Annotated in this window: 200 protein-coding genes and 1 pseudogene (2 of these 201 only partly in view); 102 read left to right on the top strand and 99 right to left on the bottom strand. The window is 64.2% G+C overall.

The features are described 5' to 3' along the window. Positions 1-750 carry the 5' portion of an AAA family ATPase gene (locus tag C7416_RS03620; protein WP_111517490.1) on the bottom strand. Its footprint begins 279 nt before the window's first position, so 750 of the gene's 1,029 nt are visible here — the first part of the coding sequence; its start codon is at positions 748-750; its stop codon lies beyond the left edge, outside the window. Between the two features lie 48 nt (positions 751-798). Continuing rightward, complete coding sequence (locus C7416_RS03615) at positions 799-1,647, bottom strand: IclR family transcriptional regulator (protein WP_111517147.1); 849 nt, start codon at positions 1,645-1,647, stop codon at positions 799-801. Between the two features lie 334 nt (positions 1,648-1,981). On the opposite strand from C7416_RS03615, the gene C7416_RS03610 reads away from it, so the two are divergent. The 8 genes from C7416_RS03610 (at position 1,982) to pdeM (ending at position 13,721) form a co-directional block, all read left to right on the top strand. Further along, complete coding sequence (locus C7416_RS03610) at positions 1,982-3,418, top strand: amino acid permease (protein ID WP_111517146.1); 1,437 nt, start codon at positions 1,982-1,984, stop codon at positions 3,416-3,418. 131 nt (positions 3,419-3,549) lie between these two features. Beyond that, positions 3,550-5,112, top strand: a complete 1,563-nt coding sequence (pdxR, locus tag C7416_RS03605; RefSeq protein WP_111517145.1) for a MocR-like pyridoxine biosynthesis transcription factor PdxR — start codon at positions 3,550-3,552, stop codon at positions 5,110-5,112. A 139-nt stretch (positions 5,113-5,251) separates the two neighbouring features. After that, on the top strand, positions 5,252-5,653 hold the full coding sequence (locus tag C7416_RS03600) for a nuclear transport factor 2 family protein (RefSeq protein ID WP_018008487.1): 402 nt from the start codon (positions 5,252-5,254) through the stop codon (positions 5,651-5,653). Between the two features lie 16 nt (positions 5,654-5,669). Next, positions 5,670-7,115, top strand: coding sequence for an NAD(P)/FAD-dependent oxidoreductase (locus C7416_RS03595; RefSeq protein WP_111517144.1), 1,446 nt, complete (start codon positions 5,670-5,672; stop codon positions 7,113-7,115). A gap of 366 nt (positions 7,116-7,481) precedes the next feature. Further along, positions 7,482-8,633 carry a ligase-associated DNA damage response exonuclease gene (locus C7416_RS03590; protein WP_240988297.1) on the top strand — a complete coding sequence of 384 codons (1,152 nt, stop codon included), beginning with the start codon at positions 7,482-7,484 and terminating at the stop codon, positions 8,631-8,633. Further along, complete coding sequence (locus C7416_RS03585) at positions 8,630-10,303, top strand: ATP-dependent DNA ligase (RefSeq protein ID WP_111517142.1); 1,674 nt, start codon at positions 8,630-8,632, stop codon at positions 10,301-10,303. The genes C7416_RS03590 and C7416_RS03585 overlap by 4 nt, the downstream gene beginning before the upstream one ends. After that, complete coding sequence (locus C7416_RS03580; RefSeq protein WP_198035632.1) at positions 10,300-13,005, top strand: ligase-associated DNA damage response DEXH box helicase; 2,706 nt, start codon at positions 10,300-10,302, stop codon at positions 13,003-13,005. The genes C7416_RS03585 and C7416_RS03580 overlap by 4 nt, the downstream gene beginning before the upstream one ends. After that, positions 13,002-13,721, top strand: a complete 720-nt coding sequence (pdeM, locus tag C7416_RS03575) for a ligase-associated DNA damage response endonuclease PdeM (protein ID WP_111517141.1) — start codon at positions 13,002-13,004, stop codon at positions 13,719-13,721. The genes C7416_RS03580 and pdeM overlap by 4 nt, the downstream gene beginning before the upstream one ends. Here the strand turns inward: pdeM and C7416_RS03570 are convergent. Beyond that, positions 13,706-14,479 carry an SDR family NAD(P)-dependent oxidoreductase gene (locus tag C7416_RS03570; RefSeq protein ID WP_111517140.1) on the bottom strand — a complete coding sequence of 258 codons (774 nt, stop codon included), beginning with the start codon at positions 14,477-14,479 and terminating at the stop codon, positions 13,706-13,708. The genes pdeM and C7416_RS03570 overlap by 16 nt on opposite strands. A gap of 539 nt (positions 14,480-15,018) precedes the next feature. Continuing rightward, positions 15,019-15,975, bottom strand: a complete 957-nt coding sequence (locus C7416_RS03565) for a helix-turn-helix transcriptional regulator (protein ID WP_111517139.1) — start codon at positions 15,973-15,975, stop codon at positions 15,019-15,021. 397 nt (positions 15,976-16,372) lie between these two features. On the opposite strand from C7416_RS03565, the gene C7416_RS03560 reads away from it, so the two are divergent. The 10 genes from C7416_RS03560 (at position 16,373) to C7416_RS03515 (ending at position 26,611) form a co-directional block, all read left to right on the top strand. After that, a complete protein-coding gene (locus tag C7416_RS03560; RefSeq protein ID WP_111517138.1) occupies positions 16,373-16,906 on the top strand; it encodes a (2Fe-2S)-binding protein in 534 nt (177 codons plus the stop codon). Continuing rightward, positions 16,903-17,874 carry an FAD binding domain-containing protein gene (locus C7416_RS03555; protein ID WP_111517137.1) on the top strand — a complete coding sequence of 324 codons (972 nt, stop codon included), beginning with the start codon at positions 16,903-16,905 and terminating at the stop codon, positions 17,872-17,874. The genes C7416_RS03560 and C7416_RS03555 overlap by 4 nt, the downstream gene beginning before the upstream one ends. A gap of 2 nt (positions 17,875-17,876) precedes the next feature. After that, on the top strand, positions 17,877-19,988 hold the full coding sequence (locus C7416_RS03550; protein ID WP_111517136.1) for a xanthine dehydrogenase family protein molybdopterin-binding subunit: 2,112 nt from the start codon (positions 17,877-17,879) through the stop codon (positions 19,986-19,988). A gap of 69 nt (positions 19,989-20,057) precedes the next feature. Then, entirely contained in the window at positions 20,058-20,990 is a 933-nt protein-coding gene (locus tag C7416_RS03545; protein ID WP_111517135.1) for a LysR family transcriptional regulator, read from the top strand. 219 nt (positions 20,991-21,209) lie between these two features. After that, positions 21,210-21,563, top strand: coding sequence for a Zn-ribbon domain-containing OB-fold protein (locus C7416_RS03540; RefSeq protein ID WP_111517134.1), 354 nt, complete (start codon positions 21,210-21,212; stop codon positions 21,561-21,563). Between the two features lie 29 nt (positions 21,564-21,592). Beyond that, positions 21,593-22,738, top strand: a complete 1,146-nt coding sequence (locus C7416_RS03535; RefSeq protein ID WP_111517133.1) for a thiolase family protein — start codon at positions 21,593-21,595, stop codon at positions 22,736-22,738. Between the two features lies 1 nt (position 22,739). Next, positions 22,740-23,504: an SDR family oxidoreductase gene (locus tag C7416_RS03530; RefSeq protein ID WP_111517132.1), complete on the top strand. Its 765-nt coding sequence runs from the start codon at positions 22,740-22,742 to the stop codon at positions 23,502-23,504. 10 nt (positions 23,505-23,514) lie between these two features. Next, on the top strand, positions 23,515-24,318 hold the full coding sequence (locus tag C7416_RS03525) for an enoyl-CoA hydratase/isomerase family protein (protein WP_111517131.1): 804 nt from the start codon (positions 23,515-23,517) through the stop codon (positions 24,316-24,318). Between the two features lie 32 nt (positions 24,319-24,350). Next, entirely contained in the window at positions 24,351-25,334 is a 984-nt protein-coding gene (locus C7416_RS03520; RefSeq protein WP_111517130.1) for a tripartite tricarboxylate transporter substrate binding protein, read from the top strand. Between the two features lie 32 nt (positions 25,335-25,366). Beyond that, positions 25,367-26,611, top strand: a complete 1,245-nt coding sequence (locus C7416_RS03515; protein ID WP_111517129.1) for a CaiB/BaiF CoA transferase family protein — start codon at positions 25,367-25,369, stop codon at positions 26,609-26,611. Positions 26,612-26,636: 25 nt separating this feature from the next. Here C7416_RS03515 and gcvA read toward each other — a convergent pair whose 3' ends face one another. Further along, a complete protein-coding gene (gcvA, locus tag C7416_RS03510) occupies positions 26,637-27,533 on the bottom strand; it encodes a transcriptional regulator GcvA (protein ID WP_111517128.1) in 897 nt (298 codons plus the stop codon). 192 nt (positions 27,534-27,725) lie between these two features. On the opposite strand from gcvA, the gene C7416_RS03505 reads away from it, so the two are divergent. Together C7416_RS03505 and fusA are read left to right on the top strand one after the other, a co-directional pair. Next, complete coding sequence (locus tag C7416_RS03505; RefSeq protein WP_111517127.1) at positions 27,726-28,610, top strand: oxidoreductase; 885 nt, start codon at positions 27,726-27,728, stop codon at positions 28,608-28,610. 196 nt (positions 28,611-28,806) lie between these two features. Continuing rightward, positions 28,807-30,870: an elongation factor G gene (gene fusA, locus C7416_RS03500; RefSeq protein ID WP_111517126.1), complete on the top strand. Its 2,064-nt coding sequence runs from the start codon at positions 28,807-28,809 to the stop codon at positions 30,868-30,870. Positions 30,871-31,063: 193 nt separating this feature from the next. Here fusA and boxA read toward each other — a convergent pair whose 3' ends face one another. The 4 genes from boxA to C7416_RS03480 all read right to left on the bottom strand — a co-directional run bounded on the left by boxA (position 31,064) and on the right by C7416_RS03480 (position 36,805). After that, positions 31,064-32,344: a benzoyl-CoA 2,3-epoxidase subunit BoxA gene (gene boxA, locus C7416_RS03495; protein WP_111517125.1), complete on the bottom strand. Its 1,281-nt coding sequence runs from the start codon at positions 32,342-32,344 to the stop codon at positions 31,064-31,066. 200 nt (positions 32,345-32,544) lie between these two features. Continuing rightward, positions 32,545-33,972: a benzoyl-CoA 2,3-epoxidase subunit BoxB gene (gene boxB, locus C7416_RS03490; protein ID WP_111517124.1), complete on the bottom strand. Its 1,428-nt coding sequence runs from the start codon at positions 33,970-33,972 to the stop codon at positions 32,545-32,547. Positions 33,973-34,024: 52 nt separating this feature from the next. After that, entirely contained in the window at positions 34,025-35,683 is a 1,659-nt protein-coding gene (gene boxC, locus C7416_RS03485; protein WP_111517123.1) for a 2,3-epoxybenzoyl-CoA dihydrolase, read from the bottom strand. 159 nt (positions 35,684-35,842) lie between these two features. After that, a complete protein-coding gene (locus C7416_RS03480; protein ID WP_111517122.1) occupies positions 35,843-36,805 on the bottom strand; it encodes a helix-turn-helix transcriptional regulator in 963 nt (320 codons plus the stop codon). Positions 36,806-36,894: 89 nt separating this feature from the next. Here C7416_RS03480 and C7416_RS03475 point away from each other — a divergent pair, with 89 nt between their 5' ends. The 4 genes from C7416_RS03475 (at position 36,895) to C7416_RS03460 (ending at position 42,028) form a co-directional block, all read left to right on the top strand. Then, complete coding sequence (locus C7416_RS03475) at positions 36,895-37,359, top strand: DUF4863 family protein (protein WP_111517121.1); 465 nt, start codon at positions 36,895-36,897, stop codon at positions 37,357-37,359. Between the two features lie 8 nt (positions 37,360-37,367). Further along, positions 37,368-38,915: a 3,4-dehydroadipyl-CoA semialdehyde dehydrogenase gene (locus tag C7416_RS03470; RefSeq protein ID WP_111517120.1), complete on the top strand. Its 1,548-nt coding sequence runs from the start codon at positions 37,368-37,370 to the stop codon at positions 38,913-38,915. A 97-nt stretch (positions 38,916-39,012) separates the two neighbouring features. Further along, positions 39,013-40,626 (top strand): benzoate-CoA ligase family protein, encoded by a 1,614-nt coding sequence (locus C7416_RS03465; RefSeq protein ID WP_111517119.1) that lies wholly within the window; start codon positions 39,013-39,015, stop codon positions 40,624-40,626. Positions 40,627-40,672: 46 nt separating this feature from the next. Next, on the top strand, positions 40,673-42,028 hold the full coding sequence (locus C7416_RS03460; RefSeq protein WP_111517118.1) for an MFS transporter: 1,356 nt from the start codon (positions 40,673-40,675) through the stop codon (positions 42,026-42,028). Positions 42,029-42,132: 104 nt separating this feature from the next. Here the strand turns inward: C7416_RS03460 and ycaC are convergent, their stop codons facing one another. Then, on the bottom strand, positions 42,133-42,759 hold the full coding sequence (gene ycaC / locus C7416_RS03455; protein ID WP_111517117.1) for an isochorismate family cysteine hydrolase YcaC: 627 nt from the start codon (positions 42,757-42,759) through the stop codon (positions 42,133-42,135). Between the two features lie 86 nt (positions 42,760-42,845). Further along, the gene (locus C7416_RS03450) at positions 42,846-43,523 is read right to left on the bottom strand and encodes an isochorismatase family protein (protein WP_111517116.1); all 678 of its coding nucleotides are present in this window, start codon (positions 43,521-43,523) and stop codon (positions 42,846-42,848) included. 148 nt (positions 43,524-43,671) lie between these two features. On the opposite strand from C7416_RS03450, the gene C7416_RS03445 reads away from it, so the two are divergent. The 4 genes from C7416_RS03445 (at position 43,672) to C7416_RS03430 (ending at position 45,938) form a co-directional block, all read left to right on the top strand. Beyond that, entirely contained in the window at positions 43,672-44,580 is a 909-nt protein-coding gene (locus C7416_RS03445) for a LysR family transcriptional regulator (protein ID WP_111517115.1), read from the top strand. Between the two features lie 456 nt (positions 44,581-45,036). Then, on the top strand, positions 45,037-45,270 hold the full coding sequence (locus C7416_RS03440; RefSeq protein ID WP_111517114.1) for an isochorismatase: 234 nt from the start codon (positions 45,037-45,039) through the stop codon (positions 45,268-45,270). A 108-nt stretch (positions 45,271-45,378) separates the two neighbouring features. After that, a complete protein-coding gene (gene infA / locus C7416_RS03435) occupies positions 45,379-45,600 on the top strand; it encodes a translation initiation factor IF-1 (protein ID WP_008646230.1) in 222 nt (73 codons plus the stop codon). A gap of 83 nt (positions 45,601-45,683) precedes the next feature. Continuing rightward, positions 45,684-45,938: a hypothetical protein gene (locus tag C7416_RS03430; protein ID WP_018008446.1), complete on the top strand. Its 255-nt coding sequence runs from the start codon at positions 45,684-45,686 to the stop codon at positions 45,936-45,938. A gap of 51 nt (positions 45,939-45,989) precedes the next feature. Here C7416_RS03430 and C7416_RS03425 read toward each other — a convergent pair whose 3' ends face one another. From C7416_RS03425 to C7416_RS03410, 4 genes are all read right to left on the bottom strand, one after another. Beyond that, the gene (locus C7416_RS03425) at positions 45,990-46,364 is read right to left on the bottom strand and encodes a hypothetical protein (protein ID WP_018008445.1); all 375 of its coding nucleotides are present in this window, start codon (positions 46,362-46,364) and stop codon (positions 45,990-45,992) included. A 102-nt stretch (positions 46,365-46,466) separates the two neighbouring features. Then, entirely contained in the window at positions 46,467-46,793 is a 327-nt protein-coding gene (locus C7416_RS03420; RefSeq protein ID WP_111517113.1) for a hypothetical protein, read from the bottom strand. Between the two features lie 67 nt (positions 46,794-46,860). Next, complete coding sequence (locus tag C7416_RS03415; RefSeq protein ID WP_111517112.1) at positions 46,861-47,160, bottom strand: hypothetical protein; 300 nt, start codon at positions 47,158-47,160, stop codon at positions 46,861-46,863. Positions 47,161-47,338: 178 nt separating this feature from the next. Continuing rightward, complete coding sequence (locus C7416_RS03410) at positions 47,339-47,542, bottom strand: cold-shock protein (RefSeq protein WP_020202065.1); 204 nt, start codon at positions 47,540-47,542, stop codon at positions 47,339-47,341. A gap of 281 nt (positions 47,543-47,823) precedes the next feature. On the opposite strand from C7416_RS03410, the gene C7416_RS03405 reads away from it, so the two are divergent. Then, the gene (locus C7416_RS03405) at positions 47,824-48,042 is read left to right on the top strand and encodes a hypothetical protein (RefSeq protein ID WP_018008441.1); all 219 of its coding nucleotides are present in this window, start codon (positions 47,824-47,826) and stop codon (positions 48,040-48,042) included. 81 nt (positions 48,043-48,123) lie between these two features. Here C7416_RS03405 and C7416_RS03400 read toward each other — a convergent pair whose 3' ends face one another. Together C7416_RS03400 and C7416_RS03395 are read right to left on the bottom strand one after the other, a co-directional pair. After that, the gene (locus C7416_RS03400; RefSeq protein WP_111517111.1) at positions 48,124-50,361 is read right to left on the bottom strand and encodes an NADP-dependent isocitrate dehydrogenase; all 2,238 of its coding nucleotides are present in this window, start codon (positions 50,359-50,361) and stop codon (positions 48,124-48,126) included. A 346-nt stretch (positions 50,362-50,707) separates the two neighbouring features. Beyond that, positions 50,708-52,249 (bottom strand): methyl-accepting chemotaxis protein, encoded by a 1,542-nt coding sequence (locus C7416_RS03395; protein ID WP_111517110.1) that lies wholly within the window; start codon positions 52,247-52,249, stop codon positions 50,708-50,710. A 281-nt stretch (positions 52,250-52,530) separates the two neighbouring features. Between C7416_RS03395 and C7416_RS03390 the strand changes: the two genes are divergently transcribed. After that, positions 52,531-52,968, top strand: coding sequence for a phasin family protein (locus tag C7416_RS03390; protein WP_111517109.1), 438 nt, complete (start codon positions 52,531-52,533; stop codon positions 52,966-52,968). On the opposite strand, the gene C7416_RS03385 is transcribed toward C7416_RS03390, so the two are convergent. From C7416_RS03385 to C7416_RS03360, 6 genes are all read right to left on the bottom strand, one after another. Beyond that, positions 52,965-53,270, bottom strand: coding sequence for a DUF1272 domain-containing protein (locus C7416_RS03385; RefSeq protein ID WP_111517108.1), 306 nt, complete (start codon positions 53,268-53,270; stop codon positions 52,965-52,967). The genes C7416_RS03390 and C7416_RS03385 overlap by 4 nt on opposite strands. Before the next feature lie 91 nt (positions 53,271-53,361). Continuing rightward, a complete protein-coding gene (gdhA, locus tag C7416_RS03380; protein WP_111517107.1) occupies positions 53,362-54,705 on the bottom strand; it encodes an NADP-specific glutamate dehydrogenase in 1,344 nt (447 codons plus the stop codon). A gap of 286 nt (positions 54,706-54,991) precedes the next feature. After that, on the bottom strand, positions 54,992-55,747 hold the full coding sequence (locus tag C7416_RS03375) for a DeoR/GlpR family DNA-binding transcription regulator (protein WP_092310324.1): 756 nt from the start codon (positions 55,745-55,747) through the stop codon (positions 54,992-54,994). Between the two features lie 158 nt (positions 55,748-55,905). Next, on the bottom strand, positions 55,906-57,369 hold the full coding sequence (gene phnY / locus C7416_RS03370; protein WP_111517106.1) for a phosphonoacetaldehyde dehydrogenase: 1,464 nt from the start codon (positions 57,367-57,369) through the stop codon (positions 55,906-55,908). 30 nt (positions 57,370-57,399) lie between these two features. After that, the gene (gene phnA, locus C7416_RS03365; RefSeq protein ID WP_111517105.1) at positions 57,400-58,671 is read right to left on the bottom strand and encodes a phosphonoacetate hydrolase; all 1,272 of its coding nucleotides are present in this window, start codon (positions 58,669-58,671) and stop codon (positions 57,400-57,402) included. A 73-nt stretch (positions 58,672-58,744) separates the two neighbouring features. Continuing rightward, complete coding sequence (locus tag C7416_RS03360) at positions 58,745-59,461, bottom strand: phosphonate utilization associated transcriptional regulator (RefSeq protein ID WP_111517488.1); 717 nt, start codon at positions 59,459-59,461, stop codon at positions 58,745-58,747. Positions 59,462-59,725: 264 nt separating this feature from the next. Here C7416_RS03360 and C7416_RS03355 point away from each other — a divergent pair, with 264 nt between their 5' ends. From C7416_RS03355 to C7416_RS03300, 12 genes are all read left to right on the top strand, one after another. Continuing rightward, complete coding sequence (locus C7416_RS03355) at positions 59,726-60,760, top strand: putative 2-aminoethylphosphonate ABC transporter substrate-binding protein (protein ID WP_111517104.1); 1,035 nt, start codon at positions 59,726-59,728, stop codon at positions 60,758-60,760. A 71-nt stretch (positions 60,761-60,831) separates the two neighbouring features. Further along, entirely contained in the window at positions 60,832-61,974 is a 1,143-nt protein-coding gene (locus C7416_RS03350) for a putative 2-aminoethylphosphonate ABC transporter ATP-binding protein (RefSeq protein WP_111517103.1), read from the top strand. Further along, positions 61,965-63,803 carry a putative 2-aminoethylphosphonate ABC transporter permease subunit gene (locus tag C7416_RS03345; protein ID WP_111517102.1) on the top strand — a complete coding sequence of 613 codons (1,839 nt, stop codon included), beginning with the start codon at positions 61,965-61,967 and terminating at the stop codon, positions 63,801-63,803. The genes C7416_RS03350 and C7416_RS03345 overlap by 10 nt, the downstream gene beginning before the upstream one ends. A gap of 38 nt (positions 63,804-63,841) precedes the next feature. Continuing rightward, positions 63,842-64,975 (top strand): 2-aminoethylphosphonate--pyruvate transaminase, encoded by a 1,134-nt coding sequence (locus C7416_RS03340; RefSeq protein WP_111517101.1) that lies wholly within the window; start codon positions 63,842-63,844, stop codon positions 64,973-64,975. A 252-nt stretch (positions 64,976-65,227) separates the two neighbouring features. Next, the gene (locus C7416_RS03335; protein WP_111517100.1) at positions 65,228-66,079 is read left to right on the top strand and encodes an EamA family transporter; all 852 of its coding nucleotides are present in this window, start codon (positions 65,228-65,230) and stop codon (positions 66,077-66,079) included. Between the two features lie 99 nt (positions 66,080-66,178). After that, positions 66,179-68,665: a GcvT family protein gene (locus tag C7416_RS03330; protein ID WP_111517487.1), complete on the top strand. Its 2,487-nt coding sequence runs from the start codon at positions 66,179-66,181 to the stop codon at positions 68,663-68,665. Between the two features lie 328 nt (positions 68,666-68,993). After that, positions 68,994-71,828 carry a xanthine dehydrogenase family protein molybdopterin-binding subunit gene (locus tag C7416_RS03325; protein WP_111517099.1) on the top strand — a complete coding sequence of 945 codons (2,835 nt, stop codon included), beginning with the start codon at positions 68,994-68,996 and terminating at the stop codon, positions 71,826-71,828. Next, positions 71,825-72,385: a (2Fe-2S)-binding protein gene (locus tag C7416_RS03320; RefSeq protein WP_111517098.1), complete on the top strand. Its 561-nt coding sequence runs from the start codon at positions 71,825-71,827 to the stop codon at positions 72,383-72,385. The genes C7416_RS03325 and C7416_RS03320 overlap by 4 nt, the downstream gene beginning before the upstream one ends. Beyond that, positions 72,385-73,668, top strand: coding sequence for a c-type cytochrome (locus C7416_RS03315; protein ID WP_111517097.1), 1,284 nt, complete (start codon positions 72,385-72,387; stop codon positions 73,666-73,668). The genes C7416_RS03320 and C7416_RS03315 overlap by 1 nt, the downstream gene beginning before the upstream one ends. Positions 73,669-74,099: 431 nt before the next feature. After that, entirely contained in the window at positions 74,100-75,620 is a 1,521-nt protein-coding gene (gene adh / locus C7416_RS03310) for an aldehyde dehydrogenase (protein WP_111517096.1), read from the top strand. 2 nt (positions 75,621-75,622) lie between these two features. Then, positions 75,623-76,024 (top strand): DUF779 domain-containing protein, encoded by a 402-nt coding sequence (locus C7416_RS03305; protein ID WP_111517095.1) that lies wholly within the window; start codon positions 75,623-75,625, stop codon positions 76,022-76,024. Between the two features lie 394 nt (positions 76,025-76,418). After that, the gene (locus C7416_RS03300; protein WP_240988298.1) at positions 76,419-76,604 is read left to right on the top strand and encodes a DUF1484 family protein; all 186 of its coding nucleotides are present in this window, start codon (positions 76,419-76,421) and stop codon (positions 76,602-76,604) included. Between the two features lie 787 nt (positions 76,605-77,391). On the opposite strand, the gene C7416_RS03295 is transcribed toward C7416_RS03300, so the two are convergent. From C7416_RS03295 to C7416_RS03270, 6 genes are all read right to left on the bottom strand, one after another. Continuing rightward, positions 77,392-78,891, bottom strand: coding sequence for a tripartite tricarboxylate transporter permease (locus tag C7416_RS03295; RefSeq protein WP_111517093.1), 1,500 nt, complete (start codon positions 78,889-78,891; stop codon positions 77,392-77,394). Between the two features lie 12 nt (positions 78,892-78,903). Next, on the bottom strand, positions 78,904-79,410 hold the full coding sequence (locus tag C7416_RS03290; protein ID WP_111517092.1) for a tripartite tricarboxylate transporter TctB family protein: 507 nt from the start codon (positions 79,408-79,410) through the stop codon (positions 78,904-78,906). A 71-nt stretch (positions 79,411-79,481) separates the two neighbouring features. Beyond that, entirely contained in the window at positions 79,482-80,477 is a 996-nt protein-coding gene (locus C7416_RS03285) for a Bug family tripartite tricarboxylate transporter substrate binding protein (RefSeq protein WP_111517091.1), read from the bottom strand. Between the two features lie 73 nt (positions 80,478-80,550). Further along, complete coding sequence (locus C7416_RS03280) at positions 80,551-81,717, bottom strand: DSD1 family PLP-dependent enzyme (RefSeq protein ID WP_240988299.1); 1,167 nt, start codon at positions 81,715-81,717, stop codon at positions 80,551-80,553. Next, positions 81,710-84,763, bottom strand: a complete 3,054-nt coding sequence (locus C7416_RS03275) for an FAD-binding and (Fe-S)-binding domain-containing protein (RefSeq protein ID WP_111517089.1) — start codon at positions 84,761-84,763, stop codon at positions 81,710-81,712. The genes C7416_RS03280 and C7416_RS03275 overlap by 8 nt, the downstream gene beginning before the upstream one ends. 146 nt (positions 84,764-84,909) lie before the next feature. Next, positions 84,910-86,130 carry a pyridoxal-phosphate-dependent aminotransferase family protein gene (locus C7416_RS03270; protein WP_111517088.1) on the bottom strand — a complete coding sequence of 407 codons (1,221 nt, stop codon included), beginning with the start codon at positions 86,128-86,130 and terminating at the stop codon, positions 84,910-84,912. Between the two features lie 170 nt (positions 86,131-86,300). On the opposite strand from C7416_RS03270, the gene C7416_RS03265 reads away from it, so the two are divergent. From C7416_RS03265 to C7416_RS03245, 5 genes and pseudogenes are all read left to right on the top strand, one after another. Then, on the top strand, positions 86,301-87,056 hold the full coding sequence (locus C7416_RS03265; protein WP_111517087.1) for a GntR family transcriptional regulator: 756 nt from the start codon (positions 86,301-86,303) through the stop codon (positions 87,054-87,056). A gap of 104 nt (positions 87,057-87,160) precedes the next feature. Further along, positions 87,161-87,445 (top strand): CppA family protein, encoded by a 285-nt coding sequence (locus tag C7416_RS03260; RefSeq protein WP_111517086.1) that lies wholly within the window; start codon positions 87,161-87,163, stop codon positions 87,443-87,445. A 127-nt stretch (positions 87,446-87,572) separates the two neighbouring features. Continuing rightward, positions 87,573-88,676 carry a malate/lactate/ureidoglycolate dehydrogenase gene (locus C7416_RS03255; protein WP_111517085.1) on the top strand — a complete coding sequence of 368 codons (1,104 nt, stop codon included), beginning with the start codon at positions 87,573-87,575 and terminating at the stop codon, positions 88,674-88,676. 113 nt (positions 88,677-88,789) lie between these two features. Beyond that, a pseudogene (locus C7416_RS29280) lies at positions 88,790-88,915 on the top strand (MBL fold metallo-hydrolase); the annotation flags it as partial. Positions 88,916-89,151: 236 nt separating this feature from the next. Next, a complete protein-coding gene (locus C7416_RS03245) occupies positions 89,152-90,150 on the top strand; it encodes an NAD(P)H-quinone oxidoreductase (RefSeq protein ID WP_111517084.1) in 999 nt (332 codons plus the stop codon). A gap of 19 nt (positions 90,151-90,169) precedes the next feature. On the opposite strand, the gene C7416_RS29070 is transcribed toward C7416_RS03245, so the two are convergent. The 3 genes from C7416_RS29070 to C7416_RS03235 form a co-directional block, all read right to left on the bottom strand. Next, entirely contained in the window at positions 90,170-90,316 is a 147-nt protein-coding gene (locus C7416_RS29070; RefSeq protein WP_181461139.1) for a hypothetical protein, read from the bottom strand. 15 nt (positions 90,317-90,331) lie between these two features. Further along, the gene (locus C7416_RS03240) at positions 90,332-91,207 is read right to left on the bottom strand and encodes a LysR family transcriptional regulator (protein WP_111517083.1); all 876 of its coding nucleotides are present in this window, start codon (positions 91,205-91,207) and stop codon (positions 90,332-90,334) included. A gap of 118 nt (positions 91,208-91,325) precedes the next feature. Continuing rightward, positions 91,326-92,357, bottom strand: a complete 1,032-nt coding sequence (locus tag C7416_RS03235) for a LysR family transcriptional regulator (RefSeq protein ID WP_111517082.1) — start codon at positions 92,355-92,357, stop codon at positions 91,326-91,328. A 152-nt stretch (positions 92,358-92,509) separates the two neighbouring features. On the opposite strand from C7416_RS03235, the gene C7416_RS03230 reads away from it, so the two are divergent. Then, positions 92,510-93,589: a maleylacetate reductase gene (locus C7416_RS03230; RefSeq protein ID WP_111517081.1), complete on the top strand. Its 1,080-nt coding sequence runs from the start codon at positions 92,510-92,512 to the stop codon at positions 93,587-93,589. A gap of 33 nt (positions 93,590-93,622) precedes the next feature. Here C7416_RS03230 and C7416_RS03225 read toward each other — a convergent pair whose 3' ends face one another. Together C7416_RS03225 and C7416_RS03220 are read right to left on the bottom strand one after the other, a co-directional pair. Next, a complete protein-coding gene (locus C7416_RS03225; protein ID WP_111517080.1) occupies positions 93,623-95,086 on the bottom strand; it encodes an aldehyde dehydrogenase family protein in 1,464 nt (487 codons plus the stop codon). Positions 95,087-95,117: 31 nt separating this feature from the next. Next, complete coding sequence (locus tag C7416_RS03220; protein ID WP_181461149.1) at positions 95,118-96,110, bottom strand: tripartite tricarboxylate transporter substrate binding protein; 993 nt, start codon at positions 96,108-96,110, stop codon at positions 95,118-95,120. Positions 96,111-96,450: 340 nt separating this feature from the next. Between C7416_RS03220 and C7416_RS03215 the strand changes: the two genes are divergently transcribed. Beyond that, a complete protein-coding gene (locus C7416_RS03215; RefSeq protein WP_111517078.1) occupies positions 96,451-97,386 on the top strand; it encodes a 2-hydroxy-3-oxopropionate reductase in 936 nt (311 codons plus the stop codon). An 18-nt stretch (positions 97,387-97,404) separates the two neighbouring features. Next, entirely contained in the window at positions 97,405-98,274 is an 870-nt protein-coding gene (locus tag C7416_RS03210) for a DMT family transporter (protein ID WP_111517077.1), read from the top strand. On the opposite strand, the gene C7416_RS03205 is transcribed toward C7416_RS03210, so the two are convergent. Both C7416_RS03205 and C7416_RS03200 read right to left on the bottom strand, forming a co-directional pair. Next, a complete protein-coding gene (locus C7416_RS03205; protein WP_111517076.1) occupies positions 98,271-98,846 on the bottom strand; it encodes a flavin reductase family protein in 576 nt (191 codons plus the stop codon). The two genes, C7416_RS03210 and C7416_RS03205, sit on opposite strands and share 4 nt — an antisense overlap. Next, entirely contained in the window at positions 98,843-100,021 is a 1,179-nt protein-coding gene (locus tag C7416_RS03200) for an acyl-CoA dehydrogenase family protein (protein ID WP_111517075.1), read from the bottom strand. Before C7416_RS03200 ends, C7416_RS03205 begins: the two co-directional genes overlap by 4 nt. 147 nt (positions 100,022-100,168) lie before the next feature. Between C7416_RS03200 and C7416_RS03195 the strand changes: the two genes are divergently transcribed. Beyond that, entirely contained in the window at positions 100,169-101,155 is a 987-nt protein-coding gene (locus tag C7416_RS03195; protein WP_111517074.1) for an AraC family transcriptional regulator, read from the top strand. A gap of 62 nt (positions 101,156-101,217) precedes the next feature. On the opposite strand, the gene C7416_RS03190 is transcribed toward C7416_RS03195, so the two are convergent. Beyond that, positions 101,218-101,361, bottom strand: coding sequence for an entericidin A/B family lipoprotein (locus C7416_RS03190; protein ID WP_012355598.1), 144 nt, complete (start codon positions 101,359-101,361; stop codon positions 101,218-101,220). A gap of 314 nt (positions 101,362-101,675) precedes the next feature. Between C7416_RS03190 and C7416_RS03185 the strand changes: the two genes are divergently transcribed. The 4 genes from C7416_RS03185 to C7416_RS03170 all read left to right on the top strand — a co-directional run bounded on the left by C7416_RS03185 (position 101,676) and on the right by C7416_RS03170 (position 105,301). Further along, complete coding sequence (locus C7416_RS03185) at positions 101,676-101,948, top strand: DUF2188 domain-containing protein (protein WP_111517073.1); 273 nt, start codon at positions 101,676-101,678, stop codon at positions 101,946-101,948. Positions 101,949-102,158: 210 nt separating this feature from the next. Then, positions 102,159-102,356 (top strand): hypothetical protein, encoded by a 198-nt coding sequence (locus C7416_RS03180; RefSeq protein ID WP_111517072.1) that lies wholly within the window; start codon positions 102,159-102,161, stop codon positions 102,354-102,356. A gap of 154 nt (positions 102,357-102,510) precedes the next feature. After that, the gene (locus C7416_RS03175; protein WP_373377236.1) at positions 102,511-102,849 is read left to right on the top strand and encodes a hypothetical protein; all 339 of its coding nucleotides are present in this window, start codon (positions 102,511-102,513) and stop codon (positions 102,847-102,849) included. A 181-nt stretch (positions 102,850-103,030) separates the two neighbouring features. Next, a complete protein-coding gene (locus C7416_RS03170; protein ID WP_111517070.1) occupies positions 103,031-105,301 on the top strand; it encodes a VTT domain-containing protein in 2,271 nt (756 codons plus the stop codon). Positions 105,302-105,304: 3 nt separating this feature from the next. On the opposite strand, the gene C7416_RS03165 is transcribed toward C7416_RS03170, so the two are convergent. From C7416_RS03165 to C7416_RS03155, 3 genes are all read right to left on the bottom strand, one after another. Beyond that, complete coding sequence (locus C7416_RS03165; protein WP_111517069.1) at positions 105,305-105,787, bottom strand: DUF1579 domain-containing protein; 483 nt, start codon at positions 105,785-105,787, stop codon at positions 105,305-105,307. Positions 105,788-105,930: 143 nt separating this feature from the next. After that, positions 105,931-106,284: a DUF2880 domain-containing protein gene (locus C7416_RS03160; protein ID WP_111517486.1), complete on the bottom strand. Its 354-nt coding sequence runs from the start codon at positions 106,282-106,284 to the stop codon at positions 105,931-105,933. A gap of 113 nt (positions 106,285-106,397) precedes the next feature. Next, positions 106,398-107,135, bottom strand: a complete 738-nt coding sequence (locus C7416_RS03155) for a GntR family transcriptional regulator (RefSeq protein WP_111517068.1) — start codon at positions 107,133-107,135, stop codon at positions 106,398-106,400. 150 nt (positions 107,136-107,285) lie between these two features. On the opposite strand from C7416_RS03155, the gene C7416_RS03150 reads away from it, so the two are divergent. The 5 genes from C7416_RS03150 (at position 107,286) to C7416_RS03130 (ending at position 114,177) form a co-directional block, all read left to right on the top strand. Continuing rightward, positions 107,286-109,472, top strand: a complete 2,187-nt coding sequence (locus C7416_RS03150; protein ID WP_111517067.1) for an acetate--CoA ligase family protein — start codon at positions 107,286-107,288, stop codon at positions 109,470-109,472. After that, positions 109,469-110,782, top strand: coding sequence for a DUF1254 domain-containing protein (locus tag C7416_RS03145; protein WP_111517066.1), 1,314 nt, complete (start codon positions 109,469-109,471; stop codon positions 110,780-110,782). The genes C7416_RS03150 and C7416_RS03145 overlap by 4 nt, the downstream gene beginning before the upstream one ends. 12 nt (positions 110,783-110,794) lie before the next feature. Beyond that, positions 110,795-112,111, top strand: coding sequence for a DUF1254 domain-containing protein (locus C7416_RS03140; protein WP_111517065.1), 1,317 nt, complete (start codon positions 110,795-110,797; stop codon positions 112,109-112,111). Continuing rightward, complete coding sequence (locus tag C7416_RS03135) at positions 112,108-113,088, top strand: Bug family tripartite tricarboxylate transporter substrate binding protein (protein ID WP_111517064.1); 981 nt, start codon at positions 112,108-112,110, stop codon at positions 113,086-113,088. Before C7416_RS03140 ends, C7416_RS03135 begins: the two co-directional genes overlap by 4 nt. A gap of 66 nt (positions 113,089-113,154) precedes the next feature. Then, entirely contained in the window at positions 113,155-114,177 is a 1,023-nt protein-coding gene (locus C7416_RS03130; RefSeq protein WP_111517063.1) for a Bug family tripartite tricarboxylate transporter substrate binding protein, read from the top strand. A 16-nt stretch (positions 114,178-114,193) separates the two neighbouring features. On the opposite strand, the gene C7416_RS03125 is transcribed toward C7416_RS03130, so the two are convergent. The 3 genes from C7416_RS03125 to C7416_RS03115 all read right to left on the bottom strand — a co-directional run bounded on the left by C7416_RS03125 (position 114,194) and on the right by C7416_RS03115 (position 117,124). Further along, positions 114,194-115,384 carry a M24 family metallopeptidase gene (locus C7416_RS03125; protein WP_111517062.1) on the bottom strand — a complete coding sequence of 397 codons (1,191 nt, stop codon included), beginning with the start codon at positions 115,382-115,384 and terminating at the stop codon, positions 114,194-114,196. Between the two features lie 11 nt (positions 115,385-115,395). Then, complete coding sequence (locus C7416_RS03120; protein ID WP_111517061.1) at positions 115,396-116,364, bottom strand: Bug family tripartite tricarboxylate transporter substrate binding protein; 969 nt, start codon at positions 116,362-116,364, stop codon at positions 115,396-115,398. A gap of 154 nt (positions 116,365-116,518) precedes the next feature. Further along, positions 116,519-117,124 (bottom strand): TetR/AcrR family transcriptional regulator, encoded by a 606-nt coding sequence (locus C7416_RS03115; protein WP_111517060.1) that lies wholly within the window; start codon positions 117,122-117,124, stop codon positions 116,519-116,521. Between the two features lie 136 nt (positions 117,125-117,260). Between C7416_RS03115 and C7416_RS03110 the strand changes: the two genes are divergently transcribed. The 3 genes from C7416_RS03110 to C7416_RS03100 all read left to right on the top strand — a co-directional run bounded on the left by C7416_RS03110 (position 117,261) and on the right by C7416_RS03100 (position 119,009). Beyond that, positions 117,261-117,752, top strand: a complete 492-nt coding sequence (locus tag C7416_RS03110; RefSeq protein ID WP_111517059.1) for a flavodoxin family protein — start codon at positions 117,261-117,263, stop codon at positions 117,750-117,752. Between the two features lie 84 nt (positions 117,753-117,836). Continuing rightward, entirely contained in the window at positions 117,837-118,109 is a 273-nt protein-coding gene (locus tag C7416_RS03105; RefSeq protein ID WP_111517058.1) for a hypothetical protein, read from the top strand. Positions 118,110-118,169: 60 nt separating this feature from the next. Next, positions 118,170-119,009: an SDR family NAD(P)-dependent oxidoreductase gene (locus C7416_RS03100; RefSeq protein ID WP_111517057.1), complete on the top strand. Its 840-nt coding sequence runs from the start codon at positions 118,170-118,172 to the stop codon at positions 119,007-119,009. A gap of 5 nt (positions 119,010-119,014) precedes the next feature. Here the strand turns inward: C7416_RS03100 and C7416_RS03095 are convergent, their stop codons facing one another. Next, complete coding sequence (locus tag C7416_RS03095) at positions 119,015-119,857, bottom strand: BON domain-containing protein (RefSeq protein WP_111517056.1); 843 nt, start codon at positions 119,855-119,857, stop codon at positions 119,015-119,017. A gap of 195 nt (positions 119,858-120,052) precedes the next feature. Further along, complete coding sequence (locus C7416_RS03090) at positions 120,053-120,256, bottom strand: hypothetical protein (RefSeq protein WP_111517055.1); 204 nt, start codon at positions 120,254-120,256, stop codon at positions 120,053-120,055. A gap of 309 nt (positions 120,257-120,565) precedes the next feature. Here C7416_RS03090 and flhC point away from each other — a divergent pair, with 309 nt between their 5' ends. From flhC to C7416_RS03075, 3 genes are all read left to right on the top strand, one after another. Continuing rightward, positions 120,566-121,171: a flagellar transcriptional regulator FlhC gene (gene flhC / locus C7416_RS03085; RefSeq protein WP_373425127.1), complete on the top strand. Its 606-nt coding sequence runs from the start codon at positions 120,566-120,568 to the stop codon at positions 121,169-121,171. Between the two features lie 112 nt (positions 121,172-121,283). Next, the gene (locus C7416_RS03080) at positions 121,284-121,664 is read left to right on the top strand and encodes a hypothetical protein (RefSeq protein WP_111517053.1); all 381 of its coding nucleotides are present in this window, start codon (positions 121,284-121,286) and stop codon (positions 121,662-121,664) included. 356 nt (positions 121,665-122,020) lie between these two features. Continuing rightward, positions 122,021-122,899 (top strand): lipid A biosynthesis lauroyl acyltransferase, encoded by an 879-nt coding sequence (locus C7416_RS03075; RefSeq protein WP_111517052.1) that lies wholly within the window; start codon positions 122,021-122,023, stop codon positions 122,897-122,899. 5 nt (positions 122,900-122,904) lie between these two features. On the opposite strand, the gene C7416_RS03070 is transcribed toward C7416_RS03075, so the two are convergent. Then, positions 122,905-123,741: an IclR family transcriptional regulator gene (locus C7416_RS03070; RefSeq protein ID WP_111517051.1), complete on the bottom strand. Its 837-nt coding sequence runs from the start codon at positions 123,739-123,741 to the stop codon at positions 122,905-122,907. 106 nt (positions 123,742-123,847) lie between these two features. On the opposite strand from C7416_RS03070, the gene C7416_RS03065 reads away from it, so the two are divergent. The 4 genes from C7416_RS03065 (at position 123,848) to C7416_RS03050 (ending at position 128,072) form a co-directional block, all read left to right on the top strand. Next, the gene (locus C7416_RS03065) at positions 123,848-124,618 is read left to right on the top strand and encodes an enoyl-CoA hydratase/isomerase family protein (protein ID WP_111517050.1); all 771 of its coding nucleotides are present in this window, start codon (positions 123,848-123,850) and stop codon (positions 124,616-124,618) included. Between the two features lie 11 nt (positions 124,619-124,629). Continuing rightward, positions 124,630-125,823, top strand: coding sequence for a CaiB/BaiF CoA transferase family protein (locus C7416_RS03060; protein WP_111517049.1), 1,194 nt, complete (start codon positions 124,630-124,632; stop codon positions 125,821-125,823). Between the two features lie 18 nt (positions 125,824-125,841). Further along, positions 125,842-127,008, top strand: a complete 1,167-nt coding sequence (locus C7416_RS03055) for an acyl-CoA dehydrogenase family protein (protein ID WP_111517048.1) — start codon at positions 125,842-125,844, stop codon at positions 127,006-127,008. Positions 127,009-127,070: 62 nt separating this feature from the next. Next, positions 127,071-128,072, top strand: a complete 1,002-nt coding sequence (locus tag C7416_RS03050; RefSeq protein ID WP_111517047.1) for a tripartite tricarboxylate transporter substrate binding protein — start codon at positions 127,071-127,073, stop codon at positions 128,070-128,072. 10 nt (positions 128,073-128,082) lie between these two features. Here the strand turns inward: C7416_RS03050 and C7416_RS03045 are convergent, their stop codons facing one another. Beyond that, the gene (locus C7416_RS03045) at positions 128,083-128,976 is read right to left on the bottom strand and encodes a LysR family transcriptional regulator (protein WP_111517046.1); all 894 of its coding nucleotides are present in this window, start codon (positions 128,974-128,976) and stop codon (positions 128,083-128,085) included. A 134-nt stretch (positions 128,977-129,110) separates the two neighbouring features. Between C7416_RS03045 and C7416_RS03040 the strand changes: the two genes are divergently transcribed. The 4 genes from C7416_RS03040 to C7416_RS03025 all read left to right on the top strand — a co-directional run bounded on the left by C7416_RS03040 (position 129,111) and on the right by C7416_RS03025 (position 134,115). Next, complete coding sequence (locus C7416_RS03040) at positions 129,111-130,664, top strand: acyl-CoA synthetase (protein WP_111517045.1); 1,554 nt, start codon at positions 129,111-129,113, stop codon at positions 130,662-130,664. Between the two features lie 24 nt (positions 130,665-130,688). After that, positions 130,689-131,870 carry an acyl-CoA dehydrogenase family protein gene (locus C7416_RS03035; RefSeq protein ID WP_111517044.1) on the top strand — a complete coding sequence of 394 codons (1,182 nt, stop codon included), beginning with the start codon at positions 130,689-130,691 and terminating at the stop codon, positions 131,868-131,870. 77 nt (positions 131,871-131,947) lie between these two features. Next, positions 131,948-132,940, top strand: coding sequence for a tripartite tricarboxylate transporter substrate binding protein (locus tag C7416_RS03030; RefSeq protein ID WP_111517043.1), 993 nt, complete (start codon positions 131,948-131,950; stop codon positions 132,938-132,940). 80 nt (positions 132,941-133,020) lie between these two features. Then, the gene (locus C7416_RS03025) at positions 133,021-134,115 is read left to right on the top strand and encodes a CaiB/BaiF CoA transferase family protein (protein ID WP_111517042.1); all 1,095 of its coding nucleotides are present in this window, start codon (positions 133,021-133,023) and stop codon (positions 134,113-134,115) included. Positions 134,116-134,229: 114 nt separating this feature from the next. Here C7416_RS03025 and C7416_RS03020 read toward each other — a convergent pair whose 3' ends face one another. After that, a complete protein-coding gene (locus C7416_RS03020; protein ID WP_010812795.1) occupies positions 134,230-134,472 on the bottom strand; it encodes a hypothetical protein in 243 nt (80 codons plus the stop codon). 200 nt (positions 134,473-134,672) lie between these two features. Between C7416_RS03020 and C7416_RS03015 the strand changes: the two genes are divergently transcribed. Genes C7416_RS03015 through C7416_RS03005 form a run of 3 tightly spaced genes read left to right on the top strand, consistent with a single transcriptional unit; the run spans position 134,673 to position 139,067 of the window. Next, entirely contained in the window at positions 134,673-135,626 is a 954-nt protein-coding gene (locus C7416_RS03015; RefSeq protein ID WP_111517041.1) for an alpha/beta hydrolase, read from the top strand. A 44-nt stretch (positions 135,627-135,670) separates the two neighbouring features. Beyond that, positions 135,671-137,779, top strand: coding sequence for a penicillin-binding protein 1A (locus C7416_RS03010; RefSeq protein WP_111517485.1), 2,109 nt, complete (start codon positions 135,671-135,673; stop codon positions 137,777-137,779). A gap of 34 nt (positions 137,780-137,813) precedes the next feature. Beyond that, positions 137,814-139,067 carry an arsenic transporter gene (locus C7416_RS03005; protein ID WP_111517040.1) on the top strand — a complete coding sequence of 418 codons (1,254 nt, stop codon included), beginning with the start codon at positions 137,814-137,816 and terminating at the stop codon, positions 139,065-139,067. A 10-nt stretch (positions 139,068-139,077) separates the two neighbouring features. Here the strand turns inward: C7416_RS03005 and C7416_RS03000 are convergent, their stop codons facing one another. Continuing rightward, positions 139,078-139,269 (bottom strand): hypothetical protein, encoded by a 192-nt coding sequence (locus tag C7416_RS03000; protein WP_062803446.1) that lies wholly within the window; start codon positions 139,267-139,269, stop codon positions 139,078-139,080. Between the two features lie 296 nt (positions 139,270-139,565). On the opposite strand from C7416_RS03000, the gene folE reads away from it, so the two are divergent. Next, positions 139,566-140,324 (top strand): GTP cyclohydrolase I, encoded by a 759-nt coding sequence (gene folE / locus C7416_RS02995; RefSeq protein WP_111517039.1) that lies wholly within the window; start codon positions 139,566-139,568, stop codon positions 140,322-140,324. 64 nt (positions 140,325-140,388) lie between these two features. After that, the gene (locus C7416_RS02990; protein ID WP_018008408.1) at positions 140,389-140,832 is read left to right on the top strand and encodes a BLUF domain-containing protein; all 444 of its coding nucleotides are present in this window, start codon (positions 140,389-140,391) and stop codon (positions 140,830-140,832) included. Between the two features lie 17 nt (positions 140,833-140,849). Here C7416_RS02990 and C7416_RS02985 read toward each other — a convergent pair whose 3' ends face one another. Continuing rightward, the gene (locus C7416_RS02985) at positions 140,850-141,104 is read right to left on the bottom strand and encodes a hypothetical protein (protein WP_111517484.1); all 255 of its coding nucleotides are present in this window, start codon (positions 141,102-141,104) and stop codon (positions 140,850-140,852) included. A 144-nt stretch (positions 141,105-141,248) separates the two neighbouring features. Next, positions 141,249-141,413: an FmdB family zinc ribbon protein gene (locus C7416_RS02980; protein ID WP_018008406.1), complete on the bottom strand. Its 165-nt coding sequence runs from the start codon at positions 141,411-141,413 to the stop codon at positions 141,249-141,251. Positions 141,414-141,832: 419 nt separating this feature from the next. Between C7416_RS02980 and C7416_RS02975 the strand changes: the two genes are divergently transcribed. After that, positions 141,833-142,492, top strand: coding sequence for a response regulator (locus tag C7416_RS02975; RefSeq protein ID WP_240988302.1), 660 nt, complete (start codon positions 141,833-141,835; stop codon positions 142,490-142,492). A 376-nt stretch (positions 142,493-142,868) separates the two neighbouring features. Here the strand turns inward: C7416_RS02975 and C7416_RS28835 are convergent, their stop codons facing one another. The 6 genes from C7416_RS28835 to C7416_RS02955 form a co-directional block, all read right to left on the bottom strand. Beyond that, entirely contained in the window at positions 142,869-145,319 is a 2,451-nt protein-coding gene (locus C7416_RS28835; protein WP_146604244.1) for a transposase family protein, read from the bottom strand. After that, a complete protein-coding gene (locus tag C7416_RS28830; RefSeq protein WP_146604243.1) occupies positions 145,303-146,121 on the bottom strand; it encodes a hypothetical protein in 819 nt (272 codons plus the stop codon). The genes C7416_RS28835 and C7416_RS28830 overlap by 17 nt, the downstream gene beginning before the upstream one ends. A gap of 58 nt (positions 146,122-146,179) precedes the next feature. Continuing rightward, positions 146,180-147,370: a TnsD family Tn7-like transposition protein gene (locus C7416_RS29390; protein ID WP_404851320.1), complete on the bottom strand. Its 1,191-nt coding sequence runs from the start codon at positions 147,368-147,370 to the stop codon at positions 146,180-146,182. Between the two features lie 361 nt (positions 147,371-147,731). Further along, positions 147,732-149,003 carry a hypothetical protein gene (locus C7416_RS28825; protein ID WP_116328177.1) on the bottom strand — a complete coding sequence of 424 codons (1,272 nt, stop codon included), beginning with the start codon at positions 149,001-149,003 and terminating at the stop codon, positions 147,732-147,734. A gap of 2,591 nt (positions 149,004-151,594) precedes the next feature. After that, the gene (locus tag C7416_RS02960) at positions 151,595-153,622 is read right to left on the bottom strand and encodes a phage integrase family protein (protein WP_111517036.1); all 2,028 of its coding nucleotides are present in this window, start codon (positions 153,620-153,622) and stop codon (positions 151,595-151,597) included. A gap of 694 nt (positions 153,623-154,316) precedes the next feature. Next, the gene (locus tag C7416_RS02955; RefSeq protein ID WP_111517035.1) at positions 154,317-154,772 is read right to left on the bottom strand and encodes a helix-turn-helix domain-containing protein; all 456 of its coding nucleotides are present in this window, start codon (positions 154,770-154,772) and stop codon (positions 154,317-154,319) included. A gap of 677 nt (positions 154,773-155,449) precedes the next feature. Between C7416_RS02955 and C7416_RS02945 the strand changes: the two genes are divergently transcribed. The 3 genes from C7416_RS02945 (at position 155,450) to C7416_RS29385 (ending at position 157,072) form a co-directional block, all read left to right on the top strand. Further along, complete coding sequence (locus C7416_RS02945) at positions 155,450-156,016, top strand: transposase (RefSeq protein WP_240988303.1); 567 nt, start codon at positions 155,450-155,452, stop codon at positions 156,014-156,016. A gap of 33 nt (positions 156,017-156,049) precedes the next feature. Continuing rightward, positions 156,050-156,553, top strand: coding sequence for a hypothetical protein (locus C7416_RS02940; RefSeq protein WP_111517032.1), 504 nt, complete (start codon positions 156,050-156,052; stop codon positions 156,551-156,553). Between the two features lie 285 nt (positions 156,554-156,838). Next, positions 156,839-157,072, top strand: coding sequence for a BPSL0761 family protein (locus C7416_RS29385; protein WP_404851315.1), 234 nt, complete (start codon positions 156,839-156,841; stop codon positions 157,070-157,072). Between the two features lie 451 nt (positions 157,073-157,523). On the opposite strand, the gene C7416_RS02930 is transcribed toward C7416_RS29385, so the two are convergent. The 7 genes from C7416_RS02930 to C7416_RS29065 all read right to left on the bottom strand — a co-directional run bounded on the left by C7416_RS02930 (position 157,524) and on the right by C7416_RS29065 (position 162,990). After that, positions 157,524-158,027, bottom strand: a complete 504-nt coding sequence (locus tag C7416_RS02930; RefSeq protein WP_258400848.1) for a hypothetical protein — start codon at positions 158,025-158,027, stop codon at positions 157,524-157,526. A gap of 456 nt (positions 158,028-158,483) precedes the next feature. Further along, the gene (locus tag C7416_RS02925) at positions 158,484-159,950 is read right to left on the bottom strand and encodes an RES family NAD+ phosphorylase (protein ID WP_146604242.1); all 1,467 of its coding nucleotides are present in this window, start codon (positions 159,948-159,950) and stop codon (positions 158,484-158,486) included. 56 nt (positions 159,951-160,006) lie between these two features. Continuing rightward, on the bottom strand, positions 160,007-160,699 hold the full coding sequence (locus tag C7416_RS28820) for a hypothetical protein (RefSeq protein ID WP_146604241.1): 693 nt from the start codon (positions 160,697-160,699) through the stop codon (positions 160,007-160,009). Between the two features lie 39 nt (positions 160,700-160,738). Next, positions 160,739-161,827: a nucleotidyltransferase-like protein gene (locus tag C7416_RS02910; RefSeq protein ID WP_116328178.1), complete on the bottom strand. Its 1,089-nt coding sequence runs from the start codon at positions 161,825-161,827 to the stop codon at positions 160,739-160,741. Further along, on the bottom strand, positions 161,824-162,456 hold the full coding sequence (locus C7416_RS02905) for a Cap15 family cyclic dinucleotide receptor domain-containing protein (RefSeq protein ID WP_111517026.1): 633 nt from the start codon (positions 162,454-162,456) through the stop codon (positions 161,824-161,826). The genes C7416_RS02910 and C7416_RS02905 overlap by 4 nt, the downstream gene beginning before the upstream one ends. 30 nt (positions 162,457-162,486) lie before the next feature. Then, positions 162,487-162,804, bottom strand: a complete 318-nt coding sequence (locus C7416_RS02900) for a hypothetical protein (protein ID WP_111517025.1) — start codon at positions 162,802-162,804, stop codon at positions 162,487-162,489. Between the two features lie 18 nt (positions 162,805-162,822). Beyond that, positions 162,823-162,990 (bottom strand): hypothetical protein, encoded by a 168-nt coding sequence (locus C7416_RS29065; RefSeq protein ID WP_181461136.1) that lies wholly within the window; start codon positions 162,988-162,990, stop codon positions 162,823-162,825. Positions 162,991-163,093: 103 nt separating this feature from the next. Here C7416_RS29065 and C7416_RS02895 point away from each other — a divergent pair, with 103 nt between their 5' ends. Together C7416_RS02895 and C7416_RS02885 are read left to right on the top strand one after the other, a co-directional pair. Further along, positions 163,094-164,035: a WYL domain-containing protein gene (locus C7416_RS02895; protein ID WP_111517024.1), complete on the top strand. Its 942-nt coding sequence runs from the start codon at positions 163,094-163,096 to the stop codon at positions 164,033-164,035. Between the two features lie 803 nt (positions 164,036-164,838). Beyond that, positions 164,839-165,669 (top strand): LOTUS domain-containing protein, encoded by an 831-nt coding sequence (locus C7416_RS02885; protein WP_111517023.1) that lies wholly within the window; start codon positions 164,839-164,841, stop codon positions 165,667-165,669. 65 nt (positions 165,670-165,734) lie between these two features. On the opposite strand, the gene C7416_RS02880 is transcribed toward C7416_RS02885, so the two are convergent. Beyond that, complete coding sequence (locus tag C7416_RS02880) at positions 165,735-166,157, bottom strand: HU family DNA-binding protein (RefSeq protein WP_111517022.1); 423 nt, start codon at positions 166,155-166,157, stop codon at positions 165,735-165,737. A gap of 670 nt (positions 166,158-166,827) precedes the next feature. Between C7416_RS02880 and C7416_RS02870 the strand changes: the two genes are divergently transcribed. Next, positions 166,828-167,061: an H-NS family nucleoid-associated regulatory protein gene (locus C7416_RS02870; protein WP_240988341.1), complete on the top strand. Its 234-nt coding sequence runs from the start codon at positions 166,828-166,830 to the stop codon at positions 167,059-167,061. Positions 167,062-167,421: 360 nt separating this feature from the next. On the opposite strand, the gene C7416_RS02865 is transcribed toward C7416_RS02870, so the two are convergent. The 6 genes from C7416_RS02865 to C7416_RS02840 form a co-directional block, all read right to left on the bottom strand. Beyond that, positions 167,422-167,730, bottom strand: a complete 309-nt coding sequence (locus tag C7416_RS02865; RefSeq protein WP_111517021.1) for an H-NS histone family protein — start codon at positions 167,728-167,730, stop codon at positions 167,422-167,424. A gap of 106 nt (positions 167,731-167,836) precedes the next feature. Next, positions 167,837-168,115 (bottom strand): DUF1488 family protein, encoded by a 279-nt coding sequence (locus C7416_RS02860; protein WP_111517020.1) that lies wholly within the window; start codon positions 168,113-168,115, stop codon positions 167,837-167,839. An 88-nt stretch (positions 168,116-168,203) separates the two neighbouring features. After that, entirely contained in the window at positions 168,204-168,626 is a 423-nt protein-coding gene (locus C7416_RS02855) for an NUDIX domain-containing protein (RefSeq protein ID WP_111517019.1), read from the bottom strand. Between the two features lie 1,975 nt (positions 168,627-170,601). Beyond that, a complete protein-coding gene (dmpG, locus tag C7416_RS02850) occupies positions 170,602-171,612 on the bottom strand; it encodes a 4-hydroxy-2-oxovalerate aldolase (RefSeq protein ID WP_111517018.1) in 1,011 nt (336 codons plus the stop codon). Positions 171,613-171,621: 9 nt separating this feature from the next. After that, entirely contained in the window at positions 171,622-172,497 is an 876-nt protein-coding gene (locus tag C7416_RS02845; RefSeq protein ID WP_111517017.1) for an acetaldehyde dehydrogenase (acetylating), read from the bottom strand. 48 nt (positions 172,498-172,545) lie between these two features. After that, the gene (locus tag C7416_RS02840; RefSeq protein WP_146604240.1) at positions 172,546-172,776 is read right to left on the bottom strand and encodes a hypothetical protein; all 231 of its coding nucleotides are present in this window, start codon (positions 172,774-172,776) and stop codon (positions 172,546-172,548) included. A 475-nt stretch (positions 172,777-173,251) separates the two neighbouring features. On the opposite strand from C7416_RS02840, the gene C7416_RS02835 reads away from it, so the two are divergent. After that, positions 173,252-174,166: an IclR family transcriptional regulator gene (locus C7416_RS02835; RefSeq protein ID WP_111517015.1), complete on the top strand. Its 915-nt coding sequence runs from the start codon at positions 173,252-173,254 to the stop codon at positions 174,164-174,166. A 239-nt stretch (positions 174,167-174,405) separates the two neighbouring features. On the opposite strand, the gene C7416_RS02830 is transcribed toward C7416_RS02835, so the two are convergent. After that, entirely contained in the window at positions 174,406-175,305 is a 900-nt protein-coding gene (locus C7416_RS02830) for a LysR substrate-binding domain-containing protein (RefSeq protein ID WP_111517014.1), read from the bottom strand. 164 nt (positions 175,306-175,469) lie between these two features. On the opposite strand from C7416_RS02830, the gene C7416_RS02825 reads away from it, so the two are divergent. Both C7416_RS02825 and C7416_RS02820 read left to right on the top strand, forming a co-directional pair. Then, a complete protein-coding gene (locus C7416_RS02825) occupies positions 175,470-176,312 on the top strand; it encodes a class II aldolase/adducin family protein (protein WP_111517013.1) in 843 nt (280 codons plus the stop codon). 124 nt (positions 176,313-176,436) lie between these two features. Continuing rightward, complete coding sequence (locus tag C7416_RS02820) at positions 176,437-177,756, top strand: MFS transporter (protein WP_111517012.1); 1,320 nt, start codon at positions 176,437-176,439, stop codon at positions 177,754-177,756. A gap of 13 nt (positions 177,757-177,769) precedes the next feature. On the opposite strand, the gene C7416_RS02815 is transcribed toward C7416_RS02820, so the two are convergent. Beyond that, complete coding sequence (locus C7416_RS02815; RefSeq protein ID WP_111517480.1) at positions 177,770-178,453, bottom strand: GntR family transcriptional regulator; 684 nt, start codon at positions 178,451-178,453, stop codon at positions 177,770-177,772. 178 nt (positions 178,454-178,631) lie between these two features. Between C7416_RS02815 and ilvC the strand changes: the two genes are divergently transcribed. The 3 genes from ilvC (at position 178,632) to C7416_RS02800 (ending at position 182,404) form a co-directional block, all read left to right on the top strand. Further along, entirely contained in the window at positions 178,632-179,648 is a 1,017-nt protein-coding gene (gene ilvC, locus C7416_RS02810; protein ID WP_111517011.1) for a ketol-acid reductoisomerase, read from the top strand. Between the two features lie 131 nt (positions 179,649-179,779). Then, the gene (locus C7416_RS02805) at positions 179,780-181,339 is read left to right on the top strand and encodes a Rieske 2Fe-2S domain-containing protein (RefSeq protein ID WP_111517010.1); all 1,560 of its coding nucleotides are present in this window, start codon (positions 179,780-179,782) and stop codon (positions 181,337-181,339) included. Between the two features lie 72 nt (positions 181,340-181,411). Continuing rightward, positions 181,412-182,404, top strand: a complete 993-nt coding sequence (locus C7416_RS02800; RefSeq protein WP_111517009.1) for a PDR/VanB family oxidoreductase — start codon at positions 181,412-181,414, stop codon at positions 182,402-182,404. A gap of 449 nt (positions 182,405-182,853) precedes the next feature. Here the strand turns inward: C7416_RS02800 and C7416_RS02795 are convergent, their stop codons facing one another. The 3 genes from C7416_RS02795 to C7416_RS28815 form a co-directional block, all read right to left on the bottom strand. After that, positions 182,854-186,279, bottom strand: coding sequence for an adenylate/guanylate cyclase domain-containing protein (locus C7416_RS02795; protein WP_111517479.1), 3,426 nt, complete (start codon positions 186,277-186,279; stop codon positions 182,854-182,856). Positions 186,280-186,315: 36 nt separating this feature from the next. Next, positions 186,316-186,465, bottom strand: a complete 150-nt coding sequence (locus C7416_RS29060; protein ID WP_181461134.1) for a hypothetical protein — start codon at positions 186,463-186,465, stop codon at positions 186,316-186,318. Between the two features lie 129 nt (positions 186,466-186,594). Continuing rightward, positions 186,595-188,724: a DUF6351 family protein gene (locus C7416_RS28815; RefSeq protein WP_258400923.1), complete on the bottom strand. Its 2,130-nt coding sequence runs from the start codon at positions 188,722-188,724 to the stop codon at positions 186,595-186,597. A gap of 1,320 nt (positions 188,725-190,044) precedes the next feature. Between C7416_RS28815 and C7416_RS02790 the strand changes: the two genes are divergently transcribed. The 4 genes from C7416_RS02790 to C7416_RS02775 all read left to right on the top strand — a co-directional run bounded on the left by C7416_RS02790 (position 190,045) and on the right by C7416_RS02775 (position 195,776). Further along, positions 190,045-192,243 (top strand): DUF6351 family protein, encoded by a 2,199-nt coding sequence (locus C7416_RS02790; protein WP_111517008.1) that lies wholly within the window; start codon positions 190,045-190,047, stop codon positions 192,241-192,243. A 208-nt stretch (positions 192,244-192,451) separates the two neighbouring features. Next, positions 192,452-193,084 (top strand): Crp/Fnr family transcriptional regulator, encoded by a 633-nt coding sequence (locus C7416_RS02785; protein WP_181461132.1) that lies wholly within the window; start codon positions 192,452-192,454, stop codon positions 193,082-193,084. Positions 193,085-193,306: 222 nt separating this feature from the next. After that, on the top strand, positions 193,307-194,614 hold the full coding sequence (locus C7416_RS02780; protein WP_111517006.1) for a GDSL-type esterase/lipase family protein: 1,308 nt from the start codon (positions 193,307-193,309) through the stop codon (positions 194,612-194,614). 220 nt (positions 194,615-194,834) lie between these two features. Next, on the top strand, positions 194,835-195,776 hold the full coding sequence (locus C7416_RS02775) for a helix-turn-helix domain-containing protein (protein WP_111517005.1): 942 nt from the start codon (positions 194,835-194,837) through the stop codon (positions 195,774-195,776). 1,504 nt (positions 195,777-197,280) lie between these two features. Here C7416_RS02775 and C7416_RS02770 read toward each other — a convergent pair. From C7416_RS02770 to C7416_RS02730, 9 genes are all read right to left on the bottom strand, one after another. Continuing rightward, a complete protein-coding gene (locus C7416_RS02770) occupies positions 197,281-198,252 on the bottom strand; it encodes a Bug family tripartite tricarboxylate transporter substrate binding protein (RefSeq protein ID WP_240988306.1) in 972 nt (323 codons plus the stop codon). Between the two features lie 410 nt (positions 198,253-198,662). Then, positions 198,663-200,162, bottom strand: a complete 1,500-nt coding sequence (locus C7416_RS02765) for an amino acid permease (protein WP_111517004.1) — start codon at positions 200,160-200,162, stop codon at positions 198,663-198,665. Between the two features lie 619 nt (positions 200,163-200,781). After that, entirely contained in the window at positions 200,782-201,888 is a 1,107-nt protein-coding gene (locus C7416_RS02760; protein ID WP_111517003.1) for an alkene reductase, read from the bottom strand. A 73-nt stretch (positions 201,889-201,961) separates the two neighbouring features. Continuing rightward, the gene (locus tag C7416_RS02755; protein WP_111517002.1) at positions 201,962-202,516 is read right to left on the bottom strand and encodes an OsmC family protein; all 555 of its coding nucleotides are present in this window, start codon (positions 202,514-202,516) and stop codon (positions 201,962-201,964) included. 137 nt (positions 202,517-202,653) lie between these two features. Continuing rightward, positions 202,654-203,328 carry a DsbA family oxidoreductase gene (locus C7416_RS02750; protein WP_111517477.1) on the bottom strand — a complete coding sequence of 225 codons (675 nt, stop codon included), beginning with the start codon at positions 203,326-203,328 and terminating at the stop codon, positions 202,654-202,656. 113 nt (positions 203,329-203,441) lie between these two features. Then, a complete protein-coding gene (locus C7416_RS02745) occupies positions 203,442-204,002 on the bottom strand; it encodes a TetR/AcrR family transcriptional regulator (RefSeq protein WP_240988307.1) in 561 nt (186 codons plus the stop codon). A gap of 195 nt (positions 204,003-204,197) precedes the next feature. Beyond that, the gene (locus C7416_RS02740) at positions 204,198-204,767 is read right to left on the bottom strand and encodes a c-type cytochrome (RefSeq protein WP_111517000.1); all 570 of its coding nucleotides are present in this window, start codon (positions 204,765-204,767) and stop codon (positions 204,198-204,200) included. Next, positions 204,751-205,971: a sulfite dehydrogenase gene (soxC, locus tag C7416_RS02735; protein WP_371925273.1), complete on the bottom strand. Its 1,221-nt coding sequence runs from the start codon at positions 205,969-205,971 to the stop codon at positions 204,751-204,753. The genes C7416_RS02740 and soxC overlap by 17 nt, the downstream gene beginning before the upstream one ends. 270 nt (positions 205,972-206,241) lie before the next feature. Then, positions 206,242-206,820, bottom strand: a complete 579-nt coding sequence (locus C7416_RS02730; protein ID WP_111516998.1) for a TetR/AcrR family transcriptional regulator — start codon at positions 206,818-206,820, stop codon at positions 206,242-206,244. A gap of 377 nt (positions 206,821-207,197) precedes the next feature. On the opposite strand from C7416_RS02730, the gene C7416_RS02725 reads away from it, so the two are divergent. Next, complete coding sequence (locus tag C7416_RS02725; RefSeq protein ID WP_181461131.1) at positions 207,198-209,147, top strand: sigma-54-dependent Fis family transcriptional regulator; 1,950 nt, start codon at positions 207,198-207,200, stop codon at positions 209,145-209,147. Between the two features lie 75 nt (positions 209,148-209,222). Here C7416_RS02725 and C7416_RS02720 read toward each other — a convergent pair whose 3' ends face one another. The 6 genes from C7416_RS02720 to C7416_RS02695 all read right to left on the bottom strand — a co-directional run bounded on the left by C7416_RS02720 (position 209,223) and on the right by C7416_RS02695 (position 214,623). Further along, a complete protein-coding gene (locus tag C7416_RS02720) occupies positions 209,223-209,972 on the bottom strand; it encodes a TSUP family transporter (RefSeq protein WP_181461130.1) in 750 nt (249 codons plus the stop codon). A 116-nt stretch (positions 209,973-210,088) separates the two neighbouring features. Next, entirely contained in the window at positions 210,089-211,399 is a 1,311-nt protein-coding gene (locus C7416_RS02715; RefSeq protein WP_111516995.1) for an MFS transporter, read from the bottom strand. Positions 211,400-211,510: 111 nt separating this feature from the next. Further along, entirely contained in the window at positions 211,511-211,828 is a 318-nt protein-coding gene (locus C7416_RS02710; protein ID WP_111516994.1) for a Rieske 2Fe-2S domain-containing protein, read from the bottom strand. Between the two features lie 18 nt (positions 211,829-211,846). Then, the gene (locus C7416_RS02705) at positions 211,847-212,887 is read right to left on the bottom strand and encodes a 2Fe-2S iron-sulfur cluster-binding protein (RefSeq protein ID WP_111516993.1); all 1,041 of its coding nucleotides are present in this window, start codon (positions 212,885-212,887) and stop codon (positions 211,847-211,849) included. A gap of 12 nt (positions 212,888-212,899) precedes the next feature. Further along, complete coding sequence (locus C7416_RS02700) at positions 212,900-213,361, bottom strand: aromatic-ring-hydroxylating dioxygenase subunit beta (RefSeq protein ID WP_111516992.1); 462 nt, start codon at positions 213,359-213,361, stop codon at positions 212,900-212,902. A 44-nt stretch (positions 213,362-213,405) separates the two neighbouring features. After that, entirely contained in the window at positions 213,406-214,623 is a 1,218-nt protein-coding gene (locus tag C7416_RS02695) for an aromatic ring-hydroxylating oxygenase subunit alpha (protein WP_111516991.1), read from the bottom strand. Between the two features lie 462 nt (positions 214,624-215,085). On the opposite strand from C7416_RS02695, the gene aldA reads away from it, so the two are divergent. After that, positions 215,086-216,522: an aldehyde dehydrogenase gene (aldA, locus tag C7416_RS02690; RefSeq protein ID WP_111516990.1), complete on the top strand. Its 1,437-nt coding sequence runs from the start codon at positions 215,086-215,088 to the stop codon at positions 216,520-216,522. A 448-nt stretch (positions 216,523-216,970) separates the two neighbouring features. Here aldA and C7416_RS02685 read toward each other — a convergent pair whose 3' ends face one another. The 6 genes from C7416_RS02685 to C7416_RS02660 form a co-directional block, all read right to left on the bottom strand. Then, on the bottom strand, positions 216,971-217,651 hold the full coding sequence (locus tag C7416_RS02685) for a Crp/Fnr family transcriptional regulator (protein ID WP_111516989.1): 681 nt from the start codon (positions 217,649-217,651) through the stop codon (positions 216,971-216,973). A gap of 76 nt (positions 217,652-217,727) precedes the next feature. After that, a complete protein-coding gene (gene acs, locus C7416_RS02680; protein WP_111516988.1) occupies positions 217,728-219,710 on the bottom strand; it encodes an acetate--CoA ligase in 1,983 nt (660 codons plus the stop codon). A gap of 114 nt (positions 219,711-219,824) precedes the next feature. Further along, complete coding sequence (locus tag C7416_RS02675; protein WP_111516987.1) at positions 219,825-220,826, bottom strand: AraC family transcriptional regulator; 1,002 nt, start codon at positions 220,824-220,826, stop codon at positions 219,825-219,827. Then, the gene (locus tag C7416_RS02670; protein ID WP_111516986.1) at positions 220,826-221,815 is read right to left on the bottom strand and encodes a LysR substrate-binding domain-containing protein; all 990 of its coding nucleotides are present in this window, start codon (positions 221,813-221,815) and stop codon (positions 220,826-220,828) included. Before C7416_RS02670 ends, C7416_RS02675 begins: the two co-directional genes overlap by 1 nt. A 136-nt stretch (positions 221,816-221,951) precedes the next feature. Continuing rightward, a complete protein-coding gene (locus C7416_RS02665) occupies positions 221,952-222,746 on the bottom strand; it encodes an enoyl-CoA hydratase (protein ID WP_111516985.1) in 795 nt (264 codons plus the stop codon). Between the two features lie 245 nt (positions 222,747-222,991). Then, the gene (locus tag C7416_RS02660) at positions 222,992-224,317 is read right to left on the bottom strand and encodes a sigma-54 interaction domain-containing protein (protein WP_220085013.1); all 1,326 of its coding nucleotides are present in this window, start codon (positions 224,315-224,317) and stop codon (positions 222,992-222,994) included. A 270-nt stretch (positions 224,318-224,587) separates the two neighbouring features. Here C7416_RS02660 and C7416_RS02655 point away from each other — a divergent pair, with 270 nt between their 5' ends. The 3 genes from C7416_RS02655 (at position 224,588) to metC (ending at position 228,127) form a co-directional block, all read left to right on the top strand. After that, positions 224,588-225,487 (top strand): MBL fold metallo-hydrolase, encoded by a 900-nt coding sequence (locus tag C7416_RS02655; RefSeq protein WP_240988308.1) that lies wholly within the window; start codon positions 224,588-224,590, stop codon positions 225,485-225,487. Positions 225,488-225,564: 77 nt separating this feature from the next. Then, entirely contained in the window at positions 225,565-226,875 is a 1,311-nt protein-coding gene (locus C7416_RS02650) for an NAD(P)/FAD-dependent oxidoreductase (RefSeq protein ID WP_240988309.1), read from the top strand. Positions 226,876-226,951: 76 nt separating this feature from the next. After that, on the top strand, positions 226,952-228,127 hold the full coding sequence (metC, locus tag C7416_RS02645; protein WP_111516982.1) for a cystathionine beta-lyase: 1,176 nt from the start codon (positions 226,952-226,954) through the stop codon (positions 228,125-228,127). A gap of 50 nt (positions 228,128-228,177) precedes the next feature. On the opposite strand, the gene C7416_RS02640 is transcribed toward metC, so the two are convergent. Continuing rightward, complete coding sequence (locus tag C7416_RS02640; protein WP_240988310.1) at positions 228,178-229,803, bottom strand: 3-(methylthio)propionyl-CoA ligase; 1,626 nt, start codon at positions 229,801-229,803, stop codon at positions 228,178-228,180. Positions 229,804-230,052: 249 nt separating this feature from the next. On the opposite strand from C7416_RS02640, the gene C7416_RS02635 reads away from it, so the two are divergent. Next, complete coding sequence (locus C7416_RS02635) at positions 230,053-230,271, top strand: tautomerase family protein (protein WP_111516981.1); 219 nt, start codon at positions 230,053-230,055, stop codon at positions 230,269-230,271. A 259-nt stretch (positions 230,272-230,530) separates the two neighbouring features. Here the strand turns inward: C7416_RS02635 and C7416_RS02630 are convergent, their stop codons facing one another. Further along, a protein-coding gene (locus C7416_RS02630) for a DUF779 domain-containing protein (RefSeq protein ID WP_111517474.1) crosses the window boundary here: on the bottom strand, positions 230,531-230,686 show its end. The gene runs 234 nt beyond the window's last position; 156 of the gene's 390 nt are visible here — the last part of the coding sequence; the start codon falls outside the window, past its right edge; its stop codon occupies positions 230,531-230,533.

The following is a 230,686-nucleotide window of genomic DNA, read 5'->3' as shown; positions in this document are numbered from 1 at the left end:
GTCGGCGTCATCCAGCTCGGGCACGCGTGCCAGCACGATGCCGGCCTCTTCGTCGTGCGGCAGGTAGTCCAGCGTCGCCACCACGTTCCAGCGGTCGATCTGCGCGTGGTTGAGCAGCTGCGTGCCGTGATAGAGGCCGTTGACGTTGCCAAGCCCCACGGTGTTGGAGGTGGCAAAGAGACGGAACGAAGGATGGGGCCGGATCACGCGGTTCTGGTCCAGCAGCGTGAACTTGCCGTCGCGCTCCAGGATGCGCTGGATCACGAACATCACGTCGGGCCGGCCCGCGTCGTATTCGTCGAAGATCAGCGCCACCGGGCGCTGCAGCGCCCACGGCACGATGCCTTCCTGGAACTCGGTGACCTGGCGGCCGTCGCGCACCACGATGGCATCCTTGCCGACCAGGTCGAGCCGGCTGATATGGCCATCCAGGTTGACGCGCACGCAGGGCCAGTTCAGCCGCGCGGCCACCTGCTCGATATGGGTCGACTTGCCGCTGCCATGCAGGCCCTGCACCATCACGCGCCGATCGCGCATAAAGCCCGACAGGATCGCCAGCGTCACCTCGGGCTGGAAGCGGTAGGCCGGATCGATCTCCGGCACGTGGTCGTCGCGCTGGCTGAAGGCCGGCACCATCAGGCCGGAATCGATGCCGAACACGCTGCGCACCGGAATCACCCGGTCCGGCTTGCCAAACTGCTCTTGCGTCACCTTGTGCTCCTCGTTGCCTCGTGGCTTCTCGCCATCCATGCTCATCGGCACGGCGGCAAGCGGAGCAATTCCGCGTGACGCCGTGCGCTATTCGTCCTCTTCCGCGGCGTCCGTGGCCTCGGCGCCGCCCTGCCAGTGGCCGGCGCTGTCGGCCTCGATCTTCGCCAGCGCCGCCGCCGCCCGCTGCAGCGCGGGCAGCAGCTGCACTGCCTTGTCGCGCGACACGCGCATCACCGGGGCCTGCAGCGCCAGCCCCAGGTTGGACTTGCCGCCATCGGCAGCCGGCACCAGCACGCCGATGCAGACCAGCCCTGGCAGGAATTCCTCGTCGTCCATGGCGTAGCCGTCGCGCTTCACGCGCTCCAGTTCCGCTTCCAGCTGGCCATGGTCGGTCAGCGTGTTCTGCGTGTAGCGCTCCAGCTCCACGTTGGCCAGCAGCCGCTGCCGCTGCGCCGGCGCCAGCTGCGCCAGGAACAGCTTGCCTGTGGCCGAGCAGTGCGCCGGCACGCGCGAACCCGGATGCAGGTAGAAGCGCAGCGGCGCCGCGGTCTCGACGCGATCCAGGTACAGCACCTCGCCGCCGGAGAACGCGGTCAGGTTGCAGCTCTCGCCCACCTCTTCCACCAGCCGGCGCAGCACCATGTGGCGCGCGCCATGCGAGGTGCTGTTGAGCAACAGGTTCTCCGCCAGCCGGCGCAGCCGCAGTCCGGTGCCGTATTGCCGCCCGTCGCCGTTGCGCTGGATCAGTCCGGCCGCCTCAAGCTGCTGCAGCATGCGGTGCAGCGTGGGCTTGGGCAGGCCGGTTTCTTCCACCAGCGCCTGCAGGTTGAAGGACTGGTCCTTCTCCGCGATGACCTCGAGCAGGCCGAACAAGCGCAGCGCCGGCGTGTCTCCGTCCGGCCTGGCTTCACTTTTGGCGAGGCGCATATCGTTCATGCCTGGCTCCATCATAGTTAAGTTTCATTTTCAGAGTCAAATCATATCAATTATCGAAACTTCTGGTTGACCTTCCCGCTCGGACGGCCTACATTCCGGTTAAACAATAATTTTTCGGAACTTCTGGTTCCACTTTTTAAGCGAATACCGGAGACAAGTCGACATGTACGGATAGGCCATCCTCTCCCGGGATTGCAAACACTGAACGACCACGGCCCCAGGCTGGCATTTACTGCCCTGCCGCCTATACCGAAGAGAAGCCGTGGCGCCTGCCTTAATCGCTGGACTGGCTGCAACGCAGTACCGACAGCAAGCGCAGCACAGGAGACACAACATGATCCAACAATCACCGTCCGGCAACGGACTATCCCACGGCCTCAAGCAACGCCACATGACCATGATCGCGCTCGGTGGCGTGATCGGTGCCGGCCTCTTCGTCGGCAGCGGCGTCGTCATCAAGTCGGCCGGCCCGGCCGCGGTCCTTTCCTTCCTGATCACCGGCCTGCTGGTGGTGCTGGTGATGCGCATGCTGGGCGAGATGGCCTGCGCCATGCCCGGCGGCGGCGGCTTCTACGAGTATGCACGCGAAGCCTGGCGCGATCGCCCGGCGGTGGGCAACCTGGCCGGCTTCCTGACCGGCTGGATGTACTGGTACTTCTGGGTCATCGTGGTGGCGCTGGAAGCGGTGGCGGGCGCGGACCTGGTGCGCTACTGGCTGCCTGACGTGCCCAACTGGATCATCAGCCTGGTGCTGCTGGTGATGCTGACGCTGACCAACCTGGTCTCGGTCAAGTCCTTCGGCGAGTTCGAGTTCTGGTTCGCCTCGATCAAGGTGGCGGCGATCATGGTGTTCCTGTTCGTTGCCGGCGTCTACGTGCTGGGCCTGGCCCCCGGCGCGCATGGCATGGAGGTGGCCAACCTGACCGCCAACGGCGGCTTCATGCCCAACGGCATCGTGCCGGTGCTGACCGGCGCGGTGGCGGCCACCGGCTTCTACTTCGGCGCCGAGATCGTGACCATCGCCGCCGCCGAGACCGCCGAGCCGCAGAAGGCCGTGGCCAAGGCCACCAGCTCGGTGATCACGCGCGTGCTGGTGTTCTATGTCGGTTCGATCCTGCTGGTGGTGTGCCTGGTGCCGTGGAATTCCACCAGCATCGCCACCCCTTACGTCAGCGCGCTGAACGTGATGGGCGTGCCGGCGGCCGCGCAGATCATGAACGCGATCGTGCTGACCGCGGTGCTGTCGGCGCTCAACTCGGGCCTGTATGCGTCGTCGCGCATGCTGTTCGCGCTGACCCGCCGTGGCGACGCGCCGCAGTCGCTGGCCCGCGTCAGCCGCAACGGCGTGCCGGTGCGCGCGATCCTGGTGGCGACGCTGTTCGGCTACGGCGCGGTGGTGATGTCCTATGTCTCGCCCGAAACGGTGTTCGCCTTCCTGGTGAATTCGTACGGCACGGTGGCGATCTTCGTCTACATCCTGATCGCGATCTCGCAGCTGCGCCTGCGGTCGCGGCTGGAGCGCGAGGCGCCGGGCCAGCTGCGCGTGCGCATGTGGTGCTATCCGTACCTCACCTATGTGGCGATCCTCGGCATGCTCGGCATCGTGGTGGCGATGGCCTTCATTCCCGACCAGCGCACGCCCCTGGCGCTGGGCGTGGTGAGCCTGGCGCTGCTGCTGGTGGCCTACGCCGCGCGCCAGCTGTTTCGGCGTGGCGTGGAGCCTGTAGTGCCGCTGGCGGAACTGCCGCGCCGCGACCTGCGCAAGTATTGAGACGCGATTGAACCGCAAGGAGACGCCGACGGCTGGCGTCGACATGCCAGAAGCCACTGAACCATGACTGACGGGGCGCGCCGGTGCGGTATGCTGGCGCGCTTCGCCATTCGGGAAACGCCCCCTGCCCCATGAGCCTGAAGTCTCCCACCACCCTCTGGTCGCAGCTGTTCCAGCAGCATGTGCATTCGGGCCTGAGCCTGCAGGGCAAGATCCGGCAGATGCTGGTCTCGGCCATCCTCGACGAGCAGCTGCCACAAGGCGAGCCGCTGCCCAGCAGCCGCGAGCTGTCGGCGCAGTTGCGGGTGGCGCGCAACACGGTGGTGCTCGCCTACCAGCAGCTGGTCGACGAAGGCTACCTGGTCGCGCGCGAGCGCAGCGGCTACTTCGTCAACCCCGAGATCCTCGGCACCCGCGTCAGCGGCGTGGCCTCGCTGCGCGGCGAGCCGGTGCCGGCGCGCGGCGGCGAGCCCGACTGGGAGCGGCGCTTCGTGTTCCGTCCCACGCAGCAACGCAATATCGTCAAGCGCGCCAACTGGCGCGACTATCCCTACCCCTTCATCTACGGCCAGTACGACCCGGCGCTGTTCCCCACCGCGGACTGGCGCGAATGCTGCCTGAAGGCGCTGAGCGTGCTCGACATCCACGACTGGGCCCAGGACATGATCCTGCGCGACGACGAGTCGCTGGTGCAGCAGATCCGCACCCGCGTGCTGCCGCGCCGCGGGGTCTGGGCCGGCACCGACGAGATCGTGATCACCGTGGGCGCGCAGCAGGCGCTGTACCTGCTGGCCGACCTGCTGGTCAGCCCCGACACGCCGGTGGGCATCGAGGACCCCGGCTATCCGGACGCGCGCAATATCTTCGGCTCGCACACGTCGAACCTGGTGCCGCTGCCGGTCGATGACCACGGCCTGACGCTGTCCGACGTGCAGCGCGCCTGCGACTACGTCTACGTGACCCCGGGCCACCAGTGCCCGACCACCGTCACCATGCCGCTGGCGCGGCGCCAGGCGCTGCTGCGGCAGGCCGAGGAAGCCGACTTCGTGCTGATCGAGGACGACTACGAGGCCGAGAGCCGCTTCGAGGGCGACCCCACGCCCACGCTCAAGAGCCTGGACCGCAGCAACCGCGTGATCTACGTCGGCAGCCTGTCCAAGAGCCTGGCGCCGGGCCTGCGCATCGGCTACATCGTCGGCCCCGCCGCGCTGATCGCCGAACTGCGCGGCGCGCGCCGGCTGATGCTTCGGCATCCGTCGGCCTATATCCAGCGGGCGTTCTCGCTGTTCCTGTCGCTCGGCCACTATGACGCTCACCTGCGCCGGCTGGCCGCAGCGCACCGCGAGCGCGCCGAAGCCGTGCTGGCGGCGCTGGCCGCGCATATGCCGGATTTCCGCGCGGTGCCGATCGCCGGCGGCGCCTCCTGCTGGATCGAAGGGCCGTCCTGGCTCGACGCCGACGCGCTGGCGCGGCTGGCGGAGCTGCAGGGCGTGCTGATCGAGCCCGGCAGCGTCTTCTTCATGGCCGAGCCCGCGCCGCGCAACGGCTTCCGGCTGGGCTACTCGTCGATCTCGCTGGACCGCATCGAGCCCGGCATCCGCGTGCTGGCTGGCGTCGCGCGTGAATTGCAGGCCACCGCGGGCAGCGCGGCTGGCCCCGCTGCCGTCACTTCTCGGGCCCGCCCCGCGGCCTGAGCGGGGCCGGGGCCGCGCTGGCGCCGCTGGCCCAAGCGATAGTCCCGAACTGGCGCTACAGCGCCGCGGCCGGTTTCCCTATGCTCGAGTCATGGCCGGTTCCCACGGACCGGCCCACAACACTCACGGAGACCACGCCATGTCCAAGGACAACACCGCCGCCGGCATCGAACTGCTGCAAGCCTTCAACGACGCCTGGAACCGCCACGACATCGACGCGCTGATGGCCTGCATGGCCGACGACTGCGTGTTCCACGGCGTGGCCGGCCCCGACCTGCTGGGCCGCAGCTTCGTCGGCCGCGAGGCCGTGCGCGAAGGCTTCCAGCTGGCCTGGCAGACCTTCCCCGATGCGCAATGGGTCGATGGCGACCACTTCGTCGTGGGCGACCGCGGCGTCAGCGAATCCACCTTCCGCGGCACCCGCGCCGACGGCGCCCGCATCGAGGCGCGCATGGTCGACGTATTCACTTTCCGCGGCGGCAAGATCGCGGTGAAGAACGCCTACCGCAAGGACCGCCCGCCGGTGGTGGCCGCAGCCTGAAGCGAGGAGACGCGCCATGCAAGCCGTAGCTCCCCGCAGCAGCCTCCTGGCCGGCGAGCAGTCGACCGCCCCGACCCGGCCGTACGACCCCGCCTACGATCCGCTGCACACGCCCACGCCCGGCCATGGCCGGGAATACGCCCCGACCTACTGGATCGGCACCGCGGGCGAGCCGCCCGCCGACGACGGCCCGATCACCCACGATATCGACGTCGACGTGGCCATCATCGGCTCGGGCTTCACCGGCCTGACCTGCGCCATCTTCCTGGCGCAGGAATACGGCATCAAGGCCACCGTGCTCGAGGCCAACCGCGTCAGCTGGGGCTGCAGCACGCGCAACGGCGGCCAGGCGCAATGCGCGTCTGGGCGGCTCAAGCGCTCGCAGTGGATCCAGCGCTACGGCCTCGATACCGCGCTGCGGCTGCACCAGGAGGTCTGCGACGGCATGGAGACCTTCAAGGGGCTGATCAAGGACATCGACTGCGATCCGCAGCCGGGCGGCCACCTCTATATCGCGCACCGCGACAAGGTGATGCCCGCGCTGGAGAAGGAAGCGAAGATCCTGCGCGAGGTGTTCAACTACGATGCGCGCATGCTCGACGCCGACACCGTGCGGCGCGAATACGTCGACGACAAGGAAGCCGCGGGCGCCATGCACGAGCCCGAGGGCATCGGCATCCATGCCGGCAAGCTCGCCTTCGGCTACCTGCGCCGCGCGCGCGCACTGGGCGCCAAGGTGCATCCGTCGAGCCCCGTGACCGGCTGGGAAACGCGCAACGGCGTGCACTACCTGCGCACCCCCGGCGGCATCGTGCGCGCCCGCGCCGTGGGCGTGGCCACCGGCGGCTATACCTCGCAGTCGCTGCACCGCGAGCTGAAGAACCGGCTGTTCCCGATCCTGTCGAACTCCATCGTCACGCGCCCGCTCACTGCCGACGAACTGGCCGCGTGCAACTTCCGCACCACGCAGGTGATCACCGACACCCGCATCCTGCGCCACTACTACCGCCTGATGCCCGACGGCCGCCTGCAGATCGGCAGCCGCAGCGCCATCACCGGCAACGACGCGCCGCAGGACCAGTACAAGCAGAAGCTGATTGCCGACATGCACCGCAAATTTCCCGCGCTGCAGGGCATCCAGATCGATTATTCCTGGTGGGGCTGGGTCGACGTCAGCCACGACATGATGCCGCGCATCACCCAGCCCGACCCCGCGCAGTCGATCTACTACGCCATGGGCTACGGCGGCAACGGCGTGATGTATTCCGCCCAGGCCGGCAAGCGCCTGGCCGCGCTGATCGCCGGCAAGTCGTCGGCGCTGCCCGAACTGCCGATCTTCCGTTCGCCGCTGCCGTTCCCGAACGTGCGCGAGATGGTGGAATCGCAGATGTTCGCGCCGTTCCGGAGATTGGGGCAGCGGGTGCTGTATCACTGGTATCACTGGAAGGACGACGTGCTGTAAGCAGTATGGCGCTGGCGCTCGAAAGCGCACGCAGTCCCTGACGCCCGTCGCGATCGCTCCCCTCGCCCGCTTGCGGGAGAGGGGTGGGGGAGAGGGCCGGAGCCTCGACGAAGTACAGGGCGTCGGTCTGCCAGCGCCCGCCCTCTCCCCCGGCCCCTCTCCCGCGCGCGGGAGAGGGGAGCAAACAGTCTGCGCAGTTGCCCCGAAGCACACTCTCTCCGGCCCGCCGCTTGTCAGACCCCCACCGACACCCGAACCAGCCCCCACCGCCTCCACACCCGGCAGCGCCGCGCAGTATGATGCCCAGGTCTCCCTCCGCGGGAGCATCGCGGCCCAGCACTGGCCGCAGTGCATCAGGAGGCACGCTTGGACCCGACCCGGCCGCTACCCGATTCCAGCCGCCCCGGCGACCTCATCGTCGCCCGGCCGGAAGGCCTCTATTGCCCTCCCGGCGATTTCTACATCGATCCATGGCGCCCGGTCGAGCGCGCCGTCATCACGCACGCGCACTCCGACCACGCCCGCTTCGGCCATGCGCACTACCTGTGCGCCGCGCCCGGCCGCGGCGTGCTGCTGGCGCGGCTGCCCGGCATCCGGCTCGATACCCTGCGCTACGGCGAACGCATCACCCACCACGGCGTCACGCTGAGCCTGCATCCGGCTGGGCACGTGCTGGGCTCCGCGCAAGTCAGGCTCGAGTATGGCGGGCAGGTCTGGGTGGCCTCCGGTGACTACAAGCTGGAAGCCGATGGCACCTGCGACCCGTTCGAGCCGGTGCCCTGCGATACCTTCATCACCGAAAGCACCTTCGGCCTGCCGATCTACCGCTGGCCGCCGCAGGCGACGCTGATGGCCGAGATCTTCGACTGGTGGCAGGCCAATGCCCGTACCGGGCGCGCCAGCATCGTCTACGCCTATACCTTCGGCAAGGCGCAGCGCATCCTGCACGGCCTGCTGCGGCATGCCGGCGCCGATGGCATGCCCGGCCCCGTGATCGTGCATGGCGCGCTGACGCAGCTCAACGCCGCCTATGCCGAGGCCGGCGTCGACCTGCCACCGATGGCGCTGGCCACCGAACTGCCGGCACGCAGCCCGCTGCTGCGCCACGCGCTGGTGGTGGCGCCGCCATCGGCACAGCGTTCGCCGTGGCTGCGGCGTTTCGGAGATGCCTCCGACGCCTTCGCCAGCGGCTGGATGCAGCTGCGCGGCACGCGCCGGCGGCGCGGCGTCGACCGCGGCTTTGCGCTGTCAGACCATGCCGACTGGCCCGGACTGCTGCAGGCGATCAGCGCCACCGGCGCCGCACGCATCATCGTGACCCACGGCAACGTGCCGGTGATGGTGCGCTATCTGGGCGAGCGCGGCTGGCAGGCGCAGGCCTTCGACACCGAGTACGGCGACGACGATGAAGCCGCGCGCCCGGAGCCGGCGGTGCCAGCCGCAGCGGGCCAGGAAGAGGGCCACGAAGCGGGCCACGAAGCGGGCCATGATGCGGGTCACGAAGAGGCCGCGCCATGAAGGCCTTCGCCGACCTCTACGCCGCGCTCGACGGCACCACGTCGACCAAGGCCCGGCTGGCGGCGCTGGTCGAATACCTGCGCGTCGCGCCGCCCGGGGATGCCGCGTGGGCCGTCTACTTCCTCGCCGGCGGCAAGCCGCGCCAGATCGTGCCGGTATCGCTGCTGCGCGACCTCGCACGGCAGGCCGCCGACCTGCCCGACTGGCTGTTCGAGGAAAGCTACCAGGCGGTTGGCGATCTCGCCGAAACCATCGCGCTGCTGTTGCCGGACCCGCGCGATACCGACCACGCCGGCCTGGCCGAATGGGTCGAGCAACGGCTGCTGCCGCTGCGCGGGCTGCCGCCGGAAGCGCTGCTGCCGCGACTCGATGCGCTGTGGCGCCCGCTCGATGCGCATGGCCGGCTGGTGCTGTTCAAGCTGATCACGGGCGCCTTCCGCGTGGGCGTGTCGCGGCTGTTGGTGACGCGCGCGCTGGGCGAGGTGGCCGGCATCGACCCCAAGCGCGTGGCCGAGCGCATGGTCGGCTACACCGACCTGTCGGCGCGGCCCGACGCGGCGCGGTACCTGGCGCTGCTGGCGCCCGAGGACGAAGACGACCGCGCGCTGCGCGCCGGCGGCCAGCCGTATCCGTTTTTCCTGGCCCATCCACTGCAGGCCCCGGCCGAGCAGTTCGATGCCGTACTGGGTGTGCCCGGCGCGTGGCTGGTCGAATGGAAGTGGGACGGCATCCGCGCCCAGCTGGTGCGGCGCGGCGGCCAGACCTGGCTGTGGTCGCGCGGCGAGGAACTGATCACCGAACGCTTCCCGGAACTGCTGCAGGCCGCCGCGCCGCTGCCGGACGGCACCGTGCTCGACGGCGAGATCGTGATCTGGCAGCAGGGGCGCGTGCAGCCGTTCGCGCTGCTGCAGCAGCGCATCGGCCGCAAGACGCTGAGCGCCAGGCTGCTGCGCGAGGCGCCGGCGATCCTGATGGCGTACGACCTGCTCGAGTGGCAGGGCGAGGACTGGCGCAACCGCCCGCAAGCCGAGCGCCGTGCGCAGCTGGAACAGGTGGTGGCGGCGCACGTCCACCCCGCGCTGGAACTGAGCCCGCTGGTCGAGGCCGACAGCTGGGAACACTATGCCCGCCTGCGCGACGCCTCGCGCGAGCTAGGGGTGGAGGGTTTTATGCTGAAGGCCGCGAGCGCGGCCTATGGCGCGGGTCGCACCAAGGATGTGGGAGTCTGGTGGAAGTGGAAGATCGACCCGTACTCGGTCGATGCCGTGCTGGTCTACGCGCAGCGCGGCCACGGCCGCCGCGCCAGCCTCTATACCGATTTCACCTTCGCGGTCTGGAACGGCCCGCCCGGTACGCCGGGCCGCGCGCTGGTGCCGTTCGCCAAGGCCTATTCCGGGCTAACCGATGCCGAGATGCGCGCGGTCGACGCCATCGTCCGCCGCACCACGGTCGAGAAATTCGGCCCGGTGCGCAGCGTGGAGCCGACCCAGGTGTTCGAGCTCGGCTTCGAAGGCATTGCCCGCAGCGGCCGCCACAAGAGCGGCATCGCGGTGCGCTTTCCGCGCATGCTGCGCTGGCGCACCGACAAGCCGATCGACGAGGCCGACACACTGGCCACGCTCGAAGCAATGCTGCCGGTCCCCGGCGCGCCGCGGGAGGATGCGGCATGAACCCGCCGCGCGGCGCGCGCCAGCCCGCGATCGATCCGGCGCCCACCCCACCTCCATTGACCGTGGCCCAGGGCATGCAGGCGCTGTTCGACGCGCGCGGCTGGCAGCCCTTCGCCTTCCAGCGCGAGGTCTGGACCGCGATCGCGCGCGGCCAGAGCGGACTGCTGCATGCCACCACCGGCACCGGCAAGACCTATGCGGCATGGCTGGGGGCGCTGATGGCGTTCGCCACGCCGCGCACGGCCCCGTCGCACGACAAGCCCGCGCCGCCGCTGACCGTGCTGTGGCTGACGCCGATGCGCGCGCTGGCGGCCGACACCACGCGCGCACTGCAGGCGCCGCTGGCTGAGCTGGAACTGGACTGGACCGTTGCGCTGCGCACCGGCGATACCGGCAGCGCCGAGCGCGCGGCGCAGCAGCGGCGCCTGCCGACCGCACTGGTAACCACGCCCGAAAGCCTGACGCTGATGCTGACCCGCGCCGACGCGCACGACACCCTGCGGCGCGTGCGCATGGTCGTGGTCGACGAATGGCATGAGCTGCTCGGCAACAAGCGCGGCGTGCAGGTGCAGCTGGCACTGGCGCGGCTGCGGCAATGGCAGCCCGCGCTGATGGTGTGGGGGCTGTCGGCCACGCTCGGCAACCTGCCGCACGCGGCCGACGTGCTGCTGAGCGGCGTGCCCGGCGAGCGGCGCGTGCTGGTGCACGGCCATACCCCGAAGACCCTGGTGATCGACACCCTGCTGCCCGACAGTGCCAGCCGCTTCCCGTTTGCCGGCCACTTGGGCCTGTCGATGCTGCCGCACGTGGTCGAAGAACTGGCGCACGGCGGCACCACGCTGGTATTCCTCAATACGCGCTCGCAGGCCGAGCTGTGGTACCAGGCGCTGCTCGACGCGCGGCCGGACTGGGCCGGCGAGATTGCGCTGCACCACGGCTCGCTCGACCGCGCGGTGCGCGAATGGGTCGAGCTGAACTTGAAGAACGGCGCACTGCGCGCGGTGGTTTGCACCTCGAGCCTGGACCTCGGTGTCGACTTCCTGCCGGTGGAGCGCGTGCTGCAGGTCGGATCGCCCAAGGGTGTGGCACGCCTGCTGCAGCGCGCCGGGCGCTCCGGCCATGCGCCGGGCCGCGCCTCGCGCGTGACGGTGGTACCCACGCACAGCCTGGAACTGGTCGAGGCCGTAGCCGCGCGGCACGCGGTGCAGGCAGGCCGGATCGAGGCGCGCGAGTCGCCCGACAAGCCGCTCGACGTGCTGGTGCAGCACCTGGTGACGGTGGCACTGGGCGGCGGCTTCCGGCCCGAAGCGTTGCTGGCCGAGGTGCGCTCCGCCTTTGCCTACCGCGGCCTGACCGACGAGGAATGGCAGTGGTGCCTGGATTTCGTGCGCCAGGGTGGCGCCACGCTGTCGGCGTATCCCGATTTCCGCCGCGCGGTGCCGGACGACCAGGGCGTCTGGCGCGTGCCGGACGCGGGCCTGGCGCGGCGCCACCGCATGAGCGTGGGCACCATCGTCAGCGATGCCACCATGCAGGTGCGCTACTGGAGCCGCGCGGGCAGCGGCGGCGCCTCGCTGGGCTCGGTCGAAGAAGGCTTTATCGCGCGGCTCGCGCCCGGCGACTGCTTCCTGTTCGGCGGCCGGCTGCTGGAACTGGTGCGGGTGCAGGAGATGACCGCCTTCGTGCGCCGCGCGACCGGCCGGCGCCCGGTGGTGCCGCGCTGGAACGGCGGCAAGATGCCGATGTCGACCGAGCTGGCCGAGGCCGTGATCGACACGCTCGCCGCCGCCGCGGCGGGCCGGCTGGATCCGCGCGACACCCCCGAGCTGCCGCTGATCCAACCGCTGGTCGACCTGCAGGCGCAGTGGTCGGCGCTGCCCTCGCGCCATACCCTGCTGGCCGAGTCGCTGCATTCGCGCGAGGGCTGGCACCTGTTCCTCTATCCGTTCGCCGGCCGCTCGGTGCACCTTGGCCTGGGCAGCCTGCTGGCATGGCGGCTGGGACAACAGGTGCCGGCCACGTTCTCGGTGGCGGTCAACGACTACGGGCTGGAACTGCTGGCGTCGGCGCCAGTGGACTGGGCCCGCTGGCTGCCGCAGGTCCTGGCCGACGAGCGCCGGCGCGACCTCGCCGCCGACGTGCTGGGCAGCCTCAACGCCGGCGAGCTGTCGTTGCGGCGTTTTCGCGAGATTGCCCGCATCGCCGGGCTGATCTTCCAGGGCTACCCCGGCGCGCCCAAGAGCGCGCGCCAGCTGCAGGCGTCGTCCAGCCTGTTCTACGAGGTCTTCCGCAAGCACGACCCCGGCAACCTGCTGCTGGGCCAGGCCGAACGCGAAGTGCTGATGCAGGAGCTGGACGCGCACCGGCTCGCCGCGACGCTGGAGCGGCTGTCCGCGCTCAAGCTGGACCTGCACGCGCTGAAGCGGCCCACGCCGCTGTCGTTCCCGCTGGTGGTGGAATTCCTGCGCGAGAAGCTCAGCACCGAAAAGCTCGCCGACCGCATCGCACGGATGCTGGCCGACCTGGAGCTGGCGGCCGGGCCCGAGCCCGGCGAAGCCGCGGGCATGCCGGCCGAAGCGATGGCCGATGCCGTGGCCGAAGCCGCGCGCTTCGGCATGGCCGACCATGCCGGCCCGTCCGCCCGCACCGCGCGCCGGCCGCGTCGCCCGCGCAAGCCGTCGAAGCCGTTGCCGCTGCTATGAATCCCGACGCCCGCACTTTGGCGCAGGGTGGCGCGATGGCGGTGTCGGCCGCCGGCGAGACCCTGTGGCTGCTGCCCGAACATGCGCTGTGGTGGCCGGCGGCCGGCATGCTGATGGTGGCCGACGTCCACTTCGGCAAGGCCGCGGCGTTCCGCGCGCTGGGGCAGCCGGTGCCGCACGGCACCACCGGCGACAACCTGTCAGTGCTGACCCGGCTGGTGCGCCAGCTGCCGGTCGATGAACTGGTGTTCCTCGGCGACTTCCTGCACGCGCGCGCCTCGCGCACGCCAGCGGTGCTGCAGGCGTTGTACGACTGGCGCCAGGACCTGCCGGCGCCGTTGCGCTGCACGCTGGTGCGCGGCAACCACGACGCGCGCGCCGGCGACCCGCCCGCGTCGCTCGGCATTGCCGTGGTGTCCGAGCCCGCGGTGGCGGGCCCGTTCGCGCTTTGCCATATGCCCGGCACGTCGCCGCTGGGCTATGTGCTGGCGGGCCACCTGCACCCGGCCTGCCGGCTGCGCGGCAGCGGCGCCGACAGCCTGCGCCTGCCCTGCTTCCTGGTCGGGCCGCGCGGCGCCATCCTGCCCGCGTTCGGCGCCTTCACCGGCCATGCCACGGTGCGGCCGCAGGCTGATGAGCGGGCCTATGTGGTAGGCGGTGGCAGGGTATGGCCGGTGGGCCCCAGGCGTCAGAACGGCGGTCAGAACAGCGTATAGCCGCCGTCGATGACGAAGGTATCGCCGGTGTGGTAGGCCGAGGCCGGGCTCATCAGGTACACCGCGATGCCGGCGAAGTCGCTGCCCTCGCCCCAGCGGCGCATCGGCACGCGCTTGTGCAACATCTCCTGGAAGGCATCGTTGCCCTGCGCCGCGCTGGTCATCTCGGTCTTGATCCAGCCCGGCAGGATCGAATGGGCGCGGATGCCCTTGCGCGCATACTCGACGGCCAGCCCGCGCATCATCGAGATCACGCCGCCCTTGGTGGCGGCGTAGTGCTCGGCGCGCGGCGCGCCTTCGATGGCGGCAACCGACGCCGTGCTGCACAGCACGCCGCCCTCGCCCTGCACCAGCATCTGCCGCACCGCCGCACGCAGCGTGAAAAAGGCCCCGTCCAGGTTGACGCGCAGAGTCCGGCGCCAGGCCTCGGTGGCAATCTGGTCGAACGGTGCCTTGCTGCCGCTGCCGACGCCGGCGTTGGCAAAGCAGCCGTCGACGCGTCCCAGCGCCGCCACCGTGCGCACCATCGCGGCGTCGACCGCCTGCTCGTCGCCCACGTCGCAAAGCTCCATATGCACCTTGCGCCCGTGCCGTCCCAGCCGGTCCGCCGCGGCGGCGTTCTTGTCGGCGTTGGTGCCCCAGATCGCGATATCGGCACCGGCCGCGGCCAGCCCTTCGGCAATGCCCAGGCCGATGCCGCCATTGCCGCCGGTCACCAGGGCCACCTTGCCGGTCAGGTCGAACGGATGCTTGCTCATGTCTGTCTCCTCGGATGGTTTGTCGCTGTCTTGGCCGGACATTGTTGGCAGGACAGGCGCCAAAGCTCGTCGTCGGAACAGATGAAATTGCTCAGGGAAAAGGGAAACAGAGAAGCGGGCGTGGCGCTGCCACGCCGCACTGCAGCAAGGGCATCAGGCGATGCCCGCGGTACGCGCATGCCCCGACAGTCGTGCCGGTGGCGCTGCGCGGTACGCTACGCGATGTGGCCTAGCGCAAGCCGAAGAAGCTGAGTACCGCGAGAATGATGACCACGGCTCCAACAAGCCAGACGATATTCATGACAGCTCTCCTTGTCCCAAAGGTCCCGACGCGGCCTCAACCGACGCCTTGTGGCGGGTGGATGGTCGACCCGGTCACATGACTCTCGGGCCAGCGATATACCCCTCGCTGTTAGGACCTGCCGCAACATTCGTGCCTTGGTTTGCCGGTGCATCGGGCGGCGCACCAGCGACGGTTGCAGGCGCCAGCACGCGCCGCGCGCGCCCCGAATCCACGGATTACAAGGAAAGCCAGCGTCTTAATTACAAACGCGTGACATGGGGGCCTGCGGCACTTGTTGCAGCTGCGGCAAGGCATCGGCCGGCGGCGTTGCGCCGCGCCTGAGCAGCTCGCCGGGCGTACAGCCGAAATGCCGCTTGAAGCGCCGCCCCAGGTGAGACTGGTCGGAGAAGCCCACCAGCGTGGCCACCAGCGCCAGCGGATAGTCGCCGGAACGGATCATCTCGCGCGCGCGCAGCAGGCGCACGCGCTCGACATACGCCATCGGCGTTTCACCCATGCTGCGCTTGAACATGCGCGCGAAATGGAAGCGGCTGACGTTGGCAAGATCCGCCAGCGCCTGCAGCGTCACCCCCTCCGGGGTCCCGTGGATAAAGTCCAGGACCCTGCTCAGCGCATGCGGATGCAGGCCGCCGGGCGTTGGCGAGGCGCCCGGGTCGCCGACATTGAAGCGATGCACGAGATGGGCGCAGAGCGCGCAGGACAGCGATTCGGCAATCAGCAGTTGGGCCGGATGGGCGGCGAGCTGAAGTTCTCGCGCCAGCGTGAAGATCAGGGTCTCGGCAAAGCCGTCGCGCACGCCGAAGCAATTGCGCAGCTGCTGGGTCCCGCCCGGCAGGCGCATGGTCGCATCGGCGGCTTCGTCCAGCAGGGTGGGAGGAACCCTGGCAATGACGATGGAGCCCGGCCGGTCCCAGCTCCAGCTGGACTCGACTTGCCGCGGATGCAGGCTGAGATTGCCGGGAAAGACGATGCTGCGATGGATCTGGCCCAGGCGCCGCTGCTCCAGCGAGGCATGTCCGGCCAGCCGCATCGCCAGCATGTCGTGGTCCAGCGCCGGCGACGACACCGCCCCGCCCGAGCGCCAGTGGTGGACCTGTACGGTGATGCCCGCCCACGGCCGTCCGCGGCTGCTGACATCGGGACTAACCGGCAACTCCGCATCGATAACGCCATGTCTGGTCGACGCTCGCATAGGCACTCAACCCCGCAAGGCCCAGGTCGGTAGCGTCGGGGCCAGGGCCACGTCCCCGCTGCGCATGGAAGCATATGAAGTTAACGGGGCGAAGTAAACCGGCCTGCACATGTCCCGAGCATGCCGCGATCGAAGACGCACGAATCTTCTACCGCAGCGCAACGTCATTCTATTTCGTTGACCGCCAGTAGCGGTAGCGTTGCGACGACTGCCCGCCAGTCCGAAGTCGCCATGCACCCCTTCGCTAACCGCGGCGACGGGACGCACCCACCCTGCAGCAACTTGCAGAATGCGCCCCGGTCGTTGCCGCAGCGGATTGGTGAACGGGTGCAAGCCTGCAGAGCGTCCGTCCCCACCGGCTCAAATCCATTGGGCCCAGCAAAGAGGAATGTCAACCATGTCAAGTCCTGCTCGTTCCAACGGCACCCAGTCAGAGTCCGGCGATGCCGGCGGCTCGCCCCGCATGCCGCTGCGCATGACGATCAACGGCACGCCGCATCAGCTTGAAATCGATCCACGTGAATCGTTGCTCGACGTACTGCGCGAGCGCCTGGACCTCACCGGCGCGAAGAAGGGCTGCAACCAGGGCGCCTGCGGCGCCTGCACGGTGCTGGTGAACGGGCGCCGCATCAACAGCTGCCTGACCCTGGCCGCGCTGTGCCACGACGCGCAGGTCCGCACCATCGAAGGCCTGTCGGACCCCGGCGGCGCGTTGCATCCGCTGCAGGCCGCGTTCATCGCGCACGACGGCTTCCAGTGCGGGTTCTGCACCGCCGGCCAGATCATGTCGGGCGTGGCCTGCCTCGACGAGGGCCATGCCGGCTCGGCCGACGAGGTGCGCTTCTGGATGAGCGGCAACATCTGCCGGTGCGGGGCGTATCCGGGCATCGTCGCCGCGATCGCCGAACTCGGGCAAAGGAAGCTGCCATGATTCCCTTCACCCTGCACAAGGCCGGCTCGGAAGCCGAAGCCCTGGCGGCCGCCGCTGCCGGCGGCCGCTTTATCGCCGGCGGCACCACGCTGGTGGACCTGATGCGCGAGCACGTGGAACAGCCCGCGCGCCTGGTGGACATCAACGCGCTGCCGCTGAACCGCATCCGCGCCGAAGGCGACGAGCTGGTCATCGGCGCGCTGGCCCGCATGGCCGACGTGGCCGCGCATCCGGACGTGCTGCGGCTGCAGCCGGTGATTGCCGAAGCGCTGATCGAAGGCGCCTCGCCGCAATTGCGCAACATGGCCAGCATCGGCGGCAACCTGCTCCAGCGCGTGCGCTGTCCTTATTTCCGCATGCTCGACGCGGCCTGCAACAAGCGCGCGCCGGGCAGCGGCTGCGCCGCCGTCGACGGCCTGCACGCAGGCCATGCCATCCTGGGCACCAGCGCGCATTGCAGTGCCACGCACCCGTCCGACCTTGCGGTCGCGCTGGTGGCGCTGGATGCGGTGGTCCATGTACGCGGCCCGGACGGTGCGCGCCACATCGCCGTGGAAGACCTGTACCGGCTTCCCGGCACCACGCCGCATCTCGAGCACACCCTTGCGCCCGGCGAACTCATCGTCGAGGTCAGGGTTCCGGCGCTCTCGTGCGGGCGCACCGCGCGCTATCTGAAGGTGCGGGACCGGGCCTCTTATGAGTTTGCCCTGGTATCCGCAGCGGCGGCGTTCGAGCTCGGCGACGGCGTGATCCGCGCCGCGCGCCTTGCCTGCGGCGGGGTTGGCACGCGGCCATGGCGCATGCGCGCGGCGGAGCTGGCGCTGCAGGGCAAGCCGCCGACGCGCGCGAGCTTCGAGGCGGCGGCATTGACCACGGTGGCCGACGCCACGGCGCTGCCGGGCAACCGGTACAAGGTCGCGCTGCTGCAACGCACGGTGGTACGGGCCCTCGAACTGGCAGGAGAATGAAAATGAACACCAACCACATCGGCCAGCCACACGCCCGCGTCGACGGCCGCGCCAAGGTCAGCGGCAGCGCGCAATACGCCGCCGACTTCAACCAGCCCGGACAGGCCTATGCCGTCATCGTCGGCGCCTCGATCGGACTGGGACGGCTGACGGAACTCGACACCGAAGCCGCACAGCGCGTGCCCGGCGTGCTGGCGGTGCTGAGCCACCAAAACACGCCAAAGCTGGCTTACGCGCCGCACAAGGGCTTTATCGATCCGGCACACGGCGAGCGCCTGCACGTGCTGCAGGATGACCGCGTGCACTTCTACGGCCAGCCCGTCGCCGTGGTCGTGGCACAGACGCTGGACCAGGCCGAGCACGCCGCCACCCTGCTGCGGATCGGCTATGCCGCGCAAACCCCGGTCTGCGACCCGCTCGACCCGCGCGCCGAAGCCGTGGTGCCGGAGGCAGGACGCGAGCCGGGGCCGCACGCGGCGGACCGCGTGCGCGGCGACCCCGACGCGGCGCTTGCCGCCGCGGCCATCAGCATCGACGCGCACTACGATGCCGCGCGCGAGAACCACGTGCCGATCGAGCCGAACGCCACCGTTGCCGCCTGGGAAGGCGAGCGGCTGACGCTCTGGAGCAAGAGCCAGTTCGTGGTCAACGAGCAGGCCGAGATCGCGGCGATCCTGGGCCTCCCGTCCGCGAACGTCCGCGTGGTCTGCCCCTTCATCGGCGGCGCGTTCGGCACCAGCCTGCGCACCTGGCCGCACGTCACGCTCGCGGCCGTGGCCGCGCGCGTGGTGGGCAGGCCGGTCAAGCTGGTGCTGTCGCGTCGGCAGACGTTTCATCTGGCGGGGCATCGACCGCGCACGGTACAGCGCGTGGCGCTGTCGTCCACGCCCGACGGACGGCTGACCGCCATCGTGCATGAAGGCAGCGGCGAAACCAGCCGCTACGAGCAGTTCGCCGAGGCGCTGACAGCGGTCACGCCGTTCCTCTATAGCTGTCCCAACGTGCGCACCCGCTACCGGCTGGTGCCGCTGGACATCAGCACCCCCACGTATATGCGCGGCCCGGGCGAGGCCACCGGCATCTTTGCGCTGGAATGCGCGATGGACGAGCTGGCGCATGCGCTCGGGATGGATCCGCTCGAGTTGCGCCGGCGCAATGAGCCCGGGCTGGACGAGGGCCTGCAGCTGCCGTTCTCGAGCCGCTCCATGCTGGCCTGCTACGAGCGCGGCGCCGATGCGTTCGGCTGGTCGCGCCGCACGCTCGCGCCCGGCTCCATGCGCGACGGCCGCCTGCGCATCGGCTGGGGCATGGCCTGCGCGAGCTACCCGGTGTTCCATGGGCAGGCGAGCGCGCGGGTGCGCCTGCTCGCCGACGGCACGGCCGAAGTCGAGGCCGCCGCCAGCGACATGGGGCCGGGCACCTATACCTCGATCACCCAGATCGCCGCGGAAACGCTGATGCTGCCGCTGGAGCATGTGCGCTTCAGCCTGGGCAACTCTGACTTTCCGCCGACCCCGCCGCATGGGGGCTCGATGACGCTCGCGTCGGTGGGCTCCGCGGTGCGCGCCGCCTGCCTCGCCGCGCTGGACCGGCGCCGCGAGGCAGGCCATGGCAGCGGCATCATCGAGACCAGCGCCACCGCCGGACCGGATGCGGCGGTGCACGGCCGGTTCTCCATGCACGCCTTCGGTGCGGTGTTTGTCGAAGTCGCGATCGATCCCGATGTCGGCACCATCCGGGTCCGGCGGGTGGTCGGCGCCTATGGCGCGGGCCGCATTGTCAACCCGCGGCTGGCCGCCAGCCAGTGCACCGGCGGCATGGTCGGCGGCATCGGCATGGCGCTGATGGAGCGAACCGCGCTCGACCCGCGCGACGGCCGCCCGGTGAACGCGCACATGGCGGACTACCTGGTGCCCGTCAACCTCGATATCCAGGGACTGGAGGCGCATTTCGTCGACGAGGTCGATCCCCACGTCAACGAGCTGGGCGTCAAGGGACTCGGTGAAATCGCGCTGGTGGGGGTGGCCCCGGCGGTCGCCAATGCCGTCTTCCACGCCACCGGCAAGCGTGTGCGGGAGCTGCCGATCCGCATCGAGCACCTGGTCGAGCACTAGCGGCCTGCCCGCCTGCGCGGCCATGACTGGCGCTATGATGGGCGCATTCCCAACCTCAGGTTGCCAGTCATGGACAAGGCCCGGGTCCTCACCCTCTTCCTCGGCGTGGTGCGCGCCGGCAGCTTCCGGCGTGCCGCGGTCGAGGCCGGTGTCACGCCGCAGGCGGCGAGCAAGGCGGTGCGCACGCTCGAGGCCCACCTGGGCGTGCGCCTGCTGCACCGGACCACGCGCAAGCTCAGCCTGACCGAGGAAGGCGCGCGGCTGTTCGAGCTGACCGCCCCCGGCATGCGCCAGCTCGACGAAGCGCTCGAGCAGGTCCGTGCCAGCCGCGGCGACGATGACGGCCTGATCCGCCTGACCGCGCCGCCGTCGCTCGGCAGCCGCGTGCTGGTGCCGCTGGTCAAGGGTTTCCGCGACCAGCATCCCGGCATCGGCTTCGATGTAGTGCTGAGCGACCTCTTCACCGACCTGGTCGAAGCCAGGATCGACGTCGGCTTCCGCGTCGGCACCAGCCCCGGCCAGAACCTGGTGGCGCGGCGCCTGTGCGACTTGCCGCTGGTGATCTGCGCCGCGCCGGAGTACCTGGCGCGGCACGGCGAGCCGGCCACGCTCGATGAGCTGATGCGGCACCAGTGCACGGGCTTCCGCCGCCCCGCCACCGGACGCATGGTGCCGTGGGAACTGCAGGTGGACGGCAACCTGGTGTACCAGGAGCTGCCGGCGGTGGCCAGCTTCAACGATGTGGAAACCGAGGTCGAGGCGGTGCGCGCCGGCATCGGCATCGGCCAGCTGCCCGCCTACATGGTCCATGCCGACCTGGTCAGCGGACGGCTCAGGGCCATCCTGCCCGGATACAGCAGCAGCCAGGTCGGGCTGTACATGTACTACCCGCACCGCAGCCAGATGCCGGTGCGGGTCCGGCGCTTCATCGACTTCGTGGTGGCGGCCTCGCGCGGCGCGGAGCAATCGTTGTCGCGGCTGGTGGGAGTGGTGGCGGACTGAGGCGTCCGTCGCCGGCCCCTGGTGCCACGCCACCCTCCCGCATGCACCAGGGACCAGAAGCGCCCTCTCCTTCTCCCGGTCCTGACTCACGCTCCCTTCCATCGCCCTTGCCGTTGCCTTTCGCTTGATTTTTTCTCAAGCGAAAGCGCCTGAAATATCGTTTGTCGCAGGGCCCGCCGGCGACAACCATTACACCAGGCCCAACCGCAGGAGACAGCCATGTCAGACCAGCCCTATCCGCTCTGGAGCGCGGAACCCGTTCCCCATCTGCTTGCCTCGCGCGAGCGCGCCACCGGCGCCTGGATTTTCCCGGCGCTGCCCGCCGGCTCGCCGCTGGCCGAGGGCCATGAGGCCGCCGCCATCACCGGCACCGGCACGCTCTACAGCTATACCGTGATCCACCCCGCGCCCAAGACCGGGCAGCCGCCGTACGCGCTCGGCTATGTCGATTTCGTCGGTCCGGTGCGCATCTTCGGCCGCCTTCTGGGCGCGGCGCGCCCGGTCATCGGCGCCCGCTACGCGCCGCGGCATGACGCCGAGCTTGGCTATGTGTTCGAAGCCGTCCCGGCCTGAACGATCGAGAGAAGGAAAAGGTAAGCATCATGCAGGACATCTACATCCACGGCGGCGCGATGACGCCGTTCGGCCGCCATCCCGGCGTGCTGGCGCCGGAACTGGCGCAACAGGCCATCCTGAAGGCGCTGGCCGACGCCGACGTGCCGGCCGGCCGCATCCAGGCGGTCTACTGCGCCAACGTGCTCGGCGGCATGATCCTCGGCCAGCTCATCGTGCGCGACCTGGGGCTCAAGGGCATCCCGGTCTACAACGTCGAGAACGCCTGCGCCAGCGGCGCCACCGGCGTGCACCTGGCGCGGCACGCGCTGCTGGCCGGGCAATACGACACGGTGCTGGTGTTCGGCATCGAGCAGCTCACCGCGCTCGGCGGCGGCACCATCCCGCTGCAGCGCAACGACCACAAGACCGAGCTCTATGCCAGGTCCGGCATGGTGCTGCCCGCGGTCTATGCGATGCGCGGCACGCGCTTCCTGTACGAGCGCGACGCGCGGCCGGCCGACCTGGCCGAGGTTGCGGTCAAGAACCGCCACCACGGGTCGCTCAACCCGTACGCGCAGCAGCGCAACACCACCACGGTCGAAGAAGTGCTGGCCTCGCGCATGATCGCCGACCCGCTGACGCTGCTGCAATGCTGCCCGTCGCAGGTCGACGGCGCCGCCGCGCTGGTGCTAAGTACGCGGCGGCCGGCGCAGGCGCGGCCGGTAAAGGTGCTGTCGTCGGTGGTGGTGTCGGGCATGCGCGAAGAGGCCGACGACGACATCCTCGATGCCGAGATCACCGCGCGCGCCGCGCGCCAGGCCTACGTGCAGGCTGGGCTCGGGCCGCAGGACGTCGACGTGGTCGAGTTGCACGACGCCTTCACCATCGCCGAGCTGCTCTACTACGAAGCCCTCGGACTGGCGCCGCGCGGCGATGCCGTCGCGCTGCTCAAGTCCGGCGCGACGCGGCTGGGCGGGCGCGTGCCGGTCAACCCCAGCGGCGGGCTGCTGGCCAAGGGCCATCCGCTGGGCGCCACCGGCGTGGCGCAGATGGTCGAGATCCTGTGGCAGCTGCAGGGCCGGGCCGGCGCACGCCAGGTGGCGGAGGCCCGCATCGGCCTGACGCAATGCACCGGCGGCGGCATCGCGGGCGTGGACCACGCCGCCTCTTCCGTCCACCTGCTGGGAGTCTGAGATGAGCACGCAACGTTTCGATCCCGCGCACGTGGCGGTGGTGACCGGTGCCGCGCGCGGCATCGGCCTGGGCATCGCCACGCAGCTGGCGCGCCAGGGCCTGGCCGTGGCCCTGCTCGACCGCGACGCCGCCGCGCTCGATGCCGCCGTCGGCGCGCTGGTTGCCGAGGGCTTCGATGCCTTCGGCGCCAGTGCCGACCTGACCGACTCGGCCGCGGTCAACGACGCCTTCGCGCAGGTGCAGGCACGCACTGGCCGCGTCGACTACCTGGTCAACAACGCCGGCGCGGTGCGCGACATGCGCTTCCTGAAGATGAGCGACGAAGACTGGGACCTGGTCGTCGACACCAACCTGCGCTCGCAATTCCTGTGCTGCCGCGCGGCGCTGCCGGGCATGGTCGAGCGCGGCTACGGCCGCGTGGTCAATATCTCGTCGCGCGCGTGGCTGGGCGGCTTCGGGCAGGCCAACTACTCCGCGGCCAAGGGCGGCGTGGTCAGCCTGACGCGCTCGCTGGCGATCGAGTTCGCGGCCAAGGGCATCACCGTCAACGCGGTGGCGCCGGGCATCGTCGATACCCCGCTGTTCCGCGGCTTTGCGCCGGAGGTCCAGGCGCGGCTGCAGAAGTCGGTGCCGGTGCAGCGCATCGGCACCGCCGACGATATCGCCAATGCGGTCAGCTTCTTCCTCAACCCGCTCGCCTCGTATGTGACCGGTCAGGTGCTCTATGTCTGCGGCGGGCGCAGCCTGTCGTCGCCCAGCGTATAAGGAGGCCGCCATGACTGTACGACGCCATCTCGAAGGCGCGGTCGCGGTGCTGACCATCGACCGGCCCGAGGCGCTCAATGCGCTGGACGTGCCCACCCTGCGCGAACTGCGCGACCACCTGGCCGAAGTGCGCGATCGCGACGACCTGCGCGTGGCGGTGCTGACCGGCGCCGGCACGCGCGCCTTCTGCGCGGGCGCGGACCTGAAAGGCACGCGCCAGTCGCCCGCCAGCTATGCGCAGGCGCTGTTCCGCGCGCCCGAGCCGGCCGCCGACCTGGGGCTCTATATCCGGCTGATGGACCTGGCCGGCCTGGACCTGTGCAAGCCGCTGATCGCGGCGGTCAACGGCCACTGCCTCGGCGCGGGCCTGGAGCTGGCGCTGCAATGCGATATGCGCATCGCGTCGGCACAGGCGAGCTTCGGCCTGCCCGAAGCGGCGGTCGGTTCGATCCCCGCGGTCTCGGGACTGCACCGGCTGCTGAAGGCCGTGCCCGCGGCGCACGCGATGCAGATGGTGCTGACCGGCGAGCGGATCGATGCGGTACATGCGGCCCGCATCGGGCTGGTCAGCGAGACGGTGGCGCCGGACGTATTGCTCGACCGTGCGCTGGCGCTCGCCGCGCGCATCGCGGCCAATGCGCCGCTGGCGGTGCAGGCCGTCAAGCGGCTATCGCGCCAGACCAGCCACCTCAGTGAAGCCGACGCGCAACAGTTGACCGAACTCTACTGGGGCGTGCTGCGCGATACCGCGGACCGCACCGAAGGCCGACAGGCTTTCGCCGAGAAACGCCAGCCCCGTTACACCGGGCGTTGAGCGTTCGAAAACCCATCGAAAGGAGACAGACCATGACTGGCATGACCCGATTCGCACGCATGGCGCTGGCTGCCATGCTGTCGGCCACGGCGCTGGGCGCGGCGGCGCAGGCGCCCTTCCCCGCGCAGAAGCCGATCACGCTGGTGGTACCGTTCGCCCCCGGCGGCGGCAACGATATTTTGGCGCGGCTGATCGCGCCCAAAATGGGCAAGCTGCTGGGCCAGACCATCGTGATCGAGAACAAGCCCGGCGCCGGCGGCAACCTCGGCACCGATTTCGTCGCCCACGCGGCACCCGATGGCTATACGCTGGTGATTGCCTCCAGCCAGGTCACGATGAACCCCTTTCTCGGCACCAAGTTGCCCTTCAATATCGAGCGCGACTTCGCGCCGGTGGGGCGCATCGCCGCGGTGCCGATCATGCTGGTGGCCAATCCGGACCAGCCGTTCCGCACGCTGCAGGACTTCATCCAGTACAGCCGCGCCAACCCCGGCAAGCTCAGCTACAGCAGCCCGGGCAACGGCACGCCGCAGCACCTGGCCGGCGAAGTCTTTGCCAAGCTCAATCGCACCGAACTGCTGCACATCCCGTATCGCGGCACCGGGCCATCGATCACCGACCTGATGGGTGGCCAGGTGCAGGTGTCGTTTGCCACCATCGCCTCGGCGATCCAGTATGTGCGCGCCGGCAAGCTGCGCGCGCTGGGCATTGCCGGCAACAAGCGCACGGCGCTGATGCCCGAACTGCCCACCTTCGCCGAGGCCGGCGTGACCGGCTACGACGCCGAGCTGTGGTACAGCCTGCTGGCGCCGGCGCGCACGCCCGGCGCGGTGGTCGACAAGCTCAACGCCGCGCTGGTCGCCGCGCTGAAATCGCCCGACATCGCCGAGCAGATGGCCCGGCAAGGCTTCGAGCCGCAGGCCTCGTCGCCGGCCGAGCTGAAGGCCCATATCGCCAAGGACCTGGCGCGCTGGCAGCGGCTGATCCAGGACAACGGCATCAAGGTGGCGCTATGAGCGCGCCCGCCCTTGCCGCCACGGCGCAACCCATGCTGCGCAACGCCCTGGACGGCCTGACCGTGATCGATTTCACGCAGATCGGCGCCGGGCCGACCTGCACCATGCTGCTGGCTGACATGGGCGCCCGGGTCATCAAGGTGGAGCCGCCCGGCGGCGAACTCGGCCGCGGCCTGGGCCCCGCATGGATTGGCGACGACAGTGCGCTGTTCCACGGTTTCAACCGCAACAAGCTGGGCGTGGCGCTCGACCTGAAGTCCGCCGACGGCGTGGCGGTGGCGCGCCGCCTGGTCGCGACCGCCGACATCGTGGTCGAGAGCATGCGTCCCGGCGTGATGGCGCGCCTCGGCCTCGATCATGCGCAGCTGGCGGCCGACCATCCGCGGCTGATCTATTGCTCGATCTCGGCCTACGGCCAGCACGGACCCTATGCGCAGCGCGCCGGCGTCGACGGCATCCTGCAGGCCGATTCCGGCCTGATGAGCCTGACCGGCGCGCCCGACGGCGAACCCTGCAAGGTGCAGGCGCCGGTGGTCGACGTCATGACCGGCTATGTGGCCTGCATGGGCGTGCTGGCCAAGCTGGCGCGGCGCGCGCGCGACGGGCTCGGCGGACATCTCGACGTCAGCCTGTTCAATGCGGCGCTGGCGCTGCAGCAGTCGTCCCTTACCAGCTATGGCGCCGACGGGCAGCTGCCGCAGCGCATCGGCAGCGCCGCCCCCTACTCCGCGCCCAACCAGGCATTCCGGACCGCCGACGGCTGGATCATGGTGGCGGCCTACATGCCCGAGCGCTGGCGCCGGCTGTGCGATGTACTCGGGCAGCCAGGCCTGGCCGACGACCCGCGCTTTGCCACCCCCGCGCTGCGCGTGGCCAATCGCGCCGACATGGTAGCAGCGCTGACCGCCGCCTTCGTGAAGCACACCACCGACTGCTGGCTGGCGCTGCTGCAAGACGCCGACATCCTGTGCGCGCCGGTGGCGAACTACGAGCAGGTCCTGGCGCATCCGCAGGTGGCGGCCAACCGCATGATGCAAAGCGTGCAGCACGACACGCTGGGCGAGATCCGCATGCCGGGCTTCCCCATCAACAGCGCGCAGGAGAACGCGCTGCCGGCACGTCCGGCGCCGGCCCGCGGCCAGCATACCGAGGCCGTGCTGGCCGAGCTTGGCTACGGCCACGACGAGATTGCGGCCCTGTCGGCATCGGGCGCGGTCCACTGCGTCGTGCCGGCAGCGCGACCGCAGGCGGCCCCGCCGGTGACCGCCACCGCGTGAGCCTGCACCGCTTGAGTCCAGCGCTTCAACCCTGCGCTTCGAACTGCGCCAGCAGCCACTGCCGGAACACCGCCATGCTCGGGCTCTCCTTGCGGTCCGCCGGCGTCAGCAGGTAGTAGGTGAAATCGCCCATGTCGACGGTCTGGCGGAACGGCGCCACCAGCCGGCCCGCATCGAGGTCGGCCGCCACCAGGAAGCGCTGCGCCATCGCAAAGCCCTGGCCTTCGACCGCCGCTGCATAGGCCATGGCCGAGCTCTGGAAGGTCATGCCGCTGCGCGCGTCGACCGCCTTGTCGGCGCGCGCAGCTTTGAGCCAGTGGCTCCAGTCATCGGGCCGCGCGATCGAATGCAGCAAGGTCTGGTGCTGCAGGTCGGCGGCGCGCTTCACCTTCGGCCCCGCGTCCAGCAGCGCCGGGCTGCACACCGGCACCAGGATGTTCGACACCAGCCGGTAGGCGTTGACGCCATGCCACTTGCCGTCGCCCAACCGGATCGCGCCATCGATATCTTCCCTGCGGAAGTCGACCGGATCGAGCGAGGCGGTCAGCAGCACCTCGATGCCGGGATGGGCGGCATGGAAGCTCGACAGGCGCGGGATCAGCCAGCGCATGGCAAAGGTGGTATAGGCGCGCACCTTGAGCTGCCTGCGCCGGGCGCGCTTGCTCAGGCGGCGCGTGGCTTCGCGCAGCTCTTCCATCGCGCGGGTCACGGCGCGGTAGTAGTCCTCGCCGGCGCGGGTCAGCGAGATCTGGCGGTGGCCGCGATGCAGCAGCTGCACGCCCAAGCCCTGTTCCAGCGCGCGGATCTGCCGGCTGACGGCGCCGGGCGTGACGTGCAGCTCTTCGGCCGCAACGGTGATGCTGAGATGCCGCGCGGCCGCCTCGAAGGCGCGCAACGCGTTCAATGGGGGCAGTTTGTCCATGCCGGCGAGTCTGCCATACGGTTGAGGTTTTCTCAATCGAGGCAGACGCGGATTTATTGACAACCGGTGGTTTCCATTGAAACGCCATTGGGATGGCTAGTGTTGCGGGACCCGCCAGCCTAAATTTGTCTCCGTGGCCCCCGCCATCCAACATCGCAGTCCAACACCACGCAACCGCAAAGGAGATTCACCATGTCCGCCAGCCAAACCCAAGCCATCCCCGCCAACCTCTCCAGCGCCAAGGTCTGGTTCATTACCGGCGCCTCGCGCGGCTTCGGCCTCGAGCTGACCCGCGCCGCGCTGGCCCGCGGCGACCGCGTCGTCGCCACGGCGCGCAACCCGCAGGCCGTGACCGGCGCCGTGGGCCAGCATGAAAATCTGCTCGCCGTAGCGCTGGACGTGACTAGCGAAGCCCAGGCAGTCGCCGCCGCCGAGGCCGCGGTGGCGCGTTTTGGCCGCATCGACGTGCTGGTCAACAACGCCGGCTACGGCCTGCTGGGCGCGGTGGAAGAGGCCTCGGCCAGGGAAGTCGAGCAGCAGTTCGCCACCAACGTGTTCGGCGTGCTGGCGGTGACGCGCGCGGTGCTGCCGCAGATGCGACGCCAGCGCCGCGGCCATATCGTCAATATCTCGTCGATCGGCGGCTATGCGGCGTATCCGGGCTGGGGCGTGTACGGCGCCACCAAGTTCGCTGTCGAGGGCCTGACCGAAGCGCTGTCGGCCGAGCTGGCGCCGCTGGGCATCCACGCCACGGTGGTCGAACCGGGCTTCTTCCGCACCGATTTCCTCGATGCCAGCTCGCTGGTGCGCGTCGGCACGGAGATCGGCGAGTACGCCGAGACGGTCGGCGCGATGCGCGCGCACATGGCCTCGGCCAATCACCAGCAGCCCGGCGACCCGGCCCGGCTGGCCGCGGCCCTGCTCGCGCTTGCCGACAGCGACACGCCGCCGGTGCGGCTGCCGCTGGGTTCCGACACGGTCGCCCGCATCGCCGACAAGCACCGCAAGGTGGAAGGCGAGCTGGCCGCGTGGCATGCGCTGGCGGTGTCGACCGACCACGCCGACGTGCGCGGCTGAGCCTGCGCCAGGCACGGTTTGCTGCACTGCAGCCAAGCGCGTGCGTCTGCAGAACAGGCCGGCGGAGAGCCGGCCTCTTCACTTGAAGTCGCTCTTGCGGCGGGCATGGCACGGTATCGGCACGCATCTATGTCGCTTCCGCCGAATTTCGCCAATAATGCCCTGAGAGTCATTGCCGGACGAACCGAGAGCCACCATGCACGAGAGTCCCGATGCCATCCGCACTGTCGCCCTGCTCGGGCACGCAGGAAGCGGCAAGACCTCGCTGGTCGAGGCGCTGCTGCACAAGGGCGGTGCGGTGCACACGCCTGGCAGCGTCGAGCGCGGATCCACCGTGTGCGACAACGATCCGCTCGAGCGCAAGTACAAGCGCTCGCTCAGCGCCGCGGTCGCCCACCTGGACTACCGCGATACCCGCATCTACCTGATCGACACCCCCGGCTACCCGGACTTCTCCGGGCACGCCATCAGCGCGCTGGCCGCGGTGGAAACCGCGGCCATCGTCATCAATGCGCAGACCGGCATCGAGATGACCACGCGCCGCGCCATGGCGTGGGCGCAGGCGCGCCAGCTGTGCCGGATGATCATCATCAACGGCATCGACGGCGAGAAGGTCGACCTGCCCGCGCTGCTGGCGGAGATACAGGAGGCCTTCGGCAAGGAATGCCTGCCCATCAACCTGCCGGCCGACCACGGCGGCAAGGTGGTCGACTGCTTCTTCAATCCGGCCGGCGAGTCGGATTTTTTATCGGTCGCGTCCGCGCACGATGCGCTGATCGACCAGGTGATCGAGATCGACCCCGAGCTGATGGAGCTGTACCTGGAGCAAGGCGAGGCCATCACCCCGGAGCAACTGCACGCGCCGTTCGAGCGCGCGCTGCGCGAAGGACACCTGGTGCCGATCTGCTTTACCTCGGCCGTCACCGGCGCCGGCATCGAGGCGTTGCTGGACGTGTTCGTGCGGCTGCTGCCCAACCCGACCGAAGGCAACCCGCCGCTGTTCTACCGCTCCACCGGCGCGGATGCCGAGGGGACCGAACAGCGCCAGGCGGTGCGCGCCGAACCGGTGCCCGACAAGCATGTGCTGGCGCATGTGTTCAAGGTGGTGATCGACCCCTATGTCGGCAAGCTGGCGATTTTCCGCATCCACCAAGGCACGGTCACGCGCGACAGCCAGCTCTATATCGGCGAAGGACGCCAGCCGTTCAAGGTGGCGCACCTGCTGCGGCTGCAGGGCAAGGAAACCCAGGAAGTGCCGCGCGCCGGTCCCGGCGATATCTGCGCGGTGGCCAAGGTCGATGAACTGGGCTTCGACGCGGTGCTGCACGATGCCACCGAGGACGGCAACATCCACCTGACCCCGCTGGAATTTCCCACCCCCATCTATGGCCTGGCGATCGAGCCGGCGCGGCGCGGCAACGAGCAGCGCCTGGCCGAAGTGCTGCACAAGCTCAGCGCGGAAGACCCGTGCCTGCGCGTCGAGCATCCGGCGGGCACCAACGAGACCGTGGTGTTCGGCCTGGGTGAGTTCCACCTGCGCTGCGCGCTGGAGCGGCTGACCGAACAGTACAAGCTGGAAGTGGCGACGCGCCCGCCCAAAATTGCCTATCGCGAAACCATCGGCGCGAAAGCCGAAGGTCATCACCGGCACAAGAAGCAGACCGGCGGCGCCGGCCAGTTCGGCGAGGTGATGCTGCGCATCGAGCCGCTGGCGCGCGGCGCGGGCTTCGATTTCGTCGATGCGGTCAAGGGCGGCGCGATTCCCGGGCAGTTTATCCCGGCGGTCGAGAAAGGCATCCGCCAGGCGCTGGACAGCGGCCCGCTGGCGGGGTTTCCGATGCAGGACGTGCGCGTGACCGTGTACGACGGCAAGAGCCACCCGGTCGATTCCAAGGAAGTCGCGTTCGCCACCGCGGGGCGCAAGGCCTTTATCGATGCCGTGCTCAAGGCCAGGCCGAGCGTGCTCGAGCCGATCGTCGATATCGAGGTCACGGCGCCAGGCAGCGCCATGGGCGATATCATCGGCGACCTGTCGACCAAGCGCGGCCAGGTTCATGGCACCCGCACCGCGGCCGGCAACACGGTGATCGTTGCCGGCCAGGTGCCGCTGTCGGAGCTCAACGATTACCAGTCACGGCTGAACAGCATCACTGGCGGCCACGGCAGCTACACCATCCAGTTCAGCCACTACGACAACGTGCCGCCGGCGCAGCAGGAGAAGATGGCGGCGCGGCACAAGGCGCAATTGGATACGGATTGAGGGCGTAGCACCGAGGACATCGCGCACGCGATTGTGTACTCCCTCTCCCGCTTGCGGGAGAGGGTTGGGGTGAGGGCGGGAGTCTCTACGAAGCAAGGCCGGCGGTATGCCAGCGCCTGCCCTCACCCCCTGCTTCTCTTCCGCTCGCGGGAGAGGGGCGCAAACCGGCAGGTAGCCGAGGTCGGAGCAATTTTCAATACGTCTCCAGATGCAACCGCCCCTCCCGCTTCAACCGCTCAGCCACCGTCTCCCAGTTCAATCCCGCCTGCTGCGCCACATCGCGCAAGGCCAGCACCACTCCCTCCTCCATGCTCTTCAGCCCGCAGACATAGAAGTACGTATCCGCTGAAGCGAGCAGCGCCGCCAGGTCCGCCGCGCGTTCGCGCATCAGGTCCTGCACATAGCGCCTGGGCTGCCCCGGAGTGCGCGAGAACGCCAGGTTGATGTCGATGAAATCCCTCGGCAGCTTCTGCAGCGGACCGAAGTACGGCAGTTCCTCCTGCGTGCGCGCGCCGAAGAACAGCATCAGCTTGCCGCCGTCGAACTTGCCTGCCTTGCGCAGGCGCCGGCGCCATTCGGTCATGGCGCGCATCGGTGCACTGCCGGTGCCGGTGCAGATCATCACGATGTTCGAGCGCGGATGGTTGGGCATCAGGAAGCTGGCGCCGAACGGGCCTATCACCTCGACCTTGTCGCCCACCTTCAGGTCGCACATGTAGTTCGAGCCGACCCCGCGCACAGGATTGCCGTCGTGGTCCTGCAGCACGCGCTTGATGGTCAGCGACAGGTTGTTGTAGCCGGGGCGCTCGCCATTGCGCGGGCTGGCGATGGAGTACTGCCGGGCATGATGCGGGCGGCCGCCGGCATCGGTGCCCGGCGGCACGATGCCGATCGACTGGCCTTCCAGCACCGGGAACGGGGTGGTGCCGAAGTCCAGCACGATGTGGTGAGTGTCGTAGTCGCGGCCGACTTCGGTCACGCGCACGTTGCCGGTCACCGTGGCGGTAATGGTCTTGTTGGCAGACTTCGCGCCGTAGAGGTTGGTATAGGCATGCGCGGCGGACCACGGCGGCACGGTGGCGCCGTAGCGGACACTGTTGAAGGCTTCCTCGGCGGTGCCGGCCAGCGGCGATGCCGCGGGCAGCGCCGGCGCTGCCGCCTGCATGTCGGCACCAGGGGCCATGTCGGCGAGCTGCTCCGGCGACAGTTCGTCCGGCAGCGCGTCCCAGGTCAGCTGCTCGTCGACGCTATAGGCGCGCAGCTTCGGCACGTCGCGCCAGTTGTCTATCGATCCGGTCGGACACGGGGCAATGCAGGCCATGCACAGGTTGCACTTGTCGGCATCGACCACATAGTTGCGCGAGTCATGGGTGATCGCACCCACCGGGCAGGTGGCTTCGCAGGTATTGCAGCGGATGCAGATCTCGGGATCGATCAGGTGCTGCTTGATGACTTGAATTTCTGCCATGTCCATGGCGGTCTCCAGAAAATCAGAGGGCTTCCACGGCATATAGTCCGTGCCCGCGGTGTTCCCCTCTCCCCTCAGGGGAGAGGGCAGGGTGAGGGGTGGTTTAAGCACCGGCGCTTCGTGGAAGCTCCATGCCCTCACCCCCGGCCCCTCTCCCGCAACGCGGGAGAGGGGAGCAAACCCGCAGCGGGGTAACGCCCAGCGCCTCAGTTAAACCGCACGTACTCGAAATCCACTGGCTGCCGGTTGATACCCATCACCGGCGGCGCGATCCAGTTGGCGAACTTGCCGGGCTCGACCACGCGGCCCATCAGGCTGGCGACGAAGGCGCGGTCGCCGTCGGTGGGCAGCCACTGGTCGCGGAAGTCGCGCCATTCGGCATCGGAGATCACGCGGCCGTCGGGCGAGACCTTGACCCCGGCGAGCGCGCCGATATTGCGGTGGAACGCCTTGTGCGGCACCTTCAGGCGGAACGGGATGCCGGCCTTGTCGATGACCTTGTTCCAGCGCTCGATGCCGGCCATGCTGTCCTTGATGTAGTCGTCGCGCAGCACTTCGTTGAGCGCGTTCAGCATCGGCACCTCCTTCTCGGTCAGCTGGCCGTTCTGCGCCTGCAGCACGCGGTAGGTCTGCCCCTTCAGCACGTGGTCGTCCATGCGCTTGCCTTCCTCGTAGCGGCCCTTCAGGCCGGTGCTGTAGAAGGTGGCGGCGTTGCTGGACTCGTCGGCGCCGAACAGGTCGATGGTCACGCTGTAGTGGAAGTTCAGGTAGCGCTGCAGCGTCGGCAGGTCGATCACGCCGGCGGCGCGCAGCTTTGCAGGATCGTCGGTCTTCAGTTCGTTCATCACCTGGCACGTGCGCTGGATTACGCGCGACACGCCGCTCTCGCCGACGAACATATGGTGCGCTTCCTCGGTCAGCATGAACTTGGTGGTGCGTGCCAGCGGGTCGAACGCGCTTTCGGCCAGCGCGCACAGCTGGAACTTGCCGTCGCGGTCGGTGAAGTAGGTGAACATGAAGAACGACAGCCAGTCGGGCGTCTGTTCGTTGAACGCCTGCAGGATGCGCGGGTTGTCCTGCTGGCCGCTGCGGCGCTCGAGCAGCGCCTCGCCCTCTTCGCGGCCGTCGCGGCCGAAGTACTTGTGCAGCAGGTAGACCATGGCCCACAGGTGGCGGCCCTCTTCCACGTTCACCTGGAACAGGTTGCGCAGGTCGTACATGCTGGGCGCGGTCAGGCCAAGGTGGCGCTGCTGCTCGACCGACGCCGGCTCGGTGTCGCCCTGCGTCACGATGATGCGACGCAGGTTGGCGCGGTACTCGCCCGGCACGTCCTGCCACGCGTCCTCGCCCTTGTGGTCGCCGAAGTGGATCTTGCGGTTGGCCTCGGCCGGGTTCAGGAAGATGCCCCAGCGGTAGTCCGGCATCTTGACGTGGCCGAAGTGGGCCCAGCCCTGCGGATCGACGCTGATCGCGGTGCGCAGGTAGATGTCGTGCTGGTGCGAGCCTTCCGGGCCCATGTCGTTCCACCAGCTCAGGTAGTTGGGCTGCCATTGCTCGAGCGCGCGCTGCAGGGTGCGGTCTTCGCTCAGGTTGACGTTGTTGGGGATCTTGTCGCTGTAGTTGATGCCGGACATGGTGGTCTCCGTTTCCGTTATGCGGGCGATTCGGTATGCGTTCAGGGGCCGGTCAGACCCGGTTCCAGTCGAAGGCGGCCTTGTCGCCCTTGCCGTAGACCTTCAGCGCGCCCTTGTCGCCGACCGCGTTGGGGCGCTGGAAGATCCAGTTCTGCCACGCGGTCAGGCGGCCGAAGATGCGGGTGAACATGTTTTCCTGGCCGTTGAAGCGCAGGTTGGCTTCCATGCCGGTGAGCGCATCGGGCGACATCGCCACGCGCTCTTCCAGCGCGATGCGCACTTCGTCGGTCCAGTCGATGTCGTCGGGGTTGGCGGTGACCAGGCCCAGCGCCCAGGCGGCATCGGCATCGAGCGGCTGGCCGGCCCTGGCGCGCACCGCATCGAGCGCGGGCTGCTCGTCGTAGAAGCGGCGGCCCAGGCGACTCTGGCCGGTAGCCATCGGGTACAGGCCGAAATTGACGTCGGCCACAGTGATCTTCGGCGCGCGCGCCTCGTCGTCGGGCAGCGCCAGGTGGTAGCTGCGGTCGCACGCCAGCGCCAGTTCCAGGAAGGTGCCGGCAAAGCACGAACCCGGCTCGATCAGCGCGAACAGGCTGCGCGACGACACGTCGAGCCGGCTCAGCGTGCGGCGCAGCAGGCCGATGGTCTCGCGCACCAGCCAGTGGTCCTTGTGCGCCAGCAGCGTTGCGTCGTTGGCCAGCACCGCGGCGGCGTCGCCGCTGGTCTTGATCAGCCAGGTGCCGATGTCCAGCTCGTTGGTGCGCATCGACAGGATCGCGTCTTCCAGCTCGCGCGCCAGTTGCAGCGGGTACCAGCTGGCGCCGGCCTGCACGATCGCGTCGACGCTCTGCGGCTGCGCGCCCGTCGGCGCCTTCACCGTGAAGGTGGCGGTGCGCCCCGCCCGGTCGATCTCGACCGTGACGTGCGCATAGCGGAGCGCATCCGCTTCGATCACGCGCTCGATCGGCGCGAGCGCGACGCCTTGCGCATCGGCCGGGCGGTCGCTCTGCGCGGCCAGCGCCAGCGCGCGTTCCCGCACCTTCTGCGCAAACACCGCCGGCTTGGCGATATCGTCGACCAGGCGCCAGTCCTTGGCGCGCTGGCCGCGCACGCCTTCGGTGGTGGTGCAGAAGATGTCGGCGAGGTCATGGCGCACATGGCGCTTGTCGGTCACGCGGGTGAGGCCGCCGGTGCCCGGCAGCACGCCCAGCAGCGGCACTTCCGGCAGGCTCACCGCCGACGAGCGGTCGTCCACCAGCAGGATCTCGTCGCAGGCCAGCGCCAGTTCATAACCGCCCCCAGCGCAGGCGCCGTTGACCGCGGCCAGGAACTTCAGGCCGCTGTGCGCCGAGGAATCCTCGATGCCGTTGCGAGTCTCGTTGGTGAACTTGCAGAAATTGACCTTCCACGCATGGCTGCTGACGCCAAGCATGAAGATATTGGCGCCGGAGCAGAACACCTTGTCCTTGCCGCTGGTGATGACCACGGTGCGCACTTCCGGATGCTCGAAGCGGATGCGGTTGAGCGCGTCGTTCAGTTCGATGTCGACACCGAGGTCGTAGCTGTTGAGCTTGAGCTTGTAGCCGGGGCGCAGGCCGGCGTTCTCGTCGATATCCACCGCCAGCGTGGCAACGGGACCGTCGAAGGCCAGCTTCAGGTGCTTGTATTGGGAAGGATCGGTCTGGTAGTCGACGCGGGGGGCGGTGGTCACGGCGGGTCTCCTCTGCGAAACTGCACTATCGTGCATCAACGGGTATCTGGTTTGAACGAACTATAGTTCATTCATCAGATCTTTCGCAAGCACTATTGTGCAGATTCCCAGAGGTGTGACCGGGGATGCCCTACAGGTCGGCTTATTGAGGCAGCGCCGTCACACCGGCATGCGCAACGCCTCCCGCACCAGCCCGCGCAGGCCGGCAAAGGTGGCGTCGAGCGACTGCGCGCTGGTGTCCAGCGAGAATTCCGCCTTGGAATAGAAGGCGGCGCGGCCGGCCAGGATCTGGCGCAGGTCTTCCATGGCCTCCTTGCTGGCCGCCATCGGGCGGAAGTCGCCCTGCGCGCGCACCCGCTCCATATGGTGTTCCGGCTCGGCCTGCAGCCACACCGTGGTGCAATGGGCCAGCAGCAGGTTGAAGGTGGCCGGGTCTGACACCAGGCCGCCGGGCGTGGCGATCACGGCTTCGGGGTAGATCTGGATGGCCTCTTCCACCGCCCGGCGCTCGTAGCGGCGGTAGGCATTCATGCCGTACAGCCCCTGGATCTCGGCAATGCTGCAGCCGGCAAATTTCTCGATCTCGCGGCTCAGCTCCACGAACGGGAAATCCAGGTCCTCGGCCAGCATCGCGCCCAGCGTGGTCTTGCCTGCGCCGCGCAGGCCGATCAGCGCCACGCGCGGGCTGCGCGCAGCCTGGGCCGCATTTTCGCCGCCGGTACCCAGCATCTGGCCCACGGCAATGCGCACGCGCCGCAGCGTGGCATCGTCACGATGTTCCAGCAGTTCGCGCAACAGGACCCATTCCGGTGACGACGTGGTGACGTCGCCCAGCAGCCCGGCCAGCGAGCACTGCAGCGCCTCGGCCACGTGCTGCAGCACCAGGATGGAGGCGTTGCCGCTGCCGTATTCCAGGTTGGCGAGATGACGCTCGGAGACGCCGGCCGCCTGCGCGGCGGCCTTGCGGGTCAGGCCGCGGCAGGCCCGCTGCGCGCGCACGCGCTCGCCCAGGGACACCAGGAAGGGGTTCTTCTCCGTCACGTTGGCGGCCGCACCGCTAGAACCATGCTGCAGTTCCGCATCCGGGGTTAACCCAGATTCATGCAATATAGTGCTTGACATGATTTCCCTGCGGCTCTATTTTTCATGCATGCACAATAATGCATGACGCCGGTGAAGGCAACCGGCGCAGCAGACGGAGCCCCCTGCCTATGACCCCCACTGAATTCCGCAGCCAGATCGCCCGGCTCACCGCGCAATTGGCCGGCCGCCCTCTCGACGCGGCGCTCGATGACTGGCTCAACGCCGAGCACGGCGCGGGCAGCCACACCTACCAGCAACTGATGGCGTCATGCCAGGCCGGCGTGGCCGAAGGCTGGCTGTGCGACCGCGAAGGCGGCGGCATCCGCTACGGCCGCGTCTTCAAGCCCGCCGACGACCTGCACGGCTTTTCGGTCGACGTGGTCGACATGAACGACATCGCCGGCCCGCACCACACCCATCCCGAGGGCGAGATCGACCTGATCATGCCGCTCGACGGCGACGCGCGCTTCGACGGCCGCCCCGCCGGCTGGCTGGTGTGCCCGCCGGGCAGCGCCCATCGCCCCACCGTCAGCAACGGCCGCGCGCTGGTGCTTTACCTGCTGCCGCAAGGCCGCATCGACTTCACGCGCTGAGATCCGCAATGACCGAACTTCTTTCCAATTACCTCGGCGGCACCTGGCAGCCTGGCACCGGTGCCGGCACCGCGCTGTTCGACCCGGTACTCGGCAACGAACTGGCGCGCGTCGACGCCACTGGCCTGGACCTGGCGGCCGGCTTCGCCTTCGCCCGCGAGCAAGGCGGCGCCGCGCTGCGCGCGCTGAGCTACCGGCAACGCGCCGCGCTGCTGGGCGAGGTGGTCAAGGTGCTGCAGGCCAATCGCGACGCCTATTACGACATCGCCACCGCCAACAGCGGCACCGTGCGCAACGACTCCGCGGTCGACATCGACGGCGGCATCTTCACGCTGGGCACTTACGCCAGGCTGGGCGATACGCTCGGCGACCGGCATTTCCTTGCAGACGGCGAAGCGGCGCGGCTGGGCAAGGACCCGCTGTTCCAGTCGCAGCATGTGCTGGTGCCGACGCGCGGCGTGGCACTGTTCATCAACGCCTTCAACTTCCCCGCCTGGGGCCTGTGGGAGAAGGCCGCGCCTGCGCTGCTGGCGGGCGTCCCGGTGATCGTCAAACCCGCCACCGCGACTGCCTGGCTGACCCAGCGCATGGTGCGCGACGTGATCGAGGCCGGGGTCCTGCCGGCGGGCGCGCTGTCGGTGGTGTGCGGCAGCGCCGCGGGCCTGCTGGACGCGCTGCAGCCGTTCGACGTGGTCTCGTTCACCGGTTCGGCCGATACCGCCGCGGTGATCCGCTCGCATCCGGCCATCGCCCGGCGCTCGGTGCGCGTGAACATCGAAGCGGACAGCATCAATTCGGCCGTGCTGCTGCCGCAGGACGGCGCCGGCACTGCTGCCTTCGACCTGCTGGCGAAGGAAGTCGTGCGCGAGATGACGGTCAAGTCCGGCCAGAAATGCACCGCGATCCGGCGCGTGTTCGTGCCCGAGGCGCTGTACGCCCAGGCCGCCGAGGCCATCGGCGCGCGGCTGTCCAAGGTAACCGCGGGCAACCCGCGCCACGACTCGGTACGCATGGGCGCACTGGTCAGCCGCGCGCAGTTCGACGCCGTGCAGGCGGGGCTGGCCGAGTTGCGTACGCACGCGCAGGTGCTGCATGACGGCGCGCGCCAGCCGCTAGTCGATGTCGACCCGGCAGTGGCCTGCTGCCTCGGCCCGACGCTGCTGGGCGTGAGCGATGCCGACGCGGCCGCCGCGGTGCACGACACCGAAGTGTTCGGCCCGGTCGCCACGCTGCTGCCCTACCGGGATACCGCCCATGCCCTCGACCTGGTGCGCCGTGGCCAGGGCTCGCTGGTGGCCTCGCTCTATGGCAGCGACGCGGCCGCGCTCGGCGCCGCCGCGCTGGAGTTGGCGGACAGCCATGGCCGCGTGCATGTGATATCGCCCGACGTGGCGCAGCTGCACACCGGCCACGGCAACGTCATGCCGCAGTCGCTGCATGGCGGCCCGGGCCGCGCCGGCGGCGGCGAAGAGCTGGGCGGCCTGCGCGCCCTGCAGTTCTATCACCGCCGCAGCGCCATCCAGGCCAGCATCGCGGTGCTGGGCAGCCTGGCCTGACCTTGGCCTGAGCGAACCGCCCCACCCGCATTCTCGCGCCGCCACATCCGCATGGCGGCGCGCGGCACACCGTACACCAGCAACGGGGAGACAACCCATGAACGCCACGCCCGCAGCGCCACCGGTCCCGCCACCCGGCGCAACCTTCAATTTTGCCGCGCACCTGCTCGCCTGCAACGCCGGCCGACCCGGCAAGCTGGCTTATCTCGACGATGACGGCCAGCTCACCTATGGCGAACTCGGGCTGCAGGTGCGGCGCCTGGCCGCGGCCCTGCTCGCTGCCGGCATCCGCCGCGAAGAGCGCGTGCTGCTGCTGATGCACGACTGCACCGACTGGCCGGTGTGCTTTCTCGGCGCGATGTACGCCGGCATCGTCCCCGTTGCCGTCAACACCTTGCTGACCGCCGACGACTACGCCTACATGCTGCAGCACAGCCGCGCGCAGGCAGTGATGGTGTCGGCCGCGCTGCTGCCGGTGTTGCAGGACGCGCTGGCGCGGCCCGGGCATGAGGTGCGGCAGGTGCTGGTATCGCGTGTATCGCGTGCGCAAGCTGCATTGCCCGAGGGCATGGCGGCGCTGGAAACTGCGCTGGCCGCGCAGGCACCGCTGCTGGCGCCCGCCGCCACGGGTTGCGACGACCCCGGCTTCTGGCTCTACTCGTCGGGCTCGACCGGCCAGCCCAAGGGCGTGGTGCACAGCCACGGCAACCCGTACTGGACCGCGGCGCTCTACGCCGGGCCGGTGCTCGGCCTGACCGAGCAGGATGTGTGCTTCTCCGCGGCCAAGCTGTATTTCGCCTACGGGCTGGGCAACGGCCTCAGCTTTCCGCTCAGCGTCGGCGCCACGGTGGTGCTGATGGCCGAGCGGCCCACACCCGATGCCACCTTCCGCCGCTGGCTGCAGCACCAGCCGACGGTGTTCTTCGGCGCGCCGACCGGATACGCCGGCCTGCTGGCGTCGCCGGCGCTGCCGGCCCGCGCCGAGGTCGCGCTGCGGCTGTGCTCGTCGGCAGGCGAAGCGCTGCCGGCGGACCTCGGCGAGCGTTTCACCGCGCATTTCGGCTGCGAGATCATCGACGGCATCGGCTCGACCGAGATGCTGCATATCTTCCTGTCCAACCGTCCCGGCCAGGTGCGCTACGGCACCACCGGCTGGCCGGTGCCGGGCTACACCATCGAGCTGCGCGACGAGGACGGTCGCCCCGTGCCCGACGGCGAGATCGGCGACCTGTATATCCAGGGTCCCAGCGCCGCGATGATGTACTGGGCCAACCGCGAGAAGTCGCGCGAGACCTTCCGCGGCGGCTGGACCAAGAGCGGCGACAAGTACGTGCGCAACGCCGACGGCAGCTACAGCTACGCCGGGCGCAGCGACGACATGCTCAAGGTCAGCGGCATCTATGTGTCGCCGTTCGAGGTCGAGGCCACGCTGGTGCAACACCCCGCGGTGCTCGAAGCCGCGGTGATCGGCGTGCCCGACCGGGACGGGCTGGTCAAGACCAAGGCCTTCGTGGTGCTGAAGGCCGGCGCGCAACTGGGCGAGGACGAACTGAAGGCCTTCGTCAAGGAACGGCTGGCCGCCTTCAAGTACCCGCGCGCAATCGCCTTCGTCGAGGCGCTGCCCAAGACCGCCACCGGCAAGATCCAGCGCTTCATGCTGCGCGAACGAGAACTGCAGGCCGCCGCAGAGCGTGCCGCCGCGGTGGCGTGAGCGGCAACGCCGCCCTGCCGCCACCCCAACCATCCGGAGACAAACCATGCGTCAGATCGATGTCCACCAGCTGGCCGACACGGCTCGCTTCAACCGCTTCCATGCGCTGATCCTGTTCTGGTGCGCGCTGATCATCATCTTCGACGGCTATGACCTCGCCGTGGCCGGCATCGCGCTGCCATCGATCATGAAGGAGATGGGCGTGACCGCCACCAGCGCGGGCTTCATGGTCAGCTCGGCGCTGTTCGGCATGATGTTCGGCGCGATCTTTCTGGGCACCGTGGCGGACCGCATCGGGCGCCGCCGCGCCATCGCCATCTGCGTGGCGCTGTTCAGCGTGTTCACCGCCGCCGCGGGCCTGACCAGCGATCCGGTCAGCTTCAGCGTGACGCGCTTCCTGGCGGGGCTGGGCATCGGCGGGGTCATGCCCAACGTGGTGGCGCAGATGACCGAGTACTCGCCGCGCAAGCTGCGCGGCACGCTGGTGACGCTGATGTTCAGCGGCTATTCGGTCGGCGGCATGCTGGCCGCGCTGCTGGGCAAGGGACTGATCGAAAGCTACGGCTGGCAGTCGGTGTTCCTCGCCGCCGGCCTGCCGGTGCTGCTGATCCCGCTGGTGCTGCGCGCGCTGCCGGAGTCGATGCCCTATCTGATCCGCACCGGCCAGACCGATGCGCTGCAATCCGTGGTATCGCGCCTGGTGCCGTCGCATCGCCCGCAGCCCGGCGATGTCTTTACGCTGGCCACCGACGACAAGGCCGGCAGCACGCCGATCCGCCGCCTGTTCCAGGACGGCCGCGGCGTCAGCACGGTGATGTTCTGGGTCGCGTTCTTCATGTGCCTGTTCATGGTGTACGCGCTCAGCTCGTGGCTGGCCAAGCTGATGGCCGGCGCGGGCTACAGCCTGGGCTCGGCGTTGACCTTCGTGCTGGTGCTGAACTTCGGCGCGATGCTGGGCGCCATCGGCGGCGGCTGGCTGGCCGACCGCCTGCCGATCAAGCACGTGCTGATCGGCATGTATGCGCTGGCGGCGGTATCGATCACGCTGCTGGGCTATCCGATGCCGAGCGCTGCGCTGTTCGTGGTGGTGGGGCTGGCAGGCGCGTCCACCATCGGCACGCAGATCGTCACGTACGCCTACGCGGGCCAGTTCTACCCGATGGCGGTGCGCGGCACCGGCATCGGCTGGGCCTCGGGCGTGGGCCGCAGCGGCGCCATCCTGGCCCCGATCGTGATTGGCGTGCTGGTGGGGATGTCGCTGCCGCTGCAGCAGAACTTCATGGCGATGGCGATCCCGGCGGTGATCGCGGTCGGCGCGGTATCGATGATCAACCACCGGAGATCGGCCTCGGCGCAGGCGGAGGTCGCTGCGCCGGTGAGGGCGGCTGTGCAGGAGGCCTGAGGGAAATTGCTTGTGACTGGAGTCCTTCCGCATGCCATGGGTTGCTCCCTCTCCCGCAAGCGGGAGAGGGAAGCAAACCGGAGGTTTGACAAAGGGTGTTGTTCCTACTTCACGCCCTTCACCGTCGTATAGGCCGTGATCAGGTTGCGGTAGTCCGGGATATGGTTCGAGAACAGCGTGCCCAGGCCTTCGATGTCGTTGCGCCAGTCGCGGTGCAGCTCGCACGCCACGCCGAACCATGTCATCAGCTGCGCGCCGGCTTCCGACATCCGCCGCCAGGCGGAATCGCGCGTGAGTTCGTTGAAGGTGCCTGAGGCATCCGTGACGACGAACACGTCAAAGCCCTCTTCAAGCGCCGCCAGCGCCGGGAACGCCACGCATACTTCCGTGACCACGCCGGCGATCAGCAACTGCTTCTTGCCGGTGGCGCGCACCGCCGAGACGAAGTCTTCGTTGTCCCAGGCATTGATCTGGCCCGGGCGCGGGATGAACGGCGCATCCGGGAACATGGCCTTGAGCTCGGGCACCAGCGGCCCGTTGGGGCCGTCCTCGAAGCTGGTGGTCAGCACCGTCGGCAGCTTGAAGTACTTGGCCAGGTCGGCCAGCGCCAGCACGTTGTTCTTGAACCTGTCGGGCTCGATGTCCCGCACCAGCGACAGCAGGCCGGCCTGGTGATCGACCATCAGCACGGCGGCCTGGGTCTTGTCCAGGCGTTTGTAGGGCTTACTCATGGCACGCTCCTGTGGAGAAATTGCGGGCGCTGCAAAGGATCCCTTGCAGCGCCCGCGTTGAGAGGCAGTGCCTACAGGTTAGGACGTTAACGCTGGGAGTCCAGTACCTCGTTGTTCTTCTGGACTTCCTGCGCCTTCATGTAGCTTTCGATCAGCAGCTGGTAGGCCGGGAAGATCTTGGTATAGACCTCGGCCCATTGCTGCGCGTCCGGGCGGTTCCAGCTTTGCTGCAGCTCCGACGCCACCGCGGCGGTGTCCATCGGCACCACGCCGGCCTGGACGATGCGCGCCAGCGTGATTTCCTGTGCCATCTTGGAATAGGTTCCGGAAGCGTCGACCACCGCAAAGACCTTGTAGCCATCAGCGACCGCGCTGATCGACGGAAACGCCATGCACACGCTGGTAATGGTGCCGGCGATGATCAGGGTCTTCTTGCCGGTTTCACGCACGGCGGCGACGAAGTCGGGGTTGTCCCAGGCGTTGATCTCGCCCTTGCGCGCGACGTATTTGGCATGCGGGGCGTTTTCATGGATCTCGGGGATCAGCGGGCCGTTGGGGCCCTGCGGCACCGACGCGGTGGTAATCACCGGCAGCTTGCTCAGCGTCGCCATCCTGGCCAGTGCGGCGGCGCGCAGGCGCAGCTCTGGCATCGGCATGTCGCCCACGGTCTGGAACAGGCCACTCTGGTGGTCGATCAGCAGCATTGCCGTATCGGCGGGATCGATGGCCGGACGCTTGCCGTTGAAATTGGCGGGTGTGGTCATTGGGCATTCTCCTATGCAGTTGGCAAAACCGGCGGACCGGACCATCCGGCACCGACCGTGTTGCGGAAGCATAGGACTTGGCAAAAACGCCCGGTAGACCGGAAAATCTGCCCTCAGCGTCCTACTGGCAGGACGACAGGAGCGGCCTTTGCATCCGGACCTCAATGACCTGTACTACTTCGCGCAGGTGGTCGACCACCAGGGCTTTGCCCCGGCCGGCCGCGTGCTGGGCATCCCCAAGTCCAAGCTCAGCCGGCGCGTGGCCCTGCTGGAAGAGCGCCTGGGGGTACGCCTGATCCAGCGCTCGACGCGGCGCTTCTCGGTGACCGAGCTGGGACAGACCTATTACGCCCACTGCAAGGCCATGCTGGTCGAGGCCGAGGCCGCCGAGAGCGCGATCGAGCAAAGCCGCGCCGAGCCCAGCGGGCTGGTGCGCATGACCTGCCCGGTGGCCCTGCTGCATGCGCACGTGGGCGAGATGGTGGCCGACTTCATGGCGGCCAATCCCAAGGTGATCGTGCACCTGGAGGCCACCAACAGGCGCGTCGACGTGGTGGCCGAGGGCATCGACCTGGCCGTGCGCGTGCGCGTGCCGCCGCTGGAGGATAGCGACCTGGTGATGCGGGTGCTGGCGCAGCGCGCCTGGTGCTTTGTCGCCAGCCCGGCGCTGCTGGCCAAACACGGACCGCTGCTGGCGCCGGCCGACCTGAATGCCCTGCCCACGCTGGACCTGGGCCCGCCGCGCCCGTCGCACACCTGGTCGCTGTACGGACCCGGCGGCGCCAGCGCCGACCTGCATCACAAGCCCCGGCTGGTCACCGACGACATGATCATGCTGCGCACCGCGGCGATGGCCGGGGCGGGCGTCGTGCAACTGCCGGTGATGATGATGACCGACCAGCTGCGCGATGGCCGCCTGGTCAAGGTACTGCCGGAATGGTCGGTCAAGGGCGGCGTGATCCACGCCGTGTTTCCGTCCCGGCGCGGGCTGCTGCCGTCGGTGCGCGAGCTGATCGATTTCCTGACGCAGCGCTTCGCGCAGATCGACGAATCCTGAGCGGCGCGGCGCGCCCCCGCGACGGGCAGTGGCCGTCACGCGGGCGGCCTTGGCCCGAAAGTGGTATTATCGGCGTTCCCATGTACAGACCGGATCGGCAACGCCCACCTTCTGTGCATCTGCCGCAGACCTCTCTGCTGTAAGCACTTCAGTAGCGGCATATCAGGCGCAAACCCGGGCCGACACCCGCTGCGTCCTCGGGCCGACGGCCCATCACCCTTTGCCGACCAGCGGCTGGTCCGCTCCGCGACGATCGCCCGTACCCTGCCCCCGGTACGCCGGCGCTTCGGCTTGCGCAGGCATGGTCTACTTCACGCCAGATGCAACGCCCGTGCTGACATGCGGGCCCGATGCTGGCACATCGCAACGGCTGACGGCCGCCACCGCGCCACGCGCCACATCGGCATACCCATGCCCCCGCGCTGCCGACGGCCGCGCCCAATAACAGGTAACACATTGAATCGAGTCAACTCCATCCAGCACAGCCCTTATACCGTTTCCGTCTATCCGATCGAGCAGGAACCCGGCCTGTGGTTCGCGACCTACATGATTGCGGAATACCGCAACGGCGCCGAACACATCGTGGCCAACGTGGCCATGCGCCATGACACCCACCGCTCCGAAGCCCGCGCCAGGCAGGCAGCGCGCCGCGCCGGCGAACATGCCGCGGCGCGCCTGCGCCAGCAATAGGCCCCGCCGCAAGCCGCCTCGTCAGTCCCATCCCATCGGCCCGCCACTATCCGGCTGGCCGCCACCACGGCACGCGCACAAGCCGCGCGGCTACAGCAAGGAGCTCCCTTGGCAAAAGAAGAACTGGTCGAATTTGGCGGCAAGGTGTCGGAAGTGCTGCCCGACAACCGCTTTCGCGTGATCCTGGAAAACGGCTTCGAAGTCTGGGCGTATTCATCCGGGCGGCTGAAGAAGAACCGCATCCGCGTACTGGCGGGCGACCGTGTCACGCTGGAGATGTCGCCCTATGACCTGACCAAAGGCCGCATCAACTACCGGCACAAGTCCTAGCCGGCACCACTTCGCCATGGCATGCGCCGCGCCGGCGCGTGCCGTCCCGCAATGCTCTATCCCTCAATCAAGGAGAATCGATCATGTCCGTCATCGAAGAATGGGAAGCCCTGCACCTGACGCCGGAAGGCTGGCAGCCGGGCAGCTACCGACACGCGCCCTGGCAAGCCGTGGAAATCGCACCGCCCGCGGCGGGCGTGCTGACCGTCAGGCGCCACGTGACGGCGACCTATTGCGGTCCGTCACGCGCGGTGGAAGACCGTACTCCGGAGATCACGGACATGGCGCTGATCGAAGCACTGCTGGAGCGCCACGGCGACCCCGTGTTCCGGATCTGACGCCACGCGGCCCGCGCAGCCGCCTACCGTTGCCGCTGGCGCACTGACACGTCAGCCAAGCACGCGCACATGCGGCCGGGCCGTCCTGAGCCCGGCGCCGACCGTGCGCAACTCGCCGTCCCACGGGGCGGCGGCCAGGTCCAGCACATAATCGCCCTCGCGCGCCTTGTCGTGCAGCTGGTCACGCACCACCTGGCCGATGGCCAGGCGACACAGCGCCTCGCCATTGGTGGCAAGCTGGCCGCGCAATGCGGCCGGGTCGGTCAACACGCCAAACGAACGCCGCCCCACGCCGACGAAGCTGGTGAACAGCACGCCGGTGGGACGCTCGGCATCGATAAAGCAGATGGCCACGTGATAGGTGGTGCCTTTGCCCTCGCCGGGCAACGTGCACAGAAAACCGGATGATCCCGTACGTATGTCCATGAACGGACTCCTTGCAGTCTGACGGATGACGCCGCGCGCCTCCGGTTGCGCAACGGGCCGGATCGACCGGCACGCTGCAAACGCCGGCGCCCTATAGCGACCCTATAGCGACGCCACGGATTCGCCGGCAACCAGCCCGTTGATGATGTCTTCGCCGAACTGCAGCGCGCCGCGGCGCGCCGAGCCGATGTTCTCCCAACGCGACTGGCCCAGCGGGAACACGCGTGCATGGTCCTCGCCCGGGCGATAGCCTTCGCGGCAGATGACGATCGAAGCCTGGAAACTGTTGTCGGGCCGGGTGCGCGGCCAGGCCTGCTCGGGCCGGTTGCGATAGACCAGCGGGTACAGGTCAAAACCCTTGTAGCTGGCAAAGGGTGTGGTGCCGGGAATATTGTTGCCGGGACTGCGGCTGGGACTGCTGTCGCTCACGACGGCTCCATGCGGCATGATGCCGCGTCGATGGGAAGAGAAATGCAGGAACGGCGCCGGGGTTCGCTCAGGACGCCGGCATTCCCGACGAGGTCACCGACACCCCGGGCACTGCGCCGTTGATGATGGCTTCGGCATAGCGCAGCGCACCACGGCGGGCGCCGCCGACGTTGTCCCACGGCGTGGCATCCAGGCGGAACGTACGTGCCTGCGCGCCTTCCGGCGACTCACCCTGCAGGCAGATCACCACCGCCGCATCGAACGAGCGGTCGGGCCGCGGCTCTGGCCACACGCGCGTGATGGTGTGCTTGTACACCAGGGGATAGAGGTCATACCCCTTGTAAGTCGCAGCTGGATAGATATCCATGGCAGCCTCCGGCGGAATGGTGGTGTTGCCCCCACTCTACGCCTGTTGAGGGCCGCGCAGTGGCTTTATTTCGCCATCGGCCGGCATCATGCCGGGCAAAATGAAAAAGCTCCGCCGCAGCGGAGCTTTTCTTATCAAACTGGCGCCGGGGCGCTCAGCTCAAATCGGTTCGGCGCGCTCAGATCGGCTCGATCTTGGTCGCGGCCGGGCCCTTCTGGCCGACGCCGGCGACGTAACGCACCTTCTGGCCTTCTTGCAGCGACTTGAAACCGCTGCCCTGGATTTCGGAGAAGTGCGCGAACAGGTCGTTGCCGCCTGCATCAGGCGTAATGAAGCCAAAACCCTTCGAATCGTTGAACCACTTGACGGTACCGGTTTCCATGTTGGATTCCTCAAAAAGTATTTCTTGCCTGGCAAAAGCGCCGGCAAGGCATGACGATCAAGGAAGTAACTTGGAGAATAAGTGGCGCCGTGTGGGCAAGCACCTGGACTTCGAGATTGCTGCTTGAAAGACCTGCACCCACCCTTATACAGGTGCCTCCGCCCCGGGTCAATGCACTTCGGCAGATCGGCAGGAAATTGCCGCAATAAGCGTCGCATGCGCTGGCTGCGGGCCGTGCTGTCCGTGCGTGCTACAGTGCCACATCGAACGGACAAGAACGAATGACACTCTGCCCTGCCTGCCAGGCCATCGAACGCCACCGCCGCGGTGCCCCCGGGCACGCCGCGCTGCGCATCACCGACACCCAACGCATCAAGCCGCCCGGGTCGGCCGCGGTGACCATCAGCACCTTTGTGTGCCAGGACTGCGGCGCGCGCTGGACTTACCGTGACCAGAAAAAAGGCACCGAACAAGGCTGGGAAGTACAACCGGACACTTAGCCCGGCCCTGAAAAGAAAAAACCCCGGACCAGAGTCCGGGGTTTCTGCTCACGCGCGGCCCGCAACGCGGGCCGGCTGCGCTCAGGCTGCCACCGAGGCCAGCGCGGCGTTCAGCGTCTGGCTCGGGCGCATCGCGGCGCTGAGCTTGGCGGCGTCAGGCTGGTAGTAGCCGCCAATGTCCACCGGCTGGCCCTGCACCGCGGCGAGTTCGCCGACGATCTTCTGCTCGTTGTCGGTCAGCGTCTTGGCCAGCGGCGCGAACCTGGCGGCCAGTTCCGCATCGTCCGACTGCGCGGCCAGTTCCTGGGCCCAGTACATCGCCAGGTAGAACTGGCTGCCACGGTTGTCCAGCTCGCCGGTCTTGGGCGACGGGCTCTTGTTGTTGTCGAGCAGCTTGCCGGTGGCGGCATCCAGCGTCCTGGCCAGGATCTTGGCCTTGGCATTGCCGGTCTTGATGCCGACGTCTTCCAGCGACACCGCCAGCGCCAGGAACTCGCCCAGCGAATCCCAGCGCAGGTGGTTTTCTTCCACCAGCTGCTTGACGTGCTTGGGCGCCGAACCGCCTGCACCGGTTTCGTACATGCCGCCGCCGGCCATCAGCGGCACGATCGACAGCATCTTGGCGCTGGTGCCCAGCTCCATGATCGGGAACAGGTCGGTCAGGTAGTCGCGCAGGATGTTGCCGGTTACCGAGATGGTGTCCAGGCCGCGGATCACGCGTTCCAGCGTATAACGCATGGCGCGCACCTGCGACATGATCTGGATGTCCAGGCCGCTGGTGTCATGGTCCTTCAGGTAGGTTTCCACCTTCTTGATCAGCTCGGCCTCGTGCGGACGGTACGGGTCCAGCCAGAACACCGCCGGCATGCCCGAGTTGCGCGCGCGCGTGACGGCCAGCTTGACCCAGTCGCGGATCGGCGCGTCCTTGACCTGGCACATGCGCCAGATGTCGCCCTGCTCGACGTTCTGCGTCAGCAGCACTTCACCGGTGGCCAGGTCGACGATGTTGGCAACGCCGTCTTCGGCGATCTCGAAGGTCTTGTCGTGCGAGCCGTATTCCTCGGCCTTCTGCGCCATCAGGCCGACGTTGGGCACCGTGCCCATGGTGGTCGGATCGAAGTTGCCGTTGGTCTTGCAGAAGTTGATGATCTCCTGGTAGATGCGGGCGAAGGTGCTTTCCGGGATCACCGCCTTGGTGTCCTTCGGACGGCCGTCGGCGCCCCACATCTTGCCGCCGATGCGGATCATGGCCGGCATCGAGGCATCGACGATCACGTCGTTGGGCGCGTGCAGGTTCGAGATGCCCTTGGCCGAGTCCACCATCGCCAGTTCCGGGCGATGCTCGTGGCAGGCGTGCAGGTCGCGGATGATTTCTTCGCGCTTGGAGCTGGGCAGCGACTCGATCTTCTCGTACAGGTTGACCAGGCCGTTGTTGACGTTGACGCCCAGTTCGTCGAACAGCGCGCCGTGCTTGGCGAAGGCTTCCTTGTAGAAGATCTTGACGGCGTGGCCGAACACGATCGGGTGCGACACCTTCATCATGGTCGCCTTGACGTGCAGCGACAGCATCACGCCGGTCTTGCGCGCGTCTTCGAACTGCTCTTCATAGAAGGCGCACAGGGCCTTCTTGCTCATGAACATGCTGTCGATGATCTCGCCGTCCTGCAGCGACACCTTGGGCTTGAGCACGATGGTCTTGCCGCTCTTGGTGATCAGCTCCATCTTGACGTCGCGGGCGCGGTCCAGCGTCAGCGACTTTTCGCCGTGGTAGAAGTCGCCGTGCTTCATGTGCGCCACGTGCGTGCGCGAGGCCATGCTCCACTCGCCCATGCTGTGCGGGTGCTTGCGCGCGTAGTTCTTGACCGCGGCCGGGGCGCGGCGGTCGGAGTTGCCTTCGCGCAGGACCGGGTTCACGGCCGAGCCCAGGCACTTGGAATAGCGCTTCTGGATGGCCTTCTCTTCGTCGGTCTTGGGGTCTTCCGGATAGTCCGGCACCTTGTAGCCCTTGCCCTGCAGCTCGCGGATGGCGCTGACCAGCTGGTGCACCGAGGCGCTGATGTTGGGCAGCTTGATGATGTTGGTGTCCGGCAGCTGCGTCAGCTTGCCCAGCTCGGCCAGGTTGTCCGGCACGCGCTGCGCTTCGGTCAGGAATTCGGGGAACTCGCCCAGGATACGGCCGGCCACCGAGATATCGCTGGTGGTCACGTTGATGCCGGCCGGCTTGGTGAAGGTCTGGATGATCGGGAGGAACGCACTGGTCGCCAGCAGCGGGGCTTCGTCGGTCAGCGTGTAGATGATGGTGGGTTGCTGGGTACTCATTGCTTCTCTCAGATCCTCTATCGGTGGGTGGGACTTCTGCCTGCCGGGTCACGGTCAGGGCAACAAACTAGGCGAAAAGTAGAATTTTGCCTCAGTTTGCTTTCAGGAATCTGAAAACCACCGCATCCGGGGCGGCAATCGGGCAGAAATTTGGGCTGGACCCCGGCTGGCGGCGCCGGATGGCGTTCGTTGCACCTGAACGGTGCCGTCCAGGCGGCGGCTCTGCTACCTAGGGGCAGGCAAGCGCCCGCCGACTGGCCGCGAGTGCCACCGACGGATCACATCTATACCGAGGGGGCGCCAGCCCTCTCCCTCTTGGGGAGAGGCAAAACCGGCGGCTGGCCCGTCAGGCCGCCAGCCTGAACGTCGCCACGGCCTCCTTCAGCCGCTGCGCCTGTTCCTCCAGCGAACCCGCCGCCGCCGCGGCCTCTTCCACCAGCGCCGCGTTCTGCTGCGTCACGGTATCCATCTGCGTCACCGCCTGGTTCACCTGCTCGATGCCCGAGCTCTGCTCGGCCGACGCGGCGCTGATCTCGCCCATGATGTCGGTTACGCGCCTGACCGCGGCGACGATCTCTTCCATGGTCTGGCCCGACTGCGTCACCAGCATCGAGCCCTTCTCGACGCGATCGACCGAATCGCCGATCAGCGCCTTGATCTCCTTGGCCGCGGTCGCGCTGCGCTGCGCCAGCGTGCGCACCTCGCCCGCCACCACGGCAAAGCCGCGGCCCTGCTCGCCGGCGCGCGCGGCTTCCACCGCGGCGTTCAGCGCCAGGATATTGGTCTGAAACGCAATGCCCTCGATCACGGCGATGATGTCGACCACCTTCTTCGACGCGCCGTTGATCTCTTCCATGGTCTCGGCCACCTTGCCCGCGACTTCACCGCCCTTGGCGGCGATATCCGAGGCGTTGACCGCGAGCGTGCTGGCCTGGCGCGCGTTGTCGGCGTTCTGGCGCACGATGCTGGTCAGCTCTTCCATGCTGGCCGCGGTCTGCTGCAGCGACGAGGCCTGTTCCTCAGTGCGCTGCGACAGGTCGGTGTTGCCGGCCGCGATCTGGCTGGTGCCCGACACGATCGACTCGGTGCCGGCGCGCACCTGGCGCACGATGCGCAGGATATTGGCGTTCATGTCAGCCAGCGCCTGCAGCAGCTGGCCGGTTTCGTCGCGGCTGTCGACGTCGATGCGGCTGGTCAGGTCGCCCGAGGCCACGGTGCGTGCCACCGCCACGGCGCGATGCAGCGGACCCGTGATGCCACGGGTCAGCCAGAACGCGAACGCAATGCCGATCCCCAGCACCACCACGCCCAGCCCGATCAGGCTGGAGCGCGCATTGACGTAGATGGCGTTGATCTCGCGCGCGGTGGCGTCGATGCTGGCGCGCTGGATGTCGAGCAGCTTCTGGATCTCGGCCAGGTAGGCGTCGCCCGCCGGCACGAACTCCTGCTCCAGGACCTGATTGGCTTCCTCGGTCAGGCCTTCCTGCTTGAGCTTCGTGATCTTGTCGCGGCCGTTGTTGTACGGATCGCGCACGCTCAGGATCTTCTGGAACGCGGCCTTTTCCTGCTCGGAGCTGAGCATCGGCTGCAGCTTGTCGCGCAGCTGCGCAATGCCTTCGATCGAGGCCTTGGTCTCGGCGGCAAAGAACTGGCCCAGCGACGGGTCGGCGCTGCGCGCCACCGCGGTGGTACGGCGCACGCTGGTATGCATGAGGCGGTACCAGTCGCTGACCAGCCGCTCCTTGGTCAGCGGCTGCTGCATCATCGCGTGCGTGCGCTCGGCCACCTGCTGCAGCCGCAGCATGCCCAGGCCCGTCATCAGCGCCGCAAGCAGCAATACCACCCCAAAACCGATGCCGAGGCGAACCCCGATACCTAGATTCTTCATTTCTTCTACCTGATTAGCATTGGTCACGGCGAAGTGCTGCCGCGCACGGCATGGCTCGGCGCAACGCTCTTCGCTCTCATCGTCCGCGGGCGGGCCGGGTCGGGCCATACGCACAGGCGGGCTATGGATGCCAACGGCAGCGGCGACGGTAACTTTAGGGTCTTCCTCGATTGACGGCCAGAAGTGTGCGGATACCGGCTATAGTGGACAGGATCCCGGCCAAAGGGCGCGCCGTCCCCGCCGCCGGCCGACCTGCCAGTCCTTGCACCAGGAGACCCAGCATGGCCACCACGCCTCCCAATCCCTTTGCCGATTTCACCAGGATGATGGAACAGTTCCGCCTGCCGGGCGTGGACATGAGCGCGGTGGTCGAAGCACGCCGCAAGGACATCGAAGCCCTGGCCGAGGCCAACCGGCTGGCCTATGAAGGCATGCAGGCCATCGTGAGGAAGCAGCAGGAGATCTTCGCCCAGACCATGCAGCAGCTGCAGGCGGCCGCGCAGCAGTACGGCACGGCGGGCAACCCGGCCGAGGCCATGGCCAGGCACAGCGAGTTCGTGCAACAGCAGCTGCACCAGGCGCTGGAAAACATGCGCGCGCTCGCCGAGACTGCGCAGAAGGCGCAAGCCGAGGCGCTTGCCGTGATCAGCAAGCGCGCCGAACAGAACGTGAAGGAGGCTGGCGAAATGCTCCAGCCGAAAACCAAACCCCGCGGCTAGCGCCGCTCGGGCAAGACCTGGCCCACCGCCTCGACCAGGCGGGCATGCGCGGCCAGGTCCACCGGCCGGTGCTTGATCTTGTTACTGGCCGGGTTGTTGCCCAGGTAGTTGCCGTTCTTCCAGTCCTGCGCCGGCCGCACCGGCCGCGGCGCAAACCCGCCGCCGCAGTTCGGGCAGACATTGCCGAGCAGCTCGACGCAGCCCGCGCAAAAGGTGCATTCGAACGAGCAGATGCGCGCTTCGGTGGAATCCGGCGGCAGCGGCTTGTTGCAGTGTTCGCAGCCTGGTCTGAGTTCCAGCATGGTGCGTGGCTCCTTTGCGGGATGAGCGGTTCGGGACCGCCATCGTAGCCGGATTCCGCGCGGCCGGCATGGCGCCGGCCGCTGCTTCACGTCAGATCACGCCCTGCGCCAGCATGGCGTCGGCCACCTTGACGAAGCCGGCGATGTTCGCGCCTTCGACGTAGTTGATATAGCCATCCGCCTTCTGGCCATGGTGGATGCAGTTCTGGTGGATGTCCTTCATGATCGCGTGCAGCTTCTCGTCGACCTCGGCATGGTGCCAGGACAGGCGCATCGCGTTCTGCGACATTTCCAGGCCGGAGGTGGCCACGCCGCCTGCATTGCTGGCCTTGCCCGGCGCGTACAGGATTTTTGCGTCGACAAAGCGGTCCACCGCTTCCAGCGTCGACGGCATGTTGGCGCCTTCGGCCACGCAGATCACGCCGTTGCCGAGCAGGGTCTCGGCGTCGTTGCCGTCGAGTTCGTTCTGCGTCGCGCACGGCAGCGCCACGTCGGCGGGCACATGCCACGGGGTGCGGCCGGCTTCGAAGGTCATGCCGTGGCGGGCGGCAAAGTCCGACAGGCGGCCGCGCTCTTCATTCTTGAAGGCCATCACTTCGGCCAGCTGCTCGGTAGTCATGCCCTGCGGGTAGTGCAGGACGCCGCCGGAGTCGGACAGCGTCAGCACCTTGGCGCCCAGCTCGATGGCCTTCTCGGCCGCGTACTGCGCCACATTGCCCGAGCCGGAGATCAGCACGCGCAGCCCGTCGAAGCCGCGCCCGCGGCGGTGCAGCATTTCCTGGGCGAAGTAGACGGTGCCGTAGCCGGTCGCCTCCGGGCGCATCAGGCTGCCGCCGTAGGCCAGGCCCTTGCCGGTGAACACGCAGGCCGACTGGTTCGACAGCTTCTTCATCATGCCGGCCATGAAGCCGACCTCGCGCGCGCCCACGCCGATGTCGCCGGCCGGGATGTCGGTATCCGGGCCCAGGTGGCGGTACAGCTCGGTCACCAGCGCCTGGCAGAAGCGCATCACTTCAGCGTCGGACTTGCCCTTGGGATCGAAGTCCGAGCCGCCCTTGCCGCCGCCCATGGGCAGCGTGGTCAGCGCGTTCTTGAAAGTCTGCTCGAAGCCCAGGAATTTCAGCACCGACAGGTTCACGGTCGGGTGGAAGCGCATGCCGCCCTTGAACGGGCCGATGGCCGAGCTGTGCTGCACGCGGAAGGCGCGGTTGACCTGCACGCGGTTCTGGTCGTCGGTCCATGCCACGCGGAACTGGATCACGCGCTCGGGCTCCACCAGCCGCTCGAGCAGGGCCTGGTCGGCGTAGCGCGGATTGCGCTCGACGAACGGCCACAGCGTCATCATGACTTCCTTCACGGCCTGGAGGAATTCGGGTTGATTGGGGTCGCGGCGGGCAACCCCCGCCAGAAATGCTTCAAGGGAAGGAGAATTCACGGATGTCTCTTGCTGTGCTGGAGTGGCAGGATCCGGCAGCCTTGCCGGCTGGATGCCGGTCTGCGGTGCCGTCTGGCGTTGCGCCGATGGAAGGTGGGTCGCCTCCGGTTTATCGGACGGGCACGGCTGACCGTGCCGGTCCGACAACCCCGCACTTTAGCACCGCCATGGGGCACACGACAGTCAAAACACCTGTGACAGCGGCGTCAAAGCCGCAATTTGGTGCGAGTACTGGCGGATTTGCGTGCGATCAGCGGACAGGCCCTGCCCTGGCCAGGCGAGTCCGTCAGGCAATCAGCAGCTTGTTGCCCCGTTCCTTCAGCGCCGCGCCCAGCTCCGGCTCCGGCGCCATGTCGGTAATCACCCAGGCCGCCAGCTCGGCATGCTTGATGGTGACGCCGGTGTTGCGGCCGAACTTGGTGTGGTCGGCGACCACGCAGGCCACGTCGGCCGCCAGCAGCATGCGGCTGCGCAACTCCGCCGCGGCGCGCGAGAAGTCGCAGATCTCGCCGCGCGGCGTGATGCCGCCGATGCCGATAAAGGCGAAGTCGGTGTGGTAGCGCGACAGCTGCTCGATGGTGTCCCAGCCATGGGTGGCGTCTTCGTTGTCCTGCAGCTCGCCGCCCAGCACGATCACGCGGTTGCCGTTGCGCCGGCCCAGCAGCTGGGCGATGGCCAGGTCGTTGGTGTAGACCAGCAGGTTGTGGTGCCCGTGCAGCGCCTGCGCCACCGCATGCGTGGTGGTGCCGTAGTCCAGGATCAGCGAGGCGCCGTCGCGCACCAGCTCGGCCGCGCGCACGCCGATGGCGCGCTTGCCCTCGGCATTGACCTGCGCGCGGGTCTGGGTATCGGGCTCGGTCCGGTCCGGCGCCAGCGCGCCGCCATGGGTCAGCACCAGCAGCCCGCGCGTGGCCAGCGCGTTGAGGTCGCGCCGGATGGTCTCGCGCGACACGTCGAGCTCGCTCACCAGCTCGCTGATGGCCAGCGCGCCGGTCGCGGACAGCTGATCGAGGATGTATTTCTGCCGTTGTTCGGCGAGCACGGGGACTCCGGGTGGGTCGGGGACTTGGGGGCTGATTCTAGCGCAGCCTATCCTTGGCGTGCGAAGGCGCCCTGCCCTGAAAACGACCGCTGGCAGGCTCCCTCTCCCGCTTGCGGGAGAGGGGAGCAAACCAGCGCCCGGGCCATGCCTTCAGTGCCTCACCCCCACGGCAACGTAATCGTCTTCAAATTGGTAAAGCCCTTCGCCGCCTCCTGCACCCCCTCCTTGTACCCCAGCCCCGAATCCTTGATGCCGCCGAACGGCGTCAGCTCGATGCGGTAGCCAGGCACTTCCCACAGGTTGACGGTGCCCACATGCAGCGAATTGGCGATCCTGGTGAAGGCCTCGATATTGTTGGTGCAGACCCCCGACGACAGACCGAACGCGGTGCCGTTGGAAATCCGGATGGCATCGTCCACATCGCGGAAGGTGATGATGGGCGAGACCGGACCGAAGGTTTCCTCGCGCACCACCGTCATCGACGGGTCGACGCGGTCGATCACGGTGGGCGCGTAGCTGGCGCCGTTGCGCTGGTTGCCGACCAGCAGCCGCGCGCCCTGCGCCACCGCCTCGTTGACTCGCGCCTCGAACAGCTGCGCGGCCTGCTCGTCGATGACGGTGCCCATGTCGACGCCGCGGTCCATCGGGTCGCCGTACTTCCACGCACGGGTCTTCTCCACCACCAGTTCAGTAAAGCGCGCCGCCACGGCCTGGTGCACCAGCATGCGCTTGACCGCGGTGCAGCGCTGGCCGGAATTCTTGTACGAGCCCTGCACCGCCAGGTCGGAGGCACGGTCCAGGTCGGCGTCGTCCAGCACGATCAGCGGGTCGTTGCCGCCGAGTTCCAGCACCACGCGCTTGTAGCCGGCCTTGCTGGCGATGTACTTGCCGATCGCCACGCCGCCGGTGAAGGTGACCAGGTCCACCGCCGGGTGCGTGATCAGCTCGTCGGCGATCTCGCGCGGGTCGCCGGTGACCACCTGGAACATCTGCGGCGGCAGGCCGGCTTCGTACAACAGGTCGGCCAGGTAGAACGCCGACAGCGGCACCTTTTCCGACGGCTTGAGCACCATGCGGTTATTGGTGGCGATCGACGGCGCCACCTTGTGCGCGACCTGGTTCATCGGGTGGTTGAACGGCGTGATGGCGCTGATCACGCCCATCAGCGGCTCGCGCTGCGTCATCACGCGACGCTTCTTTCCGTGCGGCGTCAGGTCGCACGAGAACAGCTGGCCGTCGTCGCGCAGCGCCTCGGTGGCGGCAAAGCCCAGCACGTCGGCGACGCGGCCAATCTCGTACAGCGAATCCTTCTTGGACAGGCCGGATTCCAGCGTAATCAGGTCAGACGCCTCCTCGGTGCGCTCGCGCAGCAGGGCCGCGGCGCGGTTCAGGATGGCGGCGCGCTCGTAGCGCGTCAGCGTGGCGCGGTAGGCCTGGCCCACTTCGAAGGCGCGGCGCACGTCTTCGAGCGTGGCCTTGGGCACGGTGCCCACCAGCGCGCCGTCGAACGGATTGCGCACTTCGATGACGCGCTCGCGCACGATCTTCTGGCCGTCGATGCGCAGCGCCTCGGCGCGGAAATGCGGGCTGACGGCGCCAGCGGGAAATTGGGGGGCGTTCATGGTCTCCTCCGGTAGATGCGATGCAGGCATTCAGTGCAGGTGGTTCAGCGCGACATCGAAGATGTCGAAATTGCGCAGCACGGCCTTGCCGGGAATGCCGGCGGTGGCGCGGTTGAACACCAGCGGCACGGTCTGCTCCGACACGCCGCCGTGCGAGCGCAGCGGCGCGTCGAGGCCGGACAGGTCATGGCGGCTGCGGCTGGTGCCCAGCACCACGTGCTTGTCGCTGGTGACCACCAGGTCGCCGACGCGGTCGGACGGCAGCTCGAAGCGCGCACAGGCGTCGGCGTTGGTCAGCACGCTTTCCACGCCCTGCAGGTCCGACAGGCGCGCCTGGATCGCGGCGGCGTCGGCATCGTCGGGCAGGTAGATGGTGGCGTAGGAGCCCAGCGCGCCATGGTGGACCACGTACGGATCGGTGATCGGCAGGATCACGCGCGCGCCGCCCTCCTCCACGCCGCGGCCCAGCCAGGCGTCCAGCTGGTCCTGCAGGTAGATCACGTTGGGCGCCTTGGTGGCCTCGTCATGCTTGGCGTTCATGCCGTGGTCGGCGGTCAGCGCCACCACGCAGCCGAGTTCGTCCAGCCGCGCCAGGTACTTGTCCATCATTGCGTAGAAGGCATTGGCACCGTCCGAGCCGGGCGCGAACTTGTGCTGGATATAGTCGGTGGTGGACAGGTACATCAGGTCCGGGCGGCGCGTTTCCATCAGGCGCACGCCGGCGGCGAAAACGAACTCGGACAGCTCGGCGCTGTAGACGTCCGGCACCGGCATGCCCACCAGCTCGAGCACGCCGTCGATGCCGTTTTCCGGCACGGTGGCCTGGTCGGCCTTCTCCGACGAGAAGCAGATGCCCCGCATGCCGTGGCCCAGCAGCCGGCGCAGCTTGTCCTTGGCGGTGACCACCGCGACGCTGGCGCCGGCCTCGGCAAAGGCGGCCAGGATGGTGCCGGCGCGCAGGTACTTGGGGTCGTTCATCATCACTTCCTCGCCACGCCCGCCGTTGGCGCTGCGATCGAAGAAGTAGTTGCCGCAGATGCCGTGCACCGCGGGCGGCGCGCCGCAGACGATGGACAGGTTGTTGGGGTTGGTGAAGGTCGGCACCACGCAGGCGCCGCGGAAGGCCGAACCCGCCTCCAGCAGCCGCTTCAGGTAAGGCGCGCGGCCGCTGGCCGCGGCGGCTTCCAGGTAATCGAACTCGCAGCCGTCGACGCAGACCACCACGACGGGCTGCTGCATCCAGCGATAGCTGCGCTGGTTGACGGTGATGGTGCGGGCGTTGCTGGCGTCGATATCGGGCATGGTCGGTTCCTGTGCGGGATCGCGGTCGCTAAGGTGGTCGGTAAGGCGGTAGCTGAGTTGCAGTCGGTCGGATTCAGGCGGCGGCGTCGGTGCCCGCGCTGGTAGCCGATGTGGCCACCGCGGCATGCATGCGCGCGCGGCCGCGCTCGACGTGCTCGCGCATCAGGCGCGCGGCCAGTTCGCCGTCGCGCGCGGCAATCGCCGAGACGATGGCGCGGTGCTCGCGGGTGGAATCGGGCATGGCGGCGTGGCTGCGCGACAACGCCTCGCGCCGGAACAGCGTCAGTTCCTTGACCAGGCGCCGGTAGGTCTCCAGCAGCTTGCGGTTGCCGGCCAGCTCGACCATGCGGTCGTGGAACGACAGGTTCAGCCGCGTGTATTCGTCGACATCGCGCGCCTGGCTGGCCGCGTCGAGCGCCTCCACCAGGGCGCGCAGCTCGCGCAGGCTCTCGGGCGTGATGCGGGCGGCCAGCTGCCGGCCGATGAATTCGTCCAGCACCGCGCGCAGTTCATAGATCTCATCGGCTTCCTCCACCGAGATCGCGCGCACGTACACGCCGCGGTTCTTCTCGGTGCGCAGCAGGCCGGCCTGCTCCAGCGCACGGAAGGCCTCCCGCACCGGGCCGCGCGACACATTGAGCTGCCCGGCGACTTCGATCTCGTTGAGCTTGGCGCCCGGCGCCAGTTCGCCGGACATGATCCGCAACTCCAGTTCGCGCTGCACCAGGGTGGTCAGCGACTGGCTCTGCAGGATGGTGATTTCGCTCGCCAGCGGGGCTTGGCGTGACATGAACACTCCCGATTGTGACGGATTCAGCAGTATCGAAAATCCTTATTGCCATTAAAGCAAGCGGTTTGTATATTGTCAACAATCAAGACATCGGCGCAGTCAGATGGGTGACGAAGCAAGCGCCAAAAGTCGGGCACATGTCTTGCAAGTGTTGTAGCACAAGGGTTTCACGGTGATTCGATGTTGTGCAGCGCGCCCCGTGGCATTGCAACAAATTCACCACATTGACACATTTCTCCACCTACAATGCCGGAAGGAGTCCCCATGCAACCGTCCTTCACCACCACCCTGCGCACCGCCGCGACCCTGCTTGCGCTAGCCGCCTCCGGCACCGCGCTGGCCCAGAAGACCACGCTCACCGTCTATACGGCGTGGGAAACCGAGACCCTCAAGCCCTATGCCGAAGGCTTCGCCAAGGTGGCGCCCGATATCGAGCTGAAATACGTGCGCGATTCCACCGGCGTGATCACCGCCAAGGCCCTGGCCGAGAAAGCCAACCCGCAGGCCGACGTGATCGCCGGGCTGGCGGCGTCGAGCCTGGAACTGCTCAAGCAGGAAGGGATGCTGGTGCCCTACACCCCCAAGGGCTTCGAGAAGCTGACGCGCGACTACAGCGACAAGGCCACGCCGCCGTCGTGGGTGGGGCTGGATGTGTGGGGCGCGACCATCTGCTTCAACACCATCGAGGCCAAGAAGCGCAACCTGCCCCGCCCCGAGACCTGGAAGGACCTGGCGAAGCCGGTCTACAAGGGCACCATCGTGATGCCCAACCCGGCCTCGTCCGGCACCGGCTTCCTCGACGTGACCGCGTGGCTGCAGCTCTACGGCGAACAGGAGGGCTGGAAGTACATGGACGCGCTGCACGAGAACATCGCCCAGTACACGCATTCGGGTTCCAAGCCCTGCAAGCAGGCCGGCTCCGGCGAATTCCCGATCGGCATCTCGTTCGAGCTGCGCGCGCACAAGACCCTGGCCGCGGGCGCGCCGATCGAGATGATCTTCCCCAAGGAGGGCCTGGGCTACGACATCGAGGCCGCCGGCATCGTCAAGGGCACGAAGAAGATGGAGGCCGCGCAACGCTACCTGGACTGGCTGGCCAGCAAGGAAGCCAACCATCTGTTCGCCAAGGACTGGGCCATCGTGGCCTACCCCGGCGTGGCGAGAAAGGTCGAGACCATTCCCGCCAACTACGAGCAGATGCTGGTCAAGAACGATTTCGGCTATATCGCCAAAAACCGCGAGCGCGTGCTGACCGAATGGCAGAAGCGCTACGCCAGCAAGTCGGAGGCCAAGCAGTAGCCACCCGTCGTCCCGCGAAAGCGGGACGAACGGCAAAGATCGATACCACATCGCGCGAGGACTCCCACGCCATGCAAGCCCCCACATCCACGGCCGAGACCTATCTCAGCCTGAAAGGCATCCACAAGCGCTTCGGCGGCAGCAGCAGCGCCTTCGTCGCCCTGCACAACATCGACCTCGACGTGCGCCAGGGCGAGCTGCTGTGCTTCCTGGGCCCGTCGGGCTGCGGCAAGACCACGCTGCTGCGCATCATCGCGGGGCTGGAATCGCAGAACGCCGGCACCATCCACCAGGGCGGGCGCGATATCTCCACGCTGCCGCCGATGGAGCGCGACTACGGCATCGTGTTCCAGTCCTATGCGCTGTTCCCCAACCTGACCGTGGCCGACAACGTCGCCTACGGCCTGGTCAACCGGCGCATGCCGCGCAACCAGCGCCGCGCGCGCGTGGCGGAACTGCTGACGCTGGTGGGACTGCCCGACCGCGGCAACCAGTACCCGGCGCAGCTGTCGGGCGGCCAGCAGCAGCGCGTGGCGATCGCGCGCGCGCTGGCCACCTCGCCCGGCCTGCTGTTGCTGGACGAGCCGCTGTCGGCGCTCGACGCGCGCGTGCGGGTGCGCCTGCGCAGCGAGATCCGCGCGCTGCAGCAGCGCCTGAACATCACCACCATCCTGGTCACGCACGACCAGGAAGAGGCGCTGTCGATGGCGGACCGCATCGTGGTGATGAACCAGGGCGCGATCGAGCAGGTCGGCACCCCGGCGCAGGTCTACCAGCGCCCGGCCACGCCGTTCGCGGCGGACTTCGTCGGCAAGACCAACATGCTGGGCGCGCGCGTCTGCGGCGACGGCGAGCTGCACCTGGGCGGCGTGCGCATGCGCTGCGCCGCGCCGGCGGGCTGCTGCCCCGACGAGGACGTGCAGGTGTTCTTCCGCCCCGAAGACGTCTGCGTGCGCGGCATCGAACAGCATGGCCCCAATGTGCTGGAGGCCACCGTCGACAAGATCGAATTCCTCGGCGCCTTCTCGCGGCTGACGCTGCGGCTGCCCGACACCGCGCCCGCGGCAGCGGGTGCCGCCGGCGCGCCCGGTGGCGCGCTGTATGCCGACCTCTCGCTCAATGACCTGCACGAGCTGCGCCCGCACACCGGCGACCGGCTGCGCCTGGCCATTCCCGCTGACCGTATCCGCATCTTCCGCCACGCATGCGCATGAGCCTCACTGCGGCGCCGGCCACCACGTCTGCCTCCCTGCCGGCTACCGACACCCTAGCCCCCGCCTCGGCCAGCGCGCCGACGGGGCCCGCCAACCCCGGCGCGCAGCCCTCGCCGCAGGCATCGCCGATCTCGCCGGCGCTGGTCGCCACCGCGGTGCGCGCGCACTGGACCGACCGCCTGGCCCACGTGCTGCTGGCACTGGCCGCGCTGGCGCTGGCCTGCTTCGTGCTGGCGCCGATCGTGATGATCCTGGCCAAGAGCGTGCAGAACCGCGACGGCACCCTGGCCGGCATCGCCCACTTCCGCGCCTACTTCGAGTCGCCCGCGCTGCTGCGCTCGGTGTGGAACAGCCTGTGGGTCTCGGCGCTGGCCACCTGCATCACGGTGCCGCTGGCGTTCGGCTTCGCCTATGCACTCACGCGCAGCCGCATCGCCTGCAAGGGCCTGTTGCGCAACCTGGCACTGATACCGCTGCTGGCGCCCTCATTGCTGGCGGCGATCTCGTTCATCTTCTGGTTCGGCAACCAGGGGCTGTTCAAGCCGTGGATGGGCAGCACGCAGATCTACGGGCCGCTGGGCATCGTCGCGTCGCTGGTGTTCGCTACCTTTCCGCATGCGCTGATGATCCTGATCACGGCGCTGTCGCTGACGGATGCGCGGCTGTATGAGGCCGCCGATGCGCTGGGCACCTCGACCGTGCGCAAGTTCTTCACCATCACCGTGCCGGGCGCGCGCTACGGGCTGGTCAGCGCCGCCATGGTGGTGTTCACCTATGCGATCTCGGACTTCGGCATCCCCAAGGTGATCGGCGGCAACTTCCACATGCTGGCGACCGATATCTACAAGCTGGTGATCGGCATGCAGGACTTCTCGCAGGGCGCGGTGGTGTCGCTGATGCTGCTGGTGCCGGTGGCCGTGACCTACTGCGTCGACGCGCGCGTGCAGCGCCGCCAGATGGCGCTGATGTCGGCGCGCTCGGTGCCCTACGTGCCGCGCCGCAGCCCGCGCTATGACATGGCCATGGCGGTGTTCTGCTGGCTGATGGCGGCGCTGATGCTGGCGGTGATGGGCATGGCGGTGTACGCGTCCTTCGTCAAGCTGTGGCCATACAACTTCTCGCTGTCGCTGAACCACTACCGGGTCGGGCTGGTCGAGGGCGGCGTGGTCGATTCCTACCTGAACAGCTTGCGCATGGCGGGCCTGGCCGCGGTGATCGGGCCGGTGTTCATCTTCGCCACCGCCTACCTGCTGGAGAAGACCCGCGGCATGGACTGGCTGCGCGGCTTCGTGCGGCTGATGGCGGTGCTGCCGATGGGCGTGCCGGGGCTGGTGCTGGGGCTGGGCTACATCTTTTTCTTCGTGCCGCAGGCCAATCCCCTGCACGGGCTGTACCAGACCCTGGGCATCCTGGTGCTGGTGACCATCGTCCACTACTACGCGTCGTGCCACCTGACCGCCGTGACCGCGCTCAAGCAGCTCGACAGCGAGTTCGAGGCCGTGTCGGCATCGCTCAAGGTGCCGTTCTACAAGACCTTCTTCAAGGTCACGGTGCCGGCCTGCCTGCCCGCCATCCTCGAGATCTCGCGCTACCTGTTCATCAATGCGATGACCACGGTCTCGGCGGTGGTGTTCCTGTACGGCGCCGACACCAAGCTGGCCTCGGTCGAGATCGTCAACCTGGACGAGTCCGGCGACATCGGCCCGGCCGCGGCAATGGCCACGCTGGTGGTGCTGACCTCCGCCGGCGCCTGCCTGCTCTATTACCTGCTGCAACGCGTTCTCGATTGCAAGACCCAGGCCTGGCGCCAGGGCCAGGGCAACGACTGATCTTCCCTCATTCACTCCTTCCCAATCAGGAGCTCACCATGATCCGCGGCAACGACCCGATCCTTCTGACCCCCGGCCCCCTGACCACCTCGCTCGCCACCAAGCAGGCCATGCTGCGCGACTGGGGCTCGTGGGATGCCAGCTTCAACAGCATCACGCGCAGCCTGTGCGACGACCTGGTGCGCATCGTCCACGGCGAAGGCACCCATGTGTGCGTGCCGATGCAGGGCAGCGGCACCTTCTCGGTGGAAGCGGCGATCGCCAACGTGGTGCCACGCGACGGCAAGGTGCTGGTGCCGCAGAACGGCGCCTATTGCCAGCGCATCCTGAAGATCTGCAAGGTGGTCGGCCGCGCCAGCGTGGAGTTGCCGATCCCGGAAGACCAGCCCGCCACCGCAGCGCTGATCGAGGAAGCGCTGCGGCGCGACCCGTCGATCACGCACGTGGCGCAGGTGCACTGCGAGACCGGCGCCGGCGTGCTCAACCCGCTGCAGGACATCGCCCTGCTGTGCCAGCGCCTGGGCAAGGGCCTGATCGTCGATGCCATGAGCTCGTTCGGCGCGATCGAGATCGATGCCCGCACCATGCCGTTCGATGCGCTGGTGGCCGCCACCGGCAAGTGCATCGAGGGCGTGCCCGGCATGGGCTTCGTGCTGGTGAGGAAAGACGTGCTGGAAGCCAGCCAGGGCAACAGCCACTCGCTCGCGCTCGACCTCTACGACCAGTACGTCTACATGCAGAAGACCACGCAGTGGCGCTTCACCCCGCCGACGCACGTGGTGGCGGCATTCCGCGCGGCGCTGGACCAGTTCCTGGAAGAAGGCGGCCAGCCGGTGCGCGGCGCGCGCTATCGCCGCAACTGCGACACGCTGGTGCAGGGCATGGCGGCGCTGGGCTTCCGCACCTTCCTGCCGGCGGCGGTGCAGGCGCCGATCATCGTCACCTTCCACGCACCGGCGGATGCGCGCTATGACTTCAAGACCTTCTACGCCAAGGTGCGAGAGCGCGGCTACATCCTGTACCCGGGCAAGCTGACCCAGGTGGAAACCTTCCGCGTCGGCTGCATCGGCGCGATCGACGACAACGAGATGCGTAACGTGGTGACGGCGATCGGCGAGGTGCTGAGGGAGATGGGGATCGAGATGCAGGGGCAGTTGGCGGAGGCGGCGTAGCTCATATTCCTCCAACGCCCAGCAGCAAGCTCCCCTCTCCCGCCTGCGGGAGAGGGGCGGGGGAGAAGGCAGGAGCTTGCAGTATTGCAGGCGCCCGAATTGCGACGACACAATCTGCCTCGTCGCGCGGCGCATGCCTGCGCTATTGCCACCGCCGGCCCTCTCCCCCAACCCCTCTCCCGCGCGCGGGAGAGGGGAGCAAACAAGCGGGCGTACGAATGCACCAGCAGATCACAAGAACAACTACCCTTCATGTCCCTCCCCCCCGATTTCCACGGCCTTGCCTTTGCCGCCGTGATGCTGTCGGCGCTGATGCATGCGTCGTGGAACGCCATCGTCAAGATCGGCGGCGACAGGTTGTCGTCGATGGCGCTGATCGACACCTTCTGCCTGCTGGTGGCGCTGCCGTTCCTGTTCCTGGTGCCCATGCCGGCACCGCAGGTATGGCCGTTCCTGCTGGCCACGGTGGCGCTGGAGGTGGTCTACAAGCTGTCTTTGGTGGCCGCCTACAACCGCGGCGACTTCAGCCAGGCGTATCCGCTGATGCGCGGCTCGGCGCCGATGATGGTGGCGATGCTGCTGTTGCTGAGCGGCAGCGAACGGCTGGGCCCCGGCGGCTATGCCGGCATTGCGCTGATCTGCTGCGGGCTGGTCAGCCTGGTGCACTGGCGCCGGCAGGCGCCCGACCTGCTTGGCTTCGCGCTGCTGGCCGGGGCCTGCCTGGCGGGCGGCACCGTGATCGACGGCACCGCGGTCAAGCGCCATGGCGAGGTGCTGACCTACATTGTCTGGCTGCAGGCAATGTCGCATGTGTTCATGCCCGGCTATGCCTTTGCCCGCCGCGGCACGTCACTGCTGGCGCTGCTGCGTACGGAATGGAAGCGCGCCGGCATCGGCGGCATCAACCGCGTCGGCTCGTATGCGCTGATGCTGTGGGCCATGACCATGGCGCCAGTGGCCAAGCTGGCGGCGCTGCGCGAGTCGAGCGTGATCTTTGCCGCGTTGCTGGGGCACTTCCTGCTGCGCGAGGCTTTCGACCGGCGCCGCGTGGTGGCCACTGCGCTGGTGCTGCTGGGCATCGTCACGCTGCAGCTGGCGCGTTGAGGCGCTGACGGGTCTGTTGCGTTTTGCGTTGTTTATTGGCGTTTTGTGGCATACCATGGCATGCATCCTCCACCGCCTTCGCCCCGCGCGCTGAACATCATGTCTCCTGCCCTTCCTGCCCACACCCGCGTCGTCATCATCGGCGGCGGCATCATCGGCTGCAGCGTTGCCTACCACCTGACCAGGCTCGGCTGGACCGACGTGGTGCTGCTGGAGCAAGGCCAGCTGTCGTGCGGCACCACCTGGCACGCAGCCGGGCTGGTCGGCCAGCTGCGTTCGCAGGAAAGCATGACCAGGCTGATCCGCTATTCCACGCAGCTCTACAGCGAACTGGAAGCGGACACCGGCCTCGGCACCGGCTGGAAGCAATGCGGCTCGCTGTCGGTCGCGCGCACCGCCGAGCGCATGACGCAGCTGCGCCGCACCGCGGCGGTGGCGCGCGCCTATGGGGTGGAATGCGAGGTGATCTCGCCCGCGCAGGCCGGCGAACTGTGGCCGGTCATGCGCACCGACGACCTGCTCGGCGCGGTCTGGCTGCCCGGCGACGGCAAGGCCAACCCGACCGACCTGACCCAGGCGCTGGCACGCGGCGCGCGCAGCCGCGGCGTCCGCATTGCGCAGGACACGAAGATCACCGCGATCCATACCCGCGATGGCCGCGCCACCGGCGTCAGCTGGCGCAGCAAGGCCGGCGACGAAGGCCGCATCGAAGCTGAGATCGTGGTCAATTGCGCCGGGCAGTGGGCACGCCAGGTGGGGCAGATGTGCGGCGTGACCGTGCCGCTGCATTCGGCCGAGCACTACTACATCGTCACCGAGCGCATTGCCGGCGTGCATCCCGACCTGCCGGTGATGCGTGACCCCGATGGCTTCATCTATTTCAAGGAGGAAGTCGGCGGGCTGGTGATGGGCGGCTTCGAGCCGGACGCCAAGCCCTGGGGCATGCAGGGCATCCCGGAGCCGTTCGAGTTCCAGCTTCTGCCCGACGACTGGGACCAGTTCCAGATCCTGATGGAAAACGCGCTGGTGCGCGTGCCGGCGCTGGAAACCGCGCAGGTCAGGCAGTTCTACAACGGCCCGGAATCGTTCACGCCGGACAACAATTTCATCCTGGGCGAGGCGCCGGAGCTGCGCAACTTCTACGTCGGCGCGGGCTTCAATTCGATGGGCATCGCCTCGGCCGGCGGCGCCGGCATGGCGCTGGCCGAATGGATCGTCGCGGGCGAGCCCACCATGGACCTGTGGCCGGTCGATATCCGCCGCTTCGCCGGCTTCAACGGCAACCAGAGCTGGCTGCACGACCGCGTCAAGGAAACGCTCGGGCTGCATTACGCGATGCCCTGGCCGAACCGCGAACTGGAAACTGCGCGCCCGTTCCGCCGCTCGCCGCTGTATGGGCAGCTGCGCGATGCCGGCGCCAGCTTCGGCAGCAAGATGGGCTGGGAGCGGCCCAACTTCTTCGCGCCGGCGGGCGCATCGCCACAGATCGAATACGCCTTCGGCCAGCAGAACTGGCTGCCGTGGAGCGGCGCCGAGCACCGCGCCTGCCGCGAAGGCGTGGCGCTGTTCGACATGAGCTCGTTCTCCAAGTACCTGGTCAAGGGCGCCGACGCCGAGGCGGTGCTGCAGTACGTGATGAGCAACGACGTGGCGGTGCCGCCGGGCCAGACCGTCTATACCGCGATGCTCAACGAACGCGGCACCTATGAATCCGACCTGACCGTGACGCGGCTGGCGCACGACCAGTATCTGGTGGTGACGGGTTCGGCGCAGACCACGCGCGACTTCAGCTATATCGAGCGGCTGATCCCCGCGGACCAGCGCTGCGTGATCGTCGATGTCACCGGCCAGTACGCGGTGCTGGCGGTGATGGGACCGCGCTCGCGCGAGCTGCTGCAGAAGGTGTCGCGCGCGGATTTCTCCAACGAAGGCTTCCCGTTCGGCAGCTCGCGCGAGATCGACCTGGGCTACGCCACCGTGCGCGCGACCCGCCTGACCTACGTCGGCGAGCTGGGCTGGGAACTGTACGTTCCGGTCGAATTCGCGGTGGGCGTGTACGAGACCCTGCATGAGGCCGGCCGCACGCTCGGGCTGGTCAATGCCGGCTACTACGCGATCGAGTCGCTGCGGCTGGAAAAGGGCTACCGCGCCTGGGGCCGCGAGCTGTCGCCGTCGGTCAACCCGTTCGAGGCGGGACTGGCGTTCGCCTGCAAGCTGCCCAGCGGCATCGACTTCCGCGGGCGTGAAGCGCTGCTGCGGCTGCGCCAGGCGGGCGCGCCCAAGCGGCGCATGGTGGTCGTGACGGTCGACGGCGCCAGCGATGCCATGCTGTGGGGCGGCGAGGCCGTGCTGCGCACCGGCCCCGACGGCAGCGTGCGCGCGGTGGGATCGCTCAGTTCCGCCGCCTTCGGCCATACGCTGGGCTGCCCGGTCGGCATGGCGCTGCTGGCGCGCGAGGACGGGCCGGCCGATGCGGCGTGGCTGGAAGCCGGCAGCTACCACGTCGACCTCGCCGGCGCCCTGCTGCCCGCGCGCGTGCACCTGCGCGCGCCCTACGACCCGGCGTCGGCGCGGCCGAAGGCCTGAACGCAAGGACCTGAGCGGACAGCCGGCGGGGGAATATTCGCGCTGGCTGATAACCACTATTCAAGGCCCTGCCTTGAGGTAAACCCTAGGCCACGGCGACAATCGCGGGGTCAGCGCAGCCGTTCAGCGCCAGGACCATGACAACCATGCCCCGCCCCGATTCACCCGCGCCGCAGCCGTAGTGACTGGCGGCACGCCATGCCCTGCAGCGGCCGCACCATCGCGGCCGCGTCCCCTGAACACCTGAACCGTATCCGCGCCAGCCCCCGGACTGGCCCGCGGATGGCTGCCCTTGCCGCGCAATCTTGCGCAATCCCCAAGGAAATCCATGCCCAGCTTCAACCCTTCACGGCGCACCTTCCTCAAAGCCAGCGTCGTGGCCGGGGTGTCGGTCTATATCGCACCCATCGGCGGCAAGGCTTTCGCGGCCTTGTTCGAAGACAAGATCCTGACCCCCGTGCAGTGGGACGCCAAGGCCGGCGCGCCCCGGTTCCGCATCGACGGCATCGCCAAGGTCACCGGCGCCAAGGTGTTCGCGCGCGATATCCGCTCGCGCGACATGCCGCACTGGCCGCGGCAGCAGTCGCATGCCTTCATCCTGCGCGCCACCCGGGCCGACTGCGTCTACGAGGGCTTCGACCTCGGCGTGCTGGGCGACGAACTCAAGCCCGACCGCGTCGTCACCGCCGACGACCTGGCCCGTGACGGCGTCGCCTTTCCCGCCTTCTACGGCGACGACATGCTGCTGCCCGCCGGCAAGACGCCCGCCTACCTGGGCCATGCGGTGGCGATCCTGATCTACCACGACTTCGCGCGCTTCCGCTTTGCCAAGGACAAGCTCAAGTTCCGCGACGACGTGATCCGCTATGGCGCCGGCACCGGCCCACTGGAACGCGACCCGTGGGGCACCTTCCGCTTCGTGCGCGTGGGCGGCGCCACGCCCTATTCGGATGACGTGTTCTCCAGCCTGAAGCACGCGCCGGTGTTCCCCAGCATGATGCGCAAGCACCAGCCGGTCTGGCCGGACGGCAAGGACCACGGCCAGCTCGGCGAACAGGGCATGCACCACGCCGCGCGGATCCGCGCGCAGCTGGCCAGGCCGTCCGACGACTGGCTGGTGCTGGAGCGCGAGTACAACTCGCAGTCGGTCGACACCGCCGCGCTCGAGCCCGACAACGCCAACTGCTGGTACGACGCCGCCGCGCAGGCGCTGCACATGGTGGTGCCGACGCAAGGGCCCAACGAGGTCGCCGAAAGCGTGGCCGAGATGCTGGCGAAGGCCAGGGGCGCATTCCCGGTGAAGCAGGTGTTCCTGCACCCGTGCTACACGGTCGGCTACGGCTCCAAGGACCACTACAACTTCCCGTTCTATGGCCTGGTCACGGCGCTGTACGCCGACGGCAAGCCGGTGCGGCTGGCCAACGACCGCTACGAGCAGTTCCAGACCTCGATCAAGCGCCATGCCTTCAGGATGCGCTACCGCATCGCGGTGGACCGCAACACGGGCCTGTTCCAGGCGTTCCAGGGCGACCTCGAAGCCAACGGCGGCGGGCGCTCCAACTTCTCGCCGTCGGTGGCAATGGTCGGCGCCACCGCGGCGCAGTCGATCTATTACTTCCCCAACAACGACCTGACCGCGGTGGCGATCGCCTCGCGCGCCGTCGATGCGGGCTCGGCGCGCGGCTACGGCACGCTGCAGAGCATGGCCGCGACCGAGATGATGGTCGACGAATTCGCCGAGCAGCTCAAGCTCGACCCGATCGAATTCCGGCTGAAGAACGCGCTGCGCTCGGGCATGAAGAACACCCAGGGCGCGATCCCCGCCGGCGCGATCCGCGTCGACGAGGTGCTGGAGGCGGCGAAGGCCTATCCGCTGTGGACCCATCGCGCCAGCAAGAAGGCCGAGTACGAAGCCGCCCACCCGGGCCGGCGCTATGGCGTGGGCTTTGCCTGCGTGCAGAAAGACTTCGGCACCGGCGCGGAAGCGTCGTTCGCCAAGGTCGAGCTGAAGGCCGACGGCAGCATCGTGCTGCATCACTCGGGCGCCGAGATCGGCACCGGCATGTCGACCTCGCAGGCCGCCGCGGTGGCGCGCTGGCTCGGCAAGCCCGCGGGCGAGGTGCGCACCTCCGTCACCGACTGGACCGACCTGCCGGTGACCAGCTCCGGCGATCCCTACCTGATGAGCCAGGCCGAGCAGGACAGGCTGTCGGCCAATCCGCGCTGGTCGCCGGCCTATGCGTCGCCCGCCAGCGCCACCAACTCGGCCTACTACTTCACGCACAGCACGCGCGAGGCCGCGCGCGTGGTGTTCCTGCACGGCCTGTGGCCGGCGGCGATGGCGATCTGGAGCCGGGGCATCGGCGGCGGCCAGGCGGCCTCGCTGGTGGTGCGCGTGGAAGACGCGCGCTGGGTCGACGGCAAGCTCAGCGCCGGCGGCCTGCAGGCGCTGCCGCTGGAGCAGCTCGCGGCCAAGGCGCACGAGCTGGGGCTGGTGACCGGCGCCACCGTGCACGCCTTCAACCGCTGGCAATGGAGCGAGGCCGATTTCGACATCAACGGACAGGCTGCGCGGCTGCCGGTCGATGGCCTGTCGGTGCGCTACGGCGACGGCGCCGATGCAGCACGCAAGGCGCGCATGCGCAGCCCGGGCGGCTGGCATGTGCTCGATCGCAGCAAGGTACATATCGCCCCCACGCAGCGCAACAACGCCGCGGTGACCTACTACAGCGCGGTCGGCACCTTCGTCGAGCTGTCGGTGCACGAGGCCAGCGGCAAGGTGGAAATCCTGTCGCACCACTCGATCATGGAATGCGGCACGCAGTTGTCGCCGCAACTGGTGTCCGGCCAGCTGCAGGGCGGCATCGCCATGGGCATCGGCCACGCGCTGCATGAATACCTGCCGCTGTACGAGGACGGCCCCGGCAACGGCACCTGGAACTTCAACCGCTACCACCTGCCGCGCGCCAGCGACGTGGCGGTGTGGAGCCAGACCGGCACGGTGCTGCCGCCGGTCACCGAAACCGACCCGCCCAAGGGCATCGCCGAGGTGGTGATGATCCCGGTGGTGGGCGCCATCGTCAACGGCATCGCGCATGCCATCGGCCACCGCTTCACCGACCTGCCGGTGACGGCGGCCAAGATCCAGGAGGTACTGGCATGAGCATCGCCACCCAGCCCATCACGCTCAACCTCAACGGCAAGGACGTCGGCCCGGTCGACGTGCCCGAAGGCCTGATGATGATCGATTTCCTGCATGAATACCTGGACCTGACCGGCTCGCGCCTGGGCTGCGGCCAGGGCATCTGCCACGCCTGCGTGGTGATCCACGACAAGCCCGACGGCACCAGCGAGGAAGTGCGCAGCTGCATCACCGGCGCGCACTGGTTCCATGGCCGCAAGGTGCGCACCGTGGAAGGCCACGGCAAGCGCAACGAGCAAGGCGAGGTGGTCGAGCTGACGCCGGTGCAGCAGAAGTTCCTGGAGCATTTCAGCTTCCAGTGCGGGTATTGCACGCCCGGCTTCGTCAACGGCGCCACCATCCTGGTGGAACAGCTCAAGCGCAAGCCGGTGCCGAAGGACCAGGTCGAGGCCACCATCACCCGGGCGCTGGACGGCCATATCTGCCGCTGCACCGGCTACGTGCGCTACTACGAGGCGGTGAAGGACGTGATCACCAGCACGCCGGGCCTGGTGCTGGACAGCGGGAGCGACAAGTGATGCAGCGCACGCCCCTGATGATCGCCACGCGCGCCGCGCTCGCAGCCATTGCCGCGGCCGCGGTCATGGCCGGCTGCGGCAGCCGCACCGAAGCCATTGCCCCCGCCGCCGACCAGGCGCCGCAGGGCCAGCTGTCGCCCGCCGAGCAGATCGCGCGCGGCCGCTACCTGGTGCGCGCCGCCGACTGCGCCGCCTGCCATACCGCGCCGCAGGGCGCGCCGTTCGCCGGCGGCGTGGAACTGGCCTCGCCCTTCGGCACCTTCTACGGCACCAACATCACGCCGGACAAGACCCACGGCATCGGCAACTGGAGCGCGGACGACTTTTACAAGGCGCTGCATGACGGCAAGGCCTCGGGCAAGCAGCTGTACCCGGCGATGCCGTACACCTCGTACCGCGGCCTGTCGCGCGCGGATTCGGATGCCATGTACGCCTACCTGATGCAGGTGAAGCCGGCCGCCGTGGCCAACCGTCCGCACGACCTGCAGTTCCCGTATAACCTTCGCTTCGCGCTGGCGGGCTGGAACCTGCTGTTCCTCGAGGACAAGCTGCCGGACGCGTCCAAGGGCAATTCGGCATCGTGGCAGCGCGGCCGCTACCTGTCCAACGCGCTGGGCCACTGCGCCGAGTGCCACACGCCGCGCGCCGCGTTCGGCCGGCTGGACCTGTCGAAGCCGCTGGCCGGTTCCGCGCTGGCGCGCGTCGGCGCGCCGGACATCACGCCCGCCGGCCTGGCCGCGCGCGGCTGGACCGCCGCCGACCTGCAGCAGTTCTTCGCCACCGGCATCGCGCCGCAAGGCTCGGCCTTCGGCGAAATGTACCCGGTGGTGCATCTGAGCAGCCAGTACCTGAACCAGGCCGACCTGGCCGCGATGACCACCTACCTGCTTGGCGACCAGCCGCCGGCGCCGCAGCCGGTCAAGGCCGTGAGCGCCGACGCCGCGCAACTGGCACCGGGCCGCCGCCACTACGTCGCCGTCTGCGCGGGCTGCCACGGCCGCGAGGGCGAAGGCAAGCCGCACGTGGCGGTGTCGATGGCCGGCAACTCGACGGTTCGCAACGCCGACGCGCGCAACCTGCTCGTGTCGATGCTGGACGGCATCGCGGCGCAGCGCTTTCCGGGTGTGGAGGCGATGCAGGAAATGCCGGGCTTTGCCGAACGCATGAGCGATGAAGAGCTGGCGCAGCTGGCCAACTACCTGCGCGCGACGTGGGGCGGGCAGGCGGCCGATGTGAAGCCGGGTGATGTGAAGGCGCTGCGCGCGGCCGGGCCGGGGCATTGACGCTTGCTTGCGGCGCTAATCGCCTGCCTGCGGCGCTAATCATCCCGCCGGTTTGCTCCCCTCTCCCACTTGCGGGAGAGGGGCCGGGGGAGAGGGCAGGCGCTGGCATACCGACGCGCTTTACTTCGTGGACGCTCCGGCCCTCTCCCCCACCCCTCTCCCGCGCGCGGGAGAGGGGTGCGATTGCGTAAGATATCAGCAAGCGCTAACGCTGTTGCATAACCACCGAATCCGCCGAGTGTTCCAATCCTGAACACCCGCTGTCACGCACTGGCACACCTGGCCCGATTCCGCGGCCAGATCTTCGGTTTCTCCCCGCTTTTACGCCCTTTTCCGCCCTCTCCCGCCCCGGCACACCTCTTGCGATCTGCTCCCGTGCGCACGGCCCACGCCGTGACGGCACCACACAGATCACTCGAACGGAGCGAGACATGAACATGGCGGAAATCGCCCAGCTGGGCGTCAGCAACCCCTACAAGCAGCAGTACGACAACTACATCGGCGGCCAGTGGGTGCCGCCCGCCGGGGGCGAGTACTTCGAGTCCATCACGCCGATCACCGGCAAGCCGTTCACGCGCGTGCCGCGCTCGAACCAGCAGGACGTCGACGCCGCGCTGGATGCCGCGCACGCCGCCAAGGCCGCGTGGGCGCGCACCTCCACCACCGAGCGCGCCAATATCCTGAACCGCATCGCGGACCGCATCGAGGCCAACCTGAAGCTGCTCGCGGTGGCAGAGAGCATCGACAACGGCAAGCCGGTGCGCGAGACCACCGCCGCCGACCTGCCGCTGGCGGTCGACCACTTCCGCTACTTCGCCGGCTGCATCCGCGCGCAGGAAGGCGGCATTTCCGAGATCGACGGCGACACCATCGCCTACCACTTCCATGAGCCGCTGGGCGTGGTCGGCCAGATCATCCCGTGGAACTTCCCGCTGCTGATGGCCACCTGGAAGCTGGCGCCGGCGCTGGCCGCCGGCAACTGCGTGGTGCTGAAGCCCGCCGAGCAGACGCCAGCCTCGATCCTGGTGCTGATGGAGGTGATCGGCGACCTGCTGCCGCCGGGCGTGGTCAACGTAATCAACGGCTTCGGACTGGAGGCCGGCAAGCCGCTGGCATCGAGCCCGCGCATCAGCAAGGTGGCCTTCACCGGCGAGACCACCACTGGCCGGCTGATCATGCAGTACGCCTCGCAGAACCTGATCCCGGTCACGCTGGAACTGGGCGGCAAGTCGCCCAACATCTTCTTCGAAGACGTGCTCGCCGCCGACGACGCCTTCTTCGACAAGGCGCTGGAAGGCTTTGCCATGTTCGCGCTGAACCAGGGCGAGGTCTGCACCTGCCCGTCGCGCGCGCTGATCCAGGAATCGATCTACGACCGCTTCATGGAGCGCGCGCTCAAGCGCGTGGCCGCGATCCGCCAGGGCCATCCGCTCGACACCGGCACCATGATCGGCGCGCAGGCGTCCGCCGAGCAGCTGGAAAAGATCCTGTCGTATATCGACCTGGGCCGCAAGGAAGGCGCGCAGTGCCTTGCCGGCGGCGAGCGCAACGTGTTCGACGGCGACCTGGCTGGCGGCTACTACGTCAAGCCGACCGTGTTTGCGGGCCACAACAAGATGCGCATCTTCCAGGAAGAGATCTTCGGCCCGGTGGTCTCGGTCACCACCTTCAAGGACGAGGAAGAGGCGCTGGCCATCGCCAACGACACGCTCTACGGCCTTGGCGCCGGGGTCTGGACGCGCGACGGCGCGCGCGCGTTCCGCATGGGCCGCGGCATCCAGGCCGGGCGCGTGTGGACCAACTGCTACCACGCCTACCCGGCCCATGCCGCGTTCGGCGGCTACAAGCAGTCCGGCATCGGCCGCGAGAACCATCGCATGATGCTCGACCACTACCAGCAGACCAAGAACCTGCTGGTGAGCTACAGCCCCAACGCGCTCGGGTTCTTCTGACCATGGCCGGCGCGAGCTCAGCACAGCCAGCGGTAACAGTGGAGCGCGTGGTGGCAACGCCGGCTGCGCTGGCGCTGATCGCCGAGCTCGCCGCGCAGCACGGCCCGCTGATGTTCCACCAGTCCGGCGGCTGCTGTGACGGCAGCGCGCCGATGTGCTATCCCGCCGGCGAGTTGCTGGTGGGCCCGGGCGATGTCTGCCTGGGCCGGATCGGCGGCGCCGCGTTCTACATGACGCGCGCGCAGTTCGAGTACTGGCGCCACACGCGGCTGGTGATCGACGTGGTGCTGGGCGCGGGCGGGATGTTCTCGCTGGAGGGGCGCACGGGCAAGCGCTTCCTGACGCGCTCGGAGCTGTTCAGCGACGCGGAGGCGGCGTGGCTGGCGGCGCAGCCGGAACCGTAAGGCGGCGATGGCCGCGGCGAGTTGCAAGCAGGTCGGATCGCTGTCCCATCGCATTTCAGGGCTCAGCGATTTCCCACGCACCAGCGTTTGCGGCAAGCTTCGCCCGCCTGTTTGGAATGAGACAACTCTTATCGCCTGCCTGACTCTGGGAGGGAATACTGGGTACGTCATCGGGTTTCCGGTGACCGGGCGTGGAAACCCGCAGAGTCTCCGGGCAGGTGTGCCGCAACGGCACACCTGCGTGCTCGCACGAACGCATCGTTCCAAGGCGGGCCAGGTGAGGCGGCCGTAAGGCCGGCCGGTTCCCCCGGAGACTGGTTTCCACCCTCGCTCTATGGCCCGCCGCCCTCGCTTTCAGTCGAGTGAGAGTGGCTCAATCTGAAAGGAGTCAATCATGACAGTCGATGCGATCGAAGCCAATGTGTGTCTCAATGAAGTGCGTGCCGGGATAGAAGGCGTCCTCGTACTGCTGGAGCAGCAGAGTGTGCGGTCGGACGCCTGCTTTAGCGCCCTTTGTCTGCTGGAGCTGGTGAAGGCTAAGTTGGATGCGTTGATGGCAGAAGGGCCGGTGGCTGGTTAGCTAACGGCTCGGCGCCAGGCGGATTTCCGCCCCATGACTTCGTTGATGCGCCCGCCCTCACCCCCGCCCCTCTCCCGCGCGCGGGAGAGGGGAGAAAACAAGCGGCACCGCCACGCTGTTGGGCTCGCCCGTGACAGCGCGGGCGAGCGCCCATAGGCGGGCGGGACGCGAGGCAGCAGCGAAGCTGGCCTGGCGTGCCGAGCAAGCGCAGCGACGCGTACCGTGCCAGGGCCCATGCCCCGCGATAGGGCCGGCGCAGCAGCCGAAGGCGTTCCTACGACAAGGCCAGCAGCAGGGGCCACTCCGCGCTCTGGGCTCGTTCAACCATCATTCCAACGCCCCTCCCACCATAGTGCACCACCGCGGCAGGCAGTCCCGCTATGTGAGGAAGCCCAGCCCCGTACGAAAACCCCACGCACACTACGATAAGACATGCCGCCCGCAGGGCAGTAAACGCGCTTTTTGGTTACTTTTTGGCGCTCGGCCAAAAAGTGACCCGCCCAGGAGGGCGGAACCACGCGGTTCAAAAGCCGACAGCATGTCACCAACAGCAACTGCTCAGAGCACACCATCCATTCCCCTTGCCACCGCCAAAAAACCGTACTGCGCCGTTGATAGATCGTCGATTCATCAAAACATGCCTTGGCTGGTGAAGTGGCAGATTTGCAGTCGTGACTTCGTGGATGCTCCGGCCCTCTCCCCCGCCCCTCTCCCGCAAGCGGGAGAGGGGAGAAAACAAGCGGCAGGGTCAGCTCGTCGGGCTGGCTCGCCAAGCACGACTCAACCTTCAGGCAACACCCTTCCTCCCCCGCATCCTCAAATCACTAACCACCGGCCACACCAGCACGAACACAGCCAACCCCATGATCGTCCCGACCAGCCCGTTCGACCAGAACACATCCAACGCCCCGGACGACACCAGCATCGTTTGCCGGAACGCGTCCTCGGCCCGGTCGCCCAGCACCAGCGCCAGCACCATCGGCGCCAACGGGTAATCCAGCTTCTTCAACACATAGCCCACCACGCCGAAGCCCAGCATCAGCCAGACGTCGAACAAGGCGCCGTTCACGGTGTATGCGCCGATCGCGCAGATCACCAGGATCAGCGGTGCGATGATCGAGAACGGAATGCGCAGGATCGCCGCGAACAGGGGCACGGTCGACAACACCACGATCAGCCCGACGATATTGCCCAGGTACATGCTGGCGATCAGGCCCCATACGAACGGCCCCTGCTCGGCGAACAGCAGCGGCCCCGGCTGCAGGCCCCAGATCATCAGGCCGCCCAGCAGCACCGCCGCGGTGGCGGAGCCGGGAATGCCCAGCGCCAGCATCGGCAGCAGCGCGCTGGTGCCGGCCGCGTGTGCTGCGGTCTCGGGCGCGACCACGCCTTCGACATTACCCTGCCCGAACGAATCGGGATGCTTCGCCATGCGCTTGGCCACGCCATAGCCCATGAACGACGCCGCGGTGGCGCCGCCCGGGGTGATGCCCAGCCAGCAGCCGATCACCGACGAGCGCACCACGGTCAGCCAGTAGCGCGGCAGTTCGGCCCAGGTCTTCAGCACCACCTTCAGGTCGATGCGGGCCTGCTTGCCACGGAAGGCCACGCCCTCTTCCATCGTCATCAGGATCTCGCTGATGCCGAACAGGCCGATCACCGCCACCAGGAAGTCGAAGCCGCGCAGCAGCTCGGTCGAGCCGAAGGTCATGCGCAGCGTGCCCGATACCGTGTCCATGCCGACCGCCGCCAGCACGAAGCCCAGGCACATCGCGATCAGGATCTTGGGCTTGGACTCCTTGCCCATGCCGACGAAGCTGCAGAAGGTCAGCAGGTACACCGCGAAGAACTCGGGCGGACCGAAGCGCAGCGCGAACTTTGCCACCATCGGCGCCAGGAAGGTGATCAGCAGCACGCCTGCCAGCGCGCCCAGGCACGAGCCGGTGAAGGCCGAGGTCAGGGCCTTGCCGGCCTCGCCGCGCTGCGCCATCGGGTAGCCGTCGAAGGTGGTCGCCACCGACCAGGCTTCGCCCGGAATATTGAACAGGATCGAGGTGATCGCGCCGCCGAACAATGCGCCCCAGTAGATGCAGGACAGCATGATGATGGCCGACACCGGGTCCATCGAAAACGTCAGCGGCAGCAGGATCGCCACCCCGTTGGGCCCGCCCAGGCCGGGTAGCACGCCCACCACGATGCCAAGCAGGATGCCGACGAACATCAGGCCAACGTTCTGCCACGACAGCGCCACGGCGAAGCCGCCCATCAATGCATTGAGTTCATCCATGATCCGCCCTCCCTAGTAGCCCAGCGCCGCTTCGAGCGGGCCCTTTGGCAGCGGTACGCGGAACTGGATCTCGAAGATCCAGAACAGCAAGGCATTGATGCCGACGCCGGTCAGCGCGGCCTTCCACCACGCCGCCTTGCCTACCCACACCATGAAGCCGGCGATGAAGGCCGCCGATGCCACGTAGATGCCGAGCAGCCCGATCAGCCCGACATACACGGTCAGCGGCACCAGGATCACGCCCACCTGCCGCAGTTGCTGCCATGTCGCAAACACGGCGGTGCGGTCCGCGCGCAGCGCCTGCACGCCCACCAGCACGCTGCAGACCAGGATGATGATCCCGACCCGCATCGGGAAATAGCCCGCTTCCGGCCCGTCCGGCGCCCAGCCTGCGCCGATCGCGTAGTTGCTCCAGATCACCACCAGCGCGCCGGCCAGCAGGCACAGCGCCACTGTCAATTCAACTGCCTTGACCGAGATGCCGGCGCCCGCATGCGCCGCTTCCTGTTGTGAATCCATGTTGTCCCCCGCCTTGCTTCAGGCCATCGGCTGCGCCGCGCGGCGCAGCCCGTTGGTGATCGGTGCCAGCGTCAGCGCGCGGCAACGAAGCCCGCCTCCTTGATGATGTCGCGGTGCGCGGCTTCGTCGCGCGCCAGGAAGTCGGTCAGGGCCTTGCCGGTCAGGAACTCGTTCTTCAGCGCGTTTTTCTCCAGGTATTCCTTCCACTCCGGGGTGGCCACGATCTTCTGCATCAGGTCCACGTAGTACTTCTGCTGCTCCGGGGTCACGCCGCCCGGCATCATGAACACGCGCAGCATCTGGTATTGCACGTCGAGGCCCTGCTCCTTGCAGGTCGGCACGTCGTGCCAGCTCTGGCTCTGCGTGACCTTGCCGTTGTAGGCCATGCGCTCCGGCGCGAACACGCACAGCGCGCGATGCTCGCCGGCGCGCCACTGGCCGACCGATTCGGACGGATTGTTGACGTTGGCGTCGATATGCTGGCCCGACAGCTGCGTGGCGGCCTCGCCGCCGCCCTTGTACGGCACGTAGATAAAGCGGGTGCCGGTCTTCTTCTGCACCAGAGCGCTGATGATCTGGTCTTCGCGCTTGGAGCTGGTGCCGCCGACCTTGATCTTGCCCGCGCTGGCCCTGGACGCGTCGATGAACTGCGCGACGGTCTTGTACGGGGCCGCGGCATTGGTCCACAGCACGAACTCGTCCTGCGCGATCATCGCCACCGGCGTCAGGTCGCGCCAGCTGAACGGCAGGTGGCTGACCATCGGCACCGTGTAGAGCGCCGACGAAGCCACCAGCAGCTTGTGCGGATTGCCCTGCGATGCCCTGGTATCCATCAGCCCTTCGGCACCGCTGGCACCCGCCTTGTTCAGCACGATCACCGGCTGGCTCATCAGCTTGTGCTTGGCGATGATGCCCTGGATCGACCGTGCCATCTGGTCCGAGGCGCCACCGGCGCTAAACGGCACCACGATCTCGACCGGCTTGGCCGGCTCCCATGCCCATGCGCTGAGGCAGGCCGTGGCACCCACCACGGCCGCCAGGATCTGCCTGACTGTGTTGCGTTGCATCGTTGGTCTCCTTTGGCTTTGACTACCCGGTGCCGCTTGTTGCCTCTTCTCTTTCCTGCGCTGCCAGGCGGCATCAGCGGCTCAGGCCGCGCGCCGCGATGTCCCACAGCTCGGCCACATGCCCGTCGCGGCAGCACACGTATTGCGCGTGCAGGTTTGCGGTGGGGTCGCAATGGCCGGGCACCAGCCAGAGCTTGCTGCCCAGCAGGTTCTGGCCGTCTTCGTCCAGCACCTGCAGCACGCCGTGCTCGTCGTTGGCCGCCACATAGCGCAGCCACTCGCTGCCCGGGCCGGACCACAGGCGCGGCAGCCCCGAATCCACCGCGAGCGACTTCAGGCCCGCATCGCACACCGCCACGCCGGCGCGCGCCGTGCTCATCACCGTGGTCGCCAGAAACAGGCCGTGCCGCGGCTGGAAGCGCCCGGGCCATTCGCTGGCGCCATAGTGGCCGTCCAGGAACACGTAGCTGCCGGGCTGGATCTCGGTATAGACGCCGCTCTCGCAATCAAACTCCGCGGTGCCGCTGCCGCCGCCGGTGATCACCGGGCAGGCGATGCCGCGGGCACGCAGGTGTGCCACGTAGGCGCCCGCCTGTTCGGCGGCGCGCCGGGCCGCGTCGCGGCGCTGGGTCCAGTGCGCCAGGTGCTGGGCGCCGCCGTGATACGCCTGCAGCCCGCCGAAACGCAGCGACGGCGCCGCGCCGATCGCATCGACCAGCCGGCCCAGCGCTTCAGGGCTGTCGACGCCGCACCGCCCCTGCCCGACGTCGGCTTCCGCCAGCACCGTGATACGCACCCCGCCGGCCGCCGCGGCGGCGGCGATCGCGGTTACCTGGCGCACGTCGTCCACGCACACGCTCAGGTCCACATGCCGGGCCAGCTCCACCGCCATCGCCAGCTTGTCGGCGCCGACGAACTCATTGCTGATATGGATGCTGGCAATGCCGGCGGCGGCAAACGGATAGGCCTCGCTGAGCTTCTGGCAGCAGATGCCGACCGCGCCGGCGGCGATCTGCCGCTGCGCAATCGCGACCGACTTGTGTGCCTTGGCATGTGGGCGCAGCGCGACGCCGCCGGCATCGGCAAGCGCCTGCATCCGCGCCACGTTCTGGTCGAAGGCGTCGAGGTCGACCAGCAGCGACGGCGTGGCGACGTCCTCGACACGGTCGCCGATCCTTGCCGGCGCCGGTGGCTGCAGGCGGGCACGGTCCCGGACCGGATTGAGCATCGGCTCAGTCATGGCGGCTGCCCTCCAGCGCCATCGCCAGCACTCTTGCCACATGCATGGCCTCGGCCTGCGCGCCGTCGCGGATCTGGTGGCGGCAGCTGGTGCCGTCCGCGACCACGATGGCATCGGCGCCGCGCCGGCGCACCGCCGGCAGCAGCGACAGCTCGGCCATCGCCTGCGATGCTTCGAAATGCTCGGCCTCATAGCCGAAGCTGCCGGCCATGCCGCAGCACGACGACTCCACCGGCGCCACCTTCAGGTCCGGTATCCACCCCAGCACGGTCTGCACCGGCGTGAAAGCATCGAACGCCTTCTGGTGGCAGTGCCCGTGCACGATGGCCTCGGAGACCTGCAGCGGCCGCAGCGGCAACGCCAGCCGGCCCGCCTGGCGCTCGCGCACCAGGAACTCCTCGAACAGGAACGACAGGCTGGCTAGCTGGCGCGCCTCGTCGCCATAGCCATAGCCCAGGAACTCGTCGCGCAGCGACAGCAGGCACGACGGCTCCAGGCCGACCACCGGCACGCCGCGCTCCACGAACGGGCGCAGCGTATCGAGCAGGCGCCGCGCCTCGGCCTTCGCCTGGTCGACCAGGCCCGCGGCGAGGAAGGTCCGGCCGCAGCACAGCGGACGTTCGCCAGCGCGGACGTTGAAGTGCACGGTATAGCCCGCGGCCTCCAGCACGGCCTGCGCGGCGCGCGCATTGTCGGGCTCCATGTAGTTGCTGAAGGTATCGACGAAGAGCAGCACTTCGCGCCCATTGGCGTGGCTGCCGGTAGCGTTGGCTGTGCTGCCGCGTCCCGCCAGGAACGGCGCGGCGAAGCGCGGCAGCGAACGCTGCGGGGCAAACCCGAGCGCGCGCTTGATCCAGCCGGAGACCCCGGGCAGGCTGTCGGCCAGCGCCAGCAGGCCCGGCACGCGGCTCGCCGCGGGCGCATAGCGCGGCAGGAATGCGACCATGCGCTCGCGCAGGCTGATGCCGTGCCGGCTGGTCCACGCATGGCGCGCCTCGATCTTGAACTTCGCCATGTCGACGCCGGTGGGGCAATCGCGCTTGCAGCCCTTGCACGAGACACACAGGTCCAGCGCTTCCTTCACTTCGGCACTGGCCAGCCCGTCGCTGCCAAGCTGCCCGGTCAGCGCCAGCCGCAGCGTGTTGGCGCGGCCGCGCGTCACGTGCTGCTCGTCCTTGGTCACGCGATAGCTGGGGCACATGGTGCCGGCGTCGAACTTGCGGCAGTGGCCGTTGTTGTTGCACATCTCCACGGCCGACGCGAGGCCATGGGTGGCGGTATCGTTGCCCGTGCCCGGCGCGGTCTCGGCGCCCGTCATCGGGTCGCGCCGCACATTCCACGCCGACCAGTCCAGCGCCGGCGTCAGTGGCAGCGCAGCGTAACCAGGCGCGAAGCGGAAATTCTCTCGCGCATCCATGCGCGGCGGGCGCACGATCTTGTCGGGGTTGAAGCGGTTGTCCGGATCGAACAGCGCCTTGATCTCGCTGAACGCGGCGTTGATGCGCGGGCCGTATTGCCAGGCCACCCACTCGCCGCGGCACAGGCCGTCGCCGTGCTCGCCGGAATACGCGCCCTTGTATTCGCGCACCAGCTCGGCCGCCTCTTCAGCGATCTCGCGCATGCGCAGCGCGCCGTCGCGGCGCATGTCCAGGATTGGCCGCACGTGCAGCGTGCCGACGCTGGCGTGGGCGTACCAGGTGCCCTCGGTCTCGTGCTTGTGGAAGACCTCGGTCAGCCGGCGCGTGTATTCCGCCAGGTGCTCGAGCGGCACCGCGCAGTCCTCGATGAACGAGACCGGCTTGCCGTCGCCCTTCATGCTCATCATGATGTTCAGGCCGGCCTTGCGCACCTCCCACAGCGCCTTCTGCGCCTTCTCTTCCGGCATCTTCACCACCGAGCCGGGCAGGCCCAGGTCGGCCATCAGCTCGGCCAGCCGGTCCAGCTGCGCCAGCAGCGCCTGGCGGTCGTCGCCGGCGAATTCCACCAGCAGGATGGCCTGCGGATCGCCGGCCAGCGCGCGCTCGACCACCGGGCGGAAGGCTGGGTTTTCCATCGACAGGTCGATCATGGTGCGGTCGACCAGTTCCACTGCCACCGGTTGCAGCGTGACGATATGCTGCGTCAGGTCCATCGCCTGGTAGAAGGTGGGGAAGTTGACCACGCCCAGCACCTTGTGCGCCGGCAGCGGCGCCAGCTTCAGCGTGAGCTGGCGGCTGCAGGCCAGCGTGCCTTCGGATCCGACCAGGATATGCGCGAGGTTGGCGTAGCCGTCGTCGGTATAGGCGCGCGGGTTCTGGCAGTCGAACAGGTCGATGTTGTAGCCGGCGACGCGGCGCAGCACCTTGGGCATGCGCTCGGCAATCTCGCCGCGCTCGCGTGTGGCGATGCGCTGCAGACCATGAAGGATGCCCTCGGTGCGCCCTGCCGCCACCGGTTGCGCCAGCGAGCCGAAGTGGCAGTCGCTGCCATCCGCCAGCACCGCATCGATCGCCAGCACGTTATGCACCATGTTGCCGTAGGCGATCGAGCGCGAGCCGCACGAGTTGTTGCCGGCCATGCCGCCGATGGTGCATTGCGCCCCGGTGGAAACGTCGACCGGGAACCACAGCCCGTGCGGCCTGAGCCAGGCGTTCAGGTGGTCCAGCACGATGCCGGGCTCCACCGTCACCGTGCGCGCGCCGGCATCGAAGGCGACCACGTTGTTGAGCCATTTGCTGGTATCGATGACCAGCGCCTCGCCCACGGTCTGGCCGCACTGGCTGGTGCCGGCGCCGCGGGCCAGCACCGGCACGCGCTGGTCGCGGGCGATGTCGAGCGCGCGCACCAGGTCGGCCTGGTCGCGCGGCACCACCACGCCGACCGGCATGATCTGGTAGATGGAAGCGTCGGTGGCATAGCGGCCGCGGGCGGCGCGGTCGAACAGCACGTCGCCGCGCAACTCCTTGCGCAGCAGCGCCGACAGCGGCGAGAGCGGCGAGGGGGCCCGGCGCTGCGCGGGCACCAGGTGGATCGGCTTGACCAGCAGGGAGGACGAAGTCATGTTCATGGCATGCAAGGAAACAAGGGCTGCGCGCCCACGGCGATGCATGCGGCCGCCTGCGGTGGGCGCATGTCGTGGTGATGCTCCGGCAGGAAAGCCAGGCTGCGGAGCGAGGCGCGCCTGCCTGACCCGCGCGGCTCGATCCGCTTCGCTCAGGCGGCGGCCTTGACCACCGGCTTGTCGGCGTGCGCAGCGAGCGACGCCATCGCTGCGGCCACGCCGCTGCCGGCAAGCGGCACGCCGGCCAGCTTCAGCCCCATCTCGCAACCGGCGAGCGTGGCCATCAGGGTCAGGTCATTGCAATCGCCCAGATGGCCGATGCGGAACATGCGACCGCGCATCTTGCCCAGCGCCTGCCCCAGCGACATGTCGAAGCGCTCATAGATCAGCTTGCGCACCGCATCCGCGTCGACGCCGTCGGGCATCATCACGCCGGTCAGCACCGGGCTGTACACCGCGGGGTCCGCGCACTGGATCTCCAGGCCCCACGCGCGCACGGCCTGGCGCGTCGCCTCGGCCAGCCGCCGGTGGCGGGCGAAGACCTGTTCCAGGCCTTCGCCCAGGATCATGTCGAGCGCCTCGGACAGGCCGTACAGCAGGTTGGTGTTGGGCGTGTACGGCCAGTAGCCGTTCTTGTTCGATTCGATGATCTCGGCCCAGCCCCAGAACGCGCGCGGCAGCGTGGCGTGCTGGCTGGCGGCAATCGCCTTGGGCGAGAGCGCGTTGAAGCTGATCCCCGGCGGCAGCATCAGGCCCTTCTGCGAGCCGGACACCGTTACGTCGACGCCCCACTCGTCATGGCGATAGTCGGCCGAACCCAGGCCCGAGATCGTGTCCACCAGCAGCAGCGCCGGGTGCCCGGCGGCGTCGATGGCCCGGCGCACCGCGGCGATATCAGAAGTCACGCCGGTCGAGGTCTCGTTGTGCACCACGCACACCGCGCGAATCGTGTGGCCGCTGTCCTCGCGCAGGCGCGCCTCGATCATGTCCGCCTGCACCCCGCGGCGCCAGCCCTCGATGCCGGGCAGACCCAGGAATTCCGGGCGCAGGCCCAGGGCCTCTGCCATCTTTTTCCACAAGGTTGCGAAATGCCCGGTCTCGAACATCAGCACATGGTCGCCCGGGCTGAGCGTGTTGGTCAGCGCCGCTTCCCAGGCACCGGTGCCCGACGCCGGATAGATGATCACCGGGTGCCGGGTCTTGAAGATTTCCTTGATGCCCGCCAGCACCTTGCGGCCGAGTGCGCCGAACTCCGGGCCACGATGGTCGATGGTCGGATAGCTCATCGCGCGCAGGATGCGGTCCGGCACCGGGCTCGGGCCCGGGATCTGCAGGAAGTGGCGGCCAGAAGGATGGAAATCGAGGTGAACCATGGAAAACTCGCCTCCTTGTTGTTTTATGAATTTTGAATGCAATCGACTATAGCAGAGCGACGGGTGCGGTCCAAGGCCAGATTTGCGGCAATATGTGATGGTTAACCCGCGTTTTGAAGCCCGGATGCAAGATGCAGTAGAATCCGCGCGAAGTGGATAGAGGACATTGAATGCAAAACTCATATAGCGACGACCAGGCGGCGGGCGTTTCGAAGCCCGTTCCACCGCCCTCGCTGCCGCGCCTGGCACGCCCGCGCCTGCACGACACCGTGGTCGAGCACCTGCGCCAGTTCATCGTCGAAGGCGTGTTCGCGCCGGGCACCAAGCTCAATGAACGCGAGCTGTGCGAGACCCTGGGCATCTCGCGGACGCCGCTGCGCGAGGCGCTCAAGGTGCTGGCGGCCGAAGGCCTGGTCGACCTGCTGCCCAACCGCGGCGCCAGCATCTCGCGCATGAGCGAGGCCGAAGTCAGGGAGAGCTTCGAGCTGATGAGCGGGCTGGAGGCGTTTTCCGGCGAACTGGCCTGCGAGCGCATCACCGCGGCGGAACTCGCGCAGATCAAGGCGCTGCACTACGCAATGCTGGCCTGCCGCGCCCAGAACGACCTGCCGGGCTACTACAGCCGCAACCAGGAGATCCACGACCGCATCAACGAGGCCGCGCGCAATGGGGCGCTGCGCCAGACCTACCAGTCGATCAACCGCCGCCTGCAGGCGCTGCGCTTTCGCTCCAACCAGCAAAGCGGCAAGTGGGACGAGGCGGTCGAGGACCATGAAGAGATGATCCAGGCGCTGGAAGCCCGCGACGGCAAGCGCCTGGCGGCGGTACTGAAGCGCCACTTGCTGGAGAAGCGCGACGCGGTGTTGCCGCTGGTGTCGGGTGACGGCCCTGAAGCCAAGACTCTTCTGAAAACGACCGAGGCCTAGCCGTAGCACAGCCTTTTTCCCAGCCCGGGCCGGATTTTTCTTGCCTCCATGCGGATACTGTATATATTTACAGTACCTGTATGGATGAACAGTGGAGTCCCGGCATGGAACACCTGATCCGCGTGCAAAACGACTATGACCGCCAGGTGCTGGCCTGGCTGCGCGGCCGCATCGGCGACGCCGCGCTGCAGAGCGCGGTGCATCGCCTGGCAGGCCCGCGCAAGCCCTACCTGTCCACGATCTGCCGCAGCCTTGGCATCCGCCCGCCCAGCCGGCGCCAGTTCGCCGCGGAAGCCGCGCGCATCCACCGCGCGGTGGGCGACAGCTACCTCGCCCGCATCAGGGAAATCCTGGCACAAGCCCCGGCGCACGAAGCCCCGCTCCGGTAGGCATTTGCCGATCACCGGCCAGGCGCGGACCATCGCGCGCGGGCCGGACGTATCATGAAAGCCCCGTTGCCGTCACACGGCAACGGGGCTTTGTGTTTCGCAACGTATTCCTCCCTCCAAGGCCGACATGAGCGAACTCCGCATTCCCACCCGCGCGCTACACCAGTGGGTCACCGATCTCTGGCTTGCCGCCGGCAGCAGCACCCAGGAAGCGCAACTGACGGCGGACCACCTGGTCGGCGCCAACCTGAGCGGGCATGACTCCCACGGCGTCGGCATGATCCCGCGCTATGTGCTGGCGTGGCAGGCCGGCGAGCTGCAGCTGAACCGGCAGGTCAGCGTGCTGCAGGACGGCGGCAGCCTGCTCAGCCTGGACGGCAACCGCGGCATGGGTCAGGCGGTGACGGCGCAAGCCATGGAAATGGCCATCGCCCGCGCGCGCGAGCACGGCGTCTGCGTGATGGGGCTGCGCCAGTCGCACCACCTCGGGCGCGTCGGCCACTGGGCCGAGCAGGCCACGGCCGCCGGCATGATCTCGATCCACTTCGTCAACGTGCTGTCCAAGCCGATCGTCGCGCCCCACGGCGGCTACGACGCGCGCTACGGCACCAATCCGTTCACCATCGGCGTGCCGTTGGCCGGCGAGCCGCCGCTGGTGCTGGACTTCGCCACCAGCGCCATCGCGCTGGGCAAGGTGCGCGTGGCCCATAACAAAGGCGTGCCGGTTGGGGCCGGCTGCCTGCTCGATCCGCAGGGCCAGCCCACCACCGATGCCGCCGTGATGTACCCGCCCCCCGACACGCCGCAAGGCGCGTTGCGCCCCTTCGGCGAGCACAAGGGCCACGTGCTGGCGGTGATGTGCGAACTGCTCGGCGCCGCGGTGACCGGCGGCCATACCATCCGCCCGGAAACGCTGCGGCACGAGCACGCGGTCTGGAACAACATGCTGGCGATCGTGTTCGATCCCGCGCGGCTCGGCACCAGCACCTCGTTCGGGCATGAAGTCGCGGCCTTCGCCGACTGGATGAAAAGCGCGCGGCTGCAGCCTGGCCAGACCGGCATCCAGCTTCCCGGCGAACCCGAGCGCGCATTCCGCACGGCCCGCGCGCAGCAGATCCCGATCGATGCCGGCACGCTGGCGCAACTGGACGACGCCGCGGCGCGCGTGGCGGCGGCGCGGGCCAGCGGGCATCGCGCGCCCGGCCCGCTGTCAGCGCTGGCGTGCGTCTGAATCTGGGCGCGCGCAAGGCGCGCCACTGTGCTTGCGAGTACCGCTGCAACACCCGCGTTGCGGTGCATCCAACTGGCTCGCCGTCACCGCCGCCATTGCGTCTCCTGCGCGAGCGCGCACTTGTCGCCGCGGCGCATATCTCGTTCCCTGGCCTGGGCCATCTGCGCAAGCACGGCAGCCGGTACGAGTGGGTGCCGGTGAACTACGAAGCCGAGCCCGGCACACGCGCCGGCCACTGAAGTCGGCCACACGGCGACGATGACCAGAACGTGCCGCTCGAGATGTCCGCGCGCCTCGCCGTAGGATTTCGTGAAGACGTAAACGGCCCGTGGCGGCGTTGTTGGCGGGCCGCTGCAGAATTGCATGGCAGCAAGGGAAAAGTCCCTGCAATTGCCGCGAAACCGCCAACCTATACTGGGCTTCCCTTATCGGCTTGCGCGCCCTTCCTCCTGCGCAAGCCTCTCCAGGAGTCCAAGTGAAAGCCATCACCCTCCCCGCCTTCGGCGATGCCGATGTCCTGCAACTGGCCGAGGTACCCGATCCCGCGTTACGCCCCCACGACCTGCTGGTGCGCAACCACGCCGCCGGCGTGAACCGCGCCGACGTCAACCAGCGGCAGGGTGCCTATGGCCGCGCCGACTTTGGCGACTCCGGGCTCATGGGCCTGGAGATTGCCGGCGAGGTCCTGGCCGTTGGCGACGCGGTACAGGGCTTCGCGCCGGGCGACCGCGTCATGGGCATCGTCGGCGGTGGCGGCTATGCGGAACTGGCGCGGATCGACTATCGCATGGCCATGCCTATCCCGCCGGGCCTGACTTACGTGCAGGCCGCGGCCATCCCGGAAGCCTTCGTCACCGCGCACGAGGCCCTGCTCCACCTTGGCCAGCTCCGCGCCGGCGAGCGCGTGCTGATTCACGCTGCGGCCAGCGGCGTGGGTTCCGCCGCGGTGCAGCTGGCCGCGGCATGCGGGGCGCAGGTCTTCGTGACGGCCAGCGGCCACAAGCTGGATCCGCTGCATGCCCTCGGCGCAAGCGTGCTGATCGATTACCAGCGCGACGACTTCCAGGCCGTGGTCGAGCAAACCACCGCGGGACGCGGCGTCGATGTCATCGTCGACTTTATCGGCGCCCCGTATTTCGAGCGCAATATCCTGTCGCTCGCCAATGGCGGCCGCCTGGTCCAGGTCGGGCTCCTCGGCGGCGGCAGCGGCGCCAGCGTGCCGCTGGAACGCATACTGTACGGCCACCTCAGGATTCTCGGTACGGTGATGAAGTCGCGCACGCCAGCGGAGAAGCACGCGATGGTCAGCCGCTTCAGCGCGCACTGGCTGGCGAACTTCCAGGCCAGCGGACTGAAGCCGGTGGTCGACAGCGTGGTGCCGCTGGAACGAGCCGCCGAGGCCCACCGTCGCATGGAGTCCAACCAGAGCATCGGCAAGATCGTGCTTGCCGTGGACTGCCACGGCGCCGCGTAGCCGACAGGGCCAGCAGGCTTCACATGCGCAGCCGGCCCCGCTGCGCGACGTCCGCGCGTGCCAGCCAAACTACCGTGATCGCGAGATCCGGGACCATCGCCAGCCCAGGCGCCGCCAGCGCGATGCCGAACAGGATCCGGTAGTCGGCCCCGTTGGCCGCGAACACCGCCGAAGCAGAAAGCTAGCCTCCGTGACGCTCGAAAACGTCGACGATGCTGTCGATCATCGTCCTGACCCGCGCGGTGTGCCGCAGGTCCTGGTGCGTGACCAGCCAGACTTCATAGCGGCCGGCACGCTCGCGCCCGGGCCAGATCCGCACCAGCCCGTCGCGCTCGGCCAGCGGCACCGGCACCTCGCCGATGGCCATGCCGGTGCGGATCATGGTCCGCAGCATCAGGCTGGAGTTGACCGCCGCCACCAGCCTGCCGGTGTGGATCGGCTCGCCGACCAGGGTCGGCGCGGCACTGCCGTGCAGGTACGGCTGGTACATCACCACGTCATGGCCGGCAAAGGCATCGGCCTGCGCGGGCGTGCCGCGGCGCGCGAGGTATTCGGACGATGCGAACAGGCCGACGGGCCAGTGCGCCAGCCGGCGCGCCACCAGGTCCGGATTCTCCGGCTTCATGTTGCGTATCGCGATATCCGCCTCGCGGCGCGCCAGGTTCAGCATCTGCGTCGAGGTATTCAGCATGACGCGCACATCCGGATGCTCGGCATGCACGCGTGCGATCGCCGGGATCACGAACTCGAGCGCCAGCGAATCGGTGGTGGTCACCTTGACCTCGCCTGCCAGCCGGCTGTCCGCGCCCTGGGCCTGCCTGACCAGGTCATGGGCGAACTTTTCCATCTTCTCGGCCGAGCGCAGCGCATTCTCGCCGGCGGGTGTCAGCACATAGCCTTCGGACGTCCGCAGGAACAGCGTGGCGCCCAGCGCATGCTCCAGTGCCGCCAGCCGGCGCCCTACCGTCGCCTGGTCGACGCCGGCCACGCGGGCGGCCTGGCGCAGCGTGCGCTCGCGCTGGAGGGCGAGGAAAATTCGAGTATCGTCCCAGTTCACTTCGATGCGGCGCCTGGCGCCGGTTCTGAATCATCCTGATGCACCGGGGCAGGACTTCCGCGGCGAAATCGCCTGGTCCTGCTCCGCGCCCTTATGTCCGCGCCATGATGTCGCGCACCTATGCCCGTGCTTCACGCGCGGTCGTCCTGCTCCCGGCCTTGGCCGACGGCGCGCGCCGTGGCCCCTCCGGCAACGGTGCGGCCGGGTTGCGCCGTCCGCTCTCGCGCGACGGCACCATTGCCAGCTGCCAGCTCGGCGGCGAGCCGATGCCATGCGCCAGATGGGCGCAGAACGCCTTGACCTTCGCCGTGGCGCGAGGTGCCGCGCGCAGCAGGTAGATATTGCTTTGCGGCTGCGGCAAGGTGCCTTCCAGCAACAGCTCCTCGAGACGCCCGGCGCCGATGTCCTCGCCCACGGACCAGTCCGGCATCAGCGCAATGCCCAGCCCCTGCAGCACCGACAGGCGCCTGGCATCGCAATCGTCGCACTCGACCGCGAATGCCACGCGCGCGGCATGGGCGGGCGTCAGCAGCTCGCGCCAGCCGCGCATGCTGGTGCTGTGCGCCCGGTCGATCAGGCGATGCCGGGCCAGGTCGTCGACATGCGTCGGACGCCCGTGCATGCGCAGATAGTCCGGCGTCGCGCATACGACATAGCGCTGCGTGGCGATCGGACGGGCGATCAGGTTGCTGTCGGCCTGCTGGCCCACGCGGATCACCAGGTCAAAGCGCTCGACCACCGGGTCGACCACGCGCTCGGTCAGCTCCAGCTCGACCGACAGGCCGGGATACTGCGCGTAGAGGCTGCCCAGGTGAGGCACCACATGGCGGCGGGCGAACGCCGGCAGGCAGGCGACACGCAGCCGTCCGGCGACGCCCTGCTCCAGCGCCGCCACCGCATCGCGGGTTTCGCTCAGGTCCTGCAGGATGCGCGCCGCGCGCTCGTACAGCAGGTCGCCCGCGTCGGTGCGCGCCAGCGCCCGGGTCGAACGCGTGAACAGCGCCACGCCCATTTCGCGTTCGAGCGCGTCGATCTGGCGCGCCACCGACGACGCCACTTGTCCGCGCTGGCGCGCCACGGCGGAAAAGCTGCCGGTACGCGCGACGTCGACAAAGGTGGCCAGGTTTTCGGCAAAGCGGACAAATTCCATTTGTGCTTCCTTTGCAAAGGCATTGCGCGGCCGCGACGGCTTCCCGCAGCCATTGCGCTGCCCGTAGTATCGGTGGCATTGAGGCCTGCGACAAGTCTTTGCACGCCGTGCAAAGCGCCAAGGCCGGTCACGTTATCCGACGCGAGTCCTGCATGCATCCCTTTTCCTACCAGACCTTGCCCCAGCGTGTCGTGTTCGGCCATGGCAGCCTGGCACGGCTGCCCGATGAAGCCGACGCACTCGGCGCCGGCCGCGTGCTGGTGCTGTGCACCCCCGGCCAGCGCGGCCTTGCCGAGCGTGCCGCCGCGCTGCTGGGGCCACGCAGCGCCGGCATCTTCGATGGCGCGGTCATGCACGTCCCGATCGAACAGGCACGCCGCGCGCGCGAGGCCGCCGCGCGCAGCGGCGCCAGCGCCGTGGTTGCCATCGGCGGCGGCTCGACCGTCGGCCTGGGCAAGGCCATCGCGCTGGAATCGAACCTGCCGGTGATTGCCGTGCCATCGACCTACGCCGGCTCCGAAATGACCACGATCTACGGCCTGACCGACGCCGGCCTGAAGCGCACCGGCCGCGATGCGCGCGTACTGCCGCGCACGGTCATCTATGACCCCGAGTTGTCGCAGGCGCTGCCTGCCGCGATCAGCGTGACCAGCGGCATCAATGCGATCGCGCACGCGGCCGAGGGGCTCTATGCCGCGGACCGCAACCCGGTCAGCGAGTGGATGTCGCGCGAAGGCATTGCGGCGTTGAGCCGGGCCCTGCCGGTCATTGCCGACGCGGCGTCGCCGGCGCACGCGCTGCGTGCGGCGCGCGGCGATGCGCTGTATGGGGCCTGGCTGTGCGGCGCCGTGCTCGGCAGCGCCACGGTGGGGCTGCATCACAAGCTGTGCCACACGCTGGGCGGCACGCTGAACCTGCCGCACGCCGAAGTGCACACGGTGGTGCTGCCGCACGCGCTGGCCTACAACGCCGCGGCCGCGCCGCAAGCCATGCACGCCATCGCGCAAGCCATGGGAGCTCCGCACGCTTGCGGCGCGCGCGCCGTGTTCGACCTGTCCCTTCGGCTGGGCGCGCCAACCTCGCTGCGCGAACTGGGCATGGCGTCGGCCGATCTCGACCGGGTCTGCGCGCTGGCATTGCGCGACCAGTATCCGAACCCGCGCCCGCTCGAACCGGAAGGCATCCGGGCGCTGCTGGAGGATGCCTTCGCGGGACGGCCGCCGCGCGCCTGACACGTGGCGCCAGGGCGCGACGCGCCAGCCGCCTCAGCGGCGGTAGTGCGGCGCGATCTGCGCGTCGACATTCACCCACACCGAGCGTGCCTCGGTGTAGTCGCGCATGGCCTCGAAGCCCATCTCGCGCCCGTAGCCCGACTGTCCGACGCCGCCAAACGGGCTGCCGGGGCTGACACGCTTGTAGCAGTTGATCCAGCACATGCCGGCATGCATCGCGCCGGCCAGCTGGTGCGCCCGTGACAGGTCGCGGGTCCACAGCCCGCCGCCGAGCCCGTACGGCGTGCCGTTGGCAATGGCCAGCGCCTGCTCGTCGCTGCCAAAGCGCAGCACGGTGACGAACGGGCCGAACACTTCTTCCTGCGCCACGCGGTCATCGGGCCGCGCCTGCACGATGGTCGGCTCGACATAGTAGCCTTGCGCCAGCGCCGCCGCCGCGGGCGCCTTGCCACCCGCCAGCACCTTGCCGCCCTGCTCGCGCGCGACATCCACGTACGACAGCACCCGGTCGCGATGCTGCGCGGAGGTGAGAGGCCCCATCTCCGTCTCCGGGTCCAGCGGATTGCCGATCCGGATCGAAGCCGCCAGCGCGCTGAACCGGTCCAGGAACGCATCGGCAATGCGCTCGTGCAGCACCAGCCGTGAACCGGCGATGCAGGCCTGGCCCTGGTTATGGAAAATGGCCCAGGCCGCGCCGTTGACCGCGGCATCGAGATCGGCATCGTCGAAGACGATGTTGGCGCCTTTGCCGCCAAGCTCCAGCTGCACGCGTTTCAGGTTGCCCTGCGAGGCCTCGACGATCCTGCGCCCCGTGGCGGTCGAGCCCGTAAAGGCAATCTTGCCGACGCGCGGATGCTCGGCAAGGCGCTGGCCCGCCGTATGCCCGTAGCCGGGCACCACGTTGACCACGCCATCCGGAAAACCGACCTCGGCCATCAACTCCGCAATGCGCAGCGACGACAGCGGCGTCAGCTCGGACGGCTTGATCACCACCGTATTGCCCGCCGCCAGCGCCGGGCCCATCTTCCAGCTGGTGAACATCAGCGGGAAGTTCCACGGCACGATCTGCCCGACCACGCCGATCGGCGCCCGCTGCACGTAGTTGAGGAAACCCGGTTCCACCGGCACCACCGTGCCTTCGAGCTTGTCGGCCATGCCGCCGAAGTAGCGGAAGCAGGCGGCCGTGCGCGGCAGATCGAGGGCGCGCGAATCGCGAATCGGATGGCCGGTGTCCAGCGATTCGAGCCGTGCCAGCTCTTCGGCGTTGGCTTCGATGGCATCCGCCACTCTGAGCAGCAGGCGCCCGCGCTGGGCGGCGGCCATGCGCGACCACGCCGGGAAAGCGCGCGCGGCGGCTTCCACCGCCACGTCGACATCGGCCGCCTCCGCTGCCGCGATGTGGGTGATGACACTGCCGTCGTGCGGGTTCAGTACTTCGATGGTGGCGCCGCTCAGTGCGTCGACGAAACGCCCGTTGATAAAGAGCTTGTTCTGCATGCTGGATGGTGGACAGGTTAGAGCCGACGTACTAGTCGGCAACGATATTGCGGGACTTGATCAGCCGGCCCCAGCGCGCCGATTCCTGCCGGACCAGCTGGTTCGCCTGGGCGCCGTCGCCGGCCACGATGTCGAACCCACCATCGGTCAGCTGTTTCGCCACGGCAGGATCGCGCAGCGTTGCCGTCACCGCGGTGGCAAGTCTGGCCACGACCGCGGGCGGCGTCTTCGCCGGCGCGATCATGGCGACCCACGAGTACGCCTCGAAGCCCTTGTAAAGCTCCGCCACGGCCGGCACGCCGGGCAGGCGGGCGTCGCGTTGCGTCGACGTGATCGCCAGCGCGCGCAGCTTGCCGGCCTGCACATACGGCAGGCACAGCGCCAGGCTGGCGATCATCGAATCCACGTGGCCGCCGAGCAGGTCATTGATGGCCGGCCCGCCGCCCTTGTAGGGGGTATGGATGCCGCTGGTGCCGGCCGCCTCGTGAAAAGCCTCGGCCACCAGCTGGTTGGAGCTGCCGGACCCGACCGACGCGTACGACACCTTGCCCGGTGTTCGTGCCGCCGCCACGTACTCCTGCACGGTCTTGTAGGGTGAAGCGGCGGGCACGACCAGCACCATCGGCGCCCGTACCATGTAGGAGACGCCGGCGAGATCCTTGTGCGCGTCATACGGCAGCTTCGGATAGAAGTGGCGCTCGGTGGCAAAGCTGTCGAACACCATGCCGATGGTGTACCCGTCCGGCTGGCTGCGCGCGATCTGGGCCGTGCCAATGGTGCCGCTGGCGCCGGGGCGGTTGTCGATGATCACCGACTGGTCCAGGCGCTTGCGCAGGCCCTCCTGCGTCTGGCGCGCGACCTTGTCGACCACGCCGCCGGCGGGAAACGGCACGATCAGCGTGACCGGCTTGGCCGGCCAGCTCTCGGCCGCGCTCGCCGCGGCGGGCAGGGCCAGCGCCAGGGCAGCCAGCGCCGCGGCCAGCCACCGGACACCCGGCACTGGCGGCGCCGCCAGCGGGACCATGAAACGTTGCTTGCGTACAGTTGCCGTCTCCATTTGCTTCACCTCGGTTTGCATTGCCTTGTTTGTGGCGGGCACATTGCACCTATTGCTTTCTGAGCAAAGATGAGAGGCCGCTTTTTTTGCCGATCCAATAATATGGGCCGGTGCGGCGGGCGATAAGACCCGCGCACCGCCTAATGCCTTTGCGGCCGGAGCAAAGATATTGGCGCCGGGCCCGACTTGGCCGCGCACTCGCCGCGAGCGCGGCGTGGTCGCGTCCAGGCGGAGATGCCCGGGATGCGGTCTATCATCTGGATAAGCGCCGGCGCCGGCACGGCGCGCCACCCTACCGGACACTGACATGAGCAAGATCGGCTTTATCGGACTTGGCGTGATGGGCAAGCCCATGGTGCGGCACCTGGTCGACGGCGGGCATAGCGTGTTCGCCCATAGCCGCAGCGGCGTGCCGCAAGACCTGCAGGATGCCGGCGTGAAGGCCTGTGCCAGCGCCGAGGACGTGGCCAGGCAGTCGGAGACCATCATCCTGATGCTGCCCGACACCCCCGACGTGGAAAAGGTGCTGTTCGGCGAGCGCGGCGTCGCCGATGGACTGGTCGATACCGCGGGCGGCGTCACGGTGATCGACATGAGCTCGATCTCGCCGATCGCCACGCGCGAGTTCGCGCGCTGCATCGAGGCGATTGGCGCGGACTATATCGACGCGCCGGTGTCGGGCGGAGAAGTCGGCGCCAGGGCCGGCACCTTGTCGATCATGGCCGGCGGCAAGCAGGAGGTGTTCGACCGCGTGCTGCCCATCCTGCAGCTGATGGGCAAGAACATCACGCGCGTGGGCGCGGCCGGCGACGGCCAAGTGGCGAAGGTGGCCAACCAGGTGATCGTGGCGCTGACCATCGAGGCGGTCGGCGAGGCGCTGGTGCTGGCGGCCCGCGCCGGCGCCGACCCGGCGCGCGTGCGCGAGGCGCTGATGGGCGGCTTCGCCAGTTCGCGCATCCTCGAAGTGCATGGCGAACGGATGATCCGCCGGACCTTCGAGCCGGGCTTTCGCATTGCGCTGCACCAGAAGGACCTGGAGCTGGCGCTGTCGACCGCGCGCGAGCTGGGCGTGGGCCTGCCCAATACGGCGTCGTGCCAGCAGCTGTTCAATGTCTGCAACGGGCTGGGCGGCGCGGGCTGGGACCATTCCGGGCTGGTCCGGGCGATCGAGCATTTGTCTTCATTCGCCCTCGGCGACGCCGACGAGACCGGCGAGAGCGGCAACGCAAGGCCCGCCGGCTAAGCACAGCGCCCGGCCCGCATGCCGCATGCAAACACCGCGCTGCTGACCGCGCTGGCGATGCTGGCGTTCGCCGGCAATTCGCTGCTATGCCGGCTGGCGCTGAAAGGCACCACCATCGACGCCGGCACCTTCACGCTGGCGCGCGTTGCAGCCGCGGCGGCGGTGTTGTGGCTGATCGTGATGGCGCGGCGGCAGGCCGGACGCCACGGCACGGGCGCCATGACGCTGGGCGGCAACTGGGTCTCGGCGCTGGCGCTGTTCTGCTATGCCGCGGCGTTTTCGTTCGCCTATGAGCGCCTGAGCGCGGGTACCGGCGCGCTGCTGCTGTTCGCCGCGGTGCAGGCGACCATGACGGGCTACGGGCTCTACACCGGCGAGCCGCTGCGCGCGCAGCAGTGGGTCGGCCTGGCGCTGGCGCTGACCGGCCTGGTGTGGCTGATGCTGCCGAGCCTGGCGACGCCGCCGCTGGCCTCATCGCTGCTGATGATTGCGGCGGGCGTCGCCTGGGGCGTTTATTCGCTGCGTGGCAAGCGGGCCGCGGATCCGGTCGAGACCACCGCGGGCAACTTCGTGCGCGCCGTGCCCATGGCACTGGCCCTCGGTGCCGCGATCCAGGCGCAGCGCTCGCTGGATGGCCAGGGGCTCGCCTATGCGGTGGTGTCCGGCGCCGTCACCTCGGGGCTTGGCTATGTGATCTGGTACGCCGCGGTGCCGCGTCTGCGCGCCGCGACCGCGGCCACCGTGCAGCTGAGCGTGCCGGTCATCGCCGCGGCGGGTGGCACCGCGTGGCTCGGCGAGGACCTGACCTTGCGGCTGGCGCTGAGCGCGGCGGCCGTGCTGGGCGGCATCGCACTGGTGATCCTGGGCAAGCGGGCCGAGCGCGCCTAACCGGCGCCGGTTTCGCGCGCGTCGGCAAAGCCGCCGCCATGGAACACCAGCGGCGTGCCCGGCGCGGCGCCGTAGGCCACCACTTCCACGACGAACAGCACATGGTCCCCCACCGTGCGCACGGAGCGATGCCGGCAGATAAAGTACGCCAGCGTGCCGTCGATCAGCACCGTGCCGCACGGGCCGGGGCGATGGGCAATTCCGGCGAAGCGATCGCCGGCGCGCGACGCAAAGCGCCGGCACACTTCGAGCTGGGCGCTGCCCAGCACGTTGATCGCGTGGCAGGGCGCGGCGCGCAACGCCGGCAGACTGCCGGAGCTTCGCGCCAGGCACCACAGCAGCAACGGCGGCGCGAGCGACACGGAAGCAAACGCATTGATGGTCACGCCGACCGGGCGGCCATCGGCGCCGGCGGCCGTGACCACGGTCACCCCGGTGGCAAACTGCCCCAGCGCATCGCGCAAGGCACGGCGTGCCGCGCCATCGTGGCCGATGGCGCAGGCATTCTCGCCCTGGCCGCTGTCATTGCAGGCCTCGGTGTCGTAGGAGAGCTGGGCCAGGGCGGACATCATTGCGCTGCCGTGCGCACCTCGCCGGTCGGCGCATCGATATCCAGCCCCAGCGCCATGCGTCCGGCGTACTCCTGCTGGGCCCCGGCCTGCAGCGGATGGAAGCGCGCACCCTGTGCATCGCGGAAGCGCCGCTCCAGTCCGGCATCGCGATAGAAGCCCGCGCCGCCGGCCAGGTCCATCGCCGCTTCCACCGTGGCCAGCACCGCGCGCGCCGCCAGCGTGCGGGCGCTCATGATGCGGTTGGTGGTGATCGCGCCGGGTGCCTGGCCGGCCGCGGCAGCGAACATCGCATCGAGCGCCAGCCGTGCGGCATCGGCTTCATTGCACAGGCGTCCCGCGGCCTCGACCGCATGCGCGTTCAGGCGCCGCTGGCGGGCCAGCTGCAGCGCGATATCCCGCGCGGCCTCGGCGATGCCGACGTAGACGGCGTAGATCAGCGGCAACGCGATCATCGCCACCGTATGCATCATCGGATGCCATACGCCTTGCGGCCGGCGCGCGGCAACGGCGGTGTCGGGCACCAGCACGCCTTCCAGCATGACATCGTGCGAGCCGGTGCCGCGCATGCCGAGCGTGTGCCAGTTCGACAGCACGCGCACGCCCGGCGTCTTCATCGGCAGTGCGAAATGCAGCACGGTGGGGCCGGCCTCGGGATCGTCATAGACCGCGCAGGTCATGAACAGGTCCGCCACCGGCGCGCCGCTGGCGAAGATCTTGCGCCCGTCGACGCGATAGCCGCCGTCGACGCGCGTAGCCTTGCCGCTGCCTTGCAGCCAGTCGGAGCCGCCGCTGCCGAGCAGCACCACCTGCTCGGCGCCGACGCGCTTGAGCAGGCCCTCCACCGGCGCTTGCTGATTGCGCCAGCGCCAAGCGGCCGTGGCCACCGGGTGTGTATGCATGGCAAAGGCCAGCGCGGTCGAGCCGCAGTACTTGCCCAGTTCGCGCAGCACCGCGCCAAGCTCCTGGTGCGACAGCCCGGCGCCGCCCAGCTCCTGCGGCACCGCCGCGGCAAAGAAGCGGTGCGCGCGCAGGTCGTCATAGTTGGCGCTGACGAATTGTTCGCTCGCGTCGATCTCGGGCGCGCGGCCATCGAAGGTGCGGCCCAGCGTGGCGGCAAGGCCGATCCAGTCGGCCTGCGCGCCGGCGCTGGCATCCGCTGCGGAAAGGGTTTCCATGGTGTTGTCTCCGTCCAGTCAGGTGGTGTGTCCCGCGCCGTTGTACGGCCACGGGCACGGTGCTAGTATCGGAGCCCGGTCCCCTCGCCCGTATGATCGGGCGTCCGGCTTTCTTGCGCGAAACCCCGGATCTGGAGGAATGTGGCCATGGATGCCTTGTCCGACCTCTTGCGCGCCGTGCAACTGAGCGGTGCCGTGTTCCTGAACGGCGAATTCAAATCACCGTGGTGCCTGATCAGTGAAGCCGATGCTGAATTGCGCGCCGCGTTCCTGCCGCGCGCCGACCGCGTGGTGTCTTATCACCTGATCACCGAAGGGGTCTGCTGGGCGCGCCTGGTCGACGACACCGGCCCCGGGGTACGCGTGGAAGCCGGCGAGCTGCTGGTGGTGCCGCAGGGCGAGCCGCATGTGCTCGGCAGCGACCTCCATCTGCAGCCCTTGCCTTCCGCGCCGCTGGTGTATGACCTGCTGCGCAACAGTCCCGGCGAAGTCATGCGGGTCTCCTATGGTGGCGGCGGCGAACACACGCGCATGGTCTGCGGCTTTCTCGGCTTCGACGACACCATGGGCAATCCGCTGCTGACATCGTTGCCGCGGCTGTTCAAGGTGGGGCTGGGCAGCGGGCTGGAATCCGCGTGGCTGGCCTCGGCGCTCGCCTTCGCCACCTCGGAGGCGGCGGAACCGCGCGCCGGCAGCGCCACCGTGCTGGCCAAGCTGTCGGAACTGCTGTTCGTGCAGGCGGTTCGACGCTGCATCGACACCCTGCCGGCCAATGAAAGCGGCTGGCTCGCCGCGCTGCGCGACCGCTACGTGGCGCGTGCGCTGTCGCGCATGCATGCGCGGCCGGCCTATCCGTGGACCGTCGACGAACTGGCCGGAAACGTAGGCCTGTCGCGCTCGGCTTTGGCGCAGCGCTTCACCGATCTGCTCGGGCAGCCGCCGATGCAGTACCTCGCGCACTGGCGCCTGCGCACCGCCGCGGCCGAGCTGCGCAGCGGCAACCGCTCGATCAGCGAGGTTGCCGGCGCGGTCGGCTATGACTCCGAGGCCGCCTTCAGCCGGGCCTTCAAGCGAGAATTCGGACTACCGCCGGCCAGCTGGCGCCGCAACTGCACCGAAGCGGCGCACGCATGAATGAAAACGGCCCGCGCCTGGGGCACGGGCCGTCGACCGGCCACCATGTGGCCGTCAGTGTCTTACATTTTCTGCTTGGTGCTTTCCGCCGCGCCCTGCACCTTCTCGCCGCCGCGCTCGATATCCTTGCCGGCGCCCGCCATGGTGTTGCAACCCGTGACCAGCAGCATGCCAGCGAGGGCAAACAGTGCGTATAGCTTTCTCATGATGATCTCCTTGCTTCGTGTGGATGCGGCATGCGCCGCCAGGATGGAAGAGCTCGGAATGGCTTGACCGGGCAGCCTGTTGCCCAACCGGCAATTGGATCGTAGCAATCCGTGGCGGTACGAAAAGTCGGCATTCGTCCTACCGCGATGTCAGCAGAACGCGCGACATGCCACGCGGCATGCCGCACTACGGCGGTGCCGCGCCAGGGGGTGCCGGCTGGTCCCGAAAATGCTTGTAGGACTCCGACCGATAGCCCGCGGCCGCGGGATCCCTTAAAAACCCAATGTCACTGCCAGCCATCACGGAGAACACCATGACGTCACGCAGCATCCACGTGCTTCCCGCCACGACCGGCGACTCCGAATACGCCAGCGAGGGGGAATGGGCGCTTACCATCGAGGGCCTGGAAAGCGGCCCCGACGACGCGGCATTGCACTTCCCGACGCAGGAAGCCGCCATCGCTGCCGGCTGGATGCGTGCCCGCGAGGATGGCGTGTCGCTGTGCATCCATGGCCGCGACGGCCTGGTGCGTGAGCGCAAGATCTACTGCCGCGACGCCCGCGGCAATTCCCGCCTCGGCCGCTAGCGCCATCCCGGCTGGCCCGCCCGACGCGGTCCCGGCTGCCTCGCCATCATTGCCTTGCGTGCCCGCTGCCACAGCGGGCCGCAACAGTTCATTGCGCCAGATGCATTGAGTCGCATCAAAGTGTCGCGCAACTTCTGCTGAAAACCTCGGGTCCACCGCCAATACTGGAGTCAGGCCACAGGCCGACGACCAGGACCACCGAGACCCGCCATGCGTTTTCTTCTCCGATACCGTCCGCTGGACATCTATCCCGACCCGCTCGACGCCAGGGTGGCGGAACTGCACGATCTTGCCGAAGACATCCAGGACCGCCACGCCCGCAAGTGGCGCCGGCATGGCTCCATGCTGACCCGGCATGACGGCGCGCCGCCCGGCTTTCCCACCGGCGACCCGAAAACGCGGCACTGATGCGCCATGCAAGGACATTGCCTTGCCTGGCAGGAATGTGAACAAGTGTCATATCGGGTTGGCAAGACCATGACCCCTGCTGAAGAATGGTTATCCGCAGGCAAGGAACCCGATCGGCGGGTTCGCTGCCGCACCATTTTTCTGACGCAGCGACATGAATCGAACCACCCGGGAATGCGTGATGGCGTTGATTTCCAGCCTGCGTGCCAATGGGCCCATGCCCCGGCACCGGCTCGCCACCGCCAGCCGCCTGAGCGCCGCCGAACTGACCCGCGCGCTAAAATCCGCCCGCCAGATGGGCGTCGTGGCCTACGAGGGCGAGCCGGACCTGCCGCCCGAAGCCGAAACTCCGCTGGTGCTGACCGGCCGCCCGTTGCCGCCGCCACGGCGCGTCACTCCCGCGCCGCGCGACAACACGCCGCACTTCGAGCCGCTGCTGGATGTCTGGGGCATCGCCCGGCCCGCCACGCTGCGGCGCGGACACGCGTCCTGACACGCGTCCTGACACGCTCCAGGCCCTCCGGCACGCCGGCTCGCGCGTGCCGTTCTTACAAAGGCAGGTAAGGCGCACACGCAAAAGCCGCGCCCGGCGCGGCACCAACGGGGGCTTGCGCAGGGTACGGAACTTGCGCGACGCTCCAGGCTATGGCTTTCGCTTCCCCTGAGCGTGCGCAATGAGGCAATACAATCCGCCCGGCACCACGGCGTCCCCAGCGCCCCCGGCGTCGCCACCACCGCATGATCCCGCCTCGCCGCCCGGCTTCCAGCTAGAACCCGGGCGGAACTGCTGGCGCGTCGAACCGTGCCGGCGCTTCGCCATGCTGGTCGACGCCGACGCCTATTTCCGCGCGCTGCGCGAAGCTTTGCCGCTGGCCGAGCACACCATCTTCATCCTGGGCTGGGACATCGACAGCCGCATGGAACTGGTCCCCGCCGGCGCGCAGGATGGCCTGCCGCCCGGGCTGCGCGACTTTCTGTGCGCGCTGGCCGACCGCCGCCCCAACCTGCGCATCTACATCCTGAGCTGGGACTACGCCATGGTGATGGCGATGGAGCGCGAATGGCTGCCGTCGGCCAGCGCGCACTGGCAGGCGCACCGGCATCTGTCGTTCCTGCTGGACGGCAATCATCCTCCCGGCGCATCGCACCACCAGAAGGTGGTGGTGCTCGACAACAAGGTCGCCTTCGTCGGCGGGCTGGACCTGACACTGCGCCGCTGGGACGACAACCAGCATGCGCCCGGCGCACCGCTGCGCATGGCCGAGGGGCGGCCCTACGCGCCCTTCCATGACGTGCAGTGCGCGGTCGACGGCAGCGCGGCCGCCGCGCTCGGCAAGCTCTGCGCGGAACGCTGGCTGCGCGCCAGCGGCAGCCAGCCGCGGCCGGTGGCGGCAACCTCGTCGGACCCATGGCCGCCGAGCCTGGCGCCCGAGCTGACCGACGTGCGCGTCGGCATTGCCCGCACCATGCCCATGTGCGAGGACGAACCCGGCGTCAGCGAGGTGCGCATGCTGCTGCGCGATGCCATCGCCTCGGCCCGGCACAGCATCTACATGGAGAACCAGTACTTCAGCTCCGGCGAGATCGCCAAGGCGCTGGCCGCGCGGCTGGGGCACGAGGACGGCCCGGATATCGTGCTGGTGTCGCGCCGCAACGAGAGCGGCTGGCTCGAGGCGCACAGCATGGGCGTGCTGCGCGCGCGCCTGTACCGGCGGCTGCGCGCGGCCGACAAGTTCGATCGCTTCCGCCTGTACTGCCCGACGATCCCCAACCTGCACCCCGAATGCGTCAACGTCCACAGCAAGGTCACGGTGATCGACGACGACTTCCTCACCATCGGTTCCGCCAACCTCAGCAACCGTTCGCTGGGACTGGACACCGAGTGCAACATCGTGGTGGTCTCCGGCGGCGAGCCGCGCATCCAGGCCGCCATCGCCGCGATGCGCGCGCGGCTGCTGGGCGAACACCTGGAGGTCTCGCCCGAGGCGTTCCAGGCCGAGGTGGCCGCCACGCGCAGCGTGCTCGGCGCGATCCGCAACCTGCAGCGCAGCGACGGCCGCTCGCTGGAAGACTATGTGCCGCCGCTGCCAGACGATGTCGATGCCGCGTCACCGGCCGCCAACCTGCTGGACCCGATCGAGCCGATCGACAGCGACCAGGTGCTGGCCGAGTTTGTCAGCCACGAGGCGCGCCCGCGCGTGCTCGGGCGCGTCGGGGCGATGGTGGCGCTGGCGCTGCTGATGGCGGGGCTGGCCTTTGCGTGGCGCTATACGCCGCTGCGCGAGTGGGCGGATTTCCGCGCGCTGCTGGGCGCGATCGAGCGCGTCGACCAGATGCCGCTGGCGCCGCTGGCGATGATGGGGGTCTATCTGGCCGGCGCGGTGACGATGCTGCCCGTGACGCTGCTGATCCTGGTCACGGTGGTGGTGTTCGGCCCACTCTATGGCGCCGTGCTGGCCCTGGGCGGCACGGTGCTGAGCACCGGCGCGGGCTACCTGGCCGGGCGGCTGCTGGGGCGCCGCGCGGTGCGCCGCTTTGGCGGCAGGCGGCTGAACCGCGTCAGCCACCAGTTGGGCAAGCACGGCATCGTCGCCATGGTGGTGCTGCGGCTGGTGCCGATCGCACCGTTCTCGCTGGTCAACCTGGTGGTGGGCGCCTCGCGCATCAGCCTGCGCGATTGCCTGATCGGCACCGCGCTGGGGATGCTGCCGGGTATCGTGGTCAGTGCCTTGCTGGTGGACCGGGTCGCCGCCGCGGCGCGCGACCCGGGGCTGCTCACCTTTGCGCTGCTGGCGCTGGTGCTGCTGGTGCCCGCCTCGCTGCTGCTGTTGCTGCGCCGCCGCCGGCGCAATGCGGCGCGGCAGCGCGGCGGCCGCCACGACGATCCGCCCGGCCCCGGCTCGCGCCTGTCGCGGCTGGCGCGGATGGCCGGGGAGCGCTCCTGACGCTCACGGCTGGCGGCGGTAGGTGGCCTTCACGATCTGCGTCCACTCGCCGTTTTCACCCTGCATGTATGAAGTCAGTTCGCGGTGGTTGTCGTCGCGGAACGTGATCACGTCGCGGTACTGCACCATGCGGCCGTTGCCGGAGCAGTCCGGCCCTTCGGCGCGAAGCGTCAGCTGCTGGCCGCCCGCGTCGAGGTCGCCCTCGTAGACCCACAGGTGGGTCATCATCGAGCCGATAAAGGTGCCGACAAAGTGCTTGCGCGCGGGGTCGTAGCCCAGCGTCATGACCGTCGAGGCCGGGCCGCAGCCGGGCATGTCGCCCTGGGCCACGCACTGCACCCAGACGTCGCCGATCGCGCTGACCCGCTCCGGAATCTGCCAGGTCTGCACGGGCTGGTCCGGTCCCATCACGGCCTCGCCCTCCGCCATCCAGTTGCCAATCAGACGTTGCAGCCAGCGGTGTTCCTTTTGTGCTTCGATTTGCATGTTCAGTCTCCAGTGGGTGGGTAACGGCCGGGATGTGACTATTGCCGCGAGCATTTGTGGATGCTGTACACATAGACTAGCAAACGAAATGGACAGCGTCCACATTAAATTGCAACAACGGGCGCAGGTGAGGCAGTCTGGGATTAATGCGGCAGCCGCATCTTCGGCACGGCGTAGCGGTTGCCCTGCTCGCGCCGTACGTCACACTGGACCTTGGCTTCGCGCACGGCACCGTCCTGGGCCAGGTATTCGACATCGGCTACCACGCTGTAGTTGTCCTTGTCGATCTGGCGCGCGGTGGCGGCCACCCACTTGAAGCTGGCCGGGTTGGGCAGCGCCGCCTTGACCGCATGCCTGCAGGCGACCTCGGGCGCGCCCTCCTTGCCAGGCGGCCGCGATGCATCCTGCTGGGCCGCGGCCAGCGCGGCCGGCACGCCCGCGGACAACGCTACCGCGAGCGCAGTGGACAGCAAACGTGGGGAAAGCGGCGAGAACATCCTGGACTCCTGCGACTGGGCGGCGCCGGACCGCACCACCCTGGCGCCGGCACCGATGCAGTTCAGGCCGCGGCGCGCGGGCAAAAGTTCCCTTGCCGCCACAAGCAGCGGCCCTAACGCCGCACGCAGGCCTTGTAGGTGAACTTGTCGCCGCGGAACATGAATTCCGAAAACGCCAGCGGCCGGTCGTCGATGTCGTGCGGCGTGAAGCGGATGCGCAACAGCGGCTCGCCCGGCTCGACCTTGAGCCGGCGCGCGTTTTCCGCGGTCGCGGGGATCGCCGCGCTTTCCGTGTGCAGGTACTTGAGGCGATAGCCAAGCCGTGCCTCCACGATCATCAGCGCGTCGTTGTTTTCCAGGTCGTGCTCGAGGATGGCGCGCATCAGCGCTTCGGGCGCCATGGTGACGCCGACCGCCACCGGCGTGCCGGCCACGGACTTGAGCGTGGTCACGCTCAGCAGCTTGCTGCCGAGCGGCACGCGCAGCGCATCGGCGGCGATGGCCGGCGCGGTGATCAGCCGCGTCGACAGCAGCTTGCCGTGCGCTTCGTGGCCACGGGCCCGCATGTAGTCATAGAAGCCGGTCAGCGGTCCCAGGTCGGCCTGCCCCGCGGGACGGCTGACGAAGCTGCCCTTGCCGTGGACCGTCTCGATCAGTCCCTCCGCCAGCAGCGATGCCAGCGACTGGCGCACCGTGATGCGGCTGACGCCGAACTCCGCCATCAGCTCGGCTTCCGACGGCAGCTTGATGCCCGGCGTCCATTCGTTGTTGACGATGCGCTGGCGCAGCGCGCCTTCGATCTGCTTGAAGCGGGGCAATGAACTGGTTGTCACGAGATTCGAGGGATTCATGGGAACGGCCCATGCGGGCATCTACTTATCATAACAACGTTGACTCATCATAACATGTTATGACAACATCGGCCGGCATCACCCATGACAAGACCAGCCGCGCCAGCCTGCAAGGGCCCCACGTGACGGCGCACGCATACGGAGACACCGATGCCAGACCTTGGCGCATTGCTGCAACCGCGCACCATCGCCGTGATCGGCGCTTCCACCCAGCCCGACAAGGTAGGCGGCATGCCGGTGCGGCTGCTGAGCGAGCTGGGCTACGCCGGCCGCATCGTCCCGGTCCACGCGACCGCCAGCGAAGTGCAGGGGCTGGCCGCGGTGCCGACGCTGGATGCACTGGGCGTGCCGGCCGACCTCGCCATCGTCGCGCTGCCGGTCAGCGCCAGCCTCGACACGATGCGCCAGCTGGCGCGCAACGGCACGCGCGCCGCGGTGTTCTTCACCTCGGGCTTTGCCGAGACCGGCGGCAATGGCATCGCGCTGCAGGCCGAACTGGCGGCGCTGGCGCAGGCCCATGGCATCACGCTGCTGGGACCGAACTGCCTGGGCGCGATGAACCTGCGCGAGCGCGTGTTCGCCACCTTCTCGCCGATCCCGCTCGGCGGGCTGCCACCGGTCGGCGAGGTCGGACTGGTCAGCCAGAGCGGCGCCTTCGGGGCCTATGCCTTCGCGCTGGCGCGCGAGGCCCAGCTGGGCCTGAGCCACTGGGTCACCACCGGCAACGAAGCCGGCCTGCATGTGGCGGACGTTATCGAATGGCTGGCCCGCGACGACGCCACGCGCGTGATCCTGGCCTACCTGGAAGGCTGCCGCGACGGCACCCGCCTGCGCCGCGCGCTGGGAGCCGCGCGGGCGGCGGGCAAGCCGGTGGTGGTGACCAAGGTGGGCACCACCGAAGCCGGCGCGCGCTCCGCGCAATCGCACACCGCCAGCCTGGCGGGCGAAGACGCGGTCTACCAGGCGGTATTCGATGAATACGGCGTGTTCCGCGCCGATACGCTGGAGGAGTTCTTCCGCCTCGGCTACGTGCTGTCGCGCGGGCGCCGGCCGACGCGGTGGCAACCTTCGGCGAAGGAGCCGGCCAACGCCGTGACCCCGGTCGCGCTGGTCACCGTCTCCGGCGGCGTCGGCATCATGATGGCGGACCAGGCCGAGGCGCTGGACCTGCCGCTGCCGCCGATGCCCGAAGCCCCTGCCGCGGCGCTGCGCAGCGCGATTCCGTTCGCCAGCACCGCCAACCCCATCGACGTCACCGGCCAGGTGGTGGCGCAGCCCGAGGTATTGCTGGACGCCATTGCCGCCGCGGCACAAAGCCCGGACTACGGCAGCGTGGTGGCCTTCCTGGCCGGCGGCGTAGGCTCGCCGCGGATCTGGCCCGGCCTGCAACACACCGTCGAGGCTTTGTACCGCAGCGGCACCGCGGCGCCGCTGCTGTTCAGCGGCCTCGCCGATGACGACAAGCGCCGCTGGCTGGAAGCGCGCGGCGCGCTGGTGTTCCGCGAACCCGCGCACGCAGTGCAGGCCGTGGCCGTGCTGGCCCGTGCCGCGGCGCAAGCCGGGGCGGCACAGGCGCCCATCCCCGCAGCCGCCGCCGCAGGCAGCCTGCCCGTTCCCGCTGTCCCGCCCGGCGCCACCGCCTTGTCCGAGTTCGAAGCGATGCAGTGGCTGGCCGCGTGCGGCATCCCCACCGCGCCGCACGGCCTGGCGCGCGACGCCGACGAGGCCGTGCGCATCGCCGACACCATCGGCTATCCGGTCGCGATCAAGCTGTGCTCGCCCGACATCCTGCACAAGAGCGATGTCGGCGGCGTGGTGCTGAACGTGGCCGACGCGCAGGCGGCCCGTGCCGCCTTTGCCCAAGTGCAGGCCGCCGCGGCCAGCCACGGCACGCCGGCGCGCTTTGATGGCGCGCTGGTCGCCGGCATGGTGCGCGGCTGGGGCGAACTGATGGTGGGCGTGCGGCGCGACCCGGTGTTCGGGCTGGTGGCGCTGGCCGGCATCGGCGGCACCGCGGTGGAGATCTTCCGCCAGACCGCGTTCGGCCTGGCGCCGCTGAGCCATGCCCGTGCGCGCACCATGCTGCGCGCGAGCCGTGCCGAGGCCCTGTTGTCGGGCCACCGCGGCCATCCCGCGATCGACGCCGGGGCCGTGGCCGAGGTGCTGGTGCGCGTCTCGCAGGCCGCGGCGGCGCTGGGGCCGCGGCTGGACACACTCGAAATCAACCCGCTGATCGTCACCGCGCGCGGCGTAGTCGCCGCCGATGCCGTCGTGACCCTGCATGCGACGGACCCCGAGAACCACACCAACAGACCCAACGAGGAGACCACCCGATGAACCAACCCGCTGCGCCCTTCCTTGCCGGCGCCCCAATCGACACCCCGCAGGAAGCCCTGACCGCCGCGGCGGCACTGCCGCTGGTGCTGGCCACGTATCCGCTGTTCGAAAGCCTGCGCACCTGCCGGCTGCAGACTTCAGTGGCGCAGGCCACCGGTTACGGGCGCGCGCCGGTCAACACGCTGTCGGCCAGCACGCAGCCGTGGACGCACCGCGACCGCGACATCGTCACGCCGGCCAATGACCTGCTCTACTTCTGCGCCTGGGTCAACCTGGCCGATGGGCCCGTCACGCTGCACGTGCCGGCACTTCCGGATGCGCGCCGATACTACGTGGTGGAACTGCTCGACGCCTGGACCAACAACTTCGAGAACCTGGGCCCGCGCAACGTGCCCGCCGCGGGCGCCGACATCGTGCTGGCCGGCCCCGGCCAGCATGCCGACGGCGCGCACGTGGTGCATTGCCCCACGTCGCTGGTCTGGCTGCTGGGCCGCGTGCTGGTGACCGGCACCGACGACCTGCCCGCCGCCAGCGCCTTCGAGCAGGGCTTCCGCCTGTCAGGCGGCAGCACGCGGCAACCCGCCTGCGTGGGCGACTGGCACGACGGCGGCGAGCCGGCGCTCGACTTCTTCGCCAACGTCTTCAACGCGCTGCGTGAGTACCCGGCCGAGCCTTCCATGGCTGGCCTGCTGTCGCTGCTGCGCAAGTGCGGCATCCGTGCGGGCGAGCCGGTCGACGTGGGGGCGCTGCGGCCGGCGGTGCAGCAGGGCCTGGTCCGCGCCTGGCGCGAAGGCATGGCGCTGATCGAAGCCAATACCCGCAGCCATGCGCGCAAGAGCTGGACCTACAGCCTGCTGCTGGGCCGCTATGGCGACGACTGGATGCAGCGCGCCGTGACCGCGATGAAGGGCCTGGGCGCACTGCGCGCCGACGAAGCCGTCTACGCCGCCGCCGACTACGATGCCGACGGCGAACTGCTGCATGGCCGCCATACCTATGCGCTGCACTTCCCGGCCGGACACCTGCCGCCGGCGCAGGCGTTCTGGTCGGTCTCGCTCTACGGCGCCGACCGCTTCTTCACCGACAACGCGATCGGCCGCTACGCGCTCGGCGACCGCAGCCCCGGGCTGCAATACGACGCCGACGGCGGCCTCACGCTGACCATCTCGCACCAGCGCCCCGCTCAGGCACACGACAACTGGCTGCCGGCGCCGGACGCCCCGTTCTACCTGATCCTGCGCCTGTACCACCCCACCGACGGCTTCATCGCCGGCGACTACGTGATCCCGCCGCTGCGACGCATCGCCTGAAGGAGCCCGCTCATGACAACCCATGACATCTCCCTCGATGCGCTTGCCTGCGACGCGGTGCGCTACACGCTGCCGCTGTACGAAATGGCGCGCATGCGCGCCGCCACCTGCCCGCGGCGCGACAGCGCCGGCACCTTTGCCGGCGACGGCCCCGAGTCCACGCTGCGCTGGATCAACACCGTCACGCACGTGCGCGCGCTGCTCGGCCCGCAGCACCGGCAGGTGGTCACGCCGAACAACGACACGCTCTACACCAACGCCTGGCTCGACCTGTCGCGCGGCCCGCTGCTGCTGGACGTGCCAGACTGCCACGGCCGCTATTACGTGCTGGGGTTGCTCGACGCCTATACCAACCCGTTCGGCTACATTGGCACCCGCACCACCGGCACGCAAGGCGGCACCTGGCTGCTGCACGGGCCGGCCTGGCGCGGCGTGGTGCCGGCCGGCGCCACGCCGCTGCCCTGCCCCACCGATGCGGTCTGGATCATCGGCCGCATCCTGGCCGACGGCGACGCCGACCTGGCGGGCGCGCATGCCTTGCAGGACGGCATCCGCCTGCGCCGGCCCGACGGCACCGCCGCCGCGAGCGTGATCGACGCCGGCATGCACGCCGGCGAGCGGCCGGGCGACCCGGACCGCTACGCCGCCATCGTCCGGCGCATGCTGGCCGAGAACCCACCGCCCGCGGCCGAAGCGGAGCTGGTGCGCAGCTTCGCCGCCGCCGGCATCGGCAGCGCGACGCCGCTGACGCCGGCGCAACGCACTGCGCTGGCAGCCGCGCTGGCGCATGTCGATGCGGAACTGGCCGCGCCCAAAGCTTCCGCGCTGGGCGGCGGCTGGTCCCTGCCGGTGGAAATCCGCACTTCGTTCGGCGCGCAATACGCGCTGCGCGCCGAGGTGGCGCGCAACTACATCGGCGCGCTGGGCATCGAGGAAGCCATGTACCTGATGGCCGATTGCGATGCCGACGGCCTGCCGCTGGACGGTACGCACCAGTACGAGCTGGTGTTCCCCGCGCAAGGCTTGCCGCAGGTGGGCGCGTTCTGGTCGCTGACCATGTACCGGAAATCCGACTGCATGCTCGCGGAGAACCCGCTGCAGCGCTATTCGCTGGGCGACCGCTCGCCCGGCTTGCGCACGGCGCCCGATGGCAGCCTGCGCATCGTGCTGGGGGCACGCGCACCGGCGGACGACGCCGATACCGGCAACTGGCTGCCCGCGCCGCCCGAACCGTTCTACATGGCGTTGCGCCTGTACGTCCCCGGCATCGCGCACCTGGAACGCACCTTCCGCTACCCCGCCATCCGCCGCATCAAGGAAGCTTCATGAAGCCAACCATAGGATTCGCCCGGGCCGTGCTGACGGCCAGCGTGGCGCTGCTGTGCCTGGGGGGCCAGGCGCAGGCCCAAACCTATCCGTCGCGGCCGGTCAAGCTGGTGTCGCCCTACGGTGCCGGCGGCTCCAACGACATCTCGGCGCGCATCCTTGCCGAGGCGCTGGGGGGCAAGCTCGGCCAGCAGGTGGTGGTCGAGAACAAGCCCGGCGCCGGCACGCGCCTGGCCACGGAGCAGGTGGCGCATGCCGCGCCGGACGGCTATACGCTGCTGTGGGCGGCCGCGCCCTTCGCCATCAACACAGCCGCCGGCATCGCGCAGCGCTATGACGTACACAAGGACTTCGTCGCGGTGGGGCCGCGCGTGCTGGGGCCGATCTTCCTGATCGTCAATGCCAGCTCGCCGGCGCGCACCGTGGCCGACTTCGTGCGCATGGCCAGGAACAAGCCCGACGGCGTGACGGTGGCCTCGCCGGGTGCCGGCTCGGGCCCGCACCTGACTGCCGAGCTGTTCGGGCAGGTGGGCAAGTTCAAGCTGCTGAGCGTCCACTACCGCGGCGACGCCACCGCCTACACCGAACTGCTGGCCGGCCGCGCCGACGCCACGCTGACCGCCATCACCTCGGCGCTGCCCTTTATCAAGGCCGGCAAGCTGCGCGTGCTGGCGGTGGCATCCGAGCAGCGCACGCCGGTCTATCCCGATGCGCCGACCTTCGCCGAACAGGGCTATCCGGGCATGGTCGGCTACGGCTGGTTCGGGCTGGTCGCGCCGGCCGGCACGCCGCCCGCCGTCACCGAGCGGCTCAACCGCGAGGCGTCGGCCGTGCTGGCCGATCCGCAAACCCGCAACAAGCTGCTTGGGCTGGGCCTGGAGCCGCATCCCGAGCGCGGCAGCGCGTTCTCGGCCTTCATCGACCAGGAGATCGGCAAATGGGGCAAGCTGATCCAGGCGCGCGGCATCAAGCTCGATTAGCGTACGGGCGCGCGGCGCCCGCGCAAGGCAAACCGTGACATCGCATCAACAGGAGACCACACCATCATGAAGACCGTTGCCCGTTTTTCGCCGCGGGTGCAAGGCAAGCTGCTGCGGGCCGCGCTGCCCTGGCTCGGCGTCGCGGCGCTCGCCGCAGCACCCGTCGCCGCGCCGGCACAGGGCGCCTATCCGGCCAAGCCCATCCACCTGATCGTCGCCTATCCGCCGGGCGGCCTCACCGACACGCTGGCGCGTGCCGTCGGCGATGGCCTGTCGCGCCAGCTCGGCAAGACCGTGGTGGTCGAGAACAAGGGCGGCGCCGGCGGCATCATCGGCACCGACTATGTCGCCAAGGCGGCGCCGGACGGCTACACCCTGCTGATGACCATTCCCGGCCCGATCACGTCCAACCTGGCGCTGTACAAGAAGCTGCCCTACGATCCCCGCACCGACCTGCGCCCGGTCTCCGACATTGCCACCGCGCGCACGGTGCTGGCGGTCAACAGCAGCGTGCCGGCCAGGACCGTCGCCGAGCTGCTGGCCTATGCCAAGGCCTCGCCCGGCAAGCTGCGCATGGGTTCCTGGGGCGCGGGCACGCAGCCGCATACCATCCAGACTTATTTCGCCAGGCAGTACCAGGTCGACATGCTGCACGTGCCCTACCGCGGCGAAGGGCCGATGGTGACCGACCTGCTGGCTGGCCAGGTCAACGTGACGGTGGGCTCGGTGACCGCGCTCAAGCAGCATTTCGCCACCGGCAAGCTGCGTCCGCTGGCGGTCACCGGCACGCGCCGCGCGCAGGCGCTGCCGGACGTGCCAACCTTCACCGAAGCCGGCTACGCCGACGAGCCGTTCCGCCTGACCGGCCCCATCACGCTGATGGCGCCCGCCAAGACGCCGCAGGACATCATCGACCGCCTTGGCCGCGAGACCACCAGCCTGATCGCGAGCGCCGACATGCAGCGGCGCATCGTCGACATGGGCGCGGAGCCGCTCGGCACCACCCCGGCGCAGGCCGAGGCGGCCTACAAGGCCTACCTGCCGGTGGTGCTGAAGCTGACGGCGGATACGGGGGTGACGCTGGACTGAGGGGCGGTGAACATGGCTACGCCACGGTAGCGTACTCCAGCGTCTTCGGCGTCCTGACGATGACTTCGGGCTGCTCGCCGACCACCACGGTGTCGTCGAGACGGAAGCCGCCGAGGCCGTAGACATAGAGGCCCGGCTCCGCCGAATACACCTCGCCCGCCAGCAACGGGCGGGTGTTGAAGGCCATGTCTTCCGGGTATTCGTGCAGCATCAGCCCGACCGCATGGCCGGTGCGGTGGAATACGTAGTCACCGCAGCCGGCCTGCTCGATCACGGCCTGCGCGGCGGCATCCATGTCGCACACCCGCCTGCCGACCACCGCCGCGGCGACCGCAGCGTCGGTGGCCCTGGCGGCGACCTGGTAGAGCCGCGCCTGCTCGTGGCCGGGCCGGCCGCAAAACCAGGTGCGCTCGTTCTCGACATAGAGCCCGTTCAGGCGTGGCAACACCAGGTTGACGATGGTATCGCCAGCGCTGATACGTGCTCCGCACGCGGCGCCGTCTCCATGCGGCGATGCGGAAGCGGACCCGCTAAGCGTCCAGCATTTGAGGATGTCGAAATCCTCGCCCGGGAAGCGCCGCGCCGCCTCTTCGGACATCAGCGCCGCCATGGCATGGTCGAGTTCCTGGACCAGCCGGCCGGGACGGATGTTCTCGCGGTAGCGGTCCTGCACCCAGTCCGTCAGCGCTCCCAGTTCGCGCATGACCTGCAGTTCTTCCGCATGCTTGACCCAGCGCAGGCTGCGCATCTCGGCCATGGCAGGCCGCAATGTCAGCTCGGGCAGATAGCGCTGCGCCCCAGCCAGGATCGGGTGCTGGACATCGACCGCAATGCGGGACATGCCCAGCCCTTTCGCCCCCAGCAAGGCGGCCACCACCTCCGGCAGTTGCGACGGCAGCGGTAGCCGGTTGGACACGCGCGGATGCTCGGCGTAATAGCTCACATCCGCGAGCCACACCGTGCCCCGCTCCGTGGCGAAGCGCATGTGGTTGGTCGACAGTTCGTTCATGACCGCGAAGGTGTCGCCGTTGCGCGGCACTACCACGAATACCGGTCGCTCCCACGGCCACACGTCGAGCTGGAAGTTGGTGGCGTACTGGAAGAAGTCGGGGGTGCCGAAGACCAGTGCGTCGACGCGCAGCCGGTCCATCAGCCTGTGCATGGCAGCGCGGCGATAGTCGTGTACGGCTTTGGTGAGATGTGCCATGGCAACGGTCCTCAGAGCGAAATGCCCAGCTTGCGGATGATGGGGCCCCAGGTGTCGGCGTCGCGCTTCATGTAGCGCCCGACCTCGGACGGCGGACCCTTAATCGGGTCCAGGAACTGGAAGCCGAGCTTCTCCTTGAACTGTGGATCGTCCAGGATCTGGTTGATGTCGGCATTGACCTTGCTGATCACGGCCGCGGGCGTGCCCGAGCGCGCCACGATGGCGTACCAGCCCGGTACCTGCACGTCATAGCCGAGTTCCCGGAAGGTCGGCACCGACGGCAACGCTTGCAGCCGCTGGTCGCCGGTGACTGCCAGCGGAATCAGCTTCTTGCCGGCAATGAAGGGTTGCACGCCGGCGACCACGTTCATCATCACCGGCGTCTGCCCGTTCATCAGGCTGGTCGAGCCGCCGGTGCCATTGAACGGCACATGCTGCAGCTGGATCCCGGTGCGCTGCGCAACCAGCTCCATCGCCAGGTGGGTGGAGTTGCCGATGCCGCCCGACGCAAAGCTGATTTCGCCCGGCCGGGCCCTGGTCATCTGCACGAAGTCCTTGAACGAGTCGACCTTGAGCGATGGCGCCGCGACAAAGACGAACGGCGAGTTGGCGAGCATTGCCACCCCGGTCAGGTCGCGGCCGGGATCGTACGGCAGCTTCGGATACAGGAACGGGTTGAAGCTCAGGTTCGACACGCCGGCGAAGAACAGCGTGTGGCCGTCGGCGGGCTGGCCGAGCACATAGGTGATCGCCAGCGTGCCGTTGGCACCGGGCCGGTTCTCGACCACCACCGGCTGCTGCCAGGCGCGGCTGAGTTTCTCCGCCAGTGCGCGCGCCAGCACGTCGTTGCCGGTACCGCCGGCTTGCGGCACGACCAGCCGCACCGGTTTCGAAGGAAAGGCCTGCGCGTGCCCGATGCCGGGCAGCGCTATCGCCACCGCCGTTGCGGCCAGCCTGGCCAGTAGTTGTCGCCGATCCATATTGCACCTGTTGGTTTGCCACGATACGCCGCGCCTCCGCAGCGCGTGGAGCGCAATGTACCATGTGGTACATGCAAGGGCAAAATCGGGGTTTACGCCGATGTGTGCGGAATGTCGGCGTTAATGTCGGCGTTAATTTCGGCGATGAACGCCGCTACTTTCCGGCCTGTGGAGGCGCCGCCATCATGGCGGCGAAATACTTCAGTGCGGCCGTCGTGCCCTTGCGGTCGCCAGTGGTGACCAGGTCCAGCAACAGCCCGCGCACCGTGGCCAGCTCGACCCGTGCGCGCAGCTTGGCCTCGGCGGCGCCAAGGCCCTGGTCGCGCTGCAGGCGTGCCGCCAGCGTGGTGGTCCAGCTGCCGACGACATCTTCGAGAAAGCCGCTGAAACGCTCACGGTCGCGGATCGCGCGGCCGTAGATCTCGAACATCAGCTGCATGATCGGCAGGTAGCCCGGCGCGGAATAACGCTCCCACGCGGCCAGCATCGCGGCCTGCGGCTCCATGCCGGCGAGTTCCATGCGTTCGCGCGCCGATTGCTCGGCATGGCGGATGCGATGCAACAGCGCCTGCCAGAAGCCATCGCCGGAGCCGAAGTAGTAGATCAGCATGCGGTGGCTCGTGCCCAGCGCCTCGGCGACGCTGCGCAGCGAAAGATCGCCCAGGCCGTGGGCAAGGACATGTTCGGTGGCGGCATCCAGCAGCTGGATGGCCTGCTCGCTGGCGGAGCGGTCGATGGCGGGAGGGCTGGATTTCGGCATGGAGTCATGGCAGGGACGCCAGCCCGGGATTCTACGATACCGGCCAGCGCCCTGAGTGACCGGTGCGCGACCCGGCGCAACTGCCGTGATACAGTCGACAGCGTGCGTCAGACGCACGCACCAGTCTCCCCCAAGCATGAAAACGCTGCTGATCGTCTACCACACCATGACCGGCGGCACGCGCCAGATGGCCGCGGCCGCCGCTGATGCAGCACGCCGGCAGCCCGGCGTCGCGGTCGTGCTCAAGACCGCCGCCGAGGCCGGCCCCGACGATGTGCTGGCCGCCGACGGCTATCTGTTCGCCACCCCGGAGAACCTGGCCGCGATCGCGGGCATGATGAAGGACTTCTTCGACCGCTGCTATTACCCCGCACTGGACCGCATCAACGGCCGACCCTACGCCGCCATGATCTGCGCCGGCAGCGATGGCCAGAACGCGCTGCGCCAGCTCGAGCGCATCGCCACCGGCTGGCGCCTGAACCGCGTCGCGCCCGGGCTGATCGTCTGCACGCATGCGCAGACGCCGGAGCGCATCCTCGCCCCCAAGCAGATCGAAGCCGCCGACCTGGCGCGGTGCGCCGAGCTCGGCGAGGGCCTGGCCGCTGGGCTGGGGCTGGGGGTGTTCTGAGGCCCTCGCGGCCATTGGGCAACCGGGGCGCGGACCGGGAACGGGACTTGCACATCCCACGCATTCCCTTTGCGGCCCCTTGCCATGGACGACCCCGAAATTACCGCTTCAGAAGCCCGGCGCGATCCGCTTGCCGGCCAGGCGCGCGGCGTGATGCGCGTGGTCGATGCGCTGACGCAGACCGCGCTGGTGGTCGCCACCGCCACCCTGGCCTGGGCGCTGTGGCGCCGTTCCGATGCCTATGCGTGGTTCGGCGGGCTCGGCCCCGGCACCGCCGTGACGCTGGCGGTGCTGGTCACGCTGGTGGCGCTGCTGGGCGTCTGGATGGGCGTGCGCACCTGGCGGCGCGTAGGGTGAGGCGTCGCTAATCCTTACAACGCCACAGTAAAAACTCGCCACAAACCCCAAGGAGATACGGTGCCTGACACTTCGCCTGGCCGTACCGGCCTGCTTGCCGTCGTCACCGGGGCGTCTTCCGGCATCGGCTACGAGTTGGCGCGCTGTTGCGCGCGGCACGGCTATGACCTGTTGATTGCAGCGGACGAGCCGCAGATCGAGGTCGCCGCCAGGCAATTGCGCGACGAGGGCACTGACGTGACGGCACTGCTGGCGGACCTGTCCACGCCCGACGGCGTCGAACAGGTCTGCGCCGCGCTTGGTAGCCGCCGCGTCGACGTGCTGTGCGCCAACGCCGGCCGCGGCCTGGGCCACGCCTTCCTGGACCAGGACTTCGCGGCAATCCAGCGCGTGGTGGAGACCAACGTGACCGGCACCCTGCACCTGCTGCACCGGGTCGGGCAGATCATGCGCGCCCAGCATGAGGGGCGCATCCTGATCACGGGATCGATCGCCGGCTTCGTCCCCGGCACCTGCCAGGCCGTGTACAACGCGACCAAGGCTTTCCTGGATTCCTTCTCCTACGCGCTGCGGCACGAGCTGCAGCACACCGGCGTGTCGGTCACCTGCCTGATGCCGGGCGCCACCGAAACCGACTTCTTCGAACGCGCGGACCTGCTCGATACCCGCCTCGGCCAGCAGAAAAAGGCCGATCCCGCCGAGGTGGCGCGGGTCGGCTTCGATGCCATGATGCGCGGCGAGGGCGAGGTGGTGCCGGGGTGGCAGAACAAGCTGCGCGCCGCCATTGCCATGGTGACGCCCGCCGACGTGCTGGCCGAGCAGCATCGCCGCATGGCGGAGCCGCAGGACGCGTCGGGGAGCGCCCCGGCAGCGCCGGCGGACAAGCCGCCGGCGCCGTAACTGCATCAGCCCATGCGCGTGGTGCCGCCGGTGCTGTCGCGTCCCTGGCCGGGACCGCCGCTGCCGGTTTCCATGCCCCCGCCATAGCTGCTGGCGCTGGAGCCGGTGGCACTGCCGGAACTGCTGACGCCGCTGACGCGCCCCTGGCCGGAGCCACCGGACTGCCCGCCGGACTGCCCGCCAGACTGCGCCCCCTCGGTGATCCCCGACACGCCGAACGCGCCCGGCGCGCCCAGGCGCACCGCGTTATGGATTTCCTGCACGCCGAAGACATCGTCGACGATGTCCTCGATGCAGTACTTCTGGCGCCGGTCGCGCACGTTGCCGGTCAGGCGCACCACGCCGCCCTGCACTTCGACTTCCACGTCGCGCACATCGACATGGCGCGCGTGCGCGAGCCGTTCGCAGATGTCCTCGCGGATGCGCTCGTCGCTGCGCTGGTAGCCCTTGGGGCCAACGCGGTCGCGCCCGCGGGGCATGTCGCGCGACGCAGTGCCGCGGCTGCCGCCCCCGCTGTCGCCCCATTCGTCGCGCACCTCGCTGCCGCGGCGCCAGGCTTCATCCTCTTCCCATGGCGGGCGCCGCGAAGAGGTTTCCCAGACGCGCTGCGCCGGGCTGGAGCGGCCGCCGTAGTAGCCGGACTCGCGCACGTCGCTGTCGTGCCGCTGGCGGCCTTCATAGCGGCCTTCGCCGTAGTCGCGCGCGGGGCCGCCGCGCTGGCCATAGCGCCCCTCACCGTAGCCGCGCGGGTCGTTGCCGCGCGGGTCGTCGCGATCGCGGCGGGATTCATCGGCGTCGCGGTCCTCGCGCCACCAGGAGCCGCCGCCTTCATTTCGGAACGGATGCATCGCTGTCTCCAAGGGTTGAGCTTCCGGCGCGGCCCGGCGGCCGCGCAGCCAGTCACCGGGGCGCAAGTTCCATACCATTGACGGGCATGGAAGTCGGCACGCATGCCGCGCGCCCCGCACCAAAGCAAAGGCGGGCGCCACCGGTAAAGGGCGCCCGCCGTTGTCACGCAATCGGGTTGCCGCGGGGTTGCCTCGTCACGCGGCCAGGGGAGTGAGGCCGTGCGGGGCATCGTCCTCGTCTTCGTGCACGATCAGCACCACACCGCGCCGCTTGGCCGCGGCCATGCCGATGTTGACGGCGACGTCGCGGTCGTCGCACTGGACCAGGCCCTTGCGCGCGCTTTCGACCGTCAGTTCCCAGCCCTGCGCGGTCTGCCTGATCAGGAAGTTTGCAGCCATGGGTTGCTCCCTGTCGTTGGTGTTCTTGCAGCGTAGCCCATGGGCGGAACCGTTAAATCGGCGTCTGTCCGATAGCGTGTGGGCGCTTCTCCTACAGTCGCCGTGGATGGCGCGCCGGACACCGACAAATTGCGCCAACAACAGACCCGGGCAAATTTGATGCTGTCGATCGTGGAATTGCGATTGTTGACAAGAATCACGGATATAAGCGCGCAGCGATCGAAGAATCGTCCTCCATCACGCAAAGCCGGATCCGCGGCACGTAGGCGGACAGCGCCGCACTGTGTCACGCCCCGGCAGGAGGAGACCATGGACACAACCCCCGTCGCCGCCGTCGGCGGCCCCGCTGCGGCAGCTTCCCGGCCTTTACCTGTGCCTGCCCCCGCCCGCAAAAGCGTGCTGGACGACCTGGAGCAAACCCGGCTCGCGATCGAGATGATCGGCCTGGGGGCGCGCCTGCAGGTGCTGGAGGCGGAGGTGTCGCTGCCGCGCGAGCGGCTGGCCCGCCTGTACAAGGAGCTTTGCGGGGCGTCCCCGCCCAAGGGCATGCTGCCGTTCTCGACCGACTGGTTCCTGGGCTGGCGCCCCAACGCCCATGCCTCGATGCTGCTCGGCGCCTACCGCTACATGATCCGAGCCGGCCACCTGGACGGCATCCGCGCCACCCTGGCCGGCTTCCGCATGTATCGCGAGCACCTGAGCGTCACCGGCGAGGCCGCGCAGCTCAGCTTTACCCGCGCCTGGATGCTAGTGCGCTTCTACGAGCGCGGCATGCTGCAGCTGGCGCGCTGCCAGTGCTGTCGCGGCGAGTTCGTGGTGTGCGCCCACGATGCGCGCCAGCGCTACACCTGCGGCCTGTGCCAGCCGCCGGCACGCGCGGGCAAGTGCCGCAAATCCGGACCCGCCGGCGCATGAGCGCCGGTGCCGCACCGGCCCATTGTCTGCTGCCGCACAGTCCGGCCACCCGCACGCTTCCATGATGGATGCACCAGACCACCCCGCCCCCGGCGCATCCGGAGCCTCGCCCATGTTCAAGATCCCCATGCTCGGCAAGATGCTGGGCACACCCGCGCCCGAGGCCGGCGGCAAGGCCCGCGCCGAGCCGCCGCCGGCGCCGTCCGCTGCCGGCGCGCCGCGCAAGGGCATGCCGGAACAGCTTGCGCAGAACCTCAAGACCCAGGGCGACGCCATGATCCAGTACGGCGCCCGGCTGCTGGTGATGCGCGAGATGCTGTGCGCCATGGCGGTGGCGCTGCCGCCCGATGCGCGCGCCAGCGCCCAGCGGCAGTTCCGGCAGCGCATCGACCAGTTGCTGTCGCTGACCGACGACCATGTGCTGCCGGCCGAATTCCACACGGCGCTGCTGGCCGAGGTCAATTACTACCTCGGCGAGCTGAAGCAACGCTGACGGCACCGCGCCCTGCGCGTTGCCCCGGGCGGTTTTTTGCTGCCAGGCCGCGCCGTGTCCGCACTAGCCGCTCGCTATCGTGCGCTGTGAGGTTGCGCAACCGTCATCTGTTGCCGGTTTGATACCGGTCGTAACGGCCATTCCTGGCCCCCTGCCATCGTGCTACAGTGCGCCCTCAGCACAAAGCTGCGTAGCGACGCATAGCGCACTCCAGCGGCCCGTCACCCGGCGCCGCAGGGATGGCGCACCAGCGTAGCGCGCGCTTGCCGCTTGCCACCCTTTGGCGCCGAACCATTGCCGTGCAGCGGCCTGTCCGTGGGTCCGCCCCGACCGTCGCTGCCGCCCCCAGGATCTTCATGACGCACCAGCTCCAGGCTGCGCTCACCATCGCAGCCTTCAAGCTCTTTGCCGCCTTGCCCTACGGCGTGACCGCCCGCCTGGGCGACGCCCTCGGCAGGCTGCTGTACCGCATCCCCAGCCGCCGCCGGCGCATCGTCCATACCAACCTGGCGCTGTGCTTCCCGGACATGGATCCGGGCGAGCGCGAGCGGCTGGCGCGCGACCACTTCGGCCATGTGCTGCGCAGCTACCTGGAGCGCGGCGTGCAGTGGTTCGGCAACGCCGAGCGGCTGGGCAAGCTGGTCGAGCTCGATTCGCGCATCGACCTGGCCTCGTGCGCGGAGCATCCGACCATCTTCATGGGCTTTCATTTCGTCGGCATCGAAGCCGGCTGCATGTTCTATTCGATGCGCCACCCGGTGGCATCGCTGTACACGCGCATGTCGAGCCCGCTGCTGGAGCAGATCTCGCGCACCCAGCGCGGGCGCTTCGGCGCCGAGATGATCCCGCGCAACGGCAGCGGCAAGCAGGTGGTGCGCACGCTGCGCGCCGGCTGCCCGGTGATGCTGGCGGCGGACATGGACTTCGGCATCAACGATTCGGTGTTCGTGCCGTTCTTCGGCGTGCCGGCGTGCACGCTGACCTCGGCCTCGCGCCTGGCCAGCATGACCGGCGCGCGCGTGGTGCCGTTCACCACCGAAGTGCTGCCCGACTACCGCGGCTACCGGCTGCGCGTGTTCGACCCGCTCGAAGGCTTTCCCTCCGGCAGCGTCGAAGAGGACTCGCGCCGCATGAACGCCTTCCTCGAAACCCAGATCGCCACCATGCCGGAGCAGTATTACTGGATCCACCGGCGCTTCAAGAACCGGCCGGAAGGCATGCCGTCGGTGTACTGACGCGGCTAGCCGGCGGCGCGCCGCCAGGCTTGCTGGATCTCGGCCACCAGCCGCGTCAGCTGCGCGGCATGGCGCGCGTGGTCGCGGCGACGCTCGGTTTCGCTGAACGGGTAGCTGATGTTGAGCCCGTACAGCTGCTGGTCCGGACCCGAGAAGGCCGCGCCCACGGCCAGCAGATGCCCCGGCTGGTAGGCCGCGGTGCAATGGCCGTGCCGCTGAGCCTGCGCGATGCCGCGCAGCACGCGCGCGCGCATGCCCGGCCAGGCCGCCCCCTGGCGGACGGCGATGCCGGCCAGCAGGTCCCTGCGCACCTCCTCCGGCTGCGCCGCCAGCCATGACAGGCCGATCGCCGTCAGTTCCATCGGCACGCGCGAGCCCGGCACCACCCGGCGCGTGCGCGACACGCTGTCGCGGCTGTGCCGGATCGACGCCAGGTACACCATCTCCAGATGGTCCCCCACCGCCAGCCCCACGTTGACCTTGCCGGCCTCGGCCACCTTGCGCATCAGCGGCAGCGCAATTTCCGGCGCGCGGCTGGACTGGTGGAAGGCATCGGCCAGGCTCAGCACCACCGGCGCCAGCCGGTAGGCGCGCTCGTTGACGTCGTAGCGCAGGAAGCCGGCATCGACCAGCGAGCGCGTCAGCCGGCTGACGGTCGGGCGCGGCAGGCCGCTGCGCGCGGCCAGTTCCGCATTGGTCAGGCTGGTGGTGCCGACGCGGAAGGCGCGCAGCAGCGCCAGCCCGCGCTCCAGCGACTGGCTGCCCGCGGTGTCCCGGGTAAAGCGGCCGGTCCGATGGGTCACGCTGCGCGTGGAGTCCGGCGGCGGGATGGCGTCAGGCATCGCTGTCAATTTCAATAAGTGAAATTCGAGTATAGCGGCGCGGCGGCACCGCGCGAATACTGTGGGCACGCGGCCCCGAGCCGGCCGACCCCACAGGAGCCCCCGCATGTCATCCGCTGCCGAGATCCACGTCACCCGCGACGGCCACGTGGCCCGCGTGGTGCTGTCCCGCCCGCCGCACAACTTTGTCGATGCCGAGGTGATGCGGCGCCTGGCCGATACCCTGCTGGCGCTCGACCACGACCACCACTGCCGCGCCATCGTGCTGGCCTCGGGCGTCGGCGCGTTCTGCGCCGGCGCCGACTTCAGCGGCACCGGCCAGGGTGAAGTCGCCAGCGACCCCGCCGCCTTCTATGTGCATGCGATGAAGCTGTACCGCAACCGCAAGCCCATCGTCGCCGCGGTCGCGGGCGCCGCCATCGGCGCGGGGCTCGGGCTGGCGCTGGTGGCGGATTTCCGCGTGACCTGCGCCGAGGCGCGCTTCAGCGCCAACTTCAACCGACTGGGCTTCCACCCGGGTTTCGGCCTGAGCCTGACGCTGCCGCGCTTGGTGGGCGAGCAGCAGGCAGCGCTGCTGTTCTACACCGGCCGGCGCATCACCGGGACCGAGGCAGTCAGCATCGGCCTGGCCGACGAGCTGGTCGCCCGGGACGAGGTCGATGCCCGTGCCATGGCGCTGGCGCAGGAGATCGCTGCCTCGGCCCCGCTCGCAGTGGAAACCACGCGCGCCACGCTGCGCGACGGGCTGGCCGACCGCATTGCCGAGATCAACCAGCGCGAGCTGGCGATCCAGCGCGGACAGTTCCGCAGCGAGGATTTCCGCGAGGGCGTCGCCGCCATGGCCGCGCGCCGCGCCCCCGTGTTCCAGCGCCGTTGAGGGAGGGATCGATGAGCGAAGTAGACAAGCGCGCGCTGCCGGCCGGCCCGCTCGACGGCATCCGCGTGCTCGACCTGACCGCGGTCGTGCTCGGCCCGCTGGCGACGCAGGTGCTGGCCGATTTCGGCGCCGACGTGATCAAGGTCGAAGGGCCCGAGGGCGACCTGATGCGCGCCAATGGCGTGTCGCAGCATGCCGGCATGAGTTCGATCTACCTGGCGCTGAACCGCAACAAACGCTCGGTCGTGCTCGACCTGAAGACCGCCGAGGGCGCGGCGGCGCTGCGCGGCCTGATTGCCGGCGCCGACGTGCTGGTGCACAACATGCGCGTCGCCGCGATCGAGCGGCTGGGCTTCGGCTACGCCGAGGTGGCGCGCATCAACCCGCGCATCATCTATTGCCTGGCCACCGGCTTCGGCCAGGACGGCCCGCACCGCGACAAGCCGGCCTTCGACGACATCATCCAGGCCGGCTGCGGCCTGGTCGCGCTGGGCTCTGCAGGCGGCGAGCGCCCGGAATACGTGCCCAGCCTGCTCGCCGACAAGACCACCGGGCTGGCGCTGGCCAATGCCGTGCTGGCCGCGCTGCTGTACCGCGAGCGCCACGGCGTGGGGCAGCTGGTCGAGGTGCCGATGCTCGAAACCATGACCGCCTTCGTGATGACCGAGCACCTGGGCGGCCTGACCTTCGACCCGCCACCGGCCGGCGCCGGCTACGCCCGCCTGCTGCAGGGCGGGCGGCGCCCCGCGCCGACCCGCGACGGCTGGATCTGCGCGCTGCCCTACACCGAGCGCCACTGGCAGGCCTTCTTCCGCGCGGTGGGCCGCGGCGACCTGGCCGAGCGCTACGACGTGGCCGACCGCGCGCAGCGCAACGCCAATATCCGCGCGCTGTACGGCCACCTGGCGGAGCTGACGCCGGCGCGCAGCACGGAAGAATGGATGCTGCTGTTCGAGTCGCTCGACATTCCCGCCACGCCCATCTACGGCCTCGATGCGCTGGTCGACCATCCGCACCTGCGCGCGGTCGGCCTGTTCCAGCAAACGCAGCACCCTACCGAGGGCCGCTTGCGTGAACTGCGCCCAGCGGCGCGCTTCTCGGCCACGCCGCTGTCGCTGCGCCGCCATGCGCCGGCGCTGGGCGAGCACACCGACGAGGTCCTGCGCGAACTGGCCATCGCCCAGGAAGCGCGCCAACCCCGATAAACCACCGAGAAGACCGTCATGCATTTTGAACTCGACCAAGAACACCGCATGCTCAAGGACCTGGTCGCGCGTTTCGTGCGCGAGCAGCTGATCCCGCTGGAACCCACGGTACTGGCGCGCGAAGCCGCTGGCGGCCAGATGGCGCTGCTGCCCGAAGAGCAGGCGCGCCTGGACGCGATGTCGCGCGAACTGGGCCTGTGGGGCCTGGATGCCCCGGCCGAGCTGGGCGGCTCGGACCTGCCGACGGTGGCGATGGTGGGCGTCAACGAAGAACTCGGCAAGACCATCACCCCCTATGACCTGCCGCCGGATTCGCCCAACCTGCGCATGCTGATGCTGACCGCGAGCGCGGCCCAGCGCGAGCGCTACCTGGCCCCGTATGCGCGCGGCGAGACCGTGTCGGCGATCGCCATCTCGGAACCGGGCGCCGGCGGCGATCCGGCCATGATGGCCACGCGCGCCGAGCGCGATGGCGACCACTGGGTGCTGAACGGGCGCAAGATCTGGATCAGCCGCGCGGCGCGCGCCGACTGGACCATCGTCATGGCCGTGACCGACAAGGCCCGTGGCGCGCGCGGCGGCATCTCGGCGTTTATCGTCGAGCGCGGCACGCCGGGCCTGCGGGTCGAGCGGCGCATCCCGATGATCGGCGGCGCGTCGACCTATGAAGTGGTGCTGGAAGACTGCCGCATCCCCGCCACGCAACTGCTCGGCGCCGAGGGACAGGGCTTCGCGCCGATGCAGGCGCGGCTGTCGACGCGGCGCGTGCAGATGGCGGCCTGGTGCATCGGCCGCGCCCAGCGCGCGCTGGACATGATCTGCGAGTACGCCCCGCAGCGCCAGACCTTCGGCGCGCCGCTGGCGCAGCGCCAGGCGATCCAGTGGTGGGTGGCCGACGCCGCCACGCGCATCCACGCCTGCCGGCTGATGACCTACGAAGCCGCCACCCGCATTGACGCCGGGGAAGAAGCACGCACGCAGGTGTCGATGATCAAGGTGTTCGCCACCGAAATGGCCTGGGACGTGATCGACCAGGCCATGCAGACCTTCGGCGCGATGGGCATGACCAAGGAGCTGCCGCTGCAGCAGATGGCCAACGAGACCCGGCTGATGCGCATCTACGAAGGCCCCAGCGAAGTGCACCGCTGGGTCATTGCGCGCGACCTGCTGGGCCTGCGCCGCTAGGCCCGCATCGATCCCTTGCACCGGCGGAGACACGCCGGGCATTCCACCGTCAGGAGACCGCCATGCAACAGGCTTTCCGTTCCCGTCGCCGCTTCCTGGGACTCTTTCCGGCCGCACTGGCGCTGCTGGGCGCAGCGACGCCGCCGGCAGCGCGCGCGGCCGATGCCGACACCTTTCCGGCCCGGCCGATCCGCTTCATCGTGCCCTTCCCGTCGGGCAGCGGCACTGACACCACCGCACGCATGTTTGCCAAGAAAATCGGCGAGCTGACCGGCCAGGGCGTGGTGGTCGAAAACAAGCCCGGCGGCAACGGCTTTATCGGCGTGCAGACCGCGCTGAACGCGCCGGCCGACGGCTACACCGTCTTTATCGGCAGCAATTCCACGCTGTCGACCAATGCCGCCACCTTCCGCAAGCTGCCGTATGACCCGTTGACGGACTTTGCGCCGATCACGCTGCTGTCGCGCGGGCCGTGCGTGATCATCGTGCCGGCCGGCTCGCCCTACCGTACGCTGTCCGAGCTGCTGGATGACGCGCGCAAGCGTCCCGGCGCGCTGAACTACGGCACGGGCTCGATCTCGTACACGCTCTATTCGGAATGGCTCAACGAGCTGGCCCGCATCAAGACCACGGCGGTGCCATACAAGGGCGCCGGCGATGCCATCAATGGCGTGATGGCGGCCAATGTCGATTTCGCGGTGGTCGATGCCACAGGCGCAATCGAGCTGGCCCGTGGCGGCAAGGTGCGCGCGCTGGCCTACACCGCGCCGCAGCGCTCGCCGCTGCTGCCGGACGTGCCGTCCATCGTCGAGGCCGGCCTGCCGGATTTCCTGGCCTACAACTGGGTCGCGGCAGCGGTATCGGCCAGGACGCCGGCGGCGGTGGTGAAGCGGCTGCAGGACCTGTTCATGCAGGCCGGCAATGCCGCGGATGTGCGCGACTACTACACGCGCCAGTCGACCAAACTGATCTTGTCGTCCCCGGCCGAGATGCGGCAATACCAGAAGGACGAGATCGAGCGCTGGAAGCGGCTCGCAGCGGTGGCGAAGATCCCGCTGCAGTAAGCGCGCCCGGCTAGCCGCTGTGCTCGCGCAGCAGCACCGTCAGCCGCTGCGCCAGCGGCGACAGGTAGGCACCTTCGCGCGTGACCACGCCGATGCGCCGGCGCAGGTCCAGTTCCTCCACGCCCAGCGGCAGCACGCGCAGGCCGCGCTGCATGGCGTCGCCGGCGGCATTGGCGATGCTCAGCATCTGCGTGCCCTGCATCAGCGCGAACAGCGAGCTGCTGCCGAAGTCGATCTCGATGCGCGGCTGCGGCTCCGGCAGGCCACGCTGGCGGAACGCCGCGTCGACCTGCTGGCGCAGCGTGATATGCCGTTCGGGCAGCAGCCATTCCTGGTCGGCGAGGTCGGCCAGGCGCAGCTTGCGCCGCCGCAGCAGCGCGTGGCCCTGGTCGGCCACCACCACCAGCCGGTCGTCGAAGAGCGGCTGCACCGCGAAGGTCGCGGCCAGCGCGCCGGACGGGGTCGGTGCCACGGCCATGTCCAGCTCCCCGGCCGCGAGCAGGTCCAGCAAGTCGCGCGCGAGCCGGCGGCGCAGCCGCAGACGCGCCACCGGGCGCTCGCGCACCAGCTGCTGGCACGCGCCCAGGATCACATCGCCCGGTATCGACGGTGAATAGCCTACGCGCAGGACGCCCTGTTCGCCGGTACGGATGCCCAGCATCTCCTTGAGGCCGTCCTGGTACTCCAGCTGGATGCGCCGCGCGCGCTCGAGGAACCGGGTGCCGGCGTAGGTCGCGGCGATGCCGTTGGCGGTGCGCTCGAACAGCGGCAGCCCCGCCTGCGATTCCACCCGTTGCACTGCCTTGGTCAGCGCCGGCTGGCTGATCCCCAGCGCCTCGGCGGCGCGACCGATGCCCCCGTGCGCCGCCACGGCGAGGATGTATTCGATATCCCGCGTCTCCATTGCCTCACATTCCCGGCGGTTATGGCTTTATAGCCAATGCGTCATTGTGGTGATGCCCGCCATCTTACAGACTACAGCGCACGAGCACACCACCGAGCGTGCAGCAACATCACTCAGCCTTTACCGGAGACAGCATGGGTTTCGCGTATTTCCTGCGCCGCGCCGCGCGTTACTGGGGCGACCTGCCCGCCATCCTCTACCAGGACCAGGTGGTGACCTATCGCCAGCTCGACCAACGCTCGACGCGGCTGGCCAATGCGCTGCTGGCGCTGGGCCTGCGTCCCGGCGACCGGGTCGCGGTGCAGTCGCGCAACCGGCCCGAACTGGTGGAACTGGAATGCGCGCTGTACAAGGCCGGCCTGGTCAAGGCCGCGCTCAACCCCCGCTTTACCGCGGCCGAGGCCAGCGACGTGGTCGAGAACTGCACCCCGCGCGTGCTGATCGCGGGCCCGGGCTATACCGGCTATGACCGCTCCACGGCCGGCTTCGGCAGCATCGAGACCTTTATCGCCATCGGCGCGGCGCCCGCCGGCTACGTCGAATACGAAGCGCTGCTGGCCAACGCCGGCACCACCGCACCCGACATCACCCCGGCGGCCGACGACCTCGCCGTGCTGCATTTCTCGTCGGGCTCCACCGGCAAGATCAAGGCCGCCATGCAGAGCTACGGCAACCGCATGGCGGCGCTGCGCAAGGTAGTGTCCGGCATGGACCGCCCCGCCCGCCCCGGCGACCGGCTGGCGCTGATCGGCCCGGTCACGCACGCCTCCGGCATGCTGATGCAGCCCTACCTGTATGTAGGCGCGACGCTGGTGCTGTTCGAGAAATTCGAGCCGGCGCACTTCCTGGCCGAAGTCGCGCGGCTGCGCATCACCCATGTGTTCATGGTGCCGGCCATGATCAATATGCTGCTGGCCGAGCCCACGCTGGCGCAGGCCGACTTGTCGAGCCTGAAGACGCTGGCCTACGGCGCCGCGCCGATGGCGCCGGCGCGCATCCGCGAGGCCTGGGAACGCATTGGCCCGATCCTGTCGCAGGGCTATGGCGCCAGCGAATCGACCTCTGGCGTCACGCGGCTGTCCACCAGCGACCATGCCGATGCCATCGCCAACCATCCCGAGCGCCTGGCCTCATGCGGCCGCGCGCTGGGCGAGACCGAAGTGCGCGTGGTCGACGAGCACGGCAAGGAAGTGGCGGTGGGCGAGATCGGCGAACTGGTGATCCGCGGCGACGACGTGTTCCACGGCTACTGGAACGCGCCCGATCTGACGCGCGAGACCCTGGTCGACGGCTGGCTGCACACCGGCGACATGGCGCGCGTGGACGAGGCCGGCTACCTGTACCTGGTCGACCGCAAGAAGGACATGATCATTTCCGGCGGCTTCAACGTCTACCCGACCGAGGTCGAGGCCACGCTGTACCAGCACCCCGACGTGCTCGAGGCCTGCGTTATCAGCGTGCCCGACGACACCTGGGGCGAAAGCGTCAAGGCCGTGGTCACGCTGCGCCCCGGGCGCGAGGCCACCGCGCAGCAGCTGATCGCGCACTGCCGCGAGCGCATCGCCGACTACAAGTCGCCGCGCTCGGTCGATTTTGTCGCCGAGCTGCCCAAGAACGCCAGCGGCAAGCTGGCCCGCAAGATCGTGCGCGAACGCTACTGGCAAGGCGTCGGACGCCGCGTCAACTGAACCCGCCGCACCGAGGAAACTGCCATGTTCGACCACCTGACCAACCCCGTCCTGCTGGAAACCCGCGCCGGCATCCGCCGCTTTATCGATGAGGAGCTGCGCCCGCTGGAACAGGAACTCGGCCTGGGATCCGAGGACCCGTGGCCGCGCGAGACCCTGCGCCAGGTCTGGCGCCGCTCCAGTGAGCTGGGCTTCTACGCCGCCTGCCTGCCCACCGCGCTCGGCGGCAAGGGCCTGAACATCCAGGAGCAATGCGCGCTCAAGGCCGACCTGGCCGCGAGCGGCTCGACCCTGGCAGCGCACGTGCTGGGCGACCTGGGCGGCCCGCCGCGCGTGGGCAACATGCTGAAGTACGCCACGCCCGGGCAGCTCGAGCGGTATTTCAAGCCGGTGATCCGCGGCGAGAAATCGACCTGCTTCGCATTGACGGAAACGCATTCCGGTTCCGATGCGCAGAGCATCAAGACCTCGGCCGTGGCCGACGGCGACGAGCTGGTCATCAACGGCGGCAAGCACTACATCAGCGGCGCGCCGTTTGCCGACTTCGCCATCGTCATGTGCGTGACCGACGCCACCGCCGCGCCGCCGGCCATCACTGCGGTGCTGGTCGACCTGGACCTGCCCGGCGTGACGGTGACCAACGAGTATGTGCCGATGTCCGGCCAGCATATCGACGGCGATATCCGCTTCGACAACGTGCGCGTGCCGCGCGCCAACATCTTCGGCGGCGAAGGCAACGGCTTCAAGCTGGGCATGTCGCGCATCAACGTGAACCGCCTGCTGCACTGCCCCAGCATGCTGGGGCTGGCCATGCGGGCCTATCAGTCGTCGGTGGAATATGCCGGCCAGCGCCGCCAGTTCGGCGGCCCGATCGCGCGCTTCCAGGCAATCCAGCACATGCTGGCCGACATGGCCGCGGCGCTGTGGGCCTGCGAAAGCATGATCGCGCACACCGCCGCGCTGGCCGACGCCGGCGCCGACCTGCGCATGAAGGCCGCGGCGTGCAAGCTGTTCATCTCGGAGCGCTGCTTCGAGGTGGCCGACAAGGCCGTGCAGATCCACGGCAATGTCGGCGTCACGCGCGGCCATCCGGTCGAGCAGACCTTCCGCAAGCTGCGCATGTTCCGCATCTTCACCGGCACCAGCGAGATCCAGCGCAACACTATCGCGCGGGCTATCCTCGAACCGCTGCAACAGAATGCCTGACCGTGCCGGCGGCGCGGTCGCCGCCGGCATCCGGATCCCGGCCACAGCACAATACGACAAGACCACGGAGACCAAGCATGAACCGCCGAAACTGGCTTGCCACCGCCGGCGCCGCCGCGCTGGGCAGCCTGCTGCTGCCGGCCCGCGCCGCCAGCGCCGCATCCTCTTACCCCAGCCGCCCGATCCGGCTGATCGTGCCGTTTATCGCCGGCAGCACGCCGGACAACACCGCGCGCACGCTGTCGGCAGAGCTGGGCAAGAAGCTCGGCCAGCCGCTGGTGGTCGAGAACATGCCCGGCGCCGGCGGCATCATCGGCGCCGGCGCACTGCGCCGCGCCGCGCCCGATGGCTACACGCTGGGCATCCTGGCCAACTCGCACGTCATCAACGTGCACATGTACCGCAAGATGCCGTACGACCCGACCCATGACTTCACGCCGATCACGGCGTTGTCGGGCGGGCCGTCGGCGCTGGTGGTGCCGCTGTCCTCGCCCTACAAGAGCGCGGCCGAGCTGGTCGCGGCGATGAAGAAAGAGCCGGGCAAGTTCAACTACGGCTCCGGCGGCAAGGGCAGCATTGCCCATCTGGCCGTGGAAACCATGCTGCACCAGACCGGCTGCGACGCGGTGCATATTCCCTACAAGGGCGCGCCGGAGATCATCACCTCGATGCTGACCGGGCAGACCCAGTTCGGCATGCCGGTGCTGGGCACCGCGACCCAGTACGTGCGCAACAACCAGGTCAGGGTGCTGGCCGTCACCGCCGCCGCCCGCTCCCCGTACTTCCCCGACGTGCCGACCATGGCCGAAGCGCTGCCACCCGGTTTTGTCATCGACAACTGGAGCGGCCTGTTCGCGCCGGCCAACTTCCCCGCCGAGCTGGCGCAGAAGCTGCACGCCGCGGTGCGCACGCTGCAGAGCGCCGGCGTGTTCGACGCCCAGCTCAAGGCCAATGCCGGCGAACTGCGCCGCAGCGCGTCGCCGGCGCAGTTCGGCACCATGGTGGCCAGCGACAACGCGCGCTATGCCGACCTGATGAAGTCGATCGGCATGACCGGCGACCTGGGCTGATACCGCTGGACTGCTCCCTGCGCCGCACGCCATTCCGCGCGTGCGGCGCTTGTGTTTTCCCCTTTCCCCGGAGGCTCCGCATGAAGCCAGCATGGTCTTGCCTGAACGACGTCACCATCCTCGACGTCAGCCAGTTGCTGCCCGGCCCGCACGCCTGCAGCCTGCTGCGCCAGCTTGGCGCGGAGGTGATCAAGGTCGAGCAGCCGGGCAGCGGCGACACCGCGCGCCAACTGGGCGCGCATGTGTATGCGCAGTTCAATCGCGGCAAGCGCTCGGTGGCGCTGGACCTGAAATCGGACGCCGGCCGCGCGGCGTTCCTGGACCTGGTGCGCGATGCCGACGCGGTGGTCGAAGGCTTCCGCCCCGGCGTGATGGCGCGACTGGGCTTGGGCTATGACGCGCTGGCGGCGGTCAATCCGGCCATCGTGCTGTGCTCCGTCTCCGGCTTCGGCCAGACCGGGCCGTACGCCAGCCACGCGGGGCATGACCTGAACTACCTGGCGCTGGCGGGATACTGGGCCACGCCGGTGCAGGTGCACGATGCGGTCGCGCGCCCGCGCGTGCGGGTGTCGGATTACGCAGCGTCGGGCTACGCCGCGTTATCGCTGGCCGTGGCGATCATGAGCGCGCGGCAGCACGGACAGGGACAGCATCTAGATGTGTCGATCCACGATGCCGTGCTGTCGTGGACCGCCCATGGCGCCTGGACGGCGCGCGCGCACGAGGCCTCGCCCCATGCATCATCCACCGTGATGCCGGAAAACGACCTGTTCGAAACTCGCGACGGACGGCACCTGGCAATGGGCATCCTGGAGAACAAGTTCTGGGACAACCTGTGCGCGGCGCTGGGCGACGCGTTCCCGGCCCTGCGCGATCCGCGCTTCGCCACGCGCGCCGGGCGCGGTGGGCACAAGGTGGAGGTCAATGACCTGCTGGCGGCGGTGTTCCGCACGCGCGACCTGGCGGCATGGGGGGACTTCTTTGCCCCGCTCGATATCCCGTTCTCGCCGGTGCTGGGGGCTGGCGAGCTGTTCGAGGATGCGCATGTGCGGGCACGCGAGGTGGTGCGGCGGGTTGAGGGCGGGATTGCGGTGAGATTTCCGGTGAAGTTCTCGTTGGGGTTGCCGGATGGGGATGATTTTGTGGCAGAGGTGGGGCAACACAATCCGCGGTAGCGGCGTCATGCCGTTGCGCTCGTCGTTCCCGCGAAGGCGGGAACCCAGTGACTTTGAAAGACGCTGGATTCCCGCCTTCGCGGGAATGACGAGGGTATTTTTGTCCGCGGCGCCTCAGCGTTTCTCGTCGAGCAGGTCGTTCAGGATCTCGTCGAAGGTCGCCTGCGCGTCCTCCAGGGCCTGCAGCGCAGCGTCGAAGGTCTGCAGCGCGAGTTTCGACGGCTTGCCGCTGCCCTGCGGCGGATAGTGAGCCTGCAGCGCGGTGAAGGCGACCTGCACCTGCCGCGTGGCCGCAACCACGCGTTCCATGGCCTGCGCCTCTTCGGCGCGGTATTGCTCGTGTTTCTGTTCGCTCATGCCGGTTGGCTCCCTTGGCTCCCTTGAAGGCGCGTCGTCTCGGTGGGGTGCGCGCGCCCGAATGAGGCATATCGTACAAGAACTGCGCGGGCCGGCTTGCGCCGCGGCCACGCCGCCGGCAAAAATAAGGTAGGCTGCGCGGCTGGGCGGCAAGGCCGGCGCACACGCGCCACGCCTGGCCGCGGCCACTGACGAATGCCATGCCACTGACCACCCGCCGCGCGCTGGCGGCCGCGCTGATGACCGCCAGCGGCTTCGCCTGCTACTGGACCTACCTGACGCTGAACCAGGACCGGCTGCTGTTCGACGCGCGCCGGCGCCCCCCGCGCGACCTGCCCGACGGCATCATCGGCTATTCGCACCTGATCCCGGGCGGCGTGGTGCGGGGCTATATCTACCACGCGCCCGGCGACGCCGTGCGCGACCTGCTGTTCTACCTGCCTGGCCGCGGCGAAGATGTGCTGGAAACGCTGCAATATGCGCGCTGGCTGCCTGCCGGCATGGGCTTCGCCACCTACGATTACCGCGGCCTGGGCCACTCCGACGGGCGCCCGTCCGAGGGCGCGGCGGTAGCCGACGCGAGCCAGTTCCTGCTGCATGTGCGGCGCGTGTTTCCGGACGCGCACGTGCACGTGGTGGGCCGCAGCCTGGGCACCGGCGTGGCGATCCAGCTGGCCGACCTGCAGGATTTCGAGAGCCTGCAGCTGATCACCCCCTACGACTCGCTGCTCGAGCTGGTGCGCAAGCGCTTTCCGCTGGTGCCGCTGCGCCAGCTGATGCGCCACCACTTCGACTCGATCTCGCATTGCAAAAAGGTCGTGCAGAGCACCAAGGTCCTGCTGGCCGCCACCGACGAAGTGGTGCCGCATGCCTGCTCGGAACGGCTGATGGCGGCCTGGCCCGGCCCGGTGGCGCTGCAGACCGTGCCGGATACCGATCACTTCACCATCATCGAACGCGAGGAAACCTGGTTGTCGCTGTGCGAATTCGCGCGCCAGCACAGCCAGGCGCGCCTGCGCGTGGCCGCGGTCCAGCCGGAGCCGCAGCCAGCACCGCGGCCGGTATCGCCGGAAGTCTCGCCGGATGTCTCGCCACCGCAGCCGGACGACCATGACGAGCTGGGCAATCCGCTGCCGCTGGCGGCCAACCGCTGAGCGGGCTGCCGGGTCGGTCATTTGCAGCAGGTAAAATGCGGCCCATGAAAAAATTCGCAGTCAAGGCAGGCGGCGCCGCACTGGCGCTGGCTGCCGCCGGTGCCTTGCTGGCCGGTTTTGCCGCCGTGGTCAGCCTGCGGCAGCTTCCTCCCGTCGATGCGCTGCGCGACTACCGGCCCGATGTGCCGCTGCGCATCTACACCAGCGATAACGTCCAGATCGGCGAGTTCGGCAGCGAGCACCGCGAGTTCATTCCCTTCGAGCAGATCCCGCGACAAATGGTGCAGGCCCTGCTCGCGGCCGAGGACGACCAGTTCTACCAGCACCAGGGCATCGACATCCCCGGCGTATTCCGCGCCGCGCTGGCCAACCTGGGCCAGGGCTACGCGCAGGGCGCTTCCACTATCACCATGCAGGTGGCGCGCGCCTTCTACCTGTCGCGCGAGAAGACGCTGGCGCGCAAATGGTACGAGATGCTGCTGGCCTGGCGCATCGACCACGCGCTGCCCAAGGACCGCATCCTCGAGCTGTATATGAACCAGGTCTACCTGGGCGAGCATGCCTATGGCTTCGGCAGCGCCGCGCACGCCTACTTCGGCAAGCCGCTGGCGTCGCTGTCGCTGGCCGAGACCGCGATGCTGGCGGGCCTGCCGAAGGCGCCTTCGGCGGTGAACCCGGTGGTCAATTTCGCGCGCGCCAAGCGGCGCCAGGAGTATGTGCTGGGGCGCATGCTGGCGCTGGGCATGATCAGCCAGGACGATTACCGCGAAGCCCGCGCCGCGCGCCTGGCCATCAGCGACGACAGTCCCGGCAGCTTTGCCGGCCATGCGGAGTACGTGGCCGAGCTGGCGCGCCAGCTCGCGCGCGAGCGCTTTGGCGACGAAGCCTACACGCGCGGCCTGAACGTCTACACCACGGTGTCGTCGGTGCGCCAGACCCTGGCCTACGATGCCGTGCACGGCGGACTGGAGCGCTACGCGCGCCGCCACCGCAAGTTCGTCAAGGACCTGTCGCAAGGGCCCCAGGCCGCGCTGGTGTCGCTCGACGCCGGCACCGGCGCGATCGAGGCCATGGTCGGCGGCGCCGATTTTGCCGCCAGCCGCTTCAACCACGCCACCCAGGCGCTGCGCCAGCCGGGCTCGACCTTCAAGCCCTTCGTCTATGCCGCGGCGCTGGAGCGCGGCGTGTCGCCCGGCACGCTGATCAACGACGCGCCGCTGCCGGCTGGTTCGCGCTGGCAGCCGTCCAACGACGACGGGCGCTTTGTCGGCCCCATCAGCGTGCGCCAGGCGCTGGCCGAATCGCGCAACCTGCCCGCGATCCGCACGCTGCAGGCGATCGGCATCCCGTATGCGGTGGAATTCGCCGGCCGCTTCGGCTTCTCACCCAGGCGGCTGCCGCGCTACCTGCCGCTGGCGTTGGGCACCGGCACCACCTCGCCGCTGCGCCTGGCCGCGGCCTATGGCGTGTTCGCCAACGGCGGCCACCGCGTCGAGCCCTACCTGATCGAGCGCATCACCGACAGCGACGGCAACGTGCTGTTCAGCGCCGCGCAGGACGCGCAGGAACGCGCCGCGCCGCCGCCGGTGATCAGCGCGCGCAACGCCTTCGTGATGGACAGCCTGCTGCGCAGCGTGGTCGACACCGGCACCGGCACCGGCGTGCGCCGCTACCTGCGCCGCGACGACGTGGCCGGCAAGACCGGCACCACCAACGACTCGGTCGATGGCTGGTTCGCCGGCTATGGCGGCGGCGTGGTCACGGTGGCGTGGATGGGCTATGACGACAACCGCAGCCTGGGCGAGCATGAGTTCGGCGCCACCACCGCGCTGCCGGTGTGGGCGGCCTACATGGAAGGCCGCCTGGCCGGCGTGCCGGAGGCCGGCATGCAGGCGCCCGCCGGCCTCGTGCAGGCGCGCGGCGACTGGATGTACGCGGAGAATGCCGACGGCAGCCAGGGCATCGCCGCGATCGGCTTTCCGCCCCCTGCGCCCGCCACGGCGCCGGCCAGCCTGCCCTTGACGGATCCGGTCGCAAGCAACCTCGACGGCACCTCCCAGGCGTCGCCAGCGGCTCCGGCGACACCCACCCCCGTGACCAGCGCGGCGCCAGCCGCCACCACGCCGGCAGCGCCTGCCGAGAATCCGCTGTAAACTCCCGGCTTTCCCGATTTCCGCCCCGTTCCCGATGTCCAGCCACAGCCCGCTGCTGATCTGGTCGGTCGCCGCGCTGACCACCGCTGGCGTCCTGTTCCGCCCCTTCCGCCTGCCCGAAGCCTTCTGGGCTGCCGGCGGCGCCCTGCTGCTGTGCGCCACCGGCCTGATGGCGCTGTCCGAGGCCTTCGCCGCGGTGCTGCGCGGCTACGACGTGTACCTGTTCCTGGCCGGCATGATGCTGATCTCGGAACTGGCCCGCAAGACCGGCCTGTTCGACCACGTTGCCGCGCTCGCCGTGCGCCAGGCGCGCGGCTCGGCGCCGCGGCTGTTTCTGCTGGTGTACGGCTTCGGCACGCTGGTGACGGCATTCATGTCCAACGACGCCACCGCCGTGGTGCTGACGCCCGCGGTGCTGGCCGCGACCCGCGCGGCGCGCGTGCGCCAGCCGCTGCCCTACCTGTACGCCTGCGCCTTTATTGCCAACGCGGCCAGCTTCGTGCTGCCGATCTCCAACCCGGCCAACCTGGTGATCTTCGGCGAGCGCATGCCGCCGCTGGCCGGCTGGCTGGCCAGCTTCGCGCTGCCATCGCTGGCGGCGATCCTGGCCACGCTGGCGGCGCTGTGGTGGACCCAGCGCGCGGCGCTGGCCGAACCCATCGCCGCTGACGTGCCGGTGCCGCCGCTGTCGCGGCAGGCATGGCTGAGCGCGCTCGGCATCGTGCTGACCGGGCTGGTGCTGCTGGTGGCCTCGCTGCGCGGCAACGCGCTGGGCTGGCCCACCTGCGCCGCGGGCGTGGCCACGCTCCTGCTGGTCTGCGCCACCCGGCGCGAACTGCTGTGGCCGACGCTGCGCGAAGTGTCATGGGGCGTGCTGCCGATGGTGGCCGGCCTGTTCGTGCTGGTGGCGGCGCTGGAGCAGACCGCGGTGATACGCCATCTTGCCGACGCGGTCGCGGCGGCCTCGCGCGACGGCGGCGCGCTGGCGCTGCTGGGCGTGGGCGCGGTGGTGGCGCTGGCGGGCAATGTCGTCAACAACCTCCCGGCCGGACTGATCGGGGCGTCGGCGCTGGCGGCGGGGCAGGCCTCGCACGCGGTCAGCGGCGCGGTATTGGTCGGCATCGACCTGGGCCCCAACCTCTCGGTCACCGGCTCGCTCGCCACGCTGCTGTGGCTCACTGCGCTGCGGCGCGAGGGGCATATGGTCAGCGCCGGCCAGTTCCTGCGCGTGGGCGCGGTGGTGATGCCGGCGGCAATGCTGCCGGCACTGGCGCTGCTGCTGCTTTAGGCCGTCGGCCTCAGCCGCTGGCGGGAACCTGCGCCGCGGGGCTGCGCGGCGCCGGCGACAATGGCCGCCGCAGTCCGCCCGCGCCGTGGCGCACGGCACTGGCATGGTGTTCCGCGACACCGGTTTCCACCGGCGTGGCCGGTACCGGCACTGTCACCACATGGAGCAACATCAGGCTGCTGCACGGAAAGGCGATCGGCATGATGAGGTGGATCCCGACAAAGCGTCAGGCCGCGCTTGGCCGCGGCCGGGTGCCGGCAGCCTGCAACGGGCTGCCTGGTGTTGTGCAGACATTATGTGGGCTTGTCGGCGCCGTGCGTGGCAGGCTTGAGCGATGTCACGAACTCTTCATGGAAAGCGCATCGGTTGTGGCGTATCCGACCCACCGCAACGGCCTTTCCCAGCCACCGCGCGGGTTGTGAGGCCACCGCATCTGCCATATAGTGAATCCGGCACACATCCGCTGCGCAGCCATTCACGCCATCACCGCCCCCATCCATGAACAGCAAGGACGCAGCGCACCGCGCCAAGGACAGCAACGCCGGCGACACCGGCGGCGAGAAGGCCGGCCATCCCGCCGCCAGTGTCTCGGCCCGCATCCGTGCGCGGCTGGAGGCCGCGCAGGAGCGCTTCCACGCCAACGACAATATCGCGCGCTATATCGAGCCCGGTGAAATGGAGCAACTGCAGGCCGAAGTCCAGGCCCGGCTGCACGACGTGCTGCGGGCACTGGTGATCGACGTCGACAACGACCATAACACGCAGGAAACCGCGCGCCGCGTGGCCAAGATGTATTTAAAGGAAATCTTTGCCGGCCGCTATGCCAAGCCCCCGCCGGTGACGGAATTCCCCAACGTCGGCCAGCTCAACGAGCTGATGATCGTGGGCCCGCTGCGCGTGCGCAGCGCCTGCTCGCACCACCTGTGCCCGATCATCGGCAAGCTGTGGATCGGGGTGATGCCGAACCAGCATTCCAACCTGATCGGGCTGTCCAAGTACGCGCGGCTGGCCGAATGGATCATGTGCCGCCCGCAGATCCAGGAAGAGGCGGTGGCGCAGGTGGCCGACCTGCTGCAGGAAAAGATGAGCCCCGACGGCCTCGCCATCGTGATGGAGGCCGAGCATTTCTGCATGCACTGGCGCGGCGTGCGCGACACCGACGCCAAGATGACCAACAGCGTGATGCGCGGCTCCTTCCTGAAGGACGACAGCCTGCGCCGAGAATTCCTCACGCTGCTGAACCAAAACCGCGGCTAGCGGCCAGCGCGCCGGCCGCCACACGGAGCGCCACACGCAGCGCCATTACCGGAGCGCCACGACCATGCTAGTCCGCCTGCTCTATGCCAGCCGTGCCCGCCAGGCCATCGATGCCGCCCTGCTCGATGCCATCCTGGCCGCCAGCCTGGAACGCAATCCGCGCCACGGCATCACCGGCGTGCTGTGCCATGGCAACGGCATCTTCCTGCAGGCACTGGAGGGCGACCGGCAGGAGGTCTCGCAGCTGTTCCAGTCGATCGCGCGCGATCCGCGCCATCACGACGTGACCCTGCTGCATTTCGAGGAAACCTGCACGCGCGACTTTGCCGGCTGGGCAATGGGGCAGGTCAATGCGGCGCGGCTCAATACCGCCACCCTGCTCAAGTTCTCCGCGCGCGCCGAGCTCGATCCCTACCGTACCGGCGGCGCGGCCTCGCTGGCGCTGCTCAAGGAGCTGATCGCAGGCGCGTCGGTGGTGTCGCGCACCGGCGAGCGCGGACGGCACTGAGCCGCGCCGCGGCGCCGCTACACCGTGACCGGCCCGTACAGGCCGCATTCGAGGTCGCTCTCGAACTCTTCCATCCATGCCGTGCCGGCGCCGGCTTCATAGACGCTGGTCTTGTCGGTGCCGACGCGGCGCACGCTGACGCGGCGCGCGCCATCGCCGTCGTGCTCGTCGGTAATGTCGAACATCTCCGCCGCCAGCCCGACATGCCTGCACGCGTCCAGGACCTGCTGCTGCTCGTCGGCGGGAAATTCAGTGAACGGTCTCGTTGCCATGGCATCCTCCGTCAAGGTTGAGATCGCCGCTTGCGCGCAGCGCGAACGCGCGTGGCACCGCAGGCGCCACGCATGAAGCGGCACGCGCGCCGGCATCCGGCCGGCGGCGCGTCCGCACCCTGCTGGGATCTTGTTATTCGAGACTCAGCTCTTGCGCTGGGTCACCGCCACGAACGGCGCCGGTGCGTGCTGCACGGACTGGCTGCCGCAATTCGGGCATGGTGGATGGGCAGAGGCATGTTCCGCGAGATGTTCGGTCTTTTCGAACACATGGCCGCACTTCTCGCAGCGGTATTGATAGACGGGCATGGCATTCCCCCACGCGGTGCACACGCCGCGGGGCGCGTGTCAGCTTCATTCTAGGACAGCGGTCCGCGCCGCCAAGCGCCAAAATGCCGCTGCGCCGGCATGCGGTTGGCGCGTGTGGCCAGCGATGTCGTCACCGCGGCACTTTGCCCTGCATTGATCTTCCGCAATGGCTGTATCGCAAGACAAGCACCGGAATCCTGCGCAAACCGAAGTCAGGCCGGCACAGCCTGCCCCTTATCTTCCAGAGATGTCATTGCATTGGCCGGATCCGGTCCCCTGCGCGATCCCGCGGCATCCGCGAACTAGCCGAATTCCGATTCAGCGAGGCGTGGAATCTGGCCAGAATCCGAGTCTTGTGATGACGCCACCGCACGGCGACACCAGCCGCAACCGGTTGCCGTCTCACCCGGAGATTGCCCATGAACGACCAAGTCCTGCGCGTTGCCCTGGCCGACGACCACCCGCTGGTGGTGGCCGCACTGCGCGACTGCCTGCAGCGCAGCGCGCGCGTCCGGATCAGCGCCGAATGCCGCAACGGCACCGAGCTGCTCGGCACGCTGGCGCGGCATCCCGCCGATATCGCCATCACCGATTTCTGCATGGGCCAGGGCGATGCCTCGCTGGACGGCTTCAACCTGCTAAGCCGGCTGGCGCGCCGCCATCCGGCGACGCGGGTGGTGGTGATCAGCGCCCGCTCCAATGCCGCCATCGTCCGCCGCGCGATGAAGCTGGGCGTGCGCGGCTTCGTCAGCAAGGAGGATCCGCTCGAGGAAGTGGTGCGCGCCTGCGCCCACGCCGCGTTCGGCAGGGGCTGCTTCTGCTCGCCCTCGGTGCACGCGGTGCTGCAGCGGGCGGCGCTGCCCGGCACGCCCGCGCGGGAGCCGACCCAGCGCGAGCTCGAGGTCATCCGGCTCTATGCGCAGGGCGCGCAGCTGACCGAGATCGCCGCCAAGCTGGGCCGCTCGGTCAGCACCATTTCCAGCCAGATGTCCCGCCAGAATAGATTTTGTCAAACTCGTTGTTTGAGATCGTCAAAGCAGGCGCAACCGGCTGGAAACCCTTGTCGCGCCTGGCTTTGACAAAACTCTCCCGAGTTGCTCAAAGTACTTGATATCGAGCAGGATGTACGGAACTCCTGCTCAACTGAGCCAGCGAGGTTGCGAGAATAGATTTTGTCAAAACTCGACCGACCTCGGGCGATTTGACCGTTTCAGGCCTCACACTCCCTGTCAATCACGACCGACCCGACAGTGGAGGCTCACTGCGCCCTACCGCACGGCGAGAACTGTCCGACGCCGAACTTGCTGCTAACTCAGCAGGCCGTCGACTCTAAAGCTCCATGAGACTCGAGCCACGCCACAGGCCGAGCAAGAGAGCTTCAGACTGGTAGAGTGGCTCACAACATGGGACTAGTTGCCAAGCCCTGTAGACGCAGTGCTCTCGGGCCACAGTCGATCATTTTAGGACCGACCCCAGCAGCTTTGCCCCAATGGACTTCAGATACGCCCTAAGATCGAATTTCTCCTTGCCGATGCCACGAGAGTTCATGGGCGGCGGCACATAGGCATCCTCCTTCGACGAAGGAGTGGCGAGGCCCCCAACAGCCAGCTGCGTAGTCCCGACCCCAAAGTTCTCAAGCTCGACGCCTTCTTCATCCTCCCCATCGTCGAAGGAACTGGTTATCTCACGTTGCCGCTTCGCTTTCAACACGCGCCTGCGTATGCCCTTGGCTTCCTCTTCACCGCCTTCCTCACCATAGGTACGAATGCTGCGACTGGTGGCCGGCAAGTCGATCCACTGAATTTCATTATTCTCGTTCACTCGCTTCCATTTCGCGACAAGACACGTCGGATCAGATGGAAATACAACGTCTATTCTAAAATCGATGCCCGGATTTTGCGCGGCCCATTTCTCCGCATCCCTTAGAAGGAGGTCAACTCCGTCGTGTCGCCTATCATCGCATCTAGGCCTTGCCCCGTACCAAATTGAACTGTGCCGAATCTTTCCTCCGATAACTTTGTATGACCTACATTTAAGCACGCCAAGAGCGAGCGTCTTGCGGTCAATGGCTTTCGCGCCATCGGCCACTCTCGCCTCCTGCCGCGCTCGGTGGATTTCGGCGGGTGTTGGCGGAACATTAGCCAGGATCATCGATCGGGATAGCGCAAGCTCATCGGTTCGGTTCCTCAGATTCAATTCATTGACGCTACAAGCGACTATTCGGTTGAGTGTCGGCAACTCCATCTCGATACATCCGCAACGGTTCTTCTTCACTGCTCCACCAAACGTCTTCATCGAATTATCAGTTCCGAAGCCTTCTACTTCGGAGCCCCGCTCCCTGGCTACCAAGCGTTTCATCGAAAGATATCCGATCGGAAGTGCAGCGAACCGCTTCTGAAGGTTCGCCTCGAGTTTCGAAGAAATTTCCAGCTTCTTCTTAATTCGATTCTTTAGCAACCCGTTGGCACCTTCAACACTACCTTTGTCGACGGCGGTGTAAGGGCGAGTCGCGGTAACATCCATCACGGCAGATCCGGTCACATACATCGTAGCCATTTTGCTAAATCCAGGCCCCCTGTCAACGACAACCTCGTCAAATGCTCCTGACACGATTCCCTTCATCTTCGACGGATCTAAACCAAGCCACCTGAGGAGTGGCGCTTTGTCACATATCACCCAATAGAGGCACTTTCGATATCCTTCCGACCGCTCCTTACCAAACATTACAAGCCACGCAACGATTGCGCCCGACGATGGACTACAGGCAACAATGATGGTCGCGTAACCCAAGGTGCGTCGAACGCCACCCTCGTTGACTACGACAATCTTTATGCTACGAAATTCGGTCGCATCCATTTGAATGCTTTCGATAATGTCTGCGTAACGATCCAGCTCTGCCCCTCCCGGTATCGGCCAATTCCTTTTGACTCCCCGAAGCTCCGCGTTACATGCGGCTAGCGTCGCTCTGATAGCCGCTTCGTTCTCCTGGACGAACCTTCGGCGGCGGTAGTGAACCATGAACTCCGAAGGCCTGTCATCAATCTCCTGCGGACTAACTGGCCCTACGTAGAACCTCCGCCGGAACTCGCGCCAGAAGAGCGCACGATCACCAAGTCTGTCCATGACCTTTTCGATATCGATGGCCCCGTTTCGCGATGACGGCGTTTCAAACACCATGCTAATGACCAGTTCGCAAACACGAGCGCGCCAGAATTGCCTCATTCCCCTTCGCGTACGCGGCCCTGGCGATTCCAGTTCATTGGAATCTGGCGCGCCGACCCGCACGGACGTTTCGCTCGGTGCTCGCGATATTTCTGCGGGCGTTTGCTCGCCTGACCGTGGAATGAGCGCGGCAAAGTCGCCCCCGCAGCGAATGCAACGAAAGAATTTCCTCTTGAGTTCTTCTTTAGTCACGCCCACGCGGATACTTTCCTGCGCGAACACCGCATCGCGCAATTGATGATCGAGGTAGATGGCGTCAATACCAAACTTGCGGACCAACGGATTGCGTTGCTCCTGGCTTCCTATGATTCCTTCGAGTATTCCCTTGGCCGACTCCCAACGCCTCGCGCTTTCGTCCAATAGGTCCGCCGGCTTGAGGCGGGGGTCAGGCGCCCGCTTCATGACTTTCGCTAAGCGCAGTTCCGCCTCCCATACCCGTTGGGATACCATTTGGGGCGACGAGACGGTATCTTGCACCACCGCAAGACTTTCGCGCATCTTCGTTGATATGAGCTGGCTATCCGGGAGAATCAGCCTCTGCTTCCGTGCGCCCTTCGGCTGCGACAGGTCATACAGCACATAGCCTTCCTGCAGCGGGATTTGTCGATAGAATGAACGTGCCCCTTGCTCGTCCGTCATCTGAACGACGGGGAACGGCGCGTTGGCTTTATCCTGTTGATACATGCGAATTCCTCCGTCGTGAAGACAGCAGTCGAATCGGCAAGTGCGGCGCAACACTGTAGTCGCAATCCACCGGCAGATAACCAAGCACAATGGCAGCATACGTCCATCGATATAGATCATCGAGATCGCATCGGACGCATTGAAACGTTGCGCGAAGATCTGGGCGCGCCTCCATCGCCATAAGCAATCGTTCGAGACGCTTTTTCAACGGCGTCTCAGAGCTTCTCCTCAGGATTGCCGCAATGCCGGCCGCTTGCACTCTCAATAGTTCAATATTGCTCAGCCGCAAGCCAACGTAGAATTTCATGGCATTTTCATACGCGGTAGGGGAAAAGACTGATAGGTCGAGCCTTTCGCACGAAACTCCCAGCTTCGCCAGCTTCTGCACCTTCCAAGGAGCCAACCGCCTGGTGTGGATGGCATGGAGGTGATAGTGACCACGATCCCGCTTCGGCTCAACGGTAATTAGCCGGTCAAGTGTAACGTCTGGCTTGCGCCTGTCACGTGCAGCATCCGTAAGGTAGACCGGCACATAACATCGGACGTCGCACGCGAACGCCAAGGTCTTCAAAGGGAAGTCGAGTTTGCGAAGACCCGCTCCACAATAGACGAACGGCTTGCCTCCCCTCAGATTGGTAGTTTCGCCGTACGTTCCATTGAACGGAGGTGCTGGCGCGAACTCGGCGTGGTTGTAGTTCTTTCCGGTCAAATTTCCGAGAAAGTCCCTAAGCGGCAGTACCAATCTCGGGCCGAGCACGCACGTTTCTGCGAGTGTTCTCAATGAAATATCAATAATCTTCATGGAATTTTTCGGCGTATTCCGACGACATACGTCAGAGAGCTTAGCGTGACAGCTGATGCTAAGCCGACTGATATCTCTTTCTCGCATGAAACTGTGCCTGGGGTTCTACCGAATGAAAAAGTAAGTTCTGAATTTTCGGTTGCATCCGAGCCATCCTCATGGTGTTAAGCGAAATTCCAGTCTCGCGGGAGATCTCAAGCAGGTTGCACCATTGGGCTGGCTGCCTCGCTTTGATGTCCTTCACTGCTCGGCGAATGCGAGCCGCCAATCCGGAAAACTGACCTTTCGAGGTGTGAGCCGCGTTCCGTAGCTTGTGCTTGCTTCTCTTATAGCTGTGCCTATTGAGCCAAGCGTGATCGTTACGCTCTAGCCATCGGACGAGGTGCTCATTATTTCGGACTTGCAGGGCATGGACCGAGAATTTCGGGAACTCGCTGCGCAGGCCGAGCCATGCAGTCCGTGCCTCGTTCCGCACGACCTCGAACTGAGTCCGCGTATAAATCGCTGAAAGCTCATGCCTGACTATGTACTGCTGGACCGTGCTTTTGTGCAGCCGGGTAATCTGGGCCATCTGTTGAATGGTGCACCCGGCCTTAACGAGCGCGGGTAGATCATCACGCACATAACGGCGCCCACCGTCGACTGGCAACTCCCGAGAACGGTAGCTAGCGCGAAAGCGCCAGCCGCTCCATTTTGACTCCTCCAGAAGAGTAAATCGGCTGTTGGATTTTCGAGCAGGTGGACTAAAGCCGAATTCACCTCCGTATTTGACAAAGCAGTCTAGCAGAATGACGTAGACCGGATGTGTGTGCCCAGTCTCATAACGCAACCAGTCCACAATCTTTTTGGCTCTATTTGGGATTTGCGTCAAATTCCGCAATCGAGGATCTCGCACAAATGCATTGCAAAATCCACCGAAATCCGCAGCGAGCGCAACAAGTCTGTACTCAGAAGCCCCCCCTGGGCAGCAGTAGCCGGCTTCCTGGAGAGCAAGCACTAGCCTCTCGGCGACCGCATTGCGTTTGTTTGCTTCAATTGCTAACGCTTGTCCTGTCTGTGCAAAGCACAGATCCTCGCGGCAGGCGACTTCCGGGCAATGCACTGCAGGCGCCGCCCCGGGGACGCGAGGCGTCAGCACGTGACCGCAGGCCCAGCATGCCGAAGTGAACGGGATTTGATGAAAGCAAAGTATCGTTCTAACTCCGAACTCGTCCCAGCCCCTCGGTTCGCACACTGGGCACGTCAGCATCGGTCGCGTATTCTCCACAGTCCAAGCGCGAAACTTTGGTGGCATGTAGAAAACGCTGCCCCCATAAGTTACCCGATCGTATAAGCGCTCCTCATTCTTGCGGGTCATTCCAAGGCTTGCCAAGCCCACGAGTGTGTTCTCCACTTTCATACTGGAAACAATGAACATTCCACCTGAAAGCGTCTCGATTTTGGCCAATGGGACTGTCACTGTGGAGAAGGCTAGCCCCCGGGGGGCTTTGTTCGACTGAAGCTGAGATGAATAGTCCCCTCCGCTCCAGTAAGAGCCGACCAGCATGTCCGCAATGCTGCTTGCCGTTGAAAAGCGAGGAACCTCTACGATGGGCGCTGAAGCGCGTCGATCAGATCTTGGAACCACGGTCGCCTCCGAATCTTTGCACCAACGCTAATGGAAGGCGGTCGCGATTCTGCGAAACTAATGACGTGGGCAGCGTTCCATATTGATGCAGATGATTGATGGCTGCCAACGAGCCCGAGAATTCCTCGAGAATTGTCCGCTTGACGTTAGTTAGTGCGACCGACATTTCCTCGTTCTCAATGTGAATCCGGTGCACTACCAACTGGGCCGCGGCATCCAGCAGTTCTCGGTAACCATAGAGACCGCCCACAATATTTATCCAAGCGGCTGGCGCAGGCCGGTCGGGAGCGACGCATAGCGACATAGTTTCAGCATATGCCCGCGCAAGATCCGCCACTCGGCACAAATTGTAGGCGCCGATTTCCACCGGATCCTGTGGGAAGACCCCTATGAGTTCCTGCCTGCATAATCCAATCGCCGCAGTGGCATAGAGCACAACGCCGATACCCGCTTCGCGAAAAGCAGAGAGGATTTTCCAAAGACTTTTGCCATGATGGTGAGACTCTCGCCACCCGAAAAAGGCGACTACCGCTACGCTAGACCTCAGCAGGACTTTGATTACCTCGGTAATATCGCATTGACCATGCCCCGTCTCCGCTTTTATTCTGCGCTTTTCGTCGAAATTTCCGGCTAGGTCATAGGCATCTAGCACTGCAAACAGAATGTCGTTGTGCTCAACGCCTTTTGACATGCGAACCGGTACTATGGGTAATTGCACATAGTAAATGGGGCGTTCCTTCAGAATCGCTCCTGTTGTGTCGAAGTCGGTCCATGAACGATGGGGAATGGGAGAATTCATGAACCGCAGCAGCGCAAACAGGCCTTTCTCAGCTTGCATGTAGAGCGGCGCACAGATGAGCATGCTGAACCTTATTCCGGGGCGTCCCTGTATCAATTCGGAGCGCATGGAAATTTCGGCCAGCCGATGGCACCAGTCGATGAAGTCTCGTTCCATTGTCGCGGTCACTATGCGCACCCAGGCATAAATGGCATGAAGAATCTCTGCTTCGACCGGCGACGCAACGAAATGACAATAGACACGCTCCGAGATTCGCTCATAGGGCGACAGCTCTCCGTCGATGTCGTGCGACGGCTTGGGCAGCGAAGCTTGGTACAACTTCTCGGCCATGTCCAACGGCGACGCTGGCAATGCCGGAAGCTTTGTCAGAAGCTGGCCGGGTATTGCCGGCGTTGCGGCATCCGGTTTGCGAAGATCCAGCTGACTGCGGAGGACATTCTTCGACTTAGACATCATGCAACTCCCACTGTCCTTTCCCTACGGCAACTCGTTGGCCCATCGTTTGCGCACGACCGGGGCGAGCGAGCTTCCACTGCGTAAGTGCAACTCGCATCTCATGGTCGCGGCCTGCCCGTTCAGCCAATGCGCGAGGGGACTTTTGTGCTTACCCACAACGCCCAAGTCGGCGGACGTCGTGCAAGCTGCCACATAGATCTGGTCCCGCAAGGTGTTCGACGGCCCACTCGCAAGCACCCATTTGGGTTCGGGTCGGCACTTCGCACCCCACCAACAGAAAGCACCGTCTACCGTCTGCTGCTTGCTCGGCGCGCCATCCATCCGCAGGACCAGGTGGCCCTCCCCGACGTGACAATGACCTCAAGGCAAAGGGTGATCCTGCGACTGCGCGAGTGCTTAGCATCGCCATGGATGCGCATCCTTACTTCGTTCGCTCTCTCCAGCTTGCACATCAACTCTGCCTCCGTCGAGGTTGCGACGCGCACACCGGCGTAGAGGCAATGAAGGATTTCTGCCTCGATCTGCGACGCAACGAAGTGGCAACGCGCGCGCTACAGGATGCGCTCGTACGTCGATTGCTCTTCGTCGGCGGTTCGTGAAGGTTTGGGCAGCGAAGCCTGATACAGTTTCTCTGCCGTATCCAACGCCGATTCGGGTAGTGGTGGCAGTTCTGTCAGAAGCAGGGCCGGTATCGCAGTGGCTGTAGTAATCCAGTTTGCGAAAGTGCACCTCGCTATTACGCGAAGCCTCATGAGTGTTTGACATCGCAGACTTTCCTCATGGCTCGTGGCCGGACTAGGTCCCTCTCGTACCGATTGGTTCGTTCATCGTTGCAGAGGGACCTAGACGTAGGTGTTGGCGTTGGCGCTTACCCCCAACAACCCAGGTAGCGGTCAAACGCTATGCAAGCTGCCGCATAGGTTTGGTCCCGCAAGGTGTTCGACGGCCCACTGGCAAGCACCCACTCTCGTACTGGCCTGCACTTGGCTCCGCACCGCCGGAAAACTCCTTTGACCGTCTGCTGGCTGCTTGGACCGCCATCCATCCGCAGGACGAGGTAATCCTTTGTTGGCGTGGTGATGACCTGAAGGCAAAGGGTGATCCCGCCGACTGTGCGGCGGCTCAACATCTTCGTGGGCACGCACCCTTATCTCGCTCGCTCCCTCTAGCTTGCGCGCCAACTCGGCGTCCAAAGTGAGCCTGGCATCTGCTCCGCCGATAGCGCTAGCACGTACCAGACGCTGGTATGCCGACACGGCGGCATGGTTCTTTGAGATAGGCATGAGAGTCTCCTCAGGCAATGGACCGCACACGTTTGGACACGGGCACCTCTCCCTGTAGGCGTGCCGGCTTGCACCGATTCGTCTCACGGTCAATCCACCCGGCGGCATTGAGGCGTTCGCTTCAAGAAGCGAACGCGGGAGGGCGCATCGCAAATCCCGATCCGACCGCGGCGTGGCGTGGCGTGGCGTCACGGAGGTATCCTCTGCTGGGTGCAGTTGCATGCTCGCGGAAGCGTCCGTGGCGCGAATCCCCGCTTCCTCATGAGGTATCGCGCACCTGTCCCGGGCCAAGCGACGTTGCATTTGAATCGCCGAGACGGTGCGGAACTGCGCACTTTGGCGGGTAGTGCACCAAACGGATCATGCTCGCCAGCTAGCTGGAGACTGGGTTGAGTATGGATTTTTTGGGCGTAACTGGGGGCGCCCGCGAGCGGGGCTGTCGCCCCGCTGGTCTCGATGAGGAAAACTCCGAATTTGCGATTCCGCTTGCCGTAGGTCTCCGCTACGTAATGTGCACCACAAGACACATCAACAGCTTCGACGATCGGGATAGTCGCGGACGGCAAGCAAAGCTGGGCGAACTCATCGCGTTCACCGGTTGCCAGGTTCCAGTGACGATGGAAGGATAGTCTCCCGGATGGTTCCGGTGAAGAAGGCATTCTGATTTGGAAGGTGGACATGGAGATACTCCATTCACATTTCTGGGATCACAGGCGTAAGCAGTCCTTGACCTACCCAGAATCCTGCCCAATACTTCCGGTGCCAGCCGAGGTATTGGGCGAAAAAAGTAGGCGTCTACCGTTCGAGCGTGCGGGCTCGAAGCGAGAGAAAAAAGGCGCTTAGTTTTGCATCCGAAGGTTTCCTTTGGCGAATCCGATTCGGACTATAGGACATGTTGGGGCCCCGTCAACAAACGGGGCATTTATTTTTGGATGCAAATCTCACCGATTCGTCATTCCTAGCTGCGTCACAACATTTACGCGCTCTTATGCTCACGGCCTCTAGCTCGGCGCGACTCTCTTCGCAGCCGACCCGGAAACCCTTGCGTGGCGCGGGATCTGATGCTATAGCGAGGCGCCTTGACAAAATACGCCTTTAGTGATTACCAGGCTGCCTTTCGAAAAAATTCGTTTAGCATACACCTACCTCAACTCTCAATGAATATGCGCTTCTTCGTTAGTTCGGATTGGCGTTAACAATTTTTTGGAAAAATTCACCGCCCGCACATCCGTAGTTTTTTTCTTTTAATATAAATTCATTGATACGCTCTGCTCCAATTTTCGCATTCCGCCGATTAATTACAATCGCTTAATATTCGACATCTTTTATTCGCCCTTCCTCTGCCAGAGGTGACCAGAATTTCTGCATTGCAATGAGACGCTCTACATCCTCCGACCTGACGTAGAGTGTCGTGGTGTCTAGCGACGCATGACCGACATTCTGCTGGACAATCTGCACCGGCACCCCTGCGTCTAAAGCATGGCTGACATGGGTATGGCGCAACCAGTGGCAGCTGGCGCGGCGCAGTGCCCGCGCCGCAACCACATCGGTGGCCTCGCTTTGCAATGCGCAGTGCTGAAAGAAACCCTTGAGCTGGCGGTGGAGGCTGCTGGCGCTGATGCCGGATTTTGGGCTAGCGGCGCCCTTCGCGCTCACTGTCCGATCATAGCTCGCCAGGGATCCGAGCAGCGCCGCTTCCCCCGCCTCGCGTGGATCGTCAGGCAATCCTCGGGCAGCCAGGTACTGCGACAAGCGTGTCATCCACTGAGTTGAGACGGGCACCCGCCTCACCCTGCCCCCTTTTCCCATCACCGACAGCCACCAGCCCTCCAGCGGCGGCTTTGGCGGTTGGGGCAAACACTCCCAGGTGAGATCCTCGCAAGTGGCAGCGACCAGCTCTCCTAGCCGCAAGCCGGTGTCGTGCAACAGATGCAGCGCAACCTCCAGGCGCTGCGCGGACAACCCGGGCGGCAACTCGTCCAGTTGTTGGCGGAGGAACTGCCATTGGGCATGCGAAAACCCACGGCGAATATCAGGCCCATGCTCCACTGCGCATGGCGGTGCCACAGCCCGCCAGGGATTACCCACCAGGTAGCCCTGGTCGACAAGGAAGGCAAACAGATTGCCGGCGGCGGCGAGCGCATAGGTGCACGATCGCGGCGACAACGGGCCGGCCAAGGGCCGCCATGACACCTTCCAGCGAGGTTGCGCTGGCCGACCGCACCATTGAGGCGGTGGCGCCAGAAGAAACTCGCGGTATGCCGTGGCATCCTCTAGCGTCAAGGACGACAACGCTTTCCGGCGCTCCAACACCGCCCAAAGCAAGAGTCGCTCCGCCTCCTTCTTATAGGCGAGCTGCGTATAGGTAAGCCGCGGCGTGTCCGTGAGCAGGCCGGGTCGCTCTGCGTATGGCGTTGGACGCGCCGAAGCCTTGCCCTTAGCGTCGATCCAGGCCGCTATCGCCTCCGCGTCCGTGCTGGCGTCGAGCAGGCAGCGGTCCCTCGATGCGCGAAAGTGTCCCATGCTGCCGTCCAGTTCAGGCGCCAGCGCAAGCCGCTCCAATGGCATCCATGGCGACACTTCGGCAGCATCCTCTGCCGATGCCGGGGGCAGCGCTTCTACCGCTTCGGAATACGCGGACTTGGGCAGCGGCCCCAAGGTCGCCATGTGGCTTGCCACGAATCGCTCGAGGGCTGCAGCCTTAGTGACCCCGATGCCGCGCAGTCGCCGCCACCAAGCGCCGCCGGCTGCAATTGTGGCATGCAGGTCGCCAAGCGTTCTCACCCCGGCGCTGACCAAGCGCTGAGCCATGGAATCAATCAGCCAGGCCTCGACACCATCTTCTCGCGTTGCTTGCCCCGCCATCTGTGCCTCGAGCGCTGCAATGGCGTCGAGTTGTCGATGCAACAAGCGTGTGCGGCGGCGCTGGCGCGCGAGCGCAGTGCCGAATGCGGATTCATAGGCTGCGAGTTGCTCCGCTTCGCTGGCATCGCCCAATCCTCGCTCCCCGGCGAAGTCCTCCAGGGCTGGTAGCGCCGGCTCCCGTGGCGGCGCCAGGTCAAGCCGCAGCAGTCGCGCGCGGCCGAAGTCCCCGCCACGCACCGCGGCCGCAATCAACTGCGCGCGAATCCAGCCGGACATGCGATGCACCTGGGCGTCATCGCCAGAGTCACCTTCGTCGCGGGCCAAGTACCGCTCCCACAACGGACTGGGCGCCAAGCCTTGGACCATGCCGCGCAGATAGGCAAAGTGGCCGCGATGTAGGCGCGAGCGCGTCACAACGAAGGGACGGGTCGCGTCGGCGAGCTTGCGCTTGGAATGGGTAGCGGACGCCATGGTGCTCTCCGGCCAAGTCGAACAACAGCACGGCGGAGGGGCCGCAAGCGGCTGCCAAGGATCGCTACCGCGGAGGAGGCCTCAGGCGTCGGCCATTTTAGAATACAAAATAAGGCCGCTTATCTTGCACAGTCCATGCGAAAAATCACTGACGCGAAGGGTTCTTTTTTTCCAGTGCCAAGGCGAGACGACTGGCGCCGCCAGCAACGTTGGAGCTTGCCCCGAATGTCGGCCAACCGTAACCGGCAGATTTCTACTCTTACGATGGAACCCAAAGGATAACGGGCAAAATTCTGCCGCTTATGGCTTATGGCCTACCGCTTGACCATCTCGCCTCCGATCCTTAGGGCGAGATCAGCCAACAAGTTGCCGCGCGAACACGCTCTGGAACTGTATGAGGTGAGAGATCTGAGTTCGTCGTCTCACCTTGCCGACAATTGGCCGTCGGTGCACGGCCAAGAAAACGGGCGTCACAAAGGCATAAGGCGGTCCGGCTCGGTTGAACGTCTTGCGAAATCAAGAACAAGTCCAATCCTACCGCGCTTCGACCCGGGGTCATATCGACCGTCATGATCACCGCTTCCGAGTCGGGCCAGCCCCCGGCTTCGCTCGCTCGATGAAGTAGTCCCCCCTAGCATCCATGGCCTGGAATAGGGCAACGCGGCTTCATGGTCGCCCCCGACATAGAAGCGACCTATTTCGGAATGAGCAGATCCGCGGCAGACACGCCTAACGCAGTTGCAACTTTCTCGAGTGTATCTAGTGCAATGTTTGTTGAGCCCACTTCGATTCTTGAGATGTGATTGCGGTCCAGAGCGACCCGGTCTCCGAGTTCTTTTTGGGAGATCCCCGCAGCATCTCGGTAGCGGCGAACCGCTGCACCCACATCCTCGGGCGTCGGAGGTGTCACATGGGATGCAGTAAGGCTTGCCTCAGACATTTTGGCTGACAGCAACTGTCGGGCATCAACACCAAGCGCTACTGCCAACAGTCCAACCTTATCTAGCGCCACGTTGGGCGCCGTTCGCTCGATGCGGCTTATGGACGTCCGGTCGGAATTTAGGCTGGTAGCCAGGTCGTCCTGGGACATACCTCGCGCCTCGCGGAGTCGCTTTAGGTTGTGTGCGAAGTTCTGCCGCAGCGACGCCATGCCATGGAACCGTCAGTTCGAAAGTGACGATATATCCATGATTACAATGTCGACGTCTATAGCATGTAAGTTGTAACTATCTGCATTGTCGTCGTTTACATATACAACTCAAATGCCTACAATGCGATGCTACTAGCTTGGACATGCTGCAAGCCCTGAGGGCCCGGCGGACCTCGTGGTGCTGACACTTCCCCATTGGTATACCTGGCAACGCTCCGACGCCTTCCATCCTTTTGGTCCGGCGACCCCGTGCAACTGTGGCTCCCTGGCTAGAACATGGCGAACCTCGACCGACTGGACTGAAAGAAGTGAACCTCAATGACGTACCCAACGACTTCCCAAGGCGCCCCCTTCCAGGCGCGGTTCCGGGGGGGCAGCCCAAAATCGGCGCGGTCTTGTCAGGAGGCGCGTACATTGCCGGCGAGACGCCCGAGGAACGATATGAGCGCTGGTTCATATGCGAGGACCTTGCAAATCAACTGCTTCCGGTCGCTCGGAAGGACGCTGCGAAGCACCCCCAGCATTCGCCAGACGAGACGCTTAGGCGTGTACGCATATCGGTCGCACGCAAAGGGTGGATCTCACCTGATGAACTGGATTGGCTTTTGCGACGAATCAAGACGCTGCTCCAGTGGTAGCACTAGCGATGCCGGCAGGCTCGGGATCAGGTATCAGAGGTGAACAACGTGCAATCTGGAGATGATGTCGTTCCGCCCTGGCGTTACGTGCCAACGCCAGCGCTCTGGCGCGGCAGGATCGTCACGGACCTACCACCTGTGGTTCAAGCGCTAGGGATGGCAATTTGCCGGACACCTGACGAGCTATTGGCCAGCCGAGCTAGCCTTGGCTATCCCACCTATGCAGTCCGAGCTTCTGACGATTGCGTGACTTGGTACTTCTCTGACGACTTACAGGAGGCAGTTGCGCTGGGATTGAAATGGCTCGAACGAGGTTGCGCACTAGTGCAGATTCCTGAGGAGCAGGATGGCGTCGCTGTCTATGCCTACGTAGCTCGAGGCCTTGAGGATGATCTCGACCACCTTTTCTATAGCCGAGAACTTTGGGATGCTGCAGGCGGAGATATGAACGAAGCGGCAACACCCGAAATCATGACAAGGTTACGCGTTGAACTCTTCAAGTTCATTGCCGAATGGGGATGGCAGTTCACCATGCTGGATTTCTCTAACCCGGCCGATGTAACAGCATATTTGGAGGACTGGGTGAATGAGTTGGAGCCGGAGTGAATCGGGCGCCAAGGCCTTGAAGGCGCCAGGGCTATGACCCCGCGACTCAAGACCGCTATTGCCAAGCTCTATCGGCACAGGCTGGGTGGTGTCCGCCAGGTGTTGGCATTGTCGCGCGCCGAGGCAGAAAGGCTTCCGCGCGTAGCCTGGGTAGGTCTCATTTCCATAACGGCACCGGGCCGTGCCCCTGCGCGCTTGGAGGGCTTCGAGCACGTACTACGCCTGAGTTTTGCGGATGTGGACTTCCACAGCAATACACTGTCCCCGAGAGCTCTGGCAAGGCTCGACGATGCATTCACCGTCGAGCAGGCGAACGCCGTTCGACTTTTCGTCGATTCCCTCCCAAGCAGCATCACCACCATCGTGATCCACTGCGAGGGAGGCTTTTCGAGGTCTTGCGCTGTCACGCTGGCACTGCACTGGCTGTATGGCTACCAGGTGGATCTGGAACGGCTGACACAGGCCAACCCTTCAGTGCTTCGCGTCATGACGGGGAATGCTCCTCTGCGTCGGGAAGCAAGGCGTGGCCGAGCATGAGGTCAAATCTTCCAAATCCGCTGTCCCTGAGCGCAGTCTCACTGGGGCAGCTTATTCCCCAGCAACGTCTTGCATGGGGACTCAGCACAGTCGACGCCGCTCGATATTTGCATCTGCCTATTCGCTCGCTCCACAAGTTGGACAGTCTGACGCAACATTTCGGTTGAACCGAGGTGCGGGCGTAGCGAACTTCGAATACTCTTCAATTCGCTTTGCCATTTTCCTGTCCATAGCAGAGCCACGACCAACTTTGAGCAACGTGGAGGTAAAGCCAGATAAATACCGATGATGTGCTGGAGGAAAACGATGACGACACCCACTGAGCGCGCAGCCGCAGTACTTGGGACGCGTGATTTCCTTGAGCGGCTTGCCCACGTCGGGGACGACAGCATTTCTCGGAACATCGCGCTTCAAGCCGAAACATTGCTGCGTCACTATCCGTCCAACTCGGAAATGGAGGTGATCTGCTTGGCCCTTCCCACATGTTGGCAGATGCCTGTGCGTCAAAAAAATGCCTGAAATGTCTCGGAGCGGTCAGCCACGTACGCCTTCACGCCTCTCCGGGACACTCAGGTTGGATGACGAATCGGACCATTGTGTTGTGCTGTGATGTGATGACGTCAACGAACTCCACCTTGGGACAAGGGAAACGGAACGAACAGCACAAATGACACCCATATCACCGCTGATCCGGGATTGGCTCTTGCGGCGATTCAGGATCGCGACTACAGAGGTAGCAGCAGAAATAACAGCCCAGGGACAGTTAACCATTGAGCACTTTGACAGTTCGTCTCCGACTATGCCCTCCCGCGACTACCAGGGTAGTGGCACAACCGAACGAGTTCGCCATGCAGCCCAGGAAATCGCGGACGTCCACGCGATCTAGCTCGCGAAAGCGCAAAGTTCCAAAACTACCTCGCCCCGCTGAAGACGTTACTCCGCTGAAGGCAGGTATTCGGGCGGCGCTGCATTACGCCGATGACGCAGATACAGCGAGCGCCGGCCCGGTTGCCAAGAAATCAACCGATAGCTGCCCCCTGATGATGGGGCCCCACTTCCTCCAGCTAAAACACCGGCTCGGATGCCGCACAAACAGCAATCGAACCTCCCTCCCGTTAACTGTCACGGTTCCATACCGCGGAGCACACTGGCCAACTTTGGTCTTCAGCTTCTTCACGGTGCATGGCAGGCCCCGCGCTTCGCACGCGACTTTCAGTTCATCGGCGGATTGAACTCCGTACACCAGGCATTGTTCGATGCCGAGAATTCCCCACAGGTCAAAGACCTCACGCCAGCCATCATTGAACTGTTCCGGCTTCGGCCTGTGTCTTCTGCTGGCCAATAGGTCTAGCACGAGGTCGTGATAGACGACGGAGGTCCAAAAGCGGCTCTTCTGCTCCGGCTTCGGTCTGGTTGCTTGAAGGATGGCTCGCTCGATGTTGCGGACGTACTTCGATTCACGCTTGAAATCCATAGAGCAACTCCGATGCAGGACGCGCAAGCCCGATGGTTCTGCGAACAACTTCCCTGCACTCCCCTTCGCAGGGTTCCACTCATAGACACTCTCACCGAGCACCATGGTCTTGACTGCAGAGTGAGCGAAGTCCTTGCCCACCCAGGGCAGCCAAGGGAGCGATGGCCGGCTGGCGAATTGCACGTCGTACGAGAGGTCGAGATACTCCATGATGTGCCACAAGGAATTGAGTCGCGGCATCTTAGCATCGGCGCCTCAGCAAATCGGTGCCTATGCGCTTGGCGTTCATTACGAAAAATGAGCGCCATCCAGGCGCTCGATTGATATTACGACAGTCACAAGCCCTGAGGCTAAGGTGTCGCAGCGGTCTTGAATGTGAGCACGCTTGTAAGGCCTCTCCGTAGCAACCGCTCAACACAGCAAGCCATCACCTTGTCTGTGGCCAGTCATACTCAGCTAGAAGTCGAGATCCTGCTTTACCCAACGGTACCGACGAACATCATGCTCGTCCGTCTCGAATTCGACCCGTCGCACAACATGAATCTTTATCGATTCCATATCGATGCGCAGCGTTGGTTCCCGGAAATCTGGATCGCGTGGCATGGATGGCTCGGCGAGCGACGCGGGGTCGGGCCATCCTCCGTCGCCCGCTGGCGAATCTGTCTGCGCCGGCTCCGCAGGAACCTCCTCGATTACGACGTATTCAAGCTCCCATCCTTCCTCGTACATCTGGCCCGTCGTCGCCTTGATCTCAGTTCCTCCCGGAAGTTCGATTGCCTCGACCCGCGCCGCTTTGTGGAAGAGCACAACATTGAGCACTGTTCCCGCAGCTTGGGCTGATGGAAAAACGATCCCGTCGACTGGAGGTTCACATTCGGTCGCTAGGAAGTCGGCAATCGCCTGCGTTGACAAATAATCGAAGCCCTCATCGCCCGGCATAACTGGCCGCGTGATGTGCTGGCTGAGCGATCGCAAAAACATCGCACGTTCCATTCGCGCTGCAAGGCCTGGATCAAACACGCTGCCACCTTCGCTCACCGCACCAAGCGCGGTGAGATCTAAGAGTCGAAGGTACCGGATGATCTCGAAGCGGGCGACAGCGACCCGACTACCGACCGGCGGCCGCACTTCGGCGACGGCGACTCGCGGTTCGTTGGCGCCATAGAAAACGGAGATCCCACGCGCATTCATCCGGCCCGCGGTAGCCAGGCTCGCCGGAGGAGAGCCCAACTGCTGATCAGGTCGGCAGAGTGCTGCCACGAGTCGGTCATCGGACTGGAACACACGCGCCCGATAAATGGCGCTTAACGAGGTTCCCGGTCCGGCATCGATTACTAGAGGCGTGCCGTCAGTCGCGAACATTCCCTCGATACCCTTGAAGACTGACGTGAGGTGGGCAGCCGCCGTTCGGCTAAAGAACCGAGCTTCGGTCTTCAAAGAACGTTCGAAGGCGCTCCACTCTTCCTGCCAAGCGCGGTCAGATGTCCCCTTCTGCTCGTAGTAGCTATTGCCGCAAAACTCTGTTTCCTCCCCTATCATAGCGGAATCAAAGTCACCATATTCCGCATCAAGGATCGTCTGAACGTCCTGGGCTGCGTCTTCCGGCATGCCAGCAGAGTTCATTATGGCCTCAACGACAGGCTCGCCATCACGTTCCCATTCGTAGTCTGACTCACGATCAGACAGCATGGTTTGTTGCCAAGAATTCGGTTGATCCAAGGTGCGGGCGTAGTGAACCCCGAACACCTCTTCAATTCGTTCTGCCATTTGCCCAATGGCATAGCCCTTGGCGAGCCGACTGCAGTATGAGCAACGCTTACGTCTGCCATCGCGCTGCATTTCAGCACGAAGGTATTTTTCGCCGACACAACGATAACAAAGCGTCTTCGCCTTTAGCTCGTCGACTTCATCCTGACTTACCATTTCGCCCCCCCCTTCGCGGCCGTCGCTCTGTGCGATTTGGCACCTGGCGGTCCGCCCTATCCGACGAACGCGGATCGATGGAGCTTCAACCCGGCCTTTTCAATTTGCGGGGGCGACAGCTTCAAACGCGAACGAAGCCAGTTGCGAAGGCTCGTCAGAAATTCTTTTCTAGATTCTGGCGAAGCACGGTCTATCTGCCGAGTCAGTTGCACGTCCGCCGTGTACACGTCGAGGAGGTTGTTTGTGCGGAAGCGGTCCGGCGTTTTCTCGCTGCGGTCAATCGCAATGATGCGCGCCACGTTATCTGGGTCAAGCTGGCGAGTCTGCCGGTACTGCCGGTAGATCTCCTCGAGCGGCTCGTACCGTACACCGCTATCAATGCCAGGGATGTTCGCGACTTTTTCCATACGCAGAAGCAGATAGCGTTTGGCGATCGCAAGGTCTTTTACCGCAGCATCCACACCGCCGTCACTGCCATGGCCAGCTCCGGCGCCGCCAGCATGTCCGCCATGCGACAGAGCTTCGCCGTCGCGCGCCGTGAAGTCGGGGATACCATGGAGATCGACGGGATAGCCGAGCTGGTGAACGCAGCTCGGCCCATATGGATACTCTTTCCCTGCTTCACCCACCAAAATATACGCGGTATCCGTCGGAAAACCATGACGGCGCCCATTGGCATCGGGCCGGGCACAGTAAGTCCCTGGAGCCACGAAATCCTTGCGGTCCGCAACCAACGGGGAGTTGAACATTCGGTGATGTGTACTCGACATTATGGGCAGGGCTGATTCCTAGTGAATCTGGCTTTCCAGGAGAATTCGCTTCGAATTCTGAACAGCGTCATAGTCGTACGGCTTGAGCTCACTTGCGATCGATTCCGTCAAATCGACGAGTTCATCCCGAAGTGCTTTCAGCCCTTCAAAATCCTTGTTGGAGCGGATAATCTTCCGCGTGCCATCGGCAACAAACAACGACTCCGCATACACACGGTCAGCGACCAACAACGACAGGAAGTTCAGCGCGCCAACGATGATCGCGGTCTCGAGATACACGGGATAGCGCAGCGAAACGTCAGGCATGTTCCATACGATTGACGCGATGTCGAAGCTCGACAAGTCGACCGGCGTCTCCGCATCGTACTTCAGCGTCTTAAGCAAACGAATGGCTTTCTTCACCCCTCCCATCGTGTCATGGTCCTTTTTGTCGACTCTGGCCATGTACTTAAAGGGGTAGTTGCCATCCAAGGTTCCCCTTGGCAGGTCCAAAACCTCAACGCGTCGGTCCTCGACAGCCCGCGTGCGCTGATATTCAATGGTGTCATACCACAGGGCTGGAACGACATCGACTTTCCTGGCCAACGAACCTCCAGACATGGCGATGCACTTCGCGCCGGAGTTGTCGACGTCCACCTCGCGAAACGCATTCGACAGAACATCGTAGCAGTCGCTCCGAAGCTTTTTCACGACGTCTACCCGGTCCAGCGGACTCGGACGATACGTCGTGGCAAGCGGCCCGATACAGTCATAGATCAGGAACGATCCGGGCAGCACAAGTAGGTCGACATCACTGTAGCGCCGAATATGAATATTGAGAGGCAGCGACCCCTGGAAGCGAATATCAGCAGCTTCCCCTCGTCGCTCCAAACCCGTAACGAGTTGATTCTTCACCCGCTCTCCGGTCTTGATGCTCACCTGGGTGTAGAGCTGGTCAACTTCCTGCATCGCTCCCAATGCATACCTCAAGCTCTCCGACCGCGCGCGCTTCTCATATGACTCGAAAATCGGTGCTGCCCCTGTCGCCGAATCAAAGGTGTAGGTAGAACTGCCCTGACGGCGCTCGCGGAGTTTAGAGTTGCGAGATTTGTAGTCTTTCTTGCTCACGCTGCTTCCTTTGTCAGTTTCATGCTGCCGTATGTGAGGCGGCCCTGGTTATTGAAGTACGACCCTTCCGCGCTGCACTGCGATTCGTCTACATGGAGTTCGCAGTATCCGATGTGCCCCATCAATTCTTTGTCACCGGGCTTCGGCTCATTCCGATAGCTGTACATGAGGATGAACCCGATGCCATCGCTTTTCACAATCGAAGCGGCGACGCTGTGCGAGCGCGAGTTATCCGTTTCCAGATGAACCTTGATCTTTTCCCAAGTCTGGGTAATGACGACCTTTGCAGACCAGTCATAGGTTGGCTCGCTCGTAGCCGGGTCAAGCGTCCTTCCCGAGCATTGCCATGTGCCATTGAGGTCCGGGATGCCGAGCACCTTATGCACCCACGACATCTTCCATATCCAGCGGTCGAAGAAAAAATGCCCCAGCACGTAGAACGTGGTGGCAGTCAGCGGTATGGAAATGGGATGTTCAAGAAGCCCCGCCCATCCCATGAACCGCGCCACTAGGACGGACCCCGCAATGCTCGTGACCGCACCGGCGACCACGCCAGCAAAGACGCCAAGCCACCGTCCAATGGCGGCCCGGCTGTGCCCGATCATCGAATACTCGTGCTTCTGATGCAAATCAGCGTCTCCTCTATGCCAGCCTCGGAATCAATGCCCCAGCAGGCGCTGATACGTGCGACCCGCTTGAATCGCCCACAGACCAATAAGCCCGCAGCACACTGCAAAGCCATAACCGGCAAGCGATTCGGGAACCCACCACGTTGGCAGGCCCGGCAGCACTTCGGCGAGTTCTACGACTGGCCTGGTTCTGGTCGCCATACCGGTGACGACTGAACCCGCGGTCGTCACCAGGAAGCCCAAAAGCCCGGCCACAAGCAGGAGCCCACCTGCCTGCAGCAGCGCGCTACCCAGATTCACGAGCCTGCGAGGTTCGGTCAGGAAGTACTCGAGGCACCGTTCAAGCATGTCTGCCCCCTACATTTTCTAGAGACGGACGCCCTTGAACGGCGTCTTGTCCGAGGTTTTCACGTCAAGAAAGCGTCCGGTCTCGGCACCCCGTTTCACGTAGTGGCGGGATGGTGTCACCGTCTGGCTGCGCTGCCTCACCGCACCAATTCGGTGCCCGTCGCCGGGCGGATTGTTCCTTGCCATGATTCGCTCATTTGGTCGATTGGAGCATCATACATCGTCATTTTGATGATGTCACATGAAACTTATGATTCCAATGTATAACCCAATCGGCTATGATGTCTGAATGACTGAAAAACTAGCTGACCGCCGCCGGGCTGACCTGGAGAAGCTCCCTCGGGTTCAGCGGGAACGGCTATCCCACATCGACTTCAAGCTGTACTTCCTCGGCGAGTTGAGACGCGCCGACGTGGTCGAGCGGTTCGAGACGGGGCCTGCGGGTGCAACACGAGACATCGCTCAGTACAGAGAGATTGCCCCTGAAAACCTGGAACTTGACCCAGCCACAAAGGCCTACCACCCGACAGCAGAGTTCACTCCGCTGTTCGAGCATCAACCACAACGCGTCCTGACGGCACTATCACAAGGTTTTGGTGAAGGCATCGGTGACCAGTTGCAGCCGATGGTTCGATGCGAGTTCCCGCACGCATTGAGCCTCCCAAAGATGTCAGTCTTGGCACCGATTACACGCGCCATCAATCGCGGGAAAGCGGTGCGGCTGTGCTACACCTCCATCAATAGCGGCATATCCGAACGGGAAATTGTCCCTTTGGCACTGGTCGATAACGGCATCCGTTGGCACGTGCGAGCGTTCGACCGAAAGCATCGCGAATTCCGCGATTTCGTGGTGACACGAATGAAAGACCCGACCGTGCTAGAGGATAGTTCGGTGCTGCAGGAAGAAACCGTAGAGCGCGATGACCAATGGAGTCGGCTCATCGAACTCGAATTGGTTCCACACCCCGAGCATCCGAGACCGGAAGTCGTACAGATGGACTACGACATGCCGGATGGATTGCTGAAGATCAAGGTGCGGGCAGCAAATGCAGGGTACATGCTGCGACGATGGAATGTAGATTGCTCCCCAGACCACAGTCTCCGCGGGCCTCAATACGCCCTTTGGCTGGCCGACCCGCTAGCGCTGTATGGAGCGGACAGCGCCCCCCTCGCGCCAGGGTACATAAATCCGAGAGGCGAAGGAAACCAGCGCGTGGTGCAGGCACTGTAGGCATCTTCCGCAGATAGTAGCGCTCGGCTCTAAACGTGAGAAATTGCCTGATTATCAAGCAAGGATTTATGCCTAGAAACATTGCGCTCGACACGATTCTAGCGCCAGCTTACGCGCCCTGCCCTGAATTTGAAGGCGCATGTTCGGAAATGCGCTGGCTCCCGGGATCCGGTCATGTTCCGAGAGGTTTTGCTGGCGCGCTCGGGTCTATCGATGAAGTGGAGCTTGTGCTGGTGTTTGCCGAACCCGGCGACCCCCACGCCGGAGAGGTTCATCTCGGACTTGAGACAGCGTACGACTATGCCATGCAAGTCTTCCGAACCTGCAAAGACCTCTTCCATCGAAACGTCCGCGCGATTCTGGATTCATGCTGGCCTAACCTCACGTTTGATGAACAAATGCGGAAGACCTGGATGACCGACTCCGTCCTATGCTCCGCGAAAAAGGAAGGGGGGACGGTCCCGAGCAAAGCCTCTCGTGCATGTGGGGAACGATACCTGCGAGCCCAGTTGGATCTCTTCGCACCGTGCCTTGTAGCGGCAATGGGGGCCAAGGCCGCAAGCCGCCTGAGAGCAATCGGTCATCTGAATTTCCTCCCAGTCTATGCAGCCGCCCCGCCTGGCTGCAACCGCCGAGAAGCAAAGGAATCGTGGAAACGCAGTGGAAACGAGTTGCGTAGGCGTCGAGAGACGTAGGCTTAGGCTCCGAGAACCTGTACTCATCGGGACGTAGCCCTTCGAGTAACTGTAGTGGTCAAGCCGCTGCAGTAGCCCCGCGCCACTCGAACCAGACGAGAATAGCAAATGGACGACGAACTACAGTCTCTCAAGGACGAGGTTCTCCTGAAGACGGGCCGGAACCTGCTGCTCAATCAGCAGGTGGAACACCTTCTAAAGGCCATACTCGGACTCGCGAGGATCGAGGGAACACCCGCGGATGCCGCGACTCGACTTGAGGCGCGAAATGCAGCGCTAACGACGACTTCGATGGGCGGACTGCAAAGAAGATTTCGGAGCGAACTTCTTGCGAGCCCGGAAGAGCATTCACAAAATCGCGAACCAGTTGATCCATCCCAACCTTGGTTCAGCACGGCATTCCGGTTCGACCTTGAGCCGCCGGACAGGGAAGCACTGGCGGCCGAGCTGGATGCGCTAACCGCTGACCGCAATGAACTCGCGCACCACTTCCTGCCACGCTGGCATCCTGGCTCTGTTTCGTCGCTGACCGAGGCTAGCGCTCATCTGGACCGACAGCGCGAGAGGATTCTTGCCATGCATCATCGCCTCAAATCGATGCATGGCTCGATGGCTGAGACACTACAGTCAGCTACGAACTTCTGGTCGTCCGACGATGGCTCGGCCGCCATTGAACTCATCCATCTCCAGAGCAGCAGACTGGTTGAATTGCTCAACAAAGTCACAGTAGCTCTGAAGCGTCCAGATGGGTGGACCGACCTGGCTCACGCGGAGAACGTTGTAAATCGCTTGGAACCGGATTCGCTTGCTCGCCGCAAAGCGCGGTACGGCGAGGAGAGCCTTAAGGCGCTAGTCCTCAAATCCGGATTGTTCGACGTCGCTGAAGAGAAGCTTCCCGGAGGCACGAGGACCTTGATTCGACTGCGCGAGGGCAGCTAGCGAACCGGTAAGACAAGAAAGGGAGCGGCAGCTTCCCCTTCTTCTGCTACCAAATGCCGTACATCTTAGAGTGCGGCGTCCTTCAGCTTCTTCAGCGGGCGAACCTTAACCTTCACGGATGCCGGCTTAGCTGCAAACCACTGCTCTTGGCCCGTGAAAGGGTTCTTGCCAAAGCGCTTCTTCGTGGCCGGAACCTGAATCGCCGAAACCTTGAACAGCCCCGGCAGCGTAAACTCCCCAGCGCCCTTCTTGTGGACAGCGCTGACGATGGTGTTCTCAAGATGGTCCAGGACAGTTTTTACAGCCTTCTTGTCCAGCTCGGTTTGGGCGACCAGGTGCGCTAGCAGGCTCGATTTGTTAAAGGTGTCCTTCAGCGGCTTGGCTACAGGCGCTGCAGCAGCCCTCTTCGCTGCGGGTGCGGCCTTCTTCGCCGGCGCTGCCGGTTTCTTTGCCGCAGGTTTCGTGGCGGCCGTCTTCTTCGTTGCCATTTGGCTCCTCTCGGAAAAACACCGGCATTAGTGCCGGAATCTGCCCAGCATAGCGAAAAGTCTAGGACGAGTCCATGCGGAAAAGCCATCAACCCGGCTACGCGGAATCAGGCCGTTATTGGAGCGAGTTTTCCCATCCACGGAATTCAGTGAACCGATCACCGTTGGAGCGTTCGACGGAAATATGCTGGCCCGAATGAGCTATACCGAGGGTGCAAACGCATGCTCAAACCCACGAAAGGCGAGCACGTTCGTGCCCCCATCCACCCCATCTTGAAATGGCCCGGCGGAAAACGCAGCCACAGCCAAAACTGCGGAAGCTGCTGCCCGCGGGCAATTGCCTCATTGAGCCGTTCCCGGCCGGAGCAAGCGTGCTTCTTGGAACCGACTATCCGAGCTACCTGCTCCTTGACGCGCACCAGCTCGCAGACGAAACTATCTCCGCGCCAGGTAGTATGAGAGACAGATGCACGAGGTCCCGCCGCCGGCTACTCCCACTGCTGCGCGACTCGAAGATGATGTATATTCGTTGCACGCGCCATTGAACAGCGAAGTCATGATGCATCATCCACAAGGAGTTTCTCCTCCGTTGCTTTTCAGGAATACGGATCGCTCCGATGCGCTCGACTTGCGCGAACGCGCTAACGCTATTCTGTGGGTGAAGTCACAGATGGCCCGTCACGGAATTACTCCTGAGGCTTTGGAGGCTGCGGGATGCTTTTCTGTCGCTCAGGCGATGCAGACTACCCAAGTCTGCTACAGAGATGCTCACGGCCATACCTGGGATGGCAAGGGCAACATTCCAGACTGGTTGCAGCGCGCCGTCAACGCAGGCCAATCTGTCGAGCATTTCAGAGTTGCAGATACGCTTGCAGTGAAAGGGCCAATCCGTCCTGCCATTTGAGCGGCTACAAGCGGCACATCGGCTCGCTTCTGCCAGCTAAAACGGCCGTCGCGCGCGGTAAGACCCATCCTGAGGCGCCGCGGTTGGTCAGGGATGCACTAGGCGGCGCGCCCAGAACGCGATAGACCTCGAAGCCGTTTCACTCGCTGCATTGCAGCAGAATGCCCCGAATTGATACCCGAGCACAATTCTCTGTGCGTCTGGTACCGATGCATCCCTGTCGACAACGTTTAGGATTGAGGTTTCAGGCAGTAGGAGGAAGCCGACCAAGCCGGCTCCGGCGGGGCCCTTGACGCGATCGGATCATTTTGCGGCGGCGGCGCTCCTGTAATCCTATTCCAACATCCCTGAGCGCTGAACTTACTCCTCGGCGATGAGGAATCGCTTTGGATTTTTTCCCAGCCACGACGGGGCGCGACCGCGGCCGGACCAAGTCTTACCGGTCTTGGGATCCCGATATTTCGGCGGAAGTTCCGACTTCGGCTTGCTTGCACCGCTGCCAGCGGGACGGCCACGACGACGCTTGGTGATGTCATCGACCGTCAGACCATACTCAGCCATCAAATTCTGAATTTGCTCGATAACACCCGCGACTTCATTGGCACGCGCTTCTTCCAGATGAGCCTCGAGGGCCTGCTTCTGTGCCATAAGTTCTTTGTAAGTTGCCATTCGGTGTATCCCCTTTTCAGACTATAGGGTTACAGCATAATGCAAAGTGCGTCTCAAATGTATATGAAATTTCAAGTGACTTGTCACCAGAGTTCCAAGCTGCCTTCTAAAAGTCGCTGGATTTCAGAACTATGCGGCCGGAACTCGGTACAGCCCGATTGCGCGCCGCAACAGTCCTGATGCGCTCCCATCCCTGACGGAAAGCCTCAAGGAGCGCAGCATCGCGCTCGCTAACGGAAAGATCCGAAAGCTCCAGACCGAAATGGTCCTCCAACGCTTCGCGGCTTACCACGAAGGTTTGATTGTGTCCGCCGATCAGATAGTCAAACTGGACTCCGATGTCGTCATCGATGTACGTCACCTTGAGCCCATGGGGGTGGACCATAGTGCGCTCCCAAACACCTTTCGCCGAAGTTCGAATATACCTACTCTTTCGCTTAGCTTTGCTAGGAAGCAACCTTCCGCGCTTGCACCTAGCTTTGGATACCGACAGCCATCTCCGCCCACTCAAGAATCGATGCGAATCTGGTGGGCAGGAGCTTGCTGGCCTCTGCAAAGCTTACCCATCGAAACTCATGGTGCTCAGGCCGACCGAGCTCTGCGCTAACCGGCAAACTCACGTCGCCGCTTGGCGAAAAGGCAAGATAGAAGCGCGCGATCTTACCGCGACCATAGGCTTCAGTTTCCCGATAGTCTTCACCCCAACGAAACTCGAGATCAGATAACCCTGTCTCCTCTATGGTCTCGCGCAGTGCCGCCTGTAGTGCGCCTTCCTCGGGCTCCGGCAAGCCTTTCGGAAGGTCCCAGTTCCGATAAGCGCGTAGGACAAGGCAGCGCCACTCGTTGGCAACGCAACGTACGACCACCAAACCAGCCGAACGCTTATGGGGCATCATCGACAGAAATCCTCCTACGTGCGTTCTGACCCAATGAGCCTACACCGCCTCGCATAGCACGAATAGGACACGGGTAACGGCACCCCTCAAGCGAACACTTCCGTCCCAATGGCCCCCTCGACCGCCGAAGGTTGTACACGGGCACTACCAGCACGGGATATCAAACGGCAGGCCTGGTCCTGGAAACCAGGCGATCACTATGTGCTTTATGGTAAGAACAACACCATTTATGGCGTCGTTCATGGCTAGGGTACATCCAACAACGGCTCGTTCGCTTCGTGGGACGCTTATGACTTTAATCTGCCTAGTAACACCCGCACACCAGCGACCGTTTCGGCAGCTTACGCCGCAAAGCAAAAGCTGGACGGCACTCTGACTGAGGCCGGACAAGGCATTACCTTCACCTCGACCTATGACGCGAGCTACGAGACGGCCGCGTCCCTCATTAAGGTTGCTGGGTCATACAACGGGTCAGCAGCGACGGGTAGCGGCAGCTCGCCCGTTAGCCTTACCCTCAACAGCAACGGTACCATCAGCGGAAGCTCGACTGTCAGCGGACAGGCTGCGTGCACTTACTCCGGCACCCTTACCCCTGGGTCTTGGCAAGAACGTCTTCAGTATCTCCGTCAAGTTCAATGGAGGATCGTGTGCACTTGGCAGTGCGACGGTGTCCGGGGTCGCCGTTCCCGTGGTGAGTGGCTCGACGACCACGCTCTATGCGGTTGGGCTTCTGCCAGATCGCAGCAATGGCTTCCTCGGTGTCGGCGCAAAGAACTGATGGACCATTCCAGCAAGAGGCTCAGCTGCATGAGTCCGCGCTAATCCGGCACTGACTGAGCGGCGAGGTGATGGTGATTTCCCACAAACAATGGAAGCGCACCATCGCAAACGCAGTGCGCACTGCCGCTCGGCCACTCTTCCCCTATGTATTGCGTCCGTCCTGGTCCAGAATGAGGAAAGCTTAATTCTTTTGACGTCACAACGTTCGATATAGCAGATCGGTCCAATTCATAGCACTCGCACGCACATATACTTTCATGTCACACGTCGGCCGACCCCAAGGCGCCCCACGGGAGGGCTGCCCTTTCCATTGAAAGGCTTCGGCGGTGACCGCCTCGTTGGTCGGCTAGATTACGGCAGCAACGGGGGGAAGACCAGTCTCTGTGGGGGAAGAGTTGAGACGACTGGCACGCGGATGAAGATAGCGCGTGACTCGACAAGACTGTCGGAATCAGTCAAATCTGACTGATGGAAGAAACCGATACAAGCGTACTTGGAGGGTCTTCGGCTATGCCTAGCAACCCTAAAGGGACGATATGCTTACTCAAAACGAGTGGAGATTCCCGATTGAGGATAGAAGGTTATTCCAGCTCCTACGAAGGTATGCATCTTCAACCGGAATAAGCAGATTCGTATCTGCATTTTTGCGAGGACGACAGACGAGGATATCGATACGTGAGGATGTCGACCGCGTCACCGCCCGCCATTTTCGCGCGACGTCCGACCATAGCAAGTCACCGCACCCCTCATACAGCCAGTATGCTCGTGACTCGGTACCCGCGCGCTACTCGGGAACCCCTCGTCTCACCCGCCGCCGGCGCGCTGCCCCAGCAAGCTCGCATCATCCGTATCTGCACAGCGAGGAAGTCGCGCCATGAGGCCACGCAGGCGCGGCACTAGATCGGCTGTTGAGGGAAAGTAGCGTGACGGCCGGTTGTTTCACTTTCGTGAAACTGCAGAAAGACCCCGCCCATGGACCGAAGCGATGCAGGATTTCCATGCTGGCCAACGGAAGTACGGCATCTGAGGTGCGGACGGCGGCATGGCTTCTATGAGTATATGGAAAACGCAGGGCCATCTACTTGCTGACCCCAAAAGTCAGCCATTGCCAGGCAAAGAGGTGTTGCCGAGCGGGCGACACCATTTCGTGCACTTTGCTATGCGTCATTCAACCAGACTGCCGCTCTCGGCGGATCTAGTTGGTAGAAGTACACGACAATTTCTGCGCCTCTTCGATTACGACGTCTTCCTGGGCAGCAACCACCTTGCGCTCGCCAAGGCGCAACACTAGTGCCCGCGGGTCACAACGGTACGTTTCCGCAGCATGCCTAACGGGATGGATGTATCCGCCATACACATTCGCATATCCCATGAGTAGGGAGTCGTTATCGATGACGGGCATGGGTTGCGGAGCCACTTGCTGGGCGAAAATGTCGGCTGCGTCCATGATGCCGAACAGGTCGGCCTCTACTTCGTGACCGGCGCGCTTGAGCGCCGCGATTGCGACTTCAGTCTGCGCATTGCCCGCGCCACCACCGAAGCCCTTGAGACTCCCGTCTATGAACGTAGCGCCTTCGTCCACTGCGGCAAGGATGTTGCCAATGGCCAAGCCGAGGTTATTGTGGGGGTGGAATCCGATCGGAATTTTCACAGCTTGGCGTACCGCGCGAATGCGCGCTGCCACTTCGCCAGGAACCAGATGGCCCTGCGATTCGGCTAGGTTCACATAGTCTGCACCGTACGACTCCAGTTTTTGGGCTTGTTCCGCCAACTGTTCCGGGCTGGCCATGCCGGCCGAAATCAAGTAGCCGACGGTGAACATGCCCAGATCTTTGGCCCGACGCAGATGCTGCTCAGTCACATCGGCCTCGGTGCAGTGCGTTGCAATGCGAGCCACGCTCACTCCGACCTCTGCCGCCATTTCTAAATCAGCAAAGAGCCCAAAACCGGGCAAAAGGAGAATGCCGACCTTTGCCCGCTTCACGGCGCTGCACGCAGCTTCGAGTAGTTGGCGGTCAGTCGACGGCCCCCGCCCTACATGGAGGCAACTTCCGCCGAGGCCGTCACCATGGCCGACTTCAATGATGTCGACCCCCGCGGTGTCCAGCGCGGCTGCTGTCGCATGCACAATTTCGGGAGTGAACTGGTGACGATATGTATGATTTCCGTCGCGCAAGGTTACGTCCACGAAAGTAATTTTTGCCATGAATGCCTCCTAGAATTGAGTCGCGCAATAGCGATCCGCAACGGCCACTGCAGCCGCGTTGATGATGTCCAGGTTTCCTGCATAGGGCGGCAGGAAGTCTCCGGCTCCTTCAACCTCGACTCCAATCATGAAATGATCGTCGCGCAAGAACGGCTCAACGGTGAGACGGTATCCGGGAACATAGCTCTGGACCTGCTTCACCATTTCCAGTACAGAGTCCTTTACTCGCTGCTCATCGACATCGCGATCCACAATCGTATAAATGGTGTTGCGCATGATGAGAGGTGGATCGGCCGGATTGATCACTACCATTGCCTTGCCGCGCCCAGCGCCACCGACCTCCATCAGAGCCTTTTGCGAGGTAAGCGTGAACTCCTCGATGTTCTCTCTAGTGCCCGGGCCGACGCTTCTGCTGGAAACGGTTGCAACGATTTCGGCGTACTTCACCTTCGAAACACGGCTCACACCGTGCACAATCGGAATTGTCGCCTGCGCCGCGCAGGAGATTAGGTTCACATTTTTTGCGTCAAACCCGTCGTCCATGTTCACGCACGGAACGACACTGGGGCCAACCTTCGCAGGTGTGAGATCAATTGCGAAGATCCCTGCCTCCTTGAAGCGGGGCGCGTTTTGCCTGTGCGCACGGGCCGAGGTTGCTTCGAAAACGATTCCAATGCCACCTTCTTCGAGAATCGCCTCTACTCCGTCGGTAGAGGTCCCATAGCCCAGTTCTCGCGCTCGCGCCAAACCTTCCGAGGCGGGATCGATGCCGGCCACCAGGCGCAGGTCAAACATAGGGTTTCGTTGGAGCTTGTACATCAGGTCGGTGCCGATATTTCCCGAACCCAAGATGGCAACGGGCATTCTTCGTGATGGTGTTTTCATGGCGTAGTTTTCTGTTGCGCTATCCGCAAGCGTCAAAATGTTGCTGTGTCAAAGTGCGCGGCTCAGATCGGTACACACAGCCGGCCCCGGTTCTTGTATTTCGGGATAAGTCACTCGTTCGATGATGCGCAGCACGTCGCCATCTAGTTCATCGTCGTAACGGCCGGCAGCAAAGAGCTTCGTGTCCCCCGCGGTCTCCGTATGGATGAGCAGGACTCTCGAGTGGACCATGACCGCACCGCCTTCTCCACGATCGACCGAATAGACGGCATCGCTCATCGATTTAGCAGCCTGATCTGGACAACCTACCGGGGGGCCTTACCTTTAAGGGCCTCATCGGCCCGCGCTCGCCCCCTTGGCTAAAGGAGGACAGGGTGACCTGCAATGCAGGGCTGTTCTCGTTGCTCCGACGTTTATGACGTCGCATGCCCGAGCGAGAAATCAATACTGGTTGCAGCAATAGTAGGATTCGATTTCGTATACCGCAACCTTCATTTCATTTTTTCTCATAGGGGTTTCTACTCAGTGTACCCGGCCTCTCAGCCGTGCCAGTCCTAGTCCGCCAACAGCGGTTACACCATGAAGCACAGGCTCATGCGTATCCGCGCGCACTCGGCAGGGCTTCACAAGAGAGGCCGGTCGGTTTCTCCCCACGGGGCGGAGACCTAACATTCCAAATACCGGCTCGCTACGGATCTCTGTTGTTCAGAGCCCTATGCACTGACCCGCTATACAATGAAACTTTTATTTCGAAATGTGCCGGATTCTTTCGGCACCCGCCTCTCACGTGACAAAAAATACACTTAAACCTGGGCGACCGGCCCTTCGCGCCAATGAGGGTGCAGGCGTGACAGGGTCACTCGCACGCGGGCTACAAGTTCTTGATGTCCTTAGGCAGGCGAATGGGTACGTATCGTTATCGGACATTGCCGCTGAAACGGGCCTGGACGCGAGTACGGCACACCGACTGCTGCAGACGCTTGTGGAACACGGCTACGCCGTGCGCGAAGAAGTTCAGAAGCGCTATCTGCCGGGGCCGTTAGCGCTATCCCCCCTGTCACTGTTTCACCCCATCACTCAGCTACGGCGGGAATCGGCACCGACGCTTCATTCCTGTCAGAAATCCGTAGGGGGGGCAACGGTTGCGCTTGTGCTATTCATAGGCAGCGAACGGCTGATAGTGGACTTCGTCCAAGGCACCAATCCGCTTTCGCCCTACTACGACACTTGGCTCAAGAGCCCATTGCACGGATCCGCTTCTGGAAAGCTCCTACTTGCATGGATGACCGGGGATGAACGTGAGCGTTTACTCGGTCCGGGTCCTTACGAGGCCCACACGTCGAAAACGATCACAGAACAAGCAGCGCTCATGCAGGAACTCAATTTGGTCCGCATGCAAGGCTATGCCGTGGCGCGCGATGACTATTACGACGGATTGATGGCCGTTGGCGCGCCCCTGATTCACCAGAACGAGCTACAGCCACTCGGTGCACTTCTCGTGACTGCGCCGAGTGATGCTGTGGCAAGCGAGGACGAGGAAGCTATTGGCGCGCAACTGAAGGCAGCATCGAAGCTCTTGATGAACGCTGCTCCTTCATTACAGATTCTCAAACAATGGACTGGTCGCGGGGCTGCCCGCCGGCATTTGGCCAATACGAGCTTCGCATAGACGGGCAGCGGAGATCATTCAGCAATGATGCGCCCTCCCTTCCGACATCCTGAAGATGACGGAGGGGAGGAGCGAGGACGGGGGCTGACTCAATCACTGTGACGTGGCGCTGATGCTGCCAAGCCTGTATCACGAACAACTACGCACCCACGCGCCGATGTACTTAGGGTCTGGGTATCACGCTGGTGCCGGTGGGCTTTGAAGCTGAATCTGCAGGTTGTGCACATGAGAGGTAAGCGCTATTCATGAAAGGGCACGTCAAGCTGATCAGTAAGCCACTGAACGAATGCGGCTACCTTGTGCAGATGGGCTTCATTCTGCCGATAGGAAAGGAAATGGGTCTCGCGCGCAATGTGCGTGAACTCATCCTCGCCAAGTGCAATCAGGTCTCCCTTCGACAGTTCGCGCTCAGCTAGCCGGATGCTCTCCAGGGCGATGCCCATGCCATCGACCGCAGCCGAAATTGCCAGTGCGCCCCGGTCAAATGAAGCTCTCGGGCGCGTCGGACAAACCAGGCCGTTCGCTCCGAACCAATCCGGCCATGTGACACGACTCAGTTGAGAGTCAATAAGCGGCAGCGTTTCCATCTGGGCACGCACCGACATCTTCGCGTCAATGATAGACGGCGAACACAGCGGAAGAATGCGCTCCTGCCCTAATGGCTGAACAACCAGCCCAGCCCTGGTATGTGCAGAGCCATAGGTAATCGCCAGATCGAGTTCACGCGCCTGCGTTAGATCAATAGCTTCCGCCCCCGACGACAGTCGAATCGTAATGTCCCCATGTGTCTGCATAAACTTCGGCAGCCGGGGTCCAAGCCATTTGACAGCAAAGCTAGGAGCGCAATAGACGGCGAGCACTTCTGACTGCGGCGCAAGTGCTACCTCGTTGCAGGCGGCTTCAATCACGTCGAATACGCGGGAAAGGCTTTCCAACAGACGCTCCCCTACCGGCGTCAACTCGACCCTTCGATTTCGCCGGTCAAACAGCTTTCTATTGAAGTACTCCTCCAACTCCCGAACTTGATGACTGATTGCTGACTGCGTCAGGTGCAGCTCCTTCGCCGCAAGCGTAAAGCTCTCCAAACGCGCTGCCGCCTCAAATGCACGCAGCAGCACAAAGTTGGGAATTCTTCGCATGGGAAAGACGAAAATGTATGAATGAAGTTCATGTTTCCATGAACATCCATCGTTTGTCAACGAACCTCGTGGCGACGACTATGAAGACGTGCCGCAACGGAGCCCGAAGCTCCCAGCGCGAACCACCAATCAGGTCCCTACGACATTCTCAACAAGGAGTTGACATGGCAGCCGTACTTAACCGCGAACCGCGGGTCTTCAACGACAAGGAGCGCACCTCCATTTATCAGCCAGAGCAGATGGGCCTCATCTTTCCATCTGTGCCCAAGTTCTCATCCATCGCGGAGGAGCGGCAGCATCTCAAAGAGCGGTTGGTGGCAGCATGCCGTGCATTCGCTCTCGAGGGGTTCGATTACGGCTTCGCCGGCCACCTGACGGTACGGGACCCGGAGCATCCGGAGTTGTACTGGACGAACCCGATGGCAGTGCACTTTGCTCAGGTCAACGTGTCGAGCCTAATTTGCGCAGACCACGAAGGCCGCGTCGTCGAGGGCGACTACGCCATCAACCGCGCGGGCTTCGTATTGCATGCCGCCGTGCATGAGGCTCACCAGGACATCGTTGCGATGTGCCATGCCCATACGGAGTACGGCACTGCATTCGCCTCGCTGGGCAAGCCGCTGGATCCCATTACGCAAGACGCGGCCGCCTTCTACGAAGATCATGTGGTCATCGGCGATGAAGCCGGAAAGGTCGCAGTCGAAGTGAAAGGCGGTCACAAGGTCGCCAATGCGTTCAAGGGCGTCAAGGCCGCCATTCACCAGAATCATGGCCTTCTGACCGCCAGCCGCCACAGCATCGAGGCGGCCGCCTTCTGGTTCATTGCTCTGGAGCGCTGCTGCAAGCAGCAACTGATGATCGAAGCGACGGGGATTACACCGCACTTGGTTTCGCCGGACCGTGCACGTTACAGCCGTGAGCATGTCGGCAGCGACTATATCGGCTGGCTGCACTTCCAACCAATCTGGGATCACCTGCGCGTCACGCAGCCCGACATGTTCGACTAATCCTCCGCTTCGCTCCGCCGAGGTCGCAATCCAGCGACTTCGGCCATTGGCCGCCAGACAGCTTGGGCACACACGCGACGGCCACCCCCATTTCGAGAAATGCAGCCCCCAAAGGAGACACCCCATGCAAACCACGACGACCGTGGTGACGCCTTACGTCGCTACTGAATCAGCAACCTACTCGAAGGTCATGTGGCGGCTATTGCCGTTTCTGTTCCTCTGCTATATGTGCGCGTACCTCGACCGCATCAATGTCGGTTACGCCAAGCTGCAGATGATGCAGGACCTTGGCCTGAGCGACGCGATTTACGGACTTGGGGCGGGCATCTTTTTTGTCGGTTACCTTCTGTTCGAAGTGCCCAGCAACCTGATTCTGCTGCGCGTAGGCGCGCGGCGCTGGATCGCACGCATTATGGTGACTTGGGGTCTCATCTCCGCGGCCATGATGTTCGTGAAGAGCCCGACAAGCTTCTACATCATGCGTTTCCTGCTTGGCGTGGCCGAAGCGGGCTTCATTCCAGCGATTCTGCTTTACCTCACCTACTGGTTTCCGGCATCGCGCCGAAGCAAGGTCACCGCGCTGTTTCTGACCGGCATCCCGATGTCCGGTGTCATCGGCGGCCCGCTTTCTGGCTGGATCATGAGCGCCATGCACGGCTCGCACGGCATGGCCGGATGGCAATGGCTCTTCTTGCTGGAAGGCATTCCCACCGTGCTCGTCGGAGTCATTGCCTACTTCTACCTTGACGACAAGGTCGCGGATGCCAAATGGCTGAGTGCGGCCCAACGGACAATGATCGAGACCAATCTGGCCGCGGAAAGCAAGGGACACACCCTGCATTCGGTTCGCGATGGACTGACCAATCCCCGCATCCTGCTGCTCAGCGCGATTTACTTCTTCTTCACGATGGGCCTGTATGGCGTGAGCTTCTGGTTGCCAACCATCGTCAAGGCAAGCGGAGTATCAGATCCGCTGGATATTGGCCTGCTGTCTGCAATTCCCTACGCGGCTGCTACGGCTTCGATGATTCTTGTCGGTCAAAGCTCGGATACACGTGGTGAACGCCGCTGGCACCTGGCCATACCGGGCGCTCTTGGTGCGCTTGGCCTGTGCGTCAGCGTTGCCTATGCCAACAATACGGCCGTAGCCATGCTGGCACTGACTATCGGTACGATGGGCATCATGACTACGATTTCCCAGTTCTGGACGCTACCGCCGGCGATTCTTGGTGGCGCAGCCGCTGCGGCCGGCATCGCGCTGGCGAACTCTGTAGGAAGCATTTCCGGTGTCATTAGCCCATATCTTATCGGCTGGGTGCAGACCACCACTGGCACCACGGGCAATGGAGTCCTGGTCTTGGCGGCAAGCTTGGTGGTCGGCGGACTGCTTGTGTTCACTGTTCCCGCGCGTCTGGTGAATATCGGTCGCAAAGACAAGCAGTAACACTCGCGAAACACTACGCCGTCTGGCGAGTATCACTGAAGTACTCGTCCAGACGGCTAATTAGATTTTCCCTCGCGCGCGTAGTATGCAGTTCGGTCAACTCGGCCGCGCGCGCGCTATCGCCTGAGGCGATGGCCTCAGCAATGGCTTCGTGCTCGTCCCATATCGACTTGCGCTGTTGAGCCGAAGATTGAAGCACAGCGCCCATTGCTCGACGCAGATGAACCCAGTAGGTTTGCGCGTTCTGCTCAAGCAGCGGATTGCCCGTCGCCCTGTAGATGGCGTGATGGAATGCCATATCCGCGTCGATCATCGCCTTCACATCCTCGCCTTGCGCCGCACGACGCCCATCCGAAATGAGCTTGGGGTCCACCTTGAAATGGCGCTTTGCGGCCAGTCTGGCGGCCAGCGCATCGAGCGAGCCTCGAATTTCATAGAGGTGGCCAATCGATTCGGCGTCCAGAGGCGCAACCAAGACCCCTCGACCCGGCGCGTCCTGAACAAAGCCGTCCTTCTTCAAGATCCTAATTGCCTGGATCACCGGCGAACGCGATACCTGCATCTGTTCAGCGATCTCCTCCTGTGTGAGTCGCGTCCCAGGCGCCAACGTGCCATCACTGATGGCATCAAGAAGCATCTTGTACACCTCATCTACGTAATCAGGACGGGCTTGGATTTTCGGAAAGGTTGCTGACATGGCTTGCTGCCTCTGCATTCTGTATTCAGATAATTTTGGTCCACTCGTCCACTCATTGCAATGACTGTCTAGGGCTTAAATTAGGACCTTGACTTTCGCGGGGGGACGATCTAACAATATGAACTCTGAATACAGAGTTCAGCGTTCAGAGTGTACCGAACCGGCAGAGGAGCCTCGAATGAAAGTTTTTTATGACAAAAATGCCAATACGTCTCTTTTACGTGACCGGCGAGTCGCGGTGATCGGATATGGGTCCCAGGGTCATGCACATGCTCTCAACCTGAAAGACAGCGGCGTCGACGTGGTGGTCGGAGTGCGCGAGGGTGGCGAGTCCTGGCGTAAGGCGGCAGCTGCAGGCTTGAAAGTCGCGACCGTCGAAAAGGCGGCGTCTAGCGCTGACCTGGTTATCCTGCTGATCCCTGACGAGACGATTGCTCGGGTGTATCGCGAAGCGGTAGAGCCGTCGATGCGACAAGGCGCGACGTTGGCCTTCGCCCACGGCTTTAACATCCACTATGGACAAGTCGTACCGCGCAGTGATCTCGATGTCATTATGATTGCGCCGAAAGCCCCAGGTCATACTGTCCGTTCAACGTACACCGGCGGCGGCGGGGTTCCAGCGCTCATCGCGGTGGCTCAAGATAAGTCAGGGAGCGCCCGGGACGTTGCGTTGGCCTATGCTTCGGCGATTGGATGCGGGCGGTCAGGGGTGATTGAGACAGACTTCCGCGAAGAGACGGAAACTGACCTTTTCGGCGAGCAAGCGGTACTTTGCGGCGGAACTGTGGAGCTCATCAAGGCAGGCTTTGACACGCTAGTGGAAGCTGGCTATGCCCCCGAGATGGCGTACTTCGAATGCCTTCACGAGTTGAAGCTAATCGTCGACCTAATCTACGAAGGCGGCATCGGCACGATGAACTACGGCATTTCCAACAACGCTGAGTTCGGCGAGTACCTGACCGGGCCTCGCATCGTCACGGACGACACACGTGCTGCAATGAAAGCCACTCTGCACGCCATTCAATCGGGCGAGTATGCAAAGGCCTTCATCCTGGAAAGCCAAGCTGGCGGCCCCACGCTGCAATCCCGTCGACGCCTTACGGCCGCCCATCCCATTGAAATCGTCGGCGCAAAGCTGCGAGCGATGATGCCTTGGATTGGTCAGTCCGCGCTGGTGGATCGTGCTAAGAACTAGTCACAAAGCACCGAATCCCTGAGGTAAACCCCCACTTACAAGGCCAAATTGACACCCTAAACTATGTATACAGAGTTCCGAAGTCAGTAGACAGATTTCAAAGATAGCCATATCCCCATAGGAGACTCACGATGACTACCACTCCTTTCGACAAGAACGACCCGTCCCGCGCTTCTGCCGGCAGTGTCAGCAGCGCAGCCGCTACCCCCAAGAAGCTGATTCCGTACGGCGGCTACTACACGAACCGTGTGCCTGACCACGATCCGGAACTGACCGAGACGGGGCCGGGTACGCCAATGGGCGAATACATGCGCCGCTTCTGGCATCCGGTCTGCATGTCCATGGAACTGACCGATACGCCCCGCTTTTTGAAGATCCTCAACGAGGAACTGGTCGCATTTCGCGACGGCAGCGGCCGCGTCGGCGTGCTGCATGCGCATTGCTGTCACCGCGGCGCGTCGCTCGAATATGGCGCGATCCAGGAACGCGGCATCAAATGCTGCTACCACGGCATGGTGTTCGATGTCGACGGTGCCTGCCTGCATGTGCCCTTCCCCGCAGGTGAGGAGAAGGAAGCCGAGAAGTATGCCTGCTCGATCCGCCAAGGCGCATACAAGGCCATCGAGCGCAACGGCCTGGTGTTCGCCTACATGGGCCCGCCGGACGAAGAGCCGCCGTTCCCGGAATGGGAGCAAGATTTCACCGTGCTGCCTAGCGACGAACTGGTGGCATACAGCAACTTCCAGCACTGCAACTGGCTCCAGGTGCAGGACAACGCAGCCGACAACTTCCATCCGACGGCACTGCATGCAGCGAAGAACGTAGTGGGCGGCAAGTTCCAAAGCACGACCTTCGATGAGGTCGGCGCCGCATCAATGGAAGTCGCACCCGACATGCAATTCATACCGGTCCACGGCGGCCGTGGCCTGGCCTGCGCCGGTGCGCGCCGCGTGGACAAGGACAAGATGTTTTTGCGCATCCAGCACCAGGTGCTACCCAATCTCAGCCTGCACGCGTACACGTCGGAAGACGGCTCGCAGAAGAAACTGTTCAGCCGGTTCCACATCATTCGCTGGACGGTGCCCGTCGACGACGAGAACAGCAAGATGATCGGCTGGCGCGTAATGGGGCCGGGTATCGACACGCGCGGCGTGGGCGACAAGCGCCTGGTCGGCTACGAGAGCATTGACTTCCTCGATGGCCAGGTTGCCATGCGCCGCCCTGAACGCTTCGGCAAGTACACGCTCGAGGACATGCCGCCGATTCCGTCGAACCACCGCGAACGCGAGAACTACAAGAACGCGCAGTACGCCCCCGGCGACTACGAAGCCATCATCAGCCAACGCCCGATCGCCGTGCACTCGCTGGAGAACCCGACCAAGTTTGACGCCGGCTTGTTCGCCTTCCGCAAGATGCTGCGCGACGCCGTACGCGGCACCAATGCTGCCGCCGCAGCACAGGGTTTCGCGGAATGGCTGCGCGAGGTCAACGGCGCGCCGAATAGCTACTGCTCGGGCAATGTCTTCGAGCTGCCGGAGGCCGACACCATGGAGCAGGAAGTGGCTAATCGGCGCCTGCTGGCTCGCAAGGCTGTCGCCATCCTGACCGAGGCCGACAGGCTGTCCGGCGAGGCCCGCGCGGCGTACGTCAAGGAAAAATTCGACGAACTGGAGCAAAGCCTCAAGGGCTGACCCCACGCCGCAATGAATTGCCGGGCGGCACGCAACCGCCCGGCAGATGTACCTGGAGACGCGAGGTTCTACATGAACGCCCCCACCAATGAGCGCGAAGCGCTGACTCATCTTGAACTGGTCCTACGGCAGGTTCGCATGGAAGCTGCCGGGATCAACTCCTACGAATTCGTCGATCCCGAAGGAAACGAGCTGCCAGCATTCACGCCCGGCGCCCACATCGACGTTCACATCGCCCCAGGCGTCATCCGGCAGTACTCGCTGTGCAACAGTCCGGAAGAACGCCATCGCTATGTCGTCGCTGTCCTGCGAGATGAATCGGGGCGCGGCGGATCCCGGGGAATGCACGAAACCCTCCGTGTTCCGAACCGGGTCAGGGTCAGCGTCCCGCGCAACAACTTCCGGCTGTCCGACGACGCATCGAAGATCATCCTGCTCGCCGGTGGAATCGGTGTGACCCCGCTCAAATCCATGGTGCACCAACTCGAGGCCGAATCGAAGAATTACGAGCTTCACTACTGCGCGAAGGGACCAGAATTCGCGGCGTTCCAGAGTGAACTGGAAGGCATGGCGAAGACAGGTAAGGTTCACTGCCATTTCGATGGCGGCGACCCCGCCAAGGGTCTGAATATCGCCCAATTGCTGCAAACCCCTCAGGTCGGCACCCACGTCTACTACTGCGGGCCGGGTGGCTTCATGGAAGCCTGCAAGCAGGCGACTGCCCACTGGCCTGCGGATGCTGTGCACTGCGAGCACTTCAAGGCGCCGATACAGAAAGTGCCTGCTGAAAGTTCCGGCACAGACGAAGGCTACATCGTCGAGTTAGCTGCTTCAGGGCGAAAACTGACCGTCTTGCCGGACCAAAATCTGGCAGAAGTTCTTCAGCAAGCCGGCGCGCCTGTAGAAACGTCCTGCGCTTCTGGATTGTGCGGGACATGCAAGGTTCGCCACTTATCTGGCCAGATCGACCACCAGGATTTCATCCTTGACGAGAACGAACGGCAGAGTTTTATGACGCCTTGCGTGTCGCGAGGCTGCGGCGGAACGCTCGTGTTGGACCTGTAGATGGCAAGACAACCGGAGTCGGACCCATGCATCACGATTGTCGTCCACTCGCATTGATCGTATTGCTCAGCGGTCTGGCTTCGACCGGAGCTTTTCCTAATGACAACGTACTGACGAAGGCAGCGGCGTCCGTGCAAGCGGCTGTCGTCCGATCCATTGACAATCGGTTGAGGACGTGTGGGGCGGAACAGTGCTCGCGCCTGTTGCTCCTGAAGGAGGGCTTGCTTTCCACGCGATGCCAGCCGCGCTTACCGACAATCGTGCTGTCGACCTCGCTCATGACCGCGTGGGCAGACACCCCAGTCGTGTCTTGCGCTGACTAGAAAATAGCGGAGTGACCCGCTTCCCGGTCGGGCAGCCAGGAACCAATTGCCTGGTCCCGCGCAGCGAGTTGCCACGCATTGCCGCTGTCGCCATAGCGTACGTCGCCCTGGACTAGAAATCCTCCCTTACGTCAGGCTTTCCAGCAGCGCCTTTACCTCCTGCCAGTCCGCAGTATCGAATCCCTCGGTGAACACGCCGTGAATCCCAGCCAGCATGCGGCGCGCATCGTCCGTCTTACCCTCTCGCTGCCATAGGCGGGCCAAGCTCAGCGAGGCGCGCAACTCTAGCGAGCTGGCCCCCTGCTCATGAGCAATCGCCACTGCTTTACGCAAACAATCTTCCGCCTCTTGATCCTTGGCGAGCGCTCCATGAGAAGTTGACTGCAAAAGCAGTTCACCCTTGAGATGATGCAACATCGATTGAGCGTACCGCTCTTGCTTGGACTCTGCCAGTGCTTGTGCCTCAGTCAGAGTGGCAAGCCCAGCTTCCGGGTTCCCGGATAGCCCGTAGACCTCCGCCAGCAAACCTAAGAGCCGGGACTGTCCCAGTGCAGCGCCAGTGGCTTTACTGTCCACGATGCCTTCCTGTATCCGGGCAATTCCCTCAACCGGATTGCCTTCTACTGCCAGGGCCCAGCCGCGTAAGATAGCTCCCCACGCTAGATATAGTGGAAATCCTTGCTCGCTAGAGAGGGCGATGGCTGCATCAGCATACTCCCGCACCTGTTGGGTCTCACGCCGGAACTGGTGCAATTCGGCCGCGAAAAGCAGGCTCAGTGCAAGGCTGAAGGGTTCCGAGCATTTCTTGGCCAGTGCCAGAGCCTCCTCGTTGCGCTGGCGGGATTGGTCCGGAAAGCCCAGAAACCAAAGAATCCAACCTAGCGCGCTCAACGCATGGATCGCTGGGAGGCGACCGTAGCCGAGCAGGAAATCACGCACGTACGCATCGGGACGATGAAGGGAGAGCACTTGCTCCATATGCGTGCGCGCTTCGCCGAACCGACCAAGGCGCAACATGCTTGCCGCGGCGGTGCGATGCGCCTCTGCCAAATGCTCCGATCTTTTCGAGCGCTGCGCGAGTTTGAGCAAGCGCTCGGCGAGGTTGAGTGCCGTTCCGTACTGCCCATGAATTTGATAAAAGGACCACAAGCCCAGCTGCGCTGAGAACAGTTCCGGAGTTTCACCGCCCTGCTCGCATAGGACAAGCGCGCGCTTGTAGGTCGACTCCACTTCAGCTGATGCCTGCCCGCGCGCCGCCATCCAGGCTGGGCCCAGTGTTAGCAGCAAGATGAGTTCTTCGCGTGCCCGCTCCTGCGAATCAGGAGTGGATTTGAGAATCTCGAGGGCTGTACTGAGATGGCGGATGGCTTCGAGGTGCGCCGAACGCTCCAAGGCCTGTTGAGCCGCCAGGTGGAGGTACTCAATCGCCTTCGGTACATTGCCGCTCTTGCTGTAATGGTGAGCCAACTCGCTGCAATAGTCTTTCTGGCGGCCCGGATACAGCGCTTCGATGGCCTGGGCCGTCCGCTCATGCAGCATGCTGCGCTGTCCCGTCAGCAAGGAATTGCCTGCAACCTCCTGGGTCAAGGCATGCTTAAACGAATACTCCACCTCGGGTAAAGCTGGACACTCGAAAATGAAATCCCCTTGCTGCAGATTGCCCAGCAGAGCGCGCAATTCCTCCTCCGGCAGAGCCATGACACGCCGGATCAGGCTAAGCGGAAACTCCTTACCAATGACCGCAAGCGTCTGGAGCAATTCCTTCTGCGCAACCGGAAGCCGATCGATACGGGCAGCAAGCACCCCCTGTACGGTCGTCGGAATATGTAGGTCCAACGGAGCCTTCTCAATCCGGTAGCCGCCGGACTGGCCGAGCAGGACATTTTCCTCAACTAGCGTCTGGACCACCTCCTCCATAAAAAATGGGTTGCCTTCCGTCTTAGACAAAATCAGCGATGTCAGAGGAGCGAGGGAGGTATGGTTGCCCAGCAGTCCCGTTAGCAGGCCCTGCGCTTCGGGCTGCCCTAACGGCTCCAGATGAAGTTGGGTGTAATACCGCTTGCCGCTCCAATCATGCACGTACTCCGGGCGATAATTAATCAGCAGCAGGATTCTGGCTTCCGGCACATATTCAATGAGGATGCTGAGGAACGCTTCGGTCTCGCTGTCCAGCCATTGCAAGTCTTCGAACAAGACCATAAGTGGCTGGTTCTGGCTTTCCCGCACCAGCAGGCGTGCGATGGCTTCGAAGGTACGTTGGCGCCGGATCGCCGAGTCCATAGTGGACAGTCCCGATCCAGGTTCGCTGAAGCCAAGCAGGTAAAGCAGGTAGGGCAAATGCTCCGCCAGGGTGCGATCCAGTATCATCAGCCTGCCAGCGACCTTTTCGCGGCTCTGGCGCGCATCATCCTGCATCGTTATCTGAAAGTAGTTCCTCAGGAGATTGACAAGAGGTAGGTAAGGAAACGCCTTGCCATGCGAGACCGAGAAGGTTTCGAGCACCATGCAGCCTTGCTGCGAACACAATTTGAACTCGTGGAACAGGCGCGATTTACCAACGCCCGCCTCGCCAAGCACGCCGACAATCTGCCCTCGCCCTACCTTAGTTAGGATATAGGCGTCCTGCAGTCGCGTCAGTTCGGCCTGGCGGCCGACAAACTTGGCCAGGCCGCGATGCGCTGCCACTTGCAGGCGTGTTCGCAATGGACCGAGCCCGAGCACCTCGTACACCGCAAGCGGCTCCCGGAGTCCTTTAACGTTGGTGGTTCCGAGATCCTTGAACTCGAAATATCCCTTGGTTAGCTTGTACGTCGATTCACTGACTAGGATCGAAGATGGCATGGCGACGCTTTCCATGCGCGACGCGATATGAATGGTGTTCCCCACCGGGTCATAGTCGGTGTGCAGATTGTCCCGGCGTATGGACCGCACCACCACTTCACCAGTATGGACTCCGACCCGAATCTGGAGCGGTACACCCTGTTCCATGCGGACCCGGTCGCCATGGCGACGCATCGCTTCTTGCATGTGCAGCGCACCATAAATGGCTCGCATGGGGTGATCTTCATGCGCAATGGGGGCGCCGAACAGCGCCAGGATGCCATCGCCAAGCAGCTTCGCGACATAACCCTCATAGTGGTGCACGGCGTCCATCATCAGGCACACCACGGGGTCAATCAGTCCGCGCGCCTCCTCTGGGTCGAGATCCTGGATTAATGCTGTCGAGCCAGCCATATCCGCAAACAGCGCGGTAATTGTCTTGCGTTCGCCAGCTGAGGCTCCCCTGGCTTCCATGGCTGCCCATTCGGCAAGAATGCGCTCGGCCAAATGGGGTGGCGTGTACAGGACAGGCGCAGCAATAGCGACGTGCGAGACCGGTGCAACGGGACGTGCAACAGGTTCGGGCAATGGAAGGCCACATGCGCTGCAGAACTTTGCGGCGGAACTCGACTCAGCGCCGCATTGAGGGCAGGCCTGCGAAATTCTGTTCCCGCATTCCTCGCAGAACTTTGCGTGCGCGGAATTTTCATGACCGCAACTTGCGCAGCGCATATCGCCCTCTGACCACATTCACCTGCCACGCCCCCATTAGAGGCGCAATTCAGCTATATCGCAAGGCAAATTGCAGCCGGCCTGGACGGGAGAGACGCCCAAGGTGATCTGCTTTATCAAAAGCGCCTGATGTGCATCAACCGCAACTTGGGCGGTGAGCGCCTCAACTTCGACGTTCCAGTCCACGAGCGCACTGCATCGCCCCGCCGTGGCCACAGTGATCGCAGCTTAGGAATGACGGCCTTCCGAGTCTCCAAGCGCGCCTGGCCGCCTAACGTTGGCTGCGGCCAGGCTTCCAGGACGAGCAATCGGACTTTACTGAAGCTGTTCCGCTACTCCTGCGCTTGGATATGTAAGCCAAGTTCCTTTCAACGGCTTGCTACCAACGCTCGCACGCCCGTAGTCACAGACTCCAGTAGGGAACACCGCTTTGAGTCTCGCAAGCTGGCTTGCAGAAAGGCCCGGGTAGTCCGAAGCGTTGACCGGCACTAGCTGACATTTGAGTACGTCGTCTGTCAACGGCCCACCTGCCACCATGCGTGGATTCAGATAGAAAGGCATGATCTGCCCACACTGCCCTCCATTGTTCGGGTCCGCGGTCTCAGCAATTTGGGTACCTTCCGACGTAAAGCAGGCGTCAGTTAGTCCTCCGGGCTTATTGGCAACAACTCTTTGGGCCGCAGTGGCGTAGACACGCGTGTCATTCTTCATCGCCATGAGCCATTGATCCATCTTCTGCAAGACGTAGCCTTCACCGTCCAGCGGGGTTGCGGACGACCCAGGCGGCGGAGCGGCAGAGCTGAACCGCAGAATCACATGATTTTTCGCGTTGCCGCGCTCCCGCATCAATCGTGCACGTGTACTGAGAGAGCGGATGCTGTCATGGACATTCGCGCTAGTACCAGGGTCGCTACGTTGGTCGATAATTGGAATATCTCCAAGGTTTTCAGCACTATTTATACGGCCAAATTCATAAAGATTGTTAAGCGCAATCGGACTAGCGGAGGAACGTGCCCCTTGCAATTCTCCATCGCTGGTAAATCCGCCAACCATTTCATTCAAAGTCACGAACTGTTCAGCGGAAATATGACCCGCTTTAAAAACCTTCAGACCGTACTGCACACCGACATTATCGTACCCCCTCGCGGCATATCCTGTCCCGGAATCCACGCCGACAAGATTCTTGATACCTGAATACAGATCACAACGAACCCCACTCGGATTTGCTATGGGATCATATCCGTCAGCCGAAGAAATCTCCAAAGGACATTGATTATAATCCAGCACCGCACCTAAATAATTCCCCAATGGCTTTTCATTCTTCCTTGCAACAAGCCAATCCGGAGTATATGTGCCCATCCATTGTTTACATGTGTCCCAAGTATTATACCCAGACACTTCCTGCTTCTGCTGATCAGTCCATACCAAATTGCTCGAAGTAAATGCACGATCTAGCAACGTGCAATCCGCCACATTTGGAACAATCGAATGAAGATCGGAAAATGAAGCGGCGGGCGTAATGCCATCCAGAATTCCAGGATAATTGTTAGCGATCAGATGCTGTTGCATAGACCCGCCTGACGCTCCCCAGCCCATGGTGTAGATAGGAGCGCCAAACCTCTTTATAAACGCCTCTTTTACCATTGAGGCTGTCTCTGCCGAGAGCACGTCGTTAGCGTTATTACCAAACTTGGTAAGGGTGGAACCAAGCACAGCGAAACCAGCTGCGAGCTTCTTCTCTTCGGAAGTTAGTGGCCCTGCCACTGTGTCCGATGCGTTCCCTATATCGTACCCTTGTCTGTAGCCGGCCGAGGCACTACCGCCAAACACGAACACGAGCTTACGGTTCCAACCTTGGTACTGAGCCTCGGGACTTGGCATGGCGTCCTTTTGGGGATCATGGAGAACTGAGAACTGATAGATCGCGCGGTTTAGCGTACCCGTTTCTACACGTACAATGAAGTTGACCGTTTTACCTTCTGTTGTGGTCGTCGTAGCAAGATCATCAGGATAGCTCGCTGTCGATGGAAGCGCCTTGAAAGTGCGGGTCACCGTCGACTTGTAGATATAACTGATGTTTGTTGGCGCATTGCAAAACACGTCTTGTGCCGGGCCTAGCGTAGTACCGTTCCTGAGATTGAATTTCTGTGTTTCACAAATCCATGGCATCTGATGAGGTCCAGAGATGATTGGACCGTTCCGGTCATGATTTCGGAGAACAAGAGTTGTCTGACCTCGGCCGAAGGAAATGAGCATCCTGTTCTCGCCCACCGCGAACCCACTAACAAGTCCCACTAGCCTTCCGTCTGACGTTGGCTTAAATGCCGAAGTTACATCTGTACTGCCCAGCATCACCTTGAGGTCGCCTGCGGCACCTGTCGGCTTGCTCACGGAAATAACTGCGGACCCACCACTAACCATGTCTGGTCGGCTTGATACAACCATCGCCGTTGGGACCTGGACCGGGGAATCATCGGAACTCCCGCCACATCCAGCGAGCGATACCGACGTCAGCGTGAATACCATCAATCTGACTCTCAAGCTCTTCATGTCTCCCTCCTATGAAACTATTTATTATTTATGTTTCACACCATCAATGAATTTGCCACTGGGATAAATTGCGAAGCGCCGTAGACAACACAAATGCGATTAATGCACAACTATGTAGACTTACTCACCATGCCGCCCCACGCGTTCGTCTAGCTCATAGGCTCTTGCGAAACAGCCCAATCGCCCGATACGCGTTCAACTGTAAGTTGATTCGCGAGCCAAGATTGGTACCAAACTGACAGTCTCGCGTGGGGTTAACCCTTGCTAGCGAGCAGCGCGTATATGTAGACAATGCCTACCGCCACTCGCCAATTGTCTTCACTGGGAAGCCTTAGCACATCCGAGCACGCATAGCGCGTATATCCGGTTCCGATGGAAACTTGTACGCGTTCCTTCACCTATTCAAGCGGCACACTGCCATCACCGCTCACACGCGTCTCGATGCAGCGAAGGACATGCTTGTAAAAGGCCAGTGCAGCGTGACGGCGGTCGCGATGTCCTCCGGCTTCAACAATTGAGCCACTTTTCGAAGGCATTTAAGTGCCACTGGGAATGACGCCTTCTGCCGTGCTTCTACTCTTGTGCTAGTTGTGCAGGAAAGCAGGCAGAAGAGACTGTGGCATGTGACCTCGGGGCTGTTGCGCTGCAAGGTGCTTCTTTTGGCATGTCTGAACGAGCCCGCTCACAAATAGTCCTCGACACCGTTGGGCATGCGCATGGCGCTCCTGCAATTCCATCTTCTTCACGCCATCCCCGACAGCCAAACGGCAGCCTGGTGTAGCCCCAATTATTCGCCTCAGCCAGCCGCTCACAGCGGTGTTGCCGGTAGGGAATATCCCTCGTTTTTTCCATGGCTACGCGCGAAGCTTACATGGAACTTACAGTTGCCGAAAATCAGAAGCCAGCATTCCGAATGCTAACTAGTATTTCCCGACGGGTTGAAGCTCGGACTTGGTTCAACATAACAGCGTCCCTAGGGTAAATCCCCAGCCCGAAATGTCCCTCCATGGACCGTCAGAACCACCACGAGACTCTATGGTTCTGGCGGTACGTGAAGGTGTGGATCAAGCCGTGATGAAGGCACCGATGGTGTGTTGCCCTGCACAACAGTGCACTGTCTGTCCATTGGCGATCTTCGACTCGGCGGTGCCGTCCAACCATCATCTACAGCGAAACGAGATGCCTATTACTAAACCTATCGTCCTGAGCGCGCTAATGACAACCCTGTTGCTCCATGGCTGCGGCGGAGACGACGACAGCGTTGCTAAAGAGCCAACGGACGCTCAGCTCAGCGTACTATCGAGCCGCCCCGACATGGTGAGCGGTGGATCGGCCCTAGTTTCCATTGCGCTTCCTTCCGGGGTAACTCTGGAGCGGGTGAAGGTTCTGCGCGGAAGCACCGACGTCACCAAGAATTTCAAGCCGTCCGGTTCGTCGCTGGTTGGCCTTGTCAGCGACTTGCAGCTGGGTGAAAACAAAGTGAGCGTGTCTATCGACGACCGTCCCAAAGGTCAGCTGAGGATTCTTAACTATTCCCGTAACGGACCGATCATCTCCGGACCGCAGCAGACTCCTTGGCTCTGCGAAACCGAGAAGTTCAAGCTTCCCGATGGCACGACGATGGGCCAGGCACAAGACGAGTTCTGCAACGCGCCCACCAAGGTATCGTACATCTACATGCCAGAAGGTGGGCAAGCCTACAAGCCACTCCCCTCTTTGGGCACATTGCCAGCGGACATGTCAAAGACCACGACATCCGACGGAAGGACTGTGAACTATATCGTTCGGGTGGAAACAGGCACTGTGAACCGCGCCATCTATCAATACGCCATACTTTTTGACCCGACGACTGAGGCAGAGCCCACGCCGACCGCGCAGTACAAGGGGTGGAACGGCAAAATGGTCTATGTGTACGGGGGCAGCGCCGCATCCGGTTACCACCAGGGAGACTTGATATCTTCGTCCCCGACGGACATCCTCACAGAGAAAGACAAGCTCTCCAAGGGATTTGCGGTCGTGACCTCCACCTTGAATATTTTCGGAGTCATGGCGAACGACGTGGTGTCAGCGGAAACCACATCCATGGTGAAGGAATTATTCATCAAGAAGTTCGGCCCGGTGAAATATACGATTGGCACTGGCGGCTCGGGCGGGTCCATGCAGGTCCATCTTATCGCCAACAACTACCCTGGACTTTTAGATGGCATTGCACCAGCTGCGAGTTTTCCGGACAACCACTCCATGGTTCATCCGGCGATAGACTGTGCGGTACTGGCGCGGGCAGTCAACGAATCCGGAGTGGCTTGGAGCGATGCTCAGAAAACCGCCGTTGCCGGCTTCAATACGTGGAATACCTGTGACAGCCCAGCGGGGGCATGGACGAACAATTTCGCACCAATGTGGTTGCAAGCTACGCGCAGCTCCATCCCTCTTTTCCCGTGGCAGGACGGCTTCCTCGACGTAAACAATTGCAGCCTGGCTCTGCCGGTGGAGTGGATCTACGATCCCGTCACCAACCCCGGGGGACTTCGCTGCGACTTGTATCAAGCTATCCGCAACCAGGTTGGGATTGATCCTGCGACCGGACAGCCCGCGCGTGCCTACGACAACATTGGTGTGCAGTACGGGCTGAACGCATATAAGGCGGGGACGATCTCGGCGGACCAGTTCCTCGTGCTGAATGAGAAAGCGGGGGGCTACGACAATGACGGACTGCCGACCCGCGCTCGAACTGCGGCTAGCCAGATGGCACTCAAGAATCTTTTCCAGTACGGAAGGATTACCAGTGGTCAGAACCTCGGCAGTATCCCGATTGTCGACAGCCGAACAGACCCCGGTCTCAGACCAGATGTGCATGACAGCGTGAGATCCATGGCGATGCGTGCGCGCTTGGTTCGCGCGAACGGCAGCGCGGGCAACCACGTCATCTTGAGACGCAATGGCATGCCGTTGCCGCCCGGATCTGGAAGCAGCACTAGCATGGACTCGTTCCTGATGCTCGACCAATGGGTGTCCAATATCAAGAGCGACACGAAGGAATACTCCAGCCCACTGGCCAAAGTGACCGCAAACAAGCCGCCGGAACTCAATGACACGTGTCAGGACCCTTCGGGAGCGTTGATCACGGAAACCGCCGACGTCAACAACTCCGGACGTTGCGGCGCAGTGATGCCGTTCTACGGAGATCCTCGCATCGCCGCAGGCGCTCCTCTGACCGGAGACGTTCTGAAGTGCCATCTCAAGCCGATTCGGGATGAAGACTACGCTGGGATGAGGGGCGATCAACTGGCGCGCCTGCGCAGCATCTTCCCGCAGGGAGTATGTGACTACTCATTGCCCAGCGTTGGTGCCGAGGACTTGCTGGGGACCTGGTTGGCCTACCCGTCGGCGGGAACTGCGAAGCCCCTGAACTGAATCTACGCCTGACAAACAGAGGCCCCGGATTCGCCAGATCCTGTGGCTTCTGATATCGACGGCTGCGCAGCGCACAACCTCCGGTTCGTCCCGAAAGCCTCATCATGCAACAGCGAACAAGCTTGACCAGAACATCACAATGAGGAATCGTCAAAAAACTAGCGCCCGCGACTTCCTAGCATGCACGCCATGGGTGGAGGCTATTCCGTTGAGCGCCCGATCCCGCATTTTCGAAGACGCCTACGAAGCAACCTTCCTTCCGGGAGAGATCGTCGCAAGAAAAGGGGAAGCAGCACTATCCTGGATTGGCGTCATGGAGGGCCTCCTCAAGCTGAGCGACGTTCGACCTTCCGGAAAGCTCATAATGTTTGCTGGCATACCGCCAGGTGACTGGATTGGGGAAGGGACTCTTTTTAAAAAAGAGTTGCGGCGCTATGACGTCGTTTCGGTCTGTCAAACACGAACAGTAAATCTTCCTGCTTCCACATTTCGCTGGCTCCTAGATACCTCCATCGAGTTTACGCACGTTGTAATGGCGCGGCTGAATGAGCGTCTGGCGCGCTTTATTGAGATGATGGAGATTGACCGCATGGATGATCCTGTCGCCCGGGTGGCCAGGACGATTGGGGCCTTCTATAACCCGATTCTTAGTCCAAGCCTCAATCCCGCTTTGACCCTCTCTCAGTCAGAATTAGGTGAACTGATAGGCGTTTCTCGTCAAACCATCGGCTCCGCTCTCAAACAGTTACAGACCCAGGGGCTTGTCCACGTCTGCTACGGTAAAACAGTCGTATTGCAACCCCACGCCCTGCGCGACTATGAAGAGCGGGAAGCGGAGTAAGTCCCCTCTTCCAGCGCCATTGCGGCAGGGCCTTATGCTGCGGTTGCAGCACCCCAACTCGCCTCTGCGTGAGCGCCAATCCTCCATCTGCATCAGGGTTTTCCCGCGCAGTTTTCCATTTCCACCTGACCTGCTTACACGAAGCTTACAACGCCACCAGACGTAAAATCAGTGGGTCTCCGTATCCAGTACAAAGTGAGTACAACTATAGAGGAGACGACCATGCGTAAGTTCTGTATCGCCTTTTCACTAGCCATTGCGGCTGTCCTCTCGGGCTGTGGTGGAGGCGACAACGACACTCCACCATCCTCTGCGTCGCCGCCGACACAGACTTCAACATTTGAGGTTGCTGCCTTTGTCGCGCCTCAAAGCGATCTTCTTGAGGAAACTGGTTTCGCGGGCTTAACACCAAGCTTTCCCCAGTTCAAGGAACAAACCATTCGACAAGTTGCGCATCTATCCACAGGCGGCAGCGCACTGAAGATCAAGTTTTCGAACTTGTTCGGTGTAGAACCGCTGACTTTAGATAAGGTCCACATTGCGCGCAATCTTGGGAATGGCAACATAGATGCTTCGACAGATAAGGCGCTGACATTCTCCGGCAGTCAATCAGTGACAATTGCTCCCGGGTCTGAGGTTTACAGCGACGTGATCGCGTATCCAACAGCAGCCTTTACGGACATTTCCGTAAGCATCTACATGAAGAGTGCAACCGTACGAACCGCCAGAAGGTTTTCAACGACAACGACCTACCTCGGAACAGGCGACCTTACTTCGTCTGCCGCGATGCCAAGCGCTACGAAGCTCAGCTCAATCTACTACATGTCGCAAGTTTCGGTGGTCCGAGACAGCAAGGTCAACGTCATTGTGGCAATGGGTGATTCCATTACCGAAGGAGGTGGCAGCACTACAGATGCATATAACTCATGGCCTGATCAGCTAGCAAGGATTGCAAACTCTCGTTTCGAAGTTGCAGTTGTCAATGCTGGCTTAGGTGGTAATCGCTGGGTGAAAGATGGCCTAGGCCAGTGCGGACTTTGCAGGCTGGACCGTGATGTGCTGTCTGTCCCAGGCGTCACCCACGTCATCCTATCGCTAGGCGTCAACGACATTGGACTTGGGTACTACTACTCGAATACCTTCAAGGATCCGAGTCAGTTGGTCACTGCCAAACAGATTACTGACAACATCCAAGCCGCAGTGGACAAGGCCAAGGCTAAGGGTATCAAGGTGTTCCTCGGCACGATTACGCCATTCAAAGGCACCTACTATTACACCTCTGGGCAGCCTGGCGAGGTTCCCTTCGGCGCAACAGTTCCCTATAACGGCGAGCAGGTTCGTCAGGACGTTAATGCGTTCATTCGTGCAAACAAGACAATTGACGGGTTCATCGATTTCGACAAGGTCATGCAAGATCCTTCAGATCCACAAAAGGCCCTGACCGCGTGGACGTTTGATGGCACGCTGCATCCGAACGACGTAGGGTACGCACATATGGCGCAAGCAGTTGATGTCGAAACGCTTCGCTAGGCTTGACCGAAGCCGCTGATACTTCCGGCTGCATCTCGAAAATGGGAGACAGCCGGAAGGAGAGTCGCACCGACAACTGGATCCGCGGCACCTGGATGAGAACCCCTCTGCACAATTGTTGTTTTCCCCTTGACGTTTTATCGATGAGGGAGGAGGCTGCACACCCAGAAGATGCTGACCCGGCAGAACGAAGATCCACCGGGCATTGAGGGAGATATGCATGGAGGTGCAAACAGAGTTCCCGGAGGGGTGGTTGCAACTAGCCCAACCCTCTCGGTGGGATGGATTACATATCAATCACTTAGTAGCGCCAAGCTACGAAGGTGAGTTCCAAACGTCCACGGTAATCGTCTCGTTCATCAAGAAGGCAGCGCGCTCCTCCGAAGCCCCCTCTATATCAGGCCGTTGGAAGGAACTCGGGATCACTTCCGGGACGATTTGCTCTTTGCCATTTCACTATGGAGACAAGATAAGGACAGAAGGAAACGTTGAGGCGATCAATTTGTTTGTTGATTTTTATTGGTTGAAGAGCTGCCTTAATGACAGCCTGGATCTTTTCGACAGGCCACTTTATGGCATGCACGATAAGGTTTCTCAATGTTTGATAGAAGACATATACAAGGACAATCAATCCGGGACACCAAATGGCCTTATCTATTCCGAATCTTTGGCATTAGCCTTGCTGCATCGACTAAACGCGAAATCGCTGCAGAGGCCTGTGGATATCAGAGTTCAGCGAGAACAGCGGATCATCGGCATTGCCATCGACTATATCCATACGAACTTGCATGAATCTCTAGCATTGGCCGATATTGCTCGAGCGGCGGGCTACGAAGGCGATCTCTTCGCATTCCTTCGACTTATGAGGCGACACACAGGCAAGCCACCTCATCGCTACATTTTGGATACTCGCCTCGAAGTAGCAAAAAATATGCTATTAGGAGGCAAGCATAGTGTCACTGACGTAGCGATGTCTTGTGGCTTCGGTAATATGAGCCACTTCTCCACCGCTTTCAAACGCCATTGGGGCGTGACTCCGTCTTCATTACTTCGAACGCCTTCCCATTTGTGGCCGGCCAATCTCGTCATGTTCTCCAAAGAGCCAGACATCTTCGGAGCGAACGACGGGAAACGCCCTATAGAGCAGGGGAAAGCCGGCTAGCTTCTTGCCGCAGGAAGCCTCAACCTGAGTACACTACGCGGACAAAGCTCGAGAGAATGCGCACCCCGGCTGCGTCAAATTCGACCAGCGTCAAGAGGACTCCTTTTTGCCGAACCTCGGCCGCATTCACCGGCCATTGCACATGACGGAGTCCTGTATGTCTCCAAGCCAACTGCCACTCGACCCGGTCAGCGGCACCATCGCCGGTGAAGACGCAGCAACGCAGATCACAGTGCCTGGCGAACTGCGCTGCAGCATACTCACATGCTTCTACGGGAGCGTCTGGCTCCTTAACCCTTGGTGATCACTGAGGTGATGGCAGGCAGAACCGAGATGATGGTGCTTGGAGAAGCACCGCTATCCGACACATCCGAAGTGTGAGGATCCGAGCGTAGGGTGTGACGCACAACGAGGTCGCCGCTCTTGCCCGATGTACCCTCCATTAGCGAGACAGTGCCGGGATACGACGTATCAAACTACTTTGGCCTCTGGGGAGCAGCAGGTATCAGCCCTGAGCTCACAAGGCGCATTGCTGGCCTATTCGCCGACGCGGCGAAGTCGGAAAAGGCGCGGGACGCCTTCTATTCAGTGAGTGGCACTGCTGTCCGCACGTCGACACCTCTGGAACTGGCGGAATACCAACGGCACGAGGCACAGAACCTACAGGCGCATGATCCGTGCGGCAGGAATTGTTCCGGAATAGCCTACTTCATAGCGTGGCGGCGGCATCGGCTTGAAATTGAGCCCGCGCCAGCGAGCTAGTAACGTATTGAGAGCGGCCTGCCACAGCAGGCAAATCACCTTATATTTTTTCCACCGTGTGATGGCCGCCGATATAGCTAATGAATCTACGCCATCCCACCTTTACGGAGATATACGATATTGTCACACGTCGGCCGGCCACAAGGCGCCCGACGGGAGGGCCGCCCTTTCCATTGAAAGGCTTCGGTGGTGACCGCCTCGTTGGTCGGCTAGATTACGGCAGCGACGGGGGGAGACCGGTCTCTGCGGGGGAAGAGTTGAGACGACCGGCACGCGGGCGAAGATAGCGCGTGACTTGAAAAGACTGTCGGAAGCATCCAGGTTCCGGATGCCAGAAGGAGCCTCGCTTGAGCGTGTAGGGGGCCTTCGGCTGTCCCTAGCATATATAAAGTGAGGATATGCTTACTAAAAAAACCTAAACATATCCTTACGTAAGCATATGTATTTGGTTATTCCTGAGCCTATGCTTAGGTTTCCATAGGTATTGGGAATAACCCAATACTCCTTAGCACAGATTTCTCCGTCAGTTGAGCATACGTGGACGTGCACATGGACCGCTTCGCGGTCGGGCAGCCAGGAAGGACGGTACGGATGCAAGCCATTCCTGCTCGGTACACCTCCAGCAAGTTGTCCGTTGCGGCGGGGGCTGGAGACTGGAGCCCAAGGCCTCACAATAGGTCGGCGAGGGGTTGCGTACATCATGGCAACCCCACCGCATGAGCGCCGTTCCCTACGAAAGGCGTCAGTCGAGCTTAATGCCCGCATCGTCGACGACCTTCTTCCACTTTCCGGTCTCGTTCTTGATGAACGTGGAGAGACTTTCCGGCGAACCGCCTGCAGGCTCCAGCCCCATCTCCGTCAGCTTTGCCCTCGTTTCCTTTTCGTGCAGGATGCCGTCAATCTCCCGATTCAGCTTTGCGATGACATCCTTAGGCGTGCCGGCCGGCGCTACAAACGCTGACCAGAAAATCATCTCGAAGCCTGGCACACCGGATTCGGCTACCGTGGGAAGATCCGGATACTCTGTGGAGCGCTTTGCTGTGGTAATTGCCAGCGCCCTCAGCTTGCCTGCCTTCACTAGCGGCATTGCCTCGGGTACTAGGGCCATCATGACTCGGACTTGGCCAGCCATCAGATCCTGTAGTGTCGGTGCTCCCCCTTTGTACGCCACATGAGTGGTGTCGAGATGCATCACTCTTTTGTACAACTCCATGCCGAGATGACTTGGGGTCCCGTTTCCTGCAGAGGCATAACCTTCTGTTCCAGGCCGGCTTTTCAAGTACTTGAGTAACTCCGGCATAGACTGCGCTGGAACGTTTGGATTCACAACGATCACGCTCGGGATCGTTGCGGCAAGGGTAATTGGCGCGAAATCCTTTTGGGGGGCGTAGGCCAGCTTGCTGTACAAGCTCGGATTGACCGACAGTCCGGTCATGGTGGACAGAAAGATGGTGTAGCCATCGGGTGCCGATTTAGCGACAAAGCTCGCAGCGATTGCTTCGCTGGCGCCAGGCCTGTTTTCGACCACCACTGGTTGGCCAAACTTTACGGATAGCTTTTGACCGACCATCCGTGCGACGGCATCTGTCGAGCCGCCAGCAGGATAAGGCACAACGAGGCGAATCGGTTTGGTGGGATAGTCGGCTGCATACGATGCTGCCATCGTTGAGACCAGTGCGGTACAGGCGACGAGGCAGGAAACAGTGAACTTCATCTGAATTGCTCCAAAGAAACCCGCCCTGAGGGCGGGCAGAGACAGGAGTGCCCCCGGCAGTAGGCAATCCCAATTTCTACAACTACGTGACGCAACTGCTCTGCTCGTTGAAGCGGTTCCAAGATCAGAGGCGTTTGCCCATCTTCACGACTCCCTGGTCCATTTCGCCCACTGCCAAGCGTTCCTGGCTCACTTGTCCGAGGCGGCCAAGTTTCTGCAGCACGGTCAGCAAACCCGCTCTCGTCACCTTCTGCGCTGCGCGCCGGCGCGAACCGACTTAACGGGGCTCACGACTCAGCGGCTGGGATGCGCAGTTGGTGCACCACCTCGGTCAGGTCTTCGCCGCCTAAACACACGGATCCGCGACAAGAACGTTGATCTATCTGCACATATCACTCTGCACATTGTGATCAATTTTCCACCTGAGAGCCTTGCGCATAGGTTGATATACGGAATCGCTCTTTCGATCCTGTCGCCTTTCGTCCGGCAAGGCGCCAGCCAAGTGCCAAGCCAATAGCGAGTACCGGAATCATTGCGAACGTAATCGTCCCATTCGGATAGTCCAAAGCCATCAATAGCAGCACGACTGCGAGGAACACCAAGGTAAGCCACGACGTGAATGGCGCGCCAGGCATCCGAAACGAAACATCACGCATCTCGCCGCGATTCACTGCGCGCCGGAAGAGAATCTGGCAAAGGACGATTGACGCCCACGTCGTAATGATGCCGATGGCAGCAATATTGAGGACAATCTCAAATGCTCGCTCTGGAACGATATAGTTCAGAGGGACGCCAATCGCAATGAGGCAGATCGTCACCACAATGCCGCCATAAGGTACGCCGCGGGCGTTCATCCTGGCGACGTATTGAGGAGCTGACCCACCCATGGCAAGGGACCGCAACACACGCCCAGTGGAGTACAAGCCAGCATTGAGATTAGACAACGCAGCTGTGAGCACAACAACGTTCATAATGCTGTCGACATGCGGGATTCCCAGCTTGCTGAAGAACGTCACGAACGGGCTTTCATGCGCACTATATGCAGTCCAAGGGAGCAGAGTGATCAGCAGCAGGATCGATCCAACGTAAAACAGTGCGATCCGCCACATAACGCTATTGATGGCTTTAGGCAACACCTTACGGGCATTTTCGGTTTCACCTGCTGCGACCCCAACAAGCTCAATGCTGGCATACGCGAATACCACACCCTGAACAATCAGGACGGCGGGAAGAACCCCATGCGGAAAGATGCCGCCATTGGTCGCGATGAGTTGCAGTCCCGGAGTATGTCCGTCAATAGACTGTCCACTGGCGAGAAAGAATGTTCCAACAACCAAGAACAACACGATTGCGCCGACCTTGATAACGGAGAACCAAAACTCCATTTCGCCGAACAGTTTCACTCCGATCATGTTAATGACCGACACAACTGCGAGTGCTCCTAGCGCAATCGCCCACTGAGGTGCGTCGGAGAAGATTGTCCAGTACTTCAAATAGATTGCAATAGCCGTGCTGTCAGCGATGCCCGTTGCCGCCCACGCCAAATAGTACATCCAGCCTGTGACAAATGAAGCGCGCTCGCCCATGAACTCACGCGTATAGGAAGCGAAGCTCCCACTTGTCGGCCGGTGCATGACCAACTCACCAAGTGCTCGCATAATAAAGAACGCAAAGACGCCACATACGAGATAGGCGAGTGCCAAAGCGGGCCCCGCACTTTGCAATCTGCCGCCAGCACCCAGGAACAAACCAGTCCCAATTGCGCCCCCCATCGCGATCATTTGCACGTGCCTGGGTTTTAGCTTCTTTTCATAACCTGCTTCGTGAGAAGCCAGCCAGCTTTCCTTCCCGGGATTGCCGTCGCTTTGTGTTTTGGCAGCGGGGGCTGCTCTGTCGTTAAACCTCTCCACTTATATTCCTCCTCTGATTTACGTGCTTATTAAGTACTTCCAATGACGTAGAGCGGAACTGCATCTCTTTTTACGCACGTCTACTTACCCACCAGTAAGGCGGCTAGCGTTGCGAAGCTCGCTGCGAGCGAGGGTTCCCTTCAACCAAAACTAAAGTTTGCAACGGTAGTTGGCGCGGCCACGTCGCGCCCTGCATCCCTTAGTGGCAACCGGAAGTCCAATGTTTTCAGCATAGCCTACTTACTAGTTGGTAAGCCGTCAATCCGGGGTAACACCGATCTGGCGCCCCATGCCAGGAAGATATGCTCCAAGCATCCGTCCACGGTGTGGAAATGGGTGCAATGCTTGCGCTAGTCGCAGTGGCCATGGGGTGCACAGCGCTCCCCGAATCGATGAGAAAAATTGCGCCAGCAGTCTCAAGCTACTTTGCAAAAAAAAGGGCTAGTAGGTTTCCCCTACTAGCCCGTACACCGCTCTTTCGCAGAGAGCAAAAATGCGCATAGCAGCCGCGAACGCAGCAGACGCTGCACTCGTGGGATAGCCATGAAGCAACCACACCGGTGGTCGTCTGCACGCAAGATCTCATGAGTGCATGCTTACGTCGCAAGTAACGTTTCCGTTATACAGTTTCACGCTCGTAGCGCGGATAGTCGGTATATCCCTTCGCTCCGATGACGCCATAGAACGTGGATCGATCGCTTTCTGCAAGCGGCCAGCCGTGTTTCATGCGTTCGACCAGGTCCGGGTTAGCAATGTACGCAGTTCCGAACGCAACAAGGTCCAACTCGCCCTTCTCCAACTCCGCATCGGCGATTTCGCGATTGAATCCGCCAGCGGCAATCAGCGTGCCTTGATAAGCTTCGCGGAACTTAGCCCCAAAGCCGGCCGGCACATCCGCAGCAGTAATGGTGGGCTGATAGTTCAGATGCACGTATGCCAGTTCTCGCACATTGAGTTCGGCCGCGACACTCATCCACGCTTCCTCTTCGTCGGCATAGGCCCCCAAATCGTAGAGTCGTCCAAACGGCGAGAAGCGAACGCCGACCTTTTCACCGCCAATTGCGGCAGCAAGGGCGTCCACTGTTTCCAGCAGGAAGCGTTGGCGATTCGCAAGAGAGCCACCATACTCATCCGTCCGCGTGTTCAGCTCACTGCTGAGGAATTGGTCAAACAGGAAGCCATTCGCTGCCATGAGCTCGACTCCATCGAACCCTGCCTCCATCGCGCGCAACGCAGATGAAACGAAGTCCATCGAGACACGCCGGACCTCTTCAGTAGTCAGTGCTCGCGGAACACTAGGCGCGACGGGGCCGGCCTCGCCGGTTTCTGACCATGCGTAGACGGTTGTATTCGTAGCGGGGACTGTGCCCGAGGACACCGGAGCGGCATTGCCGGGTTGAATGGAAACATGAGACATCCGACCAACGTGCCACAACTGCGCGAAGATTTTGCCGCCATTCTCATGCACAGCAGCGGTGACCTTGCGCCAGGCCTGAGTCTGTTCGTCAGTGTAAAGCCCTGGCGTATACAGGTAACCACGGCCTTCATCAGAAATCGGCATCCCCTCTGTAATGATCAGGCCAGCCGATGCTCGCTGGGCGTAATAGAGGGCCGTGAGTTCATTTGGAACGTTATCGGTCGTTCTGGTCCGCGTCATCGGGGCCATGACCACCCGATTGGCCAATGAGATGCCGGACAGATTGTATGGAGTAAACAGAGTGTTCATTACGTTCTACGATAAGGAGTTGAGCGCCGAGGAGTCGACTTCGACGTGACAGAGGAAAGATGCGATTGCCAGGCTACGCCTCACGAATCTCCAGCGTGGGAACCATGCGGATGGCCTTGGAGAAGTTAGCCAGGTTCACCGACGTTTTGGTTACGATGTCATGCAGCTTCTCCACTTGTTCGCGCGACGCGTCAGTGTGCAACCGCACGGCGTAGCTCACTTCGTCGTAGCCAGGATTAACGGTTTCGTCCAGGCCGAGGAAGCCACGCAAGTCCAGTTCGCCGTCGGTTTCGATTTCCAGGCTATGGACCGTGATCCCCATCGCTGCAGCGTTGACAACGTAGCCCACCGAGAGGCAAGCGTTGAGCGCAGCCATGAGCAGTTCCTGAGGATTCGGAGCGGAGTTTTGCCCGAGCAATTCAGTGGGTTCATCTGCGGCAATTTCGAAATGCCGCTGGTGTTCGACCCCACCCAGGGAATAGTGGCTAACAGTCGCCACGCTACGAGTCTGGTGCTCCCATTTCGTCTTGACGTTGAAGCGGGCGCTTCGCTTTGAAATATCTTCGGCCACACCTTTTGCAAATTGGCTCAAAGCTGCAACGTCGATACCATTCGGTTTATCATTCATTGGATGAGTTCCTTCTTAAAAAGGCGCTTTCGCGCATATGAAATTTCCAGGACACATGACGTGTCCACTAACCTGCGAATGTCGGCCCCCTTGGTTGCCAACACCGCCTAAATGAGAAGACTGGCTTCTCCTGCTAACTAACTTGTACAGCCATTGATACTGCAAGTCGCTCCAGCAGCCACTGCCGAGTCCTCCACATCAGCAGCTGCCTTTAGCAGGGTCGCTTCAAAACTGGCCACTTCGCGCGCTCCCGAGACAAAGAACTTGTCAGCAAACACAAACAGGGGGACCCCATTTGCTACATGACTTGCCTCGTTCTCATCACGCGCTATCTCTGATTCCAGTTCACGGGACTCGAAATCGAAGGATGTGGTAACGCCGAGCTCTTTTGCGAGAGCGAGAAGTACGTTGGCATCAAAGATGTTGAGTCCGTCGGTGGTAACACCACGGTAGATTCCTTCAATCATCCGTTGCCTGTCGGCTGAGGACTCGATACTCTTGACCAGAGCGTGCGCAGCGGTCGTATCACCAAAGCGCATGGTGTCAAAGTTGTACTTCAAGCCTTCCGTTACGCCTGCTTTTGCGACTGCCGCCATCATGCCTTCGGCTGCAGACGAATTACCGAACTTTGCATAAAGAGCCTCCTTAAAATCCACCGGAGCCATGCCTCTAGCAAGGCGGTAGGCCTTGTGTGTGACGACTACCTCGACTTGATTTTCCAGAGCCGCCACGGCTTTTTCAAAACGTCGCTTGGCAATCCAGCACCAAGGACATACAAAATCCGACCAAATCTTGACATTGACTCGTTTCATGATCATGCTTCGCAACACACTACCTACTAGTAGGTAGGCGCCGACGTTAAATAAAAGGACCAGTCCGTGCGGATGGCCCTAGGTGCAACCAGGGATACGTGACAAATCAGCCCCTACTTATCGAGGCCCGCCACAAGTCGAATAAAGTTCCAATCCAGCGCCTCACCGTCCTTCAGCGCCCAGTTAATAAAACTTGCGCCTTCCAGTGCACTTAAAAGTTGGAAAGCCTTCTGCCGCGTGCCGGGAGCTGCCGGAATCTCTCCATTGACAACCCCCTTATCGAGTATCTTTGTCAGCCACTTCAATTGAAGATCGAAGAAATGGTGCGTGAGCCTTTGCAAACCCAGCGGTAGCGCGGCCATTTCAGCAGCGAGTGCACCGCAGAGTGGCAACAAGCCACCCTCACTGCTGGCACTGAAAGCGAGGAAAAACGCCTTCAGGCGGCCTTCCAAGTCTTCATGGACCAGTTCGATCCGCTCAAAGTCGATGCGTACCCTATCGATGTAGGCTTCGACAATGGCTACCCCCAAATCTTCCTTGGTTGGAAAATGGTGATGGATGCTTGCCTTCTTGATACCGACGGTTTCAACAAGGTCGGCGTAGCTGAAAGCAGCGTACCCCTTCGAGCGCATCAAATTTTCCGCCGCGCACACCAGCGCTTCCCGCGTTCCCATTGCCGTCATCCGACTAACCCACCCTACGTCATCCAATGCAGGTATTCTACCTACTAGTTGGTTGGTTGTCAAACACCGACTGGCGAGCACGAAAAATGTGACACGTTATTAACATTACGGAAGGAGTAGAGCCGTTTTCGCCACTCGAAATGAGGAAAGCGGGATACCAAAAGAACGCAAGCTTGCTTCGAGCAACTAAGGCTTCTTGCCTCTGGGGTCAGGAATAAAGCCGTCTCGGTTCGGCATCTTCACATTCGCAAGGGTCTTATCGCTCAACGTGGCAGTGGAGTCAATGATCTTCCCTTCCGAAAGGATATAGGCAGACAACGCATATACCTCATTGTTGGTTAGACTACCAGGCGCATTAAAAGGCATGGCACGTTTGATGTAATCAAAAAGGGTTGTTGCATATGGCCAATAGCTTTCAACTGTCTTTACTGGGGCTTTAGTTGGATCATTATTAACCAATGTTCCACGGCCACCTATGAGACGGTCCGCAATTCCTCCCTCGAGGCTAACACCATGGCATGCTGCACATTTTTGCTGAAAGATCTGCTTCCCTTCCTTCGCGCTGCCAGCTCCCTTTGGCAATCCTGTACCGTCAGGCAGAGGAGATATAAAGCCTGCCAGATCTTTCTCGGTCGCAGGCGACCCAAAGCCATACGCTCGTACACTTTCCGCGGCAATCGATAGTCCCTGGCCGCCACCCACGTAAAGAAAGCCAAGGAGGACTACATCACGCATGCGCCTAGCTGTGGTGAACATTGGAGACTCTCCCGTCGGATGCGACTTTCCAGCTTTGAATTGCATTTAGGTGATAAACCGAGGCGACTGGCCCATTGGTGCCTCGAACTTTGGTAAGCTCAGCCAGCGTTGGTTGCCGATATCCAGTGTCATCGACACAGCGACTTTGCAGGACACACTCTTTTCCATCCCATTGCCATGCGAATCGGAAGCGTGTGTGACAGATCGGGAGAACCGGTCCTTGCAATTTTGCCTCCGTCCAACTCTTTCCACCATTGACGCTAATCTCTACCTTGCGGATGCTGCCGCGGCCAGACCATGCGAGCCCTGTAATCTCATAAAAGCCGGGGCCACGAAGTAACATCTCTCCTGAGGGATATGTAATCACGGACTTTGCATCCATCTCGAATGAAAATTGGACGGCCTTTCCATTCGGAAGCAAATCAGTGTACTTAGATGTCTCCTCTCTCGTCATAAATGGCCGGTCAGAAATCTCCAGTCGTCTTAGCCATTTGATATGTGTATTCCCTTCATAGCCGGGCACGATAAGGCGCAACGGGTATCCTTGCTCAGGACGAATGGCTTCACCGTTCTGACCATATGCCAAAAAGCAATCCTTTAATGCCTTGTCGAGAGGAATACTCCGAGTCATGACTGCTGCGTCGCCACCTTCTGCCAACAGCCATTTGGCGCCAGGCTTTACACCAACTTCGTTCAGAATCGTAGCGAGCGGAACGCCGGTCCACTCGGACGTTGAGGTCAATCCGTGCGTCCCTTGCACTGTCTTCATCGTCGGCTTTACCCATTCGGTCAGACCATTCCCCGAACACTCAATGAATAAGATGCGGGATACCGATGGGAACCGCCTTATGTCCTGCATACCGAACTTCTTGGCCTGCTTCACCATGCCATGGACATAGAGCATGTGCTTGGAGGGATCAATTGTCGTGATACCTCCATGATGGCGTTCGAAGTGAAGTCCGGAAGGGGTGATAATCCCGAGACCATTTTGAAGCGGCGTCATCGTCCACGATGACTGGTTCGTCGGCGTTTTAGGTTGAGTGCGGATCTCGGTCTCAAACTGCGAACGCGTTCCATAGCCGCCATCTGCCCATGTGTCTTCACCCTGAACTTTTGTCGGATCTGAGGGGGCATCACGGTTTTTCGCCCCTGCCGGTGCAGCTGACATGGCATTGGTAGCTATCCCCGCACCCATTGCGACCATACCGCTAGCCAGGAACGCTCTGCGATTATACGAATGGCTTTCACCCAGGAAATAGGGAGAGTCGGGCCTCCTTCGTTCGATATTTAAAAAGCCTTCTTCCCTCTCTTGGCGATCTTCCACCGTTGGTCCCGCCCAAGGAATTGTTTGGCCGCCGGATTTCTCGTGCATCGGGTTGTCTCCGTAGGGGTTATGGACTGTACCGATTGGTCGGTACAGTTTGGCCCGTGATAATGTCTTACCGGGCCTCGATGAGAAGCTTTAAATTAAGTTTTACCTCTGCACCATTCGAAGCGCCATCTCATTTAGACGCTCCGCTATTGCTTCCGGGCTAACCGTACCTTCTGGGCGAATCCAAAGGTAACTGTAGAAGTACATACCCAGCACGCCCTTCAAAACGACGGGATCGTAGGGACGAAAAATTCCCAGGTCAGCTCCATCGACCAAGACCGCGCGCCATGCCTTTTCGTATTTCGAGTGTAGCGCCATGACTTCTGCACGTCGGCCAGCAGTTAGCGATTGCACGTCACGGAAGCAAACCGTCAGTTCAGCCTGGTGCGACGCGATCTTCAACACGAGATGCCGGCCAAGTAATTCGATTCTCTCGCGCGGATCCATATCCGCATTAAGCTGTTCGGCGAAAGCTGCAAGATCCGTGATGTACTCTCGCGTAATCTCGTAAAGCAAGTCCTCCTTGCTGTGGATATGGTGGTATAGCGCTCCGCGTCCCAGGTTGACCGCCTCTTGAATCGCGTTTATGCCTACAGCGTGGTATCCCCGTTGCGCAAAAAGCTGCGCCGCAGCCCTCAGGATGCGGTCTCGTTGCGGGCTGTGACTGGTTCCCTTCACCATATGCTTGCGGCTCCCCTCAATGTCTGCACTCCAGAATAGGTCGCTGGACCGACCAGTCAATACAATCCTGCACTTTTAACGTTTTGTGCTAAAAAAGTGCAGCCTTTGGCTCATGCGACCGGGACTACAGCGCTTCAACGCGCAATTTCTGTACCGAACGGTCCACCAAGGCGGACGCTGTGGATGTGCCGGGGCAGACGGAAATGGGAGACCTTAGGAAAGCGGCGCCTACCTCCATGAGCGGAAGCGCTTCGGGCAAACGATTGGCGGCTGCCTGCCCACAAAGGGGCGCGCCTTATGCCGTGAACTGCTTTACCATAACGATGAGCGTTGACCAGCGAAGTCGCGCCTCTCACCCCAAAACAGTGGAGACACGTGTGCCCCTGGAGTTCCATCAAGCCAAAGGCGCCCTAGCAAAACATGCCTTGGAGGCATCTTGGCAGCGTTCTATTGCGTCAGGATTGGCCGAAACACATCAGGTTCTTCCACCTGTGACGTCCTGGGCAGATGGCCGGGCGGTTAGGTCTCGCAACAGCAAACTTCTTAAATATGCCGAGCCTTCTGTCGAAAACACATTCGAACAGATGGCCGGTACCGGCACGGTGGTTGTGTTAGCCGATGCCGAGGGCATCATTGTTTGTAGCAAGGGCGATGCGGACCTAATGTCCGGGCCTTTCGGTCCCCTCTTTCAGCCGGGAGTTAGTTGGTCAGAAGCGATTGCTGGCACAAATGCGATCGGCACATGCGTAGCCAGCCGTGCGCCGGTAACAGTCGACTTGGCTGAGCATTATCTGATCTCATTTCGCTCCCTGAGTGGGGCAGCAGCACCATGTTTCGACTCTGCCGGCACAATCGCAGGCGTTTTCGCTGCATACAGCACCAGCCCTGCCATCCACGCTCTTCCGTTGATTCGTACTGTAGCGGTGCTGATAGAGAACCGCATGCTTGTGCGCGAGATGGCCGACGAGATCGTCGTCGTTTTCCATCCTGTGGCTGAGTACCTTACGACCATCAAGCAAGCGATCGCGGTGTTTGGATCTGACGGAAAGCTACTCGGCTCCAACAGCGCAGCACGCTGTCTCCTAAACCTGGACCCCCGCGATACCCTTGGCAAGCGATTCACGGATTTGTTTGGCTTCAACTTTTCATTGGAGCGCTTTGTCGACAAGGCTCGCGCGATGCGAGGCAGCCAGTTTGCAGCCTCTCTCCGGGATGGCCGCGAGGTAACGATGATCGTAAACGTGGGAGTTACCGGCGAGGCAGCTTGCTCAGCCCGGGCGCCCACCGATGCCAGTCAAAGTACGGATCAACAACAAACGAGGCCAAGAAGCGCACGCGTCCTCCTAAAGGACCTCGACCTCGGGGACCCGCAGATGCAACGAGCGATTCAGAAGGCATCGATGATACTTGGCTCTGATATCCCACTGCTTATTGAAGGCGAATCAGGCGTTGGCAAAGAGGTCTTTACCGCTGCGTTTCACAACTCCGGGCCTCGGCACAACGGACCTTTCGTGGCTGTCAACTGTGCAGCGATTCCAGAGGGGCTGATTGAGTCTGAACTGTTCGGTTATGAGGAAGGCGCATTTACCGGTGCGAAGCGCAAAGGCTTCCCCGGAAAAATTTTGCAGGCAAATGGAGGAACGCTATTTCTTGATGAAATCGGAGACATGCCTCTCTCCCTTCAAGGCAGGCTGCTGAGGGTGCTACAGGAGCGTCAAGTCACCCCGCTCGGCAGCACGCGGAGCATGCCTGTGGATGTCTCCATCGTTTGCGCAACACATCGTTCGATGATTGACGAAGTCACGGCCGGTCGCTTTCGCGAGGACCTCTACTATCGCCTGAATGGTCTTCGCATACGTCTCCCATCTCTTCGGGAAAGAAAGGACATCTCCTGTCTAATTGACTTTGTCATCAACGCAGAGAGTGGCGGCAGGAAAATTGAAGTCACACCGGACGTGCGCCACGCGCTTTGCACTCACCCATGGCCAGGCAACATCCGTCAGCTTCAAATGACTCTGCGCACCGCGCTTGCAATCCTCAGGGATGGCACTGAGCTAAGGCTTGAGCATTTGCCAGATGAACTAGTTCCAACCGAAGGCTCGGAAACGCCGTCCCAGGCGGAAGCGCAACCCTGCGACTTGGCACAAATAGAGATGGATGCCGTCCGACGAGCCATAGCCGCATCCGATGGAAACATGTCCGAGGCTGCCCGCATATTGGGCATCAGTCGCAAGACTCTATACCGCAAACTGGAGAAGCTATCGGCCCAGTCTACGGCAGGCCAGGTTGCAAAAGAGCAGGCCGCCCCGGGAACAAAGGGCACATGATGGGACCGATCTGGTGCCTCAATGCCATCAGGCTGGCGGTACCGCTCAGCTGATCCGGTTGTGGACGAACGCGGCTCATCGCCACCCCATCGCAAAGATACAAATGCCCATCGCTGAGAGCAGCAAGAAAGCCGCGCGCCGTATTGCCAAGTCAGAAAGCTGGGGTGGAAATCGAATGAACAACGCTGTTGTAATTGCCACCACCGGAACCGATAGTAGCCCCAGATAGACAGCGTTAGAATCGACGCCTCCATTTGCTGCGAGGATAGTAATCCGCATGAGCGAAATGGTGCCAAAAATTCCGAGGAGCGTGAGCCTTACCTGCTCCAATGCCAGGGGCTGTATGTAGAACTGGTAGATGATAGGCGGACCAGGTACGCTGAACATTCCACCCAGGACGCCACCTACACCTCCAGCCAACACAAAGCTTGTCGATCGAGAGGTCTCCGCTCTTGCACGGGGACGCACACATAGCGTAGCCCCGGCAATCAAAACAACCAAACCAAGAGTCAGTTGTAGCAGCGTGGCGCTGCGTGAGCTAACAGTATCAAGCAGCCAGACACCTAACGGCACCCCAGGAATTATCCCTAACAGAGTACGGACAAAGAGCTTTCGGTTCAAGAGATGGAGATTTCCGCGAAGCGCGAGCGCAGTATTCACCAGCGTCATGATATTGATTGCAGTCGCGGTGGTTTCAAGTCGCACGAGTTGAAGCACGACTGCAGCGCCAAGTACGAAGATGCCAAGGGCAAACCCTGTGAAGGCTTGCAGGTAGCTCCCTATGGCAACTATGCAAAGAAAACCAATCAGGGCAGTGGTGCTCACGGTCGCCTCCAAGGCGCGCTAGACCAAAAATGAAGTCGCGCCACTTTTTTGTTCTCGCATCAAGCACTGGTGGGAAACGAGAAAAGGCGCGACTCAGTCGCGCCTTGCATTGGCTTTTATGCCACTACACTGCATTCGCTCTCTAGTGCGGACTTGCGGCGGCTGAGCGCAAAAAGCCCGATAAAAGCCATCACCTCAGAGGCAATGAGCAGCGCTGAGATCGGCCAGGTACCGTACTTCGGGAGCACCGCGGTTGAAAACAGAGGCACAAGGCCGCCGATGATCGTCGCAGCCTGGCTGCCCAGCGAGATACCGGTATACCTGAGCTGTTCGGGGAACAGCTCAGTAAAGTACGCCGGCAAAGCTCCCCACATCGCCCAGAGGGGGCCAGCCATCAGCATCATGGCTAGCCAGACCCATTTAATCTCACCGAGGTCAACGATGGTGAAAAACGGAAATGCTATGGCAGCGAGAAACAAGAATCCAGTCAGGAAGATCGGCTTTTTTCCGATACGGTCCGACAATGCGCCCGCGGCGAGGATGACAAGGGTGAGCACAAGGTTGACCACGACAACACCGAGGAGCACCATCGATCTGTCCAACTTCAGGACAGAAGTGGCGTAATAGGTCAAAAATACCCACACGGTGTAGAACGGGACAGTAATCGCGCCGAGGTAGATGAACGCGGTATGCACAACAACCCCCGGATGATTTCGCAGCACCTCAACAACGGGGAACTTGGCGATTTTGCCGGCTGCTTGCGCTTTCCGGAACGCGGGCGTTTCAGTGACCTTCATCCGGATATACAGACCTGACAGCAGCATAACGATACTGAGCAAGAACGGGACGCGCCAACCCCAGGACATGAACTGTTCTTTGGTCAGAAAGTACGATGCGCTGAACAGGACGGCGGTAGCAATAGCCAGACCAATTGTGGCACCGATTTGAACAACACTGCCGAAAAAGCCACGGCGAGCTGGCGGTGCATATTCAACCGCCATCAACACTGCCCCACCCCACTCGCCTCCAAGCGCGATGCCTTGCAGGAAGCGGCAGATGGTCAGCAAGATCGGTGCCCATATTCCAATCACCTCATACGTCGGCAATAGCCCGATTGCGAACGTTGAAGCGCCCATGAGTGTGAGCGTGGTAATCAGCATTGTCTTACGGCCGATTCGGTCACCGTAGTGCCCGAAGACAATGCCGCCTAGTGGTCGCGCCACAAAGCCGACTGCCAAGGTGCCGAAAGAGGCAAGCGTGCCGGCAACTGAAGAATAGGCGGGAAAGAAAAGTTGGCCGAAAACTAGCGCCGCCGTGAAACCATACAAAAAGAAGTCGTACCACTCCATGATGGTTCCAACCATACTTGCGGTTGAAACACGTGCTGGGGATACCGGCATCTCATTGTCTAGAGTATTGCTGGTCATCGTTGTCTCCTCGTTTCGTGTCGACGATGGATCTAGTAGTAAGTGCGCTAATGATTTAGTGGGTTGCGCAAATGACGGGCGGGGGATTGCACCAAGCCGTCATGACCATGGCTACAGCTTCATTTCGGGATCTACGTAGATGGCCTCTCCTTCCATATCGACCCTATAAACATTCAGTGGGCACTCTGCGAGCCCCACGGGCTCCCCTGTTGCTACTTTCCACTGCCACATATGCTGGTGGCACGTCAGTACCTCACCGTCGAACAGCCCATCCTCTAAGCGCACCTCCTGATGTGGGCAAACGCCATCGCAGGCGTAAATCTGGTCATCCACCCGCAACAGAAGAATGGATGCTCCACCGGCGAGATCGAAGGTGGCCATGCCGTTCTCGGCAATGTCTCGGCGGTCACAGACATAATGACGTGCCATTTCCTTACTCCTTGCGAGTCAGTTAAATTTGTCGTACGAAATGTTCGTCGGGCTGAGCTTGCCTTGCAGTACAAGGCCGCGCATAGCCGCGTCAACTGCCGGAGGCGGACCGGCTAGAAAAGCATGGACATCTGAAAGTCGTCCCTCCATCTGCGTCAACGCCACCTCGTGAACGAGGCCCTGTTTGAACGCCAACCCCGGATACTGATGAGCGACATCTAGCGAAACCGACTCATCGGAAATGCAAATCGTAACGTCGAGTCCGCCTCGTGCTGCACGCGAGAAACCAGCTAGACGCTCCAAAAAGAACGTGTCTCGCATAGAGCGCACGCCGAAGAAAACAGCACCCGTCTTGTCCCAAAAATAGTCTAGCTCTTGCGCATGCGAAAGAATGGACATCATCCCAGCCACGCCGCTGCCTCCAGCAATACAGAGCAAGTTCTTCTGCAGCGACGGTTTGAAGACGGCTTGTCCAAGTGGGCCCATCACACGCACAGACGTTCCCACCTGGTTCGTCCCAAAGTAAGCTTCTGAAAGACCTCCCCCGGGCTTCCTCTTGATCAGCAGTTCAAGCCTGCAAGAGTCACGCTCGTAATTGACGATTGAATATGCTCGGTATCCACTGATACCTGGGGTTCCAAGCAGCACGAACTGACCCGCCCGGTAGTTCATCGGCTCCTGAAGTTCGATCTCCCAGGAGGCCACATCGTGCGTCAGCAACTCCCAACGGGTTACCGTCCCTTCAGCGGTAAACGGTCGAATTTCATCGGGTGCAACCTGTGATACGGACTGCTTCAACTCGATTTCGCAGTCACCCCGCGGCGCACACTGGCACAGCAGAATTTCGTCAGCCTTCGCTGTGGGCTTCTTGCCGGGGGCGGCACTCCACAGGTCTTCGACCTTGCCTGCCGCGAGTCGCGCGCTGCAGCTTCCGCAAGTTCCGCTTGCGCACGCATACGGCAGTGCAACCCCACTGGAAAGGCCAGCCATCAACAAGCTCTGGCCTTCGTCAGCCTTGAACTCATGGCGCTCGTTGCGAGAGTGAATGGTGATCTTCATGATGTTCAAACTCTAGAAAGGAACGTGATAGCCTTTTCCGAGCATTCTGGTATCCAGTCGTACCTCTCGGTCCACCAGTACTGCCCCATCGCTGCTGACCTGGATCTCGTCGAGGTACTTACCGACTGCGACGAGAGAGGTAGTCCCACCTTGATGCTCAGTGCGAAATACCTGAAGTGCTGACATGACCTTCACATGACCTTCTTGGCCTGCCGGTTCTACTGTGAAGATTGAAAAATGGCGCGTGAGCGGTGTCCGGTCCATGTTCTGCTTCGGCAGCAGGTTGAATAAATCCTTCAGATCGCGCTTGTTCTTTTCCAGCCAGAGCATGTCTTTTCGGATCTCCGGACTATATGCGGTGATCCGATAGTTGAAGTTCTCGTGGCAAAGGTTCAGGTATCCTGCGTAGTCGTTTCCATCTAGCGCCAGGCATGTTTTTGCGATCAGTGCACGAACGGTGCTTTCGATTTCCATGTCTATGTCCTGTATTGAGTGTGGCAGTTCTTCTGGTTCAGGGTTCACAGCTCGCAAAAAGGGTCAGACGCCTTCCGTCCCATGCGACGACTCCATTCCTGATAGAAGTGGCGCATGCCAACTTCGTCGTGAATCTTGTTGTTCTCTACCCGCGCATGCAGGATGACAGGAGCTTCGCTTCGGTCGGCAAGCGCAAGACCCTGTCCATATGCCCCCATGAGATCCTCGGGGAGATTGCGTCCGAATGGGCCCCAGATGGAGTTGTGCATACGAACACGCGCCGCCCTTTCTTCGGCGGTATCAGCCTTCAGACCAAAGCCGCGATACTCAATAAGCAGCTTGTTGGGGCCGAGCGGCAGAACCGTGTCGAGTCGGAATGCCGGAGCTCGAATATTGAACGTCGCACCGGGGAAGAGGTCGACCAGCGCCCAACGGTTGGGACCCAAGCCTGGCCAGCCAAGCGTCTGCTTCTCATGGCCTTTCATTGCGTCGTACTTCAGCATCATGTCCGTAACCTGGGCATGACCGCCTTCGAAGGTGACGAACTCCCGGTCGAAGTAGCCGGGCTGCAGCATACCCGTGACCCGGTTGTGGTAATGCATGTAGTCGTGGTACAGCTCGCAGTTGGTGTCATGCCAAAGCTTGTAGTTACCCTCGACAACCGCGCGGTGGTAATGGAAGATCTCCAGAGGCTCCGCCAGCATCTCTGCCAAGGGGTCAAGAGCGCCGTTGAGGTACTCTTTGAGCGAAGGCCCGTTATCGTCGACGTTGACCCATACGAAACCACCGTGCGCAACTTCCGACCGGAATTCGCGCAGGCTGTAATCGCACTTCGACACACGGTCCTGGTAGCCCTCCTTTTCCCGAGGGATGTCGACGCAGTTCCCGCGCGCATCAAATGCCCACGCATGGAAAATGCAAGTGATGCGCTTTGGCCCGCCGGACGCGCTCGCTGCCGCAATCGATCCAGAAGCTTCGTGCAACAGCAAGTTGCCTCGGTGAGGGCAGATATTGTTGAAGACGTGAATCTTGTTGTCCTCGTCCCGGATGATGATCATGTTGTGGCCGCCAGGGTGCTCGTACAGGCGGTAGTCAAGCGGTGCCGGCAATTCGCTTTCATGACAGGCGACCAGCCAACATTTGTCGAAGATCTGCTGTTGTTCTTCCTTGAAGATCTCTTCGTCCGTGTAGATCCTCGGATCTACGAACTGCGATGCGGTAAGGGAAGGTCTCCGGGTCCATTCCGAGCCGTTGCGCGACATTTCTGCTCCTTCTGTGGGTCAAGTAGGTGGACTGCACCCTTCCCTCTACAGGTTCTGTGCCAGCCAGGCTTTACCTAGGGGAAATCCCGACGATCGATGCGCGCCAAGGGAGCAATTCATGCTGTTTTCCGCAGTGCAGCACGCGTTCGGCCCTATTCGGAGAGCGGCCCCTGTGTCGAACCGACCCAACTCCCCCGCGCGCGCTGTAGCGTTTGGAAACACCTGTCACCCACCCATCCATAGCGCCAGGCAGCTCCAGCTGTGCGTAGCAGGCAGTTCTTGAGGGTCTGTGGCAACCACAAGAGCCGAATCAGACTTGGCACGACCATTGCAGTTTCAGCCTTTAGCCGACAGGTGCATTCACCGCGTCTTCCCGGCAAGACCCGCCCACGCGTACCGAGGAGACAGGACGCGGGTGCGTGGAGAGTTCCATGTCTGACTTGCAATTCCAAAGGAGCAGGAATGTTCAACGACCATCGCAACTTCATTGATGGGGTGTTTTCCAAACAAGCTTCAACTGCGCAGTTGGCGGTACTGAATCCAGCGACCAACGAGACGCTCGGCTATATCCCTGATTCGGATCAAGCCGACATCAACGCTGCGGTTGCCGCGGCACGGCGCGCGCAAGGCCCATGGGAACGGCTTCCGGCCATTGAGCGCGCAAGTTTTCTCCGCCGCATTTCCGCCAAGATTCGTGAAAACAAAGCGCGACTTGCGGAGCTAATTACTCGCGAACAAGGTAAGGTGCTGAGCCTGGCGGAGGTGGAGGTAAACTTCACCGCCGACTACATCGACTACATGGCCGAATGGGCGCGCCGTATTGAGGGCGAGGTTCTAACAAGCGACCGCCCGAACGAAACGATTCTGCTGCTGCGCAAACCAATCGGCGTAGTCGCGGGCATCCTTCCGTGGAACTTCCCATTCTTCCTGATTGCTCGCAAGATGGCTCCGGCTCTTGTGGCCGGCAACACGATTGTCATCAAGCCGAGCGAAGAGACGCCGCTGAACGCGTTTGAGTTTGCGAAGCTGGTCGCCGAGTGCGACTTGCCGCCTGGTGTCTTCAATCTGGTTGGGGGCGGCCGAGACGCAGGCGCGACGCTGGCCGGCCACTCCGGCGTGGACCTTGTATCGTTCACAGGAAGTGTGGGCACTGGCGTTCATATCATGCTGGCGGCCGCCCCCAATCTGACGCGGGTCAATCTGGAGCTAGGCGGGAAGGCGCCGGCGATCGTCCTGGCCAGCGCTGATCTTGACCTCGCGGCCAACGCCATTTACAACTCGCGTATATTGAACTCCGGTCAAGTCTGCAATTGCGCGGAGCGAGTCTACGTTGAGCGCTCAGTCGTTCCAGCTTTCACTGAGAAGATCGTCGCGCTGATGAAGGCGGCTACCTTCGGCGACCCCCTAGTAGACCGAACCGTCACCATGGGTCCGCTGGTCAGTGCCGCGCAGCTCTCGAAGGTCGCTGCGGCAGTTGAGACAGCCAAAAGTCAAGGCGCGCACGTGGCGCTTGGTGGCAGGGTTGCAGACCGCGCGGTCGGCCACCATTACGAGCCGACCGTGCTGGTTGATTGCAACCATGACATGGACATCATGCGCACGGAGACGTTCGGCCCCGTGCTTCCGATTCAGGCGGTTGATTCGCTGGACGAAGCAATTCGCTACGCTAACGACTCGGAGTATGGCCTGACATCATCCATCTTCACCAACGATCTGAATGCGGCCATGCACGCATGCCGCGAACTGAAATTCGGTGAGACCTACGTCAATCGCGAGCACTTCGAAGCGATGCAGGGTTTCCATGCGGGCCGACGGAAGTCGGGCATCGGAGGTGCGGACGGCAAGCATGGCCTCTATGAGTATATGGAAACGCAGGCCATCTACATGCAAACGAAATAAGTCAGCCACTGCCAGGTAAAGGGCGTTGCTCCGGTAGAGCAACCCCTTTTTTTTTGCTGGCGCAATTGACGCTGGGAAGTCGTTGCCCCTCACTTAGCTGGTCATCAATTGAATGACTGCTCAGCGTCGAGCAACTCCTTCTGCAAAGCGTGAAGAGCCACAGAATGATGGTCGCTGCCCCAGAACAAAATGTGTTCACGCCCGTGCGACCGTCGACGGTCGTGGCAGAACCTTTACCTGGCGTGTGACATGCACTGCGTGGAGTCGACCACGGCCTGGAAAACCTTCAAGAAATAGAGATCGATATTTCGCATTGAGTCCTATATCTCGACCGGTCTTTGTGAATCAGCGAGCATTCTTAGCCATGTTCCACAAGACAGCCGCTCGATACTCCCTTCTGCAACCGCGCTCTGGGCCGGATAATTTCGCACCCAGGGAGAATGCCACTTCAAGGTCTAAGAGCATTCCACGCCGACGCCTCAGCTTCATCTGCTGCGCAAAGCAATGCGGCCATCGCCTCACTAGCGGCTTGCGAGCTATCGCTCGACTGCAGGATTTGCTTCCGCATCATGGATATTGCCTGGATGCACTGCCTGAGTGCATGTTCCTTCTTCAGTGCCGCCTCCTGAGCAAGAGACGGAAGGCTGCGAGGCCCCTCCTGCCAACCGCTTCGTGGCTCGCTATAGCTCAGCAGCAGATTCCCAATTAGCGCCAGATCCTGATCTAGGCGAGCAATCATCTGGTCAATCACCCAGCGGCTAAAGTGCCGGCTGTCGTCGAGCAGCCACTGAAATGTGGCTAGTGGAACTAGCGTCACAACGCTGGGCCGGACAGCACTCACGGCATAAGGCCGGGGCTGCCGATTCAGTATGGCGCCTACGCCGAGCCAGGCCCCAGCGAACACGCTCGAAAAAGCAACGCACCGACCACCGCCGTCAACTGCATCGATTCTCAAGGCGCCTTCGATCACACCGAGCCAGTGCTGAGGAGCGGACCCACGCTGACAGACTACTTCACCAGTCCGATAGTGCTGGACAGACGCGTCCTGCTTGACGCGATCAAGCTGTTCGTCGCTCAATCCCGCACTCCAAGCAGCGGTGTCGATGAATCGAGAAATATCAATGGACATGGTCGTCAGCACTGAGTGCGCACTTGCATCGTGCAATCGGACTCCCGAGACCCGCGACAGGTCCAAGGAGCCGAGGTCACTGACTCTGGCTCAGTTGCTCCAGGATTCCCGGATTCTCCAGCGTCGAAATGTCCTGCGTAATATGCTCACCCTTAGCCAGGGATCGCAGCAGGCGACGCATAATCTTACCCGAGCGCGTCTTAGGGAGATTATCGCCGAACCGAATTTCCTTCGGTTTGGCGATGGGACCAATTTCCCTGCCTACCCAGCTACGCAACTCTGCCGCAATCCGGTGGGACTCGTCACCTTCTGGGCGCGAGCGCTTGAGTACCACGAAGGCACAGATTGCCTCGCCAGTCGTATCATCGGGACGTCCTACCACTGCTGCTTCGGCCACCAAGGGGTTAGACACCAGCGCCGACTCAATTTCCATTGTGCCCATGCGGTGCCCCGACACATTCAGCACGTCGTCGATGCGGCCCATGATGGTGAAGTACGCGGTTTCCTTATCGCGGATCGAGCCATCACCAGCTAGGTAAAGCTTGCCGCCTAGTTCCTCTGGAAAATAGCTCTTCTTGAACCGCGTGGGGTCGCCCCAGATGGTGCGGATCATCGACGGCCACGGCCGCTTGATCACCAGAAGGCCGCCGTTTCCATTGGGTACCTCTTGGCCAGTCTCGTCGACAATTGCCGCCATGATGCCAGGCAATGGCAGCGTACATGAACCCGGAACCAATGACGTTGCGCCTGGCAGCGGCGCAATCATATGCCCACCCGTTTCAGTCTGCCAGAATGTGTCGGCGACGGGGCACCGCCCTCCGCCAACGGTGGTGTGGTACCACATCCAGGCTTCTGGGTTAATTGGCTCGCCTGCGGTTCCCAGCAAACGAAGACTGGACAAATCGTACTGCTTCGGATGGATACTCTCGTCGGCTTCCGCTGCTTTGATCAGCGCGCGAATGGCCGTCGGTGCGGTGTAGAAAATGTTGACTTTGTGGCGCGCGATCATGTCCCAGAAGCGGCCCGCATCAGGATAGGTCGGAATACCTTCAAACAGGACCTGCGTAGCGCCCGCTGCCAGTGGTCCGTACGCGATATAGGTATGCCCAGTAACCCAGCCAATATCAGCAGTACACCAGAAGATGTCATCGGGCTTGATGTCGAAGGTCCACTTCATCGTCATCCGCGCCCACAGCAGATAGCCCCCTGTGCTGTGCTGCACGCCCTTGGGCTTCCCCGTTGAGCCTGACGTGTAGAGCACGAACAGAGGATGCTCTGCACTAACGGGCTCAGGCTCGCAGGTATCCGGCTGGTCGGCGACGAGGTCCTGCATCCAGTGGTCGCGCCCTGCTGTCCATCCCACGTTTCCGCCGGTGCGGCGGTAGACGATGACGTTCTCAACCGCCTCGCAGCCACCCAGCGCCAGAGCGTCATCTGCGATTGCCTTCAGCGAGAGCGCTTTGCCGCCACGCATCTGCTCGTCGGCTGTAATCAGCGCCACCGCTCCCACATCGGTGATCCGCTCATGGAGCGACTTTGCGGAGAAGCCGCCAAACACGACCGAGTGGGTTGCGCCCAGGCGCGCACAGGCCTGCATTGCGACGACGCATTCCACGGACATCGGCATGTAGATAACAACCCGATCGCCCTTTTTGATGCCGCGCGTCTTCAGCCCATTAGCAAACCTGCATACCTTAGCGTGCAACTCGCGATAGGTGAACCGTGTCACCGTACCGTCGTCAGCCTCGAACACGATTGCGACCTTATCCGCGTTGCCGTTCTGAAGGTTGCGGTCTAAGCAGTTATACGACGCGTTGAGCTCACCATCTTCAAACCAGGTGTAGAACGGCGCATTGCTTTCGTCCAGCACCTTAGTAAAGGGCTTGTGCCAGTGCAGCAGTTCGTGCGCGTGACGAGCCCAAAAACCTTCGTAGTCGCGCTCGGCTTCCTCGCACAACGCATGATATGCATCCATACCACGAACCGCGGCCTCGGAGCTGAAGTCCGAGGGAGGCGGAAAAATACGGTGTTCCTGCAGGTGTGATTCAATCATCGTCATTGCTCTCAAGAAAACAATCCGTGCTGCACCGGGCGTCGCTCGCCCTCCTCGGCCCGACTCCAACGACCAGGTCAAGTTTTCGGTCTTACTCAGAATGGTTGCTGTCGGATCAAGCTATCGCCGTCGCTCGTGCTGAACCATTGGCTTTTCTTGCTTGCGCCAGGCAGCCGGGGGGATTCCAAACTCTCGCTTGAAAGCTCTGTTGAACGAGGTCTCAGACTCATATCCAACCTTGGCGGCAATCTGGGCAAGACAGTCCTCTGTCGCAAGCAACGCACTTGCCGCCAACGAGATTCTCCACCGCACCAAATACTGCATCGGCGGTTCACCGATACTCGCAACGAAACGGCCAGCGAGCGCCGAACGAGAAAGACCGACTGCTTTCGCGATCTGCTCTACTGTCCATGGGGCCGCGGGGTCTTGATGCATGAGCGATAGCGCTCGTTGGACGAACCTGTCATTTGAGACGAGCAGAATCGATCCTTTGATTCGCTCTGCCTCCTTTACGTAATAGCGCATTGCTTCAACAAGCATGAGCTCAGAAATTCTCTGCACAACGACAGAACTTCCCACCGTCACACAGGCTGACTCGGCAAGGCAAGTCGTCATCGAGACACGAAGCCATTCCGCAAGAGCGTCGCCCCGAGGGATTCTCAAGAATCTCGGCATGCCCGTCAGCAGCGATGAAAGACCCTGCCCGCCTTCAAACGCGACGAACCCGCATACCACCTTCGCAGCTCGGTCGAACTGCGTCTCCTTCTTTACGCCATACCTTTGTACGTCAATACCACTTCGAAGGTTTTCGCATTTCACCTCAATCGCTCGCAACCGTTCATTGTCCTGACCACTACCTGCAAGGAAGTGGCTGTCGCCTTGAGGAAAAAAAATCATGTCGCCAGCGCTAAGCTCGACTTCTCCTCCGTCTCGCATCCATGCCAGGCATTGGCCTTCCGTAACCAGATGGAAAGCCATCAGGATCTCAGAGCGAGGCGACAAGAAGTCCATAATGGCTTGCGGGGCCGGGCTGACATAACACCACTGGGAGCGCAGTTCAGACTCAAGAAAAACTGAACCGGTCAGCCGCATAGACCGGAGGATGTCCGCGAGTACATCCATCACGCCTCCGCCCTTTGATTGGCCTCCACCTTACCGCTACACCGTCGCATCTCGCCGCGCGAACCAGCCATCTCCTCGAATACCCAGTCTCGAAAGGATCGGACGACTGGCCGATCCAAGGAGCGCTGCGGGCAAGTGAAGAAGTATGAATACGGGCAGTCGAGCGCATGCTTCGTGGGGGCAACCAGGAGGCCCGACGCGATCTCTGGTTGAACAAACCGGCCTTCCATCAGCAAGATTCCTTGACCCGCGATTGCGGCCTCCAAGGCGAGCAGCGCGTTGCCAAAGCGCCGCTCCTTCAGTGATGCCGGTTCCTGCATGGATGCCGAAGCAAACCATTCCAACCAACCGAATTTTTCCGTGGCACGGGACGTCGACGTGTCGCAGAGCAACGGGCCATCCATCAACCTGTCCGGCGACGTAGTTATCTCCTGGGCTAGTTCGGGCGAGCAATATGGCTTGAGTTGAACGTCCAACAACTTCTGCACATAAAGTTCCGGATAAATTCCGTGCCCCAATCGGATAGAGAGGTCAATGCCGCTTCTCAAAAAACCAGCAGCATCCGGCGGACTCACCGCTTCAGAATCTATCGAACCGATGCTGGCCTGGATGCGGACCTCCACCTCCGGACAACGCTCGTAGAAATGATGCAAGCGCGGTACGAGCCATTTGGTGGCAAACAGGGGCTCGGCACATACCGTAATGCCCCACTGTGAATTTCCATCCCGGCGCATCTGCTCAACCGCATCACTCAACGCCTCAAAGCCCTGTTGCAGCAGAGGGAGAGCCGCAACAGCAACAGGCGTCAGACTGACCGTCCTGTTGTGTCGCAGGAACAATTCCACGTCGAGGTACTCTTCGAGGGCCTTGACCTGATGGCTGACCGCCGCCGGCGTGACGTGCAGCTCTTTGGCAGCACGAGCAAAGCTCCTTGTCCGTGCAGCCGCCTCAAAATATAGTAAGGCAATTAGTGGAGGCAAACGTCTCATGGTCTCCGTCTCGTTCGTCCATCAGCGAAATCCCGTCCGATCTGGAAGCCACATCCGGGAGTAGCTGAATCCCCCGATGCTGCAATCATTCAAAATAGCTTTCGCTCACAAGGGTGAAGCGAAACGATACTGATGCTCAGTAGCTCCAGACGGGATTTCGTTTGGAAAGGAAAGCATCGATACCCTCCTGTGCATCCTTGCCCATCAAGCTGACTGCGATTCCGTCAGTTGCAAAGTCATAGGCATCTGCAAGCTCCATCTCGCGCTGCCGATAGAACTGGGATTTCCCAAACCGCAGGGCGACGCCACTCTTGCTCGCAATCTCGTTTGCGAGATTCGCCACCGTCTGGTCGAGTTCATCGTGCGGGACAACCTCATTGACAAGGCCCCACTGCGCCATAGTTTTCGCGTCAAAGAAACGACCCGTGAAGAGCATGTTGAAGGCGTGACGTGCTGGAATGGCCCGCGTGATGGCGACAGCGGGCGTTGCACAGAATGAGCCCAAGTTAATTCCAGCAGCCGCAAACCTTGCATTCGTACTGGCGATAGCCAGATCGCACGCTGCGACAAGCTGACAGCCCGCCGCGGTCGCATCGCCATGGACTTTGGCAATAACTGGAACTGGCGTGGCTCGGATGTTCATCATTACCCTAGAGCACAGCGCGAACAAGGAGCGGTAGTACTCAAGCGTCGCATTCTGACGCATGTCTTTCAGGTCATGGCCCGCACAGAAGGCGCGGCCCGAGCCCGATATGACAACGCATTTGACCTGAGTGTCTTCCGAGATTCGCAGGAGTTCCACTTCAAGTGCAGCAAGAAGCTCCTCCGACAGGCAGTTCATCGAAGTGGGGCGATTCAACTGCAAAGTTACGACGCCCGCCTCGTCGCTGCGTACTAATACAGGTTGTGTCGCACGTCCAGTTTCGTTCATCCCTATCTCCGGTAGGCTTCGCTTTCTTCAACTGTGGATCGCTGTGCTGTCCTGCGCATTTGCACACGTTGGCGCGGCAAAGTCCGCACCGCACTTGCTTTTCACAGCCAATGATAAGTTGGGAAGCTCTCAGCGAATAGCGAATTCTTCTAGCCGATTGATTAGAAAAACTAAAGTGAATGCACGCGCAAAGCGAACGCCAGGGGACGCGGCCGGGCTGAACATTAGTTCGTTCGGTGCTCTCTCTATTTGGAGCTCGCTAGGCCGAGCGCACTTAGGCGGCGGTACAGCGTGCGCTCGCTGCAGCCGATATGTGCAGCCAACGCCTTACGAGTCCCCGCAAACTCCCGCGCCAGGCGCCGAAGTTCAGCGTCATCCGGCATGACCGCCGGTTGGCCCCGTTGGAGCGGCGAGGTGTGGACCACCGGCGGCTGCACCGACCTGCCCTGGAGTTCCGTAAGCTCCGGCGGCAAATCCTTGGCGCGTATGACTTCGTCGTCGGCAAATAACATTGCCCGTTCCAGCGCATTGCGCAGTTCGCGAATGTTGCCCGGCCATCCATACGCGCATAGGCGCGACAAGGCCTCACTATCGATACGCAGACTGTGCGCTTGGGGTACAGCCCTTCGCAGCAACGACTGAGCCAGCAAGGGAATATCGTCGGGACGTTCACGCAATGATGGCAGGTGGATCGGAAAGGCGTTGATCCGGTACAGCAAGTCCTGCCGGAACGTGCCTTGCGCAACCATTTGCTGTAGCGGCTTGTGGGTGGCTGCAACCAAACGAAAATCCGCGGAGTGCGTTTCGAGTCCACCCACACGTCGAAAAGTACGAGATTCGATAAGCCGTAGCAGCTTGACCTGCATGGTCAAGGGGACGTCACCAATCTCGTCCAGGAAAAGCGTACCTTGCTGGGCTGTTTCGACCAGACCGGGCTTACGAGCTATAGCACCGGTGAACGCCCCCTTCTCGTAGCCGAATAGTTCGCTTTCGAATAGTGCTTCTGACAGTCCAGAGCAATCTACTACGACAAACGGGCCAGCAGCACGGTCGCTGGCGTCGTGGAGTGCCCGAGCGAATACCTCTTTGCCAGTGCCCGATTCCCCTTGCAGCAAGACCGGCAGGGCCGACGGCGCAACTCGGTGCAGTTGTTCCACTGCGACATTGAATGCCGGCGAGCGTCCAACTAACCCTCCCGCGCTGGCGCGAGCAGAAGCGCTCTTGACCGTTGCTAGGCGCTCGACGAATGCCATGATGGCGCCATCAGGGCCCTTGATAGGCCTGAGCTCAACATCCACGTGCTCGGGACCTCTGGGGGTATGGTGCACATGCAGAACCCGGTCGCTTCCGAGGGTCTCTCGGGCCTTCTGCATCGGACAGTGTTCCCCGGCCTTGTCACAGGGCACCTCATACCCATGTGATACTTGATAGCACTTGCGGCCAACATACTGTGTGCCATCGCCGGCAAACTGCCGTTGATATGCCGCATTGGCGGCCACAATGTTGTAGTCGGGATCCAGCACGATCATCGGCTGCACTTCGTGCTCGAGGAAGCCGATCAGCGGCCGCATTGCCTGTGCACTGGCGGAGATTTCTCCGACCACGGAACCCTTCTTGCGTGTCGTCATGATGGAAAGTAGTAGCGCCACCGGGCACTGCCACACCCCGACACTGCCACCTCTGCCAATGGCAGCGAGTATGCCATACCTCCACCGCTTCAGGGCGTGCACATCTTCACTATATGCTCGTTATTTAATGGACTTCTGAGGCTCCACTGAATGTCCGCCGGACTGGCACGAAACTTGTGTCGGCTAGCATAAGTTATTAAAGAACGGACAACCGTGGCAGCCCAGTTGACTTCACCCGCCCCGCGTCTCGCGGTCGAATCCTTTTTCGACTCCAGAACAAGCACCATCAGCTATATCGTCTTCGACGAGACCTCACGCCAGTGCGCAATCATCGACAGTGTGCTGGACTATGAGCCAAGTGCCGGTCAGACATCAACCACCAGTGCCGACAGGTTGCTTGCGCGCGTCGAGTCCCTGAACCTATCCGTGACGTGGATACTGGAAACTCATGTCCATGCTGATCACCTTTCCGCTGCATCCTATTTGCAGTCCCGTGTCGGAGGAAAATCTGCCATTGGGGAGCAGATTTCTGTAGTGCAGGAAGTCTTCGGCGGCCTATTCAACGCCGATCCCGGCTTCGCGCGCGACGGCAGCCAGTTCGATCGACTGTTGGCGGACGGCGACCGCTTGCAAATCGGTGGACTTGAAGTTTCCGTCCTGTCCACCCCAGGCCATACCCCGGCGTGCGTGACATATGTGGTCAGCGATGGACGTCAACGAGCCGCCTTTGTCGGCGACACGCTGTTCATGCCGGACTACGGTACTGCTCGCTGCGATTTCCCCGGCGGCGATGCACATACGCTGTACCAGTCTATCCAGCGCATCTTCGACCTGCCGCTGGATACCGTGCTCTATATGTGCCACGACTACCAGCCGGGTGGTCGGGCGCCGCGCTTCAGCTCAACCGTCGACGAGCAGCGCCGCGAAAATTTGCACGTTCGGGACGGCATAGCCGAGAGCGACTTCATCTCTATGCGCACGCAACGCGACGCAACGCTTGGCATGCCGGCTTTGCTTCTGCCGTCAGTACAAATCAATATGCGCGCCGGGCGACTTCCAGAGCCCGAATGCAATGGTGTGCGCTATCTAAAGATTCCACTCAACGCGGTGTAGCACAGGCCTACCGCTGCATTTTTTCCTTGCCGCCTCGGGATGAACGAGACGGCTTCCACCCTCCACCTGACGAAATCATGGATCCGCGCCCCCACGATCCCAGCACTCACACACCCCTGCTCGACGAACGTCGGCCCACCTCCCCTGCCGCCAGACTGGTGGACAGCCATACCATCGTTATTGTCGGCGCCGGCGCGGCGGGAATTGCAGTCGCAGCTAGCTTGCGTGCGCGAAACCCATCGCTCGATGTCGCCCTGATTGACCCTGCTTCCACTCACTACTACCAGCCAGGCTGGACGATGGTGGGTGGCGGGATTTTCAAAGCAGCTGACACCGCGCGAGACATGTCAGCCTGCATCCCCCCTACTGTCTCCTGGGTACGAGCGGCGGTTTCAGCCTTCGAGCCGGAGCGCAACGAAATCCTCCTGGACAGCGGCCGTCGGATCCGATATGAGCGCCTGGTTGTCTGTCCAGGTCTCAAACTGAACTGGCAAGGCATCGAGGGTCTACAAGAGACACTGGGTCGCAATGGCGTTACCTCGAACTATCGGTTCGACCTCGCCCCGTACACCTGGAAGCTGGTCAATGCTCTACGTGGAGGCAATGCAGTCTTCACTCAGCCTCCCATGCCGATAAAGTGCGCAGGCGCACCGCAAAAGGCCATGTATCTTGCCTGCGATGCCTGGCGAAGGGCAGGAATTCTCCAAGACATGAACGTCAGCTTCTTCAATGCCGGGGCCGTGCTGTTTGGTGTGCCCGACTACGTCCCAGCACTGATGTCTTACGTAGAGGCATATGGCATCGCCTTGGGCTTCCAGCACAGGTTGGTTGCGATCGACGGATCCAGAAAACTCGCTCGCTTCCAGCGGATTTTGCCGGACGGAACGACCACCACCGTCGAACACGGCTTTGACATGATTCATGTGGTACCACCACAGACGGCACCAGATTTCATCAAGTGCAGCCCATTGGCCGACTCTGCCGGCTGGGTGGATGTGCATGCTGGCACGCTGCGCCATACAGCGTTCGACAACATCTGGGCACTTGGCGACGCCGCCAACACCAGCAATGCGAAGACCGCCGCGGCAGCGCGCAAGCAGGCACCCATCGTCGCACACAACGTGCTGGCCAGTCTCGGCTTGGAACACGGAACAGCGTGTTATGACGGGTATGGCTCCTGTCCCCTCACGGTCGAGCGAGGCAAGATCGTCCTTGCCGAGTTCCTCTATGGAGGAAAAGTGAGCCCGACCCTTCCCACATGGCTCATTAACGGCACGCGCCCCTCACGCGCTGCCTGGATGCTCAAGGCCAACGTATTACCGGCGTTGTATTGGGAGGCAATGCTCAAGGGCCGGGAGTGGTTGGCGCGGCCAGCTATTAGCCGGTAACCGCTGCCGGCAGGGGCTGTAGTTCGTCTCCCCTGTCGCCAGCCTATTGAATTGCAAGTCAGTCAACGCCTTATATATGCAGAGCAAAACCTGTCCCACCGGAATCGATACCATCCTGAGCCATGCCGGTAGCTCCCCAAATGACCACCATGGCTTTGTGAACCCGCCGGTCTATCGCGGCTCGACTGTTGTCTTTCCAGACGTTGAAACGATGACCCGCGGCCCGCAGCGCTATCAATATGGGCGCCTAGGAAATCCGAACACCGCGGCACTGTGCGATGCGATCTCCACGCTTGAAGGGGCCGAAGGAACCGTCCTGTGTCCGTCTGGCCTTTCCGCCTGCATCACTGCCATTCTCACCGCCGTTGGAGCGAACGGCCATGTCCTGATGCCGGATAGCGTATACGGACCGGTTCGCCACTTCTGCAGTACAGCCGCCCAGCGGCTCGGGATCGAAACGACCTACTATGACCCCCGTATCGGCGGTGGAATCGAGTCGCTGTTCCGACCCAATACCATGGCGGTCTACACCGAATCGCCGGGTTCGCATACCTTTGAACTCCAAGATATTCCGGCCATCGCCGAAGTCGCCCATCGGTGCAACGCTCTGGTAATCATGGATAACACGTGGGCAACACCTATGTATTTCAAGGCCATTGCTCACGGCGTCGATCTTTCGGTGATGGCCGCGACAAAATACATCACCGGCCATTCAGATACCTTGCTCGGGACCGTCGCCGCGTCAAGCCGAGCCTGGGACAGACTCAAGGACTTCCACTTCCAGATGGGCCAGTATGCCAGTCCGGACGATGTAGCGCTCGTGCTACGAGGCCTTCGCACACTTGGTGTACGGCTGCCCCGGCACCAGGAAAGCGCGCTGAGAATCGCGAAATGGCTTGAGAGCCGCGAGGAGGTCGCAAGGGTCATCCATCCCGGGCTGCCGTCACATCGCGACCACGCAGTCTGGCTCAGAGATTTTTCCGGTGCCAGCGGCTTGTTCTCCTTCGTCACAAGGCCGGCGCCGGTGGAGGCTGTTCACAGTATGCTTAACGACCTGTCCTACTTCTCGCTGGGCTACTCCTGGGGAGGCTTCGAAAGCCTTGCGATGACCATGGATCCTAAGACTGTGCGTACTGCGACTAACTGGGATGATCAAGGGCACCTAGTACGGCTGCATATCGGATTGGAGGATCCGCGTGACTTGATCGCGGATCTGGAGGAAGGCTTCAAACGATTCCGCGCAAAGCACTAAAGCATACAGCGGCCGCACCATACATCAGGGTGCGGCCCTATTACCCTCCATCACTCAACGCATGCCGCCTTGACACCGGTTCCTACAAGCATCTCACGCAACCGCATCTTCTGAATCTTCCCGGTGGCATTGATGGGCATCGCGTCGATGAAAATCACGTCATCTGGAATTGACCACTTCGCGATTCTTCCGGAGTAGAAGGAAAGCATCTCATCTCGCGATACCTTGCTTTCTGGCCGTCTGACAACGAAGACAACTGGTCGCTCACCCCATTTTGGATGCGGCAGAGAGACACATGCTGCCATAGAGACGCCGGGATGGGAGGCAGCAATATTCTCGATGTCGATTGACGATATCCACTCGCCGCCGGACTTGATGACGTCTTTCAGTCGGTCCGTGATCTGCAGATAGCCGTCTGCGTCAATCGTTGCAACGTCACCGGTTGGAAACCATCCGTTTTCAAGTGCTGTGTCAGCTTGACCAAAGTACGCGCCTACGACCCAGTGACCGCGCACCATCAGTTCACCGCACGACTCACCGTCCCATGGCTGTTCGGTGCCTTTGCCGGCGGAGATCTTCATATCGATCCCGAACAAGGCTCTGCCTTGCTTATCCAACACGCGCTCCCGGGATTCTTCAAGCATATCCTGGTGATGCGCGAGCAGCGTTCCACAGGTGCCTACGGGCGAAGTCTCGGTCATTCCCCAGGCCGGGAACGCGTGGATCCCTGCGATTCGGCAAGACTCTCGTAGAACCGGCGGCGTTGTGGCTCCTCCAATTACGATGCGGCTCAGCGTGGAGAACTTCGCGCCGGTGTCCTCTACATACCGGAGCATGTCAATCCACACCGTCGGCACGCCGGCGGCAAAAGTCACACGCTCCTCCTCCAGCAAGGCATAAAGCGATTCGCTGTCATTGTTGGCCCCTGGAAGTACGAGCTTCGCCCCAACCATGGCGGCAATATATGGGAAGCCCCAGGCGTTGACGTGGAACATGGGAACCACCGGCATGATCACGTCTTTGGCGGAACAGTTGAGCGAATCCGGCATGGCCGCAGCGTAACAATGCAGCAGTGTTGAGCGGTGCGTATACATCACGCCCTTGGGATTACCAGTCGAGCCAGAGGTATAGCAAAGCGCCGAAGGACTACGCTCGTCAAAAGTCGGCCAGCCTGAGCTTGGCGCGGCGGCCGCCATCAAGTCTTCATAGCATAGCAAGTCGATCGTCGATGAAGCCGGCATTGCAGCTCGCTCGGCCAGGGCAACCCACTTCTCTACCCGGGGGCAGTGCTGCGCAAGCTGCTCTACCAGCGCAAGGAAGGTCAGATCGAAGAAGACGACACGGTCGTTTGCGTGGTTGACAATGTAAGCGATCTGATCCAAATGTAGCCGTGGATTGACCGTGTGGCACACCGCTCCGCTGCCAGACGTGCCGAAGTAGATCTCGAGGTGCCGGTATGTATTCCATGCAAGCGTTCCGACCCTGTCGCCGAAATTGACACCGAGCCTTCCCAGCACACTTGCAAGCTGACGGGACCGCCGTTCGCAATCACGGTACGTGTATCGATGCAGTCCTCCCTCGACACAGTGCGTTACGATCTCTGTTCTACCGTGATGGCGACTCGCATGCACGATTGCGTCCGAGATCATTAGCGGCATGTACATCATGTGGTTCATTCAATGTCTCCTCTTTCTCACCTTCCCTGCCAGCCCGGAGCACCAGGGCACCCTGATGCGTCGACAAATCTGACATGTGAATTCTTCTTGATCTCGCACCCGCTCACCATAGAGCCAGTTCAACGACGGCGTATTGGTCAAGAATTCAGGCGTCTCTGTCATTCAAGTCATGCACCAGAAGCACGCATACTCAATAGACGCAAGGCGAGACTGCCTAGCGTCAACTCAAACGGATCGCAAGGAACACTTATGCCGCTCATCAACGTAAAAGTCATCGAAGGCGTCTTCTCCGCAGCCGACAAGGAAAAGATCATTTCCACCCTTACCGACGCCATGGTGTCGATCGAGGGCGAAAACATGCGCCCCGTTACGTGGGTTGTCGTTGAAGAAGTAAAGAGCGGTGACTGGGGCATTGCCGGCAACGCACTAACGACCGAGAAGGTTAAGGCACTGGCCGCAGGCAAGTAGCCGACCCCGAAGGGACTCCAGCGGCGACCCTTGAAGGGACCAAGCTTTCGCCGTTGGGGTCCTTTCATCGTTTCCTCAGCTTGCGCTATCTTTAACTCGCAACCAGGGTGCTTGACTTGGTTCTGGTCACCCATAGCAGCCAGATCCGTAAGTCCCTCCGCCCTCCCTCCAGTCCCTCGGCAATTGCCTCAAGCCTAAGGGCTGGGTCACGCAAGGCTCCGCGGACATCCCCTCTCTCTCAATACCGGCTGTGGCCAGGCTAGGCTCCGCGCTCTGGCTCGAACCCAACCAACTGGTCGGACTCCTCGTCGCTGAACAGACGCGATCGTGTCAGGAATCGTAAGCCGGTAGCCCGTTCGATGGAAAACATGCCACCGTTGCCCGGCACCACGTCGATGATTAGTTGCGTATGGCG

Source organism: Cupriavidus phytorum, assembly GCF_003254285.1.
Lineage (GTDB): Bacteria > Pseudomonadota > Gammaproteobacteria > Burkholderiales > Burkholderiaceae > Cupriavidus > Cupriavidus phytorum.
The sequence above is the reverse complement of the archived record's forward strand: the minus strand, read 5'-3'. Positions and strand labels throughout refer to the sequence as shown.

Bases quoted from the DNA above. Each gene is read 5' to 3' on its own strand.
- C7416_RS03185 (WP_111517073.1), top strand. From the start codon at position 101,676: ATGACGTCACGCAGCATCCACGTGCTTCCCGCCACGACCGGCGACTCC.
- C7416_RS03395 (WP_111517110.1), bottom strand. From the start codon at position 52,249: ATGAAGAATCTAGGTATCGGGGTTCGCCTCGGCATCGGTTTTGGGGTG.
- C7416_RS03095 (WP_111517056.1), bottom strand. From the start codon at position 119,857: ATGCATCCGTTCCGAAATGAAGGCGGCGGCTCCTGGTGGCGCGAGGAC.
- folE (WP_111517039.1), top strand. From the start codon at position 139,566: ATGAACAGCAAGGACGCAGCGCACCGCGCCAAGGACAGCAACGCCGGC.
- C7416_RS03200 (WP_111517075.1), bottom strand. From the start codon at position 100,021: ATGGAAACCCTTTCCGCAGCGGATGCCAGCGCCGGCGCGCAGGCCGAC.
- C7416_RS03155 (WP_111517068.1), bottom strand. From the start codon at position 107,135: ATGAATCCCTCGAATCTCGTGACAACCAGTTCATTGCCCCGCTTCAAG.
- dmpG (WP_111517018.1), bottom strand. From the start codon at position 171,612: ATGGCAAAAATTACTTTCGTGGACGTAACCTTGCGCGACGGAAATCAT.
- C7416_RS03170 (WP_111517070.1), top strand. From the start codon at position 103,031: ATGAGGCAATACAATCCGCCCGGCACCACGGCGTCCCCAGCGCCCCCG.
- C7416_RS02985 (WP_111517484.1), bottom strand. From the start codon at position 141,104: ATGGCAACGAGACCGTTCACTGAATTTCCCGCCGACGAGCAGCAGCAG.
- C7416_RS02795 (WP_111517479.1), bottom strand. From the start codon at position 186,279: ATGCGCTGCGCAAGTTGCGGTCATGAAAATTCCGCGCACGCAAAGTTC.
- C7416_RS03175 (WP_373377236.1), top strand. From the start codon at position 102,511: ATGAATCGAACCACCCGGGAATGCGTGATGGCGTTGATTTCCAGCCTG.
- C7416_RS03120 (WP_111517061.1), bottom strand. From the start codon at position 116,364: ATGGATCGGCGACAACTACTGGCCAGGCTGGCCGCAACGGCGGTGGCG.
- aldA (WP_111516990.1), top strand. From the start codon at position 215,086: ATGTTCAACGACCATCGCAACTTCATTGATGGGGTGTTTTCCAAACAA.
- C7416_RS03570 (WP_111517140.1), bottom strand. From the start codon at position 14,479: ATGAGCAAGCATCCGTTCGACCTGACCGGCAAGGTGGCCCTGGTGACC.
- C7416_RS02760 (WP_111517003.1), bottom strand. From the start codon at position 201,888: ATGAACACTCTGTTTACTCCATACAATCTGTCCGGCATCTCATTGGCC.
- C7416_RS02800 (WP_111517009.1), top strand. From the start codon at position 181,412: ATGAACGCCCCCACCAATGAGCGCGAAGCGCTGACTCATCTTGAACTG.
- C7416_RS03000 (WP_062803446.1), bottom strand. From the start codon at position 139,269: ATGCCGATCGCCTTTCCGTGCAGCAGCCTGATGTTGCTCCATGTGGTG.
- boxA (WP_111517125.1), bottom strand. From the start codon at position 32,344: ATGGACATGGCAGAAATTCAAGTCATCAAGCAGCACCTGATCGATCCC.
- C7416_RS03295 (WP_111517093.1), bottom strand. From the start codon at position 78,891: ATGGATGAACTCAATGCATTGATGGGCGGCTTCGCCGTGGCGCTGTCG.
- C7416_RS03110 (WP_111517059.1), top strand. From the start codon at position 117,261: ATGAAAACGCTGCTGATCGTCTACCACACCATGACCGGCGGCACGCGC.
- C7416_RS02650 (WP_240988309.1), top strand. From the start codon at position 225,565: ATGGATCCGCGCCCCCACGATCCCAGCACTCACACACCCCTGCTCGAC.
- soxC (WP_371925273.1), bottom strand. From the start codon at position 205,971: ATGGTCGCAATGGGTGCGGGGATAGCTACCAATGCCATGTCAGCTGCA.
- C7416_RS29390 (WP_404851320.1), bottom strand. From the start codon at position 147,370: ATGCTGACGTGCCCAGTGTGCGAACCGAGGGGCTGGGACGAGTTCGGA.
- C7416_RS02895 (WP_111517024.1), top strand. From the start codon at position 163,094: ATGACTGAAAAACTAGCTGACCGCCGCCGGGCTGACCTGGAGAAGCTC.
- C7416_RS02745 (WP_240988307.1), bottom strand. From the start codon at position 204,002: ATGGGAACGCGGGAAGCGCTGGTGTGCGCGGCGGAAAATTTGATGCGC.
- C7416_RS03530 (WP_111517132.1), top strand. From the start codon at position 22,740: ATGAGCACGCAACGTTTCGATCCCGCGCACGTGGCGGTGGTGACCGGT.
- C7416_RS02670 (WP_111516986.1), bottom strand. From the start codon at position 221,815: ATGAGACGTTTGCCTCCACTAATTGCCTTACTATATTTTGAGGCGGCT.
- C7416_RS03315 (WP_111517097.1), top strand. From the start codon at position 72,385: ATGCAGCGCACGCCCCTGATGATCGCCACGCGCGCCGCGCTCGCAGCC.
- gcvA (WP_111517128.1), bottom strand. From the start codon at position 27,533: ATGGACAAACTGCCCCCATTGAACGCGTTGCGCGCCTTCGAGGCGGCC.
- C7416_RS29385 (WP_404851315.1), top strand. From the start codon at position 156,839: ATGATGTGCTGGAGGAAAACGATGACGACACCCACTGAGCGCGCAGCC.
- C7416_RS03255 (WP_111517085.1), top strand. From the start codon at position 87,573: ATGAGCGAACTCCGCATTCCCACCCGCGCGCTACACCAGTGGGTCACC.
- C7416_RS28825 (WP_116328177.1), bottom strand. From the start codon at position 149,003: ATGATGTCTAAGTCGAAGAATGTCCTCCGCAGTCAGCTGGATCTTCGC.
- C7416_RS03035 (WP_111517044.1), top strand. From the start codon at position 130,689: ATGTTCGACCACCTGACCAACCCCGTCCTGCTGGAAACCCGCGCCGGC.
- C7416_RS03145 (WP_111517066.1), top strand. From the start codon at position 109,469: ATGAACCAACCCGCTGCGCCCTTCCTTGCCGGCGCCCCAATCGACACC.
- C7416_RS02780 (WP_111517006.1), top strand. From the start codon at position 193,307: ATGCGTAAGTTCTGTATCGCCTTTTCACTAGCCATTGCGGCTGTCCTC.
- C7416_RS03615 (WP_111517147.1), bottom strand. From the start codon at position 1,647: ATGAACGATATGCGCCTCGCCAAAAGTGAAGCCAGGCCGGACGGAGAC.
- C7416_RS03135 (WP_111517064.1), top strand. From the start codon at position 112,108: ATGAAGCCAACCATAGGATTCGCCCGGGCCGTGCTGACGGCCAGCGTG.
- C7416_RS03525 (WP_111517131.1), top strand. From the start codon at position 23,515: ATGACTGTACGACGCCATCTCGAAGGCGCGGTCGCGGTGCTGACCATC.
- C7416_RS03030 (WP_111517043.1), top strand. From the start codon at position 131,948: ATGAACCGCCGAAACTGGCTTGCCACCGCCGGCGCCGCCGCGCTGGGC.
- C7416_RS03270 (WP_111517088.1), bottom strand. From the start codon at position 86,130: ATGGTTCACCTCGATTTCCATCCTTCTGGCCGCCACTTCCTGCAGATC.
- C7416_RS03415 (WP_111517112.1), bottom strand. From the start codon at position 47,160: ATGGATATCTATCCAGCTGCGACTTACAAGGGGTATGACCTCTATCCC.
- phnY (WP_111517106.1), bottom strand. From the start codon at position 57,369: ATGAACGCCCCCCAATTTCCCGCTGGCGCCGTCAGCCCGCATTTCCGC.
- C7416_RS03535 (WP_111517133.1), top strand. From the start codon at position 21,593: ATGCAGGACATCTACATCCACGGCGGCGCGATGACGCCGTTCGGCCGC.
- C7416_RS02960 (WP_111517036.1), bottom strand. From the start codon at position 153,622: ATGGCGTCCGCTACCCATTCCAAGCGCAAGCTCGCCGACGCGACCCGT.
- C7416_RS03150 (WP_111517067.1), top strand. From the start codon at position 107,286: ATGCCAGACCTTGGCGCATTGCTGCAACCGCGCACCATCGCCGTGATC.
- C7416_RS03555 (WP_111517137.1), top strand. From the start codon at position 16,903: ATGATTCCCTTCACCCTGCACAAGGCCGGCTCGGAAGCCGAAGCCCTG.
- C7416_RS03205 (WP_111517076.1), bottom strand. From the start codon at position 98,846: ATGATGTCCGCCCTGGCCCAGCTCTCCTACGACACCGAGGCCTGCAAT.
- C7416_RS02955 (WP_111517035.1), bottom strand. From the start codon at position 154,772: ATGGCGTCGCTGCGGCAGAACTTCGCACACAACCTAAAGCGACTCCGC.
- C7416_RS03345 (WP_111517102.1), top strand. From the start codon at position 61,965: ATGCGCATGAGCCTCACTGCGGCGCCGGCCACCACGTCTGCCTCCCTG.
- C7416_RS28830 (WP_146604243.1), bottom strand. From the start codon at position 146,121: ATGAAGATTATTGATATTTCATTGAGAACACTCGCAGAAACGTGCGTG.
- adh (WP_111517096.1), top strand. From the start codon at position 74,100: ATGAACATGGCGGAAATCGCCCAGCTGGGCGTCAGCAACCCCTACAAG.
- C7416_RS02675 (WP_111516987.1), bottom strand. From the start codon at position 220,826: ATGGATGTACTCGCGGACATCCTCCGGTCTATGCGGCTGACCGGTTCA.
- C7416_RS29065 (WP_181461136.1), bottom strand. From the start codon at position 162,990: ATGGCAAGGAACAATCCGCCCGGCGACGGGCACCGAATTGGTGCGGTG.
- C7416_RS03160 (WP_111517486.1), bottom strand. From the start codon at position 106,284: ATGTTCTCGCCGCTTTCCCCACGTTTGCTGTCCACTGCGCTCGCGGTA.
- C7416_RS03340 (WP_111517101.1), top strand. From the start codon at position 63,842: ATGATCCGCGGCAACGACCCGATCCTTCTGACCCCCGGCCCCCTGACC.
- C7416_RS03475 (WP_111517121.1), top strand. From the start codon at position 36,895: ATGACCCCCACTGAATTCCGCAGCCAGATCGCCCGGCTCACCGCGCAA.
- C7416_RS03565 (WP_111517139.1), bottom strand. From the start codon at position 15,975: ATGCGAGCGTCGACCAGACATGGCGTTATCGATGCGGAGTTGCCGGTT.
- C7416_RS02665 (WP_111516985.1), bottom strand. From the start codon at position 222,746: ATGAACGAAACTGGACGTGCGACACAACCTGTATTAGTACGCAGCGAC.
- C7416_RS03050 (WP_111517047.1), top strand. From the start codon at position 127,071: ATGCAACAGGCTTTCCGTTCCCGTCGCCGCTTCCTGGGACTCTTTCCG.
- C7416_RS03305 (WP_111517095.1), top strand. From the start codon at position 75,623: ATGGCCGGCGCGAGCTCAGCACAGCCAGCGGTAACAGTGGAGCGCGTG.
- C7416_RS03065 (WP_111517050.1), top strand. From the start codon at position 123,848: ATGTCATCCGCTGCCGAGATCCACGTCACCCGCGACGGCCACGTGGCC.
- C7416_RS02870 (WP_240988341.1), top strand. From the start codon at position 166,828: ATGGCCCGTCACGGAATTACTCCTGAGGCTTTGGAGGCTGCGGGATGC.
- C7416_RS03430 (WP_018008446.1), top strand. From the start codon at position 45,684: ATGTCCGTCATCGAAGAATGGGAAGCCCTGCACCTGACGCCGGAAGGC.
- C7416_RS03300 (WP_240988298.1), top strand. From the start codon at position 76,419: ATGACAGTCGATGCGATCGAAGCCAATGTGTGTCTCAATGAAGTGCGT.
- C7416_RS03355 (WP_111517104.1), top strand. From the start codon at position 59,726: ATGCAACCGTCCTTCACCACCACCCTGCGCACCGCCGCGACCCTGCTT.
- C7416_RS03580 (WP_198035632.1), top strand. From the start codon at position 10,300: ATGAACCCGCCGCGCGGCGCGCGCCAGCCCGCGATCGATCCGGCGCCC.
- C7416_RS02710 (WP_111516994.1), bottom strand. From the start codon at position 211,828: ATGGCACGTCATTATGTCTGTGACCGCCGAGACATTGCCGAGAACGGC.
- C7416_RS03360 (WP_111517488.1), bottom strand. From the start codon at position 59,461: ATGTCACGCCAAGCCCCGCTGGCGAGCGAAATCACCATCCTGCAGAGC.
- C7416_RS03010 (WP_111517485.1), top strand. From the start codon at position 135,671: ATGAAAAAATTCGCAGTCAAGGCAGGCGGCGCCGCACTGGCGCTGGCT.
- C7416_RS03020 (WP_010812795.1), bottom strand. From the start codon at position 134,472: ATGAGCGAACAGAAACACGAGCAATACCGCGCCGAAGAGGCGCAGGCC.
- C7416_RS03610 (WP_111517146.1), top strand. From the start codon at position 1,982: ATGATCCAACAATCACCGTCCGGCAACGGACTATCCCACGGCCTCAAG.
- C7416_RS03195 (WP_111517074.1), top strand. From the start codon at position 100,169: ATGGATGCCTTGTCCGACCTCTTGCGCGCCGTGCAACTGAGCGGTGCC.
- C7416_RS02635 (WP_111516981.1), top strand. From the start codon at position 230,053: ATGCCGCTCATCAACGTAAAAGTCATCGAAGGCGTCTTCTCCGCAGCC.
- C7416_RS03540 (WP_111517134.1), top strand. From the start codon at position 21,210: ATGTCAGACCAGCCCTATCCGCTCTGGAGCGCGGAACCCGTTCCCCAT.
- C7416_RS03560 (WP_111517138.1), top strand. From the start codon at position 16,373: ATGTCAAGTCCTGCTCGTTCCAACGGCACCCAGTCAGAGTCCGGCGAT.
- C7416_RS03015 (WP_111517041.1), top strand. From the start codon at position 134,673: ATGCCACTGACCACCCGCCGCGCGCTGGCGGCCGCGCTGATGACCGCC.
- C7416_RS02660 (WP_220085013.1), bottom strand. From the start codon at position 224,317: ATGCGGCCGCTGATCGGCTTCCTCGAGCACGAAGTGCAGCCGATGATC.
- C7416_RS02750 (WP_111517477.1), bottom strand. From the start codon at position 203,328: ATGAAACGAGTCAATGTCAAGATTTGGTCGGATTTTGTATGTCCTTGG.
- C7416_RS03450 (WP_111517116.1), bottom strand. From the start codon at position 43,523: ATGACCACACCCGCCAATTTCAACGGCAAGCGTCCGGCCATCGATCCC.
- C7416_RS03585 (WP_111517142.1), top strand. From the start codon at position 8,630: ATGAAGGCCTTCGCCGACCTCTACGCCGCGCTCGACGGCACCACGTCG.
- C7416_RS02815 (WP_111517480.1), bottom strand. From the start codon at position 178,453: ATGTCAGCAACCTTTCCGAAAATCCAAGCCCGTCCTGATTACGTAGAT.
- C7416_RS03405 (WP_018008441.1), top strand. From the start codon at position 47,824: ATGACACTCTGCCCTGCCTGCCAGGCCATCGAACGCCACCGCCGCGGT.
- C7416_RS02925 (WP_146604242.1), bottom strand. From the start codon at position 159,950: ATGGTAAGTCAGGATGAAGTCGACGAGCTAAAGGCGAAGACGCTTTGT.
- C7416_RS02885 (WP_111517023.1), top strand. From the start codon at position 164,839: ATGGACGACGAACTACAGTCTCTCAAGGACGAGGTTCTCCTGAAGACG.
- C7416_RS03550 (WP_111517136.1), top strand. From the start codon at position 17,877: ATGAACACCAACCACATCGGCCAGCCACACGCCCGCGTCGACGGCCGC.
- C7416_RS03225 (WP_111517080.1), bottom strand. From the start codon at position 95,086: ATGCAGAACAAGCTCTTTATCAACGGGCGTTTCGTCGACGCACTGAGC.
- C7416_RS02860 (WP_111517020.1), bottom strand. From the start codon at position 168,115: ATGGTCCACCCCCATGGGCTCAAGGTGACGTACATCGATGACGACATC.
- C7416_RS02990 (WP_018008408.1), top strand. From the start codon at position 140,389: ATGCTAGTCCGCCTGCTCTATGCCAGCCGTGCCCGCCAGGCCATCGAT.
- C7416_RS02835 (WP_111517015.1), top strand. From the start codon at position 173,252: ATGTGCCGGATTCTTTCGGCACCCGCCTCTCACGTGACAAAAAATACA.
- C7416_RS03425 (WP_018008445.1), bottom strand. From the start codon at position 46,364: ATGGACATACGTACGGGATCATCCGGTTTTCTGTGCACGTTGCCCGGC.
- C7416_RS03465 (WP_111517119.1), top strand. From the start codon at position 39,013: ATGAACGCCACGCCCGCAGCGCCACCGGTCCCGCCACCCGGCGCAACC.
- C7416_RS02980 (WP_018008406.1), bottom strand. From the start codon at position 141,413: ATGCCCGTCTATCAATACCGCTGCGAGAAGTGCGGCCATGTGTTCGAA.
- C7416_RS03075 (WP_111517052.1), top strand. From the start codon at position 122,021: ATGACGCACCAGCTCCAGGCTGCGCTCACCATCGCAGCCTTCAAGCTC.
- C7416_RS03595 (WP_111517144.1), top strand. From the start codon at position 5,670: ATGCAAGCCGTAGCTCCCCGCAGCAGCCTCCTGGCCGGCGAGCAGTCG.
- C7416_RS02975 (WP_240988302.1), top strand. From the start codon at position 141,833: ATGAACGACCAAGTCCTGCGCGTTGCCCTGGCCGACGACCACCCGCTG.
- C7416_RS03040 (WP_111517045.1), top strand. From the start codon at position 129,111: ATGGGTTTCGCGTATTTCCTGCGCCGCGCCGCGCGTTACTGGGGCGAC.
- C7416_RS03600 (WP_018008487.1), top strand. From the start codon at position 5,252: ATGTCCAAGGACAACACCGCCGCCGGCATCGAACTGCTGCAAGCCTTC.
- C7416_RS03060 (WP_111517049.1), top strand. From the start codon at position 124,630: ATGAGCGAAGTAGACAAGCGCGCGCTGCCGGCCGGCCCGCTCGACGGC.
- C7416_RS02805 (WP_111517010.1), top strand. From the start codon at position 179,780: ATGACTACCACTCCTTTCGACAAGAACGACCCGTCCCGCGCTTCTGCC.
- C7416_RS03390 (WP_111517109.1), top strand. From the start codon at position 52,531: ATGGCCACCACGCCTCCCAATCCCTTTGCCGATTTCACCAGGATGATG.
- C7416_RS02740 (WP_111517000.1), bottom strand. From the start codon at position 204,767: ATGTTCACCACAGCTAGGCGCATGCGTGATGTAGTCCTCCTTGGCTTT.
- C7416_RS03025 (WP_111517042.1), top strand. From the start codon at position 133,021: ATGAAGCCAGCATGGTCTTGCCTGAACGACGTCACCATCCTCGACGTC.
- C7416_RS03190 (WP_012355598.1), bottom strand. From the start codon at position 101,361: ATGAGAAAGCTATACGCACTGTTTGCCCTCGCTGGCATGCTGCTGGTC.
- C7416_RS02790 (WP_111517008.1), top strand. From the start codon at position 190,045: ATGACAACCCTGTTGCTCCATGGCTGCGGCGGAGACGACGACAGCGTT.
- C7416_RS03260 (WP_111517086.1), top strand. From the start codon at position 87,161: ATGGAACACCTGATCCGCGTGCAAAACGACTATGACCGCCAGGTGCTG.
- C7416_RS03325 (WP_111517099.1), top strand. From the start codon at position 68,994: ATGCCCAGCTTCAACCCTTCACGGCGCACCTTCCTCAAAGCCAGCGTC.
- C7416_RS03330 (WP_111517487.1), top strand. From the start codon at position 66,179: ATGTCTCCTGCCCTTCCTGCCCACACCCGCGTCGTCATCATCGGCGGC.
- C7416_RS03280 (WP_240988299.1), bottom strand. From the start codon at position 81,717: ATGACTGAGCCGATGCTCAATCCGGTCCGGGACCGTGCCCGCCTGCAG.
- C7416_RS02900 (WP_111517025.1), bottom strand. From the start codon at position 162,804: ATGCTTGAACGGTGCCTCGAGTACTTCCTGACCGAACCTCGCAGGCTC.
- C7416_RS02640 (WP_240988310.1), bottom strand. From the start codon at position 229,803: ATGAACCACATGATGTACATGCCGCTAATGATCTCGGACGCAATCGTG.
- C7416_RS03165 (WP_111517069.1), bottom strand. From the start codon at position 105,787: ATGCAAATCGAAGCACAAAAGGAACACCGCTGGCTGCAACGTCTGATT.
- C7416_RS03115 (WP_111517060.1), bottom strand. From the start codon at position 117,124: ATGCCGAAATCCAGCCCTCCCGCCATCGACCGCTCCGCCAGCGAGCAG.
- flhC (WP_373425127.1), top strand. From the start codon at position 120,566: ATGGACACAACCCCCGTCGCCGCCGTCGGCGGCCCCGCTGCGGCAGCT.
- pdxR (WP_111517145.1), top strand. From the start codon at position 3,550: ATGAGCCTGAAGTCTCCCACCACCCTCTGGTCGCAGCTGTTCCAGCAG.
- C7416_RS03275 (WP_111517089.1), bottom strand. From the start codon at position 84,763: ATGAACATGACTTCGTCCTCCCTGCTGGTCAAGCCGATCCACCTGGTG.
- C7416_RS03400 (WP_111517111.1), bottom strand. From the start codon at position 50,361: ATGAGTACCCAGCAACCCACCATCATCTACACGCTGACCGACGAAGCC.
- C7416_RS03385 (WP_111517108.1), bottom strand. From the start codon at position 53,270: ATGCTGGAACTCAGACCAGGCTGCGAACACTGCAACAAGCCGCTGCCG.
- C7416_RS03090 (WP_111517055.1), bottom strand. From the start codon at position 120,256: ATGGCTGCAAACTTCCTGATCAGGCAGACCGCGCAGGGCTGGGAACTG.
- C7416_RS02840 (WP_146604240.1), bottom strand. From the start codon at position 172,776: ATGAGCGATGCCGTCTATTCGGTCGATCGTGGAGAAGGCGGTGCGGTC.
- C7416_RS03410 (WP_020202065.1), bottom strand. From the start codon at position 47,542: ATGGAAACCGGTACCGTCAAGTGGTTCAACGATTCGAAGGGTTTTGGC.
- C7416_RS02775 (WP_111517005.1), top strand. From the start codon at position 194,835: ATGGAGGTGCAAACAGAGTTCCCGGAGGGGTGGTTGCAACTAGCCCAA.
- pdeM (WP_111517141.1), top strand. From the start codon at position 13,002: ATGAATCCCGACGCCCGCACTTTGGCGCAGGGTGGCGCGATGGCGGTG.
- C7416_RS03210 (WP_111517077.1), top strand. From the start codon at position 97,405: ATGCCGCATGCAAACACCGCGCTGCTGACCGCGCTGGCGATGCTGGCG.
- C7416_RS03290 (WP_111517092.1), bottom strand. From the start codon at position 79,410: ATGGATTCACAACAGGAAGCGGCGCATGCGGGCGCCGGCATCTCGGTC.
- C7416_RS02880 (WP_111517022.1), bottom strand. From the start codon at position 166,157: ATGGCAACGAAGAAGACGGCCGCCACGAAACCTGCGGCAAAGAAACCG.
- C7416_RS03220 (WP_181461149.1), bottom strand. From the start codon at position 96,110: ATGGTCCCGCTGGCGGCGCCGCCAGTGCCGGGTGTCCGGTGGCTGGCC.
- ilvC (WP_111517011.1), top strand. From the start codon at position 178,632: ATGAAAGTTTTTTATGACAAAAATGCCAATACGTCTCTTTTACGTGAC.
- C7416_RS03235 (WP_111517082.1), bottom strand. From the start codon at position 92,357: ATGGAATTTGTCCGCTTTGCCGAAAACCTGGCCACCTTTGTCGACGTC.
- C7416_RS03005 (WP_111517040.1), top strand. From the start codon at position 137,814: ATGTCCAGCCACAGCCCGCTGCTGATCTGGTCGGTCGCCGCGCTGACC.
- C7416_RS02940 (WP_111517032.1), top strand. From the start codon at position 156,050: ATGACCCCGCGACTCAAGACCGCTATTGCCAAGCTCTATCGGCACAGG.
- C7416_RS02865 (WP_111517021.1), bottom strand. From the start codon at position 167,730: ATGGCAACTTACAAAGAACTTATGGCACAGAAGCAGGCCCTCGAGGCT.
- C7416_RS03320 (WP_111517098.1), top strand. From the start codon at position 71,825: ATGAGCATCGCCACCCAGCCCATCACGCTCAACCTCAACGGCAAGGAC.
- C7416_RS03285 (WP_111517091.1), bottom strand. From the start codon at position 80,477: ATGCAACGCAACACAGTCAGGCAGATCCTGGCGGCCGTGGTGGGTGCC.
- C7416_RS02700 (WP_111516992.1), bottom strand. From the start codon at position 213,361: ATGGAAATCGAAAGCACCGTTCGTGCACTGATCGCAAAAACATGCCTG.
- C7416_RS02705 (WP_111516993.1), bottom strand. From the start codon at position 212,887: ATGAAGATCACCATTCACTCTCGCAACGAGCGCCATGAGTTCAAGGCT.
- C7416_RS03140 (WP_111517065.1), top strand. From the start codon at position 110,795: ATGACAACCCATGACATCTCCCTCGATGCGCTTGCCTGCGACGCGGTG.
- C7416_RS03515 (WP_111517129.1), top strand. From the start codon at position 25,367: ATGCTGCGCAACGCCCTGGACGGCCTGACCGTGATCGATTTCACGCAG.
- C7416_RS28835 (WP_146604244.1), bottom strand. From the start codon at position 145,319: ATGTATCAACAGGATAAAGCCAACGCGCCGTTCCCCGTCGTTCAGATG.
- C7416_RS02695 (WP_111516991.1), bottom strand. From the start codon at position 214,623: ATGTCGCGCAACGGCTCGGAATGGACCCGGAGACCTTCCCTTACCGCA.
- boxB (WP_111517124.1), bottom strand. From the start codon at position 33,972: ATGTCCGGCATCAACTACAGCGACAAGATCCCCAACAACGTCAACCTG.
- C7416_RS03055 (WP_111517048.1), top strand. From the start codon at position 125,842: ATGCATTTTGAACTCGACCAAGAACACCGCATGCTCAAGGACCTGGTC.
- C7416_RS03545 (WP_111517135.1), top strand. From the start codon at position 20,058: ATGGACAAGGCCCGGGTCCTCACCCTCTTCCTCGGCGTGGTGCGCGCC.
- C7416_RS03335 (WP_111517100.1), top strand. From the start codon at position 65,228: ATGTCCCTCCCCCCCGATTTCCACGGCCTTGCCTTTGCCGCCGTGATG.
- C7416_RS02825 (WP_111517013.1), top strand. From the start codon at position 175,470: ATGGCAGCCGTACTTAACCGCGAACCGCGGGTCTTCAACGACAAGGAG.
- C7416_RS02715 (WP_111516995.1), bottom strand. From the start codon at position 211,399: ATGACCAGCAATACTCTAGACAATGAGATGCCGGTATCCCCAGCACGT.
- C7416_RS02830 (WP_111517014.1), bottom strand. From the start codon at position 175,305: ATGCGAAGAATTCCCAACTTTGTGCTGCTGCGTGCATTTGAGGCGGCA.
- fusA (WP_111517126.1), top strand. From the start codon at position 28,807: ATGCACGAGAGTCCCGATGCCATCCGCACTGTCGCCCTGCTCGGGCAC.
- C7416_RS03350 (WP_111517103.1), top strand. From the start codon at position 60,832: ATGCAAGCCCCCACATCCACGGCCGAGACCTATCTCAGCCTGAAAGGC.
- ycaC (WP_111517117.1), bottom strand. From the start codon at position 42,759: ATGAGTAAGCCCTACAAACGCCTGGACAAGACCCAGGCCGCCGTGCTG.
- C7416_RS02930 (WP_258400848.1), bottom strand. From the start codon at position 158,027: ATGGATTTCAAGCGTGAATCGAAGTACGTCCGCAACATCGAGCGAGCC.
- C7416_RS03520 (WP_111517130.1), top strand. From the start codon at position 24,351: ATGACTGGCATGACCCGATTCGCACGCATGGCGCTGGCTGCCATGCTG.
- C7416_RS02730 (WP_111516998.1), bottom strand. From the start codon at position 206,820: ATGGTGAAGGGAACCAGTCACAGCCCGCAACGAGACCGCATCCTGAGG.
- C7416_RS03265 (WP_111517087.1), top strand. From the start codon at position 86,301: ATGCAAAACTCATATAGCGACGACCAGGCGGCGGGCGTTTCGAAGCCC.
- C7416_RS03070 (WP_111517051.1), bottom strand. From the start codon at position 123,741: ATGCCTGACGCCATCCCGCCGCCGGACTCCACGCGCAGCGTGACCCAT.
- C7416_RS03180 (WP_111517072.1), top strand. From the start codon at position 102,159: ATGCGTTTTCTTCTCCGATACCGTCCGCTGGACATCTATCCCGACCCG.
- C7416_RS02755 (WP_111517002.1), bottom strand. From the start codon at position 202,516: ATGAATGATAAACCGAATGGTATCGACGTTGCAGCTTTGAGCCAATTT.
- C7416_RS28820 (WP_146604241.1), bottom strand. From the start codon at position 160,699: ATGTTCAACTCCCCGTTGGTTGCGGACCGCAAGGATTTCGTGGCTCCA.
- C7416_RS03470 (WP_111517120.1), top strand. From the start codon at position 37,368: ATGACCGAACTTCTTTCCAATTACCTCGGCGGCACCTGGCAGCCTGGC.
- phnA (WP_111517105.1), bottom strand. From the start codon at position 58,671: ATGCCCGATATCGACGCCAGCAACGCCCGCACCATCACCGTCAACCAG.
- C7416_RS03080 (WP_111517053.1), top strand. From the start codon at position 121,284: ATGTTCAAGATCCCCATGCTCGGCAAGATGCTGGGCACACCCGCGCCC.
- C7416_RS03105 (WP_111517058.1), top strand. From the start codon at position 117,837: ATGGACGACCCCGAAATTACCGCTTCAGAAGCCCGGCGCGATCCGCTT.
- C7416_RS28815 (WP_258400923.1), bottom strand. From the start codon at position 188,724: ATGGTTGTATCAAGCCGACCAGACATGGTTAGTGGTGGGTCCGCAGTT.
- C7416_RS02855 (WP_111517019.1), bottom strand. From the start codon at position 168,626: ATGATGCCCCATAAGCGTTCGGCTGGTTTGGTGGTCGTACGTTGCGTT.
- C7416_RS03230 (WP_111517081.1), top strand. From the start codon at position 92,510: ATGCATCCCTTTTCCTACCAGACCTTGCCCCAGCGTGTCGTGTTCGGC.
- C7416_RS03505 (WP_111517127.1), top strand. From the start codon at position 27,726: ATGTCCGCCAGCCAAACCCAAGCCATCCCCGCCAACCTCTCCAGCGCC.
- C7416_RS03045 (WP_111517046.1), bottom strand. From the start codon at position 128,976: ATGGAGACGCGGGATATCGAATACATCCTCGCCGTGGCGGCGCACGGG.
- C7416_RS03480 (WP_111517122.1), bottom strand. From the start codon at position 36,805: ATGTCAAGCACTATATTGCATGAATCTGGGTTAACCCCGGATGCGGAA.
- metC (WP_111516982.1), top strand. From the start codon at position 226,952: ATGCAGAGCAAAACCTGTCCCACCGGAATCGATACCATCCTGAGCCAT.
- acs (WP_111516988.1), bottom strand. From the start codon at position 219,710: ATGACGATGATTGAATCACACCTGCAGGAACACCGTATTTTTCCGCCT.
- C7416_RS03460 (WP_111517118.1), top strand. From the start codon at position 40,673: ATGCGTCAGATCGATGTCCACCAGCTGGCCGACACGGCTCGCTTCAAC.
- C7416_RS02820 (WP_111517012.1), top strand. From the start codon at position 176,437: ATGCAAACCACGACGACCGTGGTGACGCCTTACGTCGCTACTGAATCA.
- C7416_RS03130 (WP_111517063.1), top strand. From the start codon at position 113,155: ATGAAGACCGTTGCCCGTTTTTCGCCGCGGGTGCAAGGCAAGCTGCTG.
- C7416_RS03125 (WP_111517062.1), bottom strand. From the start codon at position 115,384: ATGGCACATCTCACCAAAGCCGTACACGACTATCGCCGCGCTGCCATG.
- C7416_RS03215 (WP_111517078.1), top strand. From the start codon at position 96,451: ATGAGCAAGATCGGCTTTATCGGACTTGGCGTGATGGGCAAGCCCATG.
- C7416_RS02845 (WP_111517017.1), bottom strand. From the start codon at position 172,497: ATGAAAACACCATCACGAAGAATGCCCGTTGCCATCTTGGGTTCGGGA.
- C7416_RS02685 (WP_111516989.1), bottom strand. From the start codon at position 217,651: ATGTCCATTGATATTTCTCGATTCATCGACACCGCTGCTTGGAGTGCG.
- C7416_RS02770 (WP_240988306.1), bottom strand. From the start codon at position 198,252: ATGAAGTTCACTGTTTCCTGCCTCGTCGCCTGTACCGCACTGGTCTCA.